This window comes from Pseudonocardia adelaidensis (assembly GCF_039543345.1).
Taxonomy (GTDB): Bacteria; Actinomycetota; Actinomycetes; order Mycobacteriales; family Pseudonocardiaceae; genus Pseudonocardia; species Pseudonocardia adelaidensis.
Map to the genome: position 1 here is coordinate 113755 of NZ_BAABJO010000007.1, position 197809 is coordinate 311563.

A 197809-nucleotide genomic window follows, 5' to 3' on the forward strand; every position below is an offset into this window, starting at 1 on the left:
GGGCGCCTGCGGGGTCGAGGATCACGCGGGCCCGGCCGGTGGCGCTGCCCGGCGCGGCCGCCATGCCGGCCAGCGTGCCCTCCGGGGCAGGGGTGGCGGGTGCCAGCGCCTCGGGGATGGTGCCGTCGGAGAGCAGGAGCCCGGGGACGCTGCGGCGCGCCGTCTCCCGCGCGTACTCGGCGCGGCGGTCGGCGATCCGGCTGCGGAGGTCCCCGGGCTCGCCGGCCGCGAGGATGGCCTCCCGGACGTCGAGGAACATGACGTCGTCGGCGCGGTCGAGCAGGCCGCGCTCCCGCAGTTCGGCGCCGGCCGCGAGTAGCTGCCTGCGCATCTCGGCGAGTGCGTGGAGCCAGGCGAACTTGGGCAGCTCGCGCAGGCCGGCGAGGGCGCGGGAGCGGCGCAGGAGGAAGCCGGCGATCCGGGCCCGCACCGGCCGCGTGCGGCGCGCCCGCGCGACCAGCTCGTCGATCTTCGCGACGGCCTCCGCAGCGGCCCGCGCGAAGCGCAGGTCGGGCGCCTGCTCCGGGTCGGTGAGCCGCAGGTAGCCCGCGATCGCGGCGAACACGGGGGCCGGGTCCTCGGCCCACCGCGGCACGCCCACGTCGATCTCGGCCGCACCCCGGTGCCCGTAGGCGCGCAGGAACTCACCGAGCCCGAACTCGGGCAGCCCGCCCGCGAGGTAGCGGGCGGCGAGCTCGGTGGGCGGGGTGTTCAGCAGCAGGTCGCGGTGCTCGCCCGCGGCCGCCGCCAGCCGCCAGAGGGCGAGGTCCATCTCGGTCGTGACGTTGTCCGGCATCCCGCGCAGCGTCTCGTCCACCTCGCTCTCCGCGGCCACGCCCCGGAGCAGGCCGATCGCGCCCGCCCTCGCGAGCATCGACGCGTAGAGCGGCGGCAGCATCTCGGCCATCCCCGTGCTCAGGAACGAGCCCTGGAACGCCGCCGCGACGCGCAGGCGCTCGGCGGTGCCCAGGCCCTCCGGCGTGTGCGACCGGCGCTCCACGTCGGCGGCGGCGCGGAACGCCCGCTCCCGGGCCCGGGCCGGGTTCACCAGCGCGCTGACGAGCCCGGCGACGAGTCCCGGCGCCACCCGCGCCGTCACCGTGATCGCCGTGCGGAGCCGGAAGGGCCTGCCCGGCAGGGGTGCGAACCGGGGATCGTCCAGCACGCGGGCCAGTGCCGTGGCCACCCGCGGCCCGTAGATCGTCATCGCGCCGGGCAGCTTCGTCCGCAACGGCCTGTAGCGGACGTATCCGGTGAGGTCGAGGTACATCCGGCCGGCCACGTCGACGATGCCGCGATGGCCGTCGAGCGGATCGGCGGGGATGCCGATGGACCGGAAGTACAACGCCGTGGCGACCCGCATCACCGACATGCCCATCGGCGTGAACGGCCGCAGCATGCCCTGCATGTGGCCGCCCTCGAAGTAGACGCGCGGCCCTGGACGCGGGGACGTCGGCAGCGGGAACAGAGTCGTGATCGCCCTGGACTGCAGGAGCCACAGCGTGCCGTCGCGGTCGAAGGCGAACTCGACGTCCTGCGGTGATCCGGCCCGCCGCTGCACCCGGTCGCCCGTCTCACGCAGCTCCGCGAGCTGCGCCGGGGTCAGGCATCCGTGGGCGCGCTCGTCCGGCCTGCCGTCCAGTACGTAGTGGTCGGGGACGACGCTGCCGTCGACGACGACGTCGCCGAGCCCCGCGACGGCGTCGACGACCATCTCGGTGCGCGTACCGGTGATCGGGTTGGCGGTGAACAGCACGCCCGCGGCGGCCGGGTCGACCATCCGCTGGACGACCACGGCCATCTGCACCGCCGCGTCGCCGAAGCCGCCCGCCGCGCGGTACGCCACCGCGCGCTCGGTGTCGAGCGAGTCCCGGCAGCGCCGCACCGCCTCGATCAGCGCGTCGGCGCCTCGGACGTTCAGGACCGTCTCGTGCTGGCCCGCGAAGCTCGCGTGCGGCAGGTCCTCGGCCGTGGCGCTCGACCGGACGGCGACGGCGCCCGACCCGAGCCGTTCGTATGCCTCGACGATCCGCCGGCGCAGGTCGCCTGCCGGCTCACCCGCCTCGGTGGTGATGCAGAAGCCCTCCGGGACGCGCTCACCGGACCTGATCAGCTCGGCGAGGCCGGCGGCCTTGCCCCCGACGAGGCCGACGTCCCCGGGCTCGACGTCGCCGAGCGAGACGACCGTGGGTGAGGAGACGGGGACCATGGCGCGCTCCGATCAAGCCGATCCGATCCGACGCCGACCAGGCTTCCCGGCACACCAACCGTGAATGTACTCCCCGTCACGCACGTTCATGCCCGTCACCGAGCGGTTCCTCGACGGCTTCCTGCCCGGGGCGACGGCGGAGGCGGCGGGCTCACGCACTGGTTGGTGCGTCGCGCTCGCCGTCGACGAGTGGCGTCGGGCGGCGGGAGGTGCGTCGAGCGATTCGGGGTGCGTGGGCGGCAGGCAGGCGCCGCGGGGCGACTTCTCGGCTCGCACACCAGCCGTGGTGCCGGCACCCGAACTGCAGTTGGTGTGCGGGCACCGAAGTTGGTGTGTCACGCCTCGGCCGGCGGGAAGCCCGCCGGCCACACACCAACTCGTGCGCTCACACACCAACTGCAGTTGGTGTGCCGGCACCGACGTTGGTGTGTGACGGCGCGGCCCCCGCTAGCGCTCCGAGTGCACGATGATCGCCGAGACCCGCCGGCCACCGGCGCCGTCGGTGATCACGTAGGTGGCCTCGAGCTGCGAGATCTCGGTGCCGTCGGCGCGCAGGCGGGCGAATCGTGCGCGGTGGACGGCGCAGGTGCGGTTGAGGACGGTGGTCTCCCCGGTCAGCTCCTCGCTGCGGTCGTAGCCCGCCGCGCGCATGCCGTCCACCTGCTGCCTCGCGACGGCGTGGACCTGCTCCGCGTCGGTGAGGACGGTGGTGCCGGCATCGGTGCTGATCAGCATCGGCACGCCGTAGTGGTCGAGGATCCGCCGCACGTCGTCGAGATCGCCGCGGCCCAGCGCGATGAAGTCGGCGAGGTAGGAATCGAACCAGCGCCTCGCCTCGTCGGCCTCCATGGGCGGCATCATCCGCCTGCGGCCGCCTTGCGGGCCAGGAGGTAGGCGTGCGGGGTGCGCTCGCCTGCGTTGGCCTGGCGCACCGCGTGGGCGTGGACGGGCAGGCCCGCGGCGGCGAGCAGCGCGCTGACGTGCTCCGGGCGGCGGCGGTGGAACACCAGCGCGATCTCGTGGCCCCACGCCTCGGACATGTGCAGCGGCTCGTCGCCGACCTGGAACGCGAGCAGTGCGTGGCCGCCCGGTGCCAGCACGCGGTGGAACTCGGCGAACACCTGCGGCAGCAGGTCGTCGGGGACGTGGATGGTCGAGTAGTAGGCCATGACGCCGGCGAGCGCGGCGTCCGGCACGTCGAGGGCGGTCATGGAGCCGACGTCGAAACGCAGCCCCGGGTGGTCGCTGCGGGCGATCGCCAGCATCCCGGGGGACAGGTCGATCCCGAAGACGTCGAGGCCGAGGCCGTGCAGGTGGCCGGTGACCCGGCCGGTGCCGCACCCGACGTCGGCGACCGGCCCGCCACCCCCGGCGAGCACGAGCTCGGCGAACACGGCGAGGACGGCCCGGTCCAGCGGCTGGCCGGCCAGTTCGTCCTTCCAGCGCTCGGCAGCGTCGGTAGCGACGACGTCGTAGGACGCCCGGGTGGTGGTGAGGAAGGCAGGCTCGGTCACGGGGGCGGACGCTAGCCAGGAAGTCCGACAGGATCTGTCGATGCGGGGCGTCGCCGTTCGTATGGAGGGTGAACCACCAGGAGGAGGAGACACATGGCCCGATACATGCTCGGCATCTACCAGCCCGCGGGCGACCCGCCGCCGCCCGAGATCCTCGAGCCGATCATGCGGGACCTGGAGCAGGTGAACGAGGAGATGCGTGCCGCGGGCGCGTGGGTGTTCGCCGCAGGTCTGCACGACCCGAGCACGGCCACCGTGCTGCGGGCGCAGGAGGGCGAGGTGCTCGTGACGGACGGCCCGTTCGCGGAGGGCAAGGAGCACCTCGGCGGCTTCACGATCATCGAGGCGCCCGACCTGGACGCCGCGCTGGAGTGGGGGCGCAAGCTCGCGCGGGCGATCACGCTCCCGATCGAGGTGCGGCCGCTGCACTTCGGCACCTGCTGACGGCCTGTGCTCTCCACCGCCGAGATCGAAGGCGTGTTCGCCCGGGAGTACGGGCGGGCCGTGGCGGTCCTGACCCGCGTCCTCGGCGACATCGACGCCGCCGAGGAGGCGGTGCAGGACGCCTTCACGACCGCGGTCGAGCGGTGGCCGGATACCGGCCTGCCACCCAGCCCGGCCGGCTGGATCATCACCACCGCCCGCAACCGGTCGATCGACCGCCTCCGCCGGGAGGCGTCCCGCGCGGACCGGCACGCGCAGGCCGCGCTGCTCGCCGCCGGCAGCGACGAACCGGACGAGGAGCTCGCCGTGCGTGACGACCGGCTGCGGCTGATCTTCACCTGCTGCCACCCCGCCCTCGCCACCGCCGCCCGGGTCGCGCTGACGCTGCGGCTGCTCGGCGGCCTCACGACCGCGGAGATCGCCCGCGCGTTCCTCGTGCCCGAGGCGACGATGGCGCAGCGGATCGTCCGGGCGAAGGGCAAGATCCGCAAGGCCCGGATCCCGTACCGGGTGCCGGACGAGGCCGAGCTGCCGGACCGGCTGCGCGCGGTGCTCGCCGTCGTCTACCTCGTGTTCAACGAGGGCTACACGGCGAGCGCGGGGGAGCGGCTCGTGCGCGAGGACCTCTGCGCGGAGGCCATCCGGCTCGGCAGGCTGCTGGTCGAGCTGATGCCCGACGAACCGGAGGCCGTCGGGCTGCTCGGGCTGATGCTGCTCGTGGAGTCCCGCAGGCCCGCCCGCACGACGGAGTCCGGGGACCTCGTGCTGCTCGCCGACCAGGATCGTTCGCGCTGGGACCGCGCGCTCGTCGCCGAGGGCCGGGCGCTGGTCCGCCAGTGCCTGCGCCGCGGGCGGCCGGGGCCGTACCAGATCCAGGCCGCGATCAACGCCGTGCACAGCGACGCGCCCAGCGTGGAGGCGACGGACTGGCGCCAGATCGTCGCGCTCTACGACCAGCTGCTCGCGGTGGCGCCGAACCCGGTGGTGGCGCTGCACCGGGCCGTGGCCGTCGCCGAGGTCGACGGCCCGGCCGCGGGCCTGGAGCTCGTGGACCGGCTGGATCTCGGCGACCACCACCTGTTCCACGGCGTGCGGGCGGACCTGCTGCGCCGGCTCGGCCGTGCCGTGGAGGCCGGGCGGGCCTACGACGCCGCGATCGCGGGTGCCGGCAACGCGGCCGAGCGCGCGTTCCTCGAGCGGCGGCGGGCCGAGCTCGGTCCCCGATGATCACCCGGACGCGCCGTCGGGGTCGCCCGCGCGGAGGGGAACCGGCCCATCACTCACCGTGATGGCGTCCAGGTGATCTTCCGGGGAGTCCGCGGAAGTCGATCACGAAGAGTGGCGGCCGCAATTCCGCTTCCCAGCTCCCGGCCGCGGTAAACACGCACTCCTGATTCGAGCACACGATGGGGGGACACCCGTGGTAGCGGCCGCGATCGCGCGGTTAGTTTTCTGACTGTCAGTTGCGACCGCACAGTTCACCCACTCAGGAGACGAAGTGTGGAAGAAAGCAGGAATCGTCGTATCCGCGAGCCTGGCGGCCGTGCTGGCGCTCGCCCCGATCGCCAACGCGAGTGAGTCGCCGGAGGGCGACGAAGATTCGGAACAGGCCATCACCGGTGACGACGCGCCACAGGACGGCCTGCTCAACCTCGGTGACCTCAACGTGCTGAACGGCCTGAACGTCTGTCCGGACGTCACCGCCACGCTCGGGCTGGGCAACCTGTTGGGCATCCTCGGCACCGGCTCGTCGGACCCGCAGGTCGGCGATGCCCCGATCAAGTGCGAGTTGACGGCGAAACGTTGACCCGCATTCCGGAAATGTGTACCGAGAAACGGGCGCCCCGGTCGGGGTGCCCGTTTCTCGGTCTCGCGGGCCGCGTCACCGCTCCGGTAGCCACGCGGCGATCGAGTCGCGACGGCCCCATGCGATCACGGCGGCCAGCACGAAGACGATGACCGGGGTGAGGACCATCGCCGGGGCGCCCAGCACCACCGCCTGCGTGTAGGCAGCCCCGACCATCAAGGCCATCAGGCCGACGGCCGCCGGCCCGGCCAGCCGCGGCACCATCAGGCCGATGCCGCCCGCGAGCTCGACGGCGCCGACGAAGTACCGGAACCACTGCCCGGCGCCGATGTCGGTGAAGAGCTGCACCGCGTACGGGTCGCCCCAGAACTTGGGCGCCGCCGACGCGACGACGAAGAAGATCCCCAGCAGGATCTGCAGGACCCACAGGGCGCGGTGGGCGGTTCGGGAGCGGGTCGTGCCGGCGGTGGTCATCGGGTTCCTCCGGGGTGGCGCGTACGTGGTATCGGGAGTAGGACCTGGGCGCGCGGCAGAACTCAGCGGTCGGGAGGGGACGGCCATGGCGGGCGGGGCCTCCGAACCCGGACGATCGGTGCTCGACCGGGCCTTCGCGGTGCTCGGCTCGTTCTCCGACGAACGCCCGGAGCAGGCGCTCGGCGAGATCGTGGCGGCCACCGGGCTGGCCGCGGCCACCGTGCACCGGCTGGTCGCCGAGCTGGTGGCGTGGGGAGCGCTGGAGCGCCCCGGCCGCGGGCGGTACCGGATCGGCATCCGGCTGTGGCAGATCGGCGCTCTCGCGCCGCTCGCCCGTGACCTGCGGGACGCCGCGCTCCCGTTCCTCCAGGACCTCGGCGCCGTCACGGGCCAGGTCGTGCACCTCGTCGTGCTCGACGACCACCAGGCGCTGTTCCTCGAACGGCTGCCCGGGCACGCCGACGTCCCGGTGCGGTCCCGGGTGGGCAGGCGGATGCCCGCGCACGCCAGCGGGCCGGGCAAGGTGCTGCTCGCGTACGCGCCTCCGGCGTTCGTCGCCGGCGTTGTGGAGCGCGGGCTGCCCCGGATGGCATCGGGCACCATCACCGACCCGCACGAACTGGCCATCGCCCTCGCCGAGGTGCGCAGGGCGGGCTACTGCCTGTCGCGCGACGAGATGACCGACGGGGCCGCCTCGGTGGCCGCGCCGATCACCGGGCCGGCGGGGAAGGTCGTGGCCAGCGTGTCCGTGGTGGTGCCCAGCGGCACCGGGAACCTCCAGCCACTGGTCCCGGCGGTGCGCCTGACTGCAGCGGCGATCGGCCGGGCACTCGGACCACGTCATCTTCCGCTGAGTGGGAGGAGGCCCTGACGGGATCGACCCCCGCGCCGATACTCCCGCGCATGTCAGCGGATCCGACGCAGTATCCGACCGAACAACGGGGCGGGGCCCGATGGGTGGCGCCGCTCGCATGGGCGTCGGTGGCGCTCGAGGGCTTCGACCTCGTGGTGCTGGGCGTCGTCCTGTCCCCCATGCTCCGCGACGGCGTCTGGGGCCTCACGCCGAACGCCGGGGCGTTGATCTCCTCGGTGGGCCTCGTCGGCGTGATGGTCGGGGCGATCGCGATCGGCACCGTCACCGACGTCATCGGCCGCCGCCGCACCATGCTCTTCACCGTCCTCGGCTTCTCGGTGCTCACGCTGCTGTGCGCGGTCGCGCCGGACCCGTGGACGTTCGGCGTGCTGCGCTTCCTCGCCGGGCTCGGGCTCGGCGGCGTGCTGCCGGTGGCGATCGCGCTGGTCAACGAGTACGCCCGCGTCGGGAGGAGCGGCGGCGCCACCACCGTGCTGATGACCGGCTACCACGTCGGTGCCGTGATCACCGCGCTGCTCGGGATCGTCGTCATCCCGGCGCTGGGCTGGCGGGCGATGTTCGTGATCGGCGCGCTGCCGGCACTCGTGCTCGTGCCGCTGATCCTCCGGTACCTGCCCGAGTCGGAGTCCTTCCTCCAGGACAAGGCGCGCGAGCGGCACAACCCGGTCGCCATCCTGTTCGGCGGCGGCTACCTGCGCGCCACGATCGCGTTCTGGGTGACCTCGTTCATGGGCCTGCTGCTGGTCTACGGCCTGAACACGTGGCTGCCCGAGATCATGCGATCGGCCGGGTACGAGCTGGGCGCGGCGCTCGCGTTGCTGCTCGTGCTGAACATCGGCGCGATCCTGGGCCTGCTGGTGGCCGGCCAGGTGGCCAACCGGGTCGGCACCCGGCCGGCCGTGCTCGCCTGGTTCACCGCCGCGGCACTCTTCCTCGCGGTGCTCTCCATCCGGCTGCCCGGGATCGGCGTGTACATCGGTGTGCTGCTGGCCGGGGTGTTCGTGTTCAGCGCGCAGGTGCTCGTCTACGCGTACGTCAGCCAGTTCTACCCGGCGGCCGCGCGTGGCACCGCGATCGGCGCCGCGAGCGGCGTCGGCCGCCTGGGCGCGATCAGCGGCCCGCTGATCGGCGGGGCGCTGCTCACGGCGGGCATCGCCTACCCGTGGGGCTTCTACGTGTTCGCAGTGGTGGCGGCGATCGGCGCGGTCGCCGTGGCCGCGGTCGGCGCAGGCGTGACGACGACGCCCACGACCAGGGACACCGCGTGATCCGTACCGTCCGCGACGCCACGTTCGACGTCCTGCGCCGGCACCGGCTCACCACGATCTTCGCCAACCCCGGCTCCACCGAGGTCGCGTTCCTCACCGACCTGCCCGACGACATCGCGTTCGTCCTCGCCCTGCACGAGGGCTCCGTGGTGGGCATGGCCACCGGCTGGGCGACCGCGCTGGACCGGCCGGCGCTGGTCAACCTGCACACCACCGCCGGCCTCGGCAACGCGGTCGGGGCCCTCGCCACGGCGCGGGTCAACCGCGTGCCGCTCGTCGTGCTGGTCGGCCAGCAGGACCGCCGACACCTCGCGCTGCAGCCGTTCCTCGCGGGCGAGCTGGAAGGGCTGGCCGGGAACTACCCGGTGTGGGTGCGCACGCCCGCGCGGCCGCAGGACGTGCCCGGCGCCGTTGCCAGGGCGTGGCACGAGGCGCGCGCAGGCAGGGGACCGGCGCTGGTGATCGTGCCGAGCGACGACTGGTCCGCGCCCGCGGAGGACGGTCCGGTGCCCGCCCCCGCGGTGCTGCACCGGGCCGACGCCGTCGACCCCGCCGTGGTCGACGAGCTCGTCGCACTGGTTGCCGGGTCGGCGTCGCCGGCGCTCGTGGTGGGGGCGGACGCCGACGACGCCGACGCCTGGCACGCCCTCGTCCGGCTCGCCGAGCGGCTGCGCTGCCCCGTCTGGCAGGAGCCGTTCTCCGCCCGCGCCGGGTTCCCGCAGGACCACCCGCAGTTCGCCGGGCACCTGCCCGCCGGGCGGGCCGGGCTGCGGGAGGCGCTCGCCGGCCACGACCTCGTGCTCGTCGTGGGTGCGCCCGTGTTCCGGCAGTACCCGTACGAGGAGGGGCCGCTCGTCGCCGGGGGCACGGCCGTCGCGCTCGTCACCGACGACGCGGAGGACGCGCACCACAGCCCGGCCGACCTCGCCGTGCTCGCCGATCCGGCCGCCGCGTGCGCCCTGCTCGCCGCGCGGGTGCCGGACCGGCCGGATGCGGCGCCGCCGACGGTCTCGCGGGCTCCCGTCCCCGCCGAGCCGGGCGAGGGCGAGCCACTGCGTGCCGCGCACGTCGTGGCGGCGCTCGCGGCGCGCGTCCCGGCGGAGACGGTCGTCGTCGAGGAGACGCCGTCCAGCCGGCCGGACCTGCACCGGCTCCTGCCCGCCCGGAGCCCGCTCGGGTTCCTCAGCGCCGCGATGGGCGGGCTGGGGTTCGCGCTGCCCGCCGCGATCGGGGTGCGGATGGCGGATCCCGGGCGTCCGGTGGTCGCGGTGGTCGGCGACGGCTCCTCGCTCTACGGCATCCAGTCGCTGTGGAGCGCGGGGCACTACGGGGTGGGCGTGCTGTTCGTCGTGCTCGCCAACGGGCGTTACGCGATCATGGACCGGCTCGCCGAGCAGCACGGCGGCAAGCCGCCATGGCCGGCGTTCGACGAGGTCAGCGTGGCCGGCCTCGCCGAGTCACTCGGCTGCCCGGCCCGGCGCGTCACCGATCACGCCGGGCTCGTCGCGGCCCTCGACGAGGTGGTGCCCACCCTGGGCGAGCGGTCGCGGCCGCTCGTGCTCGAGGTGGCGGTCGAACCGTAGCGGTGATTCCGGTGGCGTACTGCGGTCGGTAGTGCATGACCATCGCGCCCGTCAACGGGCTCCAGCTCTACTACGAGGAGCACGGCGGCAGTCACCCGCTCGTGCTGCTGCACGGCGGCCTGCACACCATCGAGCTCTCGTTCGGGCGGTCGATCCCGCGGCTCGCCGCGTCCCACCGGGTGATCGCGGTGGAGCTGCAGGGCCACGGGCGCACCGCCGACACCGACGGGACGCCCACCTACCCCGACCTCGCCGACGACGTGGCCGAAGCTGAACGACATCGTGCACACCGCACCCGGCTGGTCCGCCGACGACATGCGCCGGATCACCGCCCCCGTGCTGCTCGTGATCGGCGACACCGACTTCGTGCCCATCGAGCACGCCGCCGAGATGCTGGAGCTCATCCCCGACGCCCAGCTCGCGGTGCTCCCGAGGACGCGGCACACCGAGCTGATGCTCCGCACGGAGGTGCTGGGGCCGCTGGTGGAGGGCTTCCTGACCGCCGTCCTCAGTCGCGGAGCCTGAACGGTTGCCTTCCCGGCACCAGCGCCACCCGGCCGATCCCGCCGAAGGTGTTGGCGTAGGCGAGCGCGTGGGCGAGGTCGGTCACGCCGTTGGTGGAGCTGCCGTCCGTGAACAGGGTGGAGAGCACGCCGAAGGCCCTGCCGTCGCCGTCGAGGTAGCCGCTACCGGAGTCGCCCGGCCGGCCGGGAGGCCTCGTCTCGACCCGGTGGGAGAGCCGGTCGCCGGTCATACCGAGGCTGCGGCCCTGCTTGACGCTCGTGGGGCCGGCCTGCGGCTGGTAGCTGGCCACCGGCTCGCCGGACACCGTGCCGTCGGAGTCCAGCCCCGTCGGGCCGCCCAGCACGGGCACGGTGGGGTCCACCCGTGCGCCGTCGGCGGGGCTCAGCTCGACGAGGGCGAAGTCGTTGTGCAGGCACAGCTCGGGGTCCGACTCCCCACGCTGCTGCATCGTGCCCCACGAGGTGTAGGCGAGGTGGCCGGACGCACGGGAGCCGTCGTTCCCGACGATCGTCACGCCGGTGCCGAGCGGGAGCGTCGGCTCCTCGCACCCGGAGAGGCCCATCGACTCGCTCGCCCCGGCGCAGTGCGCCGCGTAACCCAGGTAGGTCGTGGCGCGGCCCGCGAAGACGAAGGCCGCCGTGCACGAGCTCGTCACGTGCTCGTCCACCGGGCTGATCATCAGTGCGCCCGGCGTGATCGGGGCCGCGGGGGCCGGCGCGGCGTGCGCCGGAGCGCCGACGAGCGCCAGTGCGATGACGGCGACGCCGAGCACGGCGATGCGGCGAAGGACCACGGATCACTCCCGGACGGGCGGCGGACGCGGCGAGCGTAGATCGACTTTCCGGGCGGCGCCGTGCTCGTCCCGCGACGGAGTGACGGGGACCGCACTGACGCCGGCGTGCGGCGTCTGGGAGGCTGGGCAGGCTCCCCCCGCCCCGTGCCCTCGGGAGCGCGCGATCGAGAGGACCTCGCTGTTGAACGTCCTGACCGTCTGCGACGCGCTCCTGCACAGCTCATGGCTGCTGCCGCTGCTCGTCGTGATGATCGCGGTCGACGCGCCGTTCCCGGTCCTCCCCAGCGAGACGATCCTGATGTCGGCGGCCACCACCGCGTTCGGCGGCGCCGACGTGGGCATGGTGATCGGGCTCTTCGTGGCCGCGCTGGCCGGTTCGGTGCTCGGTGACGCTGTGGTCTTCTGGCTCGGCCGCTGCTCGCACAAGCTCGTGGCGCGCACCGTCGACAACGAGCACGAGGTGTCGGCATGGGTGCGCCGGCACATGCTCCGGCGTCCCGGCATCGCGCTCGTGGGCGCGCGGTTCGTGCCGGGCGGGCGCCTGGTGAGCACGGCGGCGGCGGGGCGCTTCGGCCTCCCGGTGCGCCGCTTCCTGCCGTGGTCGATCGCGAGCTCGGCGGCGTGGAGCGTGTACATGCTGCTGGTCGGGCTCGCGCTCGGCCCGGTCACCGGGGGCGATCCGCTGCTCAGCCTGTGCGCGGGGGTGGGGATGGCCGTGGTCACGGCGGCGGGGTTCGCGCTGCTGTCGAAGCTGCGGCGCAACCGGGTCCCCGCCGTGGTCTGATCTGCATCTCGAAACGAGAGCACTGCTCTTGACAGGCGACGCCTGCTCCGGTTCACTTGTCTCCAACAAGAGCACTGCTCGCAAATCGAATCAGGAGTCACCATGAGCGCCACCCCGCGCTACGTCGAGACCGGCCGCGGTACCGAGCTGTTCAACATCGTCGTCAGGTGGCTGACTGCGCGCGGGGTGAGCATCTGGGGGTCCCGCGTGCTCGCCGTACGCGGCCGGAGCAGCGGGGAATACCGGACCGTGCCGGTCAACCTGCTCACGCACGACGGCGCCCGGTACCTGGTTGCCCCGCGCGGCCACACGCAGTGGGTGCGGAACCTGCGGGCCGCGGGAGGAGCGGGGGAGCTGCGGCTCGGCAGGCGGACCGAGGCGTTCGTGGCCGACGAGCTGGCCGACGCGGACAAGCCCGGGATCCTGCGCGCGTACCTGCGGCGCTGGAAGTTCGAGGTGGGCGTGTTCTTCGACGGTGTCGACCACACCGCGTCCGACGAGACCCTGCTCGCGATCGCCCCCGGCTACCCGGTGTTCCGCCTGCGCTGAGCCCCGGACAAGAAGATCAACCGAAGCCGGCGGAGGCTCCCCGTTCCGCCGGCCCCGGTCATCGGGCTCAACGCACGATTCATGGGTGGGTTGCGGATGGATGTGGGTGGTCCGTCGAGTGGACGATCACGATCGGTGATCGGCTTGTGACGAGATCGCCGCCGAACGGTAGCCGCCGAGCGACCGGCGGGAACCATCCGGCGCCGCGTCGTGCGTCGGTGCCGGGTCGTCGGCAAGGTGGCCATTCCTGCAACCACGTTGCGTGAAGGTGGCCTTGCTGCGATCGCCGGACCCGGCCTCAGCCCCCGCGCAGCCGGCGCAGCCGGAGGGCCAACTGCAGTTCCAGGGCGCGGTCGGGCGTGTGCCAGTCGTCGCCGAGCAGCGCCGCCACCCGTTCGAGGCGCTGGGCCACCGTGTTCACGTGGACGTGGAGCGCGCCGGCCGCGCGGGTGGGGCTCGCGCCGGCGGCGAAGTAGGCCTCCAGGGTGGCCAGCAGGTCCGTGCCGCGGCGGGCGTCGTGGGCCGCGACCGGGCCGAGCACGCGTTCCACGTACCCCTCGACGTCCGCGGCGTCGCCGGTGACCAGCCCGGCGAAGCCGAGGTCGCGGGCGGAGCCCGCGGACAGGCCCAGCGCGGCGAGGGCGTCCGCGGTGCGCCGGGCGTCGGCGAACGCGTCGCGCAGACCCGCTGCGGGCACGACGGGGCCCGCCGCGCCCACCGCGCCGGCGTCGCGCCCCGGGCGTCGGGCCAGGTCGTCGGCCACGACGGAGGGGTCGCGCCCCGGTACGACGGCGACCGCCCACCCGTCGTGCCGGCCCGCGAGCCCGTTCCCGAGGCCACGACCGCCCCGGCGCACCGCGACGACGTGCGGCGTGCGCAGCCGCAGCCCGAGCAGCCTGCCGCGCTCGACGAACGCCGGGTCCACCTCGCCCGCCGGGCGGGCCAGCAGGTCGGCGAGCAGGTCGGTGCGCACCCGCTGGTCGGCCTCGGCCTCACGCAGCCGGAACAGCAGTACCAGCGCCGTCACCATCGCCGCCCGCTCGACCGTGCGGACCTGCCCGTCGTCGAGCGCGGCACGGCCGCCGAGCACGAGGGTGCCCAGGCGCTGGCCGACCGCGCGCACCGCCACCGCGGACGCTCCGTCGGCACCCACCAGCCGGGCCGCGTCCACGGCCCGCCGTACCGCCGGGAGCTCCGCCAGGCCGTCGGGCACCGGGCCGTGGGCCGCGAGCCGCTGGTCGTCGACGTCCAGCACCGCCACCCAGCAGCCCAGCAGCTCGCCGAGGGTGGCGGCGATGTCGTCGACCCCGCCGCCGGAGAGCACGACCCCGGCGAACCGGTCGTGCGCCGCGGCGGCCTGTTCGATCCCGGCGTGCGCGTCCGACAGGGCCGCGAGCGCGTCCGCCGTCTCCGCCGCGCGGCGCACCTGCACGAGCGTGACGGCGGCGAGCGCGGCGAGCGAGCCGAGCAACGCCACCTCGGTGCGGGCGAACGGGCGCCGCGTGCGGTGCGCGGCGAACAGCACGCCGACGAACTCCCGGCCGACCAGCAGCGGCGTGCCGCAGATCGCGACGATCCCCTCCTCGTCCACGGCCGCGTCGATCTCGGTGGTGTGGTCGTAGCGGGCGTCGGACGGGTAGTCGGCGGTCCAGTGCGGCCGCCGCGTCTGCGCCACGAGGCCGCCGAGGCCGGCGCCGAGCGGCAGCCGCAGGGTCTGGAACCGGCCGGAGATCGACCCGTCGGTGGCGCGCATGAACGTGTCGCCGCGCTCCGGGTCGGCCAGCGTCAGGTACGCGACGTCGGCGCCGAGCAGGCTGCGGGCGCGCCGCACGATCGTGTCGAGCACGCCGCCCGGATCCGGGAGGGACGCGAGGTCGCGGGCGATGTCGACGAGCGCGGACAGCTCCGTCTCGCGGCGCCGGTGCGCGTCGATCCCGGCCCGGACGCGCAGGGCGAGCTCCCGCGCGACCGCGCCGGTCTCCGGGTCGGCCGCCGCGAGCACCCGCGCCTGCTCCTCGATGCGCTCGGCGGGCACGTCCTGGGCGAGCAGGCGCAGCAGCTCCAGCGCGGTGCGCGACACGGCGGTGATGATGCCATCGGCCGCCGTGGCGCCCACCGATCAGCGGGCGGGTGCGATCGCGTGGTCCTCGGCGAGGTCGCGGTGGCGGGTTTCTCCGTAGGTCGCGACCGCCGCGATCGTGAGCAGCGCGCTGAGCGCCACGTAGACCGCCACCGCGTACCCGCTGTCGAACGAGGTGTAGAGCGCCACGGCGATGATCGGTGCCAGCCCGCCGGCCACGACGGAGGCGAGCTGGTAGCCGACCGAGGTGCCCGAGTAGCGGACCTTCGTGCCGAAGAGCTCCGACAGGAACGCCGCCTGCGGACCGTACATCGCGGCGTGGAAGACGAGGCCGCCGATCACGGCGAGCGTGGTGAGGGCGAAGTTGCCGGTGTCGATGAGCGCGATGAACGCGAAGGCCCACACCCCGACGCCCGCGGCGCCGATCAGGTAGACCGGCTTGCGGCCGAAGCGGTCGGACAGCGCTCCCCAGATGGGGATGACGACCAGGTGCACCGCGGTGCCGATGAGGACCGCACCGAGCACGAAGGAGCTGGACAGCCCGAGCCGCTTCGTCATGTAGGTCGTGATGACGATCGTGAAGATGTAGTACGAGACGTTCTCGACGAACCGCGCGCCCATCGCCGTGAAGACCTCGCGCGGGTAGCGGCGGAACACGTCGACGATCGGGACGACCTCCCGCTCGCCGGCGGCCGCGCGCTCGGCGGCCCGGGCCTGCGCCTCCCGGAAGACCGGCGACTCCTCGATCGACAGCCGGATGTAGAGGCCGATCAGCACGAGCACCGCGGAGAGCAGGAACGGGATCCGCCACCCCCACGACTGGAAGGCCGCCTCGCTCTGCACCGCGGCGAGCAGGAACAGCAGCGCGTTGGCGATCAGCTGGCCGACCGGCACGCCGGCCTGCGGCCAGCTCGCCCAGTAGCCGCGCCGCGCCGGGTCGCCGTGCTCGGAGACGATGAGCACGGCCCCGCCCCACTCCCCGCCGATCGCGAAGCCCTGCACGAGGCGCAGGACCACCAGCAGCAGCGGCGCCGCCAGGCCGATCGTGGCGTACCCGGGCAGCAGGCCGATCGCGAACGTGGCGGCCCCCATCGCGACCAGGCTGATCACCAGCAGCTTCTTGCGCCCGATCTTGTCGCCGTAGTGGCCGAAGACCAGGCCGCCGAGCGGCCGCGCGATGAACCCGATCGCGAACGTGCCGAGCGCGAGCAGGGTGCCGACCGCGGGGTCGTCCGACGGGAAGAAGACCGCGGGGAACACGACGGCCGCCGCGACCCCGTAGAGGAAGAAGTCGTACCACTCGACGGCCGTGCCGGCCATGCTGGCCGCCACGACCCTGATGATGCTGGTGCGGGACTGTCGATCGGTGACCACGGTGTCTCCGTTTCCTTCAGTGGGCGGTCCAGCCGCCGTCCATCGACAGCGACGTTCCGGTGATCGACGCCGACGCCGGCCCGTAGAGCACGGCGGCCAGCTCGGCAACCTCGTCCGGTTCCACGAGCCGTTTCACGGCGGCGGGCGCGAGCATCACCCGCTCCACCACGGCGCCGGGATCGATGCCGTGGATGCGGGCCTGGTCGGCGATCTGCCGCTCGACGAGCGGCGTGCGTACGTAGGCGGGATCGATGCAGTTGCTCGTGACGCCGTGTTCCGCGCCTTCGAGCGCGATGACCTTGGACAGGCCCTCGAGGCCGTGCTTCGCGGTCACGTACGCCGACTTGAACGGGCTGGCGCGCAGCCCGTGCACGCTCGAGATGTTGACGACCCGGCCCCAGCCGCGGGCGTACATGTGCGGCAGCGCGCGGCGCGCCAGCCGGAACGGCGCCTCCAGCATCACGCGCAGGATCAGCGAGAACCGCTCGGGATCGAACTCGTGGATCGGGGCGACGTGTTGCAGCCCGGCGTTGTTGACCAGCACGTCGACGTCGGCGGGCAGCGCGTCGACGGCCGCGAGGTCGGACAGGTCGCACGGCACGGGCTCGACGGCCGCGTCCCGCGCGAGGCCTGCGAGTCCGGCCTCGTCCCGGTCGACGGCGAGCACCTGCGCCCCATCGGCGGCGAGGCGCCGGGCCAATGCGGCCCCGATGCCCGACGCCGCACCGGTGACGAGCGCGCGGCGCCCGGCCAGCGGCGGTGCCGCGGCGGTGGTCATGCCGCTGGACGGTACGGCGGCGGCGGCCGTTCCACCCTGTGTTCGGGCCCCATCGATCGTCGGGTCGTATGGGTGCAGGCCACATCAACATGACCGATTCCCGATCCGGTGCGGCGCGCCCACGGCAGCGTTTCATGGTCAGGTCGACGACGTGGGTCTTCGACCGTGGACCAGCACCCGTGGTGTCGACCTGGTCATGCGCGGGCCTGATCACGCGTCGGGGTTGCGGCCCGTGACCGCCTTCCGGTGACCACGGGCAGATGGTTGCTACCGGAGATCGGCTGACGACCACCTCGCCGTGATCGCGCTGAACACCCGGCTCAGATCGGAGACCGCCTGCGTCGCGCGCGCAGTGCGTCCCCGGCCCTGCGGAGCGTCCTCTCCGGCCCGGTGTTCCCGGTGAGGATCTTCGCCGCCTGCCCGTACAGGTCCAGGGCCATCGCCCCGAGGGGAATTCCCAGGGGCAGCAGCAGAATGGTGGCGCACAGCAGCGCCGCAACGACCAGCAATACCGTCGCCAGCACCGCGAGGACCAGGGCCAGTACTCCGCGCAGGACGGCGGAGACCAGGCCGACCACGGCACCGAGCAGCCCCGACACGAGGCCGGTCAGGCCTCCTAGCAGCCCCATCGCCATCTCCTCGGCTCGAAGGGCTTCGAAACGCCGTGACTACCCGTCCGTGGGATGTCGGCAAACGGGGCGCCGCCGTGCGGGAGCGGTACCGCTACACGGTGCGGTAGCCGGGGTGGATGCCGGGACGCAGGCCCTGGTCGGCGGCGATGCGGGAGAGGAAGGTGCGCAGCGTCTCGCGTTCGGAGCTGTCGAGGCTGCGGCAGAGCGCGTCGTCGTGCTCACGGCCGATGGTCGCGATCTTGCCGAGCGCGGCCTGGCCGGCGTCGGTGATGTGCAGCGCGTGGAGGCGTCGGTCGGTCGGGTTGCGCCTGCGCTCGACGAGCCCGCGGTCGGCGAGCGCGTCGACCAGGCCCACGAGCCGGCTCGGCGGCATGCCCAGCACGTGGGCCACGGCCTGCTGGCTCTGCCCCGGCGACGCGGCGATGAGCCCGAGCAGGCCGATCTGCGGGGGCGTGAGGTCGAGCTCGGCCACGCGCTCGGCGAAGCGGGCGGCGGCGTGCGCGCCGACCGCGGCGAGCAGGAAGGCCGATCCGGGCGGGTTCTCCAGTGCCACGGGGTAGACCGTACAGCGCTAGAACGGTACTCTCCAAGTAATCGTTCAGATTTGTAATCGTTCTGGAGGGGTCATGTCGGACCACAAGTTCCGCTTCGGGGTGGTGGTGACGCCGGAGGGCGGCGGCACGCAGTGGGCGGCCACGGCGAAACGGGTGGAGGAGCTCGGCTACTCCACCCTGCTGATGCCCGACGGGCTGCAGCTGCTGTCCCCGTTCCCCTCGCTCGCCGTGGCGGCCTGTGCAACCACCACGCTGCGCGTGGGCGCGTTCGTGCTGGCCGGTCCGTTGCGGTCCCCGCGGGCCGCGGCCTGGGAGGGGCACTCGCTCTCGGTGCTCACCGAGGGTCGCTTCGACTTCGGCATCGGGACCGGGCGCCCGGAGGCGCAGCGGTTCGCCGAGGCCCTGGGCAGGCCGTGGGGCTCGGCGGGGGAGCGGCTGCGTGGGGTGGCCGAGTCGATCGAGCACCTGCGCGAGCTCGACGGTGACCGCCACACCCCGGTGCTGGTGGCGGCCGGAGGCCCGAAGGCGCTCGCGCTGGCGGCGTGCACCGCCGACATCGTGACGCTCGCCGCGCCACCGCTCGCCGGACGCGACCACCTCGCGGGCATGGCCGCCACGCTCCGCGACGCCGCGGGCGAGCGGGCGGGCGACATCGAGATCTCGATGAACCTGTTCGCCGTGGGCGACGACGAGATCCCGCCGTGGACCCAGAAGTTCATCGGTGCGGACCGGGCCACCCTCGCCGCCCACGACTCACAGACCCTCGTGGGCGGCACGCCCGCCGAGATGGCCGACGAGCTGCGGCGTCGCCGGGACGAGTACGGCCTGTCCTACGTCAGCGTCAACGGCTCGTTCCTCGAGCAGTTCGCCCCGGTCGTGGAGCTCCTCGCCGGGACCTGATGCCCGCGGCGGGGTACGAGCCGGTGCAGCGACGCCGGCAGCCGCTCGCTGTGCAGCACGCCGAGCCGCTGGGTGGCCCGGGTGAGCGCCACGTAGAGGTCCGCAGCGTCCATCCGCTGCGGCTCGACGAGCAGGACGGTGTCGAACTCGAGGCCCTTGGCCTCCCGCGGGGTGAGCACGGTGGCCCCCGGTACGTCCGGGAACGGGCTCGGCGCGATCACCGCCACCGACCCGTCGCCGTCGACCTCCTCGCGCACGGCGGCCTCGAGCTCGTCCGGCTGCACGCGCCGCGCCCACGGCCGCACGCCGGTGCTGCGTGCGGCCTCCGGTGGGGTGGCGCCCGGGGCGTGCGCGGCCAGCACGTCGGCGGCCACCGCCATGATCTCGGCGGGCGTGCGGTAGCCGACGGTGAGCACGCGATGGGTCCAGCGCCCCGGCGCGTGCCGGTCCAGCGCCGCGGCCCACGAACGGGCCCCGGCCGCCGACCGGCGCTGGGCGAGGTCGCCGACCACGGTGAACGAGCGGGTGGGGCAGCGGCGCACCAGCACGCGCCAGTCCATGTCCGACAGCTCCTGCGCCTCGTCGACCACGACGTGCCCGTACACCCACTCCCGGTCGGCGGCGGCCCGCTCGGCGATCGTGCGGTGGTCGACCTCCTCCTGCCGCTCGGCGAGCAGGTCCGCGCCGACCAGGTCGGCGGCCCGGATCTCGTCGTCGTCCGCCGGTTCGGTGTCGAGCAACCGCAGGACGTCCGCCGCGTAGCCCAGGCCCTCGGCGGCGCGGCGCCTCGCTCGTACCCGGCGGGACCGGGCCGCGGCCTGCGGACCCAACAGCTCGGCCGCCTCGTCGAGCAGCGGCACGTCCGCCACCGTCCAGTCCGCGCCGTCCGCGCGGGAGAGCACCGCCCGGTCGGCGGGCGGCAGCGCGGCCGCCGCCACGGCGAGGCGCTCCGGTGAGGTGAACAGGTCCGCGAGCAGCCGCTGCGGCGTGAGCTCCGGCCACAGCGCGTCCACGGCGGCGTGCAGCTGTGGGCTCCCGCCCAGCTCGGCCCGTGCATCCGCCCGGAGGTCGGCGGCCAGCTCGGGGACCTCGCGCGGCGCGAGCCAGCCTGCGCCGATCCGGTCGACGGCCTGCTCGGCGAGCGCGTCGAGCACGGCAGCGGCGAAGACCGGACGGGCCTCGTTGTGCCGCAGGCCGCCGGCGACGGCCCGTTCGCGGGCCGCCGCCGCGAGCTCCGCGGTGATCTCGACCGTGACGTCGTCCAGCTCGACCGCAATCGGTTCGGCCGGCACCTCCTGCCGGTCGGCCACGGCCGCGGCGAGCACGTCGACCATCGCGAGGGATCCCTTCACGCGCGCCGCGTCCGGGTCGTCCTCCCGGCCGGTGGCGAGGCCGGGCAGCAGCTCGCCCGGCGTCGCGAACACGACGTCGGTCTCCCCGAGCGAGGGCAGCACGGCCGAGATGTACTCGAGGAACCGCGGGTGCGGACCGAGCACCAGCACGCCGCGCCGGGCCAGCTGCGGATGCGTGTAGAGCAGGTAGGCCACGCGGTGCAGTGCCACGGCCGTCTTCCCGGTGCCCGGACCGCCCTCGATGACGGTGGGCCCGGTGTGCCCGAGCCGGATGATCTCGTCCTGCTCGGCCTGGATCGTGGCGACGATGTCGCGCATCGGTCCGGTGCGCGGCGCGTCGAGGGCGGCGAGCAGTGCGGCGTCCGCGCCCGCCGAGCCGTCCGCTCCCTCCCGGCTGAGCACGTCGTCGTGCGCGTCCAGCACGGCCCGCCCCCGGGTGCGGAAGTGCCGCCTGCGCACGAGGCCCTCGGGACGCGCGGCCGTCGCCGTGTAGAACGCGCGTGCGGCGGGCGCCCGCCAGTCGATCAGCATCGGCTCCAGGTCCTCGTCGAGGAGGCCGAGCCTGCCCACGAACGTCCGGGTGCCGTCGACGGCGTCGGTGCGGCCGAAGCACAGCCCGTCGCCGCCGGCGCGCAACCGGCCCAGCCGCATGGTCTGCACGCGCACCGCGACCTCCCGCAGCGCGCGCTCGCCCGGCGAGCTCCCCGACCCCCGCTGGGCGGCCACCAGCTCGCGCTCCGCGGCGGCCCGCTCGGCGTCGAAACGGTCGTACAGGAGGGCGATGTGGCGCCGGTCGTCATCCACGCTCGACAATTCCCGAACTCCTCTGGTAGAATTGTTTGAGAAGCGCGAAAGCCGCTATTCAGTGGCAAGCGCAATCTTCATTTCTACCAGATGATTCCGGGTCCCGGGTGGGGATTTCCCCCGTTCCGGCACGGGGGTTCGCCGGGCAGCCCGGAGCGACTGGTGCGGCGAACACTCCAGTGCATGACCTCCGCCGCCGTCCGCAGCGCGCCGCCCACCGTCCAGCTCTCGGTGCTGCTCTGGCTCGGCGCCATCGGCGCCGGGGCCGCCGAGGCGCTCCTCCACCTGCTGTTCCCCGAGCCGCCCACCGCGGGCCAGCTCGCCGCGCGCTTCGGGCTCTACGCGGTGCTCGCCGCACTGGTGCTCGCGCTGCGCACCGGGCGCAACGCCGTCCGGTGGACGGTGGCCGTGCTGCTCGGCGGGTTCGGCACGCTCTCGCTCGTGATCGAACCGATCTCCTGGCTGCTCGCCGGTGGATCGCCCGGCCTCTTCATCGTGACGGCCGACGCGCTCGCGTTCGCCGCGGCCGGCCTGCGCATCGCGCACATCGTCGCGGTGATCTCGGCAATGGCGCTGATGTTCGGCGCGGCCGCGAACGCGTGGTTCCGCGGCCGCTGAGCTGGGTCAGCTCGCGACGACGTCCTGACCCACCCGCGCGAGCCCGCACCGCAGGGTCTGCAGCGCCCGCTGCCGGGTGGGCCCGATGCTGCCGATCGGCAGCCCCATCAGGCGGGACACCTCGGCGTAGTTGGGCTCAGGTGTCGAGAACAGCACGCTGACCAGCGCGCGCGGCTTCACCGGCAGCTCGGTCACCGCGTGGGCGACGGCGCGGCGGGCCTCCTCGGCAAGCACCACCGCCTCCGGGCCGGGGTCCTGCACGACGAGCTGGTCCTCCGCCATCGCCGTCGGCGCTTCCCGGCGTGACCGGGCCAGCAGCGCGAGGCACTCGCGGCGGGCGACCGTGGTGAGCCAGCCGCCGAGGCTGTCGGGGTCGCGCACCGTGTGGAGCCGCTCGAGCGCGCGCAGCCAGGTGTTCTGGACCGCGTCGGCGAAGTCCGCCTCCTGGAGCCGGTAGGAGCCGACGACGGCGCGCACGAGGCCTTCGTACCGCGCCGCGAGCTCCCGCCACGCGCCGGGCTGCCGGTCGCACGCGTCCCTGACCAGCTGGGCGGTGCTCGGCGGCGTGGGCGCGCCGGGATCGGGGCTGACCATGGCTGCCTCCCCAGTGCCTGCGGGAGTACACCGTCACTTCTCGCGCTTGCAGCGGCCTTGCAATGGACTAGACCGTGTCGCTCCCGAACACGCGAGCCGCGTCGGCCTCGACGCGGGCCCGCTCGGCGGGGTCGCCCTCCAGGCGGTGCCCGGCGACCTCGAGGATCGTGCTCATCAGCTTCCGAGCCCGGATGCGATGCCCGTCCGCCGCGAGCGCGACGGCGAGCCGCCTGCCGGCCAGCAGCGTGCTCGCGTGCTCGGGGCCGAGCGCCGTGCGGAAGATCCGGCGCGCCCGCGCCTGTGCCTCGACCGCGTCGCTCCCGCGGCCCGCGTCGGCGTAGGCGAGGCCGAGGTTCGTGAGGGTCATCGCCACCCGCGAGTCGTCGGTGCCGAGCACCCGCTCCAGGAGCCGCACGGCGCGCAGGTGCACCGCGACCGCCTCGCCCGCGCGGCCCGAGAGCCGCAGCGCGTAGCCGAGCTTGTCCAGGGTCTGGGCGGTGTCGGGGTGGTCGGGGCCGCAGACGCGCGTGAAGACGTCGAGCGCGGTGCGCTGGAGCGCCGCCGCCTCCTCCAGGTTGCCGGTGTCCTGCTCGACCAGGCCGAGCCCCGCGCTGGCGTGAGCCCAGTCCCGGCCGTCGCGCCGGCCCTGGCTCTCCAGCAGTCCCCGTCCCGCCCGCAGCGCCTCGCCCGCCGGCCCGAGCCTGCCCGCGGCCCACAGCGTGTACCCGAGGTCGGTCAGCACCGGCGGCACGAGGTCGTCCCTCCCCGCCTTCTGCAGAGCAAGCAGCGCGCGCTCGTGGGCCTCGATGGCGGCGAGCGCGTCGTCGGCGCAGTTCAGGACGTGGCCGAGGCGGTTGTAGGCGTGCGCGAGCACGACGTCGTCGGGATCGAGGGTCGAGTCGAGGATCTGCACGGCGCGCCGGTGCAGGTCGAGGGCCGGCGCGAGGTGTCCGGCGGCGTCGAGCACCTCGCCGAGCCGGCACACGAGCCGGCCGTGCAGCACGGTGTCGCCCGACCCCTCCAGCAGCCGCAACGCCGCCTCCAGCACGCGCTGCGCGGCCGGGTAGAGCGCACGTGCCGCCTGCCGGTGCGCCAGCTCGGCCAGCGCCTCCACCAGCCCGTCGGGCACGGTGGCGAGCTCCTCGGCGTGCGCGGCGATGCACACCAGGTGCGCGGCGACGTCGTCGGTGTCCACTCCCGTGCACGCCCGGGCGGCCTCGACGAGCCGGTGCCGCCGGACGCCGGTCGGCAACCGGGCCCGGACCACGTCCTGCACCAGCCGGTGCATCCGCACGACGCCTGCGTCGCGGTCGACCAGCGACAGCCGCAGCAGCTCCGCGAGGGCGTCGTGCAGGTCGAGCTCGTCGGCGAACACCTCGGGGCCGAGCCTGCGCAGCGTCGCGACGCCGATCGCGTCCGGGGCGAGGAACGCCATCGCCTCGAGGAGCCCGGCCGCACGGGGCGACCGCTGGTGCAGCCGGTCGAAGGCGAGCCCCCACGTCGTGGCGACCGTCGGCCGGGAGTCGAGCGGATCGCGCAGCAGCAGGCTCTCCCGCCGCTCGCGGAACAGCTCGACGTAGTCGGGCACGGACATCCCGGTCTGCTCGATGTAGGCGCACGCCTGCTCGAGCGCGAGCGGCAGGTCCCCGAGCTGCTCGGCGAGCGTGTCCGCCTCGCCTGCGGCGTCGCCGGTGCGGTCCACCACGTAGCGCACCGACTCCGCCCTGTTCAGCGGGGGCACGGTGACCGGACGGGCGAGCCGCCGCCACGCCGGGTTGTGCGAGGTGATCACGACGTCCCCGTGCCGGGCGGCGGGCAGGAACGGCTCCAGCAGCGCGGGGTCGTCGGCGTTGTCGAACACGAGCACCCAGCCCGGCGCCCGGTCGAGCTCGGCCCACAGCGCCGCGTGGGTGTCCTCTCCGCGCTCGAACGCGGCGATGCCCAGCGCCGCCGCGAGGTCGGCCAGCCCGGTGGCGGTCCCGGCCGGATCCTCGGCCGCGATCCACCACGCGACGCGGCCCGCGCGGCGCCTGCGGTGCGCCAGCTCCAACGCCAGCTCGGTCTTCCCGACGCCCGCCAGGCCGACCAGCGCCACCGCCCGCGGGCGGCGCTCGTCGTCGTCCAGGCCACCGCCGAGCCGGGTGAGCACGTCCTCCCGCCCCGCGAACGAACGGTTCCGCGGTGGCAGGTTGGTCGGGAGCACCGCGGAGACGGCCGAGGGGAGTAGCTCCTGGGCCAGCACGGCCGCGTGCACCCGGCGCAGCTCGGGGGTCGGGTCGACGCCGAGCTGCTCGGCGAGCGTGTGCCGGCAGCACTCGAACGCCGCCAGCGCATCGGCCTGGCGCCCGGCCGCGTACAGGGCCCTGACCAGCCGGACCGCCACCGACTCGCGCAGCGGGTCCCGCTCGGCCAGCTCCTGCAGGAGCGCGACGTCGTCGGCCGACCGCCCGCAGCGGGCATGCGCGTCGGCCAGCGCTTCCGCGGCGAGCACCCGCAGCTCCTCCCACCTCGTCGCGAGGGGGGCCAGGAAATGCGCCTCGCGCATCGGGCCGAACGCGTCCGGGCCGCGCCACCGGGCGAGCGCCACCTCGAGGATGGCCGCCGCCGCGTCGTCCGCCCCGCGGGCGAGCGCCGCCCGGCCACGGGACACGTCGTCGGCGAACAGGTCGGCATCGACCGTGACGACGCCGCGGTCGAGCTGGTACCGCCCGGCCAGCCTCGGGATCGCCGCGCCGCCCAGCAGCCTGCGCAACCGGGAGACGTAGGCGTGCACGGAGGCCAGCGTGGAGTCGGCGGACCGCTCGCCCCAGACGTCGTCCACGATCTGCTCGGCGGAGACCGTCTCGTCGCGCCCGGACAGGATGCGGGCGAGCACCGCCTTCTGCCGCGGGCCACCGAGAGCGACGAGCCCGTCATCGACGGTGACCGCGAAGTCGCCGAGAACGTGCAGCACCACTCCCGGGTCCCGGTTCCTCGCGCCGTAGGTCACGCTTCGCCACTCCTCGGTGCAGGACGGGTGCAGGACTCGGAATCCCGCGGAGAAGCGTTGCCGCCGAGGCGAGCCCACGTCAATGACGTGCAGCTCATGGCCCCGCCCCGTAACGGACCGGACACGAGGCGCGAGCGACCGGTCGGGGTCGCTCGTCGAGGGGGAGTCGCAAATGAACGCCGGGATCGTCCACTTCACGCCCGATGCCTATCCGCGGCTCCTCGCCGGGCCCGAAGGCGTCCTGGACGTCCTGCTCCCGTTCCGCATCGAGACCCACGTGCCGAACGCCCCGATCGCCGCGTACCGGCTGCAGGTGGAGGTGGACGGGCGACCGTGGTCCACCCGGGCCCGGATGCGGCACATCCGCGAGGGCTTCGCCGACTGGCTGCGCCACCAGATGCGGACCCAGGGCCGGTTCCGCTTCGAGCACCTGCCCTACTACGTCGGGCTCGACGAGGCGCTGCGGACCGGACGCACGCAGTACCTGGAGGCCAGGCTGCCCGCGGTGCCTGCGGGCGCCCGGATCACCTACTCGCTCGAGGTGACCTTCTCGCAGGGGGAGCAGGTCCGATCCGCCACCTACCGCACGGTCGCGGTGGCCCCCGGCTTCACGCGCGACGACATCCGGCGCATCTTCATCCCCCAGCCGGGCGCCGCGCTCGACGCGTGGGTGCTCTACCACCGGCGCACCCCCGAGCGCGACGAGATCCGCGTCGACGTCGTGGACCTGTTCGCCCACCGGCAGGACCGGCCCGACCTCGCGGTGCGGATCGGCGACCGGCTGTTCGACCTGCGCGAGCCGCAGCCCGACCCGCTGCCGCTGGTCGACCTCTCCGCCGACTCGGTCACGATGGCCGTGCCGCGCAGCGGGGACGACCTGCCACCGGTGGTCGTCACCCACCACGGCAGGGACGTGGAGGTCGACCTGGCCGAGCGCGCGGAGGTCGGGACCGCCCGCATCGTGTTCGTCAACTTCGCGATCCAGGGCCTCAACGACCTGTTCGCCACCGCCGACGACGACTACCCGACGCCGCGCACGTACGCGCAGGTCACGATGCGAGATCCGGCCGCGAGCTACAGCAGCCGCCCGGGCAGCAGGGAGAGCAACACCGGTGACGGGTACGCGTTCACCCTGGACGCGCACCGCCACTACGGCATCCCGCAGATGTGGGCGATGAACGGCGGGCTGCTCGACCTCCTCGCCCACGACTGCCCCGAGGACCTCGAGCGGATGCGCCAGGACGTCTGCGACGGGCTGCTCGTGCCGGTCGTCGCCGGGTTCGGGGCGCACCGGCTGCCCTACTACACGGCGGCGACGAACCTCGACGCGATCACGCTCGGCTCCGACGCGATGCGCGCGATCCTCGGTGCGACCCGGCCGGTCTACTACCCCGACTCGCGGATCGTCACCGACCGGCCCAACGTCGTGCAGGCGCTGCAGAAGGCAGGCGTGCAGTTCCTCGTCGTCGACGGGGGGCACCGCGAGAACGGCGAGGAGGACACCGCGACGGTCGTCCGCAACGCCGGCCCGCCGATGGGCCGGGAGACCGACGGCCGGTGGGTGAGCTGGCAGTACCTGTGGCGCGACCGCGCGAGCGGCCTCAAGGTGCTGTTCATCGATCCGGAGATGAAGGACAAGCTGCTCGGGGCCGACGACCGCGACGCCGACCGCGGCAAGGTGGCCTACGATCTGCGCCGGAAGTTCATCGAGCTCGCCGCGCAGCCGCAGCTGCGGCGCGGCAACCTGCTCGTCTACTCCGACGACGCCGACAAGGCCAGCGGCAACGGCTGGTTCGACGGTGTCTACAACGGCAACGAGCTGCAGTTCAACCACAAGTACCAGGCAGCCCTGTCCTGGCTCGCCGCCCACCCGTGGGTGCAGGTGGTCACCACCGACGATCTCGGCGACGCCGACTGCGTCGGCGACCTCGACCTGGTGCGCGCGTCGGACCCGTACATCGAGCAGGAGTGGCGGCTGCACCTGCCGATCGTGGCCGGTCACGACTTCGGGCTGGCGTTCGACACCTGGTACACCGCGTGGGCCCGGACCCGGGCCGCGTGGCTCGGGGAGGACCTCGAGACGGTCTCGAAGCGGGCCGAGCGGGCCATCTCGTCCTGCCCGGCCGACTGCCGCAACCAGCTGTTCGACATCGCCCGGCTGTACTTCACGCTCAACCTGCACGAGTCGCAGTGGTCCAAGCGCGCCAGGGTGCCGGAGAACGACCAGGGCGGCACCGAGCCCGAGGACTTCGTGACCGCGGAGTCCCTGCAGCTGCGCAACGCGCACGTCTACCTCGCCGCCGCGGTGTGGGCGGCATGGGCGCAGCGCGGGCCCGAGGGCGCCTTCCGGGACGCCGGTCCCGTCGTCCACCGGGTGGCGCAGCTGGAGGACCTCGTCGATCGCGACGCGACCCCGCCGTGGCGCCGGGTGCGTGGGCTGCACTGGGACCACGACCCGCTGCCCGGCGTCGTGCTCTACAACGCGCAGGCGCTGGTGGTGCTCGACCGCAACGGCGGCCGGATCACCCACCTGTTCTGCCTGGCCGACGGCCGTCCGTACTCGGTGAGCGGGACGTGCAAGGCGTACCAGTTCCTCGACATGGACTGGTCGTCCGACAGCGGCGTGCAGTGCGACGGCATCGTGCTGCAGAACACCGTGTGGACGCCGAACCACGGGTACGTCGCCTGCGACGTCGACGCGAGCCGGGGCACCACCGGCACCAGCCCGGCGGGCGACACCGCGTTCGACTGGTACTACCCGGACAACTTCAACGCCTACGACGAGGTCGCCGGTGCCGATCCGGTGGCCGTCACGTTCGAGTACGGCGAGGGCGACCCGCCCGACGCCGCGCCGGACGACCTCGAGGACCTGGATGCCCGGCTCGCGGAGGACCACCGGGCGAAGCGCGCAGGCGAGCGCGGCGTGGTGCTGCACGACGTCGAGGCGTTCGGCCGGTTCCGCAAGACGGTGCGCCTGGACGGCCGGGTCGTGCACGTGTCCTACACCGGCACCCTGCCGGGCCACCGGGTCGCGAACGAGTTCTGCGTGGACCTGTGGGCGGCCGCGATGCAGGGGAGCCGGCAGGCCGCCGTGGTGGCAGCGGACGGCCGCAGCGCCGAGGTCGTGAACGAGGCCGGGCTCGCCGTCCGGCTGGAGCTCGGGCATGGCTGCGAGTTCTCCGCCGCCGTCCGCGCCCCGCACGACCCGCCGACCGTGGAGACGCTGCGCCTGCACCGGGTGATGACCGACGACCTGGAGATCGTGGCGCCGGACGGCCGGGACTTCGACTACCGGATCGTCCTGCCGGGGTAGGGCTTCGGCAGTCCGCCGCGCTGACGGGCATTCGGCTCGCGCCACAGCGCCGCCGTAGACATCAGCGCAGGCAGGACCAGGTCGTCGCGCAGCTCACTCGCGCCCGGGAACGCACGACGTAGACGTGACCGGGGTCGAGCGCCGCCGAAACCCCGCTCACGTCTACGCCGAACCTCCCTCAGCGGGCCGAGCCCGCCCGGCGCTTGTTGTAGATGTCGAACGCCACCGCGAGCAGCAGCACGATGCCCTTGACCGCGGACTGGATGGGCTGCTCGATGCCCATGAGCTGCATGCCGTTGCTCATGACCGCCATGATCAGACCGCCGACCACGGCGCCGACGACGGTGCCGACGCCGCCGGTGACGGCCGCGCCGCCGATGAACGCCGCCGCGATCGCGTCGAGCTCGAACATGTTGCCCGCGCCCGGCTGGGCGCCGTTGGAGCGGGAGGAGAAGATGATCCCCGCGACGGCGGACAGGACGCCCATGTTGACGAAGATCCAGAAGTTGACGGCCCGGACCTTGACGCCGGAGAGCGTCGCGGCCGACAGGTTGCCGCCGATCGCGTAGACCTGCCGCCCGAACACCGAGCGCCGCGTGACGACGCCGTACGCGAGCACGAGGACGCCGAGGATGATCAGGACGACGGGCAGGCCGCGCGCGTTGGCCAGCTGCCAGGCGAAGTACATGACGACCACGCCGACCAGCACGACCCGGGCGACGAACAGCGGGAAGGACTCGACAGGCTGCTGGTAGGTGATCCGGGCCAGGCGGGTGCGAAAGCCGCTCACCGCGTAGCCCGCCACCCCGAGGGCGCCGATCACCAGCGTGAACACGTCGTAGCCGGGGCCGCCGAAGAGGCCGTTGAGGAAGCCGGTGGCCACCTCCTGGTACTCCGCGGGGAACGGGGAGAGCGAGATGTTGCCCAGCACCTGCTGGGTGAGGCCGCGGAAGAGCAGCATGCCGGCGAGGGTCACGATGAACGCCGGGATCCCGACGTAGGCCACCCAGAACCCCTGCCAGGCGCCGATCACCACGCCGACGGCGATCGCGGCGAGGATCCCGACCCACCACGGCATGCCCTGCTGGATGACCAGGACCGCCGAGACCGCGCCGGTGAGCGCGACCACCGACCCGACGGAGAGGTCGATGTGGCCGGCGATGATCACGATGACCATGCCGATCGCCAGCACCAGGATGTAGGAGTACTGGAGGATGATGTTCGTGATGTTGATCGGGCTGAGCGACACGCCGTCGGTCAGGATCGCGAACAGGGCGACGATGGCCACGAACGCCACGTAGATGCCGCTCTGCCGCATGTTGCGGGTGAGCAGCTCGCGGACGTTGCTGGTGCCGGTGTGCAGCGCTGCCGCCGTGGTGGCGCCCTCGGGCGCCTTCTCCTCCGGGGGTGCGGTCCTGGTCATGCCGCCGACTCCCTCTCCCTGGTCATGAGGGTCATCAGGTTCTCCTGGGTCGCTTCGCCCACCGGCACCTCACCGGTGATCCGGCCCGCGGACAGCGTGTAGATGCGGTCGCAGGTGCCGAGCAGCTCGGGCAGCTCGGACGAGATCACGACCACGGCCTTCCCCGCCGCGACGAGCCGGTTGATGATGGTGTAGATCTCGTACTTGGCGCCGACGTCGATACCGCGGGTGGGCTCGTCGAGGATCAGCACGTCGGGGTCGGTGAACAGCCACTTGGACAGCACGACCTTCTGCTGGTTCCCGCCGGAGAGCTTGCCCACCACGCTCATGACGCTGGGCGCCTTGATGTTGAGGTTGCGGCGGCTCTCCTCGGCGACCTTGATCTCCTCGTTGCCGTTGACCCAGCCGCGCGAGGAGAGCTTGCCGAGCGCGGCGGCCGAGACGTTGCGCCGGATGTCCTCGATGAGGTTGAGGCCGTAGCGCTTGCGGTCCTCGGTGGCGTAGGCGATGCCGTTCTCGATCGCCTCGGCGACGGTGCGCGCGCGCACCTGCTTGCCGTGCATGAAAATCCGCCCGGAGATGTTGCGCCCGTACGACCGTCCGAAGATGCTCATCGCGAGCTCGGTGCGCCCGGCGCCCATGAGCCCGGCGATCCCGACGACCTCGCCCGCCCGGGCGGTGAAGCTCACCCCCTCCACGACGGTGCGTTCCTGCGTGGGGTGCCAGACCGTCCAGTCCTCTACGCGCAGCACCTCCTCGCCGGGGCTCGACTCCCGCTCGGGGTAGAAGCTCTCGAGGTCGCGGCCGACCATCCCGCGGATGATCCGCTCCTGCGTGGCGTCCGGATCGGCCATGTCCATCGTCTCGACGGTGCGGCCGTCGCGGATGACGGTGGTGCGGTCGGCGATGCTGACGATCTCGTTGAGCTTGTGCGAGATCATGATCGACGTGATGCCGCGCTCCTTGAGGGCGCGCAGCAGGTCGAGCAGGTGGGCGGAGTCGTTGTCGTTCAGCGCGGCGGTCGGCTCGTCCAGGATGAGCAGGCGCACGTCCTTGGACAGGGCCTTGGCGATCTCCACGAGCTGCTGCTTGCCGACGCCGAGCTGTCCGACCGGCGTGACGGCGGTCTCGGCGAGGCCGACCTCGGCGAGCAGCCGGGTGGCCTCGGCGTTCGTCCGGTTCCAGTCGATGAGCCCGCCGCGGCCCCTGCGCTCGTTGCCCAGGAAGATGTTCTCGGCGATCGAGAGGTACGGCACCAGCGCGAGCTCCTGGTGGATGATCACGATGCCGACGTGCTCGCTGTCGCGGATGCCCGAGAACCGGACGGGCTCGCCGTCGTAGACGATCTCACCCTCGTAGTCACCGGTGGGGTGGACGCCGGAGAGCACCTTCATGAGCGTCGACTTGCCTGCGCCGTTCTCTCCGCAGATCGCGTGGATCTCGCCGCGCCGCACGGCGAAGTTCACGTCCGCCAGCGCGGTGACGCCGGGGAAGGTCTTGGTGATGCCGCGCATCTCCAGGATGTAGTCGTCCATGGATCTCTTCTCGGTCGAGCCGTCCCGGTCGTTCGTGGTTCGGCGGGCCCCGGCAGCATCCGCAGCCGGGGCCCGCCGCGCTCGGATTCCCGCGTCAGCCCGCCTGGCCGCTGGCGACCTCTTGGGCCGTCCAGTAGCCGGTGTCGACGAGCTCCTTCTGGATGTTGTCCTTGTAGACGGTGACGACCGGCAGGAGGTAGGACGGGACGACCTTGACGCCGTTGTCGTACGTCGTGGTGTCGTTGGCCTGCGGCTGGCTGCCGGAGAGGAAGGCCTTCGCGGCGATGACGCCCTGCTCGGCCAGCTTGCGGGTGTCCTTGAAGATGGTCGAGCTCTGCACACCGTCGGAGATGAGCTTGACCGACGCGATCTCCGCGTCCTGGCCGGTGACGATCGGCATCGGGTTCGCGCCACCGCCGGTGGTCGGGCCGTAGCCGGCGTTCTGCAGCGCGGTGATGATGCCGCGGGACAGGCCGTCGTACGGCGACAGAACGCCGTTGACCTTGCTGCCGTCGCTGTAGGCGGAGGTCAGCAGGTCCTCCATCCGCTTCTGCGCGGTCTCCTGCTGCCAGCGCAGGATGGCGGCCTGCTCGATCGCCTTCTGGCCGCTCTTGACGACGAGGGTGCCGTTGTCGAGCAGCGGCTGCAGCACCGACATCGCGCCGTTCCAGAAGTAGAAGGCGTTGTTGTCGTCGAGGGAGCCGGCGAACAGCTCGATGTTGAACGGTCCCTTGGCCGAGCCCTGGGAGCCGTCGGCGTTCTTGATGCCGAGCCCGGTCAGCAGTGCCTCGGCCTGCGCGACGCCGACCTGGAAGTTGTCGAACGTGACGTAGAAGTCGACGTTCGCGCTGTTGCGGATGAGCCGGTCGTAGGAGATGACCGGGATGTTCTGGGACTTCGCGGTCTCCAGCTGGCTGGAGAGCGCCGTCCCGTCGATCGCGGCGATGATCAGCGCGTCGGCACCCTGCGTGATCATCTGGTCGATCTGCTGCGACTGCGTCGGGATGTCGTCGTTCCCGTACTGCAGGTTGACCTGGTACCCGGCCTGCTCGAGCTGCTGCTTGACCGCGTTCCCGTCGGCGATCCAACGCTCCGAGGTCTGCGTGGGCATCGCCACGCCGACGAGCAGGTCGCCAGGCTGCTGCTGCTGGGCGTTCCCACCTGCGCCGCCGCCCCCGCCGGCACCCCCGCCGGCGCCACCGCCGGCGCAGGCCGCCAGCGCGAGCGCCATTGCGGCGCCCGCGGCGACCAATCCGAGCTTCCTGTACACGTCTCCTCCTCGAGATGCCTGCCCCGAACCGAACCTGGGTCCCGCCTGGAGCGGGCGACCCAATGTGAGCGCTAACAGGGGTTAGCGTCAACCCCTCGGGCGCACGCGGCCGTTACGGTCGGATAACGCCCCCGCAACTCCTCACCCGTCCGACGCTCCGCGTCACCGTAGTGCCCGCCGGGTGGGGACAGCCCCCGGTGCGATCGGGGTGTCTGCGGTACTGCCCCGGGAGCGCGCGCCGACCACCCTCGAAGGTGATCGAGGGGGCGGGATGGACGTCGCACTGCTGCTGCACAGCGCGTGGTTGCTGCCGGCGCTGGCGCTGCTCGTGGCGCTGGACGGGCCGTTCCCGGTGGTGCCGAGCGAGCCGCTGCTGATGACGGCGTCCGCGGTCGCCGGGGGGTGCCATGACGTGCCGATGGCGCTCGGGCTCTTCACCGCGGCGTTCGTGGGATCGGTGGCGGGCGACCACCTGCTCTTCACGCTCGGCCGCACGTCGCGCAGGCTCGCGCGCCCCGGCGGCGGCGGGATCGCCGGTTGGGTCCAGCGCAACATCGCCCGCCGGCCCGCGGTCACGATCGTCGCCGCGCGCTTCGTGCCGGCGGGGCGGCTGGTCAGCACGACCGCCGCCGGGCGGTACGGCCTGGCCCCGCACCGGTTCCTGCCCTGCTCGCTCGCCAGCTCCGCGCTGTGGGCCGGCTACATGATGGCGGTCGGCCTGGTGCTGGGCCCGCTCACGGGAGGCGATCCGGTGCGCGGGCTGGTGGCCGGCATGGCCGTGGGTGCGCTGACGGCGGGCGCCTTCGCGCTGGTCGAACGGCTGAGCCGGCCACAAGTCGATGACGAGGCCCGCAATCCGCGGCTAACGGCTCGCTCACCCGTCGGCCGGGTCGAACCAGTTGAGGCCTTCGAACCGGGCGAACCCGCGGTCGGCAGTGGCGAGGCGCCCGCCGTGCGAGAGTGTCATCGCCGCCAGCCAGGCGTCCGGCACGAGGTTGCCGCGAACCTGTCGATCGGTACGAGCGAGGCTCTCGAGCTGCGTCCACGTCGAGTCGGTGGCGGCGAGCGACCTCGTCCGGTGCCCGGTGCGAAGCGCACGGACGAAACGCAGCGCCTCGGTCGTCGGAGCGGGGTCTGCGACGATCCGCGGGTTGGTCACGATCCTCACGAAGCCCGTGAGTGCACTTTCGACGAGCCCGAGCTCGTCACCGCCCGCGACGACGCCGGCGAGCCACGCCGAGTACTCGTGATGGCGCTGGGCCTCGCGGCGGTACGCGTACACGAGGACGTTGACGTCGGGAACGATCACCGCGCACCGTCGGCGTCGAGCGCCGCCCAGAGCGCGTCCCGATCCTCCGGATCGACGAGGAAGGCGCCGTCGCGGTCGCCGTAGGCAGGCAGCGGTGCCACGCGCTGGGTGGGGATCTCCTGGGCCAGGACGGTGCGTAGTCCCTCCTCGACCAGACTCGTGAAGGTCCGACCCTCCGCCCGCGCGCGCGCCTTAGCCGCCTCGACGAGCGAGTCGGAGAGGTTCAAGGTCGTACGCATGCAGATGAGCATACGGTCCGATCTGCACGTCTGCACCCCTGTCGCCGACGGCGAGCAGGTACGAACGGCACTCCCGTACCGCTCTATCGGACGCCAACGCATGTCCTCGGTGGCATCGGAGTGCCGCTCGTACGGTCGGCGCTCAGGTGATGGGGCGGTCCGTCGGCGCGATCGGCTTCGGCAGGACGTCGCGGCCCGTCAGGTACGCATCCACCCCGGCCGCGGCGGCGCGGCCCTCCGCGATGGCCCAGACGATCAGGCTCTGGCCCCGGCCCATGTCGCCCGCCGAGAACACGCCGTCGACGCTGGTCATGAAGTCGGCGTCCCGGGCGACGTTGCCGCGCTGGTCCAGCTCCACGCCGAGGTCGGCGAGCAGCTTGCCCTTCTCGGGGCCGAGGAAGCCCATGGCCAGCAGCACGAGCTGGGCGGGGATCTCCTTCTCGGTGCCCTCCACGGGCTGGAACCGGCCATCGGCGTCGCGGGTGACCTCGACGAGCCGCAGCGCCTTCAGCCTGCCGTCCTCGTCGGCGACGAACTCGGTGGTGTTCACCGAGAACAGCCGCTCTCCGCCCTCCTCGTGGGCCGACGACACCCGGTAGACCATCGGGTAGGTCGGCCACGGCATGCCCTCGGTGCGCTTCTCCGGAGGCGTGGGCATGATCTCCAGCTGCGTGACCGAGCGGGCGCCCTGCCGGTGGGCGGTGCCGAGGCAGTCGGCCCCGGTGTCACCGCCGCCGATGATCACGACGTCCTTGCCCTCCGCGGTGATCGGCGGCGCGTCGATGTCGCCCTGCTGCACGTGGTTGGCCCACGGCAGGTACTCCATCGCCTGGTACACGCCCTCGACCTCGCGGCCCTTCGCGGGCAGGTCGCGCCACGCGGTGGCCCCGCCCGCGAGCACCACGGCGTCGTAGTCCTCCCGCAGCTGATCGGCGGTGACGTCGGTGCCGACGTCCACCGACGCGCGGAACTGCGTGCCCTCGGCCTGCATCTGCGACAGCCGCCGGTCGAGCCGGCTCTTCTCCATCTTGAACTCGGGGATGCCGTAGCGCATCAGGCCGCCGATCCGGTCGGCGCGCTCGTACACCACCACGTCGTGCCCGACGCGGGTGAGCTGCTGCGCGGCGGCGAGCCCGGCCGGCCCGGACCCGACGACGGCCACCTTCTTGCCGGTCGTCGTGGCCGGGGGCTGCGGGGCCACCCAGCCCTCCTCGAACGCGTGGTCGATGATCTGCAGCTCGACCTGCTTGATCGTGACCGCATCGCTGTTGATCGCCAGCACGCACGCCGCCTCGCACGGGGCCGGGCACAGCGTCCCGGTGAACTCCGGGAAGTTGTTGGTGGCGTGCAGCCGCTCGATCGCCTCGCGCCAGTCGTGGCGGTAGACGAGGTTGTTCCAGTCCGGGATGAGGTTGCCGAGCGGGCAGCCCTGGTGGCAGAACGGGATGCCGCAGTCCATGCAGCGGCTGGCCTGCTGTTCCAGGCGGCCGTCCGGGAACTCCTCGTAGACCTCCCGCCAGTCCATCAGCCGCAGCGGCACGGGACGGCGGGTCGGGGTCTCGCGGGGGACCTTCAGGAAGCCCTTCGGGTCAGCCATGCGCGGCCTCCCCAAGAGGAATGGTTACTGCCGCCTCATCGATGTTCTCGCTCATCCGTGCGCCGCTTCCATGATCGCCTCGTCGATGTCGCGGCCGTCGCGCTCGGCCGCGGCGCGGGCCTGCAGCACCCGCTTGTAGTCCTTGGGCATGACCTTGCCGAACCGTTCGACGGCGTCGTCCCAGTCGGTCAGCAGGGCGCGCGCGACCGCAGATCCGGTCTCGGCGTGATGGCGTTCGACGGTGTCGCGCAGGAAGGCGCGGTCGTCGTCGTCGAGCGGGTCGATGTCCACCATCTCGCCGTTGACCCGGTGCCGGGGGAGGTCGAGGACGTACGCGACGCCACCCGACATGCCCGCCGCGAAGTTGCGCCCGATCGCTCCGAGCACCACCACGCGGCCGCCCGTCATGTACTCGCAGCCGTGGTCGCCCACGCCCTCGACGACGGCGAGCGCACCCGAGTTGCGCACGCAGAACCGCTCGCCGACGACGCCGCGGATGAACATCTCGCCCGACGTGGCGCCGTAGCCGATGACGTTGCCCGCGATGACGTTCTCCTCGGCCGCGAACGGGGCCGACGGGTCGGGGCGCAGCGTGAGCCGGCCGCCCGACAGGCCCTTGCCGAAGTAGTCGTTGCTGTCGCCGACCAGGCGCAGCGTGATCCCCCTGGGCACGAACGCGCCGAAGCTCTGGCCCGCCGAGCCGGAGAGCGTGACGTCGATCGTGTCGTCGGGAAGGCCCTCGCCGCCCCAGCGCCGGGTGAGCTCGTAGCCGAGCATCGTGCCGACCGTGCGGTTGACGTTGCGCACGGGCAGGTCGAGGCGCACCTTGTCGCCGGAGGACAGCGCGCCCTCGGACAGCTGGATGAGCGTGTTGTCGAGCGCCTTCTCCAGCCCGTGGTCCTGCGGCTTCGTCCGGTGCCGCGCGGTGCCGGGGGGCAGCTGCGGCATGTGGAAGATCGGCGAGAGGTCGAGCCCCTCGGTCTTCCAGTGCCGCACGGCGTCGTCGGTGTCGAGCACCTCGGCGTGCCCGACGGCCTCGGCGATCGAGCGGAAGCCGAGCTGCGCGAGGTACTCGCGCACCTCCTGCGCCACGAAGCGCATGAAGTTGACGACGTACTCCGGCCGCCCGTCGAACCGCTTGCGCAGCTCGGGGTTCTGCGTGGCGACGCCCACCGGACAGGTGTCGAGGTGGCAGACCCGCATCATGATGCAGCCCGACACCACCAGCGGCGCGGTGGCGAAGCCGAACTCCTCGGCCCCGAGCAGCGCCGCGATGACGACGTCCCGGCCCGTCTTGAGCTGCCCGTCGGTCTGCACGACGATCCGGTCGCGCAGGCCGTTGCGCAGCAGCGTCTGCTGGGTCTCGGCGAGGCCCAGCTCCCACGGCCCGCCCGCGTGCTTGATCGACGACAGCGGCGATGCGCCGGTGCCGCCGTCGTGGCCCGAGATGAGCACGACGTCGGAGTAGGCCTTCGCGACGCCCGCCGCGACCGTGCCGACGCCGACCTGGCTCACCAGCTTCACGTGGATGCGGGCGCGCGGGTTGGAGTTCTTGAGGTCGTGGATGAGCTGCTTGATGTCCTCGATCGAGTAGATGTCGTGGTGCGGAGGCGGCGAGATCAGCCCGACACCCGGCGTGGAGTAGCGGGTCTTCGCGATCCACGGGTAGACCTTCGCGCCGGGCAGCTGGCCGCCCTCACCCGGCTTGGCGCCCTGCGAGATCTTGATCTGCAGGTCGTCGGCGTTCACCAGGTACTCGCTCGTGACGCCGAACCGGCCGGACGCCACCTGCTTGATCGCGCTGCGCCGGGAGTCGCCGTTCGCGTCGAAGGTGTAGCGGTCGGCGTCCTCGCCGCCCTCGCCGGTGTTGGACTTGCCGCCGAGGCGGTTCATCGCGATGGCGAGGGTCTCGTGCATCTCCTTCGAGATCGACCCGTAGGAGATCGCGCCGGTGGCGAACCGCCTCACGATGTCCTCGACCGGCTCGACCTCCTCGATCGGCACCGGCGGCCGCGCACCCTCCTTGAAGCGGAAGAGGCCGCGCAGCGTCATCAGCCGCTGCGCCTGGTCGTCGACGGCCTCCGTGTACTGCTTGAAGATGTCGTAGCGGCCCTGGCGCGTGGAGTGCTGCAGCTTGAACACCGTCTGCGGGTTGAACAGGTGCAGCTCGCCCTCGCGACGCCACTGGTACTCGCCGCCCACCGCGAGCGTGCGGTGGTTGGGCCGGACGTCGTCGGCCGGGAACGCGCGGCGGTGCTGGATCAGCACCTCCTCCGCGAGCTCGTCGAACCCGACGCCGCCGAGGCGGGACGTGGTGCCGGCGAAGCAGGAGTCGATGACGTCGGGGCCGAGCCCGATCGCCTCGAAGATCTGCGCGCCGGTGTACGAGGCGACCGTGGAGACGCCGATCTTCGACATCGTCTTGCGGACGCCCTTGCCGAGCGCCTTCACCAGGTTGTTCGCGGCCTGCTCGGCCGTGACGCCGGGGATGTCGCCGCGCATGGCGAGGTCCTCGACGGTGGCCATCGCGAGGTACGGGTTCACGGCCGCGGCGCCGTAGCCCAGCAGCAGCGCGATGTGGTGCACCTCGCGCGCGTCGCCCGCCTCCACGATGAGGCCCACCCTGCTGCGCGTCTTCTCCCGCACCAGGTGGTGGTGCACGGCGCCGGTGAGCAGCAGCGACGGGATCGGGGCGAAGTCCTTCGTGACGCCGCGGTTGGACAGCACGATCAGCCGCGCACCGTCCTCGATGGCCTCGGAGACCTCGGTGCAGATCTCCTTGAGCCGCCGCGACAGCCCCAGCCCGCCTTCGGCGGCCTTGAACACGCCCTTGGCGGTGACGCAGGCGAACCCGGGCAGCTCGCCGTCGTCGTTGATGTGGATGATCTTGGCGAGGTCGTCGTTGCCGAGGACGGGGAACGGCACGACGATCGTCCGGCAGTTCGCCGGCGTGGCGTCCAGCAGGTTCTGCTCGGGGCCGAGCAGGCTCTGCAGCGACGTCACGAGCTCCTCGCGGATCGCGTCCAGCGGCGGGTTCGTGACCTGCGCGAACAGCTGGGTGAAGTAGTCGAACAGCTGCCGCGGGCGGGACGAGAACGGCGCGAGCGGCGCGTCGTTGCCCATCGAGCCGATCGGCTCGGCCCCGGTGACCGCCATCGGCTTGAGGAGGATGTTGAGCTCCTCCTCGGTGTAGCCGAACGACTGCTGCCGGTGCGTGATCGCGGCGTGGTCGTAGATCTCGCGCTCACGCGGCGGCAGCTCGTCCAGGTGGATCAGGCCGGCGTGCAGCCACTCGGCGTACGGGTGCTCGGCCGCGAGCGCGCCCTTGATCTCGGCGTCGTCGAGGATCCGGCCCGCCGCGGTGTCGACGAGGAACATGCGGCCCGGTTCGAGCCGGCCCTTGCGCACCACGGCCGACGGCTCGACGTCCAGCACGCCCACCTCGGACGCGAGCACGACCGTGCCGTCCTCGGTGATCCAGTAGCGCGCCGGGCGCAGGCCGTTGCGGTCGAGCACGGCGCCGATCTGGGTGCCGTCGGTGAACGCGACCAGCGCGGGCCCGTCCCACGGCTCCATCAGCGTGGAGTGGAACTCGTAGAAGGCCCGGCGCGCCGGGTCCATCTCGTCGTGGTTCTCCCACGCCTCCGGGATCATCATCAGCACGGCGTGCGGCAGGCTCCGCCCGCCCAGGTGCAGCAGCTCGAGCACCTCGTCGAACGTGGCGGAGTCGCTCGCGTCCGGGGTGACGATGGGGGACAGGCGCGCGAGGTCACCGGGGATGACGTCGGACTCGAGCAGCGCCTCGCGCGATGCCATCCAGTTGCGGTTGCCGCGCAGCGTGTTGATCTCGCCGTTGTGGGCCACGTACCGGTACGGGTGGGCGAGCGGCCACGCCGGGAAGGTGTTGGTGGAGAACCGCGAGTGCACCACGGCGACGGCGCTCGTGACGCGCTCGTCGGACAGGTCCGGGTAGAACGCCTCGACCTGCGGCTCGGCGAGCATGCCCTTGTAGACGATGGTGCGCGGCGACAGGCTCGGGAAGTACGCGCCCGTGGTGTGCTCCGCGCGCTTGCGCAGGCAGAACGTGCGGCGCTCCAGCTCGAGGCCGGTCTCGCCGGCCAGCCCGGCGACGAACAGCTGCCGGAAGCTCGGCATGGCGTCGCGGGCCATCGGGCCCAGGTCGGCGGCGTCCGGGTCGACCGGCAGCTCGCGCCACCCCAGCACCTGCAGCTCTTCCTCGGCGGCGAGCTTCTCGATCTCGGCCACGGCGGAGTCGGCGTCGGCGCGGTCGACGGGCAGGAACGCGGTGCCGACGGCGTAGGCGCCCTCTGCGGGCAGTGGGAACCCCACGACGGCCCGGAAGAACTCGTCGGGCACCTGGATCAGGATCCCCGCACCGTCCCCGGTGTTGACCTCCGCGCCCCGCGCGCCGCGATGCTCCATCCGCAACAGGGCCGTGAGCGCCTTGCGGACGATGCCGTGGTCGCGGCGACCGGCGAGATCGGCGACGAAGGCGACGCCACATGCGTCGTGCTCGAACTCCGGGTCGTAGAGCCCGGACGAGGTACCCGCTGAGATCGCAGCCAAGAGTGCCTCCAGTCAGTCGTCGTCTGTTGTCGGCTCGGTGCACCTCGACTCGAGCATCGGGACGACGGTGGGACGAGTGTGTGGTGGGGTCGACCTGCTGGGAAGGGGGCGGACCCCCGTTCCGTTCCGCCGGATCTGGTGTTCCCGGTCGCAACGCAGCACCGCGCGTCCGGACGTGGTGGGCCTCGGACACCGGTACGACGACCTCACGCCGTTGTGCGGCGTCGGGCCGGTTCCTGTGTCCAGCGCCTCCGGTGCTGGCCACAAGGCACGGTGCGAGCGCGCACGCGTCAGCGGGTGCGGTTTCGCCGGAACAATGTCGCACGTCGGAGCGGCGATTCGCCAGTTAGAGCAGCAGTGACGACAGTGACCGGCCTCGAACGCGCGAGATCGACCGCGCTCCCTGTAAAATGTACGGCCGGTTTCGTCGGTGTGACCGCGCAGCGCCGCCCAGACTACTCGGCCCGTGAGCGATCGTGCGCGCCCAGTGACCGGAGCACACTTCCGGGTGTGGACGCGCGCTCGCTGCTGGCCGACGTGGCTCGCATCGGCCCGTTCTTCGCGCTCGGCACCGGCCCGGCGGCGTCCACCGGGTGGCCGCTGGCCGACCCCGAACCGGTGCGGGACCGGATCGGCCACGTCGGAGGGGCGCTGGGGTGCGAGGAGCGGGTGGCAGCGTCGCTCGCGTTCCAGGGGTTCGCGGCCCGGCTGGTCTCCGCCCCGTACGCGGCTGCTGTGCTGCACGGGGCGATGCCCGAGCTGGGCCCCGCGACCGTCTTCTGGCACCGCACCGAGGACGGCGGCTGGGTGCCCCGCGTCGGCGAGCCGCCTCTCACCGCCGCCGACGCGCTCCCGGCGCTGCTCGACGACCTGTTGACGCCCCTCGTCACGGCGGTCCGGGCGCAGGTCCCGGTGGCCGAACGGCTGCTGTGGGGCAACGCGGCATCCACGGTGGCGGCCGCCAAGCGGCTGCTGGTGGTGCAGCGCCCCGCCGTGGCCGACCGGGCCGCGGCCACCGCGGAGGCGGTGCTGGCGCACGGTGCGTTCGCCGGGGCGGGGGAGCTGCTGCCCCCGCGCGACCCCGATCGGGTCTGGACGTTCCGGCGGCGCAGCTGCTGCCTCTACTACCGCGTGCCAGGGAGCGGAGGCCTCTGCGACGACTGCGTCCTGCCCGGCGGCAACGGCTGACCGGGCGCCCGCGCACCACGCGCCGGGTCGCGCTACCCGTCCGGGCTCACGCGACCCGCCGGCGGCGGGCGTCAGCGGAATCGGGGTGCCTGGGCCGGGAAGGGGTGCGCCCGGGCGCCGTCACGCCTCGTCGTCCCCGAACAGGTCGACCACGTCGATGTCCACCCGCCGCACCGGCAGCCCGAGCACCTGCTCGCCTGCGGCGATCACCAGCCGCCGCACCCGCGCGGTGACCGAGGCGAGGTCGACCCCGAACCGGGCGGTCACGGTGATGCGGACGTCCACGGCGTGCGGGTCGGCGCCGGGCACGCCCTGCTGGTCGATGCGGCAGCTGCGGGCGCGCAGGCCCCCCATCCCGTCGACCGCCCGGCGCAGCACCGCGGCCGCGGCTGCGGTGCTCACCCGGGCGGGCCCGTGCGGCGAGGGCAGCGCCAGCAGCTCGTGCGGTCGCAGCTCGGTGGCGACGGCGGACATCACCCGGTCCAGCACCGCGTCCGGCGGTTCGATCCGCTGCCCGGCCATCCGGTGCACCACCGCGTCGAGGCCCCGGGCGTCGGCGTGGGCAGCCCGGCAGTGCGGGCAGGCCCGCTCGTGCGCGTCGAGCGGGACGCCCTCGGCCGCCCGGTCCCACAGCAGGGCGGGATCCCGCCCGCAGGCGAGCGGCGCGACGGGGGCGTCGGCCGGTTCGGGGTTCAGCGCCACGGTCGCATCACCTCCGACAGCCGCACCCGCGCGCGGTGGATCCGCCCGCGCACCGCATCCTCGCTCGCCCCCGTGATCTGCGCGATCTCGGCGTAGCTCAGGCCCTCCAGCTCCCGCAGCACCCAGCAGACGCGCAGCTCGGCGCGCAGCGACCGCAGCTCCCGCCTCAGCGCGACCATGCCGGCGTCGACCTCGGCCGAGCGTTCCGGGGAGTCGGGTGCTGCCGAATCGGCGACCCGGTCGACCGGCAGCGGCGGGCGCCGGCGCAGCATGTCGAGGCAGCGGTTGGTCACCACCCGGTACATCCACGTCGAGAACGCCGACTCCCCCCGGAAGCGCCCGATGCGCCGCCACGCGTCGAGCAGCGCCTCCTGCAGGGCGTCCTCGGCCTCGGCGCGGTCGCCCATCACGCGCACGGCCAGCCGGTACAGCGCGGGTTGGTGCCGACGGGCGAGCACCTCGAACGCCCGCGCGTCGCCCTCCTGGGCCCGGACCACGAGCGTGGCCTCGTCGAGCTCAGCCCTGGGCGGCACCGGACCCGTCGGCACCGGTGCGTCCGCCCCCCGGCTCGCCGTCACCGCACCCCCGCCGACCACGACCTCGATCTGTCACTGGAGATCTGTCACTGGAGATCTGTCACCGGACACGCTAGCCCGGTTGCCGGACGGACGGCTGCCAGGACTGGACGGGGTCGAGGAGGCCGGGGAAGCGGGAGTCGAGGTCGGAGATGCGGACCTCGCTGCGCCGTTCGAGGCCGTACTGGCGCTGCCGGGTGACACCGGCCTCGCGCAGGATGCGGAAGTGGTGGGTGAGCGTCGACTTGGGGGAGGGGTCGATGCCGACCCAGCCGCACGGGCGGGCGGTGCCGGGTGCCTCCAGCAGGAGCTTGCGCACCACGCCCAGCCGCAGCGGCTCGTTGAGCGCGCCGAACACGTCCTCGAGGCGGATGTCGTCCGGTGCCGGCTCCGGCAGCGGGGGTGGGATGGCGTCCACGTCGTCCGCGCCGGTGCTCGCGCTCGCCCGGTTCCTCGCCGGGATCGCGGTGGGGCGACGGTGTCGGCGGGGATGGCCGCGGTCACCGACCTCGCAGGCACCGGGCTGGAGCGGCTGGCCGCGCTGGCGTTGTCCTCGGCGATGGTCCTCGGTGCCGGGACGGGCCCGTTGCTGGCCGGCGTGCTGTCCGAGGCCCTTCCCGGTCCCACGGTGACGATCTTCGTCGTCGAGATCGTCCTGCTGGCGTCCGCGCTGGTGGTGGTGGTCCGGATGCGGCTGCCCCCGGACCGCTCCGGCGCGGCCCGCGCGTGGGTCCGGGTGCCCGCGGTCCACCCCGCGGGTCGCGCCGCGGTGCTGCTCGGGATCGCCGTGTTCGCGCCCGGAATCACGGCGACCTCGTTCGTGCTGTCGTTGGGGCCCTCGGTGCTCGTCGAGCTGCTGGCGACGACGGACCGGACCGTCGCGGGCGCGGCGGCGTTCGTGATGTTCCTGGCCGCGGCCGGTGTCCAGTTCGCCGTCCACCGACCGGTTTCGCGGTGGTGCTGGTAGCCGCCGCACTCGCCGGCGCCGCGATCGTGGCGGCCAGGTCTCCGCGCCTCGCCGCGAGCCGGGCCGCGCGGGAGCGTCGACGTGGCTGGTTCGGCACCGTGGCCTCTTACCCGCCGCTTACCCGCCGCCCGCCCGGGAAGCGAGCGGCCGGACCCGTAGACTCGCGAGGACGACCCGTCGGACGCCCGCGGGTGTCCGTGGCCAGCGGACCCGTGTCGCTTGCGGTCCGCGCACATCCCAGTACAACGAGGAGTAGTCCCACCGTGAAGAGCACCGTCGAGCGGCTGAGCCCGACGCGAGTCCGCATCAACGTCGAGGTGCCCTTCGACGAGCTGAAGCCGGACTTCGACCGGGCCTACAAGAAGATCGCGCAGCAGGTCAGGGTGCCCGGCTTCCGCCCGGGCAAGGTTCCTGCCCGCATCATCGAGGCGCGCCTCGGGCGCGGCGTCGTGCTCGAGGAGGTCGTCAACGGGGCGGTCCCCGCCAAGTACAGCGAGGCGGTCACCACCGCCGAGGACGTCACCCCGATCGGGCGCCCCGACATCGAGGTCACCGAGATCGCCGACGGTGACAAGCTCACGTTCAAGGCCGAGGTCGACGTCCGCCCGCAGATCGACCTGCCCGACCTCGGCTCCCTCGCCGTGTCGGTCGACGACGTCGAGGTCACCGACGACGACGTCCAGGAGCAGCTGGACAACCTGCGCGCCCGCTTCGGCACCCTCACCGGCGTCGAACGCCCGGCGGCCAAGGACGACTTCGTCCTCATCGACCTGTCGGCCACCGTCGACGGCGAGCCCGTCGAGGACGCCACCACCACCGGTTTCTCGTACCAGGTGGGTCAGGGCGGCCTCATCGACGGCATCGACGAGGCCATCGAGGGCCTCTCCGCGGGTGAGGAGGCCACGTTCACCTCCAGGCTGGTTGCCGGCGAGTTCGCCGACAAGGACGCCGAGGTCACGGTCAAGGTCACGGCCGTGAAGGAGCGCGAGCTCCCCGCGGCCGACGACGAGTTCGCCCAGCTCGCGAGCGAGTTCGACACGCTCGACGAGCTCACCGCCGACCTGCGCGAGCGGCTCGGCCGCGTCCGGAAGATGGAGCAGGTCACGCAGGCCCGGGACAAGGTGCTCGACGCCATCGTCGACGCCACCGAGGTGCCGCTGCCGGAGAGCGTGGTGCAGGCCGAGGTCGACTCCGCCCTGCACGACGCCGTGCACCCCTTCGAGCACGACGAGGCGCGGTTCGAGGAGTTCCTCGTCGCGCAGGGGCAGACGCGCGAGCAGTTCGACACCGAGACCAAGGAGGCGGCGGAGAAGTCCGTGCGCACGCGGCTCGTGCTCGACGCGCTCGCCGACCGCGAGCAGACCACCGTGAGCGACCAGGAGCTCACGGAGCGCATCGTCTTCCAGGCGCAGCAGTACCAGATGCAGCCCGAGGAGTTCGTGCGGCGCATCCAGGAGGCCGGTCAGCTGGGCGCGGTCTACTCCGACGTGCGCCGCAGCAAGGCGCTCATCGCCGCCGTGCGCGCGGCCACCGTCACCGACGCGTCGGGCAGCGAGGTCGACATGTCCGAGCTCCTGGGCGACGACGAGCCGGAGGACGCGGCTGCCGAGGCGGGCGCCGAGGCCAGCGAGGCGGGCGACGACGCTCCGGCCGCCACCGAGGAGAAGGCGCCGGCCTCCTCCTGAGGCGCGGCACGCCCACAGCGAACAACCTGGCCAGACGCGGCGGATGAGAGGTTCGTCCGCGTAGGGTCGCAATCGATGGACACGCGAGCCGAACCAGCAGAAGGCAGGGGTGAAGTGAGGCCAGTGGAAATCGGCCCGCGTACGGCGGACCGACTCGTCGGACCGGCGATGCGGCGGGGTGGTGCTCCCACGTCGATGACGCTGTCCGACTCGGTGTACGAGCGGTTGCTGCAGCAGCGCATCATCGTGCTCGGCCAGCAGGTCGACTCCGAGATCTCCAACCGCATCGCGGCGCAGATGCTGCTGCTCGCGGCGGAGGACGCGGATGCCGACATCTCCCTGTACATCAACTCGCCGGGCGGCTCAGTGCCGGACGGCATGGCGATCTTCGACACGATGCAGTTCATCCCGTGCGACGTCGCCACCTACGGGATGGGCATGGCCGCCTCCATGGGCCAGTTCCTGCTCTCGGCGGGCACGCCCGGCAAGCGGTACGCGTTGCCGCACTGCCAGATCCTGATGCACCAGCCGTCGGCGGGCGTCGGCGGCACCGAGTCCGACATCTCCATCCAGGCGGAGCTGTTCAAGCGCCACAAGCGGGAGATGGCAGAGCTCATCGCCGAGCACACCGGGCAGACGGTCGAGCGGATCATCGCCGACTTCGACCGCGACCGGTGGTTCTCCGCGCAGGAGGCGCTCGAGTACGGCTTCGTCGACCACGTGATCTCCCGCGCCAGCCAGATTCCCGACGCGAACCAGAACGGGAGCGCCCGATGAGTCAGATGTGGATGCCGGGGGGCCGTGCTCCGGAGCCGGCGCAGTCCCGGTACGTGCTGCCGTCCTTCGTCGAGCGCACGAGCTACGGGGTCAAGGAGTCCAACCCGTACAACAAGCTCTTCGAGGAGCGCATCATCTTCCTCGGGGTGCAGATCGACGACGCGTCGGCCAACGACGTGATGGCGCAGCTGCTGTGCCTCGAGTCGGCCGACCCGGACCGCGAGATCAGCATGTACATCAACTCGCCGGGCGGGTCGTTCACGTCGCTGATGGCGATCTACGACACGATGCAGTTCATCCGCCCGGACATCCAGACGGTCTGCCTCGGGCAGGCCGCGTCCGCGGCGGCGGTGCTGCTCGCGGCCGGCACGCCGGGGCGCCGCCTCGCCGTGCAGAACGCACGCGTGCTGATCCACCAGCCCGCCACCGAGGGCTTCTACGGCCAGGTGTCGGACCTGGAGATCCAGGCCGCCGAGATCTCCCGCATGCGCAAGCTGCTGGAGACCACGCTGGCCCACCACACCCACCGCACCCCCGAGCAGGTGCACGAGGACATCGAGCGGGACCGGATCCTCACGGCCGAGGAGGCCAAGGAGTACGGGATCGTCGACGAGATCATCCAGAGCCGCAAGCTCTCCGCGGTCTGACAACTTCACGAGGCGCGCAGTCGGCGTCGGCTTTCTCCGCCGGCGCCGACCGTCCGCCGACCCGTCGCCGAATCTCCGGTGCGCGAAGCTCCCCGGGGACCGGGTCGGACGGGTACCGTCCAGAGAGCGCGCCTCCCGGACCCGCCGGGGCAGCGCAGAGAAGGATTTGGGGTCTGCACTCATGGCACGCATCGGCGACGGCGGTGACCTGCTCAAGTGCTCGTTCTGCGGGAAGAGCCAGAAGCAGGTCAAGAAACTGATCGCCGGTCCTGGGGTCTACATCTGCGACGAGTGCATCGATCTCTGCAACGAGATCATCGAGGAGGAGCTGGCCGAAGCGGGTGAGGTCAAGCTCGACGAGCTGCCCAAGCCGGCCGAGATCCACGAGTTCCTCGACCAGTACGTCGTCGGGCAGGCCCAGACGAAGCGCACGTTGTCGGTGGCGGTCTACAACCACTACAAGCGCATCCAGGCCGGCGAACGCCGCGGTGGCGGCGACAGTGGCGACGGTATCGAGATCGCCAAGTCCAACATCCTCATGCTCGGTCCCACCGGCTGCGGCAAGACCTACCTCGCGCAGACGCTGGCCAAGCTGCTCAACGTACCGTTCGCGATCGCCGACGCCACGGCGCTCACCGAGGCGGGATACGTGGGCGAGGACGTCGAGAACATCCTGCTCAAGCTGATCCAGGCCGCCGATTACGACGTCAAGCGGGCCGAGACCGGCATCATCTACATCGACGAGGTCGACAAGATCGCCCGCAAGTCGGAGAACCCGTCGATCACGCGCGACGTCTCCGGTGAGGGCGTGCAGCAGGCGCTGCTGAAGATCCTGGAGGGCACCACCGCGAGCGTGCCGCCGCAGGGCGGGCGCAAGCACCCCCACCAGGAGTTCATCCAGATCGACACCACCAACGTGCTGTTCATCGTGGCGGGCGCGTTCGCAGGCCTCGAGAAGATCATCGGCGACCGGGTGGGCAAGCGCGGTCTCGGCTTCGGCGCCGAGATCCGCTCGAAGCGGGACATCGATCCGGCCGAGAGCTTCACGGAGACCCTCCCGGAGGATCTCATCAAGTTCGGCCTGATCCCCGAGTTCATCGGCAGGCTGCCGATCGTCGCCTCGGTCACCTCGCTCGACAAGGAAGCCCTCGTCAAGATCCTCACCGAGCCGCGCAACGCACTGGTGAAGCAGTACCGCAAGCTGTTCGAGATGGACGGCGTGGAACTGGAGTTCACCGAGGACGCCCTCGAGGCGGTGGCCGACCAGGCCATCCTGCGCGGCACCGGCGCCCGCGGGCTCCGAGCGATCATGGAGGAGGTGCTGTTGCCCTGCATGTACGACATCCCGAGCCGCGACGACGTGGCGAAGGTCGTCGTCACCGGTCAGACGGTGCGCAGCAACGTCAACCCCACGATCGTGCCCCGCACCCCGGCTCGCCGGGAGCGCCGCGAACGGTCCGCCTGACCCACCGAGCAACTCCCGAAACGACGCCGGTCCGCGCCATGCGGGCCGGCGTCGTTGCGTTTCGTGCTGTTCGTCCGCCGTTCGTCGACCGGTCGGCGCAGGAAGTTGCACGCGCATCTACCGTGATCTACGGTCACGCGATCCTGTTCTGCGAGGTGGCGAGGGAGCTGTCATGGCCGTCGGTTTCCTGCAACGCGAGCGCATCGTCGCGCCGCCCGGCTGGAGCAGGTGGCTGATCCCACCCGCTGCGCTGTCCATCCACCTCGCGATCGGGCAGGCGTACGCCTGGAGCGTGTTCAAGAACCCCCTCGCGGCCACGATGCTCGAGGGCAACCCGGCCGCGGGCACCCTGACCGCGCTCCCGTTCACCCTGGGCATCGTGATGCTGGGGGTGTCGGCCGCCGTGTTCGGCACGGCGGTGGATCGCAACGGGCCGCGCTGGGCGATGTTCATCGCCACCGTCTGCTTCTCGGTCGGCTTCCTCGTCTCGGCCTTCGGCGTCTGGATCGGCCAGTACTGGCTGGTCATCGTCGGGTACGGCCTGATCGGCGGGATCGGGCTCGGCATCGGCTACATCTCGCCGGTGTCCACATTGATCAAGTGGTTCCCGGACCGGCCGGGGATGGCCACCGGCCTTGCGATCATGGGCTTCGGTGGCGGTGCGCTGATCGCGTCCCCCTGGTCGGCGTCGATGCTGTCCGCCTTCGGGGCCACCGGCGACAACGCCCGGGCGAGCGGCATCGCGCTGGCCTTCCTCGTCCACGGGATCGTCTACGCGGTGTTCATGTCGGTGGGCTGGATCCTCGTGCGGGTGCCCCCGGACGGCTGGGCGCCCGCGGGCTGGCACCCGGCCGCCGCCAAGACCGGCACACTCATCACCACGGCGAACGTGTCGGCGAAGAACGCGATCCGCACCCCGCAGTTCTGGCTGCTGTGGATCGTGCTGACCTTCAACGTCACGGCAGGCATCGGCATCCTCGAGCGCGCCTCGCCGATCTTCCAGGACTACTTCCCCGACGCGGGCACGCAGGTGGCCGCGGCGGCGGCGGGCTTCGTCGCGATCCTGTCGCTCGCGAACATGCTCGGCCGGTTCATCTGGTCCTCGACCTCCGACTACATCGGGCGCAAGAACATCTACCGCGTCTACCTCGGCGTCGGGGCCCTGCTGTACCTGCTCATCACGCTGATGGGCAACGCGAACCAGGTGCTGTTCCTCATCGCGTCGATGCTGATCCTGTCCTTCTACGGCGGCGGCTTCGCGACGGTGCCCGCGTACCTGCGTGACCTCTTCGGCACCTACCAGGTGGGCGCGATCCACGGCCGGCTGCTCACCGCGTGGTCCACGGCCGGAGTGCTCGGGCCGATCATCGTGAACGCCATCGCCGACGCGCAGCAGGCGACCGGTCACAAGGGCCCGGCCGTCTACACACCGGCGTTCTCGATCATGATCGGGCTGCTGGTGATCGGCTTCATCTGCAACGAGCTCATCCGGCCGGTGAACGAGCGCTACCACGAGCCGGTCGGGGAGCAGGCCATCGGAACGACGGGAGCGAAGGCGGCATGAGCACGCAGCCCGACACCACCGGGGCCCGTACCGGCCCGCCGCCCGTCGCGTGGCTGGCCTGGGCCTGGGTCGTGATCCCCTTCCTGTACGGCCTCTACCAGCTGGTGATCAAGATCCCCGCGCTGTTCGGCGGGTGAGCCCGGGTTAGGGTCGCGGGGTGGCTGACAGCAGCGATGCACGCGCCTTGTCCGAGTGGGTCACCGCCGTGGTGCGGGAGCTGGGGATCGAGGGTGCGCTCGACCGCGAGGGCGTCGTCGACATGGTCCTGGACCTGACCTCCGACGTGGCCCACGGCGTCTCCCGCCCAGGGGCGCCGGTCACCGCCTTCCTCGTCGGCGTGGCGGCCGGTCGCGCCGACGACCCGGCCGTCGCCGCGCGCGACTACGCACGGAAGATCAGTGCGCTCGCCGACGGCTGGGCCGCCGATGCCGAGCGGGGCACCGCGGCGAACGACCAGTCCCGGCGCGCCTGACCACGACCCGCGTGCACCCGGACCCCGACTCGTGGGAGCCGGGATGCTGCCCCCGCCGGTCGCGTTATGAGTGCGCGCGGGTCGCGGTGCGGAGGCGTCAGCCGGTCACGTCGAGGTCGGCCACGATGCGCGTCGGTCGCAGGCGCACCACCAGCTCACCCGGCACGCCGTTGCGCCTCCCGAACTCCTCCGCCTGGTCGGCGCCCATGTAGCGACCGCCGATCGCGGTGGCGGTCCGCACCAGCTCGTCCGGGTCGTCGGAGACCGTGGCGGTGCCCTGCACCTGCACGAACGCGTACGGCGGTTCGGCGACGTCGACGCAGAGCGCCACCCGCGGGTCGCGGGCGATCGCCCGCGCCTTGGGCGTGGTGGCCCCGGTGGTGAAGACGAGCTCGTCGCCGTCGAGGACGAACCAGACCGGTGCCACCAGCGGGCGGCCGTCCTTGGCGACGTAGCCCAGCTTGCCGGTGCGCGTACCGGTGGAGAGGAAGGCCCGGATCTCGGGCGTCAGCTCGGACACGGTCGCACTGTAGGGCCACGGCGCCGTTCATCAGGGGACCGCATTGCGTCCACCCGGGTGGACTACACCACGGGCATGCGCTCCCTTCGGATCGACCGCCGCACCCTGCTCCGCGCCGCCGCCGCCGTCGGCGCGCTCGCCGCCCCGGGACTCCTCCGGTCGGACCGGCCAGTGCTCACCCACGGCGTCCGGTCCGGGGACGTGGTCCGCGGGTCCGGGCTCGTGTGGGCGCGGGCGGACCGCCCCTCCCGGGTGATCGTGGAGGTGTCGGACGACCCCGGCTTCGAGCACGTCCGGCGCGTCGAGGGCCCGGTCCTCACCCCGGACACCGACTTCACCGGAAAGGCGCGGGTGCTCGGGCGCGAACGCACGGTGCACCACCGCGTCACGGCCGAGGACCTCGACGGCCGGGTCGCGAGCGAGCCGGTCACCGGGATGCTCCGCACGCCGCCCGCGGCGAGGTCGAGGTCGCCCCGGACGGCACGCTGCGCGGGCAGGACGGCGAGGAGCTCTGGTCGACGGCGCCGGAGGCCTGAGCGAGCGCGTGACCATGGCGGACGGCGGTGCCCACGGGGGAGGATCGGGGCATGCGGACCGTGGTCGGGATGGCGCGGTGGGCCGGCTCCCGGGTCGGGCGCGCGGCGCGGCGTCGTCCGCCTCCTGAACCGGTGGCGCGGGTGCGGCCGCTGGCCGGCGGCCGGCACCCGTTGCTCTCCGACCGCCTCGGCGAGCAACGGCGTGGCGGCGTGCGGCTCGACCAGGTCGACGGCACCACGTGCGGCAGCGCGGTGCTCGTCGCGCTCGCGGCGTGGGCCGACCCGGCGGAGACGGCGCGTCTCGACGGTGCCGAGCCGGCCACCGCGGCCACCGGGTCGGGGGCGGCCGTCGGGGCGCGGGCGGGCGTCGCGATCGGGTTCGGCGCGCGCTACGACGCCCGGCAGCGGGAGGTGCACCGGCAGTCCACGCGGTTCTGGCCCCGGGCGCTGGGCACGACGCCGTGGGGGATGGCCCGCTGGCTGCGCCGGTACGCGCCCGCCGCGGGTCCTTACCACGTGCGGCTGGTCGACGACCGGTCCGCCGCCGACCTCGACGACGCGCTGGCGCAGGTGCGCGCGGCGCTCGCCGCGGGCAGGCCGGTGCCGCTACTGGTGGGGGCGCTGGTGCCGCGGCACTACGTGCTGGCCCTCGGCGTGCAGGGCGACGGCCGGTGGCGGGTGTACGAGCCGGCGAGCGGTGAGGTCCGCGCGCTGGACGTGCGGCTGGTGCGGGAGCGCAGGCTCGCGCCCGTGCTGGGCTTCGACCGGCTGCAGGCAGTGCTGTTGCCCAGCTAGGAGCGTTGCCCGGGCGGGCTGTTGCCTGATCGGCGCGAAAGACATCTGGTCGTCGCTGTGCGGCCCGGCTAGTTGAGGAGCGAGTGCCGCCTGCCGTACGCCAGGTAGATCACCAGGCCGATGACCAGCCAGACCGCGAACCGCACCCAGCTGAGCAGGTCGAGGTTCAGCATCAGGTAGAAGCAGGCCAGCGCGGCGAGCACGGGTACGACCGGCGACAGCGGCACCCGGAACGGGCGCTCGAGCTCCGGCCGGGTGCGGCGCAGCACGGGCACCGCGACCGCGACGATGATCATCGCGCTCAGCGCCCCGATGGAGACCATGTCCGCCAGCTCGGAGATCGGGGTGGTGGCCGCGATGACGGCGATCACGACGGCGCCGATGATCGTCATCCGGTGCGGCGTGCCGAACCGGGGGTGGGCCGTGCCGATCGGTGCCGGCAGGAGCCCGTCGCGGCCCATCGCGAAGCCGATCCGGCCGATCGTGACCAGCTCGACCATCATCACCGAGGTCAGCCCCGTGACTGCGCCCAGCGAGATCAGCGCTCCGACCCAGGGGAGGCCGACCGCGTTGAACGCGCCCGCGAGCGGGGCGCCGGGGTCGATCTGGTCGTAGGGCACCATCGCCGTCAGCACGAACGAGACCAGGATGTAGAGCACCGCGCACACGCTCAGGGCGCCGAGCAGGCCGATCGTCATGTCGCGTTCCGGGCGCCGGGTCTCCTCGCCCAGGTTGGCCAGCGCCTCGAAGCCGGTGTAGGCGAAGAACACCACCGCGGCCGCGGTGAGCATCCCGCCGATGCCGTACGCCGTGGCCGGCAGCCCGAACACGCCCTCCACGACCGGCTGCTCGAGCACCGAGCCGCCCTCGGGCACGGGCGTCGCGGGCGGGACGAACGGGGTGAGGTTCGCGGCGTCGATGAAGAACACCCCGACCGCGATGATCAGCACGCACACCGCGAGCTTGATCAGCACCAGCACGTTGGTGAGCCGGGAGGACTCGCGGATGCCGATCACGGCCACCACCGTGAGCACGCCGATGATCATGACGGCCCCGATGTTGACCGGCGCCGTCTCGCCGAACAGCACCTGCGGCAGCCCGAACAGGTTCGCCAGGTAGCTCGACCAGCTCCGGGAGACCACGGCCAGCCCGAGCCCGAACTCCAGTAGCAGGTCCCAGCCGATGATCCAGGCGAACAGCTCGCCGAGCGTGGCGAAGGCGTACGTGTAGGCGGAGCCCGCCGTCGGCACCGACGACGCCAGCTCGGCGTAGCAGAGCGCGGCCAGTGCGGCGACGACCGCGCCGATGATGAACGACAGCGTGACCGCGGGCCCCGCGTGGTCCTTGGCCTCGACCCCGGCCAGGGTGAAGATGCCGGTCCCGATGATGATGCCGACGCCGAACCCGACGAGGTCGCGCCCGCGGAGCATCCGCTTGAGGTGCTCGCTCCTGCCCCGCTCCAGGACGTGTTCGACCGGGATCGTCCGCATGACCGACATTCGCAGCACGCTAGCGCGACCACCCGGTTCCCGCTCGGGCTCGCGACCCGTCACGGGCGCACCGTCGGTCGCTCGTAGAATTCATCAGGTGACCGACACCCTCCCACCACGCACCGCCGACCTGCCCGCCCAGTGGAACCCGGGCGAGGTAGAGGGCGTGCTCTACGAGCGGTGGGTGGAGCGCGGGTACTTCGAGGCCGACAACACGTCGGACCGGCCGCCGTTCTGCATCGTCATCCCGCCGCCGAACGTCACGGGCAGCCTGCACCTCGGCCACGCGATGGACCACACGCTCATCGACATCCTCACCCGGCGCCGCCGGATGCAGGGCTACGACGCGCTGTGGCTGCCCGGCATGGACCACGCGGGCATCGCCACCCAGAACGTCGTCGAGCGCAGGCTCGCCAGCGAGGGGCGCAGCCGCCACGACCTGGGCCGGGAGGCGTTCGTCGACGAGGTCTGGTCGTGGAAGGCCGAGTCCGGCGGGGCGATCCTCGGCCAGATGCGCCGCCTCGGCGACGGCGTCGACTGGACCCGCGAGCGGTTCACCCTCGACGAGGGGCTCTCGCGCGCCGTCCAGACGGTGTTCAAGCGGCTCTTCGACGACGATCTCATCTACCGCGCCGAGCGGATCATCAACTGGTGCCCGCGGTGCCACACCGCGCTGTCGGACATCGAGGTCGACCACCACGAGGACGAGGGCGAGCTCGTCTCCATCCGCTATGGGGACGGCGAGGACTCCGTCGTCGTGGCCACCACCCGCGTCGAGACGATGCTCGGCGACACCGGTGTGGCCGTGCACCCCGACGACGAGCGCTACGCCCACCTCGTCGGCCGCGAGATCGAGCTGCCGATCGTCGGCCGGAAGATCCCGGTGGTGGCCGACGAGCACGTCGACCCGGCGTTCGGCACCGGCGCCGTGAAGGTCACGCCCGCGCACGACCCCAACGACTTCGAGATCGGCCGCCGCCACGACCTGCCGATGCCCTCGATCATGAACGAGGCCGCGGTGATCAGCGGCTCGGGCACCCGGTTCGACGGGATGGACCGGTTCGCCGCCCGCGAGGCCGTCCGCGAGGAGCTGCGCGCGCAGGGCCGGATCGTCGCGGAGAAGCGCCCGTACGTGCACGCGGTCGGGCACTGCAGCCGGTGCGACACCGTGGTGGAGCCCCGGCTGTCGCTGCAGTGGTTCGTCCGGGTCGAGCCACTGGCGAAGGCCGCGGGCGACGCGGTCCGCGACGGGCGCACCACGATCCACCCGAAGGAGCTGGAGAAGCGCTTCTTCGACTGGGTCGACAACATGCACGACTGGACGATCAGCCGGCAGCTGTGGTGGGGCCACCGCATCCCGGTCTGGTACTCACCCGAAGGCGAGGTCATCTGCGTCGGGCCGGACGAGCAGCCGCCCACCGGCGAGGGCTGGCGCCAGGACGAGGACGTCCTCGACACCTGGTTCTCCTCGGGCCTGTGGCCGATCTCCACGCTCGGCTGGCCGGACTCCACACCCGACCTCGCGCGCTACTACCCGACGTCCGTGCTGGTCACCGGCTACGACATCCTGTTCTTCTGGGTCGTCCGGATGATGATGTTCGGGCTGTACGCGATGGACGGGAAGCCGCCGTTCGAGCACGTGTTCCTGCACGGGCTGATCCGCGACCAGCACGGCAAGAAGATGTCGAAGTCCAAGGGCAACACGATCGACCCGCTGGACCTCATCGACCGCTACGGCGCCGACGCCCTGCGCTTCACGATCGCCCGCGGCTCCAACCCGGGCGCCGACATGGCGCTGTCGGAGGAGTGGGTCGCGGGCTCGCGCAACTTCGGCACCAAGCTGTGGAACGCCACCCGGCTCGCGCTGACCAACGGCGCCTCGCCCGACCTCCCGCTTCCCGCGGAGGCCGACCGCACCGACGCCGACCGCTGGATCCTCGGCAGGCTCGCCGAGGTGGTGGAGCAGACCGACGCGCTGCTGGAGGACTTCCAGTTCGCCAAGGCCACCGAGGGGCTCTACCACTTCACGTGGGACGAGCTGTGCGACTGGTACCTCGAGCTCGCCAAGGTGCAGCTGCGCGACGAGGCCACGGCCGACGGCACCCGTGCCGTGCTCGGCCACGTGCTGGACGCCCTGCTGCGGCTGCTGCACCCGATCAGCCCGTTCGTCACCGAGGCGCTCTGGACGGCGCTGACCGGCCGCGAGTCGGTGGTGGTCGCGCCGTGGCCGACGAACGTGGGCGTGCCGACCGACGCGGCCGCGAACGGCCGGCTGGCCGACGTGCAGAAGCTGGTCACCGAGGTGCGCCGGTTCCGCACCGAGCAGGGCCTGCCCGACAGCCGCCGCGTCGCGGCCAGGGTCGAGGGCCTGGCCGCCGCGGGGCTCGGCGAGCCCGGTCCGGGCGGCGCCGCCGCTGCGCTGCGGTCACTTGCCCGCCTGGACGACGCGGGCGACGGCTTCGCCCCCACCGCCACCCTGGACGTCCTGCTGTCCGGCGGCAAGGTCCACGTCGAGATCGACACCTCGGGCGCCATCGACGTGGCCGCCGAGCGCGCCCGCCTGGGCCGCGACCTCGCCGCCGCCCGGAAGGAGCTCGACCAGGCGGAGAAGAAGCTGGCCAACCCGAAGTTCCTGGAGAAGGCCCCGGCCGACGTCGTCGAGGGCATCCGCACCCGCCGCGAGGCCGCGGTGGCCGAGATCGAGCGGGTGACGGCACGGCTGGCGGCCCTCCCGGAGGCCTAGGCCGATCCGTCGGTGGACTTCGCACACCCAGCACCGACTTCGCACAAGGCCGGCCCTGTGTGAAGTCCCCACTGGGTGTGCGAAGTGGCCGCCAGGCCGCCTCCGGTGGCGCCGCGCGCGCCTATGACCGGTCAGAACCGGTGGCGGGTGTGGGAGAACGTGCCCTTGCCGAAGGAGAGGACCTTCGTGGGCGCCACGGCGTACACCAGCGCCGCGCCGCCGTCCTCGTGGTGGAACGCCCCGTCGCGCGCCTGGAACTGCCAGCGGCCGTCCCACTTCGTGCGCCAGGCGTCGGCGAGCCGCTTCAGCGTGCCGTCGTCCGTGACCTGGACGGCGTCGCCCTCGACCACCACGTCGAGCCCGTGGTCCCACGTGTTGCTGCCGGTCGTGAGGACCACGTGCGGGTTGGTGCGGAGGTTCAGGGCCTTCTGCTCGGAGTCACCGGTGCAGAAGTGGACGGCGCCGTCCAGCCAGACCGCGACGAGCGGGGTGACGTGGGGTCGCCCGTCCGCCCGGACCGTGGTGACCCAGAACAGCTCCGCGGTCTCGAGGACCCGCACGGCGTCGTCCCACGGGGTGGGCGTGGCGGCCGGGTCGCTGAACCGGCCGTCGAGCGATGTCGTCGGTGCAGTCATCGATCTTCCTCTCCTGCGAGTTCTTCGGTGATCAGCTCGTCGATCCGGGCCGCCGTGGTGAGATCGCCGAAGCGGTTGCGCATCACCGCGACGGCGACGCCCGAGTCGATGTCGGCGAAGGCGGCGGAGCCGTTCGACCCGACCATGCCGAACGTCGAGCCGGGCCGGCCGCGGCCGGTCGGGCGGAAGTGGCTGTAGCCGAACGCCCAGGACGTCGGGAAACCCATGACCTCGTCCATCCCCGTGAACGCGATCGTGGCCATCTCCGTCCGGCGGGCGGGCGACACGAGGTGCTCCAGGAGCGCGGAGTAGATGCGCGCGACACCGCGGGCGCTCATGGTGCCTTCGGCGGGGACGTCGCTGGTGAGCAGGTCGGGGCGATTGGCGTAGTCGGCGTGCGGGACGACGCCGGGCGGCATCGCCCGGTCGAGCGGTGAGCCGGGCTCGGGCCGCGCCGGGCTCGAACCGACCTGCCGGGCGACCCGCGGCAGCAGGGGCCGGGGGACGCCGAAGTGGACCTCGTCGGCGACGCCGAGCGGGCCCGTGACGTGGGTGCGCAGCAGGGTCGAGATCGGGTCGCCGGTCGCCCGGCGCAGGGTCTCGCCGACGAGGAACCCGAACGTCTTCGCGTGGTAGCCGAACCGGGTTCCGGGCTCCCACCACGGCGTCGCGTCGGCGACGACCGCGCACATGCGGTCCCAGTCGCACAGGTCGGCGGCGCTCGTGCCGGGCGGGAGACCCGGCACGCCCGCGGTGTGCATCAGCACGTGACGCAGGGTCACGTGGTCCTTGCCGTGTGCCCCGAACTCCGGCCACACGTCGACGAGGCGCATGTCGTTGGTGAGCACACCCCGGTCGATGAGGACGTGCGCCACCGTCGATGCCACGCCCTTCGCGGTGGAGCCGGCCCAGAACAGGGTGTCCGGCTCGACCGGCGCCGCGGTGCGCGGGTCGGCCACCCCGCGTACGGCGTCGACGACGGTGCGGCCGTGCCGGATGACGGCGACCTGCAGCCCGACCTCCGCCCCCGAGCCGACCAGTTCGTCGAGCAGCGCATCGACCGCCGACACAAGTCGCTTCTCGCCCACACACCTATGACTGTGGGAAGGCGCCGCACTCATCGGTCGTTCGGCGCGTCATGGCTCCACGACGCGGTCGGGGAGGAGGACCTCCACCCACCTCGCGCCCTCCTCCAGCACCAGTTCCTGGATGCGACCGGCCGCTCGCACGTCCCTTTCGGCTGCGGCCAGCCTCGCCAGGACGGCGCTGGGGCCGGTCACCACCGTTCGGCTGACGTCGGCCCGCATGGAGACCTTCGCCTCCGACTTGGCGCGCCGCACCGCCGTGAGGACGTCGGTGGCGGCGGTGAGGACTTCCGGGTCGCCTCCCCGGGCGCGGAGCTCGGCGGCGTCGGGCCACGGCGCGACGTGGACGGAGCCCTCCTGCCACCACGACCAGACCTCCTCCGTGACGAACGGCAGCACCGGCGCGAAGAGGCGCAGCAGCACCGAGAGGGCCGTGGCCAGCCCCGCCCGGGCCGAGGCGGCGGCGGCGTCCCCGTGCTCGCCGTAGGCGCGGGCCTTGACCAGCTCCAGGTAGTCGTCGCAGAAGTGCCAGAAGAACCGCTCCGTGACCTCGAGGGCGCGGGCGTGGTCGAAGTCCTCCAGCGCGGCGGTGGCCGCCTCGACGGTGTCGGCCAGCTCCGCGATCAGGGCGCGGTCCAGCGGTGCCGTCACGTCGCCGGGAGCGGCCCCGGTGGACAGCGCGAACCGGCTCGCGTTGAGCACCTTGATCGCCAGCCGGCGGCCGATCTTCATCTGGCCCGGGTCGAAGGCGGTGTCGGTGCCGGGGCGGGCACCGGCCGCCCAGTACCGCACGGCGTCCGAGCCGTACTGCTCCAGCAGCGCCATCGGCGTGACGACGTTGCCCTTCGACTTCGACATCTTCTTGCGGTCCGGGTCGAGGATCCAGCCGGAGATCGCGACGTGCCGCCACGGCAGCGTGCCCTGCTCGCTGTGGGCGCGCAGCACCGTGGAGAACAGCCAGGTGCGGATGATGTCGTGGGCCTGCGGCCGCAGGTCGAAGGGGAAGACCCGCTGGAACAGGTCGTCGTCGGCGCACCAGCCACCCGCGATCTGCGGGGTGAGCGACGAAGTGGCCCAGGTGTCCATGATGTCCGGGTCGCCGGCGAACCCGCCCGGCACACCGCGCTGCGCCTCGGTGTACCCGGGCGGGGCGTCGGTGCTCGGGTCGACCGGCAGCGCCGCCTCGTCCGCGGCGATCGGGCGGTCGTACTCCGGCTCGCCGTGCTCGTCCAGCGGGTACCAGACCGGGAACGGCACGCCGAAGAAGCGCTGGCGGCTCACCAGCCAGTCACCGTTCAGGCCCTCGACCCAGTTCTCGTAGCGGGCGCGCATGTGCGCGGGGTGCCAGGTGAGGTCGCGGCCGCGCTCCAGCAGGGCCGTGCGCAGGTCGGCGTCGCGCCCGCCGTTGCGCACGTACCACTGCCGGGTGGTGACGATCTCGAGCGGTCGGTCGCCCTTCTCGTAGAACTTGACGGCGTGCGTGATCCGCTCCGGCTCGCCGACCAGCCGCCCCGCCTCCCGCAGCATCGCGACCACCCGTTCCCGCGCGGCGTGCACGGTGGCCCCGGCGAGCTGGGCGTACGCCGCGCCGTCGACGCCGGCAGGGGGCTCGGGGAGGAACCGGCCGTCGTGGCCGACGACGGTGCGGGTGGGGAGCTGCAGCTCGCGCCACCACAGCACGTCGGTGGTGTCCCCGAACGTGCAGACCATCGCGATGCCGGTGCCCTTCTCCGGGTCGGCGCCGCGATGGGCGTGCACCGGCACCTCGGCGCCGAACACGGGCGTGCGGACGGAGGTGCCGACGAGGTCGCGGTACCGCTCGTCGTCGGGGTGGGCGACCAGCGCGACGCACGCGGGCAGCAGCTCCGGCCGGGTGGTGGCGATCTCAAGGTCGGAGCCGTCGGCGCGGGTGAACAGCAGGCGGTGGAACGCGGCCGGCCGCTCCCGGTCCTCCAGCTCCGCCTGGGCGACGGCCGTGCGGAACGTGACGTCCCACAGCGTCGGGGCCTCCGCCAGGTAGGCCTCGCCGCGGGCGAGGTTGCGCAGGAAGGCCCGCTGCGCCGCCACCCGCGCCCGGGTGCCGATCGTGCGGTAGGTCATCGACCAGTCGACCGACAGCCCGAGGCGCCGCCAGAGCTCCTCGAACGCGACCTCGTCGGCCTCGGTGAGGCGCTCGCAGAGGGCGATGAAGTTCCGGCGCGACACCGGGACCTGGCGTTCGCCCGGCTTCTCCGGGGGTACGAACGCGGGGTCGTAGGGGAGCGCCGGGTCGCAGCGGACGCCGAAGTGGTTCTGCACCCGCCGCTCGGTGGGCAGGCCGTTGTCGTCCCAGCCCATCGGGTAGAACACCGCCCGCCCGCGCATCCGCCGGTAGCGCGCGACGACGTCGGTGTGGGTGTAGGAGAACACGTGCCCGACGTGCAGCGACCCGCTCACCGTCGGCGGCGGGGTGTCGATCGCGAACACCGCCTCCCGCGGCTGCGTGCGGTCGAACCGGTGTACGCCCAGCTCGTCCCATCGGCGGGCCCAGCGCGGCTCGAGGCCGTCGATCGTGGGCCGCTCCGGCAGGGAGGCAGTGTTCACCCGCCCCGCCGGCTCCGCAGGCTTCCATCCCCCAGGGGGCGTCGTCATGCGGCAACGGTAGTGCTGGGGACGCGACGCCCGCCCCGGGTTCCACCCGGTACCGGCTCGTAGACTCGCGGGCGTGAGCGAGCTTGCGAGCTCACCATTCAACACAGCAGTGCTCAACACAGCAGTGCCGCGAACGCGGCTGACGAGCGTCAGCGAGGAGGACGCGTGAGCGACGAGCGCGACGAGCGGCCCGAGGGCGAGGGCGAGATCGAGTCGCCCGAGGACGCGGTGGTGTCGCACGTACTCGACGCCATCCGCGGCGGCGACACCCCGGACGTCGTGCCCGCGCAGTCGTCCACGCTCGGCTACGCGGAGTTCCTCGCGGTCGAGCAGGAGCTCAACCGGCGGTGGCCGGAGACGGTGATGGAGCCCTCGCTCGACCGGATCTCCACACTGGTCGACGTGCTCGGCGAGCCGCACCGCGGCTACCCGGTGGTGCACCTGACCGGCACGAACGGCAAGACCTCGACCGCGCGCATGGTGGACGCCCTGCTCAGCGGGGTGGGGCTGCGCACCGGCCGCTACACGAGCCCGCACCTGCAGCGGGCCACCGAGCGGATCAACATCGACAACCGGCCGGTGTCGCCCGAGAAGTACGTGCAGGTCTACCGGGACGTCAAGCCGTTCGTGGAGCTGGTGGACGCGAAGGAGGGCACTCCGCTCTCCAAGTTCGAGGTGCTCACGGCGATGGCGTTCTCCGCATTCGCCGACGCGCCGGTCGAGGCCGCCGTGATCGAGGTCGGGCTGGGCGGGCGCTGGGACGCCACCAACGTCGCCGACGGCACCGTCGCGGTGATCACCCCGATCGGCCTCGACCACGCCGAGTACCTCGGCACCGACATCCTCGGCATCGCCCGGGAGAAGGCGGGCATCATCAAGCCCGGCGCCGTCGCCGTGCTCGCCGCCCAGGAGAAGGCGGTGGCCGACGTGCTGCTGGAGCGCTGCGTCGAGGTCGACGCGCAGGTCGCGCGCGAGGGTGTCGAGTTCGGCGTGCGCGAGCGGGAGCTGGCCGTCGGCGGGCAGCGCCTCGTGCTCCAGGGGCTCGGCGGCACGTACGACGACGTCTTCCTGCCGCTGCACGGCGAGCACCAGGCGAACAACGCGGCACTGGCGCTGGCCGCCGCCGAGGCGCTGGTCGGCGCCGGGCCGCAGCAGCCCATCGACGCCGACGTGGTGCGGGCGGCGTTCGCCGGCGTGCTCTCGCCGGGGCGGCTGGAGCGGCTCGCCGCCGGGCCGGGTGTGCCCACCGTGCTCGCCGACGCCGCCCACAACCCGCACGGCGCCCGCGCACTCGCCGCCGCGCTGGTGTCGGAGTTCCGCTTCACCCGCCTCGTCGGTGTGCTCGGCGTCATGCGGGAGAAGGACGTGCGCGGCATCCTCACCGAGCTGGAGCCGGTGCTGCAGGAGGTCGTGATCACGGCCAACTCGTCGGCGCGGGCCATGGACCCCGACGAGCTGGGTGCGCTCGCCGTCGAGGTGTTCGGCTCCGCCCGCGTGAGCGTCGAGCCGGTGCTCAGCGAGGCGGTCGACCAGGCGCGGGAGCTGGCCGAGGAGGGCGGCGAGTCCGGGGTCGGCGTCGTGGTCACCGGATCGGTCGTCACCGCGGGCGAAGTTCGCACGCTCTTCGGCAAGGAGCCCGCATGACCGCGCCCGACCCGATGAAGGGCCTGCGTGGCGTGTACGCGGCCACGCTCACGCTCGAGGCGATCGTCGTGGCGCTCTCCCTGCTCGTGCTGTCGAAGTTCGGCGACGGGGCCACGGCGTTCGGGGTCACGGTGATCTGCGCGCTCGCCGTCGCGATGGTGGTCGCGGCGGGGTTGCAACGGCGGCCGTGGGGGCTGTGGCTCGCGCTCGGCCTGCAGGCCGTGATGATCGCCTGCGGGCTGCTGGTGCCGGCGCTCGGCGTGATGGGTGTGGTGTTCGCGCTGGTGTGGGGCGGGATCCTGCTGCTGCGCCGCGACCTCGCCGGCAAGATGGCCCGTGGCGAGCTGCCGAGCCAGCAGGCGCGTGAGCCCTGAAGCGGACCCGCCGATACCCTCGTCGGCGTGACTGAACGCACCCTGGTCCTCGTCAAGCCCGACAGCGTGCAGCGCCGCCTGATCGGCGAGGTCATCTCCCGCATCGAGCGCAAGGGGCTCGACATCGTCGCCCTCGAGCTGCGCTCCGTCGAGCGCGAGCTCGCCGAGCAGCACTACGCCGAGCACGACGGCAAGCCGTTCTTCGGCGACCTGCTCGAGTTCATCACCTCCGGCCCGGTGCTCGCCGCCGTCGTGGAGGGCCCGCGGGCCATCGCGGCGTTCCGCCAGCTCGCAGGCGGCACCGACCCCGTCGAGAAGGCCACGCCCGGCACGATCCGCGGTGACTTCGGCCTGGAGACGCAGTACAACCTCGTGCACGGCTCCGACTCGCCGGAGAGCGCGGCCCGGGAGATCAAGCTCTGGTTCCCGAACCTGTGACGCTGGGGCCCCGCCTCGTCGCCGAGGTGGGGCCGGACGGCTGGACGCCGGTCGGCGTGTTCCCGGACGCGCTGCTCATTGGGCCGGACGACCTGCGTGACGAGCACTGGTTCCAGCTGCGGCTCAACTGACGCGCTGACGCTGCGTCGCCCGCAGCTCCGCGGCGTCGTGGGCGCTGAACACGGTGATCCGGTCACCGTGCTCGCGCACCAGCTCGCGCAGCCGGTCCTGGTTGGCCAGCCGCAGCCCGCGCGCGGTCTCCATCCGCGCCTGCATGTAGCGCAGGCCCGGCGGGCAGCGGGGGGCGTCCGGGTGCATCTCGCCGTGGTGGAAGTACGCGTCGCCCGCGTGCAGCAGCCAGCCGTCCCCGTCGCGCACGGCCACGCCGGTGTGGCCCACGGTGTGGCCGGCCGGCGGGACCAGCCGGACGTCCGCCGGGACCGACCCAGAGGCGGGCCAGAGCTCTCCTTCGTGCGCTTCGATCGGTTGGATCGGGACATGAGCTGCAGGGATGCAGCTCATGTCCCGGATGCGTCGATCAAAGTCGGCGAGTTCCGCGGATCGGCCACGCGCAGGGCACACCGTGCCGGAACATGCTCGCCGTGGGCTTCGAACAGCTGGTGTCCCGGCAGGCGGGTGTGGTCTCCCTCGCTCAGGCCGTTGCCGCCGGCATGTCAGCCGCCACCGTGCAGCGCCGCGTCCGGGAAGGCCGCTGGACCCGCCTGCACCCACGCATCCACCTGGTCGGCGGCCACCGCTCCACTCCCGAAGCCCGCATTCGCGCCGCCTGGCTCTGGGCCGGCGCCTCCGCCATCGTCACCGGGCCGCCGGTTGCCTACTGGCACCACATGCTCGACCGGGCCCCCGCGGTCATCGACCTCACCGTGCCGGCCCACACCAAGCCACGACCTCGACCCGGCATCCGGCTGCGCCGCCGTGACCTCTACGGCTCCGACGTCACCGAACCCACCGAGGCCCGCGCGCGGGGCATCCGGGCGGCGGCCCCACCCTTCGCCGCCCTCGAGACCGCCGTCGCCCTGCCGGACGGCTCCACCTTCCTCGACCGTGCGCTGCAGAGGCACGTCCGATTCCCCGCCGTCTACCGCAATTTTCTGCCGCAATATGGGCCGCACCGGCTCCTCCCCGGCCGGGCGCCTGCTCGTCGCGGCCGCCGACCGCGCCGACTCCGCCGCGGAGCGGCTGCTCGTTCGCCTGCTCCGCGAGGCCGGCATCGACGGCTGGGTGCTCGGCCACCCGCTCGGCCCGTACACGCTCGACCTCGCCTTACCCCACCCAGCGACTGGCCATCGAGGTGGACAGCTGGGCATGGCACGTCGATCCGGACCGCTTTCGCAACGACCGCCGCAAGGGCAACTACATCACCGGCGCGGCTGGGACCTGCTCCGCTTCACCTGGCACGGGCTCCACGAGCAGCCGACGGAGTCGGTCACCGAGATCCGCCAGACCCTCGCGGCTGCCGCCTGATCAGCACAACCGGGACATGCGCTGCAGGGGCGCAGCTCATGTCCCGATCCGGACGATCTCAGCGCCCTGCGGCGCGGGTCGTCACGACGAGAGTGAGCGCGGCGAGCCCGGCGAGGCCGAGCAGCAGGACGGCAGGCGGGACGAGGTGGTCGACGGCGGCCAGTGGCACGGCCGCGGCGAGGCCCACGTAGGAGATCGCCTGGTAGGCGGCGGTGAGCCCGGCGAGGCGGCCGGGTCCTGCGATGCGTTGCACCTCGGTGAGGCCGCACACCTGGCAGCACCCGTATCCCGCGCCGAGCACGACGGTCGACCCGAGTACGAGGAGCGGGTCTGTGGCGGCCGCGGCGCCCGCGGCCACGAGGAGCCCGGCGATCACGATGGCCAGCGCCGTGACGAGCAGGCGGCGGCTCCCACCCCGGGCGACCCGGCGGGCCACGGGCACGACGGCGATCCCGGCGGCGGCGCCGAGCAGGGTGACGAGCGTGCAGAAGAGCAGCACGTAGCCGCCGAGGCGGGGTGCGACGAGCCCGGGCAGGTAGGCGATGCCGACCGCCACCACGCCGAACACCCACGGCGCGAGCGGCGCGACCACGGTGCGGAACCGCCGCGACGACAGCTCCGGGATGCGCAGGCCGCGGGCGGCCGCGCCCGCCGTGCGCGTCTCGGGGGTGTGCCGCACCAGCGGCACGGCGGCGAGGGCGAGCAGCAGGTGCGGCAGGTAGGGCAGCACGGTGCGGGCCGGCGCCCACTGCGCGAGCACCCCCGCGACCAGCGGGCCGAGGCCGAACCCCGCCGTCATCGCGACGGTCGCCCGCCGCGGTCCGCGCTCGCCGCCGTCGACCGCGCTGAGCTCCCTGACCCACGCCGCGCCCGCGCTGAACCCGGCGCCGCTCGCGAACCCCGCGACGAGCCGGCCCGCGAAGAGCCACCCGACGCCCTGACCGCCCCCGAGCAGGAGGGCCGAGGCGACCACGGACGCGCCCAGCGCGGCGAGGACGACCATGCGCCTGCCGTAGCGGTCGGACACGGGACCGCCGAACAGCAGGCCCGGGACCAGCCCGATCACGTACACCGCGAACACGGCCTGCACGGTCGCGGCGCCCACCCCCAGCTCGGCCCGGTACATCAGCAGGAGCGGGGCGAACTGCTGCGCTCCCCAGCCCACCGCTGCGACCGCGGCGCCCGCGCCCCACCACACCCGGTCCCGCTGCCGCTGCAGCACTCCCACTTCGTCCACGGCGGGGATGCTCCGCCCGCACGGTCCGCACCACGAGTGGCGTGAACGCCAACATGCGTACAGTTCCGGACATGCCGCATTTTGTCGCCCTCGCGGTCGCCGGTGGTTCCTCGCTGCTCGAGGTGGCCGTCCCCTACGACGTCTTCGGGATGGACCGCTCGGGCCTCGCCGACCCCTGGTACGACTTCGCGGTCTGCGCCCCTCCGGGCGCGGGCATCGGCAGCTGGTTCCGGGTGAGCACACCGCACGGGCTCGACCGGCTCGTCACCGCGGACACCGTGATCGTGCCGTGGAGCCACGACGTGGAGCAGGACCCACCCGCCGACCTGGTCGACGCCGTCCGGGCCGCGCACGAGGCCGGGGCGCGGGTCGCGTCGATCTGCACCGGCGCGTTCGTACTGGCCGCGGCCGGGCTGCTCGACGGCCGCCGGGCCACCACCCACTGGATGCACGCCGGGCTGCTGGCCCGCCGCCACCCGCGGGTGCAGGTCGATCCGGACGTGCTCTACATCGACCACGGGGACGTGCTGACGTCCGCGGGCAAGGCCGCGGGCCTCGACCTGTGCCTGCACCTCGTCCGGAAGGACCACGGCAGCGCCGTTGCCAACGCGCTCGCCCGCCGCCTCGTCGTGCCACCGCACCGGCCGGGTGGGCAGGCCCAGTTCATCCCCGCCCCGGTCCCGGCCGATGCCGACGGCGGGCTGGGTGCGCTCCTGGGCTGGGCGCTGGAGCGCCTGCACGAGCCGGTGACCGTCACGGACCTGGCCCGCGCGGCCCGCACCAGCGAGCGCACGCTCAGCCGGCAGTTCCGCGCCGCCACCGGCACCACGCCGCTGCAGTGGCTGCTGGCGCAGCGCGTGCACCGGGCCCAGGAGCTGCTCGAGACCACCGGCCTGAGCGTCGAGCAGGTCGCCGAGCGCACCGGCCTCGGTACGGCGGCCACGTTGCGCCGGCACTTCCACCGAGCCCTCGGCGTCCCGCCGGACGCCTACCGCCGCTCCTTCCACGGCGGCTCCCGGCCTGCTGCCTAGACGGTTGATTCCTGGTTTCTCAGTGGTGGTCGGGGGCGATCGGGGAGTGCTCGACGGGGCGTCGTCGCGGTGGTCGGGGCGGTCGAAGGTGATACCCGGGCCCGTCGTGCACCTGGTGTCGTCCGAGGTGCGGCACGCGCATCGGATCGCCGATCAAGGGGAGATGGTGGCCGAATGATCTCCGGGGGCGACCATTTGCCCTTGGTCACCGCTGCGGGCAGCCATGTGCCCTTGATCGCTGCGCTGGCCCCGGCCCCGGCCCCGGCCCGGTGGGACAGCCTCCTGGCGGCGCCGCGCGCCCGATCGGGCAGGCCCTGGCCTGCCCGGGGTGTTGTTCGTAGGGGCCGCAGAGGCTCGGAGGTCACGGGTCGCGCAGCGACGCCGGATGCGCCCTCGAGCTGTGAGGGGCAGCCCCGCGCACTGCGCGGCGCCGCCAGGAGGCCGGAGGTCGAAGGTGATGCCCGGGTCCGCCGCGCACGTGGTGTCGTCCGAGGTGCGGCACGCGCACCGGATCGCCGATCAAGGGGAGGTGGTGGCCGAATGATCTCCGGGAGCGACCATTTGCCCTTGATCACCCCTGCAGAGCAGCCATTTCGCCCCGGCTCGGCGCGGGAGCGGGAAACCTCCACGATTTCTGTCGGGGAACCCGGCTAGCGTGCTGGCGGTGGGGGACGGACTGGTCCAGGCGCGCGGGCTGCGCAAGCGGTTCGGCGAGTTCGAGGCCGTGCGCGGCATCGACGTGGACGTCGCGCGGGGCGAGGTGTTCGGGTTCCTGGGCCCCAACGGCGCCGGCAAGTCCTCCACCATGCGCATGATCGCCTGTGTCTCCCCGCGCTCGGCGGGCGAGCTGCAGGTGCTGGGCATGGACCCCACGGCCGACGGGCCGCGCATCCGCGCCCGGATCGGCGTGGTGCCGCAGCTCGACAACCTCGACCAGGAGCTGTCGGTGCGGCAGAACCTCGAGGTGTACGGGCGCTACTTCGGGCTCTCCCGCGCGCAGGTGCGGGCCAAGGCCACGGAGCTGCTGGAGTTCGCGCAGCTGTCCGAGCGGGGCGACTCCGAGGTCGAGCCGCTCTCGGGCGGGATGAAGCGCCGGCTCACGATCGCGCGGGCGCTGGTCAACGATCCGGAGCTGCTGCTGCTCGACGAGCCCACCACCGGCCTCGACCCGCAGGCCCGCCACCTGCTGTGGGAGCGCCTGTACCGGCTCAAGCGCGAGGGTGTCACCCAGATCATCACCACCCACTACATGGACGAGGCCGAGCAGCTGTGCGACCGGCTGGTCGTCATGGACGGCGGGCTGATCGTGGCGGAGGGCTCGCCCGCCGAGCTGATCGAGCGCTACTCCACGCGGGAGGTCCTCGAGCTCCGGTTCCCGGTGGGCGAGGCGCCGCAGGCCGGTGCCCTCGCCCCGCACGTCGAGCGGGTCGAGGAGCTGCCCGACCGGCTGCTGCTCTACACGGCCGACGGCGAGCACGCGCAGGCTGCGGTCACGAGCGCGGGCCACCGGCCGCTGTCGGCGCTCGTGCGCCGCTCCACCCTGGAGGACGTGTTCCTCCGGCTCACCGGGCGGAGCCTGGTGGAATGACCGTCCCCGAGCTCCCCTTCCGGCTCACCGTGCGGTCCACCGGCCGCGCGCCCGGTGCGGTGCGCGGCGTGCTGCTCGTCGTCGAGCACGCGTGGGTGTGGTACCGGCGCAACTGGCGGGCCACCGTGGTCTCGTCGATCGTGCAGCCGCTGCTGTTCCTGCTGGCGTTCGGGGTGGGGTTCGGGTCGCTGGTGCAGCGCGGCGGTGGAGCCGGGGTCGCGGCCGCCACCGGCGGGCCCACCTACCTGGTGTGGCTCGCGCCCGCCCTGCTCACCGTCTCGGCGGTGCAGACGGCGGTGTTCGAGTCGTCCTACCCGGTGCTGTCGGGCTTCAAGTGGCAGCGGCACTACCACGGGATGACGGCAGGCCCGGTCTCGCCGGCGCAGGTCGCGCTGGGCCACCTCACGTGGGTCGCCCTCAAGACGGCCGGCTCCGGCGCCGTGTACGTCGTCGTGATCGCGTTGTTCGGCGGGCTGGCGAGCACCGGGATCGTGGTGTCGCTGCTCGCCGCGGTGCTCACCGGCGCGGCGGTGGCGGCGCCGGTCACCGCCTTCTCCGCCACCCTGGAGAGCGACCGCGGGGCGTTCAGCGTGCTGTTCCGGTTCGTCCTCATCCCGATGACGCTGTTCTCCGGCACGTTCTTCCCGGTCGACCGGCTGCCGGTCTGGGTGCAGCCGGTGGCCTGGGTGTCGCCGCTGTGGCACGGCACCGAGGTCGCCCGGGCCGCCGCGCTCGGGCGTTGGCAACTGCTGCCCGCCCTCGGCCACACCGCGTACCTGCTCGCGCTGCTGCTCGTCGGCGCGGCGCTCGCCACCCGGGTGTACACCCGGAGGCTCCAGCCGTGATCGCCGTCGACGAGCCGGCGCCCGCCCGGCAGGCGGGCACCACGGCAGTGCTCGTGCGGCTCCTGCTGCCGGCCGGCGGCTACGCGGGGCGGTCGCACGCGTTGCTGCTGCGCGCGGCCACCGCGTCGCGGCGGGCGTGGCTCGCGTTCGTCTCGGGGTTCTTCGAGCCGGTCTTCTACCTGCTCGCGATGGGTCAGGGCCTCGGATCCATGGTCGGCGCGCTGCCCGGTCCCGACGGTGCCCCGATCAGCTACGCCGCGTTCATCGCGCCGGGCCTGCTCGCGGCCTCGGCGATGAACGGCGCGGTCTTCGACTCCACCTTCAACGTGTTCTTCAAGCTCAAGTACGGCCGCATCTACGGCGCCATGCTCGCCACCCCGCTCGGGCCGGTCGACATCGCGCTCGGCGAGATCGGCTGGGCCCTCATCCGGGGCGGCCTCTACGCGCTCGGCTTCCTCGCGGTCATGGGCGGCTTCGGCCTGCTGGTGTCGCCGTGGGCGCTGCTCGCGCTCCCGGCGGCGTTGGTCGTGGCGTTCGCGTTCGCCGCCGTCGGCATGGCCGCCACGTCCTACATGCGGTCCTGGCAGGACTTCGACCTGGTCACGCTCGTGATCCTGCCGATGTTCCTGTTCTCCACCACGTTCTACCCGCTGTCGGTCTACCCCCGGTGGCTGCAGATCGTCGTGGAGTGCCTGCCGCTCTACCACGCCGTGGAGTTGATGCGCGGTCTCACCACGGGCGTCGTGCACGCCGGGCTGCTCGGGCACCTGGCCTACTTCGCGGTGATGATCGCGTTCGGTGTGGTCGTCGCGGCCCGGCGGCTGGACGCGCTCCTGCTGAGGTAGCGCCCGGGCGGCGCCGGGGGTGGTCCGCCGGCCACGGCGACGGTGCGGGCCGTGGTCCCAGGAGCGGATGGAGCTGCGCGGGTTCGGCGCCGTCGCCGAGGAAGGCTCCGTGCACGGAGCCGTGCTGCCCGTCGACGATGGCCGCGTGGCCGTCCGACGCCGGTACGGTCGGGTGGCGCTCTGGATCCGGTCGAGCGGCGCGCCCCCGCGCGGTCCGGCGCGAGGGACAATGTCGGCATGACGGTCCTCTCGCCGGGCCCCACCCGGACCGATCTCGTACGGAACGTCGTGGTGGCGCTGCTCGCGATCGCGCAGGTCGTTGTGGCCGTGATGGCCGGCGATGCGGTCGGAGTGGTCGCGCGCGAGTACGCCAGCCCGCTGCTGGCGGCCGACTGGGCGTTCGTGGTGTGGCTGCCGATCTACGCCGGCTTCATCGGATACGCGGTCTTCCAGGCCCTGCCCGGGCAGCGCGCCCGCCAGATCCACCGGAACACCGGGTGGTGGATGGCGGCATCGGCCGTGTTCAACATCGGCTGGGTGCTGTCGTTCGGCACGGGCTGGCTGCCGCTGGCGGAGCTGGCGATCATCGGGCTGCTGGTGAGCGTCGCCCTCGTCTTCGGCCGCTACTGCCGGACGCCCGCCGAGGGCGTGGTGGAGCGCGTCGTGGTGCGCGGCACCGTCGCGCTCTACGCCGGCTGGGTCTCCATGGCCACACCGCTGGGCACGGCGGCCACCGGGGTGTGGATCGGCCTCCCGGGCACCGGGGCGCTCGCCGCCATCGCCGCCGTCGTGGTGCTCCTCGCGGTCACCGCGATCGTGTCGTGGGCGGTGATCTCCGGCACGGCCGTCGTGCCGTTCGCGGTCGGTGCCGTGTGGGCGATCGTCGGCATCGCGCTGAACGACCCCCCGGCCGGTGTCGTGGTCGCCGGGGCGATCGCGATCGTGATCGTCCTCGCGGCCACGGCGCGCCGGATCAGCACAGCCGGTTACCCGGTGCGCGCTGCCTGGGGCTGACGCCTCCGGCCCGGCCGCGAGGCGGCCCCGCCGGGCACGGGGCTACGCTGGATCGACATGACGGCACCGTCGATTTTTCCGGACCTCGAGCCGCTTCTGCCGCGCGTCTCGAAGCCGGTGCAGTACGTCGGCGGCGAGCTGAACGCGCAGGTGAAGGACTGGGAGTCGGCCGCCGTCCGGTGGGCGCTCATGTACCCCGACGCGTACGAGGTGGGGCTGCCCAACCAGGGCGTCATGATCCTCTACGAGCTGCTCAACGAGCGCCCGGACGCGCTCGCCGAGCGCTGCTACGCGGTCTGGCCGGATCTCGAGGCGCTGATGCGCGAGCACGGCGTCCCCGCGTTCACCGTCGACTCGCACCGGCCGTTGGGCGCGTTCGACCTGCTCGGGGTCAGTTTCTCGACCGAGCTCGGCTACACCAACCTGCTCACGGCGCTCGACCTCGCCGGCATCCCGCTGCACGCCGCCGAACGGGGGGTCGATCACCCCGTCGTGGTCGCAGGCGGTCACGCGGCGTTCAACCCGGAGCCGATCGCCGACTTCGTCGACGTCGCGGCGATCGGGGACGGCGAGGAGGTGGTCGGCGAGATCACCGACGTGGTGGGGGCGTGGAAGGCCGAGGGCCGCCCCGGCGGGCGTCGCGAGCTCCTGCTGCGGCTGGCCGCCGTCGAGGGCTGCTACGTGCCGTCGCTCTACGACGTGAGCTACGGCGCCGACGGCGCGATCGCCGCCGTCGCGCCGGTGGACGAGCGCGTGCCCGGCGCGGTCACGAAGCGCACCACCACCGACCTGGACGCCTGGCCGTACCCGAAGCGGCCGCTCGTGCCGCTGGCCGAGACCGTGCACGAGCGTGCGAGCGTGGAGATCTTCCGCGGCTGCACCCGCGGCTGCCGGTTCTGCCAGGCCGGCATGATCACGCGCCCGGTGCGGGAGCGGACACTGGCGGGCATCGGCGAGATGGTCGACTCCGCGGTGCGGGCGAGCGGGTTCGACGAGGTGGGGCTGCTGTCGCTGTCCAGCGCCGACCACTCGGAGATCGCGGAGATCACCAAGGGGCTCGCCGACCGCTACGAGGGCACCAACACCTCGCTGTCGCTGCCGAGCACGCGCGTCGACGCGTTCAACATCGACCTCGCGAACGAGATCTCCCGCAACGGGCGCCGCTCCGGCCTCACGTTCGCCCCGGAGGGCGGCTCGGAGCGGATCCGGCGAGTGATCAACAAGATGGTGTCGGAGGAAGATCTCATCCGCACCGTCTCCGAGGCGTTCGCGCAGGGCTGGCGGCAGGTGAAGCTCTACTTCATGTGCGGGCTGCCCACCGAGGAGGACGAGGACGTCCTCCAGATCGCCGACATGGCGCACAACGTGATCCGCGCGGGCCGCGAGGCGGCCGGGCGCAACGACGTGCGCTGCACGATCTCGATCGGCGGGTTCGTGCCCAAGCCGCACACGCCGTTCCAGTGGGCCGCGCAGGCGTCCCCCGACGTGATCGACTCACGCTTGCGCAAGCTGCGGGAGAAGGTCAACAGCAACCGCAAGCTGGGCCGCAACGTCGGCATGCGCTACCACGACGGCGAGCCGTCGCTGATCGAAGGGCTGCTCGCCCGCGGCGACCGGCGCGTCGGGCGCGTGATCGAGCGGGTGTGGCGCGAGGGCGGCCGGTTCGACGGCTGGAGCGAACACTTCTCCTACCAGCGCTGGGTCGACGCGTGCGCGGCCGAGCTGGAGCCGCTCGGCGTCTCGCTCGACTGGTTCACCACCCGGGAGCGCGACCGCGACGAGGTGCTCCCCTGGGACCACCTCGACTCCGGGCTCGAGCGCGACTGGCTCTGGGACGACTGGCAGGACGCGCTCGCCGGCCGCGAGCAGGACGACTGCCGGTGGACCCCGTGCTTCGACTGCGGCGTGTGCCCGGCCACGGGCGCCGACATCGAGGTGGGCCCGAGCGGCACCACCCTGTTGCCGCTCACCGTGGTGAACCCGATCCAGGGGAACGCGGGCACGGGTGGCTGAGGTCGCCGACACCGAGTTCGGCCAGCAGGTCGCCATCCGCGTGGCCGACGAGCGTGACATCGCAGCGCTCGCGGGGCTGCGGCGCGCCTGGCTGGAGGAGCGCCTCGGGTACCCGGTCGAGGACCCCGGATTCGAGGCCTCGTTCGCGCAGTGGTGGCGGGTGGAGCTGCCGCGCCGCACGTTCTGGCTGGCCGAGGTCGGGTCCCCGCGCAGCGGCTACACGGCGGTCGGCTCGATCAACGTGCTGGAGATCGTCCACATGCCCCGGCCCGGCGCCCGGGGCGGGCGGATCGGGCACGTGGGCAACGCGTTCGTCCTCGCCTCCTTCGCCGACCGCGGCGTGCCCGCGGCGCTCCTCGACGCGGTGGTGGAGCACGCCCGCACCCGCCGTTACCGCCGCCTGCTCCTGGCCCCGACGGCGGGCAGCGCGCCGTTCTACCGCCGGGCCGGGTTCGTGCCGGCGGGGGACGGGTTCCTGGTGCTCGAACCGGATCGTTCGTGACCCGTCGGCCGGAGTCGATCTCGAAACGCCGAGGCGACGTTCGGCCCCACCCGACCGCATCTTGACCCGGCCCCAGCCTGCTGCAAGCGTGTAATCGTGCCGAGTCTGTACGAACATGCGGGCGGCGAGGATGCGTTGCACCGCCTCGAGCAGTTGTTCTACGACAGCGTTCTCGCCGACCCGCTCCTGCAGCCGCTGTTCGGTGCCGGTCGCCCGGAGCACGTGGACCACCTGACGGCGTTCACGGCCGAGAGTTTCGGCGGGCCCGACCGGTTCTCCCGCGAGCTCGGCTTCGCTCACCTGATCGCCGTCCACCGCGGGCTGAAGATCAGCGAGGAGCAGCGTCAGCGGTTCGTCGACCTGTACATCGCGGCGCTCGACGCGGCGGGGATGCCGGCCGACCCCGCGTTCCGGGACGCGGTGCGCGAGCACGTCGAGTTCGGCACCAGGGTTGCGATGCAGAACTCGCACGCCGCCACCGACGACGAGCTCCACCCCCTGCGCGAGGTCCCGCGCTGGACCTGGGCGGGCGACGGCTGAGGGCGACGACTGGCGGGTGCTGATCGGTGGTAACCGGAACCGGTCGAGCCCGAAGGATGGTGCGCACATGATGACGGTCATCACGCAGGTCACGCTGAAGTCCGGTTGTGAGCCCGAGTGGGACGCCGCGATGCGCGAGCGCCTTGCGGCAGCGAAGGGGCGGCGCGGTTGGGTCGGCGGGCAGCTGCTCATCCCGCTGGACGGGCACAACGGACGGGCGGTGATCGGGACCTGGGAGAGCCGGGCGGACTGGGAGGCCTGGCACGAGGACGAGCGGTTCGTCGAGTCCCGCAAGCGCATGGACGGCCTGCAGGAGGGCCGCAGCGAGATGGCCTGGTACGAGGTGGTCACGGAAGGGCGAGGCGTCGGGACGTCCTCCGTCGGGCCCCCGCAGTAGAGCGACCGGCACTCCGCCAACCCCCAGCGGATTTCACACACCCAGCCGGGACTTCGCACAGGGCCGGCTCTGTGTGAAGCCCAGGTCGGGTGTGTGAAGAGGGCGCTGCTCTACGACACCGTGCTCGCCGGCCCGTGGCTGCCGCCGCTGGCTACCGTGATCGGCGTGGAACCTTCCCGCACCGTCGTCTTCGATCTCGGCGAAGTGCTCGTGCCCTCGACCGGGATCATGCCGTTGCTCGCCGCCGAGCTCGGGGTCACCGTGGCCGAGCTCGCTCCTGCGTACTGGGCCGGGCGAACCGCCTACGACCTGGGCAGCAGCGCGGAGGAGTACTGGACAGGGGTGCTGGCGGCGCTCGGGCGTGCGCCGGACGAGCGGCTGCTGGGGTGGCTCACGGAGACGGACTCGGTGAAGTGGTCGACGTTGCCGCGGGCCAGCGCCGACCTGCTCGCGCACCTGCACGGGCGGGGCGTGCGGCTCGGCGTGCTGTCCAACGCCCCCGGCCCGCTCGCGGCGGCCGTGCGGGCGGCGCCGTGGACCGCGGGCATCGCGCACCTCGTGTTCTCGGCCGAGGTCGCGCTCGTCAAGCCGGATCCGGCGATCTACGCCCGCGCCGACGCCACCTACGGCACGCGGCCGGGAGACGTCGTCTTCTTCGACGACAAGGTGGAGAACGTGGAGGCGGCCCGCGCCCACGGCTGGGACGCGCACGTGTGGGCCGGTGCCGACGCCGCGCTCGACATCCTGAGCCGCTGATCAGGACGGACCGAGGGCGCGGCGCAGCGCCGCGGGCGTGTGGCCGGTGTGCGCGCGGACGGTGCGCGTGAGGTGGGCCTGGTCGGCGAAGCCGAGGTCGGCGGCGAGCAGCGCGAGGCTGCGCTCGCCATGCGCCAGGCGCTCCAGCGCGCGCCCGACGCGCACCCGGTTGCGGTAGCGGGTGGTCGAGACGCCGATCTCGCGGGTGAACGCCCGGCTCAGGCGGTAGGGCGACACGTCGAGGTGGTCGGCGAGGGAGAACAGCCGCTCGGCGGCGGGGTGCCCGGAGAGGATCGCCTCCCGTGCCGCGGCGACGAGAGATCGATCGCCCCTCGTGCCCGTCACCGTGGCCGGGCTCGGCGTGGGGACGAGCCGCCCCACGGTCGCGGTGAGCAGCCCGAGCAGCTGCTCGACCAGCGCGTAGTCCGGATCGCCTGCCGCGGCGAGAAGCCTCCGGTGGGCCAGCTCGACCCGGGCGTCGACGTAGACGCAGGAGCCGGCGAGCCGCGCGGCGTCGCCCATGAGCGCCGCCCACCGCGCCGGCGTGATCGACACCGACGTGCAGACGTCGCCACCGGCGGGGTGCGCGAAGCGCTCCTCCACCCCGGGCTGCGAGACGTAGCCGAGGGTCGGGTCGAGATCGGTGGGCCCGTGCGCGCTCGTCCGGCGGAACCGGCCGGAACGGACGAGCACGAGCCGGTGCTCGGCCGGAACCTCGGCGTCGGACCAGCAGCGATGGTGTTCCCGGCACACGACGGTGCTCACGGTGACGTCGGGCCGGGTGGCGAGTTCGGCGACCGAGAGCACGTCGCGGACGGTACGTGCGGGGTCCGACAGGCAAGGAAGTTCAATACCCCGGCCGGGAGCCGGGCCAGGCTCGGCGCATGGCATTCCTGCGAACCGAGATCTCCATCGCCGCCGACCCCGCCACCGTCTGGGACGTGATCCGTGACTTCGCTGCGGGTCCGCTGCGGATGGCCCCGGGTTTCGTCATCGGATGCGAGGCCGACGGGGACGTCCGGGTCGTCACGTTCGCCGACGGCGTGGTCGTGCACGAGCGCTTCGTCGAGCGCGACGACGGCGAGCGGCGCATCGTCTACTCCGTGATCGGGGGCAGCATCCGGCCCGACCACGACCGGGCCGAGATGCGAGTGGTCGCCGAGGGCGGCGGCTGCCGTTTCGTCTGGACCCGCGACCTGCTGCCCGCCGAGCTCGGCCCGGGCGTCCAGGCGGCCATGGACCGCGGCGCCGAGGTCATCGGGCGGACGTTGGAAGCCGCCGTCCCGAACTCCCCCACACCGCCGTGACCAGGGCTGCGAGAAGCACGAGGGCGAGACCGAGCGCGCCGATCAGGAGCGACACAGCATCCCCGACCATCTTCGGCCAGGTCGGGCGACCGCGATGTGGTGTTCGAGGTTGTCCCGGATCAGGGACGGTGGGTCGGGCCACAGCCGGTAGAGCGTCGTGCGCCCGATGCCGCTGCGCCACGGCCACGTGCGTGACACCGGGCCACCCCTGCTCTCGGATCCATCGCGCCTCGGATCAGGCGGCGACGTAGCCGCGGCGGCGCAGCTCGTGCTCGACCACACGTGCGATCCGCGCGGGATGGCGGCAGACGGTGGAGGCGTCGAAACGCAGGATCGTCCAGCCGAGCCGGACGAGGGCGGCCTCGCGCAGGAGGTCCTTGTGGGCCCGGTCCTGCTCGCGGTGAGCCTCGCCGTCGTACTCGATCGCGAGCTTCACTGCGGGGTAGGCCAGGTCGAGGCGGCGGATCCGGCCGTCGGTCTCGACGTCGAACTGGACGTGCGGCGTGGGCAACCCGTGCTCGTGCAGCGCCATCCGGATGCGGGTCTCCATCGGCGACTCGGCCCGGGCGTCGCAGAGGTCCAGCACGCGGCCGATGTGCCCGGCGCCCCGCGCTCCCCAGTGCAGCATGCGCAGGCGGCGGACGTCCGCCAGGTCGATCTTGCACGCGAAGGCGATCGCATCGACCGCCACGACCTTCTCCCGGAGCGCCGGTACCCAGCGGACGAGGTCGTACGCCGTGCGGGCGGGGGTCGTGACGCCCTACGGGCCCACCGCGGTGATCTCGCCGGACTCCACGAGGTCGCGATGAACCGGGAGGCCCGGGCAGCGGTAGGACTGGCGGCCGGACCGGACCAGCAGCACCTCGGCCGGAGCGTCGGCGGGCCCGCAGGACGCATCCAGCAGCTCGGCGGCCGAGTAGCCGGCGAGGACTCCGCGGCCCTCGACCAGGACGGCCGCGGCGGCCGATCGCAGCGCGAGGTCCGGTTCGAGCCGGGCCGGGGCGTACACGTCGAGGAACAGCCGCTGGAAACGAAGCCCGCGCAGCTGCCCCCACGTCAGGAGCCCGGCGGAGACGGCGGCGGAGCCGCGGAACGGCCGGGTGAGATCGATCGACATGCCCGGCAGGGACGGTGCCCGGGCGCTCCCGGTTCCGTGATCCGCGGTCTCGGTTGCACATGGTCGTTGCGGCAGCCACTGGCAACCGATGCTCCGGATCTTGGTGGCGCGGGAGCACGACACGCCCGCCGTAGACTCACGCGCATGGCGCCGTTCCTCGGCAAGGTTCTGGTGCGAGAGCTCGAGCTGGGTCTGCAGCTGCCCTCCCCGTTGCAGGACCTGCACGACGATCGGCTCGCAGGCGTCCGGCTCTTCCTGAAGCGGGACGACCTGATCCATCCCGAGGTGACGGGCAACAAGTGGCGGAAGCTGAAGTACCTGCTCGCTGATGCCTGCGCATCCCGCGCCTCGACGCTCCTGACATTCGGCGGCGCCTACTCGAACCACCTCAGGGCGACGGCGGCAGTCGGCCGGATGTGCGGCTTCACCACCATCGGAGTGGTGCGCGGCGAGGAAGAGCCGCACAACGCGATGTTGGACGCCGCGATGTCGGACGGCATGCAGCTGCACTACATGGACCGGGCGACCTACCGGCGCAAGGCCGACCCCGAGGTCATCGACGCTCTCCATCGCCGGTTCGGCGACTTCTACCTGGTGCCGGAGGGCGGTAGCACCGAGTTCGCGGTCCCGGGGTGCCGTGAGCTCGTCGACGAGATCGAACAGCCCTTCGATGTGATCGCGTGTCCGGTCGGTACCGGTGGCACCCTTGCCGGCATCGCGGCCGGTCTTGCTCCCGGGCAGCGCGCGCTGGGCGTCTCGGTGCTGAAAGGCGCGGCATCGCTGGATGACGACGTTCGGTCGCTCCAGCTCGATGCGACCGGGCGAGTTGTCGGGAACTGGTCGATCGAGCACCGGTTCCACTGCGGTGGCTTCGCTCGGAGATCGCCGGAGCTCGACGAGTTCCTGGGTGATTTCGATCGCCGGCACGGTTTGCGTCTCGACCACGTCTATGTCGGAAAGCTGATGCTGGCGGTGTTCGCGCTCATCTCAGAGGGTGCCTTCGCCGACGGTTCGAGGGTGGTCGCCGTGGTCACCGGGCGGCCGCCTGCCGGCTCCGGCTGATCGGCCCACGTCAGCCGCCATTCACCCGACTTCACCTCGAAACGCTTCCCGACGCCGAGCCACCTGCCGACCATCTGGCGGCCCGCCGGGTCGATGACGAGCTGGATCAGCCCCTGGTACGTCGCGGCCCGATAGTGCCCTGTCGGGGAGGTCCGCTCCGTCCAGGCGCCACTGGCGATGGTGCCGTTCACGAGGAGGTCGAGGTCGAGGACGCTCCGTTGTGGATGGGCGAGGCTGCGACCGGTCAGCCGTCCGTCCTCCGTCCTGAGGTCGATGACGTGGGTTCCCTCGAGGTCGGCGCCTCTGCTGGTGCTGTGGTACCGGTATGTGCTGCTCCACCGGCCGGCGAGGGCAGACGCGCCCACGGTACGAGGTTGTCCCAGCGGCGGTGACGTCGGTGACGCGGTTGCGGCCAACGCGGCAGCGGTACTCAGCTTCAGCAGCATCGCGCGGCGCTGGTCGCCCGGGAGCCGCTGGGCCCAGTCCGCGACTGCCCGGGTCAGCTGGTGGAGGTCGAGGTTGCCCACCTGCCACGCGAGGGTCTCCGGCTCGGTGCCATCGTCGTAGCTCCGGTCGCCGCCGTACTCGCCCCATCCGGCCAGTAGATCGGCGACGTCGCACTCGTAGATCCGCGCGAGCCGGTCGAGGACGTGCAGTGACGGCATGTGCCCGGTGGGGCTGGGCCAGTTCTCCCAGTAGGAGATGTTCTTGAACGTCTTCGGCTCGTCGGGCCAGCGGCGGCTCCACGCCTGTGCCGTGTCGGCCTGCGTCCAGCCGTGGGCGATCCGCATCGCGACCCGGGCGTTCAGCCCGTAACGGGTGCGCAGGGCCGCGGCGGCCTCGCTCCACGTCCGGCCGTCGGCGCGCAGGGACTCGGCGAGGGCCAGCTGCTCACGGAGCCGGGCGGAGCGGGCGACCACGGCCGGAACGTACTCCCCGTCCGACCGGGAATCACCAGTCGGGATCGCGGTGTCACGGGGTGTGGATCGAACCGACGCGGCGACACGCTCGGTGCGTGCGGGAGGACGAGGAGTGGGCGAGGGACTGGCCGTTCGCGGTGGAGCTGGCCGCGATGCCCCGGGTGTGGGGCGCGTTGCTCGATCTGCACGTCAGCGGCCGGGACGGCCGGTGCCTCGGCTGCCGCTCCCAGGTCCGCATCGCGCCGTACTGGCCGTGCACGCTCTACCGCGCCGCGGCCCGGGCACGCCGCATCGCCGCCCAGTGGTCGTGACCCGCCGTTCCGGTTGCGCATGGTTCGCGCGGCAGCCATGAGCAACCGGTCCTCCGGATCTTGGGCATCGGTTCCCGCAGTATCGGGTGCTCATGGTCGTCGCGGCAGCCATGGACAACCGGAACATCGGACCACGGGGCGGCGCCTACACTCCGCGCCATGGCTCGCGTGCGTCCCGGGGAGGCCGCCAATCCCGCTCCGCCCACCGTGCAGCGGGTGCGGGTGCGCTTCGCCAAGCGGGGGCGGCTGCGGTTCCTCTCCCACCGCGACGTGGCGCGCAGCTTCGAGCGGGCCGTGCGGCGGGCGGGGGTGCCGGTGGCGCACTCGCACGGGTTCAGCCCGCACCCGCGGCTGTCGTGGATCGGCGCGGCCCCGACCGGCACGGCCAGCGAGGCCGAGTACGTGGAGATCGGGCTCACCCGCCCGGTGGATCCCGACGCTCTCGTGGCGGCCCTGGACGCCGCCCTGCCCGACGGGCTGGACGTGCTCGCGGCCGCCGTCGCGGAGGGCGCCCCGCTGGCCGAGCGGATCGAGGCCAGCAGCTGGGTCGTCGAGCTCCCCGGGGTCGAGCCCACCGCGCTGCGATCCGCGCTCTCCGAGCTGCTCGCGCGGGAATCGGTCGTCGTCGAACGCGTCACACCGTCCGGGCGCCGCATGATCGATGTCCGGGGGGCGCTCGTACGTGCCGACGTGCGGGATCTTGCCGTGGAGGGCGCCGCACCGTCGAGTGGCCCGAGCCCGATACCCCCCGATCGGGCGGGAGTCTGTGCGATACTGACGGCGGTCGTGCGGCAGACGACACCCGCCGTTCGACCCGACGACGTGTTGGGTGCACTCGATGTTGTCGCAGGCCTCAGGCCGCCATCGCCCCCCAGGGCGACCCGGACGGCCCAGGGACTGCTCGACCATCAAGGCGACCTGGCCGATCCTCTCGGCTGAAGACCGGGTCACCGCCCGGGCCTGATCCAGAGGGTCGGCACCGGGTGCACCGGTGCCCGCACAGGGCGACCGGCCACCGGCTCGCCGTCGAGGAGTACCGCCTCCCGGGGCGGAGCGAGACCAGAGGATTGCTCGTCGCGCAGCGCGGCGAGAAAGAACTGCACGTGGCCCCTGTGCGGCCGCCTCCACACGGAGGCGCCCGGGGGCGGAGGAGCTGGATGTCGAATACCGAATCGCCCGCCGGTACGCCCGGCGGGCCCGTCACCGTACCCGCCCCGGACGATCTCCCTGAGAGGATGCGGGTGCACGCGCTCGCCAGAAGGCTCGCCCGTACCAGCCGCGAAGTGCTCGCGGCGCTGGCTTCGCTGGGCGTCGAGGTGCGCAGCGCCCAGTCCAGCGTCGACCGGAAGGTGGCCGAGCAGGTGGCCGCCACGCTCGAGTCCCGGGAGGAGCAGCCCGCCACCCGGGAGGCGGCTGCGCAGGACGCGGGCGAGCCGGAGCAGGACGCGTCGGCCGCCGAGTCCGGTGCCGCGCTGGCGCCGGTGTTCGCCCCGCCCACCCCGCTGTTCCAGGCCCCCACCCGGGCGAGCCGCAAGCGCGCGGAGCCCGAGCCGGTCGAGCGGCCCGCAGAGGCGCAGGAGGCCGAGAGCGCCGACGCCGCCCCCGCGGCCGCCGAGGACGACGGCGACGACTCCGACGACGGCACCGGACGCAGGCGCAGGCGCCGCGGTCGCCGCGGTCGCGGCCGGGGCCGGGGCGCGGACGGCACCGACGACGAGACCGCCGAGGACACCACCGGCGAGTCCGGGGAGAACGGCGAGGACGACGAGTCCGAGGCCGACACCGAGGACGAACCCGACGACGAGGGCGAGCAGGACGACACCCAGGGCGACGGCGAGGGTGCCACGTCGCGCAGGCGCAGGCGCCGCCGTCGCCGCCGCGGCTCGGGCGACGACGCGGCCGACACCGGTGACGAGGCCGACCCGCCCAACACGGTCACCAGGGTGCGGACGCCGCGCGAGGCCCGCGAGGCCCGCGAGGACGAGGGCGACGGCGTGCAGAGCGTGCGGGGCTCCACGCGGCTGGAGGCCAAGCGCCAGCGCCGCCGCGACGGGCGCGACGCCGGGCGCAGGCGGGCGCCGATCCTGTCGGAGGCCGAGTTCCTGGCCCGGCGCGAGTCGGTGGACCGCTCGATGGTGGTGCGCGAGCGCGGCGACCGCGTCGAGATCGCGGTGCTCGAGGACGACGTCCTCGTCGAGCACTTCGTCAACAGCACCGGCGGGCGCGACAGCAGCACCGGCAAGTCGCTGGTCGGCAACATCTACCTCGGCCGCGTCCAGAACGTGCTGCCCAGCATGGAGGCCGCGTTCGTCGACATCGGCCGCGGCCGCAACGCCGTGCTCTACGCGGGCGAGGTCGACTGGGACGCCGCAGGGCTCGGCGGCAAGCAGCGCCGCATCGAGCAGGCGCTCGCGAGCGGCGACAGCGTGCTCGTCCAGGTCACGAAGGACCCCATCGGGCACAAGGGTGCCCGGCTCACCACCCAGATCAGCCTGGCCGGCCGGTTCCTCGTCTACGTGCCGAGCGGCGGCGCCGCCGGGATCAGCCGCAAGCTGCCCGACGTCGAGCGCAAGCGGCTCAAGGACATGCTCAAGGAGATCGTCCCCAGCGAGGCCGGGGTGATCATCCGCACCGCCTCGGAGGGCGTGAGCCAGGAGGCCCTCGAGCGCGACGTCCGCAGGCTGCAGGCCCAGTGGGAGGTCGTGAAGGGCAAGGCGGAGGCCAGCGGGCCGAACAAGCCCAAGGCGCCCACGCTGCTCTACGAGGAGCCCGACCTGCTCATCAAGGTCGTGCGCGACCAGTTCAACGAGGACTTCTCCCGCCTGATCGTCGAGGGTGACGACGCGTGGGACACCCTGTCCAACTACGTCGGGCACGTGGCGCCCGAGCTCGCCGACCGGCTGCACCGCCACGTCGGGCCGAACGACGCGTTCGCCGAGTACCGCATCGACGACCAGCTGCTCAAGGCGCTCGACCGCAAGGTGTGGCTGCCCTCCGGCGGCACGCTGGTGATCGACCGCACCGAGGCCATGACCGTCATCGACGTCAACACCGGCAAGTTCACCGGGTCCGGTGGCAACCTCGAGGAGACGGTCACCCGCAACAACCTCGAGGCGGCCGAGGAGATCGTCCGGCAGCTGAGGCTGCGCGACATCGGCGGCATCATCGTGATCGACTTCATCGACATGGTGCTCGAGGCCAACCGCGACCTCGTGCTGCGCAGGCTCACCGAGTGCCTCGCCCGCGACCGCACGCGCCACCAGGTGGCCGAGGTCACCTCGCTCGGGCTCGTCCAGATGACCCGCAAGCGGGTCGGCGGCGGGCTGCTGGAGCACTTCTCCACCCCGTGCGAGCACTGCCGCGGGCGCGGCGTGATCGTCAACGCCGAGCCGGTCACGGCCGGCGGCCGCCAGGAGCGCCTCGACCGGCCCGAACGGGAACGGGACGGGCGCCGCCCCCGCGGCCGCGGTCGCCGGGAGGGCGATGACCGCAACGGTCACGACGTGCGCAAGGCCGAGCCCGTGGCCGCCAACGGGCACGGCACCCGCAACGGCAGCCCCGCCGAGGCGGCCACGGCCGCTGTGGCCACCGGGACCGCCACCACCGACGCCTCGGTCGACGTCGGTGCGCCCGCCCCGGTCGTCACCCCCGCGGTGCTCGACCCGGCACCGCCGGTGTCGCCGGAGGCGCCCGCCGCCGAGCCCGCCGCCGCCGAGCCCGCGGCTCCGGTCGGCAGGCGGATCCGGCGCAGCTCGCGCCGCGGCGTCGTGGAGACCTCGCCCGCGGCCGGCCCGGTGGACGTCGCGGCCGACGCGGTCGAGGAGGTGGTCGTCGAACGCTCGGTCGCGGTCACGCAGGCCGATGCGGACGTCCCCGAACGCACGAGCAGCGACCAGGCGGGCAGCGAACAGGCGGCCGGCGAGCCGGCGACCTCCGGGCCGGCCGAGGCCGATGAGGCGGCGGAGGAACGGCCGCGTCGCCGCCGCGGCCGCGTCGCGCGCACCGCGGGCGCGCCCAGCGCCACCGCGGGTGACGCGCCCGTCGCCACCGTGGTCACGGTGCCGAGCCCGGCGGAGCCCGCCGCGGCACCCACCGCAGCGGCGGCGTCCGTGCCGCCGGTGTCCGTGCCGCCGCAGCCCGAGCCCGTCCCCGCCGCCCGGCCCCGCCGGGCCCGCAGGGCGGCGTCCCGGCCCGCGGGCCCCCCGGCCGGCGAGCCCGGGGGAGACCCGGCATGACCGGCCCCCGAACCCGTCCGGTATCCTGGGAAATCAGCGCCGCCCTGAGAAGCAGTCGCGGCCCGCGCAGGATTTCCTGTGATACGACCCCCGAGCTTCAGGAGCAGTGCGTCGATGTACGCGATCGTCAAGACCGGCGGTAAGCAGTACAAGGTGGCCGTCGACGACGTGGTCACCGTCGAGAAGATCGACGGCGAGCCCGGCGCCGAGGTGGCCCTGCCGGCCGTGCTCCTCGTCGACGGCGACGACGTCACCACCGACGCCGCCGCGCTCGCGGCCGCGTCGGTCACGGCCACGGTGGTCGAGCACACCAAGGGCCCCAAGATCCGCATCCACAAGTTCAAGAACAAGACCGGGTACCACAAGCGGCAGGGTCACCGGCAGCCGCTCACCAGGCTGCAGGTCACCGGGATTTCGCTGTGACATTTCACTACTAAGGAGGACGCCACCATGGCTCACAAGAAGGGTGCGTCCAGCTCGCGCAACGGTCGCGACTCCAACGCACAGCGCCTCGGCGTGAAGCGCTTCGGCGGCCAGGCCGTCAACGCGGGCGAGATCCTCGTCCGCCAGCGCGGAACCAAGTTCCACCCGGGTCTCGGCGTCGGCCGGGGCGGCGACGACACGCTGTTCGCGCTGGTCGAGGGCTCGGTCGAGTTCGGCTACGCGAAGGGCCGCAAGGTCGTCAACGTGGTGCCGCAGGCCTGAGGCCTGCAGTAGAACCTGTCAACGGCGGGCCGCCCCGGGGGTGGCCCGCCGTTGTCGTGTGAGGAGAGTCGATGGCGAAGTTCGTGGACCGCGTGGTGATTCACGCCACGGCGGGCGCGGGCGGCAACGGCTGCGCCTCCGTGCACCGGGAGAAGTTCAAGCCGCTGGGCGGCCCCGACGGCGGCAACGGGGGCCGCGGCGGGTCCGTCGTGCTGGTGGTCGACCCCGGGGTGCACACGCTGCTCGACTTCCACCACCGCCCGCACGCGAGGGCCCGCAACGGCAAGCAGGGCCAGGGCGGGTTCAAGGCCGGGGCCAACGCCGACGACCTGGAGCTGCGCGTCCCCGACGGCACCGTCGTGTTCGACGGCCGGGGTGAGATCATCGCCGACCTGGTCGGGGCGGGCACCCGCTTCGTCGCCGCCGAGGGTGGCCGCGGCGGGCTCGGCAACGCCGCGCTGGCCTCGGCGGCCCGCAAGGCCCCCGGGTTCGCCCTGCTCGGGGAGCCCGGGGAGAGCCGCGACCTGGTGCTCGAGCTGCGCTCGATGGCCGACGTCGGGCTCGTCGGTTTCCCGTCGGCCGGGAAGTCGTCGCTGGTCGCGGCGCTGTCGGCGGCGCGCCCGAAGGTCGCCGACTACCCGTTCACCACGCTCGTGCCCCAGCTCGGGGTGGTCACGGCAGGGGAGGACGTGTTCACCGTCGCCGACGTGCCGGGGCTCATCCCGGGTGCGTCGGAGGGGCGGGGCCTCGGGCTGGACTTCCTGCGTCACATCGAGCGTTGCTCGGTGCTCGTGCACGTCGTCGACTGCGCCACGTACGAGCCGGGCCGCGACCCGGTCTCGGACGTGCAGGCGCTGGAGGAGGAGCTGGCCCGGTACACGCCCGCGCTCGGCGGGGAGCTCGCCGACCGGCCCCGGCTGGTCGCGCTCAACAAGGTCGACGTGCCGGACGCCGCCGAGATGGCCGAGCTGGTCAAGGCCGATCTCGAAGGGCGGTACGGCTGGCCCGTGTTCGCGATCTCCACCGCGTCCCGGGCGGGGCTGCGGGAGCTCACCTTCGCGATGGCCGAGCAGGTCCGCGCCCACCGCGCGGCGCAGCCGGTGGCCGAGCCCACGCGGGTCGTGCTGCGCCCGCAGGCGGTGGACGACGCGGGCTTCACCGTCGAGCCCGACCCCGAGCTGCCCGGCGGGTTCATCGTGCGTGGCGCCCGGCCCGAACGCTGGATCCGGCAGACCGCCTTCGACAACGACGAGGCCGTGGGCTACCTCGGGGATCGCCTCGCCCGCCTCGGCGTCGAGGACGCACTCGCCGAGGCAGGCGCGGAGCCGGGCTGCCCGGTCACGATCGGCGACGTCACGTTCGACTGGGAGCCGAGCACCCCGTCCGGGGTGGCCGTGATGATGTCCGGCCGCGGCACCGACGCCCGGGTGGAGCGGTCCACCAGGGTGACGGCGGCCCAGCGCAAGGCGGCGAAGGCGGAGCGTCGCAGGCACCACTCGGACGACGAGCTGTGGGCCGCGGAGGACGAGGACGAGTGATGCGGTCGCGGGTCGGTCGGCCGGTGCCGGCGTACGGGGGCGGGGGAGGAGCGCGGCCGTGAGCGCCCGGGCACAGCTGGCCGCGGCGCGGCGGATCGTCGTCAAGGTCGGTTCCTCCTCGCTCACCAGCCTCGACGGCGGCCTCGACCCGGCGCGGCTGCAGGCGCTCGTCGACGCCCTCGCCGCGCGCCGGGAGCGCGGGAGCCAGGTGGTGCTCGTCTCGTCCGGGGCGATCGCGGCCGGGCTCGCGCCGCTCGGCCTGACCCGCCGCCCCCGGGACCTCGCCACGCAGCAGGCGGCAGCGGCCGTGGGGCAGCTGCTGCTCGCGGAGGCGTACGCCACCGCGTTCGGCAGGCACGCGCAGCCGATCGGGCAGGTGCTGCTCACCGCCGACGACATGATCCGCCGGTCGCACTACCGCAACGCCCAGCGCACGCTCGAGCGGCTGCTCGGGCTCGGCGTCCTGCCGGTCGTCAACGAGAACGACACGGTGGCCACCGACGAGATCCGGGTGGGCGACAACGACCGGCTCGCCGCGCTCGTGGCGCACCTGATCGGCGCCGAGGGACTGGTGCTGCTCTCCGACGTCGACGGCCTCTACGACGGTGATCCGCGCCTCCCCGGCTCCCGGCTGCTGTCCGAGGTGGAGGCCCCGGCCGACCTGGAGGCGGTGCAGGTGGCGAGCGCCCGGGCCGACTCGCTCGGCACCGGCGGCATGGCCACCAAGATCACGGCGGCGGCGATGGCCGCCGCGGCGGGCATCCCGGTGTTGCTCGCCGCGGCCGAGGACGTCGGCGCGGCGCTCGACGGGGCGGAGGCGGGCCCGAAGGTCGGCACCGCGTTCCGCCCGTCGGGCAGGCGGATGTCGGCGCGCCGGTTCTGGCTGCGCCACGCCGCCGACGTGCGCGGCGCGCTCGACCTGGACGCGGGCGCCGTGACCGCGGTGATCGACCGCAGGCGCTCGCTGCTCGCGGCCGGCATCCACGGCATCTCGGGCGACTTCGTCGCGGGTGACGTCGTCGACCTCGTGGGGCCGTACGGCGTGGTCGTCGCACGTGGGGTCGTGGGTTTCGACGCCGCCGAGCTGCCCGAGCTCATCGGCAAGCGCACCCGTGATCTCGCGCCGGAGCAACGCCGCGAGGTCGTGCACGCCGATGACCTGGTGCCGATGAGCGGTCCCTGAGTTGTCGGCTGCCCGTCCGGGGCACCAGACTCGCCGCTGTGGACGTCGAGCGGGCCCGTAACCGGATGGTCGACGCCCTGCGCGGGGCCGGCCGGGTGCGGTCGGCCGCCGTGGAGGAGGCGTTCCGCGCCGTCCCGCGTCACCTGTTCCTGCCGGGCCTCCCCGCCGCGGACGCCTACGCCGACGAGGCGGTGGCCGTGCAGTTCACCGAGGGCGTGGCCACGAGCTCGGCGTCCCAGCCCTCGATGATGGCGATCATGCTCGAGCAGCTGGGCCTGCGGCCCGGCCACCGGGTGCTGGAGATCGGGGCCGGTACGGGCTACAACGCCGCTCTGATGTCCCGGATCGTCGGTCCGGCCGGTTCGGTCACCGCCGTCGACATCGACGAGGAGCTCGTCGACCGGGCCGCGGTGCACCTGGCCTCGGCGGGCGTGCTCGGCGTCGATCTGGTGGCGGCCGACGGCGCCCACGGCCACCCGCCCGGCGCCCCGTACGACCGGATCGTGCTCACCGTGGGCAGCGACGACGTGCGGCCCGAGTGGGTGGCGCAGCTCGCACCGGGCGGACGCCTGCTGCTGCCGCTGGCGGTGCGGGGCAGCCAGCTGTCCGTCGCGCTCGACCTGGGCCCGGACGGCGTGCTGCGCTGCGACTCGGTGCGCAGCTGCGCGTTCATCCGGCTGCGCGGCGCGGCCGCAGGCGTCGACGCGAGCCGGTTGCTCGACGGCCTGGGAGTCGCGCTCCAGACCCCGGACGACGCACCGGAGCCGGACCTGGAGGAGGTCGCCCGTGCGCTCGCCGATCCGCGGGAGCGCCGCGCCGCGCCGGTGCCGCTGGGTGCGGTGGACGTCTGGGACGGCTTCGGGCTGTGGCTCGCGCTGACCGAGCCGGGCGCGTGCCGGCTCCTGGCCGTGGAACCCGAGACGGTGCTGCCGGACGACCTGCTGCGGTTGGGCTCCACGGGCGGGACGGTGGCGTTGGCTGACCCGGCCGATGTGCCGGGGCTCGCCGCGGTGGTGGCGGCCGAGCCGCCGGGGCCCGGCCCGGTGGCGGTGGCCGTGCGCGAGTTCGGTCCGGGAGGCGCCGCGCTGGGCGCCCGGATGCTCGCCGCGCTGGACGGCTGGGCCGGGGCCGGCCGCCCCGGCGCCGCCGACTGGCGCCTGACGGTGGTGCCGGCAGGGGTGGACGCCCCGACGTTGCCCGCCCCGCAGGTGATCGTGAAGAGGCACTGCAGGGTGCTGGCCGAGAGCCCCGCATCCAGCGTTGTGGAGCCGTAGTGCTGTTCTGAGGCCTATGGAGCCGGAGTGCTGGTTCTCAGGTCGAGGAGGACCTTGCTGCTCCCGGTCGTGCGGTCGGCCGCGACCCCGAGCGCCTCCGCGGCTCGGCTCAGGGGGAAGCGGTGCGTGATCACGGGGGAGACGTCGAGGCCGTCGCGCATGGCGCGCAGCGCGTCGTCGATCTCGTCGACGAACCGGTAGGACCCCACCCAGGTGATCTCGCGGGTCACGAGGTCCCCCAGCACGGCCGGCACGGCGCTCCCGGGCAGGTTGCCGACCTGTACGAGCGTGCCGCCACGGGCGGTGGCCCGCAGCACGGGCCCGATGGCCGCCGCCGCGCCGGACGCCTCGATCACCACCTCGACGTCGTCGGGGAGCGCGGACGTGGTGAGGTCGACGGTGGTGTCGGCGCCGATCGCCGCGGCCACCGCGAGGGCGGGCGCGGCGACGTCGGAGGCCACGACGGCGGCCGCGCCCCGGTGCTTCGCGGCCGCCACCACGAGCGAGCCGATCGGCCCGGCCCCGTTCACCAGCACCGTCTTCCCGCGGACGTCGCCCGCCCGGTGCACGGCGTGCAGCGCGACACCGAGCGGCTCGGCCAGCGCGCCGTGCTCGGTGCTGACGCCGTCGGGCAGGGACCGCACCTGGTCGGCGCGGACCACCCGGTACTCGCTGAACCCGCCGTCGGTGTGCGGATCGAACGCCGCGGACCCGAAGTAGCGCACGCACGGGTGCAGGTTGGTGCGGCCCGCCAGCCGGTCCGGCAGCCGCGCGTCGCCGACGGTCGTGGCGGGGTGGACGGTGGCGGCGTCACCCTCGGCGATCCCGTCGACGCCCGGGCCGACCGCGGCGACCCGCCCGGCCACCTCGTGCCCGAGCACGAGCGGGTGGCGCAGCACCGCGGTGCCGGTGGCGCCGTGGCGGAAGTAGGAGATGTCGGAGCCGCAGACGCCGCCCCACTCCATCGCGAGCAGCACCTCGCCCGGCCCGGGTCGGGGGTCCGGGCGCTCGTCGACCCGGACGTCGCCCGCCGCGTGCACGACCACCGCCCTCACGCCGCGTCCTCCAGCTGGACGAGGTCCCGCCCGCGCGTCTCGGGCGAGAGCACGGTGGCGCCGAGCGTGATCACGGAGTAGGCCACGAGCATGGCCGCGATCGGCCACCAGCTGCCGGTGACCGCCGTGAGGGTGGCCGCGACGACGGGCCCGATCGCGGTGGCGAGGATCCCGCCGATCTCCTTGGTCAGCGCGAGCTGGGTGAACCGGGTGCGGGCGCCGAAGAGCTCGGCCATCGTGACGCTCTCCAGCGAGAAGAGCCCGAGAACACCGATGTTCAGGGCGAGGACCATGCCGAGCACCAGCGCGACGGTGCTGCCGCTGGTGATCATCAGCATCAGCGGGAAGGCGAGCACGACGGTGAGCACCGACAGCGCGACGTACATCGGGCGGCGACCGAACCGGTCGCCGAGCAGGCCCACGACCGGCACGGTCGCGAAGCCCAGCAGCGAGCCGTACACGATGGCGTCGGTCGGGACCGAGCGGTCGACGAGCAGCGTGCTGGCGATGTAGCCGACGAGGAACGTCTGGACGAGCCCCGAGTTCCCGGCCTGGCCGAACCGCAGGCCCAGCGCGAGGAAGAACGCCTTGCCCTTGCGCTGGCGCAGGCCCTCCTCCAGGACGCTGCCGCTTTCCACCTCGGTGCGGCTGAGGGCCCGACCGTCCACGACGTCGGGGCGCTCCTCGAACACCGGGCTCTCCTTGAGGCTCCGGCGCAGCCACACCGCGAAGACCATCAGCACGAAGCTGAGCAGGAACGGGATGCGCCAGCCCCACGACAGCAGCTGCTCCTCGGACAGTGCCGCCAGCAGGAACGCCCAGAGCGCGGACGCGGCGAGCGTGCCGGAGTTCGTGCCGAGCGACACCAGCGACGCGATGAGGCCGCGGCGCCGCACCGGGGCGTACTCGACGAGCATCACGGTGGCGCCCGCGATCTCCGCGCCCGCCCCGAAGCCCTGGATCAGCCGCAGCACGACCAGCAGGATCGGCGCGAGGATGCCGATCTGCGCGAACGTCGGCAGGGCGCCGATCAGCGTGGTGGAGGCGCCCATCAGCAGGATCGTCAGGTACAGCACCCGCTTGCGCCCGATGCGGTCGCCCATCCGGCCGAAGTAGATCGCGCCGGCGAGCCGGGCGACGTACCCGACGCCGTAGGTCGCCATTGCTGCGATCAGCCCGAGCGCCGGGCTGACGTCGGGGAAGAAGAGCTCGTTGAAGACGATGGCGGCCGCCAGCGAGTACAGCTGGAAGTCCATGAACTCCATCGCCGTGCCGAGCCAGCCGGACGTGGCGGCCTTGGCCAGGTCGCGGGTCGTCCGGGTGGCGGGGCCCGCCGTCGTGCTCTCGGTCATGATGATCTCCTCACCAGTCGTGCACGGAGCCGTCGAGGCGGCGGGCGACGGGTAGATAGCGCGGTTCGTAGGGGAACCGGGCTGCGGCCTCGGCGTCGTACTCGACGCCCAGGCCGGGCTCCTCGGACGGGACGAGCATGCCGTCGGCGAACCGCACGCCGGAGCGGAAGACGTCCATCGTCTCCGGGGCGTGCGGCATGTACTCCTGGATGCCGAAGTTGGGCACCGCGGTGTCCAGGTGCACCGCGGCGGCGAGCGTGATCGGGGAGAGGTCGGTGGCGCCGTGCGACCCGGTGCGCACCTGGTAGAGCGCGGCGAGGTCGAAGATCCGCCGCAGGTGGGTGATGCCGCCCGCGTGCACGACCGTCGTGCGGACGTAGTCGATCAGCTGCTCGGTGATCAGCTGTTGGACGTCCCAGATCGAGTTGAGCACCTCCCCGACGGCGATCGGGGTGGTGGTGTGCTGCCGGATGAGCCGGAACGCCTCCTGGTTCTCCGCGGGCGTCGGGTCCTCCATCCAGAACAGCCGGCACGCCTCCACGCGCTTGCCGAACCGCGCGGCCTCGATCGGGGTGAGCCGGTGGTGCACGTCGTGCAGCAGGTGGAAGCCGAACCCGAAGCGCTCCCGCACCGCCTCCAGGTAGGTCGGGGCGAAGCCGAGGTAGGCCTCGGTGTCCCAGGGCTGTTCGTCGGGCAGCGCGGTCGAGGCCGGTTCGTAGATCCCTTCGCCCTTGCGCACGCCGTAGGTGCCGGCGACGTCGGGCACCGCGGCCTGGGCGCGCACCGCGCGGTAGCCGAGCTCGAGGAAGCGCTCGACGTCGTCGAGCAGCGAGGGCACGTCCGAGCCGCTGGCGTGCGCGTACACCGTGACGCCCGCGCGCGATCGGCCGCCGAGCAGCTGGTACACCGGCAGTCCGGCGACCTTGCCCTTGATGTCCCACAGCGCGGTGTCGACGGCCGAGATCGCCGTCATCGTGACGGGCCCGCGCCGCCAGTAGACGCCCTTGTAGAGGTACTGCCACATGTCCTCGATGCGGGCCGGGTCGCGCCCGATGAGCAGCGGCACGACGTGCTCGCGCAGGTAGGCGGCGACGGCCAGCTCGCGGCCGTTCAGGGTGGCATCCCCGAGGCCGGTCACCCCGTCGGAGGTCGTGATCCGCAGCGTCACGAAGTTGCGCCCCGGGGAGGCGACGAACACCTCGGCCCGTTCGATCCGGCTCACCCCAACCTCCTTGTCGCGCAGTACTGGTATACAAGCAGATGTCGCGGAGGCGGTGCAAGGGCGGATAGGCTGGCGCGGTGGCGCAGCCGACCCGGCGGACCAGCCGCAGAACGGTCTACGAGACGCTGCGGCGCAAGGTCCTGACCCTCGAGTTCCCGCCGGGTTCCGCGCTGTCGGAGAACGAGCTCGCCGCCCAGCTCGGCGTCAGCCGCACGCCGGTGCGCGAGAGCCTGATCCTGCTCGCCGAGGAGGGCCTCGTACAGGTCTTCCCGCAGGTCGGGTCGTTCGTCTCGCGGGTCGACCCGGCCCGGGTGGCAGATGCGCAGTTCCTCCGCGAGGCCGTCGAGCTCGCCTCACTCGAGGACCTGCCCACCGAGCTCGACCCGGACATGGTGCGCGAGCTGCGCGAGAACCTCGCCGCGCAACGGCGCCGCGGCCTCGACGTCGAGGAGTTCTTCGCGCTCGACGAGGCGTTCCACCACGCGCTGCTGCGCCTGGCCGGGCACGGCAACGCGTGGGCCACGGTCGTCTCGGCGAAGGGGCACCTCGACCGCGCCCGCAGGCTCGGCCTGCAGGCCACCGCACCGCCCGCCTTCACCGCCCAGCACGAGGAGATCCTCGACGCCGTGCTCGCCGGTGACGTCACCGCGGCCCGGAAGGCCATGCGCGCCCACCTGCGCGCGGTCTTCGACGACGTCGAGCGCATCCGGCATCGCTCGCCGGAGCTCTTCGCGGGCAACCGCGACTCCGTGCCGGTGCGGCGCAACGTGGTGGTGTGGGAGTAGCACCTCGTCGGCCGCTACAGCTCGCGGGAGAGGCCGTGATCGGCCCCAGCGTGACACGAACCGCGCCGCTGCGGCTCGTGTCACGGTCCCAGCGATCATCGCGTCGGCGACGGCCCATCCGGTCCGAGCCCGGTGTCACATCCGGCTCGGCCGGCCGTCGCTCCCGGCGGACGCCCCGACCGCCCGGCTCACGAAACCCGCGGAACGGAGGCGGTCGCCCGCGGCCGCGACCTCGGCGGGTACGTCCTGCGGGAGGGTGAAGCCGCGTGCCGGGTACTCGATGATCCGCTGCAACTCGCCGACCATCATGCCGATGACGAGGCGCTCGTCGCCGATGCTGCGGACGTAGGGCCCGTAGTCCAGGGGCGTCGAGCTGCAGAGCACCTCGACCTCCGGCCAGAGCCGCGTCGCCGTGGCGTGGCTGCGCCGTTCGGCGTAGGGCTTGGAGATCAGCAGGACGGACGCGGGCCGCCGCCCGGCCGCCGCGAGGAGCGCGCGGGAGTTGACGATGTTCGCGCCGGTGTTCGTCGCGTCGGGGTCGACGAGAACGGCCGCAGCGGGCACGCCGAGGGCGAGTGCGTGCTCGCGGTAGTGCACCGCCTCGCCGCGGGGGAAGCGGTCGCGGGTGGTCGGGCTGGACCCGCCGGTGAAGACGATCACTGGGAACATGCCGCGGTGGTAGAGCTCGGCGGCGTGCGTGGCGACGCCCAGGTCGTGGCTGCCCAGGCCGACGGCAGCATCGCAGGGGCGCAGCGCGTGGTCGAGGCGCAGGTAGTGCCAGAGCAGGAGCGCGTCGTCGCGCTCCCGGGCAGTGATGGCGCGGCCCGGCTGTCCCAAGTCGTAGGTCCTCAGCGTCGATCAGGCGTCAGCACGGCTCGTCACACACCGAACTCGGCGCTCACGCACGAACTGCAGTTGGTGTGCCGGCACCACGGTAGCTGTGCGAGCGACGGGCGGCTCGGGTCTCAGCCGCGCTGCGCCAGCGCGAACGGCAGCACCGCGGAGACGCCGGCGTGGCGGAGCAGCCGGGCCGCGACGGTGGCCGTCCAGCCGCTGTCGATCACGTCGTCGACCAGCAGGACCGGGCCGTCGGGCACCGGGAACGCCGGCGGCTCGAACGCGGACCAGACCGCCGCGAGCCGCTGCGCGCTGTTGGAGTGTTCCTCGGGCCGCGGGCCGCTGGGGGTGAGGGTGCCGAGCAGGGGGAGGCGCCCGATCTCGGCGATCCGGCGGGCCAGGTGCTCGAGCTGGTGGGGCCGGGTGCGGGAGCCGATGCCGACGACGCCCACCGGGCGCCCCGCCCAGCCCCACCCGGCGAGCACGCGCACGCACGCGTCGAGCACGTCACCGGGAACCGGCGCGTCGTCGCCACCGACGAGCTCGCGCAGCCGGGTGCCCCACCCGATGTCGGACAGGCGCCCGATCACCCGGCCCGGCGCGGCCAGCTCGGCCGCGGGGATCCGGCCCGACGCGGGGACGCCCAGCTCGGCCATGCCGCTGGGCCACTGCTTGCGGGGTGCGACCTCGACGCCCGGCCGGCTGATCCGCTCCTGCGCCGCCGCGGCGGCACCCGCGTCGACGTCGGTGCTCCAGGCGGGGGTGGTGCAGGTGTCGCAGCGGCCGCACGGCTCGGCGGCCGGGTCGTCGAGCTGCTGCCGCAGGAACTGCATGCGGCAGCCCGCGGTGTCGATGTAGTCGAGCATCGCCTGCTGCTCGGCGCGGCGCGCCTCGGCGATGCGGTGGTGGCGTTCCCGGTCGTAGACCCACTCCTCGCCGGTGGCCACCCACCCGCCCTTGACGCGGCGCACGGCGCCGTCGCTGTCGAGCACCTTGAGCAGCATCTCCAGGCGGGTGCGGGACAGGTCGACGCGCGTCTCGACGGCCGCGGTGGACAGTGGCTCGTCACCGAGCACCGCGAGCGTCTGGCGCACGAGAGGCTCCGCCGGGAACGCGAGCGAGGCGAAGTAGGCCCAGATGTCGCGGTCCTCCCGGCCGGGCAGCAGCACGACCTCGGCCCGCTCGACGGCGCGGCCCGCACGGCCGATCTGCTGGTAGTACGCCACGGGCGACGCGGGCGCCCCGAGGTGCACGACGAAACCGAGATCGGGCTTGTCGAACCCCATCCCGAGCGCGCTGGTGGCCACGAGCGCCTTGACGCGGTTCTCGAGCAGGTCGGACTCGGCGGCGAGCCGTTCCGCCGGGTCCGTCTTGCCCGTGTAGGAGGCGACGGGGTGGCCGCGCTCGCGCAGGAAGTCGGCCACCTCGTCGGCGGCCCCCACCGTCAGTGTGTAGACGATGCCGGCGCCGGGCAGCGCGTCGAGGTGGTCGGCGAGCCAGCCGAGCCGCTGCGCGGGCGTGGCCAGCCGCACGACCGACAGCCGCAGGCTCTCCCGGTCGAGCGAACCCCGCAGGACCAGCGGCTCCCCGGAACCCAGCCCGAGCTGCTCGGTGACGTCGACGACCACCCGGTCGTTGGCGGTGGCCGTGGTGGCGAGGACCGGGATGCCCGCGGGCAGCTCGGCGATGAGCGCCCGCAGCCGCCGGTAGTCGGGCCGGAAGTCGTGGCCCCAGTCGGACACGCAGTGGGCCTCGTCGACGACGAGCATCCCGGCCGTGGCGGTGAGCCGCGGGAGCACCCGGTCGCGGAAGTCCGGGTTGTTGAGCCGCTCCGGGCTCACCAGCAGCACGTCGACCTCGCCCGCCGCGACGGCCGCGTAGGTGCGTTCCCAGTCGGAGGTGTTGGCGGAGTTGACGGTGGCGGCGTGGATGCCGGCGCGCGCGGCGGCGTCGATCTGGTTGCGCATGAGCGCGAGCAGCGGCGAGACGATGACCGTGGGCCCGGCGCCGTCGGCCCGCAGCAGCGCCGTGGCCACGAAGTAGACCGCCGACTTGCCCCACCCGGTGCGCTGCACGACGAGCGCCCGTCTGCGCTCGGCCACGAGCGCCTGGATGGCCGTCCACTGGTCCTCGCGGAGCCGGGCCTGCGGGCCCGCCAGCGTGGCGAGCACGGCTTCGGCGCGCTGGCGGAGATCCGACGTGACGGTGGAGGTCATGTGCCCATGGTGGACGAGGGCACCGACAGCCGTCGCGGCGGCTGAAGTGTCCGGTTCCCGTCCTGTCGATGACCGCTCCCCGCTGCTAGCTTCGGATCACGGGGCCGGCGGGGGTTCGGCCCTGATTGGGGGGTCCGATGAACAAGGATTGGGAGAGCGCCGTCCCGGCGTTCGGCACCAGGGTCACGTTCACGGGCACGAGGGTGACGTTCCGCTAGGAACCGCCACACCGGCATCCGCGCCCCGACGGGCGCGGATGCCGGTGGTCCTCCGGGGGAAATGATCATCGGTTACCGCCGGGTCGTCGCGGCGTCCGGGCTGGCGAACCTCGGCGACGGCGTCCGGCAGGTCGCGCTGCCGCTGCTGGCCGCGGCGATCACCCAGGACGCCGTGCTCGTCGCCGGGCTCACGGCGGTCGCGTACGTGCCGTGGATGCTGCTCGGCCTGCCCATCGGCGCTCTCGTCGACCGCAGCAGGCCGGAGCTCTTCGTGCTCTGGGCTGCCGTCTCCCGCGGCGTGCTCTTCGGCCTGCTCACGCTCGCGCTCCTGCTCGACGTCCGGTCGATGCTGCTCCTGTACGCCGTGGCGTTCCTGCTCGGCGTCGGCGAGGCGGCCTACGACAACGCGAGCCAGTCGCTGATACCGCGCGTCGTGGAGGACGCGGACCTGGAGCGGGCCAACAGCGCGCTGGTGAGCGTGGAGCGGCTCGGGCAGGACCTCGTCGGGCCCGCCGTCGGCGGCCTCATGTTCGCCGCGGCGGCGTCCCTGCCGTTCGCGGTGAGCGCGGCGGCCCTGCTCATCGCCGGTGTGCTCGTCGCGGGGCTGTGGACGCCCGCACCGGTCGTCGAGGGCCGGTCCACCCCCGGCGCGGGGGACGGTCGGCCGGCGGAGCCGGCGGGGTGGGTGAGCGGAGTGCTGCGCGAGGCAGCGGACGGGATGCGGTGGCTGCTCGGCGCGCGGTTCGTCCGCACGATCATCCTGACCGGCGCGGGCCTCACGTTCTTCACCCAGACCTGGGAAGGGCTGCTCGTCCTGCTCGCCGTCGGCCCCATGGGCACGTCGGAGGCGGCGTTCGGGCTGATCCTCGCGGGCGGTGCCGTCGGGGGGATCGTCGGTGCGATGCTCACCGCGCCGCTCGTGCGCCGGTTCCCGCAGCGCACCCTCCAGGTCGTCGCGCTCGCCGTGGCCGCCGTGGGCAACCTCGTGCTCGCGGCGTTCCCCACCCCGGTGCTCGCCGCCGTGGTGCTCAGCACCACGAGCTTCTCGTTCGCCCTGTGGAACGTGCTGTCCGTGACGATCCGCCAGCGGCTCGTGCCGGCCGCCGTGCTCGGCCGCGTCAACGCGGCGAGCCGGACGCTCTCGATGACGGCAGCGCCGCTCGGCGCGCTGGCGGGCGGCGGGCTGGCGGCCGTGCTGGACCTGCGCGCGCCGCTGTGGGTCAGCGGCCTGGCCCTGGTGGCGGTCACCGCTCTCTTCGTCGCGGCCACCCGGGACGTCGGCGCGGTGCGGGAACGTGAACGTGACTGAGCGACGTCGCGGACGTGTGGAGTCACCCGGACGGGGAAACCGGTCGGCATGAGCAGCCCCTTCTGGCCGTTCGCCGTCCGGCGTTGCACCCGCTGCACGAGAGAGGCCGTCGTCGTGGTGACCTCGGACGACGGCTCCGGAACGGTGGCGGCCTGTTCCGAGCACCTGGAGTGGGTGTTCTTCCTCGGCGTCGACGAGTGGAGCGGGCGTCGCGCGGCGTGACCGGCAGGCGCCCGGCAAGGCACGATGGCCGGGTGAATGTGCCCCAGCCCGCGCTCTTCGGCTCGGTCGACGAGGTCGCCGAGCGCCTTGCCCGCGTCGGCTACCTCGCGTCCACGGCCGTCGCCACCACCGTCTTCCTCGCCGACCGGCTCGGCAAGCCGCTCCTCGTCGAGGGCCCGGCGGGCGTCGGCAAGACCGAGCTGGCGAAGGCCGTCGCCGACACCACCGGCTCGGGCCTGGTGCGCCTGCAGTGCTACGAGGGCATCGACGAGGCCCGCGCGCTCTACGAGTGGAACCACGCCAAGCAGCTGCTGCGCATCACCGCGGGGCAGGGGCGCGAGTCATGGGACGAGACCCGCGACGACGTGTTCTCCGAGGAGTTCCTGCTGCCCCGGCCGCTGCTCACCGCGATCCGGCGCACCGAGCCCACGGTCCTGCTGGTCGACGAGATCGACAAGGCGGACGTCGAGGTCGAGGGCATGCTGCTGGAGGTGCTCTCCGACTACCAGGTGACCGTGCCGGAGATGGGCACCGTGCGCGCGTCCCGGCGGCCGTTCGCGGTGCTCACGTCGAACTCCACCCGCGAGCTGTCCGAGGCGCTCAAGCGGCGCTGCCTGTTCCTGCACCTCGACTTCCCGGACGCCGACCTCGAGCGGCGCATCGTGCTGAGCCGCGTGCCCGAGCTCCCGGAGGCGCTGGTGGACGCGCTGGTGCGCACGGTCCGCACCCTGCGCGGGCTGGAGCTGCGCAAGTCGCCGTCGGTGGCCGAGACCATCGACTGGGGCCGCACGCTGCTCGCGCTCGGCCTGGACACCCTCGACGCCGACGCGGTCCGCGCCACGCTCGGCGTGGTTCTCAAGCACCGGTCCGACGCCGACCGGGCGGCGAAGGAGCTGCGGCTCGACTGAGAGCGGGTGTCGCGGGGGCGGCGAGAACCAACCGGAGACCGGCTCGCCGTCGTCTCGCTCTCCGGGGTCGACGCTGCTCTCGAGTGGGGGCCGGCCTTCCGACGTCGTCTCGGCATGGGCGTCACTGCACGGTCATCGGCGGAGGTCCACAGCGGCGGACCGCACGGATGCCGGAGCGCGGGTCCTGACGCCGGACCGTTCGTCCGCCGGTCATGCCGTCGTGAGCCACTCCTCCACCTGGTCCACCGCCTCGGCCATGAGCTCGCGCGGGGCGCCGGACCCGACCAGGCTCGAGCGGGCCAGCTGGGCCAGCTGTTCGTCGGTCAGGCCCATGCTGTCGCGCACCAGCTGGTACTCGGCGAGCAGGCCGGCCCCGAACAGCAGCGGGTCGTCAGCGTTGAGCGAGCAGCGCACCCCCGCCTCGAGCAGCGCCGGGAGCGGGTGCGCCTCGATCGAGGCCACCACGGCCAGCATCACGTTGGAGGTCGGGCAGACGTCGAGCACCACCTCCTCGGCGGCCAGCCGCTCCACCAGCGCCGGGTCCTCGACCGCCCGCACCCCGTGGCAGATCCGCTGCGCGCCCAGCGCGTCCAGCGCCCCGTAGACGCTCGCCGGACCGGCCAGCTCACCCGCGTGCGGGGCGCAGATCAGGCCGGCGTCGCGGGCGATGCCGAACGCCTCGGCGAACGGCTCCGGCGGGAACAGCGCCTCGTCGGCGGCCAGCCCGAACGCCACCACCCCGGCCCCGGCGTACTTCGCGGCCAGCGTCGCCAGCTCCACCGCCTGCGCCAGCTCGACGTCGCGCAGCGCCGACACGACCCACCCGCACCCGATACCGCGGGCGGCGGCCGCCCGCTCGCCCTCGTCGATGACGATCTCCAACGCCGCCTCGGCCGAGCCGAGCTGCCCGGCGAACCGCGGCGGGTAGAAGTGCGGCTCCACCCAGACCGCGCCGTCGTCGGCCGCGTCGTCGACCACTTCCCGGACCACGCGGCGCAGCTGGGCCTCGGTCGCGATCAGCGCCGACGCCGCCCGGTACTGCAACCCGAACTCGCCGAACGAGGTGTAGCCCCGCACCGGCGGGGTGGCGACTCCGGCGCGCGCGGCCAGCTCGGCCAGCGTGGAGGGCCGCATCGCACCCTCCAGGTGCAGGTGCAGGTGGGCCTTCGGGAGCAGCCGGAGATCGCGGGGCATCAGATGGTGGACCTTCCGTGGAAGACGTCGTCGAGCACACTCGTGTCGATAATGCGTGAAACGTCCGGAAGTGGGGATACGCCGGCCGTGGTACCCGGCGCGCTACCCGAGCGTCACCGGCTCACCCGGGGGCGGGAGGACGAGCCGCTCGGCGAGCCCCGCGGCGGCGAACGCCTCCCGCACCGAGTCCGGCCCCTGGGTGAAGTGCGCCCAGTGCTCGACGTGCAGCACGACGACGTGCCGCGCGTCGAGGATCCGGGCCGCGTCGACGGCGGCATCGCTGGGCAGCGTGAGGAACCCGTCGACGCGCGGGGTCCGCGCCCCGCCGGCGAACAGGACGGCCACGTCCACCGGGCCCGACCGGCGCCCCACCTCCCGGACGACGTCCAGCGAGGCGTTGTCCCCGCTCACGTACACCCGCTGCGACCCGTGCAGCACGAACCCCGTGACCTCACCGACGAGGTGCTCCGTGCCGTCCGGCCCGTGCTGGGCGGGCACCCCGGTGACGCGGAGGCCCTCGACCTCGGCGTCGGTCCAGTTCGGCAGCGCGGTGACACCGGCGAGCCGCTCGGCGGCGGAGCGGGTGGAGAGCACCAGCGGAGCGGACGCGAGGAGCGCCCTGCCGGCGCCGTCGAGGTTGTCGGGGTGCTGGTCGTGGGAGAGCAGCACCGCGTCGAACGGCCCGACGTCCCCCGGCTGCGCCGCAGGCCCCGCGGTCTTCGTGAGCACCCGGTCGCCGATCGGATAGGTCCCCGGTGGATCGAAGGTGGGGTCGAGCAGCACCCGCACCCCGTCGAGCTCGAGCAACGCCGTCGGCCCGCCCACGTAGACGATCTGCACATCGGCAGCCTGCCACGCGGGAGGGCATGATGGGGCGGGTGGAGCCGGCGCTCACCGTTCCCGAGCACGGCCTGCCCGGGCACCTGGTCGACTTCGTCGGCGCGCTGCGCCGCAGCGGGGTGTCGGTGGGGCCGGGGGAGACGGTCGACGCCGCGCGCGTGCTCACCGCACTCGACCTCACCCAGCGCGCCCATCTGCGCGAAGGCCTCGCCGCCGCGCTGCTGCGCCGGTCCGGGCAGCGGGAGGTCTTCGACCCGCTCTTCGACCTGTACTTCCCGGCCGCGCTCGGGGCCGGGGCCCGCCCGGCGGAGGTGCCCAGGGTCGACGACGGCCGGGTGGACGTCGACGCGCTGCGCGCCCTGCTCGCCGACCTGCTGCGCGACGACGACACCGCCGCCCTCGCCGAGCTGGCCAGGGCGGCGGTCGACGCGCTCGGGCGCTCCGGGGCGTCCGGCACCGGGGTGCGCGGTGCGGCGGCGCAGCCGGGCTGGTCGGCCTACCAGGCGCTGCGGGCGCTCTCCCCGGAGACGCTGCTGGCGCAGATCGTCGCCGACCTGCGTGCCGGCGTCGTGGAGGAGGGGTTCACCGACGAGTTGCTGCGCCGAGAGGTCCGCGACCGCATCGCCGCGTTCCGCCGGATGGTCACCGACGAGGTCCGCAGGCGCACCGCGGAGATCCGCGGCCGGGAGCAGGTCGCGCGCTCCGCGGTGCCGACGCAGGTCGAGCAGGTCGAGTTCCTCTCCGCGCACGCCGAGCAGCTCGCCCGGCTGCGGCGCACGGTGCACCCGCTCGCCCGGCGGCTGGCGTCGCGCCTCGCGGTGCGGCGCAGGCGCGCCAAGCGCGGCGAGCTGGACATGCGGCGCACGTTGCGGCGCTCGATGTCCACCGGTGGCGTGCCGATGCGCCCGGCCTACCGCACCCGCAGGCCCGGCAGGCCGGAGCTGGTGGTGCTGTGCGACGTGTCCGGATCGGTCGCCGGGTTCAGCCACTTCACGCTGTTGCTGGTGCAGGCGCTGCGCGAGCAGTTCAGCAAGGTGCGGGTGTTCGCGTTCGTCGAGCGCGCCGACGAGGTCACGCACCTGTTCGAACCGGGAGCCGAGCTCTCCGGCGTCATGCAGCGGGTGCTGCGGGAGGCCGAGCTGGTCACGTTCGACGGGCACAGCGACTACGGCGGTTCCTTCGGCAGCTTCGCCGAGCACTGGGGTGAGGCCGTCGGGCCGAAGACGTCCCTGCTCGTGCTGGGGGACGCCCGCACCAACTACCGCGAGCCCAACCTGACGGTGCTGAAGCGGCTGGTCGGGCGGGCCCGGCACGCGCACTGGCTCAACCCCGAGCCGCGGCGGCAGTGGGGGAGCGGCGACTCGGCCGCGCTGCGCTACGCCGACGTGCTGCCGATGCACGAGTGCCGCACGGCGGCCCAGCTCGCCGACGTGGTGGAGGGCCTGCTGCCGGTGTGACAGCGGTGGCGAGACCGCGCCGGCTCCGGGCCTGCCGCTCGACCGCGTCTACCCGCGGTGCCCGTGCTCGCGGCGCGTCACGGCTTTCGCGCTACGCCGCCCGTGGTCGGGTCCGAGGACGCTTCCCCGCCGACGGACGCTACGGTCGGCCGCCACTGCGTGATGGGGACCAGACCGGGCTCGACCACCTCGAGCCCTTCGAAGCATCGACGGATCTTCTCGGCCGGCGGAGGCGTGTACGGCACGGCACCGGATGCCGCGTAGCCGCCGAATATCTCCTCGACGTTGGGGGTGCTGTCATCTTCGTCCCACAACGCGAGATGGCTGCCGGAGGGCACCCCGGCCATCACCTGCCCCACGACCGACTTCGCCACGTCGTAGTCCCGCGCGTATCCGAGCGAACCCATGAACATGACCGCGATCGGCTCGTCGAAGTTCAACACGCTCTTCGCGTGGTCCAGGACCAGGCCCGGATCGTGGTAGTCCGCGTCGACGTAAGTGGTGACGCCCTCCGAAGTGGTGTTGACCAGCAGCGCCCGCGCGTGCGTCAGCACGATCGGATCGTTGTCGATGTAGATGATCCGTGCTTCGGGTGTGATCGACTGAGCGATCTGGTGGGTGTTCTGCCCCTCCGTGACGGGAAGCCCGCATCCGATGTCCAGGAACTGCCGCATCCCTGCCTCCTGGGCCAGGTACCGCACAACCCGGATGAGGAATTGGCGAGAATCGCGCGCCAGCCGCGCGAAGTCGTACATCGACAGGGCAGCCTGGCCGGCGGCCCGGTCGATCTCGTAGTTGTCCTTCCCGCCCATGAAGAAGTCCCACACCCGGGCGGCGCCCGGTACGTCGAGCCGGATTCGGTGCTCGGAAACCGGTGGCTCCCACGGTTCGGTCACGTGACACTCACTCCTAGCGTCGTCCAACTTTGTGGTCGCTTCAACCTAGCGGAAAGACGGATCAGGCTGGAGGGGGTCCTGTGCGAGGCGATCCGGCTTCCGATGGAATAGTGGTCGTCTCGTCTGAACTTGGGCTGCTGCACTGGTCGCTCGATTGTGGAGACGCCGTGTCACATGTCTGCACGGATGGCCTCGAGGATCGGAGCCGTTCGGCTTGGAGGTTCGACCAACGTGCACAGCCGATCCATCACCGCGAGGTAATACTCGACGTCGCTCCGCTTGTCCAGGTAATGCGCGCTGGCGAGTTGTTCGAGGTAGACGACATCGGGCAACTCGGGGTCGTTGAACCGCAGGATCGCGAAGGGGCCGCCGGCCGCAGGGTGGCCACCGTAGGAGAACGGCACCACTTGCAGCGAAACGTGCGGCAACTCGTTCATCTCGATCAGATGAGTGATCTGGGCGCGGGTCTGCTCCTGCCCGAGCAGTGGCCGCCGCAAGGCGCCCTCGTCGACCACCGCCCACAACCTCGGCGGGTTCTCGCGGTCCAACAGCTCCTGGCGCCGCATCCGCAGCTCCACACGCTGTTCGATCACGGCCTCGTCGGTGTTGCCCAACCTCGTGACCGCGCGTGCGTAATCCTCCGTCTGCAGGAGCCCGGGCACGAACTGGACCTCGTAGTTCCGGATGGCCGAGGCGGCCTGTTCCAGCCCGAGGTAGGTCTCGAACCAGCTGTCCAACAGGTCGGAGTAGCGGTGCCACCAGCCGGGCGAGTTCGCCTCGCCGAGCAGGTCCAGGTACTTGGCCCGCTCCGCCGGGTCCTGCACCCCGTACAGGGTGAGCAGGTCGGCGACGTCGCGCTCCTTGAACCCGACCCGGCCCGCCTCGAGTCGGCTGATCTTCGCCTGGGAGGCGCGGATCTCGTAGGCCGCTTCGGATCGGGACAGGCCCGCGACCTCGCGCCGGCGACGCAGCGCCCCACCGAGCGCGATGCGCCGCGCGGTCGGCCCGTGCCGCAGACCGCCTCTACTGCCCCCGGAGGTGCCAGGTAGGTCGAACGACGCAGCGAACGACCCGGCGTCCGCATCGTCGGGCACGCCGATCATGACCCTCCCTATGGCCAACAGCCCCAAAAGGCGCCCGGCGGACATTACCAGCTTTCGCGCCTGCGCGGATCGGTGGATACGGCGAGTGGTCGAGGCGGCGAGCCGCGCACGCTCGCTGGACGGAATGGTCCGCGGTCCGGCGTGGCGTGTCGTCGCCTGGGCTTCGAGGTCGTCCTGCCCGTCCGGGACGACCGTGCCCCGCGACCGGCGAGGTCACTGCCGGCCGTCAATTCATGATCGCTGAGGCATGATCACGTCTACCGGGGATCGGCATCCCGTTCAGCAGCATCGCGGGTGAGGTCGTCGAACTCCCCGTTCCGGGCGCCGCGCACGAACGCTCCGACAGCAGCGCGACTGCTCACGACCACCGGGCCGGTCGGGTAACGCGAGTTGCGCATCGCGACGTGACGATCGGCGATTTCCGCCAGCTCCACACAATTGCCGTTCGGGTTGCTCGCGCTGCTCTTGCGCCACCGCAGTGGATGGCCGTTGCTCACAGATGGTGACTGCATGTGCAGATGGTTATGCATGCGCACATGCGTCTGCAACTTGCAGCGCCGAGCGGTCGATCTCGGGAGTCGAGAGCGCCATGTCCCGCAAGGCCGTGATCAGCGGACGACGTGGAGGATGGTCTGCTCCGGTGTGACGGCGGTAGCGTGGAGAACGCCCGTTCCCGTCGACGAGGACCCTGCCATGGCGCCGCTCGACACCGCGACCGCGCGTACCCGCCTGCTCGACGCCGCGGAGGAGCTGTTCTACGCCCGCGGGATCCAGTCGGTCGGCATGGACGAGATCCGCACGGGCGCGGGCCTGCCGCTCAAGCGTGTCTACGCGCTGTACCCGGCCAAGGAGCAGCTGGTCGAGGCTTACCTGCAGCGCCGCGACGTCCGGTGGCGGGCTCGGCTCGCGGCGGCCGTCGAGGAGGTGGCGGACCCGCGCGAGCGGATCCTCGCGGTGTTCGACTGGCTCGGCACGTGGTTCCGGGAGCCCGGGTTCCGGGGCTGCGCGTGGATCAACGGTTTCGGCGAGCTCGGGGCGGTGTCGGACGCGGTCGGCCGGCAGGCCAGAGCCCACAAGCGGGCCTTCGCCGGCTACGTCGCGGGTCTGGTCGGCGACGCCGGCCTGCCGGCCGGGCTCGGTCCCCAGCTGGTGCTGCTCGCCGAGGGCGCCATGGTCACCGCCGGCATCCTCGGCACGGACGCCCCGGCCGCGGAGGCGCGCGCGGCGGCGGAGGTGCTGCTCCGCGGGAGTTGAAGGGAGAACGCACGTTCTCTACGCTCCTGGAGAACGCACGTTCTCGACGCGAGGAGATCCCATGGCCGACCGCCCGCCGCTGCCCCCGTTCACCCTCGGAACCGCGAAGCAGAAGGTGCAAGCCGCCGAGGACGCCTGGAACACGCGCGACCCGGAGCGGGTGGCGCTCGCCTACAGCGAGGACTCGGTGTGGCGCAACCGGGACCGTTTCCTGCGCGGCCGCCCCGAGATCGTCGAGTTCCTGACCGAGAAGTGGGAGCGGGAGCTCGACTACGCGCTGCGCAAGTCGCTGTGGACCTTCGCTGGCAACCGCATCGCCGTCCGCTTCCAGTACGAGTGCCGCGACGCGGCCGGCGTCTGGTACCGCAGCTACGGCAACGAGAACTGGGAGTTCGACGAGCACGGCCTGATGGTGCGGCGCGAGGCCAGCATCAACGACCTGGTCATCGACGAGTCCGAGCGGCGGATCTTCGGCCCACGCCCGGATGGCGAGCGCGATCTGGAGATCCCGCTGCAATAGTGGTCGAACTGATGTTCGATTCGAGGTAGCGTGGCGGCATGGCCGCACGCGACCTCGCCTGGCAACCCTCCTTGCTCGACGCGCCCGCGCTCGAGCTCGACCGGTCGTTCGCCGCGCTGCACCGCCGGGAGCTCGCCGAGGGGGCGTGGGTCGACCACGCGCCCGGCTGGTGCCGCGGGGCCGACGCGCTCTTCGCCCGCCTGCTGGCGGAGACGCCGTGGTCGGGGCGCGAGGTGCGCATGTACGACCGCGTCGTCCCCGAGCCGCGGCTCACCCACCGCTGGCGGCTCGACGACGGCCCGGCGCCCCCGACCGAGCTGTGCGAGATGGCCGGCGTGCTGAGCGTGCGCTACGGCGTGCCGTTCACGCAGGTCGGCGTCAACCTCTACCGCGACGGCGCCGACAGCGTCGCCTGGCACGGCGACCGCGTCGCGCGCGAGCTGCCGGAGGCCGTCGTCGCGCTCGTATCCCTGGGTGCGGTGCGCCCGTTCCGGCTGCGGCCGATGGGGGGTGGGCCGTCCGTCGCGTACCTGCCCGGCCCCGGAGACCTGCTGGTGATGGGCGGCTCGTGCCAGCGCACGTGGCAGCACTCCGTGCCCAAGACGCGCGCGGCCGCCCCGCGGATCAGCATCCAGTTCCGCCACGCATACGTCCGCTGATCGAGTGTTCCGTACGTCATGTTGACCGGGCGGCCAGTCAAAGCGCATGATGATGTCATCTCCTCACGAGGGAAAGGGTGAGTCTCATGACCGGGACATGGCATCGGTGGCAGGACTGGGCGGCACTCGTGATCGGTGTGCTGACGGCGCTGTCGCCGATCGTGGTGACCACCGACACCGCCGCCCTGTGGTCGCTGATCGTGTTCGGCGTGCTGATCGCCGTCGCCGCGCTGTGGTCGCTCGCGCAGCCCGGCTCGGTGGCGAGCGAGTACGTGCACGCGGTGCTGGGCGTCCTGCTGTTCATCTCGCCGTGGGTGTTCGCGTACGCCGACATGGCGGGCGCGGCGTGGACGTCCTGGATCGCGGGTGTGCTCACGGTCGCGGTGGGCTTGGCCGCGCTGCCCGCAGCCAACGCCGACCACCGGGGGCTCGCCGGCCAGCACTGATCGGGCAGACCGACGCAACACCACGGAACACCGAGACGGCCGCGGCCAGGGTTGGCCGCGGCCATCTCGCGCGTACAGGATGGGCCGGTGAGGAGCGCATGAACGACGTCGCACCGCCGGAGGAGCCCGCAGCCCGCGAGCGAATCCTCGCGGCCGCCGAGGAGCTCTTCGCCGAGGGAGGCTTCGACGCCACGCCCACGTCGCGCATCGCGGAGCGGGCCGGAGTGCCGAAGGGCCTCGTCCACTACTACTTCAAGCGCAAGCCGGACCTGCTGTCCGCGCTGGTCGAGCGGTTGCCCGAGGACCGCATCGACGTGGCCGCGGTCGTCGTGCCCGGCGACGTCGCGGCCAGCCTGCACCAGCTCGTCGACGCGTTCGACCGGGCGCTCGACTCGTCGGCCGTGCTCTCCCACCTCCTGTGGCGGGAGTCCGACACCCACCCAGCGGTGCTCGACGCGCTGCAGGCGCGCTTCCAGCGCATGGTCGGGCAGATCCGGGACGTCGTCGCGGCCGCGCGTCCGGACGGCTGCCCGCGGGCCGACGTCGACTGCGCGGCCCAGCTGCTCGCCTCGGCGATCAGCTACCGGCACTCGGTGGCGCGGCACGCCGGGGACGGGCAGGAGACGATGCACCGCGAGCTGCGGTTCCTCGCCGACGCGCTGGCCGCCGGAGCCGGCGTGGGAAGTGGTGTCGCTTAGTCTTTGGCGGTGCACCGCAAGATCGGGGTGATGGGCGGGACGTTCGACCCGATCCACAACGGGCACCTCGTGGCAGCCAGCGAGGTGGCGAGCGGGTTCGGCCTGGACGAAGTGATCTTCGTTCCGACCGGGCAGCCGTGGCAGAAGTCCGACCGCACCGTCAGCCGGGCCGAGGACCGCTACCTCATGACGGTCGTGGCCACCGCGTCCAACCCGATGTTCTCGGTGAGCCGGGTGGACATCGACCGTCCCGGCCCGACCTACACCGCCGACACGCTCACCGACCTGCACACCGAGTACCCCGACGCCGAGCTGTACTTCATCACGGGCGCCGACGCGCTCGCCCAGATCCTCACCTGGGAGCGGCTCGACGAGCTCTTCCGGCTCGCCCACTTCGTGGGCGTGACCAGGCCGGGGTACACGCTCGACGACGACCACCTACCGGACGGTGCGGTCTCGCTCGTCGAGGTGCCGGCGATGGCGATCTCGTCCACCGACTGCCGCAGGCGCGTGGCGAACGGGCGCCCGGTCTGGTACCTCGTGCCCGACGGGGTGGTGCAGTACATCTCCAAGCGCCGCCTCTACCGCGACCAGGCGTCCTGACCGGCACGAGTCAGCCGCCCACCGCCGTGAGCCGGTCGGCGTCCGGTGAGTTCGCGGGTGCGGTGAACCGGCTGGGCCACGATGTACCCCGATCAACCCTGACGGCTAAGGGCGCGGGTGGGGGACCGATGATGTCGATGCCGTGCGCGGCCGCGATCTCGGTCAGCCGTGAGACGTCGGGGGTGGCACCGCCCTCGCCTGCGGCCGCCGCGAACCGCTCGAACGCCGGCCCGTGGTGCAGGGTCAGGTAGCGCGCCGCCTCGCTGGTGACGACGAAGCCGTGGGGCCGCCCGGCCGGCAGCACAGCGGCGCAGCCCGCGCAGGCCTCGTACTCCTCTCCGTCCACGACGAGCCGCAGCGTGCCCTCGAGCACGAGGAAGGTCTCGCAGTCGTGGCGGTGCAGGTGCATCGGGCTGCCGTGACCGCGCAGGGCCTCGGTGTCCAGCACGGCGAAGGTGTCGCCGGTGTCCTGCCCGGAGACCCGCACGCGGTACGCCTGGCCGAGGAAGGGGATCGCCCGCTGGGTCTGCGGGGTCGTCACCACCGGCGTGACGATTCGCGACGCGGGGTTCGGCTCGGTACCGGTCATGGGCCGGGAGTCTGCACCCGACGGGCGGTCCACCGCACGCCGACGGCACATGAACCGCGGGTGGCCCGGTTCCTCCGCTGGTACTCAGAACTCCTGGCGCAGCGGGGGGACCTTCGCACTCGTCAGCAGCATCGTGGTGCCGTCGGCCTCCTTGGTCACCTCGATGGCGTCCATGCAGGAGTGGATCATCAGGAGGCCGGGTCCCTCGAAACCCTCGGGCTCGGGCGTCCAGTGCTCACCCCCTGCCACGGCCACGAGGACCCGCCGCCCGCCGTCCGGTTCGGCGTACTGGCGCGCGGCCACCCGCACCTCCGCACCGATTGCCGAGGGGTGGGTGTGCTCCACGGCGCTGGTCACGGCCTCGTTCACGGCCATCACGACGTCGTCGACCTCGCGTGCGGGCCAGCAGAGCGCTCCGAGCCACCGCCGGAACCGCTCGCGCACGACCGAGAGCGACACCGGATCGGCCATGAGCACCATCGAGATCACGTCGTCCGGAGGATGCAGCGGGCCCACGAGAGAGGCTCAGGCCGCAAGGGCCTCGTCGAGGGTGCGGTAGAGCGACAGCACCTCGTCCAGACCCATGGTGCGAATCGGCCGGATCACCGGCCGGGTCGGATCGACGACCACCCGCAGCGGTGCGCCCAGCTCTCGGCCGTCGTCGTGCAGCGCGACGAGCAGGCCGAGCCCGGACGAGGAGAGGAAGTCGACCTTCGTGAGGTCGAGGATCACCGGCCGCTGCGCCGATTCGTGCAGCGCCTCATTGCCGGCCTCCATCAGCCGTCCTCCCGTACTCAGGTCCACCTCGCCCCGCACGACCAGCACCAGGCACCCGTTGCGGTCGTCACGCTCGATCGTCATCAGTTGCTCGGCCGGCGGCACCCCGCCGAGTGGGCCGTTCATGCTGGCGCAGCGTACAGCGGTTGGCATCCGTGTCGTCCGATCGCGGGCCCCCTGTCGTGGTAAGGCGGGTGGACTCGCGCACGACGCGGTGGGCGAGCGCGACGACCTCACGCAGGCCGCGCCGGTCGAGCAACCGCGCGACGTCCCGGGCGGCGGCCGCTGCTACACCGTCTGGCTGCTCCGCCTCCTCGGCGGAAGCGGCGTCCGTGCGGGCGGGGTGCTCGGCCGCCTCGGCGGCCTGCTCGTCGCCGATGGTCGCGTCGGTCGCCTCGTTGGTCGCAGTCATCTGCCCTCGCAGCCCTCGGACGTCCGCACACCGACCCCATTCCCACTTCGCGGGCGCGGGAAACCACCTCGCGCCGGACCGCCTACCCGCGCCGCCGAGCGGGACTGGGACAATGGGTGGGGAGCAGGTGGGCGCGACCCGCCGGGGAAGGGGAACGGGTGACGGCGACCGACGACGCGCTCGACATGGCCCGGGTGGCCGTGGCCGCCGCGGCCGACAAGAAAGCGCAGGACATCGTCGTGCTCGACGTGTCCGACCAGCTCGTGATCACCGACTGCTTCGTGATCGCCTCGGCGCCCAACGAACGGCAGGTGCAGGCCATCGTCGACGAGGTCGAGGAGAAGCTGCGCCGCCACGGCGCGAAACCGACGCGCCGCGAGGGCACGCGCGAGGGGCGCTGGGTGCTCCTGGACTTCGTGGACGTCGTGGTGCACGTCCAGCACACCGAGGAGCGCGGCTTCTACGGGTTGGACCGGCTGTGGAAGGACTGCCCGCGGGTCGCGTTCCCCGAGGCGGTCGTCGACTCCGGCGCATCCACCGATGTGACGGGACCGACCGGGTGAGCCTGCGCAGGCTGGTCCTGATGCGCCACGGCCAGACCGACTACAACGTGAACGGCCGCATGCAGGGGCATCTCGACTCGATGCTCACCGAGACCGGCGTCGAGCAGGCGAGCGCCGCGGCCCCCGAGATCGCCCGGCTGACACCCGACCGGCTGATCAGCTCGGACCTGCGGCGGGCCGTGGACACCGCCGACCTCGTCGCCGCGGCGTGCGGCCGGCCGGTCAAGCTCGACGCCCGGTTGCGGGAGACCCACCTCGGGGAATGGCAGGGCCGCACGGTCGCCGAGATCGAGGACGGCTGGCCCGGCGCGATCGCCGCCTGGCGCTCGGATCCTGGGTGGGCACCGCCGGGCGGGGAGTCCCGCATCGAGGTGGTGCGCCGCTCGCTGCCCGTCGTCGAGGAGCTGGACGACGAGTACGGCTCATCGGGACCGGAGACCACGGTCGTGCTGGTCGCCCACGGCGGCCTGATCGCCGGGCTGGTCTGCGGGCTGCTGGCGCTGCCCGCCACGGCCTGGCCCGCGATCGGCGGGATGGGCAACTGCCGGTGGGCCGCGCTGGCTCGCCGGGACGACCACCCGCGCTGGCGGCTCGCCGGGTACAACGTCGGTGTCGGTACGTGATCGCCCGGCCGTGACGGTGAACGGCCCGGTGCTGCTGGTGCTCGGCGACTCCCTCGCCTTCCACGGCCCGGAGCGGCCCGAACCCGCCGACGACCCGCGGCTGTGGCCGAACGTCGCCGCGGCCGCACTCGGCGCGCGTGCGGAGATCGTCGCGGGCACGGGGTGGACCGCGCGGCACGCGTGGCATGCGCTGATCTCCGATCCGCGGGTGTGGGCCGTGCTCCCGGCCGCCGATGCGCTCGTGCTGGGAGTGGGCGGGATGGACACGCTCCCGTCCCCGCTGCCCACCGCGTTGCGCGAGCTGATCCCCGTGCTGCGGCCGGAAGGGCTGCGCCGCCGGGTCCGTGCCGCCTACCTGCGTGCGCAGCCCGTGCTCGCCCGGACCTTCGCCGCGGTCCTGCCCGGAGGCGGCCCGGTGGCACTGCCCCCGCGGCTCACCGTGCGGTACCTGGAGCGGTGCCGCAGCGCCGTCCTCGCGGTCCGGCCGGGTCTGCCCGTCGTGGCCGTGCTCCCGCCGCCGCACCGCGCCGAGTGCTACGCGTCGCTGCACCCGGGCCGTGCGGCCGGCGAGCGGGCCACCCGGAGGTGGGCCGAGGAGTCCGGGGTGGCGCTGCTCGACCTGCCCGCCCTCGTCACCGACCACGTGCTCGGCGGCCACGGCAACCCCGACGGGATGCATTGGGGCTGGGACGCCCACGCCGCGGTCGGGGAGGCGTGTGCCGGGTTGTTGGGGCGCTAGGCTCCGGCGTCGTGCCCGTCGCCGTCGTCACGGACTCCACCGCGTACCTCCCGAAGGGCGTGGCGGAGGACCAGGGGATCGGTGTCGTCGCGCTCGAGGTCCGGCTGGGCGACCGGGCCGGCCGCGAGGGCATCGACATCGACGCCGCCGAGCTGTCCGCGGCACTCGCCGACCGGCACCTCGACGTGCAGACGTCGCGGCCGGCGCCGGCCGAGTTCGCCGACTGCTACCGCGCCGCGTTCGACGGGGGGGCCGACGAGGTGGTGTCGGTGCACCTGTCGCGGGAGCTGTCCGGCACGTGGGACGCGGCCCGCCTGGCGGCCGAGGAGTTCGGCCTGGACCGCGTGCGCGTCGTCGACTCCCGGTCCACCGGGATGGGTCTGGGCTTCGCGGTGCTGGCCGCGGCCGAGGTCGCCCGGGCCGGGGCGCACGGAGACGAGGTCGCGGCTGCCGCCGAGGCCGTCGCTGCGCGGTGCCGCCTGTTCTTCTCGGTCGAGACGCTCGACCGGCTCCGCCGCGGTGGGCGCATCGGCGCCGCCGCCGCCCTCGTCGGCACCGCCCTTGCGGTCAAGCCGCTGCTGCACGTCGCGCACGGCCGCATCGTGCCGCTGGAGAAGGTCCGCACCACGGCCCGCGCGGCCCAGCGGCTCGTGGAGCTCGCGGTGCGGGCGGCGGGGGACGGGCCGGTCGACCTCGCGGTGCACCACCTCGCCGCGGCCACCCGCGCCGAGGAGGTCGCCGCGCGGCTGCGGGAGCGGTTGCCCCAGGTGGCGCGGTTGCTGGTGTCCGAGGTCGGTGCGGTGATCGGGGCACACGTCGGGCCGGGCCTGCTCGGCGTGGTCGTCGTGCCGAAGGGCTGAACGGGCCCGCCCCGGGCCCGCCGGTGCTCGGCTCCGTGGTCGATCGCTCGTCACGTGAGCTTCTCGACGTGGGTGTTGGCAGCGGTGAGAACGGCGCCGTCGGACCGTTCCACGCGCAGCGCCGGAACCGGGGTGCCGGTGTCGTCGTCGACCAAGACCGAGTGCGGCTCACCAGTCTCGAACGCATGCGCCTCGCCCCACTGGCGCAAGGCCACGATCACGGTGAAGAGCCGCTCTCCGGAGTCCGTGAGGACGTATTCGTGGCGCTTCCCGGACGGAGCGGTCTGCCGGCGCATGACGCCGTGGTCGACGAGGCGGCGCAGCCGGTCGATCAGGATGTTCTTGGCGACGCCGAGGCTGCGCTGGAAGTCGGTGAACGACCGTGTGCCGCCGACGGCATCGCGGAGGATGAGCAGGCTCCACCGGTCACCGACGAGATCCACGGCGCGCGCGACGGGGCAATGAGGGTCGGACCACCCGCTCGACGGCGCGGTGGCCCGGTGTTCCGAGGTGCCTGACGGCACGCGTTCGGGCTCAGTCGGTTGCATATTACTACCTTTGCGCCTACGTTGCTGATTGGTTGCATATTACTACCGATCGGATCCCGGTGCTGCCCTCGACACCAACGCTGCCCACCATCGGCCTCACCCCGTCGCGCCGCCTGTTGCTGGCGGTCCTGTGCGCGGTGTCGGTGGCGAACGTCTACTACGCCCAGCCCCTGCTCGAGCGCGTCGCGTCCGACATGTCGATCTCGACCGGGCACGTGGGCTGGGTGGTGGCCGTCGGACAGGCGGGCTACCTGGTCGGCCTCGCCGCGCTCGTCCCACTGGGCGACTGGCTGAACCGGCGGTGGCTCATCCCGGCGCACCTGCTGCTGATCGCGGTGGGAACCGCGGTGGTGGCGACCGCGACGACCTCAGCGGCGCTCTACGCCGGGATGGCGCTCGCCGGTGTCTTCTCGGTGGTCGTCCAGATCGCCGTCGCCTACACCGCCGCGCTGTCCCCTCCCGCGGAGCGCGGCCGGAACCTCGGGACCGTCACCTCCGGGGTGGTGGTCGGGATCATCATGGCCCGCACCGCCGCGGGGTTCGTCGCTGGCATCGCCGGATGGCGGGGCGTCTACGGGTGCGCCGCCGCCGTGGCCGTGGTCATGGCCGTTCTGACCTGGATGTCGCTGCCCGACGACCAGCCGCGCCCGGGACCGCGCCCGTACGGGCGGGCGGTCGCCTCGGTGCTCGTCCTCGGGGCGACCGACCGGGTCTTCCGGACGCGGGCGCTGATCGCGTTCTTCCTGTTCGCCTCCTTCGGCGTGCTCTGGAGTGGTATGGCCCTGCCGCTGAGCGACGAGCCGTGGCGGCTCTCCCCGGCGCAGATCGGCCTGTTCGGGTTCGCGGGCCTGGCCGGGACCCTCGGTGCCGCACGGGCCGGTCGGTGGGCCGATCGCGGCCGAGCAGGCGCGGTCACGGTGGCGTCGCTGGTCGTGCTGATCGCGTCGTGGTGGCTCATCGGACAGGCCGGGCACGCGTTGTGGCTCGTGGCCGCGGGTGCCGTGCTGCTCGACTTCGCCGTCCAGGCCGTGCACGTCACCAACCAGAACCTCGTCGTCGCCAGGGACCCGGGCTCCAGCAGCCGCACCATCGGGGCCTACATGATCTGCTACTCCCTGGGCTCGGCCCTCGGCGCCGTCACGACCTCGACCCTCTACGAGCGCATGGGATGGCCCGCCGCTTCGGTCGCGGGTGCCTGCTATGCCTGCGCCGCGCTGCTGATCTGGCTCGTCGACCGGGTCGTGCCCGACCGCCGTGCACGCACCGACGTCGACTGAGACCTCGAACGCGTCCCGGTCGGTGCGACGTGGTCCCACGGCAGGCTCCGACCCGGACCGAACCGCGCCCGGCGCCGCTCGGCCGCTGCCTTCCGGGCTTGATCCGCGCCGGCGCTCCTCCAGCCGGCTCCGTGACCACACTGGTCGGTCACGCTCCCGGGGCCGGCGGAGCGCGGGTGCGCCGCCGCCGTATCGACCGCCGACCGTCTGCCGCGGATCCACGACGGCCGGGTGGTCATCCGGAACCGCAGGGATCTCACAGCGTGACCATGTCCCGCAGCTGCGCGAACCGCCGCTCCCCGATGCCCTCGATCTCCCGCAGCTGCTCCACGCGCGTGAACCGGCCGTTGCGAGTGCGCCATTCGAGGATCCGCTGGGCCGTGACCGGTCCGACACCGGGAAGGGCGTCCAGCTGATCGATGGTGGCGGAGTTGAGGTCGACCTTGCCGGCGGGAGCTCCGCCTGCACCCGGCGGCGGGGTGCCGGGCGCCGCAGCCGGGGCTGCGTCCGGTGCAGCCGGAACCCCGACCGCGACCTGCTCGCCGTCGGCGACGCGCCGCGCCAGGTTGAGCGCGGACAGATCGACGCCCGGAAGCGCCCCACCGGCCGCTTCGAGCACGTCGGCGACGCGGGCTCCCTCCGGTACCTCCACCAGGCCGGGCTGGTGGACTTTGCCGGAGACGTTGACCACGAGGAGGGCCGGTGGTGCGGCCGGCGCCGCGGCCGTGGTGGCGGCGGCCGGGACGGGAGCCGCCGACGCGGCGGTCTCGGCCGCCGACACGGTGAGCGCGGGCAGGTCGGGCACCGGCTCCGCCCGTGGCCGCTCGAACCAGACCCCCACGGCCGCCACCACGGCGGCGACCGCCGCCACGAGCGCGAGTGCGGTGGCACCGGGCCGGCCGGGGTCGACACGCGCCCCGCGCCATGCCGTGGGCGCCAGCCGGCGCAACACGGCGCCGATGCGGCCCGGCGGCTCCGGGTTGGGCGCCGGGCGGGGGTGCGGCTCGATGCCGTCCGCTTCGTCGTCCGGCGCCAGGCGGTGCAGCGACCGCCTGGGCCCCGCTCGCGGTGGCGCGTCGCGCAGACCGGCCAACAGGATCGGCACCGTGGGTGGATCGAGCCGGTCACGCGCGGGCGGCACACCTTCCGGCCGGAGCGGCGGCCACACGCCTCCTGCACCCACGGAACCGCCGTTGGGACCACCCTCCGGATCGGGCGACTCGGGCAGGACGAGGAACTCGGATCGCGTCATGTGGCCGACGGTAGGTCCGTGCGAGCGCGGTGGACGGATGTCCTCGTGAGCTGTGGATGGCCGTGGGGCGAGGTGGACAACTCGTCGCGCCACCGGAGGAGCTGTCGGTGCCATCGGCGCACGGCCGGGCCGCATCGATCCACGACCATGCCGAGCCGGTCGGGGCCGCCGGCACGATCACCCCCGCCACCAGGCCTCGATCGGCGCGGTGGGGTCGCTGTGGCCGACCATCAGCCGGAGCGACCGGCGCGTCTCCGGGTGGTCCGTGCCCAGCACGGACAGCCGCCGTCGATCACGAGCGCGAGCAGCGCCAGTGCCCGCACGCGCAGGCCCGTGTGCAGCAGCACGCGGGTGAACGTGAAGGTCCAACGGAGGGCCAGCGGGTCGTACGGCCCGACCATCTTCTCCAGCTGCTTCACGTAGACGTGCAGCGCCACGGCGGCATCGTCGAACCGGCCCGCGTCGATGTGTGCACGCCCGCTTGCTGGTCCACGCGTCCACCGCCCACTCGGCCGTGCCGACGAGGTAGGTGATCGCGAGCCCCACGGCGAGGCACGCCGCCAACCTCCGCATCCACTGCGGCGTGGCATCGACGCCCCCGACCAGGACGGCGGTCCCGACGCCCGCGGCGAACAACACCACCGCGCACACCCCGATCACGACGGCCGCGGGCATCGGCGTCCGGTGCCGGAGCCGGTTCGAGGTCTTCGGTCCTCCGGGGGCCGCAGCCGTGCCGGGTACGACCCGCGACAGAGCGAAACGGTTGGGGTGGGCGGGCGCCGCCCCCCGGTATCCAGCGTGGTGGGGCGGACCGACGGTCGGGGCGGGTCGGTGTGCGGTGGCGGCGAGTTGTCCACCTCGCGGTCCGGCCATCCACAGGTTCGCGCGAGCCACGCCCCCCACGCCCGATCGCTCATAGCGTCGGGCACGTGACGCTCCCCGTCCGCTTTCGGGCCCCCGACCTCGACCCGGTGCGCCGCCCACCCGACCTGCGGCTCGTACCGGCGGCGCTCGCCGTCTGGGCCGTCGTGCTGCTGGGCATCACGCTCGGGCCGGTCGCGGGCGTGGTCGTGCTGCTCGGGTGCGTGCTGCTCGTCGGGATCACGGCGACGCGGCACCGGGGCGCCGCCCGAGCGGGCATGATCATCGCGGCCGGCGGCAGCGCGGCCGCGGCAGCGCTCGTTGTCACCGCCCACACGCTGCTCGTCGTGCAGCACCCGTTGCGCGGCCCCGCCGAGGGAGGTGCCGCGGCCGGGCTGCGGGTCGTCGTCGCCGACGACCCGCGGCCGCTGCGGAGCCCGGGTTACGGGGCCCGGCCCGGCGACGCGAGCCAGGTGCTCGTGCCGGCGGTGCTGCAACGCGCCGAGGTCGGCGCAGCCGGCTGGGCGGTGGGCGGGCGGGTGCTGCTGATCGCACCCGCCGACGGGTGGGCCGCGCTGCTCCCCGGCCAGGCCGCCACCGCCCACGGGCTGCTCGCCCCGGCAGGCCGGCGCGACCTCACGGTCGCGGTGCTGCGGGTCCGCGGCCCGCCGGGGGAGGTCTCGGCGCCGCCGTGGTGGCAACAGGCGGCGGGCGGGCTGCGGGCCGGGCTGCGAGAGGCCGCGGGCGTGTTGCCGCCCGCGCCGGGCGGGTTGCTGCCCGGCCTGGCGATCGGCGACACGACCCGGCTCACCCCCGAGGTCGAGGCGGACTTCCGGGCCGCGGGGCTCACCCACCTCCTCGCGGTGTCCGGGGAGAAAGCACGTCAGACACGTGTGTTGCCAGACCACATACCTCGCGATCACGCTCATCGCCACGGTGGCGCTGGTTCCGTCCGTGCCCGACACCGGCGGCGGCCTCGCCGACGGCCAGGTCAGGTACGCCTTCGCCCCACGGGTGCTCGCCGTGCTCGCCCTGTGCGCACTGGTGTTCGGGGCCGCCTTCGCCGCGCTGACCTACATCGTGCCGTTCCTGCAGGAGGTCACCGGCATATCCGGCGCGCTGATTAGCGTGTTCCTGCTCGCCTACGGCGTGGCCACCGCGGTGGGCTCGTTCGGCGGCGGCCGGTTCGCCGACCGGGATGCCGGGCGCACCCTCATCGTGGCGGCCGTCGGCGCCACGGGATCCTTGGCCGCGCTCCACCTCTTCGGCACGAGCCCGTTCCTCGTGGCGCTGCTCCTGCTGGCACTGGGTGCATTCGTCATGGGCAGCGGGCCGTCCCTGCAGTACCGCGTCGTCGCCCTGGCCGGCCCGGGCGGCCGGCTGGCGGGTCCGGTGGTGGTGGCCTATGAGGCGGGCCCCACGGGGTTCGGGCTGGCCCGGGCGCTGGCTGCGGCAGATGTGCGGTGCGAGGTGGTGGCGCCTTCGAAGATGGAGCGCCCGCCCGGAGACAAGGTCAAGACCGATCGCCGCGATGCCGAGCGGCTGGCTCGGCTGCTGCGCATCGGTGAGCTTCCCGGGGTTCGGGTGCCTTCCGAGGCCGAGGAAGCAGCCCGTGATCTGGTCCGGGCCCGTGAGGATGCTCGCGGCGGGCCGTCGCCCAGCGTCGTGCGCGCGGCGGCGATGGCGGCCGTCGTGCTGCTCGCGCTGGCGATGGGGCGGGGACGGTCCGCGGTCCCCGCGCTGGCGGCGGCGGTGCTGGTGCTGCTGCTGGCCGATCCGGCGCTCGCCGTCGACCCCGGGTTCGCGCTGTCGGTGCTCGCCATCGCCGCGCTGGTGCTGCTCGCCCCGGGCTGGTCGGCCGCCTTGCAGCGGCGCGGCGTGCCGCGGTGGGTGGCGGAGGCGCTCGCCGTTCCGGCGGCGGCGTTCCTCGCCACCGCCCCGCTGATCGCGGGGCTGAACGGACAGGTCAGCCCGGTCGCGGTGGTCGCCAACCTGCTCGCGGTGCCCGCCGTCGCCCCGGCCACGGTGCTGGGTGTGCTCGCCGCGGTGGTCTCGCCGCTCGGTGCGGTGCCGGCGCAGGCGTGCGCGTGGGTGGCCGGGCCCGCCGTCTGGTGGCTGGTGCTGGTGGCCGACCGGTCCGCGGCCGTGCCCGGCGCGGTGCTCGGCTGGCGCGACGGGCTACCGGGCGCCGTCCTGCTGGGTGTGCTGGTGCTGGGGCTGCTGTGGTTCGGTCGGTCCCCGCGGTGGCGGGCGCTGCTCCTCGCAGTCGCACTGGGGCTCGCACTGGTGCTCGTGCCCACCCGCGTCGTGCCGCCGGGGTGGCCGCCTCCCAGGTGGGCGGTGTTCGCCTGCGACGTCGGTCAGGGCGATGCGATCGTGCTCGCCACGGGCCGGCCCGGGTGGGTCGTCCTGGTCGTGCTCAGCCACCTGCACGCCGACCACGTCGGCGGGCTCGCGGGCGCGCTGCGCGACCGCCCCGTCGGTGGCGTGGCGGTCGGCCCGGTGCGTGAGCCGGGGTGGGCGTTGCGCGAGGTCGCCGGCACGGCGGCGGGTGGCGGTGTCCCGCTGGTCGGGCTCGCCGTGGGCAGGCGGCTCGAATGGCCTGCGCTCACCATCGACGTGATCGGTCCGCAGCACCCCGCCGCGTTCGTCGACGGCGACGACGGCTCGGCGGTCAACGACGGCTCGCTGGTGCTGCGCGCCCGCACCCCCGCGGGCACCGTGCTGCTCACCGGCGACGTGGAGCTCGCCGCGCAGGCCGACCTGCTCGCGTCCGGAGCCGACCTGCGCGCCGACGTGTTGAAGATGCCGCATCACGGGAGCCGGTACACGTCGGTGGCGTTCCTCAACGCCGTGTCTCCGCGTGCGGTGCTGGTCAGCGTGGGCGCCGGCAACGGGTACCGCCATCCCGATCCGGGCCTGGTGGGCGGTCTCGAGCGGGCCGGCGCCGCGGTGCGTCGCACCGACCTCGCGGGCGATGTCGCCGTGGTCGGCAGCTCGGCCGCGTCTCGAGCTCGTCTCCCGCGGCTCACCGCTGCCGGCGCCGCGATGAGGACGGCGGGTGCGGGTCGGCTGGGTGTCGAGGAGGCTGGCCTTCATGACCACAGTCGCTGCAGCACGATCCGAAGCTGGAGGCCGCTGGTGCCGCCCGTGCGCAATTGATCAGCTAGATGAGATCACAAGTTGCATCCATACTTGGTGAAGTGGATGCAATGCTAGGCTGGGATCGCGTTGTCGAGCGAGTCCGGTCCAGAGGTGAGGTGTCATGGGCGCGCGAGGTCCGGGTCCCGGCGACTGGTCTTTCGAGTCCACGAGCGCAGGCAAGGGTCGTACCTCCAGCGTCGCGATCGCGCAGGCACTGCAGCGCCGAATACTGACCGGGGAGATCGCGGTCGGGTCGTGGCTGCGCCACGAGGCCCTCGCCGCGGAGTTCGGTATCAGCCGTACTCCGATACGCGAGGCCCTGCATGTCCTCCAGGCGCGAGGGATCGTCACGATCGTCCGGAACCGTGGCGCCCGCGTGAACGGTCATTCGAGCCGCGACATCCGCGAGCTCGGCGAGGTGCGGTCCGAACTGGAGGGCTTCGCCGCCCAGCTGGCGGCCGAGCGCATCACGGACGAGCAGCTCGAGCAGCTTCGCGGTTCCTGGCGCGGCTTCCGCGATGCGATCGAGGAGTTCGTGCAGAAGCCGAGCCAGGAACGCGACGCGGAGACCGCTGCGCGATGGGTCGCGGCGAACGACGAGTTCCACAACCTGATCCTCGAGGCGTCCGGCAATCGGCAGCTGCGGGTGAGCATCCAGGAGATCCACCACCGGCTGCCGCCGAATTCGTCGTACCTCGCCTACTCGGGGCGGGAGAGGCTCCTCCGGCAGAACCTCGCGGAGCACGACAAGATCGCCGAGGCCATCGGCCGGAACGACGGTGCCACCGCCCGCCGCCTGATGACGGCCCATATCCGGCGGGCGGTCATGGCAACTGTGGACTGGATGGAGGGGAAGGGCCTCCTGCGGGATGGCGCGGAACCCGACGAGCCACTGGCCCGCTGAGGCGGCCGCGGCGTCGCGGCCGCCGGTCAGACGTGTTCCTCGATCCAGTTGCCGATCGGGTACTCGGCCACCACGGGTGCGTCCTGCTGGCAGTGTGTGCTGCCCGGGCGGCCGGAGCGGAAGACCATCAGCTCCTTGTCGGTGCTGCCCGCGGCGGCGACGAGCCGCTCGCCGTTGGCGACGCCGACCAGCGGATCGTCCTCCCCATACGCCGCGAGCAGCGGAGCCCGGATGTCCACGGCGAGATCGCGCACGTGGAAGTCCGCGAGCACCGCGAGGGCCTCGGCCACCGAGGTGGTGCCGGTGATCTCGGTGTACAGGCGGGTGAGGAACGCGACCCCGGGATCGTCCGGTGGGGCTTGCTCGATGCGGGCAGCGACGGTGCCGCCGAAGTCGAACGGGCCGCTGCACACGACCGTGGCACGCAGGCGTCGCTCGCGGGCCGCGGCGCGCGCTGCGTAGTAGCCGCCGAGGCTGTGCCCGATCAGCCCGATCCGGTCGGGGTCCACATCGGCCCGCCCGCGGAGCTGGTCGACGCAGGCGGAGACGGCCACCTCGAAGTCCGGCCGGGCCACCACGCCACGCCGGAGCGCCTCGCCCTGGCCCGGCCCGTCGAACACGAGAACCGCGTAGCCGCGATCGCACAGCGCGCGCCCGACGGCGAAGTACATCTCCTCGGCGGCGCCGTCGGTGCCCCCGATCACGATCACCGCCGGTGCCTCGGATCCAGTGGCTCGGTTCGGACTGCAGAAGTAGCCGGGTAGGTCGCCACCGGCGAACGGGATGTCCACGGGCTCGATCGGAACGGGGTGCAGTTCCGCCGCCGCCCGGAACGTTCGCCGGCGCCCGTCCAGAGACTCGAGCGATCGGCGATCGGATGGCATGAGGAACGCGGCGGCATTGCGGTGGTACATGCTCGAGCGCCACAGCACGTCGCGGGCGGCGATCGGGTGTGTCTTCGTCACGGCCTCGCCGTCGGCCTCCAGGCGGACCGCGAGCTCGTGGAAGGCGGCGTACCAGCCGTGGTGGTCGCCGGACGCGACGTCGGCCACCGCGGACGATGCCTCGATCAGGTCGGCACCGCCACGGCCGGCCAAGGCGATGAGCCTTCGCAGCTGGGACGACCAGAGCGGGTTGTCCACCCAGAAGGGTCCGGTTCGGTTGTTGCTCATGCAGTCGTGCCTCCGTCACGGGCGCGTGATGGCGCCGCGGTGGTCCGGTCTCCGGTCAGTCGCGGACGGGCCAGGGGTTGCGGCCGGGAAGGAGCAGGTGTCCGGCATCGATGGGGAGACCGATGCCGGTGATGAAGGCCGCCGCGTCGGAGCACAGCCAGGACACCGCCTTCGCCGTGGCCGCCGGCGGGAGGGCACCGGTGTTCGGCAGCAACGTCCAGTGGTGGACCGCGTTCAGGTAGTCCTCGCGGGTGCCGTCGGGCTTTCCGCTTGCGCGGCTCCAGCCGGCGGGGTGATCGTTGATCTTGGTGTCGGTGGTGCTCGGCAGAACCGCGTTGACGCGCACCCCGTAGCGGGCCAGTTCCAGCGCTGCGGTCTTCATGAGCCCGATCACGCCGTGCTTGGCCGCGACGTAGGGCGCCGAGAAGGGCGAGCCTTCCTGCCCGACGTTCGACGAGGTGAAGACCATCGTCCCACTGCCTTGCGCGATCATCTGGGGGGCCACGGCCTTGGCGCTGCGCCACACGCCCTCGAGACAGACTCCGATCTGGTCGTACCAGGCGTCGTCGGTGGTCTCCCACAGTGGCCTCGTCGACCAGTCGTAGATCCCTGCGTTGGCGACGAGCGCGTCGATGCGGCCGAGCTCCGCGACGCCGGCGGCGACGACGGCGTCCAGCCCGGCCTGGTCACGCACGTCGGCGACCCGAGCGACGCAGCGGCGACCCTCGGCCTCGACGAGGGTCCGCGTCGTCTCCAGGTCCTCCTTGGTGGCCAACGGGTACGGGACCGACTCGATGTCGGCGGCGATGTCGCAGACGATCACATCCGCGCCTTCGCGCGCGAACTCGAGGGCGATCTCGCGGCCCATGCCACGGCCACCGCCGGTCACGAACGCGACCTTCCCGTCGAACTGCCCCATGTGCGTGTTCCTCCTCCTCATCGCGTTCCTGCTCATCGACCGACGGCGTAGCCCTGCATGCCGCGCGGGTTGGCGGCAGCCCAGACGACGCCACGTGCCGGATCGCGCCCGGCGGCCGAGAGGCGGCCGAGCGCCCAGTCCCCGGCGAGGGTCACCTCGTGCCCGCGCCGGCGCAGCTCTTCGACCACCGTCGTGCCGATGCGGTCCTCGACGACGGCTCCGTTCGGCGTGCGCTGCCGGGGCCAGAACGAGCTCGGCGCGGACGTCGTGTGGAGGGCGGGGGCGTCGATCGCCTCCTGCGGGTGGTAGCCGCCGACGATGGTCCGCAGGAGGTACAGCAGCTGCCACTGGTCCTGCTGGTCCCCGCCGGGGGACCCCATCGCGGCGACGGGCTGGTCGTCGCGCAGCACGAGGGTCGGGGTCAGGGTGGTGCGGGGGCGGCACCCCGGAATGAGGGTCGAGGGCAGACCCTCCTCGAGCCAGGTCATCTGCAGCCGGGTGCCCAGCGCGAAGCCGAGAGCGGGGACGACCGGCGAGGACTGCAGCCAGCCACCCGACGGGGTGGCCGAGACCAGGTTGCCCCAGCGGTCGACGACGTCGAGGTGGCAGGTGTCGCCCCGGGTCTCGCCCGTCACCGTGACGGTCGGTTCGCCGATCGATCCGAGCCCGGCGAGCGTCGGTGCGTCCGCGACCTCCTCCGCGAGGGATGGGAGCCGAGGTTCGCGGCCCGCGAGACGGCCTGGTCGCAGCTCGCCGGACGCGGTCTGGCCGATCAGCGCCCGGCGCTGCGCCACGTACTCGGGATCGAGCAGATCGGCGGTGCGGACCGCGGGGCCGAGGCTCTCGCCGAACCACGCCTCCCGGTCCGCCAGCGCGAGCTTGGTCCCCTCGAGGATCAGGTGCGCACCGGTGCCCCGCAGGATCCAGGTCGTCGTCGTCGAACCCGGCGAGGACGGCCAGTGCCTCGAGCAGGGCAGGCCCCTGGCCCCAGGCCTCGGTCTTGGCGATCCGGTGTCCGCGGAACTCCCCGATCGCGGGCTCGGTGACGCGGGCGCGGTACCTGGCCATGTCGTCACCCGTGAGCACGCCCGAGAGATCGGTACCGGTCGAGTGCCGGTGGGGGACCGCGCAGAACTTCTCGATCGCCTCTGCGACGAACCCCTGCGCCCAGGCGCTGCGCACCGCGTCGATCCGGGCGGCACGCGTGGGTCCGTGCGCGGCGGCGCACAGGTGCTCGAGCGTGGCTGCCCACGCCGGGTTGTGGAGCAGCCGTCCCGGAGCCGGTGGGCGCCCGCCGGGCATCCAGAGGTCTGCCGAGTCGGGCCAGTGGTCGCGGAACAGCGCCTCGACGGTGGCGATGGTCTCGCACACCCGGGGTGCGGCCGGGAACCCGTGCCGGGCGTAGCCCATCGCCGCCGCGGCGACGTCGTCGACCTCCCACGTGCTGTGGTCGCGCAGGAGCAGCAGCCAGCCGTCCACCGCGCCGGGGACGGCCGCGGCCAGCGCTCCGGCGCCGGGCACGCGGTCGAGCCCCATGGCGCGGTAGCGGGCCGCGGAGGCGCCGGCCGGGGCCCACCCCTGCCCGTCGAGCACCCGGGGCGTCGCATCGGCCGCCGTGGTGAAGATCGCGACCAGGTCGCCGCCGGGTCCGTTCAGATGCGGTTCCACGACCTGCAGCACGAGCCCGGCGGCAACGGCGGCGTCGAAGGCATTGCCGCCACGCTCGAGCACGCCGATTGCCGTCCCCGACGCCGCCCAGTGGGTCGACGCGGCCATGCCGACGGTGCCCTCCAGCGTCGGGCGGGTGGTGAAGGCCGGTGGTGCGCTCAACCCGGATCTCATCGTGCGGTCCGAGGCGACGCCGTACGGACGGGCTGCTCGTGGTCCGGAACGGTGGCCACGGCGTCGGCCGGTGGAGGCGCTGCAGTGCGGCGGAGGTCGCTGCGGAAGCTTTCGCGGGTGAGGGCCGCGGCGACGACGGTGATCAGGCCGGCGCTCATCATGTACAGGGAGATCGGCCAGGTGGCGCCGCCCGACCAGGCCAGCAGCGCGGCGGCGACGAAGGGGGCGATACCGCCGCCCACGATTCCCTCGAGGTTGTAGCTCAGCGAGGTACCGCTGTAGCGGACCGTCGTCGGGAACATCTCCGCGTAAATGGTGCCCTGCACCGCGTACGGGACCATGCCCGCGACGGCGTACATCAGCACGACCGCAGCGATCGTCCCGGCAAGCGACCCGGTGTCGATGAGGGCGAAGAAGGGGAAGGCGAGGACGATCCCGAGCGCGGTGCCGACGAGGTAGATCCCTTTCCGGCCCACCCGGTCGGAGACGATGCCGAACGTCGGGATGAGCACGACCGATGCCGCGGCGGCGACAGAGACCGCGAGGGTCGCCCAGGTGCTGGTCCCGCCGACCTGGTTCACGATGTAGGACACCGTGAACGTCGTGACGATGTATCCCTGGACGTCACCCGCCAGCCGGAGCGCGACGCCCTGCACGACCCGACGCCAATGGTCCCGCAGCAGCTCGACGACCGGGATGCGATGTTCGGCGCTCCGTTCGGCACGCTCGCGGGCCTCGGCGAAGACCGGGGTCTCGGCCACGCGCAGGCGTACCCAGAGCGCGACGACGAGTAGGACGGCGCTGGCGAGGAAGGGGACGCGCCACCCCCAGGACAGCAGGTCCTGCTCCGGCAGCAGACCCACGAGTGCGAAGGCCCCGGTGGCCAGCAGCAGCCCGAGCGCGAGGCCGACCTGCGGGAAGCTCCCGTAGAACCCGCGCTTCCTTGGGGGCGCATGCTCCACCGCCAGCAGGACGGCGCCGCCCCACTCCCCGGACACTCCGAGGCCCTGCATCATCCGCAGGACGACGAGCAGGACGGGAGCGGCGGCACCGATCGTCTCCGGACTGGGCACGAGCCCGATCAGGAAGGTGCTCGACCCGGTGAGCAGCAGGCTCACGACCAGCAGTGTCTTGCGCCCGATGCGGTCGCCGAAGTGGCCGAACACCATCGCCCCCAGCGGGCGGACGAAGAACGCCACGGACAGGATCGCGAACGAGGCGAGCGTGCCGGCGGTACCGGACAGCGTCGGAAAGAAGATCTTGCCGAACACCAGCGCGGATGCGGTGCCGAACAGGAAGTAGTCGTACCACTCGATGGTCGTGCCGACGAGACTGGCCACCGCCACGCGCCGCAGCGCACGGGCGTCGGTGGGCGTCACGAGACGTGCTTCCGTCAAGGGAAACCTCCCGGTTGGAACTACCGAGGACGAAGCCGTCCCGGCGGGAAGAGGGCGCGGACGACCGGGCAACCGTGACGTGTTGCATCCGAAAAGTCAAGACTGGATGCAATTGCCCGAGGACTTGCCTTTGCGGCACGTCACTGATTGGATGCAATCCTACCGCGCAGGATGCAATCCATCGACGCTGATCTCCGCCGAGGAATCGAGGCCCCGTGACCGACGAACCGCCCGCCGCCTACCCGGCCACGCCCGGTGACACGCTCGTCTTCGAGAACGATCGCGTCCGGGTGTGGTCGATGTCGCTGCCGCCGCACGGGATGTTCGACTACCACCAGCACGTCCACGACCACGTCATCCTCTGGCCGGACGCGGGACGGGCGGAGGCGCAGGAGCTCGGGGACCCCGAGTGGTCCATCTCCCAGACGGCCGAGGCGGGGTTCGTCGCCTTCAAGACGGTCGGGAACTCCGGCCCTCTCGTGCCGCATCGCATCCGCAACCTCGAAGACCGCTCGGTGACCCACTACATCATCGAGCTGATCAGCGAGCCGTCACCGAGCGCGGGACCGCTGCCCACCGTCACGAACGATCGCGGCAGCCAGGTCGACGCCCGGTTGAGCTGAGTCGTTGTCACCGCGCGGCTCGCGTTCGCCGCAGGCGTCGCCCTCGGGACGAGAGCTGCTCAACCGTCAGGTGGCGCCGAGCGGGGCAGAACTACCGTCACGACCGTGCCCGCGCCCACCGTGCTCTGCACATCGAGGGTGCCGCCCATCGCCTCGGTGAGGCCCCGGGCGAGCGGGAGCCCGAGCCCGACACCTTCCTCGGAGTCGGCGCCGAGCCGATCGAACGGGGTGAAGAGGCGGTCGAGGTGCTCGGCCGCGATGCCCTGCCCGGTGTGAGGACGAGTGGCAGCGCGTTCGCCGCTGTCCCGGTGCACCCTACGAACAAATAGTTGTTCGGAGGCGGCCTCGGCGGCGTGCTGGGCGAGCTCGGCCTCCACGCGCCTGCGCCGTTCCCGTTCGGCTGCCCGCCTGCCCGTGATGTAGTGGTGCGGCCACATCGCGGCCTTCGAGGGCATGCGGCTGGCGGTCGACCACCTGGCCGGCCTGGGTCATCGGGAGATCACGTACGTCGACGGCGGGTCGGGTGCCATCGCGACCGCGCGCGGCGGGCATATCGAGCGGCGATGCGCCGTCGCGGACTCGGCGATGGGATCCGGGTCATTCGCGGCGGGGACAGCGTCGACGCGGGCGTGGCCGCGGCCAGGCTCGTGCTGGAGGGGGAGCGGCGGCCCACGGCTGTGATCGGCTACAACGACGACGTCGCGGCCGGCCTGGTCGAGTCTTTCGGCTCCGCGGGCATCGGGGTGCCCGGGGACATGTCGATCGTCGGATGGGACGACAGCCCGGTGGCGCGCCTGCCGCACCTGAACCTCACCACGGTGCACCAGGATCCCGTCGAGATGAGCCGGCTGGCGGTCGAGCGCAGTGTCAGCCGGCTTCGGGGCGAAATGGTCGGTGAGCGAGAGATCGTCCTCTCGCCTGGCCTGGTCGCTCGTACCTCCCCGCTGGCGTGGTGTTTGACGGCTGGCGCGTGATCTTCCTGGTTGGTTAAGCGTTGAGCGCCGGTGCGCGGCAGGCTCAGATCCGGCCGGAAGTGAAACCCTCCGACATGCAATCGTGACCTAGCCTGGGTCGCGTGGCACGATCGGGTCACCTCCTTGCCTACCGGCGCATGCTGGTGAGGAGCCAGGATCTCGCGGTTTGACACCTCCAGTGTGCCCCTGCCCGACGCGCGCCGTGCCGAGTTTCCGACCAGCCGCGCCGCTTCAGTCAGGGTCGGCAAATGATCGTTTCCCGACGTCGTGCTGCTCGACGCCGCCGAGATCGGCCGCGCTGCAGGCCGGGCTCCGGGCGCCTTCACGGCGGCGGTCTCCGCACGATGCCAACCTGATCAGGATGCGAAACCCCTACCAAGTACGGCCGTACTCGGTCAGCTCAGGACCCACTGATACCGGCACGCGTACTCGCCCGGTCCTCGGAATCGCACCACGGTCGACGGCATCGTCAGGGAGCCGCTGAACGTGGAAGTCCTCGAGGGCACCTGCACCTCGATCGTCCTCGGGATGAAGGCGATGTCCTCCCACAGGCTGCCGAGCCAGGCGACGAGCTTGTCAACGGCGTAGCCGACGGCCAACCCGATCAGCACACCGACCGGACCACCGGCGGCACCGCCGATGGCGGCCCCCAACAGTGCGGCCAAGCTGGTCTTCACCTCCGCAGCGATCTTCTTGACGACCTCGTCGATGATCTTCTCCATGCCGCCGCCGTCTCGTTCAACGAGGACTAGGGTCGCGAACACTGCACGTGGAAACGTCAACCCCCCTCTCAGGCTGTAGCTGAAGATGGATTTCGGTGGCTTGAAGTCCCTCACGTCCCCGTCGTCCCAGTTGCCCCCGAGGTCAACGGACCCGATCTCCGCCGTCCGTCCGTCGGTGTCAAATCGCACACCACCTATGCTGATCTCGTCGGAGCCGGCCTCTGTGCCGAACCAGCCGTTCGTCTCGTCAATACACGCCACCCGAATGAACTGCAGCGCAATCTTGTCGTGGACCACCGCCCCCGCCGGCGCAGGTGCTTGCGCCGCGGGAAGGAGAGTTGTAACGAAGTTCCTCAGATTGCGCAGTTCGGGTTCCGTCATTTTGATCATTGGAGCGGCTGGGAGAATCGCGGCGGGTTCCGTCGCGTCGATGCCCAGAACACTTTGAGACCGCTTGCGGAAGGAGGCGGTCCTGAGTAAGGCGTCTGCTTTTGCCTCCCCGCGAACCTTCGCCTCATCAGGGATCTGAGCGAAGCGCTTGCTCAGCAATTCCTCTTCTGATCCTTTAGTCCACTTTTCTTTCACTCGTGGATCATGTGCTGCTGCGACACGTAGAGCCGCAGATTGCCACTTAAACACGATCGGTTGAACGACCTTCATTAGCTCTTCGGGTATTGCGTCTGTGTCTACATGGCGTACGGTGATGTCTTCGGACATGATTTCTCCCGCAAAATGGCCACAGTGAGCCGATGTGCGTCGAGGGGGTCATCAGCCTACTGAATCGCCCTCGGGCCGACTGAATCGCCCTCTGAGGCAAGTCTAACCACAAGGACGATTTAGAATTCTTTTGAGATCTGCTGACCACGTCCTTATCCTTTGCCCAAAAATGGGCTCCTCAATCCCTTTTCATTCCATCGTCGGGCTCCGGCCTCTCCCGGATCGGCCGTGCCAGCATGGTTGACCGTTTCCTGGCGCGGTATACGGAGAAGCACGTACGAGGCCCACCTACCGGCGCTTCGGCTGCGCCGGGGTCAGCCACCCCGCGACCGGCCCGACCTGCACGTCGATCGGCCACATGTCCCGCCGTGGACGAACCCGCCGCGCTGGAGCCGATGTGTCGAACGGAGTGCTTGCGGTTGCCCCGTTTCGCGCTGGCGGCTGGGCCAGGAGCCGTGCCGGATCGGCTGGTCCCGCGGGCGGATGGCGCAAATCACCTCGGTGGTTCCTCAGGCTGCTCCATCAGCGCCGCGCAGAGACCATCCTGTTGGGCATGCAGCCGCAACGCCGGGATGCTGCGTGGCTCGACCTCGTGGCCGATCTGGTGGCCGCGCCCCTCACCAAGTGGCCGCACGACGAGGTGGCGCGGCTACTTGTCGAGACCTTCAACGCCCCAGCCGCCTGCTTCTACTCCGATACTGTTCAGGAAGGCGTTGAGCAGCGAGGGTGGCCGCCGGAGCACTTCGCCGGGCATCTCGAGGAGGCCCTCTACTGGGGGGAGCATTACGCTCCGACCGAGCATCCAATTCTGCGCTACTACCGCGCCACCGGGGACATTCGCTGCATGCAGGTCGTCGACGTCCCAACCGAAATCGCCGAACGACGCGTGCTGGCGGCCTGGACCGAGCGGGGCAGGCGATGGGGTGGAGTGCAGGCCCAGCTGTCGTTTCCGGTGCTCTTCTCGCCGAGTGCCCGTCGGTCGTTCATCGTCGGTCGGGGCGACCTCTACAGCCCGGCGGAGATGCGGCTGGCCCACCAGTTGCAGCGGCTACTCACCGGCCTCGACCGGCAGATCTCCGCTTTCTCCTGCTGGGCCGAACGTAACGGGCCTCCGGCGGAGGTCGTCACAAGCCTGCATCTCACCCCGCGTGAACTCGCAGTGCTCGACCTGGCGGCGCACGGCCTGACCGCAGCGGCCATTGGCCGCCGGCTCACCATCGCCGAGCGGACGGTGCTCAAACACCTCGAGCACATCTACAGCAAACTCGGCGTGGGCAACCGATTGGCCGCCGTGCAGCGCGCCCAGCGTGTCGGCCTGCTCAGCCCGCCCTAGCCGGAGACCCGCGCAACCACGACTGCCGGCCGCGCGCTCCGCGCCCAGGCCGAGGGCAACGGGATGGACGACGCCCCCATGCTTGACGTCTAACGGCCTCACGGCCCGGCCACCGGCCGGGCCCTGGGCAGGCAGGCGCCTGTCCGATGTGTCGTATTACCGGATAATGCAGGGAATCCCGGGGTAATAGCCGCTAGGGTCGGCGACGTGACGTCCGAGCCCGGCCCGCCCGGCACCGCCCCGGCCCGCCTCGATCTCGCCACACCGCGGACGGTGTCCCGCGGACTCGCGCTGTTCGGCTTCGACTGGCAGCCGACCGTCGGTGACCCTCCGGACGAGCCGGGCATGTACGCGTGGATCATCGGGCGCGGGGCCACCACCTCTGAGAAGCTCGACCGCCCAATCGCGTATATCGGCATCGGTGATCGGGTGGAAGGAGTGCGGGGGCGGCTCCGGGACGAGATGAGCTGGGTCAGCCCCAGCCACGCTCATCTGAACGGCCGGGCGATGCTGGCGCTCGAAGGTGAGCCGCTCGCCGGCACGGTGACCTATGACCCCGCGGCCGACCTCGGCTGGGTGGAAGCAGCGCTGTACTGGAGCAAGCCGAACATCGTCTCCGGAGTGCGCAGCTGGATCACCTCCGCACGGCCCTCCGAACTGCGCCAAGGCCGAGGTCCTGGCCGTGCGCATAGCCGGTCAGGTCGGCGACTGCGCTCCTCCCGTGAACTGCCAGTTAACCAATGCGTGGGCCAGCCGAGAGCCGTACTTCTGGGCTGGCGTCGCTGCTGCACAACGGCTCAATGAGCTGACCCCGTGACCGACACGGAAGGGAGTGACCGGCGCGAGGTCCGGGCGTAGAGCCGCTTGTACCTGCCGGCCAGCTCCGACCCGCTCGAGCTGGCGGCGCGCGGCCGGCGGCACGCCGGGCCGCCCAGCTGGGGATAGGGACGGTGTCGGGTCGCCCGTTGTCCGCGGTAGATGCAGCGGACCAGGTGCGTGCGGTCGGGCCGCGGTGCGGCGGGTCGGCCGCAGCCCTCGCCTGCACTGGCCGACGACAGGCTCACGAGCCCCGCGTAGGCTACCGGACCGTGATGCCGGGCGAGACGTCCATCAGCGATGGTTTCTGGGCGCGGTGCGGGCACCCCTTGGCCCGGGCCGCGCAGGGTAGGCGCAGGTGCTACGGGCCGCCATAGAGGAACTACCAGTCAAAGCTGACGCATCGGTCTTGACGGAGACGTCTGGGGGCCGGGGATGGCTGAGCACGAGACGGGCCGGAAGCAGTTGCTGGACGCCATCGACGCCCGGCGACGCGGCGTCGAGCGCTACCTTGCCGAGAAGCGCCCGGCTAGCAGCCGGCTTACGACGATCAGTGTCGTCAGCAGTTGCCTCGCGGCGGCGCTGGCGGCCGGGCCGGCCGTCGGCGGTGACTCGTTCGCCAGAACCGTGCAGGACGGGCTTGCGCTGGGGCAGTCGCAGGTCGTGTGGCGGCTGCTCTGTCTGGCCGCCGTGGCCGCCTCGGTGACCGCCGCGATCGCGGCGAACTTGGGTAAGTCCAACGATCTGACGGCGCGGATCGCGGCGGTTGAGGCGGCGAACTCTCTGCTCGATGCGCTGCAGGCTCGGCTGCGTTTCGGCAGGCTTGGGCTAGGTGACGGAGCACAGCAGTATCAGGAGATCATTGCGCGGATCCCCTGGATCTCAGAGGCCGACGCGAGCAGCTCGGAGGATGGGGAGCCGCCGGCTGCAGCGGACCGGGCGGACGGGTTCGTCACGAGGGCGGGGCCGTATTTGGTGACGACCACCGCCATTACGGCAGTCATTGCGGTCGTCGCCGTGGCCGGGATGGTCGTCGGGCTCGTCCGCTCCGGGCCCGCCCCGCCACTAGCCGCGCCCACGACCGGGCCACCGGCGTCGCCCGCCGTTCCGGCAACGGAGACCACGCCGGCCGTGGCCCCTGTCGCCCGGGCGGTCTACTCCGGACCTGTTGCCGGAACGGCGACCTCGCTCGCGGTGGTGATAGACGGCGACCGCGCAGTGGCCTACCTCTGTGACGGCCGCAGGCTGGAGGCATGGTTGGAGGGCACGGTGACCGACGGCCGGATCTCCCTCTCCGGCCGCAACGAAGCATCCCTGACCGGCGCCGTCAGGGAGGCGGTACTTGCGGGCTCGGGCACCGCAGCAGGGATGCTAATCACCTTCTCCATTCCGACTGCCGGGGCGCCGGCCGGGGTGTACGAGGCCAGGGTGACTGCAGGTGGCGTCGAGGTCCGGCTCGGTTGGGCCGTCCTCGCCGATGGCACGTCGGTCGGTGTCCAGAACCGGGCGGGCGAGCGCTCGCCCGCGCCGCCCCTCACGCTGCCGGATGCGACGTTCGAGCTGGGCGGTCAGGCTCATCGTGCCGTGCTGCTCGGCGGTGCAGCCGACGTCATTCCCGGCAACTGAGCGACGCCAACGTGAGGGCCTTGCAGGTACTGAGCCTTTGCCAACTTGGCGTCCGGCCTGGTCAGCGGGTGTGCGGCGTGGCGTGACCTCGAATGGGTGAAGCTCCTGGTAGACGGGCGATTGCTGAGATCAACTCGCCTGACCAGGAGCTTCAAGGTGCTGCCCTACCCGTCTGGGATGACCGTGTCCACCCGCGCACTCGGCCTGCTCGCCGATGCCCTACGAGCGCACCGCAACCAGCGTGCGACCCGATGGCGCAAGCTCACCCCGGGCCGCCAGGCCCTGCTGGTCCTCGCCTACCTGCGCAAGGGCGAGACCTACGCCGACAATCCGTCCCCGCTTCCCCCTCACGCGCTGCGCAATCAGCGGTTCCACCAGCTCCCACAGCTCGTCGCTGACCAACCGCTCGACACGAGATCGCTTCGCCATCGACGGCGATGATCAGCAACGAGAGCAGCTCCACACAGGACCGACACACCGACTTCTGAAACGACGTCTAAACACGCGCTAGCGGCGAGGACGGTCAACGCTGACGGAGCACTCCAAACGGAGGCATCTCTGGGTGCTCATGACCAGGCCCGGCGACCGGGGAGCCAGGCGATGCAGCGTGGGCCGCGGGTTTGCCAGCGCCCGGCCCTCGGAACAATCTGGCCACAACTGACCAGCGATAAGATGCTGAGGAAGCTCTGTGCTTCGGCTTCCGAGCAACGCCACGACGTGCTCTCCGGCTGGGCCGACCTCGAGCCGTTGTCCCTGCTCCCAGATCGGCGAAGCCGCCCAGCAACTGAACGTGGTACCTCACGCCAAGACCGGACATGGTCACCCCCAGCGGTCGCGTCGTGCCGCTCCGTATACTCGCCGCAGCGTCACACCGGCGTTACGAGCGCGAGGGCCAGGCGAATCGAACACGCATGGATCAAGGCCTGCGCCGCTCTTGCTCCGCGACTACCGCCGCGAGCCAACCCTGAACTTCCTTGATGGTCCCCTCGGTCGTCGTGGTGCAGGCCGCGCCAGCGCTCCCGGCCGGAGGTGTCACCGAAACAACACGCACCCCCATCCGCGTGGAGTCGTCGTCTTCGAACCAGACGCGCAGTACCAATGTTGACTCCACGCGTCGACGGTCTCGCGTCATGGGGCAGCACTATCGTCGTCTGTCCGTCACTCGCCCATCGCAGCTGCGGCTGATGGGCCAGTCTGTAGGCCACATGTGGTGGTCGGTCCACGAAGACAGGCGAGCGCGCCGCGCATCGCCAGCCGGCCTGAGCTCGGCCAGACCGCATCGCTTGCGCAGGACCTCAAGATCTGCGCCTTGCACGTTCCTGTCGCCATCAACGGCTCGCCAGGGGGTCGCTGATGGCCGCGCGGTGCTGCCTTCCCTCTCGGGACGCCGGGCGTGGTCAACATTGCCCGCTCGATCTTGTCATCTTCACCGACGCTAGCGTCACGCGCACAGCCCCGCTCGAGCCAGTACGCCCGTCTGCCCGGGGAAGCCGACCCGCATCATGACGAGGACCCGGGCCGTCGAGGCTTGCCGCTGGACGGCCGAGATCGACAGATGAGAACCGACAAGAATTCTTATGACAGCTCAACTTGAGCTCGGGCCGCAAGGGGTTCCCGTCCTGCGACGGTATTGACTGGCCTGGGTGGAGCAAATGTGGAGCACAGCATTGGGACATGCGGGTCTGAACGACGCTGAGGTGCGTCGTACTGCACTGCGCCGAGCAGGGGATTCTCTGTTTCCGCAGGTCAGAGCGATTTGTTGACCGTACTGGCAGACAGAGGGTCATGTACATGCCTCTACTACACCAACCTGGCCCTTGACCTGGGGTTTCTGCGCCCCTCAGGAGCGTCAGGGAACCTGACCCCTTGACGATCCGTCAAGTTCGGGCGGACTGACGATTTGGTCAGTTTCGCGCGAGCGCGGCGTTGGCTCGCCGGGTGTGACGGGAACGGCCGGTTCGAGTCCGGCGGGGACGTGTGAGGGCTCCGGTGCGTGGGTGGGGTTGTGTAGGGCGGTGTGGCTACCGAGCTCGGCCGGCGAGAACAGCGCATCGGTCGCCCGTCTGTCGGCTCGTGCGGCGGTATTCCATTGGGCGACCTCGTGAGGCGCGCGACGTGCAGCGACAGTCGGAGCCCGGTCATGCCCGGTCGCCATTGGATCGCAGGATTTGGAGTCCTGCGGGCGCTCGTCCGCGGCTTCGGCGGGTTGACCGAGGGCCCGGTCGTGTGCTTGGAGGGCATGCTGTTGCCCTTGGTGGCGCCAGCCGCACGTCCCGGGGAGTGCCCGCACCGCGGCGTACGCGCCGACGAGGCGTGCGGGCGAGAGCATGTCCCGACCGCACGTGGTCCCGGCTCGCCGCCTCCTACGGTGCGAGGCGATAGAACCGCCAGAAGCCGAAGTTCTCGATCGGCAGCACGTCGACGTCGGTGAGGCCGGCGCGGGAGGCGTAATCACGCACGGCCGAGGGGCGGATCACGGTGCCGGTGGCCGCTGACGGCTGATGCGACATCGAGTCGGGCAGGCACACCAGGGTGCTGAACCCGTACAGCAGCCGCTCGACATCCCCGGCAGGGGCGGCGAACTCGTCCTCGGCGGCCTCGTCCATCACCACCACGACACCGCCTGGCCGCAGGGCGCGCCGGGCCGAGGCGAGGAACTCGACCGGGTGCGGCAGGTCGTGCAGGCACTCGAACGCGAACACCGCGTCGAACGTGGTGCCGGGCACCGCGGTTACGGCGTCGGCCGTGGTGAACTCGACGCGGCCGGACAGGCCGGCCGCTGCCGCGTGCTCGGTCGCCGCCGCCGTCGACGGTGCGTCGGGGTCGTATCCGGTCACGGTGGCCGAAGGGTAGGCCCGGGCGAGCGCGACGGCCGACCATCCCTCGCCGCAGCCGAGGTCGGCGAGCCGGGCCCCGGCCGGTTGAGGATGCGGCGCAGGTCGGCGACGCCGGCGAGGGCGGGTCCGAGCTCGCGCTCGAACCACGGCCGGTTCATGTCCGCCTGGCCGGTGCGGGCGTCGGTGCCGAACCGGCTCCAGCTGATACCGCCGCCGTTGCGGTACACGGCGGCGAGCGCCGGCAGCTGCGCGGCGGCGGCCCCGATCAGGCGCGCCAGCGGCGCCAGGTAGGACAGGCTGGCCGGGTCGGCGAGCACCTCGGCGGTGGGCCCGGTCAGCCGGAACCGGCGCGGCCGGCCCGGTACGGCGGGCCGGTCCACATCGATGATCCCGGACGCGGCCTGCTGCTCGAGCCACTCGCGGGCGTATCGCTCCTGGGTGCCGGTGTGCTCGGCCAGCTCGCACGGGGACAGTGCCCCCCGCTCGGCCAGGGCCTGGTACCAGCCCAGATGGTCGCCGAGATAGACGTTCAGGATGTCGAACGCGCCCAGCGCGGCGGCGAAGATCCGCTCCGCGACGTCGTCGACCGGCGCGGTGGTCGCGGTCTGCTCCGGATGTGCTGCGGTGGTCGTCATGGCCACTCCTCTCGCTTCTGGTTCGTGCCCGGCCGCGCTCATCGCGCCGCCGGCTCGCGCCACATCCGGTACAGCGGCGGCCCTCCCGCGGGCGCGAGCTCACCGACGAACGTGAACCCGTGACGCTCGTACAGCCGGCGGTTCCGCAGACTGGTGGCCTCCGTGTACGCAGGCATGCCCTCGCGGTCGCAACGTCCCAGCACCGGCGCCAGCAGAGCCGAGCCGATGCCCCGCCCCTGCCACTGCGGGAGCACGGCGGCCCACTGCAGGTAGTAGTGCGGGTCGGCCGGGTGCTGCTCGGCCAGCGTCGTGGTGATCTCGAAGACGCGGGGGAGATCGATCCCGTCGACGATCCGCTCCAGCCGGGCACCGAACGCGTCCTCGTCCTCGACCCCGAGGGGGTTGGACGGCGGCCCCCACACGACGGTGCCGGTCGTGTCCGCGTCGACGAAGACCATGTCGTGCGCGAGGAACGTCTCGACGGAGAGCTCGAAGAACGGGCGCAGGGTGGCGCGCCGCCGATCGGCGTCGGGGATCCACCACGTGGACACGGGATCGTCGTCCTGGAACGCGCTGGCGAGCACCTCGGCGAGGCGCGGGGTCTCGGCGGACGTCGGCTTACGGACCGGCGCGGCGACCCGGCTGATTGCGGTCATCGGGAAACCTCTCTCGGGCGAGGGGCCGGCTCGTTCCGGCCCGCACGGCCACCAGGGTCCGGGCTCTCCTGACCGCTCCCTGACGAGCTTCTGACACGCCCGGGAGCGTGGGAGACTCGCCCGACGACGAGTCGGCCAGGACGCCATGCTGTTTCGGGTGCTCGGCCCGCTGGAGGTCTCCGGCGGTGGTGCGACGGTCCCGCGGGGCGCGGGACCGCGGGCGCTGCTGACCGCGTTGCTGCTGCCGCCCAACTCGGTCGTGCCCGGGTACCGGCTGGCGGAGGCGATCTGGGGAACGGATCCGCTCGACCGGATCGACAATGCGCTGCACCAGGCCGTGACCCGGGTCCGCCGGGCGCTGGGTCCGGCGGGAGCGGCGGCCGTCGTCACCCGCTCGCCCGGGTACCTGCTGGTGGTGGGCGCCGCGTCGATCGAAGCCGCGTGTTTCGAGGCGCAGTACCGCGGCGCCCTGGCCCGCGCCGCCGCGGATCCGGGCGCGGCGGTCGACATGCTGGAGGAGGCGCTCGCGTGGTGGCGCGGTCCCGCCTACGCCGAGTTCGCCGACGGATTCGCGCGCCCCGCCGCCACCCACCTGGAGGAGCTGCGGCTGGCCGCGCGGGAGGACCGGGCGGGGCTGCTGGTCGCGTGTGGTTCGACAGCTGAGGCGGTCGCCGCCGCGAGCGACCTCGCCGCGGAGAACCCGCTGCGCGAACGGCCCGTCGAGCTGCTCATTCGGGCGCTGTACGCCGCGGGACGGACCGCCGACGCGCTCGCGGCGTTCCGGCGGCATCGGGAGCACGTTGCGCGCGAGCTCGGGCTCGACCCGTCACGGGGGCTGCGCGAGCTCGAGGCACGCATCCTTCGCGACGATCCCGACCTGCCCGAACGCGGCACCATCCGTCTCTCAGGGGTGGCGGCGAGCGCCCCGGCCCCGGGCGGGCACTGCCGTGGCGGCCGTCGACGCTGATCGGGCGAGAGGAGGAGCTGCGGCTGCTCACGGAGGCGGTGAGCACGCGTCGCCTGGTGACCGTCGTCGGGCCGGGCGGGGTCGGCAAGACCCGGCTGGTGCTCGAGGTCGTGCACCGCCTTGCCGAGCAGGGCGGCACCGTCTGGTGGGTCGACCTGACCACGGTCGCTCCGAACCGGCTGGTGGACACGCTGGCCGAGGCGACCGGATCGGACCTGCGCGCCGACCGACGACCGACCGGGGGCGCTGTGCGCGGCGTTGCGGACCCGCCGCGGCGTGCTGTGCCTGGACAACGCGGAGCACCTGCTCGACGCGCTCGCTGTGCTCGTGGAGCGCCTGACAGCGTCGGCCCCGGATCTTGCGGTGCTCGCCACGAGCCGGGAACGGCTCGCGCTCGACGCCGAGAGCGTCCGCGTCCTCGCACCGCTGCCGCTGCCGGCCGACGCAGACCGGGACAATCCCGCGGTGCGGCTGTTCGTCGAGCGAACGGCGGATCTGGAGCCGGACTCGCTCTCCGACGAGCAACTCGGCCTCGTCGCCGAGCTGTGCCGGCGGCTCGACGGGCTGCCGCTGGCGATCGAGCTGGGCGCCGCCCGGGCATCGACCCTCGGTCTGCCCAGCCTCGCCGACCGGCTGTGCAGGCGGCTCGACCTGCTCTCCGGCGGCCGCCGGACGGCCGCCGCGCGCCACCGCACGCTGCGCGCCGTCGTCGACTGGTCCCATGAGCTGCTGACCCCGGACGAGGCGCGGCTGTTCCGACGGCTGGCGGTTTTCCCGGGCTCCTTCCCCCTGGACCGGGTCGAGTCCGTCTGCGCGGACGAGTCCCTCCCGGCGGCCGCCGTCGCCGGGCTTCTTGCCCGGCTGGTCGAACAGTCTGTCGTGCAGGTCGGGCGGGGCTGGTTCTGGCTGCTTGAGACGCTGCGAACCTACGCGCAGGAGCGGCTCGCCGCCGCGGGCGAGGAGCTACGGCTGCGCGGACGGCACGCCCACGACGCCGCCGGGCGGCTCACCGACCTCGACCGCCGGCTGTGGACGCCGGCCGAGGCGACGGCCGTGGCGGCGGTGGGTCGCCTCGTCCCCGACCTGCAGATCGCCTGGGACTACGCCGTCGAGCACGCCCCGTCGCTCGCCGTCCGGCTCGCGGGCGACATCTACGACTTCGCCTACATCCGGCAGCGCACGGATCTCCTGGGCTGGGGGCTGCGCGTGAGCGGGTGGGACGTCGCCCACCGCTGCCTACCCCGCGCCCTTGCAGCGGCCAGCGCCGCGGCCTGGGCCGGTGGCCGATTGGCCGAGGCCGATGAGCACGCGGCTCGCGGGGTCGCCGCGGCCGCGGCGGATCCACCGACAGGTGGCCGTGCCGTCACCCAGCAGGGCAACCTCGCGATGTTCCGGGGTCGTGCCGAGGCGGCGCTGGCGTACTTCCGTGCGGCGTGCGAGCTGCACCTCGCCGGCGGGGAGGAGGGACGCGCCATGGCCGACGAGATCTCCACGGCGCAGGCGCTGGTCTACGCCGGACGTGCCGACGCGGCGCGGCGGATCATGGACGACGTCCTGCCCCGGACCAGGAAGGCCGCCAACCCGAGCCTGCTGTCGTGGGCGCACTACATTCTCGGAGAGGCGGTCACCGACCTCGATCCCGAGCGGGCACTCGCCGCCTACGCCGCCGCGATCAAGTACGCCCGCGAGGCGGGCTCTCGGCTGTTCACGATGCTGGCGCGCGCGTCCTCGGTCGCACTGGTGGCCCGCAGCGGGACGCCGGGGGCGGCGCTCGACGAGTTCGACAAGATCCTCGACCAGCGGGAACGGGTGAACAACGAGACACCCTCACCGCCGACCTGACCCTACTGCGCCAACGGAGCCGCCCAGCTATCGCAATGCGACGCCCTCAGCACCTTCCGCGGCGTCACCGAAGGCGACGTCATCCGCTACGCCATACCGAAGAAGGAACCGCTACTGGCCGAGCACCAGGACTTCCCGTGACAGCATCCTCGGTCGCCACCCACCAGCCGCGGCACTACGCCATGGACTGCACGCCGTCCTCGTCCCCACACCGCGCTCGCAGCCTCCCGTGCCGGAACCACCCTCCCCATCCCACCGGCACACGTTGGCACCGAACTCTCGAGTCGGCTGTGAGCACGGGCCGCCGGTCTGCTCCAGCCCATGCCTCACAGCCTCCTCGGCTGGCGCGGGCTGAACGGCATCGTGCAGGGCTGCCGTGGTGGCGGGACCAGGTCGTCGCCCGCCCAGAACGAGGGCCTGCGCGGCGAACCGGCGACGTGCATTATCCCTGGTAATAGGCCAACGCCCGCAGCGTCCCGTCCGGCGAAGTGCCGGTGCCGCCCGGTTGCTGGACCGTTCATCGATGGACGGCAGCGGCCGGCTCCGGGTGGTGCCGCACCGGCACCTGATCACACGCACCAGTTCGATCACAGCGCTGGTGGCGGTGCCGGCGCCGGCAGACCCCGGCCGGCCTGGCCCTCCAGGCACACGCCGGCCCGCACCCCGCTAGCCAGCGGGCTGAGTGTCGATTATTCCGCTGACCTCAACTACTACGGGGAACCCCTCAATTACGGGGAATCCCTCAATCTCTCTCGACAGGCGCGACTCAACTGAGCGGTCGCGAACGAAAATGAGTATGGCGTCGCGACCGATTTGATCGCGGCCTATATTCAGTCCCTCCACGCCGTCAATGGCGAATAATTGCGCCTCATGTCTTTTGATGACAGCGGCGATCTCGGATGAAGCTCCCGGATCCGATGCGGATGAAGCTCCTGGATGCGGCGTGTAGGACATTTCGGCGATCTCCGGCTGGAGATCACCCGGACGTTCAGGGCTGTCCATGCTCCACACTATACGCGCGGCCGCAAGCCCCGCCACTGGAGCTGGCCCGTCAAGATCTGCTCTTCCGGCGAGCCTGAGACGTCGTACCAGACTCGTTCCGCGAAATAGGCAAAGAGCTGTCCGGGCCCCGCTTCCTCCCGCGCCGCGGGGGCGCGGCCCTGTTAGGATGCAGTCCGGCAGTGGAGTGTAGGTCGGTCGTCGCTGCCTCTACCAGTGATGTCAGGCTCGGGCTCGGATCGGTGTCGGTTTCCTCAAGCAGGAGGGTCCTGAATTGCCGAAAATGGCGGAGTGCATCCAAACGGTTACCGTCGCGGAGATGAATCTCGATGAGAAGCCGATTCGCGCTTTCGCGCAGCGGGTCTATGTTGACTGCCGTGATCGCAAGGCCCGCTGCCTCACCATGACGCCCGCCCATCAGCAGGCGCTGCCCCGCGGCCTCGAGCGCGTACAGGTGGAGCAGGCGCAGCTCCTCGCGTGGATAAACCAGCCAGCTGTCTCCCCAGCCTGGAAGCAACTCACGGCCGACTGAGCGAGGCGCGGGTATCCATGGATCCTCGCCGCTCAAGGCGCGCCATGCCCACTCGCGCTGCCCGAGCATGTCGACACCGACATCGGGACTCAAACCCACCACGTCTCCCTCCTCGCAGACGAAGCCCGGAGCGTCGTGGCGCACCCGCCACAGAACGGTCCGAAGGTTCGCGTGGCCACGCGACGGCATTAGGTCCGGCCACAGCAGCCCAGCCGCATCGACACGGTTGAGATCACCATGCACCGCGAGAAGGGCAATGACGCGCTGGACGCTTGGTCGCAGCATCAGTCGCTGCCGACCGACGTGTACTGCAAAGGTTCCGACAACATCGACTGTGCGGTCCCTAGGCGTTCCCCGTCCAGCCATAGCTCCCCCTCAGCCCTGCCGGCGATCAAGTTCCTTCTGTCGCTCCCTGGTCAGCTCGGCTACGTCGACGAAAGAGGTACGCGCCACGCTGCAGATACAACAAAGACAGTGCGACAGCGGCGAGATCCTGTCGAGACGCCATTGAGTGCATCTCGCGGCACCGCCGGGATGTCACTGTGCTCGGACTGAGATGATATCGAGATGTCACTGAGGCGCTGTCGCGACGCGCTGGTGCGACTCGTCCAACGCCACTGAGGCGATCCTGTTTCCTCACTTTTATCAAATTGTTGATCTTGAGTCGTCGGGCTGGGGCTGACCTGCGGGTTCGTTGGTGGGGGTCGGCTGAAGTTGCGCACTAAGTCGATCTCGTAGCCTGCGGTGTCGTGGCGTACGTGCGCACGGTGCGGACCGCGTCTGGGGCGCGTGCGGTGCAGATCGTGCACGGCTCGCGGCGTGGAGCGCGCACGATCGAGCACGTCGGATCTGCGCACGACGATCTGGAGCTCGAAGCGCTCAAAGGCCGCAGCGCGACGGCGATTGGCGGGCGGACAGGGCGAGTTGGACCTCGGTCTCGACGCCGCGATCAGCGCCGCGGCGGACACAGCGGAGGCCTCGGGGCGGCCGCTGGAGATCGTGTCCTCGCGGATGGGGCATCTGTGGGACGGGCTCAGCACTGCCTACGACCAGCTCGGGTTCGGCCGGGCCGCGGGCGGTGACGAGGTGTTCCGGCAGCTGGTGCTGGCCCGGATTATCGAGCCCACCAGCAAGCAAGACAGCCTGCGCGTGCTGGCCGAGGTCGGCGTGGACGCGGCGCCCTACCCGACCCTCAACCGCCGCCTGCGCGGCTACGTGGCCGAGGAGTTCCGCCGCAAGCTCGCTTCCGCCTGCGCCGCGCACGCCCGGTTCGGGCCGGCGTCGCTGGTGCTCTACGACGTGTCCACGCTCTACTTCGAGACCGACGCCGGCGACGGGTTCCGCGAGCCCGGGTTAACCAAGGAACGCCGTCTCGAGCCACAGATCACCATCGGGTTGCTCACCGACGCGGCCGGGTTCCCGCTGATGGTCGAGGCGTTCGAAGGCAACGCGGGTGAGACGACCACGATGCTGCCCACGATCACTGCGTTCATGGCGGCCCACCAGCTTGGCGAGGTCACGATCGTGGCCAATGCGGGGATGATCTCCGCGGGCAACACGCGCGCGATCGAGGCCGCTGGGTTGTCGTTCATCCTCGGGACGCGCATCCCCGACGTTCCCTACCTCGCGCAGCAGTGGGCCGCGACCACCCTGAGCAGCAGCCGCCGGAGGGGCTGATCCTGACCCAGCCCTGGCCTGCCGGGCCTCGTGACCAGCGCCGCGACGAGGTTATCTACGACCAGTACCGGGCCGACCGGGCCCGGCGCACGCTGCGCGGGATCGACGAACAGATCGGTAAGGCCGAGCGTGCCGTGGTCGGGAAGGTTCTGGTGAAGCGCAACCGGTTCATCCGCCTCGTTGGCGCCGACAAGTCCGTGAACCGCACGCTGGAGGCCAAGGCCCGAGCGTTGGCCGGCTGGAAGGGGCTACACCACCAATCACACCGCCTGCCCCGATGGCACACCCGTGACAGCCGAGTTCGTCATCAGCGCTTACCACCGGCTCTTCCAGATCGAGGCCTCGTTCCGCATGTCCAAGCATGACCTCGCCGCGCGACCGATCTACCACCACAAGCGCGAATCCATCGACGCGCACCTGACCGTTGTGTTCGCCGCGCTCGCGGTCGCTCCGCTCGTCGAAGAACGCACCGGATGGTCGATCCGCCGGTTCGTGCGCACCGCGCGCCGCTACCGCACCGTCCAGATCCGCGCCGGCACCCACTTCCTCACCGCCGAAGACCCACTCCCCTACGACCTCCCCACAGCCCTCGAGCCGCTCAGCACGCCCGAAAGTGCGCACTAACTGATAAGAGTCGGGTCCTGTCGAGAGGCCATTGAGTGCATCTCGCGGCACCGCCGAGATGTCGGTGTGCTCGGACTGAGATGCCATCGAGATGTCACCGAGGCGCTGTCGCGACGCGCCAGTGCGACTCGTCCAACGCCACTGAGGCGATCCTGTATCGAGCAGCGCGGAAGATGCCGCGGGCTGGCTAGCACTGAGTCTTCCGCACCGGCCGGCAGTTTGATCAGGCGCAGACCTACTGAGGTATGGCCAGCGGCGTACAACGTCACGATCAACAGCGAGACCCGCGAGGCCGCAACGAACAGGTGATCGCCAATGGCATCCGAAGCCCAACCAGCGCCGCCACGGACCCAGCACCGCGGCGGCACCGGACAAGCCGCTAGCGAGCCGTGGGAGGTCCCGAACGGGTCAAGATCTGGGCTTGTCAGTGCCGAGGTGGCCGCGCGATACGCCCAGGCGTTCTCGGCCGACCCGGCCGGAGACGATGGCCTCGACATCGGGCTCAATGCGGAGATTCGCAGCGAGCCCGGCGCCAGGGTAAGCATGCGCGTGGAGGCATTCTCCGACGAGCAGGACGCACTCGAGCTCGTCCTGGAGACCGCCCAGCACATCACATGGTGGAAGTCACTCAGCTACTTCGTCGCCGTCCAGGGGAGCCGTGGCCTCGGACCCGAACTACGTATAGAGACGAGGGACCGGGTTCACCGCGCCTCCCAGCTGCTCTACCTGCCGGACCTCACCCGCTACGGCGTCATCGAATTGTGGAAAGGCGGCTTCCTGAATTTCGGTGCCTTCATCGGGTCCCTGCCGATCAACTCCTTCGCGAACCGGGGCCGGAGCATCGTGTTCCGGTGGGAGGAGGACTGAACGGATGCGAGGCGGCATCGGTCTCCCAGATGCTGTCGGTCGACAAGCCATCCCCCTTGTACCCCACCTAGAAAGCTAAAACTGCGGGCCCAATTGGTCCGCGAGGAGCCCACCCGCCGAAAAGGAGAGCAAAGGAGAGCGGCGGAATGTCGAATCCCCGAGACGTACCCCCTGCCGCGCAGCCGTCGTCGTCCTCTGCGGACACGTGGGACGCGATCCGACCCGAGCTCGAAAAGCGGTTCGGTGGACAGCCGGCGCAGCAGACCGCTGTCGACTCGATCGCGGCGGCCAACTCCGCCGCGGCCCAAGTCGCTATGTTCGGGTACGCGCCATCCGCTGCCCCGAAACCTCCGGAGGAGCCCGCGGTCCCGGCACAGGCGGTCACCGGCACGTGGTCCGGGACTTCTGGTGGGGATTCCACGTCGAGTTCGGCCACGATGATCTCGATACCATCCTCACCGCAGCAGACGCCGTCAACACGGTCGTGTCGCTGATCGGTGGAAACATTCCAAGCCCGGCGCAGCCATGGATCCGACTTCTGGCTCCGTTCGTCGCCAGTGTTCATCAAGGACTGCGAGACCTGGACCAGGGCTGTGGGATCTACGTCAGTATGAGCTGGTTCGCCCCCGGAGTCTTCATTCCGACGACCGTCCCCTGCTGAGCGGGCCCCATCGTGATGATTCGGCACGCCACTCATCCATGATTCGCTCCGCGAGCTTGAGGGAGATCTCATGACCAGCTCGGATAGACCTGACGGTTTCGAATCGCCATCCCAGGGCGGACAAACTCCCCAGGGTGGACCATCGCCATCCCAGGGCGGACAGGACTACCAGCCACCATCGCCTCCCGGTCAAGGATTCCAACCACCGCCGGGCGCTCGACGGTTCTCGATTTCGTTCACGCAGGAGGATGCCGCGCTGGCGCAGGAGCCCCCGCGCGCGGAAGCAGCGGCCGCGCCCGCCTATGCGAGCGCACTAGCGGAAGTCCCAGAGGCGCTCCTGGACGCCAAAGCGCATCTGGCAGAACTCCTCCTTGCACAGGCCGCCGCCGGCCCCGCCAGCGCTCAGGCCGCCGACGCGTTCTCGGGCACGGGCAACGTACAGGGCGTCGCGGTCGGAGTGAGCGACGGCGACATCGCCACGGGCGTACCACCAGGCGCACCATGCCTCGTCGTCTACCTCGCGGAGCACGCTTCATCGGATCAGGTCCAAGCAGTGGTTGCGCAAGCGGCGGGTGTGTCGGCGTCAGCCTTGGCCGATTCCGTGCCGACACGGGGTATCAGGGTGGGTATCATCGACGCCCAACCGCACCGCTTCCGGGCGCGCCCGGAAGCTCCGGCCGGTGTCTCGGTGGGGCACGAAAAAGTCACCGCGGGCACGATCGGGGCCATTGTCACGGGCCGCAGCGCACCGCGCGACAAACGTATGCTGATGCTCAGCAATAACCACGTTCTGGCGAATGTTAATGACGCGGCGTATGGCGATGCGATTCTTCAGCCCGGACCGATGGATGGCGGTGTCAACCCAGCGGATCAGGTTGGCGTCCTCGACCGCTTCGTGACGCTCAATTTCGACGGTACGAACTATGTGGACTGCGCGACGGCGTGGTGCTGGCCGGATCGTGTCCGCCCGGAGCAGGTGTACCTGAGCGGAGGAAATCCGCAGTACTTCCTGATGGGCTCGGAGCCCATTCTGCCGACCGTCAACATGGCGGTCACGAAGTCCGGCCGCACTACGCAGGTGACAACCGGCAGGATCACCGGCGTTAGCGGCCCGACCAACGTCAGATACGCCAACGGTCGCACTGCGCACTTCGAGGAGGTCATCTCCATCACGGGGTTCACGGGCGCCTTCAGCGCCGGCGGTGACTCCGGCAGTTGCATCGTGACGCACGATACCGCGCACCGCCCGGTCGGCCTGCTGTTCGCTGGCGGCTTCGGAGTTACCTTCGCGATTCGCATCGACCGAGTACTGGACGCGCTCGATATCCGATTCCTCTGATTGGCGCGGGAGCACAGCCATGAATGTACTGTATAAGGATAGTCGAGTACTGCGCCCGGCCGACGAGGTGGGATTTGATTCCTACGTAGCGATCGTTCGTGACGTGTGCGCGCGGCACGCGAGCGACCCGCATCGATGGCGTGTCGACCCGGATGCAGAGCTCGGGGCGACCTGGATCAGGCTCGTCCACGAGGATGCGCACGTCCCGGAGCAGGGGTGGAAGCTGCACGTCTCGGCCAGCCTATGGTCCGCCGAAGCGGTGCTGCGGCGCGCGCTGCCGGTCCTGCTCACCGAGCCGGTCTGCCTCAAGGTCGCCGCGTCTCCGGCGATCCTTGCCGGCCTCAACGACGGGACCAGCGGGAGCCTCAGCCAGATCGGCAAGTTCATCACCATCTATCCCGGCGACGACGAGCAGGCCGTCCGGCTGGCCGTCGCCCTCGATGAGCAGACCCGCGGGCTCAGCGGACCGCGGGTCCCGTCCGATCGACCCCTGCGACGGGGCAGCGTGGTCCACTACCGCTACGGCGGATTCGGCGGGATGTTCATACAGACCCCGATCGGCGAGATCACGCCCGCGGTGCGCACACCAACCGGCGAACTGGTGCCGGACGTCCGATCAACGGCCTTCCAGCCTCCACCATGGGCGATCGACCCCTTCGCTGCTGCCGGCGTCGTCGAGGATCGCCCGGCCCCCCGCAGGGTGATCGGCGACCGGTACGCGATCGCCGTGCCGCTCCATCACTCGCCACGCGGCGCCGTGCATCTCGCCCTCGACGTCGCGACCCCGGCCAAGTGCGTGCTCAAGCAGGCCTGCGCCGGCGCGCAACCGGCACCCGACGGCAGCGACGCCCGGGATCGGCTTCGACGCGAAGCCGCCATCCTCGAGTTCTTCGCCCCGGACGACCGGGTGCCCAAGGTGCTGCAGCTGATCGAACAGGACGACGACCTCTTCCTGGTGATCGAAGACATCGACGGGGTGACGCTCGAGGAATACGTTGCCAAGGAGGCCCGCAGGGGTGTGCCCTTGCCCGCCGCGCGCATCGTCGACTTCGGTGTCCAGCTGGCCGCGATGCTGGGAAAGATGCACGCCGCCGGATACGTCTACCGCGACCTCAAACCCACCAACGTGATCGTCGCCCCCAACGGCCGCTTGCGCTTCATCGACTTCGAGATGGCCCGCGAGATAGACGACGAAAATACTCCGATCCCGGGTGCGGGACGGTTCGGCGTCGGCACCCGCGGCTACATGTCGCCCCAACAGGCACGGGGTGAAACGCCAGCGACCAGCGATGACGTGTACAGCCTAGGAGCACTGCTCCTGCTGATGGCGACCGGTGCCGAGCCCTCCCGCGCACCGAATCCATTCGCCCTACTGGAACGCCCCATCTTGAAACTCAACCCGAGAATCCATCCGGCCATTGCCGAGATCATTCGCCGCTGTTTGGCTCCGGAGCCGACAGCGCGACCCTCGTCGATCACGGACGTGGCGGCGGCCCTGATGGCAGCCGAGGCGACCCCCGCCTCAGCCACAGCATCCGTGTCCGAAACGACCACCACCCCGCCCGAGGTCGAGCGGAACGCCCGACGTACTTGCGCAGACCTGGCGCGCCGCCTCGCCGATTCGCTGTGCGCCGACGCGCAGCCGGTGGCCAACGGCGCTGGCATGGCCTGGGTGAGCCCTCACAAGACCGCGCGGGCGCTGTGGTCGCGCGACCTCTACGTCGGCAGCGGCGGATCCCTTCTAGCCCTGGCTGAACTCGTAGCGAGCTACGGCGTGCCCGAGCACCGTCGCGTCCTGGAACAGGGCGCACGCTGGCTCGCGACCGCACCGGCTCCGGCAGGTACACCGCTGGCCGGCCTGTACGTCGGCGAAGCTGGCGTCGGCGCCGCCCTGCTGCGCACAGGGCAGGTCCTCGCGAACGACGCACTGATCGCTGCCGCCTCGAGGCGCGGCAACGACATCGCGACCCTGCCCTTCACCTCGCCGGACCTGATGAACGGCACGGCCGGGCGCCTTCGGTTCCACCTCCTGCTGTGGGACGCAACAGGCAACGCGGAGCACCTCGACCACGCCCTCGACGCCGGAGAGCACCTGCTCGCCAGCTCACGGGAAGCCGGTCCCGGCCAGCGGAACTGGGTGATCCCGGGCGGCTACGGCGACTTCAGCGGTAAAGCCCCGCTCGGGTACGCCCACGGCGCCGCCGGAGTCGCCGACGCCCTCCTCGACCTCTTCGAGGCGTCCGGAGACGACAGATACCGCCGCGTTGCCGAGGACGCCGCGCGCTGGATCGCCGCCCACGCGGTCCCCGCCGTCGAGGACGGGACCGGTCTGGCGTGGCCCACGGGCGCCGGCGGAGATCCGATGCCGGCGTACTGGTGCCACGGCGCCGCCGGCATCGGGCAGTTCTTCCTGCATTCCGCCGCCCTCGACCTCGTGCCCGACGCCAGCGCGAGGTGGGCCGGGGCGGCACGAACGACCGCGCGGGGTACGCGCTGGGCGGGTCCCACCCAATGTCACGGCCTGTCGGGAAGCATCGAATTTCTGCTCGACGCCTACCAGGCCAGCGGCGACGCGGCGTATCTCGCAGAGGCGCGCTCGCTCAGCGAGCTGCTGATGGCCTTCCGATCCGAGCAGGACGGGATCCTCCGCTGGTCCTCTGACTGGCCGTGGACCTACGGCGCTGACTACATGGCCGGGTACGCCGGCGTGGCAGTAACACTGCTTCGCCTCGCCGACCCGGATTGCCGCCCGCGCGGAATGAGCCGCCGTGGATTCCAGTATCAGGGCCCCAGTGGCGCCTAGCCAAGCATGCTGCCATCCAACTTGCACATGGAAACAACACGAAAGGAGCGACTCGGGCTGTCAAATCGAGATCCATGGAAACCACGTGTAGGACGAGAAAGGAAGCTGGAAATGCCTGGATACACATGGGGTGGTGGCGGCGCCGCGGCGCAGCAGGCCCCAGCATCCCCTGTCGATCAATACTCACCGCGTGCGCGGCTAGCGGCGTTGATCGCCCGATGTGAGCTCGACCCCGAAGGTGTTGGCGCAGCGGTCAAGGCCGACCCGGTCGCGGCACTTCAAAGCGTGGGCTTCTCCCAAGGGCAGGCCCAGGCGCTGACCGCAGCGCCAGCACAAGCCGACGATCCCGTCGTCGCGCTGGCCGGCGGCTGCAACGACACAAGCTGCATCATCAGCCTCTGCCCGCCCACCTGCTTCGCAACCATTCCCGCGATTCCCGGCCTCTGCCCGCCACCCGGCGGCGGGAATTGTGGCTTCCTCTCCCTCTTCTAAGGAAGGTGACGGACTGACCCCACGTTCCCCCGATCAAACTCGCGGGAACGTGGGGGCCCGAAACGTGCAACCGCAAGGCCGGCTGCCGAGAGAAGGCTGACCCAGAGCACCACGATGAGGTGCACTGATACGCGAGTGTAGGACCGTGGTGTCGATCTTGTCGGCACCGTCCATGACGGACACGCCAGCACCCAGGTCGAACGCCGACCGGCTGATTGGCGCAGGAGGACAGCGGGACTGTGGCACGACAATTGCCATACCTCCATGGAAAAGGCAGAGAAGTGTCGCTAGAACTGCTCGGCATGGTTCCATCTCGTCAGGACTACTACGCTGCCGCGATGGCGTTGTTCGGGATCATCCTCTTTGCGAAGTTCGCCACACATGCCGGACCCCCGCTCAATCATCGCCGCACAGAAAAATACTATTGACAAAGTTCTGGAGTGGCTACGGGTAATCAGTCATATCATCTGCGTTATAGCGGCGGCAGTCGGTGCCGCGGCCTGCTTTGCCGCCCTCGGCTGGGGGACAGTCTGGGGCATCGGGGAACAGTGTTTGCGCGGCATCGTTGCTGGCGCGGCGGGGATTTCCGGTGTGATCCTTGCGGCGGATGTCGCGATCACGCACCGTGGAAAGTGATGCGCGCCTGGGGTGGCGGCCGAGTTGACTGCTCGACGGCCGCGACACACCGAAATGAGGAACTTCGGCATGCGGCGCTCGCCGTCGCGATCTCTGATCCGCCATCGAGGTGAAGCGGATGACCACACTGAGGACAGGTCGACCTGAGTGGCGGCGGCTGTCCCCGAAATATTCCGATCACGGGGTCGAGCGCACGGTCGCCCCCGCGCAGACCATTCGGCGGGTCATGCCGCTGATGGATCGCATCGGCGTGACGCGCGTCGGCGACGTCACCGGCCTCGACCGGGTCGGCCTGCCAAACTTCACGGCGGTCCGTCCCCGCGAGGTCGACGACGGCATCTCGTACTACAACGGCAAAGGGCTGACCCGGGATTCAGCGCGCGCGGGCGCACTGATGGAGGCCCTCGAGCGGTACAGTGGCGAGCGGTGCGACCTCCCCGTCTATTACGGCGACCGGGCCGAGCTGGAACGGACCGGGCCAGTCGTCGACCCGGCGGACATCGTCCTCCCGCTGGTCACCGAATATCAGCCGGACCTGCGCATCGAGTGGGTCGAGGGGTTCGACCTGCTGGGGGAGCGTCCGACGTACGTTCCCCTCAATGCGGTCGTCTGCCCGTATGCGCCTCCGGAGGGGCGGACTCTGCTCTACCGTTCCAGTACCAATGGCCTGGCCTCCGGCAACATCCTCGCAGAGGCCCTCTGCCACGCTGTATGCGAGGTTGTTGAGAGGGACGCGCTCGCCATCGCCTCCGCGTACCGCGAGCTGGCTCCCGCCATTGGACGCGTGCTGGCCGGGATAGGGGGACCGAATCCGGCCGCCGCGCCATCGCCCGCGCGTTTCCCGCTGATCGATCTGGAGAGCCTGCCCGCGCGGGCGCGACTGGCGGTCGCCAAGCTGAAGCGGGCCGGGCTCCTCGTCTACCTCCGCGACATCACGTGCATCGGCGTACCGACGTTCGAGTGCACGGTGGTGGAGCACCGCTGGGACGACCGCCACCTCGTGCACGGCGGCTCCGGGGCTCATCCCGACGCTCGGGTCGCCGCGTGCCGGGCTTTGACCGAGGCTGCCCAGAGCCGTGTCGGCCACATCCAGGGCGGTAGGGAGGACCTGCCGGAGATCGTCCGCGATCAGGTCGCCTTCGATCCCGACGACGTCTACGGCGGCGGTGAGATACGGCCGTTCTCCGCTGTGGAGTCGAACGAGTGCGACACTGTCGACGGCGACGTGCGGTTCCTCCTGGACCGGCTCCGCGCCGAAGGCTTCCCGCAGGTGGTCGTGGTCGACCTGACGCGCCCGGAGTTCGGCGTGCCGGTCGTGCGCGCGGTCGTCCCATGCGCCGAGTCCTGGAGCGTCTACTTCTCACACATCCGGCGGACAGCCTTCGGGCCACGGGTGACCAACATCCTCCGCGGTGTGCGCGGTCGCGTCTCTGAGGAGCCCGCAGGTGCTTAGCTCGGTCACCCTATGCAGCGCCACGCTCGGCGAGGACGGTCAGTGCGAGCCTCCGCTGGGACCGCTGTACGTTGCAGCCGCCCTGGAAGAGGCGGGCGTCGAAGTCGAGTTCCGCGACTTCCAACTGTGCCAGGGAGCCCACGGCTTCTCCGGGGAGCCGCTGGCGCGCTTCCTGGCGTGCAACAGCGGCGTCGTGGCCATCTCGTGCTTCGTCGACATGCTGCCTGCGGTCGTCGACGCGACCCGCCGCCTGCGGGAAGCCGAGCCCGACACGGTGATCCTGCTGGGCGGACCGGGGCCAACGGCGGCCGCCGGCGAAATCGTCCGCAGCTACCCCTGGATCGACGGCGTGGTCCGCGGCGAAGGTGAGGAGACGATCCAGGAATGGGTCCGGATGCTCCGCGAGGCGCCCGGCCGGCCGGTGGCGGGAATGGCCTACCGACACCTCGGGTCGATCGTCGAGGGCCCCGACCGACCACGCGCCCGCGCGCTCGACAACCTGCCACCTCCCGCGTACCACCTCGTGGACTGGGCGCAGTACACGCACGCGCGGTTGATCACGACCAGGGGCTGCGCGTACCGGTGTTCCTTCTGCGACGTCACGGCGCTCTGGGGCAACCGCACCGTGTACCGCGGCCTCGAAGCCACCGTCGCCGAGATGGAGACGTTGCGCGATCGCTACGGCATGACGATGGTCGGCATCGCCGACGACACCTTCGTGCTCAACCGCAACCGAGTGCGAGACTTCTGCACGTCGCTCATCGAACGCCGGTGCGGCATCGAATGGGGTTGCTTCGGACGGATCAACCTCATGACGCCCGATCTCGTGGAGCTCATGGCCCGGGCGGGCTGCCGCGCCATCTTCTACGGAATCGACTCCGGCTCGCAGGTCGTCCTTGACCGCACGGTGAAAAGGGTGCGGGCGCGGGACGTCATCCCGGTCCTCAAGCTCTCGGCGCAGTACTTCGATACGATCGAGGCCTCCTTCATCTGGGGATACCCTTTCGAATCCGCCGATGACTTCGCAGCTACACTCGACCTCGCGGCCGAGGCAGCCATGCTCGCGCCCGCCGTGAACGTCCAACTGCATATGTTGAGCCCGCTCCCGCTGTCACCGATCTACCGGGAGTTCCCAAGGGAGCTGCGCGAGCCGGAGCCGGAGGACCGACGGTGGCTCCTGTTGCCCGCGCTGTTCCTGGATGAACGGGCCTCCGTCGTCCGCGAGATCGTCCGATCTCGCCCGGATATCTATCCCGGCTTCTACGCGTTCCCCACGCCCGCTATGGCGGTCAAGCGGGCCCGCATGGCGCAGATTGCGGCGGCGCTGGATCGGACGATCGGCCGAACCCTCTTCGAGTCGGACGTCGCCGAGCTCCTGCGCCGCGAGAACCCGGCGACAGAGCGTGACCTGCTGAGCTCCCCCCAGGACCCGGCGGATCGGATCGGCACCGGGCTGGCCGTCAGCTTCTTCCGCCGCACCCGACGCGGCAGCGCCTCCTCACCCGCGTCCCCGAAGCAGGCCCGCGGGCGTGGCCCCTCCCTGGTCCGACAGCGGGTCGAACCGGTCACCAGGGTCGCTAAAGGCCGGGGCACGCCGTGAGGCCGATCGTCTACCTCGGCCCGACCCTCCCGCGGCAGGAAGCGGCCCGGCTCCTCGAGGCCGACTTCCGACCCCCGGTCCGGCGCGGCGACCTGCCCCGGCGGTACGGCGGCACGGTCGTCATAATCGACGGCGAGTTTGGCCAGAGCCTGTCGGTGTCCCCCAATGAGATCCTCCGGTTGCTCGACACGGGCACGCGGGTGCTGGGCGCAGCCAGCATGGGCGCCCTCCGCGCGGCGGAGCTCCACCCACTTGGCATGGAAGGACACGGCTGGGTCTTCGAGGCCTACCGGACCGGGCTGGTGGAGGCAGACGACGAGGTCGCACTGCTGTACTCCCCACCCGACATGCGGCCGCTGACAGTGCCGCTGATCAACGCCCGGGCCTGGCTGTATGACCTGCAGGCCGCCCGCGAGGTCGACGCGTGCACTGCACGGGTCCTACTCCGGCGTGCCCGGCGAATCTTTTTCGCCGACCGGACGGAACCGCGCCTGCGCGCGGAGTGGGTAGAGGTCGTAGGCGAGCCGGAGCTGCGCCGTCTTCTCCGCCTCCGCCCGCGGGGCATCACGGACATCAAGGCGGAGGACGCACGGGTCGTCCTCCGCGCGGCACGCCATCCGAACGGGAGAGGAGATCAGTCATGGACGCAACGGGGAGCGAGCCGAGCCGCGGCTTCACCGAGCTGATCGGACGAGCGCTCACCGACGAACAGTTCCGAGACTCGATGTTCCGGGACCGGGCAGCGGTCGTGGAACCCTTCGCCCTGACGCCAACCGACCTCGAGGCCCTCGACAGCCTCTCCCGCGAGACCTTGGACGAGCACGCGCGGCAGTTCGCGGAGGGGAACGCGACCGCGCTGACGATCTCTATCGTGATCCGGATCAGATTCTGATCTAGTGTCGCGCATACCGGATTAGCCGTAAGTTCGACGGATCATGTCGGATCTCCGTCGGTGGCGAAGCAGCAAGTCGGCGCATAGCGAGCCGACTTTCGTGCACTCATATGATCAGCTCAACCAATGACGACGCATTGATGTAGCTCGCCGCGCTGAAACCGGCTCGCAATCCTGGATCACGTGCCGAGGGACGATCGTCCTATGGACGCGCGCGCTCCGAGTGAACATCGAGTCCGAGCGTTGTGTCCCCAATTCGTGACGCCGAGCGGAGCCAACGGAGACGGTACGGCGTCATCCGCCGAGACGGTACGGCGTCATCCGCCATGCGGAGGTAGAAGAGTCCGATCCCCGCCAAGCCGATCACCAAGCTCGGATTCTGTCCACCATGAACCCCGCACGGCCACGACGCTCCACGATGGGCGTACCGCTCCAGGCCGGCACCGGCGGCGTCGCTGACCGCGTCGGCAGAGCTGACGGCGAAGTCGAGACGCGAGTGCTGGCCGGCCAGCAATGCTCCAGCGTTGCCGGCGATACCATGGCAGAGGGAATAGTTGCCACGCCCGCTCGCGCTCCAGCTCGCGAGATGATTCCAGGTCGTGTGCAGGGCAACTGAAAGCCTCATCGACATAGGATCTCTCGGACAACACCTCGGCCGCATAGATTCCTGGCGCCCCGTGACACCACGTGGTGGCATAGGGGACCCTGCTTGTCGGCGGCGCAGTGTCGGGGACTTCGCGAAAGTCCGGCCAGTTTCCCGCCTGGGGATCGAACCACGATCGTTCGTATTCCATCGCCGACTCTGCCGCCAGGCGGAAACTCGCCTGTCCGGACGCCTCGAAGAGCGCGATCAGTGCATACGCTGCCCCGGCTGCGCCATGGGACAACCCGGTCAGTGCTCTCCTGCCGGGCAGCGAGGGAGAGGCCCAGGAGAGCCCTCCTCGTGAGGCAGCGGCGCCGCGGATCATGCGCTCACCGGCCGCCACAGCCAGATCAAGGAATATGTCGTCGTTCGATGCCTGATACAGCAAGAGATACGCAACGGTGGCGCCGGCGTTCCCGGACATCAGATCGAATCCGGTGCTCGGTGCGATGTGCGATCGCGCGGTAGTCAGTCCTTGATCGGCCAGCTCATCGCAGTCGAGCAGTATCGCCAGACGAGCTGCGACGGCAGCCGTCCCGAGAGCACCTGTGTAGAGCCCTTCGCCCGTGGGCTGGGTATCGCTCGAGTCGAGCAGGGAGCGGCGAATCGCTCCGAGCGCGCCCTGGCGGAACACCTCGTCGCCCGTGGCGTCGAACAACTCGCCAAGAAACCAGGCGATGCCGCTGGTACCGCCGTAGACGTCACATCCCATGCTGCCGAACCGGGTGCCGATCGAGGTCGAGGACGCAGTGCCCAGCGCGCCGATCCAGTTGCAACGGCCGTGGTGCCATACCGCCCCGTTGTTCAACGAGATGCCGATGTCGTGTGCCGCCTGCAGAGCGCCGTCCACGCCCGCAACGGGTGCGCGAGGTCGATCAGCTGTCGGCGCCCGCGCCGGCGAGCCTTCGACGATGAGGTCGTAATCGTCGGACGACGACGTGGTCAGGTACGGTCGCGTCGGATCGACCCCTGCTGAATGCAGATGGTCCTCGACGAGTATCACGCGTTCGCCAGCGTTCAGGGGCATTCGAGCACAGTCGACGAGCGCCTCCGCGAGGAGGAGGCAACGGTGGGACCCGAAGCTCTGCGATTGCTGTGGTTCTTCGGCCACGCCGACCCCGGTCGCCACACGCTTGGTGAGGGCGGGGACCACATCCGTCAGTTGCCGGCCGACAGCGGTCAGAGCTTGTGGTGCGACCGCCTCTCGAAATTCCGAGTAGTCCTCCCGACGCAAGTACAGGACGACCGCATCGCAGCGGCCGTAGCTGCTCGGGTTGTCCAGGGCTTTCAGCTGGAAAGGGATCGCCATGCGATTCAAGCGATTGGTAAGGACCCGGACGAGCACGATCGCTTCACCAGGGTCGGCGTTCCAATATATTCGGACCGTGCCGGATTTGTCGGTCAACGGTTCGTCACCGAACGCGACGTAGTATCCGGGCGAACGGTGGAATGACTCCTTCGGCTGCCGCAGCTGGACGGGATCGCCGGGAGCACCCCGACGTTCACCGCCGCAAGTACCTGCTGCGCTGCTCAGACCCCCCACCTGAGCGCCGAGGACATCGCCCTGGGCTACAAGCAGCTCCTGGAAGTCGAACGCGGCTGGCGCGACATGAAGCAGATCATCGACCTGCGGCCGGTCTACCACCGGCTCGAAGAACGCATCCGCGCCCACGTCATCCTCTGCTGGCTCGCCCTCCTGCTCATCCGCATCGTCGAGACCCAGACCGGCACCACCTGGACCCAGGCCCGCCGTGAGCTCGACCGCCTCCACTTGGGCACTTTCGCCGGCCCCACCGGCACGTTCCAGCAGGTCACTGCCCTGACCAGACCCCAGCAGGCCTTTCTGACCAAGCTGGAGATCCCCGCCCCCAAGCAGGTCGTCACCCTCCAGCCCGCACCACGCTGACCAGCCACGACACCACCGCCTAGAGAAACGCCCTCCAGGCGGCCACACCCATGTCCGCCCAGGTCAGCCCCCACATCCGACACTCCAGGCCACCGAATTACGTCGAACCCGGGGCAAAGATCGGGGTGTCGGGGTGCTCGGCGACCGCAGCGGCGATGGCGTCGTCGTAGTCGGCGAGCTGGGCGTTGAGCAGCTGCAGCAGCTGGGTGAAGGACTGCGCGGAGTAGGACTTGCCGGCGACGGTCCCGGGCGATGCGGTGAGCAGGTGCTGCGCAGCCGCTCGGCGAGGACCTGCCCGGGGACGCGGCCGGTGTAGTGGTGGCGGGCTAAGAACCCGTTTATGCGGGTGGTCTTGATTCTTGATGCGGCCGCCGGGGTCGGGTAGTCGAGCACGAAGTGCAGGGTGATCTGCCGGTCGACCGAGGAGAACAACCGCGCCGGCGCCGGGTGGTAGGCCTCCAGGATCGCCCGCAGTTGAGATTCGGTGGCCTGCTGGGTCTGCTGGAGACGGTCTCGGTCACGGGTCAGCGCCCTGATCTCAGCCAGCAGCGGTGACGGTGGAGTCAGCGCCCGCCAGTGCGGGTGTTCGTGGCGCAGCGTGTCGGCCAGGACGAAGGCGTCGCGCCGGTCGTCCTTGACCGCAGCGACCCGGTAGCGCTCCCGCGCCCGGGCGGCGATGCGCGGCGACACCGCGAACACGACGTGGCCGCGGGCCTGGAGGTGCTCGACGAGGATCCCTTCGGCGCGCTCGACCGCGATCGGCAGAGCTGTGCCGTGCTGGGCGAGCGCGGTGTCGAGCTCGGCCAGGCCGGCGACGTCGTGGGTGACGCGTTGCTGGGTCAGTCGCGCCCCGGTGGTGTCCAGGATGCACAACTGGTGCTCGGTGCCGCCCCAGTCGATGCCGGCGAACGCCGGCCAATCTGACGTTGCTGTCTGCTGCTCGGGCAACTACGGGTCCCTTCGGGTCACGGTCCGCTCCGGGCCGATCCCCTTCGGGCGCTCATCCAGGTGCTCGCGGCACGACTCCCACTGGCCGATCGAGGAACGACCACCACCGGGAGGGACGAGTCTGCCGCTGGACCTCGAGCGTCACGCTGCCAAGGTCCTCTCCCGGTGGTGGAGGTGGACCAGCGGGAACCTCCCGCCATCGCTGATGTTGACGGATGACCGCTGCCAGGCAGCGCCCAGCAGCACTGCTGAGATGGACTGCTTGAGCCCGGTGTGCGCTGGGATCAGCTCGGGAGACCACCAGCTGCACCCCGCCGAGGCCGCGGGCCTTGAGCGAGCGCAGAAACGCGGTCCAGAACGCGCCGTCCTCGCTGTCGCCGACGGCGAACCCGAGGACTTCGCGCCAGCCGTCGGCGCGCACCCCGGTGGCGATCACCACCGCCTGCGAGACGACGCGCCGGTTCACCCGGGCCTTGGAGTAGGTGGCGTCGAGGAAGACGTAGGGGAAGTGCTGCTCGGCCAGCGACCGATCGCGGAATGCGCCAACCTCGGCGTCGAGGTCGGCGCAGATCCGGGACACCTCGGACTTGGAGATGCCGGTGTCGGCGCCGAGGGCTTTGACCAGTTCGTCGACCTTGCGGGTGGACACGCCGTGCAAGTAGGCCTCCATGACCACGGCGAACAGTGCCTGGTCGAGCCGGCGGCGGCGTTCCAGCAGGGACGGGAAGAACGAGCCGGTGCCTAGCTTCGGGATGCGCAGCTCCAGATCCCCGGCCGTGGTCGACAACACCCGGGTGCGGTGGCCGTTGCGAACGGCGGTGCGTTCTGCGGAACGCTGGTGTGGGGCGGCGCCGATCAGGTCGGTGAGCTCGGCCTCGATCAGGGCTTGGTAGACGGTCTCGGCCGCGGTGCGGACCCGGTCGCCGACATCGGCGGCCTTGAGTGCGTCCAGGACTTCGAGCAGGGCAGACTGGTCAAGGGCCATCGCGTGGTGCCTTTCTGGGTGTTCCTTGGCGGGTTCACACAGAGACTCACGCGGTGGCCTCTTCTACGTGCTCAGGCACGCCGTCGAGGCCCGGGACTTACACCACCACCGGGGACGTGACCCACAGGGACCACCCCCGCGTCCGCGGGGCGCACTGGCTGGTCGCCGCCGCCGCCGCGGTCGTCGCGGGACCACCCCCGCGTCCGCGGGGCGCACAGGGCGCGCAGCACCTCGCCAAGGTCGGCAGGGGGACCACTCCCGCGTCCGCGGGGCGCACTACCGCGAGCTGGAGCGGCTGTACCCGATCGCGGGACCACCCCCGCGTCCGCGGGGCGCACTCGGGGGTGGCCTTGGCGAGGATGAAGGGGGCGGGACCACCCCCGCGTCCGCGGGCGCACACCGTGGGCGCCAGGCCGACGTCGTCGATCGAGGGACCACCCCCGCGTCCGCGGGGCGCACGTTCTCGACGGGATCAACCTCATCGGGCCGGACGGACCACCCCCGCGTCCGCGGGGCGCACCCGGTGAGGAATCCCGCGGGCGGTTCCTTGTCGGGACCACCCCCGCGTCCGCGGGGCGCACTCGAACGCGCTCCCGTCCAACGTCGGGTTCGCGGGACCACCCCCGCGTCCGCGGGGCGCACTCCTTGTAGCCGGCCACCGTCTCGCGGCGGCCGGGACCACCCCCGCGTCCGCGGGGCGCACCGCACCTGCACCGACGGGCGGGCGGTGCGCCCGGGACCACCCCCGCGTCCGCGGGGCGCACTCGAACGCGCTCCCGTCCAACGTCGGGTTCGCGGGACCACCCCCGCGTCCGCGGGGCGCACTGCCGGGCCTGTGGGACGCCGAGCCAGGCGGCGGGACCACCCCCGCGTCCGCGGGGCGCACCGCGGAGGAGGATCACGCGCTGCCGGCCACCTGGGACCACCCCCGCGTCCGCGGGGCGCACGGCCTGGCGGGCATGCCCGCGTGGGCACTGCCGGGACCACCCCCGCGTCCGCGGGGCGCACGGCGACATCCTCGGCACGCTGTCCGACGGCGTGGGACCACGCCCGCGTCCGCGGGGCGCACGCGTTCAAGTCGATCGCCGTGCCGCTGGCGTGGGGACCACCCCCGCGTCCGCGGGGCGCACCGGGTGAGCCGCGACCGGGCCGACGAGCAGCGGGGACCACCCCCGCGTCCGCGGGGCGCACTCGGACTGATCGGGACGGCTCATTCTGGCCGAGGGACCACCCCCGCGTCCGCGGGGCGCACCAAAGGACGAGAAGCCCGAGCGCGACCGAAAGGGGACCACCCCCGCGTCCGCGGGGCGCACGTGTCGATGAACTCCCGGAACTGGTCGGGGGCGGGACCACCCCCGCGTCCGCGGGGCGCACGAGCTCGACTGCGTGGTCGTGCTGCCGGCGCAGGGACCACCCCCGCGTCCGCGGGGCGCACGTCGACGACCCGCTGAACCTCGGCATGGGCTTGGGACCACCCCCGCGTCCGCGGGGCGCACCGATCCCGACCCCGATGACATTGACGGCTCCCGGGACCACCCCCGCGTCCGCGGGGCGCACACGCGGACCCCGCTGTTCCCGGGCGCACCCCTGGGACCACCCCCGCGTCCGCGGGGCGCACACGCCGAGCTTGGAGAACTCCTGCGTCAGGCCCTGGGACCACCCCCGCGTCCGCGGGGCGCACGTCGCGGCTGGCGTGGCCGCGCTGCTCCCCGTGGGACCACCCCCGCGTCCGCGGGGCGCACGGCAAGGGGTTCATGGGCCGCGAGTGGGACGCGGACCACCCCCGCGTCCGCGGGGCGCACGGCGACTGCTACACCAAGGAGGACCACGAGGCGGGACCACCCCCGCGTCCGCGGGGCGCACCCGTCGTCGGTTTCGGTGTTCGGCGACAGGGAGGGACCCCCCGCGTCCCGCGGGGCGCACCGCGGCCCGCCTCTGGGCCCGCTCCTTATCCAGGGACCACCCCCGCGTCCGCGGGGCGCACCGTGACCTGCGCGATCATCGTGCCGGAGCGGAGGGACCACCCCCGCGTCCGCGGGGCGCACTCCGCTGTAGCTGCGACCCGTGGACACACACCGGGACCACCCCCGCGTCCGCGGGGCGCACGAGTCCGAGCTGGCCCGCACCCTCGGCGTCCGGGGACCACCCCCGCGTCCGCGGGGCGCACCTCGTCGGGGTGGGTGCCGCAGCCGGAGCACCGGGACCACCCCCGCGTCCGCGGGGCGCACGGGGCCGGCATCAAGTTCGAGGCCGGTCAGGTGGGACCACCCCCGCGTCCGCGGGGCGCACCACACCACGACGGGCTCCGTCTCGACGACCCCGGGACCACCCCCGCGTCCGCGGGGCGCACCCCGCGGTCAACGGCCGGTTCTCACCCCAGCTGGGACCACCCCCGCGTCCGCGGGGCGCACGGGACGCTAGTGCGGCACCAGCAAAGCCAGCTGGGACCACCCCCGCGTCCGCGGGGCGCACAAGTTCTGGGCGCCCGCCGCGGTTGTCGACTCGGGACCACCCCCGCGTCCGCGGGGCGCACCGCCACCCAGTTCGACGTGGCCGGGCTGATCCGGGACCACCCCCGCGTCCGCGGGGCGCACTACGAGTACATCCGCCACACGATGGCGCAGCACGGACCACCCCCGCGTCCGCGGGGCGCACAGCCACACTCCCGGCAGCGCAGCAGTAGTCCGGGGACCACCCCCGCGTCCGCGGGGCGCACGTTGCAACCACGACCTGTGAGCCGTCGGAAGTGGGATCACCCCCGCGTCCGCGGGGCGCACCTGCAGAGCTGTATCGATAAAGTCGCGGACGCCGGACCACCCCCGCGTCCGCGGGGCGCACATCCGCCGCTACAACGAGGCCGTCGACGACGCGGGACCACCCCCGCGTCCGCGGGGCGCACTTTGAGCGGGCGAGGTCGGTGACGAGGACGTAGCGGGTCGACCTCCGTCAAGGGACCACCCCCGCGTCCGCGGGGCGCACAGATGACCCGCTGGCTGACTGTGTCCGCTGAGGGGACCACCCCCGCGTCCGCGGGGCGCACTTGAGCACGATCCGCACACCGCGGACCCGTTCGGGACCACCCCCGCGTCCGCGGGGCGCACTCCGCAGTCGGTGACCGTCCGGGTGTGGGCGGGGGACCACCCCCGCGTCCGCGGGGCGCACCCGTGCGATCGTGGGGGCCCGGTGAGCGCGTCGGGACCACCCCCGCGTCCGCGGGGCGCACAGATGACCCGCTGGCTGACTGTGTCCGCTGAGGGGACCACCCCCGCGTCCGCGGGGCGCACGATGCGCAGTTCCTCACCCCGACCGGTCGCGGGGGACCACCCCCGCGTCCGCGGGGCGCACTTGAGCACGATCCGCACACCGCGGACCCGTTCGGGACCACCCCCGCGTCCGCGGGGCGCACTCCGCAGTCGGTGACCGTCCGGGTGTGGGCGGGGGACCACCCCCGCGTCCGCGGGGCGCACCCGTGCGATCGTGGGGGCCCGGTGAGCGCGTCGGGACCACCCCCGCGTCCGCGGGGCGCACCTCCGCCTCCACCTGCTGCGCGAGCGCCCCACGGGACCACCCCCGCGTCCGCGGGGCGCACGCTTGTCTAGCAGCGAGTTCTCTCCGGCTATGGCCGATCCTGTATCAACTTCATCGTGCTCGGAACCGCCGTCGGCGGCTGGCGCTGCTCCATCCCTCGGTGCGGTCGGACGAGCCGGCTGGGTGGGGGTTTTCGTTGCCGTTGGGGCGGAGCATGAGGGTGAGGCCTTCGATCTCGACGGGTGTCCACTCGTGGCGGTGGACCTTGAAGCCGAGGCCCTGTTCGTTGTCAGCCGCGAAGACCATGATCGCCCGGCCGCTCTTGACCATCTCCACGGTGCGGATCCAGAGCAGGTGGCGGACGCGAGCGGAGACCTTGCCGACGAAGACGCCGGCGGAGATCTCGAGCAGCCAGCGGGTGAGGTGACCGCGTAGGCCGACGGGGCAGGCGGCGACAACGATGACGGTCATCGCGGGTTGTCCGGGGTGATCAGGTTGTCGATGTCGGGGAGATCGGCGTCGTCGTTGAAGTCGTCGTAGCCGCCGGGTTCGTCGCTGTAGGCGATTCCGGCGCTGACGGCCCCGTCCGCGCCGTCCCACAGCATGACGAGGTCGGTGTCGAGTGCGTCGGGTCCGTACTCGGGGGTGTCGTCGGTCTGCAGGAGGGCCTTGATGTCGCGGACGCAGGTGTCGAGGAAGTGTCCGTTTTTCATGTGGTCGCGGACGGCGCGGCGGGTTTCGGCGCCGATGTCGGCGACGTCGCGGGCGGCGATGTCGAACGCGATAGGGATGGAGACCTCGGCCTTGTAAAGGTCGGCTATGTCGAACACGAACGAGAGGACGTGTCCGGTGTGGACGAAGCCGAGGCCGGGTGCGAGGCCGAGGGCGACGATCACGGCGTGCACGACGCCGTAGAGGCTGGTGTTCGCCGCGGACAGGGCTTGGTTGACGGGGGTGCCGCCGGCGAAGTCTGTGGTGTCGTAGTCGCGGCGGGTCCATTCGACGCCGGTGCGTTCGGCGTGCTCGCGGTAGAGCCGTCGCACGCGGGCGCCTTCGTGCATGCTGAGGCTGCGGGTGTTCTCGCCGGGGAAGCGCATGGCGTACATCTCGCGGGCCACGCGCAGCCGGGTGCGCTGGTTGGACACGAGTGCGGCCTGGGTCTGCAGCAGTGACGCAGAACGGGCGAGGGAGCGTCCGTGGGCGTAGTAGCGGACGCCGTGCTCACCGACCCAGACGGCGGTGGAGCCGCTCTCGGCGATCAGCACCATCGCCTGCTGGCTGACGGTGGTGCCGGGCCCGAGCAGCACGGCGCCCAGCGTCGCGGCGGGGATGTGCAGGGTTCCGCGCGCGTCGCGGGCGGTGATGGCGTTGGCGTCGCGATGGACGACGCAGTGCTCGAGGTACACGAAGCTGAGCCGGTCCTGGGCACGGACGAGCTGTCCGAGCGGGACCGGCTTCGCTCCGGGGATCGGCTTCGCCACGCCGTCACCGCGGCGCGGCGAGGGTCAGCAGGCCGCAGCCGTAGCCCTTCCCCGGCCCAATGCCGGCGACGAGCGCGGTGCGCAGGGCCGCCGGATCCTCGACGACGAGCGTTCCCTCGAACAGCGCCGTGTTGAGGGTGACGATGCGGCCGCGGCGGTCGAACCGCACGGCGCGCCGGTCGCGGAGCACGACGTCGGGTGCGCCTGCGGTGCCGTCGACCACGGAGAACCCGGCCCGCTGGGCGCGTTGCAGGAACCACGCGGTCTGCTGATCGGCGGTGACGTGCGGGAGCCGCTTCCCGCGGCTGTTCCCATCGGCCGGTGGTGCGTTGTGGACGGGATTGGCGCGCAGCCGGAACGCCCACCGGTCCCCGGCGGTGAGCTTGCCGAGGAAGGGCTCGTAGTCCTTGGTTTGCCAGCCGTAGGTCGGCCGTCCCACGCTCTCGGCGAGGTGGGTGAGGTCGGGCGCGAGGGGGCTGACGACGTAGAGCAGGTGGTCGTGCTGCCCCTGGTCGAGCCGCCACAGGATCCGGCCCTCGTCGGGTTCGGGTCGCGACGACGGGAACGCGGCGAGGACGGCGGCGTGCAGCCGTTGCGGGGAGGCGAGCAGCTCTCGCGCCGTGCGCCGCCGGGGGTTGATCTCGAAGCGGGTCAGGTGCATCGCTAGAGCACGTCCATCGGGTCGTGGGTGTCGGCCGGCGGGGCGGTGATGCCGCGGAAGGCAGGGTTGGTCACCGTGACGTAGGAGCGCTGCACCGACCGCCACTCCCACTGCCGGTGCGCCGGGTCGAATCCGTGTGCGACGGGCTGGTCTCGGACCAGTTCGGCGTCCGCGGTGTCTGCGGTGCAGTCCGCGGCCACCGGCAGCTCGACCTGCGCGTCTCGGTGCGCTCGTTGGACGGCGAGCGATGCCCTCCAGGGCTCGACTCCGAGCGCGCCCAGCGCGGTGGCGTCGCGCAACCCAACCGCGACAGGCCCTACCGGCGGGCAGGATCGTCGGCCGAGGAACAGCGGGAAGTGCGGGCGCCGCACAGCCTCGAGCAGCCCTTCCAGCAGCCCGGTATGGCCCTCGACGGAGGCGAGGAAGACGGCGTCGGACAGGTAGTGGCGGGTCGAGACCGACACCGGCGTGCGCTCGCCGGGTCGGGCCGCGGTTTGGAAGTCGCGTTCAACCTGGCCGGGCTGCTCGGTGCGTACGGCGAAGGTCAGGTCGAGCAGGTGCTCGATCGACTCGGTCCGGCGGATGCCCTCGGCGGCGGCGAGCAGGCCGATGACGGCGCTCTTGCTCGGCGTCCGGTCGGTGGCGCGGCGGGTGAACCGGCTCCTGGTGCCCCACGACTGCAGAGGTGCCGCCAGCCGCAGCAGCAGCGCGGTCACGACAGCCGTGCGGCGACGGCCTCGCCCACCGCCGCGACAGTCGAGTCGGCGTCCCCGCGGGTGGCGATGTCCGCCAGCGGGGCGAGCCGCTCCCCGGGCCCGAACGTCCACGCGGCGACGGGGGCTTCGCCGTAGGCGTCCTGCACCTCGGTGGCGTGCGTGGCGAGTGCGGTGATCGCAGCGGGGATGCGCGGCTGCGTCGTGATGGCCTCTTCGAACGCCCCAACGAGGTTGATCGACTGCGTCTCGCGCAGCACCACGTAGACGGCGTCGGGCAGCGTGCGGTTGGCGAAGGTGTTCTGCTTGCCGGTGGGCATGCTCAGCACGAACCCGCGCACGAACGCCTCGACCGCGCGGCGGGTGGCCTTCGCGTCGCTCAGGTTCTCGGCGAGCCGGTCGACGTCGACGGTGGCGTAGCGGTAGAGGGTGGAGGAGTTGAACTCGACAGTGCCGATCATCCCGGCGCCGGCGTCTTCTTCCTCGTCGGCGTTCTTGTGGTCATCGACGGCGGTGAAGTAGTCGTACTCGGTCTCGACCGCGTGCACGGACAGTGCGTGCGCGACCTGCGCGGCGGCGTCGACGTTCAGGTCGGTGTCCTCGGCGACCATGCGGCCGAACAGGGCGACGTCGACGGAGTGTTCGGTGTCGGCGGCCTTCTTGGCGGCCTTCTTGTCGATGGCCGCGCCAGTGCGGCCGTGCTCGACGGCGAGCGCAGCGAGCGCGGCGATCTGGGAGTTGCTCAGGAAGACGAGGTAACCGGACTCTTCCGGGACCTCCTTCTTCCCACGCGGCGCAGCGACCTTGATGCCGACGGCGGCGAGCACGGCCTTGGCGAGCTCTGGGGCACGGTCGGCCAGGGTCGAGTCCTGCCCGACGATCTCGTCGCCGAGCAGTTCGACCAGCCGCTTGCTGCGCACACCCAGCTCGGTGCGGTCCAGCAGGGCGTCGAACGCGGTGCGGGTGGAGCGCTTCCACGCCTGGCTCGACACGCGGGCTCGGACGACGCCGCCGTAGCGGGCGGTCTTGGGGCTGCCGGTGTCGTCCCGGTTGAGGTTGCTCGGCGGGACGGTCTGCAGGACGTGGATGTCGACGATCGTGCGGGGCATGGTCTTCGCAGCTCTCTGGTCGAGGTCGGTCATGCGGTGGTCTGGTCGGTGTCGCTGTCGGCGGACGCGCCGAGGTCGGTGTCAGGACGGTGCTGTCGGTAGAACTGCCGTCCCCAGGTCATCCGGACGCGGGACGGGTCGTCCTGCCAGGTGTGGAGCTGCTGGGCCAGCAGGCCGTAGTCGAGCGGGGCGCTCGCCGTGCGCAGGAGTTGCACCACGCCCCGCAGGTGGTGGGTGAGCTCGCCGAAGGAGTCCGCGGTGCCGAGCATGCGGAAGCGCCGCACGATCGGATCCGGGATCGCGCTGCTGCCGGTGTGCAGGCGGCGTAGTGCCGTGCCGAGGCCGCGCCCGCGATGGTGCATGCGTTCACCTCGCGACTGCTGATGCAGCGCGAACAGCGTGATCGCGACGTGAGCGGCACGTTCTGCGGGGCTGGGATTCGGGTCGTCCGCGGGGTGCCCGTTCAGCAGCGCGGGAGTGAACGTGTACTCCAACACGTCCATGATCTCGCCCGGTTCCTTGCCGACGGCTCGCCGCATACGGGCAAGTGCTGCGACGGCGCCGGGGTCCTGCGGCACACGCAGGAAGCGGCTCTGCAGGCCACCGACCTGCTTGTCGACGAACGTGCCGACGGGGCCCAGCCGGGGTTGCGGCTCAGTGGGCGGGGGACTGGTGGCGGCGGCTGGTGTGGTCACGGTGCTCCTGGGTCGGCCACAGCCGGTGCAGTGGCGTAGGCGTGAGGGAGGGCCTTCTTGAGCGAGCGGCGGAACTTGTTGTCGGCGTGGGCCGCGGTCAAGACCTGCTGACGAACGATCCGGCCCTCCCACGCTGCGGGCGACACGGTGCGCATGAGATCGGCCGCGGCCGACCTGGTCACCTCGTCAGCGGTGCGGTGCCACGCGATTTCCGAGCTGACGGGGTCGGAGTCGGCGCCGACGGACGTGAGCCACTCGCGGAAGGCCCCGTCGAGGTCGGCGTAGAGACGTTCCCTGGCTCGGCTGCGCGGACCGGCGCCGTCGCCCCCAGCGGCGGCCACCAGATCGCCTGCGAGGTTGCCGAGGGCGAACGCCGCGTCGTCGGCAGCGCGTACGCAGGACTTGACCATCTCGACGAGACCGGTGGCGTCCTGACGAGCGAGTGCGACGACGAGATCCAGCGAGTCGTGCACGACGTCGTCGACCACGGAGCTCTGCGAGCCGTAGATCATCCCGACCGCGCGGATCGTGACTGGGAAGTCGCGCGGGAGTGCCCGTTGCATGCAGAGGTGACCGAGCCAGTCCAGCACGCCCGGCGCGATCCGGTCGGCCGGCCCCGACGTCTGACGGTCGACGGCTGCCGGTAGCAGTGATTCGAGTCCGCGCCAGATCGCACGGTCGGGGTCGTGAGCGCGGGGCATGTAGACCGGCACCATGCTCTTGAGCTGCCTCTCCTGGTTGGGGCTGCGCCGCCAGGCGGTGTGCGGCTCGAGGTCCACCCGGTGTTGCGGCTGCAGCCGGTTGCCGTTCGCGATGATCACACGTGTGATCCGGCCCCCGCCTGCGATGAGCCGGATGCGGCGGCTGGGCCAGGTGTACAGGTCGGCCGGACCGGTCGGCTCCCGCCCCTGCTCGACGTGGCCGGACTCATCGCGCACCGTCAGCGGCGGGCGCTCCCACACCGGGATGTCCACCTCGGGATCCCGCGTCGAGCCGAAATCCGAAGCGAGCAGGTTCAGCAGCAGCGTCTCCTTGAGGGTCTTCCCCTCCAGCAGCACCCCGCCCAGCCATCCGCTCCAGGCGACACCGATGGGGTAACCCTTGCCGTTCCTGACCCGCTCGTCACCGACCGCGCCGGACTTGATGCCGGACGGGTCGAAGGCCTGGGCATGGACGAGCCAGCGCGCCGCCTCGGCGTAGGACAGGGACAGCTCCCCGCGCCGTGTCGCGAAGAACGGCACGCCGTTGGGGACATCGGCGATGAGGCGATCCAACGCGAAGGTCTCGTCCTTGGTGGTGCGCAGCTCGGCGGTCTGCAGGAACGGCGTCTCGGGGTGGAGCAGGTCGAACCGCTCGTGGTGCTCCGCCAGGTAGGCCTCGATCGCGTCCGTCGGCAGCGCCGGAGCTCGCCACAGCTCCTCCCACTCCGCGATGTCCTTCGGGCCGCGGATGGCGCCGTGCAGGACGGCGAGGAGCAGGCGGCTCACTGCGAACGTCTGGGTTGGCAGGTCACCGCTGAGCCCGACGACGCCGTGCGCCTGGCAAAGGACGTCCAGGAGGCTGTGTTCGGTCACGCCACCGTCGCGTGCGCGACCTGGGATCCACGGTGCATGGAGCACGCAGAACGTGCCGTCGCATCGCATGGGCTCGCTGGCCCTCCTGTCGGATTCGGTGGGATGGCGGGTGGATTCACCCCGGCGATGCGGGGGTGTGGTGTGGAGCCAAGGTCAGGTCCTGCCGAGGCCGGCGTTGTCCAGAGGCGCGTGGAGCAGCCCTCGGCGCAGGTCGTAGGTGAGTCGGAACGCGGCGGGGCCGTCGCAGACGTCGGCGGTCCGGTCCGCGTCGAGTACCAGGACGAGTCGCCCGTCGAGCAGGGGCTGCTTGTCGAAGCTGGTGAAGTGGTTGCGTTCGAGCGCGCGGATGACGCCGTCGCCGACCGGATCCATACGGCTCATCGCGGGGGGTAGCCGCAGCGCGCAGGCGGCGATCGTGCGGGCGGTGGCGTTGTCGACCGGGCTGTCGCGGGGGATCTGAACGCCGCCGCCGGGCACCCAGTCGGGGGTGAGGATCCCGTTGTCGCGGTCGCGTTGGACAACGAGCACCTCGATCGACTCGTCCCCGTCGCGGACCTGGCCGGAGCCCTGGCGGGGTTCGTCCTGGGGGTCACCGACGCCGGCGCGGATCCAGCCGTCGAGCGTGTCGCGGTCGCGGCCGACCTCACCGAGGAGGAAGTCGGCGGCGCGGGACCGGCGCCGTTCGACGTCACGGGTGTGCAGTGCCTCGGCGTGCCGCATCGCGTCCTGCCAACCGGCCGGGCCCAGCGAGTCGCTGCCGTACGTGGCCTGGACCAGGCTGGGGATGTCGGTGGGCAGCGTGATGCTGCTGCGGTCGATCAGGAGTGCGGCGGCACGCAGGAGGGCGTGCTCACCGTAGACGCTGCGGCTTCCGGGGACCGCTCGGGGCGGTTCGGCTGCCCAGTCCTCGACGCCGACGATCACGCACCGCGGCTGCTCAAGGCGGGACGTGCGTTCCCTCTGGTGGCGGTGCAGCCGGCCCATCCGCTGCAGGACGAGGTCGACGGGGGCGAGATCGGTGATCATCAGATCAAAGTCGACGTCGACGCTCTGTTCCACGACCTGGCTGGCGACGACGACATGCCGCTCTGGTCGCTCGGTCCCCTCACCGGGTGGGCCGAACCGCTGCAGCAGTGACGTGTCGAGCGCCGCGCGGTCGCAGGCGAGGAACCGGGAGTGGGTGATCGTCACCTCGTCCTCGCCGAACTCGGCGACGAGCCGGTCGGCCGTCTCCTGCACGCGTCCGACGGTGTTGCGGATGACTACTGCGCAGCCTCCGTCGACGAGGGCGTTGCGCAGCGTGTCGACGAGGGTGTCGAGGTCGTCGGCCATGCGCTCGACCGTGACCGCCTTCGGTGTCCTCGCGGCTGGGACCGGCCGTGCTGGTGATCCGGAGGCGAGGACGACCGGGTAGCCGGGGGCGTCCTCCACATCCGAGCTGCTCACGCCTCGGCCGCTCTCGTAGGCCTGGATCAACTCGGTGCGGCGTGCGGCGGGCAAGGTGGCCGAGAGGAGCAACACCGGGGTGGCGTAGGCGCCGAGCCAGTGCAGCATCCGATCCAGGTATCGGGACATGTAGACGTCGTAAGCGTGCACTTCGTCGATCACGACGACCTTGCCCGCCAGGCCGAGGTGGCGCAGCATCACGTGCCGGCTCTTCAGCGCACCGAACAGGGCCTGGTCGACGGTCCCGATCACGAACTGGGCGAGCGGGCCCTTCTTGCGACCGCGCAGCCAGTGGTGGGCAATGCCGCTCTCCTGATCGCCGTCCTCTCCGACGCCACGGACGTGGGCTGCCCGCAGCAGACCGCGGTAGTCGTCGTTGAGGGCGGCGGTGCCGTGCGCGAGCAGCACGCTGACGTCGGACGGCAAGCCCGGCAGCGTGCGCATCCACGCCAGAACCCGGCGGAACATCGCGTCGGTCGTGGCACGGGTCGGGAGTGCCACGAAGCATCCGTCGGCTCCGGAGCGTGCCGCCAGCGCCTCGGCGGCCAGGAACGCGGCTTCGGTCTTACCCTCGCCCATGGGAGCCTCGACGATCACCAGCCCCGGCGTCTCCTGTGCCAGGGCCGCTTCGGCCGCGGCCAGCTGGATGGGGCGCGCATCCTCCGGGGCTCGCCCGAATCGTGCCGCGAACGCCTTCCCCGCGTCATCGAAGCGGCGAGGCCGCCACCGCGCCGGCATATCGAGCTCGTCCCACGCATGTGCCACACGGGCGGCGGTGAGATCCGGATCGGGCTCGACGGGCGGTTCGAACGCCGTGTGCACCTCGCGCAGCGGGAAGAGTTCGGCATTGGAAGCGATCCAGTCGGCCATGATCACGATGGAGGCCAGCAGCGCCTGCGTCGGGCGGCCCAGACGGACAGACGCATAGGGTTTGAGCACCTCGGGCCCGCCGACGAGGTCGGTCGCCCACCACAGCGCTGCGGTGCGGGCTTCCTCCCACGAGCCATCGCCGACCAGCGACCGCTGCACGCTGACGAAGTGCTGCAGGCTCGACTCCGGCGGCACGCCGTGATGGGCGCCGACGACGCACGCCAGCTGCGCGGCGGTGGCGGTGAACTCGAAGCCGAGCCGGTCGGCCAGAAACTCCCGCACGGCGAGCTGCCCCACAACCTCGTGGCGGACCCGCGGTCGATCTCGGCTCTGCGCAAGCTCCGGACGTGCGACCAGGCCATACCCGCGCATCGCGTCCGCCAACGGCGGGGCCTGCACCACGAACGCAGGGCTGATCTTGCCGACGTCGTGCACGGCCGCCAGCCAGGTCGCGATAGTCCGGACGCCGTCCGCCGTGTCGAGATCGGTCGCGAGACGACGCACCACCTGCGGCGACACCCACTCGTCCACCAGCCGAAGGACTATCCCTGCGGTATCAGCCAAATGCTGGTGCAGTGGCAACCACGCAGTGATCTCCTTCGACAGGTGATCGCGGTCAGTCTTCGCCCACGCGGACAGCCAAGCGTCGAGCACCGGATTCCTTCCGTCGGGGCGAGGCGGACGGATCAGTACTCTCTGTTGGAAGTCGATCTGTTACCCCATGCGGCCGACCGTCGTGCCCGTGCCGACGAGCGACGGTTAGCAACTCTCGATCTCAGACGTCCGGTGTCGCGGCGCGGCGAGCCCAGCCTTCACCAGCTCACCCAGTACCTGGCCGAACAGGTCCAGCTGCGCTCGGTGGGGCCTCCCGTCCACGTCGACGAAACTGCCCGTGAGTCGGTCTGCGGCGAGCAGTCTCGGCGACCCGCTCGACAAGGCGGTCGTGGATGCGTAGGGCCATCTCGGATGTTCCGATCGCCGCCGCGAGCTAGTGCTCGCCGAGAAGGGCTCACGAGTTACTCCACGCTCCCTCGGGGCCACTCCTGGCGAACGATCTGGCTTCCTCGCTGTATGCGGGCATCCGCTCGTGCCGGCGCCGCAGACGCGCGTCTGCGCCGTGCTATCCAGAACACCCGCGCGACGTCGGCCGGATCAACGCCCTGCTGCTGCGGCTGCGCGACAAGGGCAACACGATGCTCGTAGTCGAGCACGACACCGACGTGATCACCGCCGCCAACCACGTCGTCGAGCTCGGCCCGCGCGCCGGTGGCGAGGCGGGCGGATCGTGCACGAGGGCGACGTGGCCGGGCTGGCGACCTCGGGCACGCTCACCGGCGAGTTCCTGCACCGTCCGATCACGCTGCGGGCGCAGCCGCGGCGCCGCGTCGTGCTACCTGCGCGAGCTAGCGGCCTCGGATTGAAGTCCGGCGACAGTGCGCAGCTACGCCTGGTCAAGGCATCGCGACTTGATGGGTGATCAAGGGGTCGGCATGCGCCTCCGATCGGGGAACGATTGCACAACACTCGGGGCAGTTCCATGCGTCAGCATCCGCTCAGGATGTCCTCGATCCGAGCGGCGTCCGGCCCGTCGAGCACCAAGGCGTAGGCGCTAGCGACGTCGTGCCAGCTCGCGGCGTAGGTGCAGTGCGCGGCCGGGTTCGGCGGTAACCACCGGGACGGCCCGCGGTCGCCCTTCGAGTTGTTCGTGGGCCCGTCCACCGCGCGTAGCTCGGCGCCGTCGTTTGCGAACGCCTCCCGATCGGCGTCGCTCCACTGCCAGGCTCCGGCCTGCCACGCGTACGAGAGCGGGATCACGTGGTCGATCTGCACGTCGTCGCTCGTGCCCTGTCCGCGCTGGAACGCGATCGTCGTGCCGGTGTAGAGGTCGTTCAGCGTGCCGGTCGCGACGTCGCACCCGTCTGCGGTGAGCGCGACGTCGACCAGGTCCCGGATGAGGATCTCCTGCCTGGTGTCTTGGCAGTCCCTGTCGGCGTCGGCCCACCCGTCGCCGAACGCGTCGCGGTCGTAGGGCGGCACCTGCGCCGGCCACGCAGCCACCGTGTCGCCGAGCGCGGCGCCGCATCCGGACAGGAGCAGGACGACGGCCAAGACGAGCACGGGGAGCCTCACGTGATCATCCTGGCGTAGCTCGATCGAGTGAAATCGGAGATGGCGAAACGCCCGCCTCCGACGGCGTGTCGGGACGGGCGTTCGACGGGTCGGTGGGCCGCCGTCGGCGACGCCGCAGGGTCTCGTCGGTGCGCTCGGCGTAGCGGCGGACGACCGGTGCCGCCCAGCATGCCGGACTGGTTCCGCGCCCCGGGTCCGATTGCTGCCGCCGGGCTCTCAGTGGTGCTCGCGCAGGTGCGCGCTCATGGGCACTGGGGTGCCCGCCACTGGCTCAGCCGCGGTTTGCCGTCGAGCGGATCCGCTCCAGCACATCTGCCGAACGCGGTGGCCGCGTGGCAGCGCTGATAGCGCAATGTCTCCGAGCAGTGATCAGTAACGCGCCGCGAGTGATCGACGAGCAGTCTTCCGGATGCGGAGCGCATCCAGTACAGAGAGGACTGATGTGCAGAGACTGCTCCTGCCCGCCCTCGGCGCCCTCACGCTGGTGGCGGCCGCCGTGGGTGGACCCGGCGGGACCGGGCTCCCCAGCTCGGCAGACACGGCGGTGGTCGCCGTCGCCGCAATCGCGCCGGTGACGGCGGACGCGAACTGTCACGCGAGCTACAAGCCGTGCCTTCCTCGTGTGCGGGATCTCGACTGCCCCCAGATTGGCCACCGGGTGACCGTCGTCGATACGGACGCGTACCGGTTGGACGCAGATCATGACGGCACCGGGTGTGACCGCTACCCGGAGCCCAGCGGCGGACGCTGACGGCTGCCCCACCCCGGCCGGTCGCCCAACCGGTGACACCTGGGGTGGGGCGCTCCCCTTCAGATGTCCTCGAGGGTTCGGCGTGCGGGTTGGTGTCGGACCGCGCTGAGGCAGAGGCTCGGCGGCGTCGGGGTGGTGATCTCGAATCCGGCGGTGTGGGTGAGCTCGCTGAGCAGTTCGGTGCTCCAGTAGCGGCGGCGCATGGTGTCGTGTTCGACGCGGCCGGTGTCGAATCGCCAGCTGCGGGTGCTGGTCAGGATCTGTGTGTTCGGGTCCCATTCGGACGTTGTGGTGGCGGTGGCGGTGCCGAGGGACGTGGTGATCTCGTGGCGGCCGTGGGTGTGGCCTCCGGTGCCGGTGAGGGTGGCGATCGCGAGCAGGGTGCCGGGGTGGCTGTGTGCCTGGATCGTGTTGAAGGCGGCGGCGAGGTCGGCGTCGGTGTGCAGGTAGGACAGGGTGTTGCCGAGGCAGGTCACGAGGTCGAAGGTGGCGCCGAGGCGGATGGTGCGCAGGTCACCGACCGCCAGTCGCAGGCGAGGGCGGGTGCGTTGGGCCCACGTGATGAGGCTCGGCTGCAGGTCGATGCCGCTGCCGGTGATGCCGTGGCGGTGCAGGTCTGCGAGCAGGCGCCCGGTACCGCAGCCGAGGTCGAGGACGGTCCTCGCGTCTGGGTGGTGTTGCTTGATGAGGGCTAGCAGGTCGGCGGTGGTGGGTTCGTCGGCGAGTAGTTCGTCGTAGAGCGCCGGCTCGCGGTACATGAGATTGTTGCGGGTCAGCGATTCGGCGTCGACGACGCGCACGAGCCCTCCCTTCCTGCGGCGGCGGCGGTGCACATGCTTCGGATGCCGATGTCGAGGGCGAGCATGTCGTACACCAGCGGTGGCATGGTGCCGCCGTCGCGGGCGCGCCGGTGCAGGTGCGCGATGGCGGTGCGGCGCACGAAGCCGCGGTCGATCAGCACCGAGCGTTCCAGCATGTCCGCGAGCAGCGCGAGTGCGTGACGGCGGAGCGCGCGGTTCATCGTCGCGGCGAACGATTCCGGTCGCCGGGGGTGGGTGACGGTGGTGGGCAGGCCGGTGCGGGCGAGCCGCTGGCGCAGCAGTTCCTTTCCGGTGCGCCACGCGACGGGGAGGGAGCGCCCGAATCGGGACAGCTGCGGTGCGGTGAACGGGGCGATCGGCCAGAGACCGGCGCGCAGGTAGGTCGGATGTCGGGCGGAGAACACGACCAGGGTCGGCAGAGCCACCGCCGTGACAGGGGAGCAGTCGGCGTCGATGTCGGCGAGCGCGTCGCGGGCGTGCTGGTCGAGCCACGGCGGCAGCCGAGGCGGTGTCGTTGGGCGCGGTCGCTCGGCTGGTGTTCGGCTCATGATTTCGTCGCCGCCATAGCCGGTGAGGACGACCCGGGCCCCAGCGGCGCGAAGCCGTCCGCGCAGGGCGTCGAACGCTTCTTGATAGACGTCGGTGTCGGGGTAGTGCGTGCGGTCGGCGGTCCTGGGGCCGCCGGGGGAGAGTGGAAGGTGATCGTTTGCGGGCACGGTGAGGTCGCGCAGCCCGAGATGGTCGACGATGATCCGGCGGCGGATCTCCTGGGCGAGGCCTGCCCGGCCGGCCACGATCAGGCCGGCGGAGAGAACCTGGCCGCTCGACAGTGCTGCGGCTGACACGGCCACGTTCGCCGAGTCCAATCCGCCGGACAGCTCCGCCGCGACGGCGCCGCGGAGACCGTCGAGCGCGTCGTGCACGACCTGGTTCATGAGCGTGGCGAAATGCGCGACGGGGTCGGCGCCCCATCGGAGTCTGCGGGGCTCGCTGACGTGACTGGCTGGTGCCGGGTAGCGCAGCCGTAAGCCGCTCGTGCGGTGCCACTGCATCGTGGCGCCCGCGGTGAGCCGGGTGATGCGGGAGAACAATGTTGCGGTGGAGTAGCGGTGTCGGCGGGTGAGCAGTCGGGTCACCACCGCCGGCGACAGGTCGTCGGGCTCGGCGAATGATGCGAGGTCAACGGGGTCCCAGGAGCCGATCAAGCGCTCGCCGCAGGCGGCGACGTAGAGCGGCACGACCCCGAGTGGGCCGGCGGTCAGAGCCACGACTCCGTCCGCGCCGAGCGTCAGCTCGGTGAAGTCCCCGCCAGGCCGGATCTCTCGGACAGCCACTGTGGCATCACGCCCGAGGCGCGACTCCCGGCGCAGGGCAGCGGACCGGACCGGTGCGATCCAGCTCGAGCCGAAGCGCCAGCACGAGCCCTGCCAACGCCATCCGCCCGTTACGTCGTCGCGGTGCAGGTCGAATCGCAGCATCGCTGGGGTCGTCCTCCGGCTATTCGGGCCGATTCCGGGGCGGCCAAGGCCAAGTCGACGTCGGCCGCCCCGGACCGACGCGGCCGATGTCAGCCCGCGCAGTGGTCGCCGTTGGAGTCCTGATGGCCCGGCGCCTTCCGGTTGTACTCGGATGCTGCGGACGGCACGGCCATAACGGCTTCGCCCTCGAAGATCTCGTCAACGTCCATTATTCCACCTCCCTTCCTGATTTTCATTGCGATATCTGCACATCGGGGGATCCTGCTCCGTGGCCGTCTCTACCGGCACCTCCGCAATCTGTGGTGCGTATGGGCGGACGCGGCTCGCCTCAGTGGTCAGGCGTGGCTCGGTATCGCGTATGTCACCTAGCGCCGGTGCAGGCGCTGGTGGAACGAGTGGATCCGTGTGGAACACGAGGTTTCCCCTTCGAGGGTCGGTGCGGTTCGTATCCGATGCGTGGATTGCTCCTGATGCACTACAGATCACTGGGTTGAGCGGCTGTGCGACGCGGTGGAACGGTTGGTACTCAGCGAATGGGCGGGGACCAGGTGTCGCCGATCCCCAGCAATAGCTCATAAAGAGGTACGCTTCCTCGGTAGGTCGATCTGTGCGATCGGTGGCGCGGGTCACGCTCGGTGTCGGGAGGGGACTGCGTCGCGCCGTCAAGGTGACAACCTCGGGTTTCCTCAAAGGGTGGGTCAGTGATGTCCGGGAGGCCACCGGTTGGGGCCCGGTTGTCCGCGTCGGCGGCGGTGGCGTCCGCGCTTGCGACCTCGCTGATGCTGCAGTGCCGTGGCCGTCAACACCGTTGCGACGACGGCCAGCAGCGCGGAGCTCACGGCCATGGCCGTGCACACGCCTCGTTACCGCTGCCGTTGCTGAGCCATCAAGGCGAAAGTCGCTACCGGACATGGCCAGCGCGTCAGCTGCGTCAGGCATCCAGAGCAGAGCCCATCGGAGAGCTGCCGGTGCTGCGCCAAGGCGCGCTCCGCATTTCCTCGGACGGCCAGGAACTGGATAGCCTCTTCAAATGCCAGCGCTTGATGCTCTGCATCGTGGGCGTCCATCACTCCGGTCTTCTGTGGCTGCAGGTCGCGGTTGTGGCGGACGCCGAGCGGCCCGGGGTAGACCGCCCGGCGTCTGGCAACCAGCCAACCGATTGCCCGCAGCCCACACCATGGCGCGCGTGATGCATCGATGTTGCATCAATGCCGCAGGAACCCCACTGAGCAGCGACGTTCGCTACGCTGGGCCGACCGGGCAATCACCCGTTCGGGAAGGTCGCGCCAGTGATACGCCAACCACGTCTCCGCTTGGCCGAGCACCGGAAGGCGGTTGGCTTCACGCAGGAGGCCTTGGCCGAGGCACTGCGCGTCGACCGATCGACGGTGGCGCGCTGGGAGTCCGGCGTGTGCGAACCGCAGGCGTGGATTCGTCCCAAGCTCGCCCGCGTGCTCGGCGTACCGCTCGAAGGACTCGCGAAGATCCTGACTGATCGCACTGACAGCACTGACAGCACTGACCGCACAGCCAACAGCATGCTGCACATGCGCGCGGGTCGCGCCGACCCGGCGGCGGCACGGGCGCTCGCAGACCATGTCGTAGCTCTCGCCAGGCGCTACGACTACGAGCCGTCGGCCTCGCTGGTCGCCGAGGCGGGCCAGGCGCATGCCGCGGTGTCGTTCCTGCTCGGCCAGGGCGCCAGCGAACTGACGATCGTCGAGCTGCATCGGACGGCGACCGCGTCAGCCTCGTTGCTCAGTCAGCTGGTGTGGGATGCGTCGGGGCGCTGGGACGGCGCAGCGGCCCTGCACTATTGCGATGCAGCGATCGAACACGCCACGGCATGTGGAGACAGGGTCGCCATGGCGCACGCCGAGCTCCGGAAGGCCTACGTCGCGCTGTATGGCCTGGCCGAGCACCGTGACCCGCGTCTCGGACTGGCCGGCGCGCAGGCCGCCGCCCACCAGAGCCAGACCATTAGCCAAGCACTACACGGCCTGGCGCAACTGCATGTTGCCGAAGCCTTCGCAATGCTCGGTGAGTATCGCCAGTGTGAGCTGGCGCTGAGTGCTGCGGACACCGCGTTTGGTCGGATGCAACCAGACGACGCGGCCGGAGGAGTTTTTTCGCCTGCCCAGTTCGGGCGGCTCGCAGGGTCGTGCTACCTGTTCTTGGGGCATCCAGAACGGGCCGAAGCGCTCCTCGCCGGCACAGTTGCGCTGCTCATCGACCGCCAGAAGACGCGGTCGCTGGTGTTGGGCAACCTGGCGTTGAGCTTCATCCGACAACGGGAACTCGATGCCGCCGCCGACAGCCTGCACAGGGCGATTGACCTGCTCGAGCACACACGTGGAGGCGGAGGGATGACGGTCGTGTTCGGCGCCGCCCGCGAGCTGTACCCGTTCCGGAATGAAACGATAGTGCAGGATATCCACGACCGCCTCCTGGGCCTCATGGCTCGCGGTTAGCAAGGAAGAGAAATTGTCTACAGGAGATAAAGCCAAGGCTGACGTTCGCGAGCGGGTATGGACAGCGCTCGAAGAAGCGGAGGCGTCTCCGGCTGCCCACGGCCGGATCCCGGACTTCGTGGACAGTGGCCGCGCGGCGGTTCGACTGAGCGAGCTGCCGGGCTGGCGACAGGCCCGAAAGGTCAAGGTCAATCCTGACCGCGCTCAGCAACCAGTGCGACAGCTCGCACTGAGCCAGGAGAAGCTGCTGTTCATGGCCGTGCCCAAGCTCGCATTGCCGGAGCCGTTCTACCGGCTCGATCCCGCGGAGCTTGATGAGCCGCCAGGGCAGCTGGCCGACCGGCGCCGCGCGGCAGAAGTCGCGCCCACCGCATCGCTGGACAGCCTGCCGCCGATCGACTTCATCATCTGCGGTAGCGTCGCGGTCAACTACGACGGTGTCCGCGTCGGTAAGGGTGCGGGCTACACCGATATCGAACTCGCGCTGCTGGCGGACGCCGGCCTGTTGAAGCCGGACACGATCATCGTGACGACCGTCCACGACCTGCAGGTGCTCGACGAGGACCTGCCACACCAGCCCCATGACTTCACCGTGGACTACATCCTCACCCCCGAGCGGCTAATTTCCTGCAAGAGGAGGCGGCCGCCAATTGGAATCGACTGGCAGGCCCTGAAACCTGAGTTGCGGGACAGCATCCCGGTGCTTCAGGCGATGTGGAAGCAGCACACAACGTCGGCTGAGTCGCACTCCTGATCTTGCCAGGAGCGCGACTCGCGTCGCCCAGTGTGCTGCTATCGGGAGCAGTCTGCCGGACATGCCGGCGAAACCGCCTCTCGGTGCGGCCACCACCTCATTGACGCGTTCGACTCCCCCTGTCCTGCGTAAAATGACCGACCGGGGGCCGTCCGAGCAGGTATCTGGCCTTCCCGCAGGTGGTCCGCGACGACAGGGGTGTCGAGGACGTCGGATCAGCTTCTGGTCCCCGTCACGGCGACCTCGGTGCATGCCGGGCACCGCTGGGCGGACGCGTAGTTGACGAGGGCCGCAGCGGCGAAGGGCCGCCGTGTTGATGCCCTACGCGGTGGCTGGTTCCGGTGTCGCTCCGCCGGAGTCGCTGGCCGGAGGAGTGGAGCGATTTTGCCGCAGGCGAAGAACCACAAGGCCACCAAGGACCGCTCCTGCAACGACGGAGCTAGCGATGATCCACCCGAGGGACCCATCTGGCGCGCCGGCGGCGTCTGTGGGTGCGGGCGGTGCGCTGGCCCGGATTGCGGGCGCGAGGGCGACGCTTGGCGCCGCCGCCGGAGCTGCCGCGGCGGCCGGCTCCGGCTGCGGTTGCACCTGCGGCTGAGACTGGGGCTGTGGCTGCGCGGGCTGGTCGTGTTCGAGGAACTCGCGGAGCATTCCGGTGTCGGTGATGACGTTGAAGTTCCCGCCGCCGAACAGCGTCAAGGTCATCATGCTATTGATGCCGTAGACCTCGCCGCGGGTGTTGATGGTGGGTCCGCCGGAGAGGCCGCCGGCGAAGTCTGCGTTGACCTGGTACACGGCGACACCCTTGCGGAACTGTCGGGACATGATCGTGCCGCTGGTGTTCACCGGCTGCAGTCGGGAGTCCTGCAGGACGTCCGCCGGTGTCTGCCCGCCGCCCTCGAGCAGTTTGTCCATGTTGATGCCGTCGGTGTCGGAGATGTTCAGGCCGGGGAAGCCGATGGACACCACGGGTTCGCCGAGGCGGGGTGCGGTGGGCGCGATCGGCAGTGGTTTGCCCGGGGCCATGCCGTGCACTTCGAATTTCGCGGTGTCGCCGTCTTCTGCCGTGCGGAAGCTGTGCACGCGCACGATCACGGGCGAGGTGAGCACCGCCCCGGGCAGCTCCCGCGGCTGGAACGCATACACGGTGGCGGTCGGTGCGGGGCGTGAGTAGTCGACTGGTGTCGGGAGCCCGGTTTCCGGGTCGATGCCGCCGCGTTCCATGTGCATCGCGACCCGCCCTTCCTCGGGGTCGACGCAGTGGCCCGCGGTCGCGATCGTCGTCGGGGTGTCGAACCAGCCGGTGCAGATCGACATGAGCGGCGTCTCGGGCGGCGCGGCCGGGTCGTCCGGCGGCGTGGTCAGCCAGGCGAAGGGGTCCTCGTGTTCGCTCCACACGATGACCAGGCCGACGATTGACTGCTGCACCGATTCCAGCAGCGCCGGGTCGATCAGGCTGTTCAGCGGTGCCGCCTGTGGTGGCGGCGCGGCCGGGGCGGCCGGTGAGGCCGGCTCGGACACGTTCGGTGCGGTCGCCGCAGGCCCGGGGCTGGGCACCGGGGCGGCGGGCGGCGGTTCGGCCAGCGCCGCGGCGCCGGACACGCTCATGCTGAGGCACGCGGCACCGAGTACCAGTCCGGTGCGGTGGAGCCAGCGTGTCGATAGTGGTGCTGGCGATCGATCAGCGCGTAGACGGGTGCGCTTCGTCGATCGCTGGTCAACCGACGCCGGCGGGGTTGATGTACTGCGCATTATGGAATTCCTTCTCGGGTCGTGAACGGGCAAGGTGACTGGAAGGGGTCAGTTCAGTTGAATATTTCTGGCGCACCTCCTTGATGTTGAAGTCAGAGGTTGTGGATCCAGTAAAAAGGGTTGTGCATGCCCTGCTTTTGGGTGCGGCGCGTCCCCGCCCCGGAGTCACTCCGGGCTGCAATATGTGTGAGACTGCCCGGCTCGCGGGTGCTCGGGGCCGCGATGCGGAGTGGCGCGGATAGTCGAGCGAGGGCATTGAGCGGCGCCGTACTCAGTCAGGGAGGCCTGGCGGTTACCTGGCGTGCTCGTGGCTTGTCAGGCTGTTGTTCTCTGCTGCCGGTGAGTTGATCGCGGCGGCGGTGAGGGCGTCAGGTGGTTGGCGTGGTCGTGTCGGGTGCGCTGGGCCGGTTGGCTTGGTGTCGGATGGTGGCGGCGAGTTGGAGGGTTTCTGGGTCGGGTTCGGTGTCGATGTCGGCGAGTTGGGCGCGGAGAAGGGTGAGGGTGTTTTCGGCGGCGTCTGGTCGGTTGAGTTGGGCTTGGATGCGCATGATGTCGCGGTAGATGCCTTCTTTGAGTGGGTCGAGATTGCGGGCGGTTTCGAGGAGGGCCAGGGTGCGTTCGGGGTCGTCGTGGATGGTGAGGCGGGCGAGTGTGGTGAGGGCGTCGAAGTAGCGGCGTCGGGTGGCTTCGCGCAGGGTGATGAGCCATTCGCTGGTGAGGTCGGCGGCGAGGTGGCCTTGGTAGGTGCGGATGGCGGTGTCGCAGGCCTGGGTGCGGTGGGTCGGGTCGGGGTGGGTGATGTCGGCGGCGGCGATGAGGAAGGTCCAGTAGTCGACGTCGATCAGGTTCGAGTCCAGGAGGTACCGGTCTCCGATGTGGGTGATCACGTGCGCGAGGTTCGGGTTGCCGGTGGCGCGCAGGGTTTTGCGGAGGCGGGCCAGGGTGGCGTTGAGTGCGTTGGTCGGTCGGCTGCGGTCCGCGTCGGGCCACAGGGCTGCGACTAGGTGGTCGCGGTGCACCCCGCTCGGGTGCACGGCCAGGTAGACCAGCAGCTCGGTCGCGCGAGGCCCCAGCCGGTCGATCACCGCACCGGGCCCGCCGGGAGCGTCGCGCGCGGTGGGTGAGCGTGGTCCGGTGCCGGGTGGGGTGTAGCGAAGGACGGTGGGTCCGAGGATTGACAGCCGCAGCGGCGGATGGGTGGGGCCAGCGGTAGCGGCTGTTGCCGACGCCGCGCCGCGTGGGCGCGAAGGCCGGGGGGCGGGGTGCGCCGGTTGCGGGGTGTGGTGTTCGACGGGTGGTTTCGCCCGCGGCGGCCCATCGGGTTGTGGCTTGTCGTGCTGTGCACCGTCGCCGCCGCCGGTTGGGTTGCCGGGCCTGGCCGCGCCATCACCGTCGTTGCGGGGATCGCTACCGGTGTCGCTGGTAGCCGCGCTTTCGTTCGGATCTGGTGGTGGGGGTTCGCCCCGTTCCGGCCAGAGATTCTCCGCGTGGGTTGGTGTGTGAGCGGTGGGGGCGAGGGCTTCGCGCAGTTGGGCTGGGGTGCTGGCGTTGAGCTGTGCGCCGACGAGGTGGACGGGCGCGGTGGGGGTGTCGTGGTCGGGGTCGGTGTGCTGGGTGATGCGGTGGTGGTCGTCGAGGTGGCAGTTCCAGCCGGTTGGCCACCAGCCCGTGAGGATGGCGCCGATCCCGAGCGGTTGGCCGGCGGTGAGGGTGGCGGCGAGACGGTGCTGGGCCGGGGTCGTGGTCGGTGCGGGTGCGAGCAGCAGCCAGAGCGGCCAGCCGTCGGGCGGGCCGGAGGTGACGCGGCGACGAATGAGTTCCGCTTCGACGACCTCGAGGGCGGTGAACGGGTCGGGCGTGACCCGGACCCGGGCAGGCCAGCGCTCGTTCCCGCCGTGTTCGTCCTCGTCGTGTCCGTTCTCATCTGGTCGCGGTGGTATGTCACCGGGCGGCGCGTTGGTTCGAGGTGGCGGGGTGATCGAGTTGTCGCCGGGTGGTCCGAACAGCTCGTGGGCGGTGTTGGCGGCGATGACGACAGCGGTGTCGGGTTCCAGGTCGAGTAGCGCGCTCAGCAGCGCGCGGGCGACAGCGGGTGCTCCTGGCCCGGTCAGGCCCAGGCCACGGGTTGCGGCGAGGTCGATCAACACCGGCTGGTGATCGAGCACCCCGATGGGCAGCCACGGCCGCGCTCCCCCCACTGCAAACGCAGCCGAGGCGGTCTCTGCATTCGGGGATCCGGCGTCTCCCGCAGCGCCCGGAAACGGTTCCGGGCGATGATCGCCACGAGGCGCCGCCGCCTCGATGGCGAATGGTGGCCGGCCGGGACCGTACGGCCGGTGTGACAGCGCGTCAGGGGCCTGTTCGATGCGGGGGATGGGGGCGGTGTCGGCGACATCAGGGCTGCGCGGAGTCCGGTCCCGATCGCGCCGGGCGAGCAGCACCGCGGCAGTAGCGGCCGCCGCGGCGGTCGCGCCGACCCCCACCAGCAGCGCGGTGCTGTCGGACCGGGAGCTCGTGGGAGGCACAGGCCCGACAGGGGCCGCCGGTGGCCCGCTCGGGCCGGTCGCTGGTGGTTCGCCCGGCGAAGGCAAGGGCGCGGGCAGGGCCGGTGCGGGTGTGGGTGTGGGTGTGGGTGTGGGTGTGGGCAGCGTGGGTGTGGGCAGCGAGGGTGTGGGTTTGGGAATCGGCGGCGCTGGTGCGGGGTCCTCGCGATCGAGGGAGGGCGGTTGAGTGGTCGGCCCTGGACGGGTGGTGCCCGGATCGGTGTCGGGCGGGTCAGGGGCAGTGCCTGGTGAGCCGTCGCCGTGACTGCCGTTGCTGTCGCGGCCCATGCGGGCGCTGTCCTCGCCCGCCTCATTCTTGCTCGTGCCGTTGCTGCCTGTGCCGTTGCTGCCTGTGTCGTTCCTATCCGTGTCGTGTCGGTCCTGGTCGTGTCGGTCCTTGTCGGTGTCGTGCTGGTCGTCGGTTGCACATGGGTCGGGGCGCGGTGGCACGTGGCATGGCTGGCTGGTGGCGGGCTCGTCGTCAGGCGGCTGCGACGTCATGTCGGGCGGGCACGCGGGCTCATGCTGCGACATTGATGTGGCGAGTGGGCCACGGTGCTGCGGCATGTCCTCGGGCAGGAACGGCGTCGACGACGAGGCAGAGGCTTGAGGATCGCCGTGGAGGGTGTCCGGAGTGTGCATGGCCGGCGCAGGTTGTCCTGCGGGTTGGGCCGCGGGGAGGGTGGTCGGCTGGCTGCTGGTGGCCGGGACAGCTGGCGGGGCGGGTGCCGGCGAGGTGGCGTTGCTTCCGGACATGTCGCTCGAGGTGCCGGGTTGGGCGAGTTGGCGGTGGACGTGTTCGGCGTGGTCGCGCAGGCAGTGGCAGCTGTCGATCAGGCTGGCCAGCCAGTGTTGGTATGCCTGGGCGGCGTCACCGCGCCAGGACGGCACCGCCACCGCGGTCGCGGTGAGCAGGGCCGCGAGCTGCGCAGCGTCGCTCTTGCGGGCCTGCCACAGCGCCACCGCCTCCGACAGACTCGTCGGCCCAGCATCCCCGACGATCCGCTCAGCGAGAACGCGCGGCGCCCAGGCGGGACCGTCAAAGCGATGCGGTGACGGGTCGCCCAGGGCGGCGCCTGCCGGAGCATCGATGACCGAGTCCCGGATGCCGGTGCCGGTGCCGGTGCCGTTGGCGGGTCTTGCGGATGCGTGGTCCTCGGCGAGGGCGGCGAGATCGGCGGCGAGCTGCATGTCGGTATGCCAGTAATGGGCGGCGGTGTCGCGTAGCGCGCAACCGGCACCGGCGAGGTTGGTCAGCACCTGGCGGTGCTGGGTGCACCAGTCGCGTTCGGCGTCGGCCAGCCACCGCTGCACGGTGGTCATGCCCAAGGGAAGCGGCGGAATCTCGGTCGAGCACGCGTCCCGCGCCCGAGCGTGTTCGGTGCGGTCGCGGTGCCGCTCGGCTTCGACCAGGCGATCGAACTCGTCCGCGGCGCCTTGGACCTCGGCGAGTGTGAGGTCGAACCCGCCGCCGGCGACCCAGCCGTCGCGGTCGCGAAGCCTGTCGCTCGGGTTCGCTGCCGCGGCGCACAGCCCAGCACTTCCCGTCATCACCTACCCCCAACGATGGGCGGCCGATCGGCCGTTCGCCGCGCGGTGAGCGGCCAATCGGGTGTTTGGGCGTCAGTGAGGAAGTGCGTACTCGGCCGGGTCGAGACTCATGGGTCGATCAGACCCGGATCACCCGGACGTCGTAACGGCCGCGATATGGATGCCAGGTCTCGCAGCAGCGAGAACAGGGGGCGAGCCTGGGGGCCCTCGATGGGCGGGCGGCGGAGGAAGGCTCGGTCAGCCGCGGGGCCCGTAGATGATCTCGAAGCACAACAACTGCGGCCTGGCTGAACGTGACGGGCCGCAACGGGCGATCAGGACCCGGATCACGCGCCGAACGCAGCCAGGCGGAGAAACACTACGGCTTCGCCTGGTCGGACAATCTTCCGGTTCTCGGGCTCTTTAGGGCTGGCAGAGCATGCCCGGCCTGTACCCCATGGCCGCCGTGGAGGCGCTTGAACGGTGGTCCGACGAGCTTTCCCCCGTTGGCTCTGTCAGCCTCCCGCCGACGGCCGGGTGGAGCAATTCAATTGTCCGCTTTGACCCGCTCGCGGGTCGTGCGGGGCGAGAGCGGGCCTGTGCGTCATTCGGCGTTGCCCGGCCCGCGGTACTCGTCATGTCGACCGACCGGGGCGGTCGGGCCGCATCGACGCCTCAGCCAGCTGCGCGTGCGCGGGCGTCGAGCAAACGCGGGGCCGGATCGCCGGTCGTGCCGGAGAAGGTCAGTGGGCGGCCTTGTAGGCGTCCAGCACCGATGCCGAGATCCGGCCACGCTCAGAGACCTTCATTCCCTGCTGCTGCGCCCATTCACGGATCGCCTGGTTCTGCTCCCGATCCGTCGTTGCGCGGGCCACGGGACCAGCCGCCCCGCTGCGGCGGCGCCCGCCGGTGCGCCGCGCCGCCGTGACGAAGGGTGCGAGCGCGTCGCGCAGCTTCTTGCTGTTCGAGCTGGACAGGTCGATCTCGTAGGCCTTCCCGTCCACCATGAACTGCACCTGCTCGTCGGCGTCAGTGCCGTCAAGGTCGTCGACAAGGGTTACCTTGGTTTGCGTGGCCATGTGCTTCCTCCAGGATCAGGCTGTTGTGGCGCGTCCGGCCACATCGCCGCTCGCTCGGCTTCGCCACAGGATTGTGCCGTTTCTCTGGAGGGTAGCAACAACAGCCGCGGAATGTCGCACGGAGGGGCGCTGTCGTCGGTCTGAGGGTGATAAGGCCGACCACAGCCGCGGAAGCATCATCGTGCCGAGCATTGGTCCACGGCCAGCCGGCCTCACCCCGAACGGTCGGCGCGCAACCTGGTCTAGAAGCGCGGCCGCTGGCATGCGACGCGTACCCGTGGTCGGTCGTGCAGCCGGTGGTGAGGCACGCTGAGGGCGAGTGAATTGCCGCTCGGGGGATTCGCGCGCTGTGCTGTGCGCACCCGGCCCCGTCCCTGCGGGTGATCGGCCTGGATCGTCTCCCGGACCGGGCGACCCGCCATGGGCGCCAGGCTTGGCCCCGTCCTGGCAGGCATTCAGCCGCTGGCAGCGTCGCGAATGAGCGGCGAAGGTCCCGTACGGCCCTCCCCGCGACGTGGACCGACGCGCGCCCGCAGCGCGGTCGGCGCCGACGGGGCCCAGAAGAGATCCCTTCTCGATTCGACCCTTTGTCGAACCCTGCCTAGCCTAGGCAGCAATGGGTCGACTCGGTCATGCGGCACGAATACCCGCACCGAGGTTGTGCGAATGTTGTGCGGACGGTGTGAGGAGAAGAGGCGGTGGTGGTATTGCGATGCAGCCGACGGAACAGGCGGGTAAGCGAGTCCACGGCGCTCACGCGTTGTCGCCTTCCCGTGTGCGGAGACCGTGGGTGGCGCAGCTCGGGGCCCCTCGTGCCATCCCTCGTTTATCCCCTCGCTACACCCCTCGTGCGTCCGCTCGTCCGAAACGAGGCCCCGACGCTGCCGATCGGCGCAGGTCAGGAGCGAGACGAGGGGCGTCGGCCCGCCCAGAGACCCCATACGCGCAAGCGGCCGTTCCGGGGTCTGGGGGATCAGAGGGGCCGCGCAGGGGGAGAGTCACCGGCGGCTTGCAACCGTGGAAGGTCACACCTCTCGCTAGTGAACAACGTAATTCGGATCAGTTGATACGATTTGGACATAGCTTGCAGGCCTGAGCTCGACCTATTAATAAAAATGGAGCGAAATGGCCGGAAGCTCCCTAGTCTGCAATGGCAGCGAAACGGTAGGGGGATCGGGGTTGGGGTGGCGCCGGAATTGGTCGCGGATGTTCGGTGACGTGTATTGCTTTCACCGGGTCGGGCGGGTATATTCATTGGTAACGCCGCAACGGCGGGACGCCGGTCCCGATGAAACGCAACCGGACGGCGGACCGAACTCAAACAGACGATAGGGGTGCGCTGTGTGCTACGCCGACGCTTACCGTGACGACACCGAAACTGTTGGGGTGTTCGTCGCGGTCTGCTACTGCGGATGGTCGGACAACGGTCACCCGACCATGGAATCCGCCGAACGCGCGGCCCAGCTCCACGAGCAGAACACCGCCGACTGATCCACCAACACGCGCCGGGCGCCGGGCGGCGTTCCGCCCCGGATCCCCCGGAATAGGCCACGAGGAAGGGAAGTGATCATGGAGGATGTGGTGCGCCGTTACCGTGAGGGCACGGCGCTGATCACTGCGATGATGGCGATCGGGGCCGACACCGAACACACCAGGTACGCGGTCGTCACCGACGCGGACGGGCGGCTCGTCGGAACCTATTTCCCCGCCGACATGACCCGCCAGACCGGGTGGCACGTCCTGACCCCGCGGACCCGGCTCCCGTTCCCGTCCCCACCGAAGCCCACGCCACCGCCCGGCTCGTCGCCCACACCTGACCCCCGAAACGCCTTGAGCCCCGCCCCCGGGAACTCAAAACGATCAACTCCAGCTCCCCACCGAACGTCCGCTCCCCACCCGCGGGTGACGTGTCGATCACCCGACCCCTGCCCGAAACACGCCACCAGGTCACCCGGCCCGGAGCACCGGAAGGAGCGCCGATCATGACCACCGCCGAGCCCTGTCCCACCGACCCGCGCACCGACAGCACGGGCACGGGCGGGTCGCCGACTGATGCCGGGGCGGGCGCGGTCACCGCGTCCGGGCGGCTGCGCGCCGGTGAGCTGCGCCGCCGAGTGGCACAATTCCTCGCCGACCACCCCACGGACCCGGTGACGCCGGGGGAGATCGCGCGCAACCTGGCGCGCTCGCCCGGCGCGGTCGCCAACGCGCTCGGCGTGCTCGCATCCCGGGGCGAGGCCGAACAACTACCGACCCGACCCGTCCGGTACCGGGCCACCCCGACCACGGCCGCCGCCACCGCCATAGCGTCCCGGCGCCCCACGACCGGCACCACCACGGTCGGTGCCGGTGGCGCGAAACGGCCGCGCCGCTGCACCGGCGCCGGAAGCGGCACTACCACCTGTGCGGCGGGCACCGCCACCGCGACTGCCGCCGGGACCGTCGCGACCGCAGCGGGTACCACGCCGGGCGGCGGGTCGACCACGGCAGCGGCCGCGACGACCGCAGCCACGACGACCGCAGCCACGACTGCGCCCGCGACGGCAGCGGCGGTGTCGGAGGAGTCGGTGACGGGGCCGGTGGCCCGCCCGAATGGGACCTCCTATCACCCGCGTCGGTTGTCCGGGATGGCGGATGTGACGGCGCTGCGGAACCTGCGCCGGGCCGGGGTGCCCGCACTCATGTACGGGCCACCGGGCACCGGGAAGACGTCGGTGGTGGAGGCCGCGTTCGGGGATCTGATCACCGTGCAGGGCGACGGGGACACCACGGTCGCGGATTTCGTCGGCGAGTACACCCAGACCGCCGATGGTCGCTACCAGTTCGTGCACGGCCCGCTGGTGCGCGCGATGCGCGAGGGGCGGGCGCTGTTCATCGACGATGCCACGCTGATCCCGCCGACCGTGCTGGCCGTGGTGTACCCGGCCATGGACGGGCGCCGTGAGATCATCCTGAAAGCGCACGCCGGTGAGGTCGTGACCGCCGTCGACGGGTTCTACGTGGTGGCCGGGCACAACCCGGGCGTGCACGGTGCGGTCTTGACGGACGCGCTGGCGTCGAGGTTCTCGGTGCAGATCCGGGTCAGCACTGACTATGACCTGGCCGCGCAACTCGCGGTCGACCGGCGCGCGGTGAAGATCGCCCGCAACCTGGCCACCCGGGTCGAGAAGGGTGAGATCGGGTGGGCGCCGCAGCTGCGGGAACTGCTGGCCTTCCAGAAGATCGCCGAGGTGCTCGGCCCGATGGCCGCCGCCGCGAACCTGGTCGGGATCGCCCCCGAAGACGACCAGGAGACGGTCGCGGCGGTCGTGCGCACCGTGTTCGGCACCCCCGTCGAACCCCTCGCCCTCGGCACCCGCATCTAACCCATTCCACCCCGGCCGACCACGGCCCGCCGCGTAGACGAAGGAGGGCACTGTGCGATGAGCGCGCACCTGATCAGCGACGAGACCGCGACCACCACGACTCTGGACCCGGCCACCGACGCGGGCTGGTTGGCGCTGTCGGCGGCGGTCACGGAGGAGGCCCCACTGATCGCCGACCGCGACGACCTCGTGGTCACCGTTGCGCCCGGCGCCGGGCGCGGATGCCCGGCCTGCTTCTTCCCGCCGCACGCCGCGATCGAGATCGACGGCGTGTACCTCCCGGCCGGGGTCGACCCCGGCACCGCCGCCCCGCAGCGCAGCGGGGACCGCGGCCGCTACGCGGCGCTGTGGGGGCTGCTGGTGCACGAGTGCGCACACGCCCGGCACAGCCGGTGGGACCCGCCGCCGGGCGCCCCGCCCGCGGTCGTGTCGGCCGCGTTGCTGTTGGAGGAGTCCCGGATCGAAGGCGCCCACATCCGACGCCGCCCCGATGACCGGCACTGGCTGCGCGCCTCGGCCACCGGGCTGGTGCTCGACGAGATCGGCCCCGGCAGCGGGATGACCCGCCCGGAGGCCGCCCACACCGCCGGGCTGCTGCTGGCCCGCGTCGACGCCGGAATCCTCACCCCGCCCGAGACCGCACCTGTCGCCGCCACCATCGAGACGATCCTCGGCGCCGCCACCCTCGCCCAGCTACGGGAGATCTGGCAGGCCGCGCACCGCACGGACGACGACGACGTCGACACCATGCTCGAGCTCGCCCGCCGCTGGTGTGACACCGTCGGCATCCCCACCGCGCCCACCCCCGCTGCCACCCCGCCCGGCAGCAGCGGCACCCCCCACACACCCGTGACCCCCACCGGGGAACCGACGCGGCCGGGGGAGACGCCCACCGGTGAAGGAACGGGCGAGCCGGGAGAGACCGGTGAGATGCGGGCGCCGTCGGACATGGACCGGGCGATCAGCGCGACGCTGGCCCGGGTCGCGACCGCGGTGGCGTGCGAACCGCTCCCTGCCGACCCGGCCGAGCTCGCCACCGCCGCCGCGGATGAGGAGGCGCGGGCCGCTGCCGCCGCGGACAGGTCCGCGCGGCGGGTGTTCTCCCCGACGCGCGGCCACACATCGTCCGGGTCGACCGCGATCTCCGGTACCCGCCCGCCGGATCCGGCGGAGCGGGTCGCGGCCCGCCAGTTGGGGCGGGCGTTGGACACCGCCGCCGTCCGGGATCGGGCCGTGATCAAGACCGGGTCGGTGCTGCCGCCGGGCCGGTTGCGGATGCGCGGCGCGCTGGCCGCGGACGCGCAACGCGCCGCCGGGGCGACGCCGACCGCCGAGCGGTTCGTCCGCGCCACCCGCAAGATCACCCCCGCGCCGCCGCTGCGGCTGGGAATCGCCTGCGACGTGTCCGGGTCGATGCGCGCGGTCGCCGCCCCGGTGGCCTCGGCCGCGTGGATCCTCGCTCAGGCCGCCCACCACACCCGCACCGACGCCTGCACCGCAACCGTGATCTTCGGCAAGTACGTACGCCCGATCACCCGCCCCGGAGAAACCCCGCCACAGGTGGCCGAGTTCGACGCCGTCGATGGCACCGAGGACGTCCCGACCGCGCTCGATGCCCTCGACGGTGCCCTCGGACTCTGCAGGCCCGGCGCGGCCCGGCTGCTGGTCGTGATCAGCGACGGACAGTTCACCGCCCGCAGGCGCGCGGCCGGACAGACCCGCATCGACCGGCTACGCCACAGCGGCTGCGCCGTGCTGTGGCTCGCCCCGCCCAGCCCCTACATCGAGCCGCTCGACGGCGCCACCGTGCACACCCTCACCGACCCCACCACCACCGCCCGCGCCATCGGCAAGGCAGCGACCACCGCCCTGCGCACCGCCCGCTGACCCCCCACACCAACGCGCCGCGGGCCCTTTTGACCCAGCGGGCCCGGCGGCCGTTCGCCCGATCCGTCTGGAGGAATGCGATTAGCGCCACCACGTCGTCACCGCCCCGCACATCGGGCCGCGCACGCGATCGACCGGCTGGTCGAGGCCACGACCCCGCTTGACTCCGCCACCGCAACCAAGCGTCCATATGTGGACCCCGTGCACCACGGCAGCGCGCGCCGTCGGGGCCCACCGCCTCCGGAGGCATGACCCACCCCACCCACCATCAGGGAAACGGGAGACCGTCATGCCCAACCCCACCCCGCCCACCCCAACACCGGACACCGCCCAGACCGGCACTGCTCAGACCGGCACTGCTCAGACCGGCGCCGCAGCGGACAGCGACGGCCGCGAGGCCACGACGTCCACCCGCACGCGCACGCACGACCACTCCGCCACCGCTGATCGCCCGGCCGGGGACTCCGCGGCCCGCCGTATCCGCGGTGGTGAGTTCGAGGACCGGGTGTGGGCCGCGCTGCGGCGCCACCCGGGTGCCACCGCCGCCGAGCTGGCCGCCGAGGCGCCGGGCTCCCGCTCCGCGGTCGGGAAGCTACTGGCCGCCTGGGCGGCCGACGGCAGCGCCACCTCGACCGCGGGGCCCAAGCCCCGCGACGCCCGCCGATGGACCGCAGCACCCATCACGCACGACACCGCCCCGACCGGACCGTCCACCGGCCCGCAAGCCGAACTCGAGGACAGCAACAGTGCACCCAGCGCCGCCCACCCAGACACGGTGGACACAGCAGCCAACGCCGACGGCGGTGAAGACCACGCACCTGCCACCGCGCGGGACGGAATCGACCACGCAGCCGACCCTGTGGATGCCCCCGCCGAGACAGACGACCCCGTCCACACGAGCCATACGCCCAGCGCAGCAACCAGCCGCTGGAACGCCCGCGGCCCCGAGGTGGACGCGGCTGTGCCCGACCGGCCCGGCGCCGGCGGTGTTGATGGCCTCGACGCTGGGATCGCCGGTGCCGACGTCGAGACCCCCGGGACGAGCGGAGCTGTGCTCGCCGCCGAACCCGCTCGGGGCCGCGAGTTGAGCCGTGCGCGGGCGGCAGGGCGTAATCGGTCCGGGTCCATCCGGCTGCCGAAGGGCGGTCTACGTGGGCAGGTCGAGGACTACCTGGCCGATACGCCGGGCGAGCACAGCCCGATCCAGATCGGGAAGGTGCTCGGTCGTTCCTCGGGTGCGATCGCGAACGCGCTCGAGTCGCTCGTCGGATCGGGCGGCGCGGTCCGCACGTGGGAGCGACCCCGCCGCTACAGTCACCCCGACCACGCCGATGCCATCGACCAGACCGACCGCCACGCCGCGCGCGACCGCGCAGCGGCAGACCGCGGGGGCACACGGCCGCGTGGCGCGGGCCGCGGGGTATGCGGGGTCGGCACCTACGTCACGGTGCTCGCGGTGCTGCCCCTGGACAGCGTCGACGCGATCAGCACCGACGAGATCGCTGACTGGGTGCGTACCCGGGTACCGGGGCGGGTGCTGTTCGCTGCCGCCGCCCACGGCGTGACCAGGGCCGCGCTGTCCGCCGGTGCCGAACCAGCCGCCTGGCCAACCACCGCAACGGACACCACCGAGGGTGACGTCGCCCCCGGGCTGCACGCCTCCCGCCCGGCCAGCCCAGACTCGTCCGGTCATGAGGAGTCCGATCCTGACGCCGCCGCCGACGCCGGGATCGAACGCGACACCGTCACCGGAGGTGAGGAGCCCGACGGGCACGGCGACGCCGAGGCTGGCAATGAGGGCCGCCGCGGTGACGACGGAGGTAGTGGCACCACTCATCGTGTGGCAGGCGAGCAAGCCGAGGCTGCCGCTGTCTGTGGGGGCGAGGCATGAGCGAGGAGGCGTGGGCGTATCTATCTCGGGTGGCCGAGCCGCCCGCCCCCGGCGTGGCCGCACTCGCGGCCCGGCTCGGGCCCGTCGAGGCTGCGGAGCGGATCCGATCGGGGCGGGTCAGCGACCGCGTGGCCGCCGAGACCCACGACCGGCACAGGGTGTGGCGGGCCGAGGCCGACCTGGCCGCCGCCGCGGCGGTCGGCGCCCGGCTCGTCACGCCCGGGCACGCGGAGTGGCCCACCGGGCTGTTCGATGCCTGCACGACAACCGGTGATGCCGGCACCACAACCTGGGCCCCGGCCCTCGCACCGCCAGTCGCGCTGTGGGTGCGCGGCCCCGCACGACTGACTGAGTGTTGCGAGCGGGCGGTCGCGGTGATCGGGTCGCGGGCGGCCACCAATTACGGCACCCATCTCGCCAGCGACCTCGGCGCCGGGCTGGCCCGGGGCGGGAAGAGCGTTGTCGCGGCGGCCTCGCAGGGCATCGACGCCGCCGCGCTGAAAGGCGTGCTCGCGGTCGCAGGAATCTCCCTTGCGATGCGTCCGAGCGGGATCGATCAACCGGTCCCGCGGCCGCTCGCACCCTTGCTGGAGGCGGTCACGGCGACCGGGCTGGTCGTCAGCGAGTACCCGCCCGGCGTTGCGCCGTCTCGCACCAGGCTGATCGCACGCAGCCGGCTCCTCGCCGCTTTGTCTCGCGCCACCGTTGTGTCCCGCCTGCCGCTGCAGGAGGTTCGTGAGGTGTCGGCCTTCCCGGACGGGTTGCGCCCGATCCAGGTCGACGACACCGCCCCCGAGGTGTCTACGGTCGGCCGGGCCGTGCTGATCGGGCAGGTACAGGCGGGTGGGCACACGGTGTCGCTGGTGACGTGTCACCTGAAGTCGAAGCTGTTGACCTTCCCCGGTGGCCGGTTCTCCACCAGTGACGACGCCGAACGGGCCCGCTTCGCGGCCTTCGCCCTCTACCGACGCGCCGCCGAGGCAGTCACCGTCCGTCAGGCGGCCACCGAACTGCTGGCCGGGAACGGCCAACATCGGGCCGTGATCGTGCTGGGCGATCTCAACGACGAACCGGAGGCCGCGACTACGCAGATCCTGCACGGCCCTCCCGGATCCGAGATCGGCACCGGCGGCTACAGCCAACCGGACCGGGGGGACGGGCAGCGGCTGTGGAACCTCGCCGCCCGCATCCCGCAACCGCAGCGCTACACGCGGATCTACCGCGGCCGCCCGGAGCTGATCGACCACATTCTGGCCAGCCATCAAGTCACCCAGGCCGTCGCCGATGGCGACGTCACCGCCGGCCCGGCACCGGCCTCGATCGAGGACAACCCGAACGTGCGCCGCGACGCCCCCGGCTCCGACCACCGACCGGTGGTAGCCACGATCAACCTGCCCTGACCTCGCTCAGAGCAGCCCTCGGCGGTCAGGCGGTGCCGTGGTCGGCGGCCCGCCGCAGCATGTCGGCGATGGCGGGGAACTCGTCGCGAATGCGGGCTGCGGCCGCTTCGAGTTCCTCCGAGTCGGCATAGCGCAGCCCGGTCGGTGCCCCGCCATCGTCGTGACGGCCGGTGTGGTGTGGCCACGGACGGCCGATCCGCGCGACGGTGGTGAGGATTGTCTCGATCGTTCCCCGGTCGGCGAGCTGGGCCCGTGCCTTGGGCCGGCGCTGGTCGAGAACCATCAGCTTGGTGTGCACCAAGGGGTTACTGATCTTGACGCGGCGTGCGCTGACCAGCAGGCTCAGCGCCGCGGGACTGAGCCCGATGATGCGGGCCAGCCGGGCTTGGCTGATGCCGTAATCCGCGAGCAGGCGGTAAACGACGGTGCGCAGCGGCGCGCCATACAACTCCCGCTGGCGCTCGCGGATCAACGCCGTACGCGCGGCCGGGGTCACCACCAACGAATCGGCTGCCATATTCAGCGATGCTCGCACGAACGCACGAATCTCGCGGGCGAACGACAAAAGCCCAAACCCAACGAGGAACGCCCCGGGGGGCGCGCCGGCCAGCGGGAGCAACTCCCTGTCTCGGCCGAGCCCGCGTGCGCGGGGTCAGGCTGCGTGCGGCTGCCACGCCGGTCCGGCAGGAGACGGTGCCCGGAGCGGCGTCACGCCGGTCTGGAGGTTACGTGGTTCAGCCGACCGGTCCTTGGGCCGCGTCGCAGCCTGCTGGATGGGCTCCGTGCCCGTCGGGCGCACGCGCGAGTCCCGGTTCCAGAGCCGCTGGGCGGCCCGAAGATGTGGGCGTGGCCGCCTCGGGTGGATCGCCGACCGGGTAAGAACCCCACCCGGATCCCGCGACCGTCCGGGGCTGCTGTGGCGGTGTGCTCGTAGCCATCGAGTAGGGCGGCCAGGTCCTTGAGCGCGTCCGGATCGCCGACCTCCTGCACTGCGAGCACATCCGGGCTCAGCTGGCCGATCGCCTGCGCCAACGCCTCAAGCTTCGCCGTGTAGGCGGCGTCGGTGCTGGGCCCGGACGGCCCGGGCCGGAACAGGTTCTCCAAATTCCACGTCCCCACCTTCACCATCACCCTGCTCCGATCCCTCACACCCAATCCGGCCGCCCCAGCCGTGCATCGTCAGCCGAGCAGAGCAGGACTGCGCCCGTGCTGATACCTCGACAGGCCGGTGCCGGGTGACTCGTCGCCTGACCGACATCCAGCGGCCACACCCCGTTCAGCAACCACCGGCCGGAGGTTGAACGGTGACACATCGCGCGCGAGTCCCAGATGGTTGAGCGGCCGGGGGTCGGCGCTAAGCGCCTTCTGACGGCGACACTGCACGGCGGGACTCGTCGATGCTCGAGCGGTCAGCGGCGCGGTTCTGATTCCCGCCGGACTGAGGGCGTTCGCCGGAACGAGGATCCCCTGATGATGTGAGTGCGCCGCACCGTAGGCATCGCATATCGCGAAGTCAACGCGCCCGAACTTGTGTATAGCCGGTCACTGTCAGGGGTGATCATCCTCCGCTGCCGGTCGGGCGAGGATGCCGGTGGTGAGGTCGTCGAGGTTGTCGAGGACGAGTCGGGAGAGGTCGAGGCGACCGCCACTCGCTACCCACATGTTGAGCCCGACCCGAAAGGCGGCGACCGCGCCCGCGGCGACCAGCCGCGGGCGCCGGGCGTCGTCGATCTCGTTAAGGCGAGCTACGGTGACGCGGCGGACGAGCCGCTCGAAGCCAGCGAACACAGCA

Annotated in this window: 168 protein-coding genes, 12 pseudogenes and 2 CRISPR repeat arrays (1 of these 182 cut by a window edge); of the genes and pseudogenes, 98 read left to right on the plus strand and 82 right to left on the minus strand. The window is 72.0% G+C overall.

Features of this window, described 5'->3' with window-relative positions:
- The 3 genes from ABEA81_RS11160 to ABEA81_RS11170 all read right to left on the minus strand — a co-directional run.
- A protein-coding gene (locus tag ABEA81_RS11160) for a PEP/pyruvate-binding domain-containing protein (RefSeq protein ID WP_345604880.1) crosses the window boundary here: on the minus strand, nucleotides 1-2209 show its 5' portion. The gene continues 278 nt to the left of window position 1, outside the view; 2209 of the gene's 2487 nt are visible here — the first part of the coding sequence; it begins with the start codon at nucleotides 2207-2209; its stop codon lies beyond the left edge, outside the window.
- 447 nt (nucleotides 2210-2656) lie between these two features.
- Nucleotides 2657-3058: a DUF6841 family protein gene (locus ABEA81_RS11165; protein WP_345604881.1), complete on the minus strand. Its 402-nt coding sequence runs from the start codon at nucleotides 3056-3058 to the stop codon at nucleotides 2657-2659.
- An 8-nt stretch (nucleotides 3059-3066) separates the two neighbouring features.
- Entirely contained in the window at nucleotides 3067-3723 is a 657-nt protein-coding gene (locus ABEA81_RS11170) for a class I SAM-dependent DNA methyltransferase (RefSeq protein WP_345604882.1), read from the minus strand.
- Nucleotides 3724-3816: 93 nt separating this feature from the next.
- Between ABEA81_RS11170 and ABEA81_RS11175 the strand changes: the two genes are divergently transcribed.
- The 3 genes from ABEA81_RS11175 to ABEA81_RS11185 all read left to right on the plus strand — a co-directional run bounded on the left by ABEA81_RS11175 (nucleotide 3817) and on the right by ABEA81_RS11185 (nucleotide 5974).
- Nucleotides 3817-4167, plus strand: coding sequence for a YciI family protein (locus ABEA81_RS11175; RefSeq protein WP_345604883.1), 351 nt, complete (start codon nucleotides 3817-3819; stop codon nucleotides 4165-4167).
- Nucleotides 4168-4173: 6 nt separating this feature from the next.
- Nucleotides 4174-5394: an RNA polymerase sigma factor gene (locus ABEA81_RS11180; RefSeq protein ID WP_345604885.1), complete on the plus strand. Its 1221-nt coding sequence runs from the start codon at nucleotides 4174-4176 to the stop codon at nucleotides 5392-5394.
- 316 nt (nucleotides 5395-5710) lie between these two features.
- On the plus strand, nucleotides 5711-5974 hold the full coding sequence (locus tag ABEA81_RS11185) for a hypothetical protein (RefSeq protein WP_345604886.1): 264 nt from the start codon (nucleotides 5711-5713) through the stop codon (nucleotides 5972-5974).
- 75 nt (nucleotides 5975-6049) lie between these two features.
- Here the strand turns inward: ABEA81_RS11185 and ABEA81_RS11190 are convergent, their stop codons facing one another.
- Nucleotides 6050-6448 (minus strand): DoxX family protein, encoded by a 399-nt coding sequence (locus ABEA81_RS11190; RefSeq protein ID WP_345604887.1) that lies wholly within the window; start codon nucleotides 6446-6448, stop codon nucleotides 6050-6052.
- A gap of 85 nt (nucleotides 6449-6533) precedes the next feature.
- Between ABEA81_RS11190 and ABEA81_RS11195 the strand changes: the two genes are divergently transcribed.
- The 4 genes from ABEA81_RS11195 (at nucleotide 6534) to ABEA81_RS11210 (ending at nucleotide 10698) form a co-directional block, all read left to right on the plus strand.
- Complete coding sequence (locus ABEA81_RS11195; RefSeq protein WP_345604889.1) at nucleotides 6534-7319, plus strand: IclR family transcriptional regulator; 786 nt, start codon at nucleotides 6534-6536, stop codon at nucleotides 7317-7319.
- A 32-nt stretch (nucleotides 7320-7351) separates the two neighbouring features.
- The gene (locus ABEA81_RS11200; RefSeq protein WP_345604890.1) at nucleotides 7352-8590 is read left to right on the plus strand and encodes an MFS transporter; all 1239 of its coding nucleotides are present in this window, start codon (nucleotides 7352-7354) and stop codon (nucleotides 8588-8590) included.
- Nucleotides 8587-10173, plus strand: a complete 1587-nt coding sequence (gene mdlC, locus ABEA81_RS11205; RefSeq protein ID WP_345604891.1) for a benzoylformate decarboxylase — start codon at nucleotides 8587-8589, stop codon at nucleotides 10171-10173. Before ABEA81_RS11200 ends, mdlC begins: the two co-directional genes overlap by 4 nt.
- A 282-nt stretch (nucleotides 10174-10455) precedes the next feature.
- A complete protein-coding gene (locus ABEA81_RS11210) occupies nucleotides 10456-10698 on the plus strand; it encodes an alpha/beta fold hydrolase (protein WP_345604892.1) in 243 nt (80 codons plus the stop codon).
- Here ABEA81_RS11210 and ABEA81_RS11215 read toward each other — a convergent pair.
- On the minus strand, nucleotides 10682-11491 hold the full coding sequence (locus tag ABEA81_RS11215) for a serine protease (RefSeq protein WP_345604893.1): 810 nt from the start codon (nucleotides 11489-11491) through the stop codon (nucleotides 10682-10684). The two genes, ABEA81_RS11210 and ABEA81_RS11215, sit on opposite strands and share 17 nt — an antisense overlap.
- A gap of 181 nt (nucleotides 11492-11672) precedes the next feature.
- Here ABEA81_RS11215 and ABEA81_RS11220 point away from each other — a divergent pair, with 181 nt between their 5' ends.
- Both ABEA81_RS11220 and ABEA81_RS11225 read left to right on the plus strand, forming a co-directional pair.
- Nucleotides 11673-12275: a DedA family protein gene (locus tag ABEA81_RS11220; protein ID WP_345604894.1), complete on the plus strand. Its 603-nt coding sequence runs from the start codon at nucleotides 11673-11675 to the stop codon at nucleotides 12273-12275.
- Between the two features lie 102 nt (nucleotides 12276-12377).
- A complete protein-coding gene (locus tag ABEA81_RS11225; protein WP_345604895.1) occupies nucleotides 12378-12824 on the plus strand; it encodes a nitroreductase/quinone reductase family protein in 447 nt (148 codons plus the stop codon).
- Between the two features lie 298 nt (nucleotides 12825-13122).
- Here the strand turns inward: ABEA81_RS11225 and ABEA81_RS11230 are convergent, their stop codons facing one another.
- From ABEA81_RS11230 to ABEA81_RS11250, 5 genes are all read right to left on the minus strand, one after another.
- The gene (locus tag ABEA81_RS11230) at nucleotides 13123-14904 is read right to left on the minus strand and encodes a helix-turn-helix domain-containing protein (RefSeq protein ID WP_345604896.1); all 1782 of its coding nucleotides are present in this window, start codon (nucleotides 14902-14904) and stop codon (nucleotides 13123-13125) included.
- Between the two features lie 39 nt (nucleotides 14905-14943).
- Nucleotides 14944-16224, minus strand: a complete 1281-nt coding sequence (locus ABEA81_RS11235; protein WP_345605054.1) for an MFS transporter — start codon at nucleotides 16222-16224, stop codon at nucleotides 14944-14946.
- Between the two features lie 70 nt (nucleotides 16225-16294).
- A complete protein-coding gene (locus ABEA81_RS11240) occupies nucleotides 16295-17056 on the minus strand; it encodes a 3-hydroxybutyrate dehydrogenase (protein ID WP_345604897.1) in 762 nt (253 codons plus the stop codon).
- A 320-nt stretch (nucleotides 17057-17376) separates the two neighbouring features.
- On the minus strand, nucleotides 17377-17685 hold the full coding sequence (locus tag ABEA81_RS11245; RefSeq protein WP_345604898.1) for a hypothetical protein: 309 nt from the start codon (nucleotides 17683-17685) through the stop codon (nucleotides 17377-17379).
- A 94-nt stretch (nucleotides 17686-17779) separates the two neighbouring features.
- Nucleotides 17780-18241 carry a MarR family winged helix-turn-helix transcriptional regulator gene (locus ABEA81_RS11250; protein ID WP_345604899.1) on the minus strand — a complete coding sequence of 154 codons (462 nt, stop codon included), beginning with the start codon at nucleotides 18239-18241 and terminating at the stop codon, nucleotides 17780-17782.
- A 73-nt stretch (nucleotides 18242-18314) separates the two neighbouring features.
- Between ABEA81_RS11250 and ABEA81_RS11255 the strand changes: the two genes are divergently transcribed.
- Nucleotides 18315-19142: an LLM class flavin-dependent oxidoreductase gene (locus ABEA81_RS11255; protein ID WP_345604900.1), complete on the plus strand. Its 828-nt coding sequence runs from the start codon at nucleotides 18315-18317 to the stop codon at nucleotides 19140-19142.
- On the opposite strand, the gene ABEA81_RS11260 is transcribed toward ABEA81_RS11255, so the two are convergent.
- Nucleotides 19073-21298, minus strand: coding sequence for a UvrD-helicase domain-containing protein (locus ABEA81_RS11260; RefSeq protein ID WP_345605055.1), 2226 nt, complete (start codon nucleotides 21296-21298; stop codon nucleotides 19073-19075). The two genes, ABEA81_RS11255 and ABEA81_RS11260, sit on opposite strands and share 70 nt — an antisense overlap.
- 183 nt (nucleotides 21299-21481) lie before the next feature.
- Between ABEA81_RS11260 and ABEA81_RS11265 the strand changes: the two genes are divergently transcribed.
- Complete coding sequence (locus ABEA81_RS11265) at nucleotides 21482-21916, plus strand: hypothetical protein (protein ID WP_345604901.1); 435 nt, start codon at nucleotides 21482-21484, stop codon at nucleotides 21914-21916.
- 6 nt (nucleotides 21917-21922) lie between these two features.
- Here ABEA81_RS11265 and ABEA81_RS11270 read toward each other — a convergent pair whose 3' ends face one another.
- Together ABEA81_RS11270 and ABEA81_RS11275 are read right to left on the minus strand one after the other, a co-directional pair.
- A complete protein-coding gene (locus ABEA81_RS11270; protein WP_345604902.1) occupies nucleotides 21923-22510 on the minus strand; it encodes an RNA polymerase sigma factor in 588 nt (195 codons plus the stop codon).
- A gap of 67 nt (nucleotides 22511-22577) precedes the next feature.
- Nucleotides 22578-25499: a BTAD domain-containing putative transcriptional regulator gene (locus ABEA81_RS11275; protein WP_345604903.1), complete on the minus strand. Its 2922-nt coding sequence runs from the start codon at nucleotides 25497-25499 to the stop codon at nucleotides 22578-22580.
- Between the two features lie 172 nt (nucleotides 25500-25671).
- Between ABEA81_RS11275 and ABEA81_RS11280 the strand changes: the two genes are divergently transcribed.
- The gene (locus ABEA81_RS11280; protein ID WP_345604904.1) at nucleotides 25672-28812 is read left to right on the plus strand and encodes a hypothetical protein; all 3141 of its coding nucleotides are present in this window, start codon (nucleotides 25672-25674) and stop codon (nucleotides 28810-28812) included.
- A 178-nt stretch (nucleotides 28813-28990) separates the two neighbouring features.
- Here the strand turns inward: ABEA81_RS11280 and mmsB are convergent, their stop codons facing one another.
- The 3 genes from mmsB to chvE form a co-directional block, all read right to left on the minus strand.
- Nucleotides 28991-30235, minus strand: coding sequence for a multiple monosaccharide ABC transporter permease (gene mmsB, locus ABEA81_RS11285; RefSeq protein WP_345604905.1), 1245 nt, complete (start codon nucleotides 30233-30235; stop codon nucleotides 28991-28993).
- Nucleotides 30232-31770, minus strand: a complete 1539-nt coding sequence (gene mmsA / locus ABEA81_RS11290; protein WP_345604906.1) for a multiple monosaccharide ABC transporter ATP-binding protein — start codon at nucleotides 31768-31770, stop codon at nucleotides 30232-30234. The genes mmsB and mmsA overlap by 4 nt, the downstream gene beginning before the upstream one ends.
- 94 nt (nucleotides 31771-31864) lie before the next feature.
- A complete protein-coding gene (gene chvE / locus ABEA81_RS11295; protein WP_425570523.1) occupies nucleotides 31865-33001 on the minus strand; it encodes a multiple monosaccharide ABC transporter substrate-binding protein in 1137 nt (378 codons plus the stop codon).
- A gap of 310 nt (nucleotides 33002-33311) precedes the next feature.
- Here chvE and ABEA81_RS42600 point away from each other — a divergent pair.
- A pseudogene (locus ABEA81_RS42600) lies at nucleotides 33312-33743 on the plus strand (DedA family protein); the annotation flags it as partial.
- A gap of 171 nt (nucleotides 33744-33914) precedes the next feature.
- Here the strand turns inward: ABEA81_RS42600 and ABEA81_RS42605 are convergent.
- The 4 genes from ABEA81_RS42605 to gltB form a co-directional block, all read right to left on the minus strand.
- The gene (locus ABEA81_RS42605) at nucleotides 33915-34349 is read right to left on the minus strand and encodes a TA system VapC family ribonuclease toxin (RefSeq protein ID WP_425570524.1); all 435 of its coding nucleotides are present in this window, start codon (nucleotides 34347-34349) and stop codon (nucleotides 33915-33917) included.
- On the minus strand, nucleotides 34346-34588 hold the full coding sequence (locus ABEA81_RS11305; RefSeq protein WP_345604909.1) for a type II toxin-antitoxin system VapB family antitoxin: 243 nt from the start codon (nucleotides 34586-34588) through the stop codon (nucleotides 34346-34348). Before ABEA81_RS11305 ends, ABEA81_RS42605 begins: the two co-directional genes overlap by 4 nt.
- Nucleotides 34589-34730: 142 nt before the next feature.
- Nucleotides 34731-36185, minus strand: a complete 1455-nt coding sequence (locus ABEA81_RS11310; RefSeq protein ID WP_345604910.1) for a glutamate synthase subunit beta — start codon at nucleotides 36183-36185, stop codon at nucleotides 34731-34733.
- 51 nt (nucleotides 36186-36236) lie between these two features.
- Complete coding sequence (gene gltB / locus ABEA81_RS11315; RefSeq protein WP_345604911.1) at nucleotides 36237-40772, minus strand: glutamate synthase large subunit; 4536 nt, start codon at nucleotides 40770-40772, stop codon at nucleotides 36237-36239.
- Between the two features lie 510 nt (nucleotides 40773-41282).
- Between gltB and ABEA81_RS11320 the strand changes: the two genes are divergently transcribed.
- Nucleotides 41283-41960 (plus strand): (2Fe-2S)-binding protein, encoded by a 678-nt coding sequence (locus ABEA81_RS11320; protein WP_345604913.1) that lies wholly within the window; start codon nucleotides 41283-41285, stop codon nucleotides 41958-41960.
- A gap of 120 nt (nucleotides 41961-42080) precedes the next feature.
- On the opposite strand, the gene ABEA81_RS11325 is transcribed toward ABEA81_RS11320, so the two are convergent.
- The 3 genes from ABEA81_RS11325 to ABEA81_RS11335 all read right to left on the minus strand — a co-directional run bounded on the left by ABEA81_RS11325 (nucleotide 42081) and on the right by ABEA81_RS11335 (nucleotide 43655).
- Nucleotides 42081-42662 carry an Asp23/Gls24 family envelope stress response protein gene (locus ABEA81_RS11325; protein ID WP_345604914.1) on the minus strand — a complete coding sequence of 194 codons (582 nt, stop codon included), beginning with the start codon at nucleotides 42660-42662 and terminating at the stop codon, nucleotides 42081-42083.
- Nucleotides 42653-43210, minus strand: a complete 558-nt coding sequence (locus ABEA81_RS11330) for an RNA polymerase sigma factor (RefSeq protein WP_345604915.1) — start codon at nucleotides 43208-43210, stop codon at nucleotides 42653-42655. Before ABEA81_RS11330 ends, ABEA81_RS11325 begins: the two co-directional genes overlap by 10 nt.
- Nucleotides 43211-43310: 100 nt before the next feature.
- The gene (locus tag ABEA81_RS11335; RefSeq protein ID WP_345604916.1) at nucleotides 43311-43655 is read right to left on the minus strand and encodes an ArsR/SmtB family transcription factor; all 345 of its coding nucleotides are present in this window, start codon (nucleotides 43653-43655) and stop codon (nucleotides 43311-43313) included.
- 72 nt (nucleotides 43656-43727) lie between these two features.
- Between ABEA81_RS11335 and ABEA81_RS11340 the strand changes: the two genes are divergently transcribed.
- From ABEA81_RS11340 to ABEA81_RS11375, 8 genes are all read left to right on the plus strand, one after another.
- Nucleotides 43728-44204, plus strand: a complete 477-nt coding sequence (locus ABEA81_RS11340; RefSeq protein WP_345604917.1) for a hypothetical protein — start codon at nucleotides 43728-43730, stop codon at nucleotides 44202-44204.
- Nucleotides 44205-44467: 263 nt separating this feature from the next.
- A complete protein-coding gene (gene tig / locus ABEA81_RS11345) occupies nucleotides 44468-45889 on the plus strand; it encodes a trigger factor (RefSeq protein WP_345604918.1) in 1422 nt (473 codons plus the stop codon).
- A 168-nt stretch (nucleotides 45890-46057) separates the two neighbouring features.
- The gene (locus ABEA81_RS11350) at nucleotides 46058-46666 is read left to right on the plus strand and encodes a ClpP family protease (protein ID WP_345604919.1); all 609 of its coding nucleotides are present in this window, start codon (nucleotides 46058-46060) and stop codon (nucleotides 46664-46666) included.
- Entirely contained in the window at nucleotides 46663-47313 is a 651-nt protein-coding gene (locus tag ABEA81_RS11355; protein WP_345604920.1) for an ATP-dependent Clp protease proteolytic subunit, read from the plus strand. Before ABEA81_RS11350 ends, ABEA81_RS11355 begins: the two co-directional genes overlap by 4 nt.
- 181 nt (nucleotides 47314-47494) lie before the next feature.
- The gene (gene clpX, locus ABEA81_RS11360; protein WP_345604921.1) at nucleotides 47495-48778 is read left to right on the plus strand and encodes an ATP-dependent Clp protease ATP-binding subunit ClpX; all 1284 of its coding nucleotides are present in this window, start codon (nucleotides 47495-47497) and stop codon (nucleotides 48776-48778) included.
- 172 nt (nucleotides 48779-48950) lie between these two features.
- The gene (locus ABEA81_RS11365; RefSeq protein WP_345604922.1) at nucleotides 48951-50342 is read left to right on the plus strand and encodes an OFA family MFS transporter; all 1392 of its coding nucleotides are present in this window, start codon (nucleotides 48951-48953) and stop codon (nucleotides 50340-50342) included.
- Nucleotides 50339-50479, plus strand: a complete 141-nt coding sequence (locus ABEA81_RS11370; protein ID WP_345604923.1) for an MFS transporter small subunit — start codon at nucleotides 50339-50341, stop codon at nucleotides 50477-50479. Before ABEA81_RS11365 ends, ABEA81_RS11370 begins: the two co-directional genes overlap by 4 nt.
- Nucleotides 50480-50499: 20 nt before the next feature.
- Nucleotides 50500-50814, plus strand: coding sequence for a DUF6457 domain-containing protein (locus ABEA81_RS11375; protein WP_345604924.1), 315 nt, complete (start codon nucleotides 50500-50502; stop codon nucleotides 50812-50814).
- Between the two features lie 97 nt (nucleotides 50815-50911).
- Here the strand turns inward: ABEA81_RS11375 and ABEA81_RS11380 are convergent, their stop codons facing one another.
- Nucleotides 50912-51334: a PPOX class F420-dependent oxidoreductase gene (locus ABEA81_RS11380; RefSeq protein WP_345604925.1), complete on the minus strand. Its 423-nt coding sequence runs from the start codon at nucleotides 51332-51334 to the stop codon at nucleotides 50912-50914.
- Between the two features lie 75 nt (nucleotides 51335-51409).
- On the opposite strand from ABEA81_RS11380, the pseudogene ABEA81_RS11385 reads away from it, so the two are divergent.
- Together ABEA81_RS11385 and ABEA81_RS11390 are read left to right on the plus strand one after the other, a co-directional pair.
- Nucleotides 51410-51769, plus strand: a pseudogene (locus ABEA81_RS11385) (PhoD-like phosphatase N-terminal domain-containing protein); the annotation flags it as partial.
- Between the two features lie 152 nt (nucleotides 51770-51921).
- Nucleotides 51922-52665 carry a hypothetical protein gene (locus ABEA81_RS11390; protein ID WP_345604926.1) on the plus strand — a complete coding sequence of 248 codons (744 nt, stop codon included), beginning with the start codon at nucleotides 51922-51924 and terminating at the stop codon, nucleotides 52663-52665.
- 68 nt (nucleotides 52666-52733) lie between these two features.
- Here the strand turns inward: ABEA81_RS11390 and ABEA81_RS11395 are convergent, their stop codons facing one another.
- Nucleotides 52734-54164: an amino acid permease gene (locus tag ABEA81_RS11395; RefSeq protein WP_345604927.1), complete on the minus strand. Its 1431-nt coding sequence runs from the start codon at nucleotides 54162-54164 to the stop codon at nucleotides 52734-52736.
- A gap of 88 nt (nucleotides 54165-54252) precedes the next feature.
- On the opposite strand from ABEA81_RS11395, the gene ABEA81_RS11400 reads away from it, so the two are divergent.
- Nucleotides 54253-56898: a valine--tRNA ligase gene (locus ABEA81_RS11400; RefSeq protein ID WP_345604928.1), complete on the plus strand. Its 2646-nt coding sequence runs from the start codon at nucleotides 54253-54255 to the stop codon at nucleotides 56896-56898.
- A 131-nt stretch (nucleotides 56899-57029) separates the two neighbouring features.
- Here ABEA81_RS11400 and ABEA81_RS11405 read toward each other — a convergent pair whose 3' ends face one another.
- The 3 genes from ABEA81_RS11405 to valS form a co-directional block, all read right to left on the minus strand.
- Nucleotides 57030-57533, minus strand: coding sequence for a pyridoxamine 5'-phosphate oxidase family protein (locus ABEA81_RS11405; RefSeq protein ID WP_345604929.1), 504 nt, complete (start codon nucleotides 57531-57533; stop codon nucleotides 57030-57032).
- A complete protein-coding gene (locus ABEA81_RS11410; protein ID WP_345604930.1) occupies nucleotides 57530-58603 on the minus strand; it encodes a serine hydrolase domain-containing protein in 1074 nt (357 codons plus the stop codon). The genes ABEA81_RS11405 and ABEA81_RS11410 overlap by 4 nt, the downstream gene beginning before the upstream one ends.
- Nucleotides 58604-58669: 66 nt before the next feature.
- Entirely contained in the window at nucleotides 58670-61249 is a 2580-nt protein-coding gene (valS, locus tag ABEA81_RS11415) for a valine--tRNA ligase (RefSeq protein ID WP_345604931.1), read from the minus strand.
- A 165-nt stretch (nucleotides 61250-61414) separates the two neighbouring features.
- On the opposite strand from valS, the gene ABEA81_RS11420 reads away from it, so the two are divergent.
- Genes ABEA81_RS11420 through ABEA81_RS11435 form a run of 4 tightly spaced genes read left to right on the plus strand, consistent with a single transcriptional unit; the run spans nucleotide 61415 to nucleotide 63836 of the window.
- Nucleotides 61415-62893: a bifunctional folylpolyglutamate synthase/dihydrofolate synthase gene (locus ABEA81_RS11420; RefSeq protein ID WP_425570507.1), complete on the plus strand. Its 1479-nt coding sequence runs from the start codon at nucleotides 61415-61417 to the stop codon at nucleotides 62891-62893.
- Nucleotides 62890-63267 (plus strand): DUF4233 domain-containing protein, encoded by a 378-nt coding sequence (locus tag ABEA81_RS11425; RefSeq protein WP_345604932.1) that lies wholly within the window; start codon nucleotides 62890-62892, stop codon nucleotides 63265-63267. The genes ABEA81_RS11420 and ABEA81_RS11425 overlap by 4 nt, the downstream gene beginning before the upstream one ends.
- 27 nt (nucleotides 63268-63294) lie before the next feature.
- The gene (gene ndk, locus ABEA81_RS11430; protein ID WP_345604933.1) at nucleotides 63295-63705 is read left to right on the plus strand and encodes a nucleoside-diphosphate kinase; all 411 of its coding nucleotides are present in this window, start codon (nucleotides 63295-63297) and stop codon (nucleotides 63703-63705) included.
- The gene (locus ABEA81_RS11435) at nucleotides 63702-63836 is read left to right on the plus strand and encodes a hypothetical protein (RefSeq protein ID WP_345604934.1); all 135 of its coding nucleotides are present in this window, start codon (nucleotides 63702-63704) and stop codon (nucleotides 63834-63836) included. The genes ndk and ABEA81_RS11435 overlap by 4 nt, the downstream gene beginning before the upstream one ends.
- On the opposite strand, the gene ABEA81_RS42610 is transcribed toward ABEA81_RS11435, so the two are convergent.
- Complete coding sequence (locus tag ABEA81_RS42610; RefSeq protein ID WP_425570508.1) at nucleotides 63829-64083, minus strand: MBL fold metallo-hydrolase; 255 nt, start codon at nucleotides 64081-64083, stop codon at nucleotides 63829-63831. The genes ABEA81_RS11435 and ABEA81_RS42610 overlap by 8 nt on opposite strands.
- Nucleotides 64084-64298: 215 nt before the next feature.
- On the opposite strand from ABEA81_RS42610, the pseudogene ABEA81_RS42615 reads away from it, so the two are divergent.
- Both ABEA81_RS42615 and ABEA81_RS11445 read left to right on the plus strand, forming a co-directional pair.
- Nucleotides 64299-64424 (plus strand): annotated as a pseudogene (locus ABEA81_RS42615) (type IV toxin-antitoxin system AbiEi family antitoxin domain-containing protein); the annotation flags it as partial.
- 403 nt (nucleotides 64425-64827) lie between these two features.
- Nucleotides 64828-65190 (plus strand): hypothetical protein, encoded by a 363-nt coding sequence (locus ABEA81_RS11445; protein WP_345604936.1) that lies wholly within the window; start codon nucleotides 64828-64830, stop codon nucleotides 65188-65190.
- Nucleotides 65191-65248: 58 nt separating this feature from the next.
- On the opposite strand, the gene ABEA81_RS11450 is transcribed toward ABEA81_RS11445, so the two are convergent.
- On the minus strand, nucleotides 65249-66427 hold the full coding sequence (locus ABEA81_RS11450; protein WP_345604937.1) for an MFS transporter: 1179 nt from the start codon (nucleotides 66425-66427) through the stop codon (nucleotides 65249-65251).
- 53 nt (nucleotides 66428-66480) lie between these two features.
- On the opposite strand from ABEA81_RS11450, the gene ABEA81_RS11455 reads away from it, so the two are divergent.
- The 10 genes from ABEA81_RS11455 (at nucleotide 66481) to ABEA81_RS11500 (ending at nucleotide 75958) form a co-directional block, all read left to right on the plus strand.
- Entirely contained in the window at nucleotides 66481-67458 is a 978-nt protein-coding gene (locus ABEA81_RS11455) for a helix-turn-helix domain-containing protein (protein WP_425570526.1), read from the plus strand.
- 664 nt (nucleotides 67459-68122) lie between these two features.
- Nucleotides 68123-69046 (plus strand): ABC transporter ATP-binding protein, encoded by a 924-nt coding sequence (locus tag ABEA81_RS11460; RefSeq protein ID WP_345604939.1) that lies wholly within the window; start codon nucleotides 68123-68125, stop codon nucleotides 69044-69046.
- Entirely contained in the window at nucleotides 69043-69891 is an 849-nt protein-coding gene (locus ABEA81_RS11465) for an ABC transporter permease (RefSeq protein ID WP_345604940.1), read from the plus strand. The genes ABEA81_RS11460 and ABEA81_RS11465 overlap by 4 nt, the downstream gene beginning before the upstream one ends.
- Complete coding sequence (locus tag ABEA81_RS11470) at nucleotides 69891-70736, plus strand: ABC transporter permease (RefSeq protein ID WP_345605057.1); 846 nt, start codon at nucleotides 69891-69893, stop codon at nucleotides 70734-70736. The genes ABEA81_RS11465 and ABEA81_RS11470 overlap by 1 nt, the downstream gene beginning before the upstream one ends.
- Nucleotides 70737-70973: 237 nt before the next feature.
- Nucleotides 70974-71750 carry a hypothetical protein gene (locus ABEA81_RS11475; RefSeq protein ID WP_345604941.1) on the plus strand — a complete coding sequence of 259 codons (777 nt, stop codon included), beginning with the start codon at nucleotides 70974-70976 and terminating at the stop codon, nucleotides 71748-71750.
- Nucleotides 71751-71807: 57 nt separating this feature from the next.
- Nucleotides 71808-73763: a TIGR03960 family B12-binding radical SAM protein gene (locus ABEA81_RS11480; protein WP_345604943.1), complete on the plus strand. Its 1956-nt coding sequence runs from the start codon at nucleotides 71808-71810 to the stop codon at nucleotides 73761-73763.
- A complete protein-coding gene (locus tag ABEA81_RS11485) occupies nucleotides 73756-74265 on the plus strand; it encodes a GNAT family N-acetyltransferase (RefSeq protein ID WP_345604945.1) in 510 nt (169 codons plus the stop codon). The genes ABEA81_RS11480 and ABEA81_RS11485 overlap by 8 nt, the downstream gene beginning before the upstream one ends.
- Nucleotides 74266-74361: 96 nt before the next feature.
- Nucleotides 74362-74805 carry a group II truncated hemoglobin gene (locus ABEA81_RS11490; protein WP_345604946.1) on the plus strand — a complete coding sequence of 148 codons (444 nt, stop codon included), beginning with the start codon at nucleotides 74362-74364 and terminating at the stop codon, nucleotides 74803-74805.
- A 67-nt stretch (nucleotides 74806-74872) separates the two neighbouring features.
- Nucleotides 74873-75202: an antibiotic biosynthesis monooxygenase family protein gene (locus ABEA81_RS11495; RefSeq protein WP_345604947.1), complete on the plus strand. Its 330-nt coding sequence runs from the start codon at nucleotides 74873-74875 to the stop codon at nucleotides 75200-75202.
- A gap of 93 nt (nucleotides 75203-75295) precedes the next feature.
- On the plus strand, nucleotides 75296-75958 hold the full coding sequence (locus tag ABEA81_RS11500; RefSeq protein ID WP_345604948.1) for an HAD-IA family hydrolase: 663 nt from the start codon (nucleotides 75296-75298) through the stop codon (nucleotides 75956-75958).
- On the opposite strand, the gene ABEA81_RS11505 is transcribed toward ABEA81_RS11500, so the two are convergent.
- Entirely contained in the window at nucleotides 75959-76765 is an 807-nt protein-coding gene (locus ABEA81_RS11505; protein ID WP_345604949.1) for a helix-turn-helix domain-containing protein, read from the minus strand.
- Nucleotides 76766-76842: 77 nt separating this feature from the next.
- Here ABEA81_RS11505 and ABEA81_RS11510 point away from each other — a divergent pair, with 77 nt between their 5' ends.
- Nucleotides 76843-77265 (plus strand): SRPBCC family protein, encoded by a 423-nt coding sequence (locus ABEA81_RS11510; RefSeq protein WP_345604950.1) that lies wholly within the window; start codon nucleotides 76843-76845, stop codon nucleotides 77263-77265.
- A gap of 235 nt (nucleotides 77266-77500) precedes the next feature.
- On the opposite strand, the gene ABEA81_RS11515 is transcribed toward ABEA81_RS11510, so the two are convergent.
- Both ABEA81_RS11515 and ABEA81_RS11520 read right to left on the minus strand, forming a co-directional pair.
- On the minus strand, nucleotides 77501-77956 hold the full coding sequence (locus tag ABEA81_RS11515; RefSeq protein ID WP_345604951.1) for an endonuclease domain-containing protein: 456 nt from the start codon (nucleotides 77954-77956) through the stop codon (nucleotides 77501-77503).
- 69 nt (nucleotides 77957-78025) lie between these two features.
- Nucleotides 78026-78382, minus strand: a complete 357-nt coding sequence (locus ABEA81_RS11520; RefSeq protein ID WP_345604952.1) for a hypothetical protein — start codon at nucleotides 78380-78382, stop codon at nucleotides 78026-78028.
- A gap of 144 nt (nucleotides 78383-78526) precedes the next feature.
- Here ABEA81_RS11520 and ABEA81_RS11525 point away from each other — a divergent pair, with 144 nt between their 5' ends.
- Nucleotides 78527-79444 carry a 1-aminocyclopropane-1-carboxylate deaminase/D-cysteine desulfhydrase gene (locus ABEA81_RS11525; RefSeq protein WP_345604953.1) on the plus strand — a complete coding sequence of 306 codons (918 nt, stop codon included), beginning with the start codon at nucleotides 78527-78529 and terminating at the stop codon, nucleotides 79442-79444.
- On the opposite strand, the gene ABEA81_RS11530 is transcribed toward ABEA81_RS11525, so the two are convergent.
- Nucleotides 79330-80364: a helix-turn-helix transcriptional regulator gene (locus ABEA81_RS11530; protein ID WP_345604954.1), complete on the minus strand. Its 1035-nt coding sequence runs from the start codon at nucleotides 80362-80364 to the stop codon at nucleotides 79330-79332. The two genes, ABEA81_RS11525 and ABEA81_RS11530, sit on opposite strands and share 115 nt — an antisense overlap.
- Nucleotides 80365-80459: 95 nt before the next feature.
- On the opposite strand from ABEA81_RS11530, the gene ABEA81_RS11535 reads away from it, so the two are divergent.
- From ABEA81_RS11535 to fxlM, 8 genes are all read left to right on the plus strand, one after another.
- Nucleotides 80460-80675: a hypothetical protein gene (locus ABEA81_RS11535; protein WP_345604955.1), complete on the plus strand. Its 216-nt coding sequence runs from the start codon at nucleotides 80460-80462 to the stop codon at nucleotides 80673-80675.
- A gap of 159 nt (nucleotides 80676-80834) precedes the next feature.
- Complete coding sequence (locus ABEA81_RS11540) at nucleotides 80835-81614, plus strand: TIGR03936 family radical SAM-associated protein (protein WP_345604956.1); 780 nt, start codon at nucleotides 80835-80837, stop codon at nucleotides 81612-81614.
- 218 nt (nucleotides 81615-81832) lie between these two features.
- The gene (locus tag ABEA81_RS11545; RefSeq protein WP_345604957.1) at nucleotides 81833-84910 is read left to right on the plus strand and encodes a translation initiation factor IF-2 N-terminal domain-containing protein; all 3078 of its coding nucleotides are present in this window, start codon (nucleotides 81833-81835) and stop codon (nucleotides 84908-84910) included.
- A gap of 114 nt (nucleotides 84911-85024) precedes the next feature.
- Nucleotides 85025-85333, plus strand: a complete 309-nt coding sequence (rplU, locus tag ABEA81_RS11550; protein ID WP_345604958.1) for a 50S ribosomal protein L21 — start codon at nucleotides 85025-85027, stop codon at nucleotides 85331-85333.
- Nucleotides 85334-85360: 27 nt separating this feature from the next.
- Entirely contained in the window at nucleotides 85361-85615 is a 255-nt protein-coding gene (rpmA, locus tag ABEA81_RS11555; protein WP_345604959.1) for a 50S ribosomal protein L27, read from the plus strand.
- A gap of 71 nt (nucleotides 85616-85686) precedes the next feature.
- Nucleotides 85687-87153 (plus strand): GTPase ObgE, encoded by a 1467-nt coding sequence (gene obgE, locus ABEA81_RS11560; RefSeq protein ID WP_345604961.1) that lies wholly within the window; start codon nucleotides 85687-85689, stop codon nucleotides 87151-87153.
- 58 nt (nucleotides 87154-87211) lie between these two features.
- The gene (gene proB / locus ABEA81_RS11565; protein WP_345604963.1) at nucleotides 87212-88336 is read left to right on the plus strand and encodes a glutamate 5-kinase; all 1125 of its coding nucleotides are present in this window, start codon (nucleotides 87212-87214) and stop codon (nucleotides 88334-88336) included.
- Between the two features lie 38 nt (nucleotides 88337-88374).
- On the plus strand, nucleotides 88375-89610 hold the full coding sequence (gene fxlM, locus ABEA81_RS11570; protein WP_345604964.1) for a methyltransferase, FxLD system: 1236 nt from the start codon (nucleotides 88375-88377) through the stop codon (nucleotides 89608-89610).
- Between the two features lie 14 nt (nucleotides 89611-89624).
- Here the strand turns inward: fxlM and ABEA81_RS11575 are convergent, their stop codons facing one another.
- The 3 genes from ABEA81_RS11575 to manD are packed head-to-tail and all read right to left on the minus strand — an operon-like array spanning nucleotide 89625 to nucleotide 93239.
- Nucleotides 89625-90665 carry an L-idonate 5-dehydrogenase gene (locus ABEA81_RS11575; protein ID WP_345604965.1) on the minus strand — a complete coding sequence of 347 codons (1041 nt, stop codon included), beginning with the start codon at nucleotides 90663-90665 and terminating at the stop codon, nucleotides 89625-89627.
- On the minus strand, nucleotides 90662-92017 hold the full coding sequence (locus ABEA81_RS11580; protein WP_345604967.1) for an MFS transporter: 1356 nt from the start codon (nucleotides 92015-92017) through the stop codon (nucleotides 90662-90664). Before ABEA81_RS11580 ends, ABEA81_RS11575 begins: the two co-directional genes overlap by 4 nt.
- 10 nt (nucleotides 92018-92027) lie before the next feature.
- Nucleotides 92028-93239, minus strand: coding sequence for a D-mannonate dehydratase ManD (gene manD, locus ABEA81_RS11585; protein ID WP_345604968.1), 1212 nt, complete (start codon nucleotides 93237-93239; stop codon nucleotides 92028-92030).
- A gap of 77 nt (nucleotides 93240-93316) precedes the next feature.
- Between manD and ABEA81_RS11590 the strand changes: the two genes are divergently transcribed.
- Nucleotides 93317-94024, plus strand: a complete 708-nt coding sequence (locus ABEA81_RS11590) for a GntR family transcriptional regulator (RefSeq protein ID WP_345604969.1) — start codon at nucleotides 93317-93319, stop codon at nucleotides 94022-94024.
- 135 nt (nucleotides 94025-94159) lie between these two features.
- On the opposite strand, the gene ABEA81_RS11595 is transcribed toward ABEA81_RS11590, so the two are convergent.
- Nucleotides 94160-94861, minus strand: a complete 702-nt coding sequence (locus tag ABEA81_RS11595) for a YdcF family protein (protein ID WP_345604970.1) — start codon at nucleotides 94859-94861, stop codon at nucleotides 94160-94162.
- Nucleotides 94862-94989: 128 nt separating this feature from the next.
- Complete coding sequence (locus tag ABEA81_RS11600) at nucleotides 94990-97077, minus strand: RecQ family ATP-dependent DNA helicase (RefSeq protein ID WP_345604971.1); 2088 nt, start codon at nucleotides 97075-97077, stop codon at nucleotides 94990-94992.
- Between the two features lie 279 nt (nucleotides 97078-97356).
- Between ABEA81_RS11600 and ABEA81_RS11605 the strand changes: the two genes are divergently transcribed.
- From ABEA81_RS11605 to ABEA81_RS11615, 3 genes are read left to right on the plus strand one after another with little or no spacing between them, the layout of a single operon-like run.
- The gene (locus ABEA81_RS11605; protein WP_345604973.1) at nucleotides 97357-98604 is read left to right on the plus strand and encodes an MFS transporter; all 1248 of its coding nucleotides are present in this window, start codon (nucleotides 97357-97359) and stop codon (nucleotides 98602-98604) included.
- Between the two features lie 48 nt (nucleotides 98605-98652).
- The gene (locus ABEA81_RS11610) at nucleotides 98653-98826 is read left to right on the plus strand and encodes a hypothetical protein (protein WP_345604974.1); all 174 of its coding nucleotides are present in this window, start codon (nucleotides 98653-98655) and stop codon (nucleotides 98824-98826) included.
- A 38-nt stretch (nucleotides 98827-98864) separates the two neighbouring features.
- Nucleotides 98865-99734 carry an AAA family ATPase gene (locus ABEA81_RS11615; protein ID WP_345605058.1) on the plus strand — a complete coding sequence of 290 codons (870 nt, stop codon included), beginning with the start codon at nucleotides 98865-98867 and terminating at the stop codon, nucleotides 99732-99734.
- 210 nt (nucleotides 99735-99944) lie between these two features.
- Here the strand turns inward: ABEA81_RS11615 and add are convergent, their stop codons facing one another.
- Together add and ABEA81_RS11625 are read right to left on the minus strand one after the other, a co-directional pair.
- Nucleotides 99945-100928 carry an adenosine deaminase gene (gene add / locus ABEA81_RS11620; protein ID WP_345604975.1) on the minus strand — a complete coding sequence of 328 codons (984 nt, stop codon included), beginning with the start codon at nucleotides 100926-100928 and terminating at the stop codon, nucleotides 99945-99947.
- A gap of 102 nt (nucleotides 100929-101030) precedes the next feature.
- Entirely contained in the window at nucleotides 101031-101768 is a 738-nt protein-coding gene (locus ABEA81_RS11625; protein WP_345604976.1) for an MBL fold metallo-hydrolase, read from the minus strand.
- A 38-nt stretch (nucleotides 101769-101806) separates the two neighbouring features.
- On the opposite strand from ABEA81_RS11625, the gene ABEA81_RS11630 reads away from it, so the two are divergent.
- Complete coding sequence (locus ABEA81_RS11630) at nucleotides 101807-103225, plus strand: vWA domain-containing protein (RefSeq protein WP_425570510.1); 1419 nt, start codon at nucleotides 101807-101809, stop codon at nucleotides 103223-103225.
- Between the two features lie 77 nt (nucleotides 103226-103302).
- On the opposite strand, the gene ABEA81_RS11635 is transcribed toward ABEA81_RS11630, so the two are convergent.
- The 3 genes from ABEA81_RS11635 to ABEA81_RS11645 all read right to left on the minus strand — a co-directional run bounded on the left by ABEA81_RS11635 (nucleotide 103303) and on the right by ABEA81_RS11645 (nucleotide 105721).
- Nucleotides 103303-104121: an SAM-dependent methyltransferase gene (locus tag ABEA81_RS11635; protein ID WP_345604977.1), complete on the minus strand. Its 819-nt coding sequence runs from the start codon at nucleotides 104119-104121 to the stop codon at nucleotides 103303-103305.
- A 170-nt stretch (nucleotides 104122-104291) separates the two neighbouring features.
- Nucleotides 104292-105269, minus strand: a complete 978-nt coding sequence (locus ABEA81_RS11640; RefSeq protein ID WP_345604978.1) for a helix-turn-helix domain-containing protein — start codon at nucleotides 105267-105269, stop codon at nucleotides 104292-104294.
- A 212-nt stretch (nucleotides 105270-105481) separates the two neighbouring features.
- Nucleotides 105482-105721 (minus strand): DUF397 domain-containing protein, encoded by a 240-nt coding sequence (locus ABEA81_RS11645; RefSeq protein WP_345604979.1) that lies wholly within the window; start codon nucleotides 105719-105721, stop codon nucleotides 105482-105484.
- A gap of 196 nt (nucleotides 105722-105917) precedes the next feature.
- Between ABEA81_RS11645 and ABEA81_RS11650 the strand changes: the two genes are divergently transcribed.
- The 6 genes from ABEA81_RS11650 (at nucleotide 105918) to nadD (ending at nucleotide 109404) form a co-directional block, all read left to right on the plus strand.
- On the plus strand, nucleotides 105918-106478 hold the full coding sequence (locus ABEA81_RS11650) for a TetR/AcrR family transcriptional regulator (RefSeq protein ID WP_345604980.1): 561 nt from the start codon (nucleotides 105918-105920) through the stop codon (nucleotides 106476-106478).
- A gap of 61 nt (nucleotides 106479-106539) precedes the next feature.
- Nucleotides 106540-106998, plus strand: coding sequence for a nuclear transport factor 2 family protein (locus ABEA81_RS11655; protein WP_345604982.1), 459 nt, complete (start codon nucleotides 106540-106542; stop codon nucleotides 106996-106998).
- Between the two features lie 38 nt (nucleotides 106999-107036).
- Nucleotides 107037-107657 (plus strand): alpha-ketoglutarate-dependent dioxygenase AlkB, encoded by a 621-nt coding sequence (locus ABEA81_RS11660; protein WP_345604983.1) that lies wholly within the window; start codon nucleotides 107037-107039, stop codon nucleotides 107655-107657.
- Between the two features lie 86 nt (nucleotides 107658-107743).
- On the plus strand, nucleotides 107744-108103 hold the full coding sequence (locus tag ABEA81_RS11665) for an SPW repeat protein (protein ID WP_345604984.1): 360 nt from the start codon (nucleotides 107744-107746) through the stop codon (nucleotides 108101-108103).
- A 98-nt stretch (nucleotides 108104-108201) separates the two neighbouring features.
- On the plus strand, nucleotides 108202-108801 hold the full coding sequence (locus ABEA81_RS11670; RefSeq protein ID WP_345604985.1) for a TetR/AcrR family transcriptional regulator: 600 nt from the start codon (nucleotides 108202-108204) through the stop codon (nucleotides 108799-108801).
- Nucleotides 108802-108810: 9 nt separating this feature from the next.
- On the plus strand, nucleotides 108811-109404 hold the full coding sequence (nadD, locus tag ABEA81_RS11675) for a nicotinate-nucleotide adenylyltransferase (protein ID WP_425570511.1): 594 nt from the start codon (nucleotides 108811-108813) through the stop codon (nucleotides 109402-109404).
- Nucleotides 109405-109414: 10 nt separating this feature from the next.
- Here the strand turns inward: nadD and ABEA81_RS11680 are convergent, their stop codons facing one another.
- The 4 genes from ABEA81_RS11680 to ABEA81_RS11695 form a co-directional block, all read right to left on the minus strand.
- The gene (locus ABEA81_RS11680; protein ID WP_345604987.1) at nucleotides 109415-109993 is read right to left on the minus strand and encodes a cupin domain-containing protein; all 579 of its coding nucleotides are present in this window, start codon (nucleotides 109991-109993) and stop codon (nucleotides 109415-109417) included.
- Nucleotides 109994-110077: 84 nt separating this feature from the next.
- Nucleotides 110078-110473 carry an ATP-binding protein gene (locus ABEA81_RS11685; protein ID WP_345605060.1) on the minus strand — a complete coding sequence of 132 codons (396 nt, stop codon included), beginning with the start codon at nucleotides 110471-110473 and terminating at the stop codon, nucleotides 110078-110080.
- A gap of 45 nt (nucleotides 110474-110518) precedes the next feature.
- A complete protein-coding gene (locus ABEA81_RS11690; protein WP_345604988.1) occupies nucleotides 110519-110875 on the minus strand; it encodes an STAS domain-containing protein in 357 nt (118 codons plus the stop codon).
- Complete coding sequence (locus ABEA81_RS11695; protein ID WP_345604989.1) at nucleotides 110838-111182, minus strand: hypothetical protein; 345 nt, start codon at nucleotides 111180-111182, stop codon at nucleotides 110838-110840. Before ABEA81_RS11695 ends, ABEA81_RS11690 begins: the two co-directional genes overlap by 38 nt.
- Before the next feature lie 158 nt (nucleotides 111183-111340).
- On the opposite strand from ABEA81_RS11695, the gene rsfS reads away from it, so the two are divergent.
- From rsfS to ABEA81_RS11715, 4 genes are read left to right on the plus strand one after another with little or no spacing between them, the layout of a single operon-like run.
- The gene (gene rsfS / locus ABEA81_RS11700; RefSeq protein WP_345604990.1) at nucleotides 111341-111745 is read left to right on the plus strand and encodes a ribosome silencing factor; all 405 of its coding nucleotides are present in this window, start codon (nucleotides 111341-111343) and stop codon (nucleotides 111743-111745) included.
- Complete coding sequence (locus ABEA81_RS11705; protein ID WP_345604992.1) at nucleotides 111742-112368, plus strand: histidine phosphatase family protein; 627 nt, start codon at nucleotides 111742-111744, stop codon at nucleotides 112366-112368. Before rsfS ends, ABEA81_RS11705 begins: the two co-directional genes overlap by 4 nt.
- A 10-nt stretch (nucleotides 112369-112378) precedes the next feature.
- Nucleotides 112379-113107 carry a diglucosylglycerate octanoyltransferase gene (octT, locus tag ABEA81_RS11710; RefSeq protein WP_345604993.1) on the plus strand — a complete coding sequence of 243 codons (729 nt, stop codon included), beginning with the start codon at nucleotides 112379-112381 and terminating at the stop codon, nucleotides 113105-113107.
- A gap of 11 nt (nucleotides 113108-113118) precedes the next feature.
- Nucleotides 113119-113967 carry a DegV family protein gene (locus ABEA81_RS11715; protein ID WP_345604994.1) on the plus strand — a complete coding sequence of 283 codons (849 nt, stop codon included), beginning with the start codon at nucleotides 113119-113121 and terminating at the stop codon, nucleotides 113965-113967.
- A gap of 50 nt (nucleotides 113968-114017) precedes the next feature.
- Here the strand turns inward: ABEA81_RS11715 and ABEA81_RS11720 are convergent, their stop codons facing one another.
- Complete coding sequence (locus ABEA81_RS11720; RefSeq protein ID WP_345604995.1) at nucleotides 114018-114410, minus strand: winged helix-turn-helix transcriptional regulator; 393 nt, start codon at nucleotides 114408-114410, stop codon at nucleotides 114018-114020.
- 164 nt (nucleotides 114411-114574) lie between these two features.
- On the opposite strand from ABEA81_RS11720, the gene ABEA81_RS11725 reads away from it, so the two are divergent.
- The gene (locus ABEA81_RS11725; protein WP_345604996.1) at nucleotides 114575-115792 is read left to right on the plus strand and encodes an MFS transporter; all 1218 of its coding nucleotides are present in this window, start codon (nucleotides 114575-114577) and stop codon (nucleotides 115790-115792) included.
- Between the two features lie 256 nt (nucleotides 115793-116048).
- Here the strand turns inward: ABEA81_RS11725 and ABEA81_RS11730 are convergent, their stop codons facing one another.
- Together ABEA81_RS11730 and ABEA81_RS11735 are read right to left on the minus strand one after the other, a co-directional pair.
- Entirely contained in the window at nucleotides 116049-117044 is a 996-nt protein-coding gene (locus ABEA81_RS11730) for a helix-hairpin-helix domain-containing protein (RefSeq protein WP_425570512.1), read from the minus strand.
- A gap of 230 nt (nucleotides 117045-117274) precedes the next feature.
- Nucleotides 117275-117481: a hypothetical protein gene (locus ABEA81_RS11735; RefSeq protein ID WP_345604997.1), complete on the minus strand. Its 207-nt coding sequence runs from the start codon at nucleotides 117479-117481 to the stop codon at nucleotides 117275-117277.
- Between the two features lie 702 nt (nucleotides 117482-118183).
- Between ABEA81_RS11735 and ABEA81_RS11740 the strand changes: the two are divergent.
- The 3 genes and pseudogenes from ABEA81_RS11740 to ABEA81_RS11760 all read left to right on the plus strand — a co-directional run.
- A pseudogene (locus tag ABEA81_RS11740) lies at nucleotides 118184-118765 on the plus strand (competence protein ComEC); the annotation flags it as partial.
- Between the two features lie 94 nt (nucleotides 118766-118859).
- Nucleotides 118860-121067 carry a ComEC/Rec2 family competence protein gene (locus ABEA81_RS11755; protein ID WP_425570513.1) on the plus strand — a complete coding sequence of 736 codons (2208 nt, stop codon included), beginning with the start codon at nucleotides 118860-118862 and terminating at the stop codon, nucleotides 121065-121067.
- Nucleotides 121068-121170: 103 nt separating this feature from the next.
- Nucleotides 121171-121953, plus strand: coding sequence for a GntR family transcriptional regulator (locus ABEA81_RS11760; RefSeq protein ID WP_345604998.1), 783 nt, complete (start codon nucleotides 121171-121173; stop codon nucleotides 121951-121953).
- Nucleotides 121954-121979: 26 nt separating this feature from the next.
- Here ABEA81_RS11760 and ABEA81_RS11765 read toward each other — a convergent pair whose 3' ends face one another.
- The 4 genes and pseudogenes from ABEA81_RS11765 to ABEA81_RS11780 all read right to left on the minus strand — a co-directional run bounded on the left by ABEA81_RS11765 (nucleotide 121980) and on the right by ABEA81_RS11780 (nucleotide 127265).
- Complete coding sequence (locus ABEA81_RS11765) at nucleotides 121980-123125, minus strand: alpha/beta hydrolase family protein (protein WP_345604999.1); 1146 nt, start codon at nucleotides 123123-123125, stop codon at nucleotides 121980-121982.
- A gap of 55 nt (nucleotides 123126-123180) precedes the next feature.
- Entirely contained in the window at nucleotides 123181-124065 is an 885-nt protein-coding gene (locus tag ABEA81_RS11770) for a mycofactocin-coupled SDR family oxidoreductase (protein WP_345605001.1), read from the minus strand.
- Between the two features lie 11 nt (nucleotides 124066-124076).
- Nucleotides 124077-125886 (minus strand): annotated as a pseudogene (locus ABEA81_RS11775) (gamma-glutamyltransferase family protein).
- On the minus strand, nucleotides 125883-127265 hold the full coding sequence (locus tag ABEA81_RS11780; protein WP_345605002.1) for an MFS transporter: 1383 nt from the start codon (nucleotides 127263-127265) through the stop codon (nucleotides 125883-125885). Before ABEA81_RS11780 ends, ABEA81_RS11775 begins: the two are co-directional and overlap by 4 nt.
- A gap of 233 nt (nucleotides 127266-127498) precedes the next feature.
- Here ABEA81_RS11780 and ABEA81_RS11785 point away from each other — a divergent pair, with 233 nt between their 5' ends.
- A complete protein-coding gene (locus ABEA81_RS11785) occupies nucleotides 127499-127906 on the plus strand; it encodes a hypothetical protein (protein ID WP_345605003.1) in 408 nt (135 codons plus the stop codon).
- Between the two features lie 59 nt (nucleotides 127907-127965).
- Here ABEA81_RS11785 and ABEA81_RS11790 read toward each other — a convergent pair whose 3' ends face one another.
- Entirely contained in the window at nucleotides 127966-128361 is a 396-nt protein-coding gene (locus tag ABEA81_RS11790) for an ATP-binding protein (protein ID WP_345605004.1), read from the minus strand.
- Here ABEA81_RS11790 and ABEA81_RS11795 point away from each other — a divergent pair.
- Nucleotides 128332-128880, plus strand: coding sequence for a substrate-binding domain-containing protein (locus ABEA81_RS11795; protein ID WP_345605005.1), 549 nt, complete (start codon nucleotides 128332-128334; stop codon nucleotides 128878-128880). The two genes, ABEA81_RS11790 and ABEA81_RS11795, sit on opposite strands and share 30 nt — an antisense overlap.
- A gap of 395 nt (nucleotides 128881-129275) precedes the next feature.
- Here the strand turns inward: ABEA81_RS11795 and ABEA81_RS11800 are convergent, their stop codons facing one another.
- Nucleotides 129276-130319 (minus strand): hypothetical protein, encoded by a 1044-nt coding sequence (locus ABEA81_RS11800; RefSeq protein ID WP_345605006.1) that lies wholly within the window; start codon nucleotides 130317-130319, stop codon nucleotides 129276-129278.
- Nucleotides 130320-130872: 553 nt separating this feature from the next.
- Between ABEA81_RS11800 and ABEA81_RS11805 the strand changes: the two genes are divergently transcribed.
- From ABEA81_RS11805 to ABEA81_RS11820, 4 genes and pseudogenes are all read left to right on the plus strand, one after another.
- On the plus strand, nucleotides 130873-131652 hold the full coding sequence (locus ABEA81_RS11805; RefSeq protein ID WP_345605007.1) for a helix-turn-helix transcriptional regulator: 780 nt from the start codon (nucleotides 130873-130875) through the stop codon (nucleotides 131650-131652).
- Between the two features lie 207 nt (nucleotides 131653-131859).
- Nucleotides 131860-132456, plus strand: a complete 597-nt coding sequence (locus tag ABEA81_RS11810) for a hypothetical protein (RefSeq protein ID WP_345605008.1) — start codon at nucleotides 131860-131862, stop codon at nucleotides 132454-132456.
- A gap of 447 nt (nucleotides 132457-132903) precedes the next feature.
- Nucleotides 132904-134094 (plus strand): hypothetical protein, encoded by a 1191-nt coding sequence (locus ABEA81_RS11815; protein WP_345605009.1) that lies wholly within the window; start codon nucleotides 132904-132906, stop codon nucleotides 134092-134094.
- Between the two features lie 156 nt (nucleotides 134095-134250).
- Nucleotides 134251-134418, plus strand: a pseudogene (locus ABEA81_RS11820) (helix-turn-helix domain-containing protein); the annotation flags it as partial.
- 2039 nt (nucleotides 134419-136457) lie between these two features.
- On the opposite strand, the gene ABEA81_RS11825 reads toward ABEA81_RS11820, so the two are convergent.
- The 3 genes and pseudogenes from ABEA81_RS11825 to ABEA81_RS11835 all read right to left on the minus strand — a co-directional run bounded on the left by ABEA81_RS11825 (nucleotide 136458) and on the right by ABEA81_RS11835 (nucleotide 138222).
- Nucleotides 136458-137396 carry a class I SAM-dependent methyltransferase gene (locus ABEA81_RS11825; RefSeq protein ID WP_345605062.1) on the minus strand — a complete coding sequence of 313 codons (939 nt, stop codon included), beginning with the start codon at nucleotides 137394-137396 and terminating at the stop codon, nucleotides 136458-136460.
- A pseudogene (locus ABEA81_RS11830) lies at nucleotides 137315-137608 on the minus strand (hypothetical protein); the annotation flags it as partial. The gene ABEA81_RS11825 and the pseudogene ABEA81_RS11830, both read right to left, overlap by 82 nt.
- On the minus strand, nucleotides 137605-138222 hold the full coding sequence (locus ABEA81_RS11835; protein WP_345605010.1) for a GNAT family N-acetyltransferase: 618 nt from the start codon (nucleotides 138220-138222) through the stop codon (nucleotides 137605-137607). The gene ABEA81_RS11835 and the pseudogene ABEA81_RS11830, both read right to left, overlap by 4 nt.
- Nucleotides 138223-138379: 157 nt before the next feature.
- On the opposite strand from ABEA81_RS11835, the gene ABEA81_RS11840 reads away from it, so the two are divergent.
- From ABEA81_RS11840 to ABEA81_RS11845, 3 genes and pseudogenes are all read left to right on the plus strand, one after another.
- Nucleotides 138380-139189: an AfsR/SARP family transcriptional regulator gene (locus ABEA81_RS11840; RefSeq protein WP_345605011.1), complete on the plus strand. Its 810-nt coding sequence runs from the start codon at nucleotides 138380-138382 to the stop codon at nucleotides 139187-139189.
- A 56-nt stretch (nucleotides 139190-139245) separates the two neighbouring features.
- Nucleotides 139246-139383, plus strand: a pseudogene (locus ABEA81_RS42620) (hypothetical protein); the annotation flags it as partial.
- A 64-nt stretch (nucleotides 139384-139447) separates the two neighbouring features.
- Nucleotides 139448-141031, plus strand: a complete 1584-nt coding sequence (locus ABEA81_RS11845; RefSeq protein WP_345605012.1) for an ATP-binding protein — start codon at nucleotides 139448-139450, stop codon at nucleotides 141029-141031.
- Between the two features lie 666 nt (nucleotides 141032-141697).
- Here the strand turns inward: ABEA81_RS11845 and ABEA81_RS11850 are convergent.
- Nucleotides 141698-142033, minus strand: coding sequence for a hypothetical protein (locus ABEA81_RS11850; protein ID WP_345605013.1), 336 nt, complete (start codon nucleotides 142031-142033; stop codon nucleotides 141698-141700).
- A gap of 49 nt (nucleotides 142034-142082) precedes the next feature.
- Nucleotides 142083-142928, minus strand: coding sequence for an AfsR/SARP family transcriptional regulator (locus ABEA81_RS42625; protein WP_425570516.1), 846 nt, complete (start codon nucleotides 142926-142928; stop codon nucleotides 142083-142085).
- A gap of 383 nt (nucleotides 142929-143311) precedes the next feature.
- Between ABEA81_RS42625 and ABEA81_RS11860 the strand changes: the two are divergent.
- From ABEA81_RS11860 to ABEA81_RS11905, 10 genes and pseudogenes are all read left to right on the plus strand, one after another.
- A pseudogene (locus ABEA81_RS11860) lies at nucleotides 143312-144863 on the plus strand (IS1634 family transposase).
- A 435-nt stretch (nucleotides 144864-145298) separates the two neighbouring features.
- Complete coding sequence (locus ABEA81_RS11865; protein WP_345605015.1) at nucleotides 145299-145730, plus strand: hypothetical protein; 432 nt, start codon at nucleotides 145299-145301, stop codon at nucleotides 145728-145730.
- A gap of 391 nt (nucleotides 145731-146121) precedes the next feature.
- Entirely contained in the window at nucleotides 146122-146391 is a 270-nt protein-coding gene (locus tag ABEA81_RS11870) for a hypothetical protein (RefSeq protein WP_345605016.1), read from the plus strand.
- Nucleotides 146392-146461: 70 nt separating this feature from the next.
- Complete coding sequence (locus ABEA81_RS11875) at nucleotides 146462-147730, plus strand: chymotrypsin family serine protease (RefSeq protein WP_345605017.1); 1269 nt, start codon at nucleotides 146462-146464, stop codon at nucleotides 147728-147730.
- A 103-nt stretch (nucleotides 147731-147833) separates the two neighbouring features.
- Nucleotides 147834-150533 carry a class IV lanthionine synthetase LanL gene (gene lanL, locus ABEA81_RS11880; protein WP_345605018.1) on the plus strand — a complete coding sequence of 900 codons (2700 nt, stop codon included), beginning with the start codon at nucleotides 147834-147836 and terminating at the stop codon, nucleotides 150531-150533.
- Nucleotides 150534-151406: 873 nt separating this feature from the next.
- Entirely contained in the window at nucleotides 151407-151661 is a 255-nt protein-coding gene (locus tag ABEA81_RS11885) for a hypothetical protein (RefSeq protein ID WP_345605019.1), read from the plus strand.
- Nucleotides 151662-151779: 118 nt separating this feature from the next.
- Nucleotides 151780-153114, plus strand: coding sequence for a YcaO-like family protein (locus ABEA81_RS11890; protein ID WP_345605020.1), 1335 nt, complete (start codon nucleotides 151780-151782; stop codon nucleotides 153112-153114).
- Entirely contained in the window at nucleotides 153107-154714 is a 1608-nt protein-coding gene (locus ABEA81_RS11895) for a B12-binding domain-containing radical SAM protein (RefSeq protein WP_345605021.1), read from the plus strand. The genes ABEA81_RS11890 and ABEA81_RS11895 overlap by 8 nt, the downstream gene beginning before the upstream one ends.
- Nucleotides 154711-155400, plus strand: a complete 690-nt coding sequence (locus ABEA81_RS11900; protein ID WP_345605022.1) for a TfuA-like protein — start codon at nucleotides 154711-154713, stop codon at nucleotides 155398-155400. Before ABEA81_RS11895 ends, ABEA81_RS11900 begins: the two co-directional genes overlap by 4 nt.
- Nucleotides 155401-155438: 38 nt before the next feature.
- Nucleotides 155439-155606, plus strand: a complete 168-nt coding sequence (locus ABEA81_RS11905) for a hypothetical protein (RefSeq protein ID WP_345605063.1) — start codon at nucleotides 155439-155441, stop codon at nucleotides 155604-155606.
- A gap of 202 nt (nucleotides 155607-155808) precedes the next feature.
- Here the strand turns inward: ABEA81_RS11905 and ABEA81_RS42630 are convergent, their stop codons facing one another.
- Both ABEA81_RS42630 and ABEA81_RS11910 read right to left on the minus strand, forming a co-directional pair.
- Entirely contained in the window at nucleotides 155809-156303 is a 495-nt protein-coding gene (locus ABEA81_RS42630; protein ID WP_425570517.1) for a lanthionine synthetase LanC family protein, read from the minus strand.
- Nucleotides 156242-157783 (minus strand): annotated as a pseudogene (locus ABEA81_RS11910) (T3SS effector HopA1 family protein); the annotation flags it as partial. The pseudogene ABEA81_RS11910 and the gene ABEA81_RS42630, both read right to left, overlap by 62 nt.
- Between ABEA81_RS11910 and ABEA81_RS11915 the strand changes: the two are divergent.
- Nucleotides 157762-158155: pseudogene (locus ABEA81_RS11915) on the plus strand (IS1634 family transposase); the annotation flags it as partial. The pseudogenes ABEA81_RS11910 and ABEA81_RS11915 sit on opposite strands and share 22 nt — an antisense overlap.
- A 63-nt stretch (nucleotides 158156-158218) precedes the next feature.
- Here the strand turns inward: ABEA81_RS11915 and ABEA81_RS11920 are convergent.
- The 10 genes and pseudogenes from ABEA81_RS11920 to cas3 form a co-directional block, all read right to left on the minus strand.
- Nucleotides 158219-159103: an IS110 family transposase gene (locus ABEA81_RS11920; RefSeq protein ID WP_345605025.1), complete on the minus strand. Its 885-nt coding sequence runs from the start codon at nucleotides 159101-159103 to the stop codon at nucleotides 158219-158221.
- 207 nt (nucleotides 159104-159310) lie between these two features.
- Nucleotides 159311-160088, minus strand: a pseudogene (locus tag ABEA81_RS11925) (IS256 family transposase); the annotation flags it as partial.
- A 430-nt stretch (nucleotides 160089-160518) separates the two neighbouring features.
- A CRISPR array of direct repeats spans nucleotides 160519-161952; the repeat unit is 29 nt; unit sequence GGGACCACCCCCGCGTCCGCGGGGCGCAC.
- 91 nt (nucleotides 161953-162043) lie between these two features.
- Nucleotides 162044-163677: direct repeats of the CRISPR family, unit length 29 nt; unit sequence GGGACCACCCCCGCGTCCGCGGGGCGCAC.
- Nucleotides 163678-163727: 50 nt separating this feature from the next.
- On the minus strand, nucleotides 163728-164087 hold the full coding sequence (gene cas2e, locus ABEA81_RS11930; protein WP_345605027.1) for a type I-E CRISPR-associated endoribonuclease Cas2e: 360 nt from the start codon (nucleotides 164085-164087) through the stop codon (nucleotides 163728-163730).
- Nucleotides 164084-165097, minus strand: coding sequence for a type I-E CRISPR-associated endonuclease Cas1e (gene cas1e / locus ABEA81_RS11935; RefSeq protein ID WP_345605028.1), 1014 nt, complete (start codon nucleotides 165095-165097; stop codon nucleotides 164084-164086). The genes cas2e and cas1e overlap by 4 nt, the downstream gene beginning before the upstream one ends.
- A 4-nt stretch (nucleotides 165098-165101) precedes the next feature.
- A complete protein-coding gene (gene cas6e, locus ABEA81_RS11940) occupies nucleotides 165102-165758 on the minus strand; it encodes a type I-E CRISPR-associated protein Cas6/Cse3/CasE (protein WP_345605029.1) in 657 nt (218 codons plus the stop codon).
- A 2-nt stretch (nucleotides 165759-165760) separates the two neighbouring features.
- On the minus strand, nucleotides 165761-166474 hold the full coding sequence (gene cas5e / locus ABEA81_RS11945) for a type I-E CRISPR-associated protein Cas5/CasD (RefSeq protein WP_345605030.1): 714 nt from the start codon (nucleotides 166472-166474) through the stop codon (nucleotides 165761-165763).
- Nucleotides 166471-167580 (minus strand): type I-E CRISPR-associated protein Cas7/Cse4/CasC, encoded by a 1110-nt coding sequence (cas7e, locus tag ABEA81_RS11950; RefSeq protein WP_345605031.1) that lies wholly within the window; start codon nucleotides 167578-167580, stop codon nucleotides 166471-166473. Before cas7e ends, cas5e begins: the two co-directional genes overlap by 4 nt.
- A 29-nt stretch (nucleotides 167581-167609) precedes the next feature.
- Nucleotides 167610-168275, minus strand: a complete 666-nt coding sequence (gene casB, locus ABEA81_RS11955; RefSeq protein WP_345605032.1) for a type I-E CRISPR-associated protein Cse2/CasB — start codon at nucleotides 168273-168275, stop codon at nucleotides 167610-167612.
- On the minus strand, nucleotides 168272-169918 hold the full coding sequence (gene casA / locus ABEA81_RS11960; protein ID WP_345605033.1) for a type I-E CRISPR-associated protein Cse1/CasA: 1647 nt from the start codon (nucleotides 169916-169918) through the stop codon (nucleotides 168272-168274). Before casA ends, casB begins: the two co-directional genes overlap by 4 nt.
- 84 nt (nucleotides 169919-170002) lie before the next feature.
- Nucleotides 170003-172819 carry a CRISPR-associated helicase Cas3' gene (gene cas3, locus ABEA81_RS11965; RefSeq protein WP_345605034.1) on the minus strand — a complete coding sequence of 939 codons (2817 nt, stop codon included), beginning with the start codon at nucleotides 172817-172819 and terminating at the stop codon, nucleotides 170003-170005.
- A gap of 646 nt (nucleotides 172820-173465) precedes the next feature.
- Between cas3 and ABEA81_RS42635 the strand changes: the two genes are divergently transcribed.
- On the plus strand, nucleotides 173466-173642 hold the full coding sequence (locus tag ABEA81_RS42635) for a hypothetical protein (protein WP_425570518.1): 177 nt from the start codon (nucleotides 173466-173468) through the stop codon (nucleotides 173640-173642).
- Between the two features lie 65 nt (nucleotides 173643-173707).
- Here the strand turns inward: ABEA81_RS42635 and ABEA81_RS11975 are convergent, their stop codons facing one another.
- The 3 genes from ABEA81_RS11975 to ABEA81_RS11985 all read right to left on the minus strand — a co-directional run bounded on the left by ABEA81_RS11975 (nucleotide 173708) and on the right by ABEA81_RS11985 (nucleotide 177135).
- Nucleotides 173708-174295, minus strand: coding sequence for an HNH endonuclease family protein (locus tag ABEA81_RS11975; protein ID WP_345605035.1), 588 nt, complete (start codon nucleotides 174293-174295; stop codon nucleotides 173708-173710).
- 810 nt (nucleotides 174296-175105) lie between these two features.
- Complete coding sequence (locus tag ABEA81_RS11980; RefSeq protein ID WP_345605036.1) at nucleotides 175106-175846, minus strand: class I SAM-dependent methyltransferase; 741 nt, start codon at nucleotides 175844-175846, stop codon at nucleotides 175106-175108.
- Nucleotides 175819-177135 carry an asparagine synthase-related protein gene (locus tag ABEA81_RS11985; RefSeq protein WP_345605037.1) on the minus strand — a complete coding sequence of 439 codons (1317 nt, stop codon included), beginning with the start codon at nucleotides 177133-177135 and terminating at the stop codon, nucleotides 175819-175821. The genes ABEA81_RS11980 and ABEA81_RS11985 overlap by 28 nt, the downstream gene beginning before the upstream one ends.
- 1523 nt (nucleotides 177136-178658) lie before the next feature.
- On the opposite strand from ABEA81_RS11985, the gene ABEA81_RS11990 reads away from it, so the two are divergent.
- Nucleotides 178659-179816: a helix-turn-helix transcriptional regulator gene (locus tag ABEA81_RS11990; protein ID WP_345605038.1), complete on the plus strand. Its 1158-nt coding sequence runs from the start codon at nucleotides 178659-178661 to the stop codon at nucleotides 179814-179816.
- A gap of 13 nt (nucleotides 179817-179829) precedes the next feature.
- Entirely contained in the window at nucleotides 179830-180570 is a 741-nt protein-coding gene (locus ABEA81_RS11995) for a 5-formyltetrahydrofolate cyclo-ligase (protein ID WP_345605039.1), read from the plus strand.
- Between the two features lie 321 nt (nucleotides 180571-180891).
- Here the strand turns inward: ABEA81_RS11995 and ABEA81_RS12000 are convergent, their stop codons facing one another.
- From ABEA81_RS12000 to ABEA81_RS12010, 3 genes are all read right to left on the minus strand, one after another.
- Nucleotides 180892-182178, minus strand: coding sequence for a trypsin-like peptidase domain-containing protein (locus ABEA81_RS12000; protein WP_345605040.1), 1287 nt, complete (start codon nucleotides 182176-182178; stop codon nucleotides 180892-180894).
- 512 nt (nucleotides 182179-182690) lie between these two features.
- Nucleotides 182691-186416 carry a BTAD domain-containing putative transcriptional regulator gene (locus ABEA81_RS12005; RefSeq protein ID WP_345605064.1) on the minus strand — a complete coding sequence of 1242 codons (3726 nt, stop codon included), beginning with the start codon at nucleotides 186414-186416 and terminating at the stop codon, nucleotides 182691-182693.
- Between the two features lie 722 nt (nucleotides 186417-187138).
- The gene (locus tag ABEA81_RS12010; protein WP_345605041.1) at nucleotides 187139-187474 is read right to left on the minus strand and encodes a histone-like nucleoid-structuring protein Lsr2; all 336 of its coding nucleotides are present in this window, start codon (nucleotides 187472-187474) and stop codon (nucleotides 187139-187141) included.
- A 1982-nt stretch (nucleotides 187475-189456) separates the two neighbouring features.
- On the opposite strand from ABEA81_RS12010, the gene ABEA81_RS12015 reads away from it, so the two are divergent.
- The 4 genes from ABEA81_RS12015 to ABEA81_RS12030 all read left to right on the plus strand — a co-directional run bounded on the left by ABEA81_RS12015 (nucleotide 189457) and on the right by ABEA81_RS12030 (nucleotide 196017).
- Nucleotides 189457-190839: an AAA family ATPase gene (locus tag ABEA81_RS12015; RefSeq protein ID WP_345605042.1), complete on the plus strand. Its 1383-nt coding sequence runs from the start codon at nucleotides 189457-189459 to the stop codon at nucleotides 190837-190839.
- A gap of 57 nt (nucleotides 190840-190896) precedes the next feature.
- Nucleotides 190897-192726 carry a vWA domain-containing protein gene (locus ABEA81_RS12020; protein WP_345605043.1) on the plus strand — a complete coding sequence of 610 codons (1830 nt, stop codon included), beginning with the start codon at nucleotides 190897-190899 and terminating at the stop codon, nucleotides 192724-192726.
- Nucleotides 192727-193231: 505 nt separating this feature from the next.
- Entirely contained in the window at nucleotides 193232-194617 is a 1386-nt protein-coding gene (locus ABEA81_RS12025; protein ID WP_345605044.1) for a hypothetical protein, read from the plus strand.
- 29 nt (nucleotides 194618-194646) lie between these two features.
- A complete protein-coding gene (locus ABEA81_RS12030; protein ID WP_345605046.1) occupies nucleotides 194647-196017 on the plus strand; it encodes a DNA-processing protein DprA in 1371 nt (456 codons plus the stop codon).
- A gap of 25 nt (nucleotides 196018-196042) precedes the next feature.
- On the opposite strand, the gene ABEA81_RS12035 is transcribed toward ABEA81_RS12030, so the two are convergent.
- Entirely contained in the window at nucleotides 196043-196534 is a 492-nt protein-coding gene (locus ABEA81_RS12035) for an XRE family transcriptional regulator (RefSeq protein ID WP_345605047.1), read from the minus strand.
- A 191-nt stretch (nucleotides 196535-196725) separates the two neighbouring features.
- Nucleotides 196726-197145: an endonuclease/exonuclease/phosphatase family protein gene (locus tag ABEA81_RS12040; protein WP_345605065.1), complete on the minus strand. Its 420-nt coding sequence runs from the start codon at nucleotides 197143-197145 to the stop codon at nucleotides 196726-196728.
- Nucleotides 197146-197571: 426 nt separating this feature from the next.
- Between ABEA81_RS12040 and ABEA81_RS12045 the strand changes: the two genes are divergently transcribed.
- Nucleotides 197572-197809: hypothetical protein (locus tag ABEA81_RS12045; RefSeq protein ID WP_345605048.1), on the plus strand; the 238-nt coding region annotated here is incomplete at its 3' end.

Coding starts and splice junctions, on each gene's coding strand:
- ABEA81_RS11165 (WP_345604881.1), bottom strand. CDS start 3,058: ATGGAGGCCGACGAGGCGAGGCGCTGGTTCGATTCCTACCTCGCCGAC.
- ABEA81_RS11175 (WP_345604883.1), top strand. CDS start 3,817: ATGGCCCGATACATGCTCGGCATCTACCAGCCCGCGGGCGACCCGCCG.
- ABEA81_RS11190 (WP_345604887.1), bottom strand. CDS start 6,448: ATGACCACCGCCGGCACGACCCGCTCCCGAACCGCCCACCGCGCCCTG.
- ABEA81_RS11195 (WP_345604889.1), top strand. CDS start 6,534: ATGGCGGGCGGGGCCTCCGAACCCGGACGATCGGTGCTCGACCGGGCC.
- ABEA81_RS11200 (WP_345604890.1), top strand. CDS start 7,352: ATGTCAGCGGATCCGACGCAGTATCCGACCGAACAACGGGGCGGGGCC.
- ABEA81_RS11225 (WP_345604895.1), top strand. CDS start 12,378: ATGAGCGCCACCCCGCGCTACGTCGAGACCGGCCGCGGTACCGAGCTG.
- ABEA81_RS11235 (WP_345605054.1), bottom strand. CDS start 16,224: ATGGCCGGCACGGCCGTCGAGTGGTACGACTTCTTCCTCTACGGGGTC.
- ABEA81_RS11240 (WP_345604897.1), bottom strand. CDS start 17,056: ATGACCACCGCCGCGGCACCGCCGCTGGCCGGGCGCCGCGCGCTCGTC.
- ABEA81_RS11245 (WP_345604898.1), bottom strand. CDS start 17,685: ATGGGGCTGCTAGGAGGCCTGACCGGCCTCGTGTCGGGGCTGCTCGGT.
- ABEA81_RS11255 (WP_345604900.1), top strand. CDS start 18,315: ATGTCGGACCACAAGTTCCGCTTCGGGGTGGTGGTGACGCCGGAGGGC.
- ABEA81_RS11265 (WP_345604901.1), top strand. CDS start 21,482: ATGACCTCCGCCGCCGTCCGCAGCGCGCCGCCCACCGTCCAGCTCTCG.
- ABEA81_RS11270 (WP_345604902.1), bottom strand. CDS start 22,510: ATGGTCAGCCCCGATCCCGGCGCGCCCACGCCGCCGAGCACCGCCCAG.
- ABEA81_RS11280 (WP_345604904.1), top strand. CDS start 25,672: ATGAACGCCGGGATCGTCCACTTCACGCCCGATGCCTATCCGCGGCTC.
- mmsB (WP_345604905.1), bottom strand. CDS start 30,235: ATGACCAGGACCGCACCCCCGGAGGAGAAGGCGCCCGAGGGCGCCACC.
- mmsA (WP_345604906.1), bottom strand. CDS start 31,770: ATGGACGACTACATCCTGGAGATGCGCGGCATCACCAAGACCTTCCCC.
- chvE (WP_425570523.1), bottom strand. CDS start 33,001: ATGGCGCTCGCGCTGGCGGCCTGCGCCGGCGGTGGCGCCGGCGGGGGT.
- ABEA81_RS11305 (WP_345604909.1), bottom strand. CDS start 34,588: ATGCGTACGACCTTGAACCTCTCCGACTCGCTCGTCGAGGCGGCTAAG.
- ABEA81_RS11310 (WP_345604910.1), bottom strand. CDS start 36,185: ATGGCTGACCCGAAGGGCTTCCTGAAGGTCCCCCGCGAGACCCCGACC.
- ABEA81_RS11340 (WP_345604917.1), top strand. CDS start 43,728: ATGGCCGCGGTCACCGACCTCGCAGGCACCGGGCTGGAGCGGCTGGCC.
- ABEA81_RS11350 (WP_345604919.1), top strand. CDS start 46,058: ATGCGGCGGGGTGGTGCTCCCACGTCGATGACGCTGTCCGACTCGGTG.
- ABEA81_RS11355 (WP_345604920.1), top strand. CDS start 46,663: ATGAGTCAGATGTGGATGCCGGGGGGCCGTGCTCCGGAGCCGGCGCAG.
- clpX (WP_345604921.1), top strand. CDS start 47,495: ATGGCACGCATCGGCGACGGCGGTGACCTGCTCAAGTGCTCGTTCTGC.
- ABEA81_RS11365 (WP_345604922.1), top strand. CDS start 48,951: ATGGCCGTCGGTTTCCTGCAACGCGAGCGCATCGTCGCGCCGCCCGGC.
- ABEA81_RS11370 (WP_345604923.1), top strand. CDS start 50,339: ATGAGCACGCAGCCCGACACCACCGGGGCCCGTACCGGCCCGCCGCCC.
- ABEA81_RS11390 (WP_345604926.1), top strand. CDS start 51,922: ATGCGGACCGTGGTCGGGATGGCGCGGTGGGCCGGCTCCCGGGTCGGG.
- ABEA81_RS11395 (WP_345604927.1), bottom strand. CDS start 54,164: ATGTCGGTCATGCGGACGATCCCGGTCGAACACGTCCTGGAGCGGGGC.
- ABEA81_RS11405 (WP_345604929.1), bottom strand. CDS start 57,533: ATGACTGCACCGACGACATCGCTCGACGGCCGGTTCAGCGACCCGGCC.
- valS (WP_345604931.1), bottom strand. CDS start 61,249: ATGACGACGCCCCCTGGGGGATGGAAGCCTGCGGAGCCGGCGGGGCGG.
- ABEA81_RS11425 (WP_345604932.1), top strand. CDS start 62,890: ATGACCGCGCCCGACCCGATGAAGGGCCTGCGTGGCGTGTACGCGGCC.
- ABEA81_RS11445 (WP_345604936.1), top strand. CDS start 64,828: ATGGGCCGCACCGGCTCCTCCCCGGCCGGGCGCCTGCTCGTCGCGGCC.
- ABEA81_RS11455 (WP_425570526.1), top strand. CDS start 66,481: ATGCGTACAGTTCCGGACATGCCGCATTTTGTCGCCCTCGCGGTCGCC.
- ABEA81_RS11465 (WP_345604940.1), top strand. CDS start 69,043: ATGACCGTCCCCGAGCTCCCCTTCCGGCTCACCGTGCGGTCCACCGGC.
- ABEA81_RS11475 (WP_345604941.1), top strand. CDS start 70,974: ATGACGGTCCTCTCGCCGGGCCCCACCCGGACCGATCTCGTACGGAAC.
- ABEA81_RS11480 (WP_345604943.1), top strand. CDS start 71,808: ATGACGGCACCGTCGATTTTTCCGGACCTCGAGCCGCTTCTGCCGCGC.
- ABEA81_RS11495 (WP_345604947.1), top strand. CDS start 74,873: ATGATGACGGTCATCACGCAGGTCACGCTGAAGTCCGGTTGTGAGCCC.
- ABEA81_RS11510 (WP_345604950.1), top strand. CDS start 76,843: ATGGCATTCCTGCGAACCGAGATCTCCATCGCCGCCGACCCCGCCACC.
- ABEA81_RS11520 (WP_345604952.1), bottom strand. CDS start 78,382: ATGTCGATCGATCTCACCCGGCCGTTCCGCGGCTCCGCCGCCGTCTCC.
- ABEA81_RS11525 (WP_345604953.1), top strand. CDS start 78,527: ATGGCGCCGTTCCTCGGCAAGGTTCTGGTGCGAGAGCTCGAGCTGGGT.
- ABEA81_RS11540 (WP_345604956.1), top strand. CDS start 80,835: ATGGCTCGCGTGCGTCCCGGGGAGGCCGCCAATCCCGCTCCGCCCACC.
- ABEA81_RS11545 (WP_345604957.1), top strand. CDS start 81,833: ATGTCGAATACCGAATCGCCCGCCGGTACGCCCGGCGGGCCCGTCACC.
- rplU (WP_345604958.1), top strand. CDS start 85,025: ATGTACGCGATCGTCAAGACCGGCGGTAAGCAGTACAAGGTGGCCGTC.
- rpmA (WP_345604959.1), top strand. CDS start 85,361: ATGGCTCACAAGAAGGGTGCGTCCAGCTCGCGCAACGGTCGCGACTCC.
- obgE (WP_345604961.1), top strand. CDS start 85,687: ATGGCGAAGTTCGTGGACCGCGTGGTGATTCACGCCACGGCGGGCGCG.
- ABEA81_RS11580 (WP_345604967.1), bottom strand. CDS start 92,017: ATGACCGAGAGCACGACGGCGGGCCCCGCCACCCGGACGACCCGCGAC.
- ABEA81_RS11600 (WP_345604971.1), bottom strand. CDS start 97,077: ATGACCTCCACCGTCACGTCGGATCTCCGCCAGCGCGCCGAAGCCGTG.
- ABEA81_RS11605 (WP_345604973.1), top strand. CDS start 97,357: ATGATCATCGGTTACCGCCGGGTCGTCGCGGCGTCCGGGCTGGCGAAC.
- ABEA81_RS11610 (WP_345604974.1), top strand. CDS start 98,653: ATGAGCAGCCCCTTCTGGCCGTTCGCCGTCCGGCGTTGCACCCGCTGC.
- add (WP_345604975.1), bottom strand. CDS start 100,928: ATGCCCCGCGATCTCCGGCTGCTCCCGAAGGCCCACCTGCACCTGCAC.
- ABEA81_RS11640 (WP_345604978.1), bottom strand. CDS start 105,269: ATGTCCGCCGGGCGCCTTTTGGGGCTGTTGGCCATAGGGAGGGTCATG.
- ABEA81_RS11650 (WP_345604980.1), top strand. CDS start 105,918: ATGGCGCCGCTCGACACCGCGACCGCGCGTACCCGCCTGCTCGACGCC.
- ABEA81_RS11655 (WP_345604982.1), top strand. CDS start 106,540: ATGGCCGACCGCCCGCCGCTGCCCCCGTTCACCCTCGGAACCGCGAAG.
- ABEA81_RS11660 (WP_345604983.1), top strand. CDS start 107,037: ATGGCCGCACGCGACCTCGCCTGGCAACCCTCCTTGCTCGACGCGCCC.
- ABEA81_RS11665 (WP_345604984.1), top strand. CDS start 107,744: ATGACCGGGACATGGCATCGGTGGCAGGACTGGGCGGCACTCGTGATC.
- ABEA81_RS11670 (WP_345604985.1), top strand. CDS start 108,202: ATGAACGACGTCGCACCGCCGGAGGAGCCCGCAGCCCGCGAGCGAATC.
- ABEA81_RS11680 (WP_345604987.1), bottom strand. CDS start 109,993: ATGACCGGTACCGAGCCGAACCCCGCGTCGCGAATCGTCACGCCGGTG.
- ABEA81_RS11685 (WP_345605060.1), bottom strand. CDS start 110,473: ATGGTGCTCATGGCCGATCCGGTGTCGCTCTCGGTCGTGCGCGAGCGG.
- ABEA81_RS11695 (WP_345604989.1), bottom strand. CDS start 111,182: ATGACTGCGACCAACGAGGCGACCGACGCGACCATCGGCGACGAGCAG.
- ABEA81_RS11730 (WP_425570512.1), bottom strand. CDS start 117,044: ATGACGCGATCCGAGTTCCTCGTCCTGCCCGAGTCGCCCGATCCGGAG.
- ABEA81_RS11760 (WP_345604998.1), top strand. CDS start 121,171: ATGGGCGCGCGAGGTCCGGGTCCCGGCGACTGGTCTTTCGAGTCCACG.
- ABEA81_RS11765 (WP_345604999.1), bottom strand. CDS start 123,125: ATGAGCAACAACCGAACCGGACCCTTCTGGGTGGACAACCCGCTCTGG.
- ABEA81_RS11770 (WP_345605001.1), bottom strand. CDS start 124,065: ATGAGGAGGAGGAACACGCACATGGGGCAGTTCGACGGGAAGGTCGCG.
- ABEA81_RS11790 (WP_345605004.1), bottom strand. CDS start 128,361: ATGCCCTCGAAGGCCGCGATGTGGCCGCACCACTACATCACGGGCAGG.
- ABEA81_RS11800 (WP_345605006.1), bottom strand. CDS start 130,319: ATGTCCGAAGACATCACCGTACGCCATGTAGACACAGACGCAATACCC.
- ABEA81_RS11805 (WP_345605007.1), top strand. CDS start 130,873: ATGCAGCCGCAACGCCGGGATGCTGCGTGGCTCGACCTCGTGGCCGAT.
- ABEA81_RS11815 (WP_345605009.1), top strand. CDS start 132,904: ATGGCTGAGCACGAGACGGGCCGGAAGCAGTTGCTGGACGCCATCGAC.
- ABEA81_RS11835 (WP_345605010.1), bottom strand. CDS start 138,222: ATGACCGCAATCAGCCGGGTCGCCGCGCCGGTCCGTAAGCCGACGTCC.
- ABEA81_RS11850 (WP_345605013.1), bottom strand. CDS start 142,033: ATGGACAGCCCTGAACGTCCGGGTGATCTCCAGCCGGAGATCGCCGAA.
- ABEA81_RS42625 (WP_425570516.1), bottom strand. CDS start 142,928: ATGGCTGGACGGGGAACGCCTAGGGACCGCACAGTCGATGTTGTCGGA.
- ABEA81_RS11875 (WP_345605017.1), top strand. CDS start 146,462: ATGACCAGCTCGGATAGACCTGACGGTTTCGAATCGCCATCCCAGGGC.
- ABEA81_RS11885 (WP_345605019.1), top strand. CDS start 151,407: ATGCCGGACCCCCGCTCAATCATCGCCGCACAGAAAAATACTATTGAC.
- ABEA81_RS11890 (WP_345605020.1), top strand. CDS start 151,780: ATGACCACACTGAGGACAGGTCGACCTGAGTGGCGGCGGCTGTCCCCG.
- ABEA81_RS11905 (WP_345605063.1), top strand. CDS start 155,439: ATGTTCCGGGACCGGGCAGCGGTCGTGGAACCCTTCGCCCTGACGCCA.
- ABEA81_RS42630 (WP_425570517.1), bottom strand. CDS start 156,303: ATGCCACCACGTGGTGTCACGGGGCGCCAGGAATCTATGCGGCCGAGG.
- cas2e (WP_345605027.1), bottom strand. CDS start 164,087: ATGACCGTCATCGTTGTCGCCGCCTGCCCCGTCGGCCTACGCGGTCAC.
- cas6e (WP_345605029.1), bottom strand. CDS start 165,758: ATGCACCTGACCCGCTTCGAGATCAACCCCCGGCGGCGCACGGCGCGA.
- cas7e (WP_345605031.1), bottom strand. CDS start 167,580: ATGCCCCGCACGATCGTCGACATCCACGTCCTGCAGACCGTCCCGCCG.
- casA (WP_345605033.1), bottom strand. CDS start 169,918: ATGCGATGCGACGGCACGTTCTGCGTGCTCCATGCACCGTGGATCCCA.
- ABEA81_RS12000 (WP_345605040.1), bottom strand. CDS start 182,178: ATGAGCGTGTCCGGCGCCGCGGCGCTGGCCGAACCGCCGCCCGCCGCC.
- ABEA81_RS12005 (WP_345605064.1), bottom strand. CDS start 186,416: ATGACGGGAAGTGCTGGGCTGTGCGCCGCGGCAGCGAACCCGAGCGAC.
- ABEA81_RS12010 (WP_345605041.1), bottom strand. CDS start 187,474: ATGGCCACGCAAACCAAGGTAACCCTTGTCGACGACCTTGACGGCACT.
- ABEA81_RS12015 (WP_345605042.1), top strand. CDS start 189,457: ATGACCACCGCCGAGCCCTGTCCCACCGACCCGCGCACCGACAGCACG.
- ABEA81_RS12020 (WP_345605043.1), top strand. CDS start 190,897: ATGAGCGCGCACCTGATCAGCGACGAGACCGCGACCACCACGACTCTG.
- ABEA81_RS12035 (WP_345605047.1), bottom strand. CDS start 196,534: ATGGCAGCCGATTCGTTGGTGGTGACCCCGGCCGCGCGTACGGCGTTG.
- ABEA81_RS12040 (WP_345605065.1), bottom strand. CDS start 197,145: ATGGTGAAGGTGGGGACGTGGAATTTGGAGAACCTGTTCCGGCCCGGG.